Consider the following 224,303-nt stretch of genomic DNA (forward strand, 5'->3'; position numbering starts at 1 on the left):
GACCAATGTGGAGCCGAGGGCCAATGCGGGCATAGATCAGTTTGTCGCGCCAGGAACGACCGTGCGTTTGACGGGACTTGGCAGTACGGATGTGGAACACGATGTCTTGACATACCGCTGGCAATTGAGGAGCAAGCCTGCTGGCAGCGCGGCCGTGCTGTCATCGCTGACTGCCGCGCAGCCGACATTTTTCGCAGATATGGCCGGCAGTTATGTCGCGACATTAATCGTCAACGATGGCTCGGAGAATAGTCGCGAAGATAATATGGCGGTGACGGCGACGCCGAATCTGCTCAATTTGTACCAGGTGCAGGACAATGGGGCCGGTCCGGTCGACACGAAGGCCGGTTTGCCTTACCTCGCCAATGCGACGGTACATAAGTCGTGCTCGGGATCGTGTGCGGCCAACTTTACGGTCGATACCTTCAAGGTGGCCGCCGCCGGGACGAGCTTCATGATTACCCATGTGACGGCCGTCGACAGTACCGGCAAGGTCGTTCCAGCCATCGTCGGTCTGGTGTCGGGCCAGGTCATTCCTGCCGGCAGCAGCGCCACCTTCTCGCTGGTGTCGCCCAAGACGAATAGCGCAACTGCCAAACTGACGTACAAGTTCTTTGTGGCGGAAACGGGCCAGTCTTTCGTTTATAACGCCGACTTCACGTCAAATTAAGTGATGTAATATGGCGAATGCCGGGCTTCGGTCTCGTATTCGCCAGCCCTTCTTGTCTGTGTTCCCATGCCCACCTGGACTTCCCCGCCCCAACTCGTCGCCCTTGCCGCCTTTTATGCGCAGGCGCAAGCCCATCCGGAAACGCTCAGTGATGCTGTCTTCCTGGAAAATGTGAAAAACGCCCACTGGCCCACCAATTGCTGGAATTATGCGGAAGCGTCGTTCGCCATCATCGCGCCTGCCTGCCTGCTGCGTCCGCATCTGACCGCCGAGCTGATCGCCTTGCCCATTGACGCCATGATCGCGGGCGGCCTGGAAGATGCGGGGCAAGTCATCGCGATTGGCCTGGCCTGCGCCACGCGCGACGCGCCGTATGTGGCGGTGAGCGAGGAGGGCAAGCGCTGGCTGACGCAGGTGTGGCCGACCTTGGGCGAGCTGGCCGGGGCGGTGTTCCGAGCCAGGCTGCAAGCGGCGCTGGCCGATGAAGATTGATGTAAATATAAACTGAAAGGTGTACCCATGATTGCAGGAAATTTCTTCCCTCCCGACTATAAAACTTTTCCTTTCGAGCAAGGAGACCTGCTGCTTTCCCAAGACGAGGGCGGCAAGTTTTCTGTTTCCAAGGTGTTGAAGATAGATACAGTCGAGGTCGGCCGCGGCGAGGCGATTTACATGGGCGGCAAGGACATCGTGGCAACGGAGGACGATTACCTGCTGATCATCGGCTGTGCATACGGCGAATACGAGTTCGACTCGGCCGAGGAGGCGCAGGCCGCTGCGCTGGATGGCAGCTGGACGGTCAGGATAGGCCACGCTCCGAATCGCAGTCCGGGCGCAGCGGAGGGGCAGTCATTGATAGGCCATGAAGCTGTTCATGAAAGCGAACTGGAGGGCTACCATCTGTGGAAGGAAGCCTTTGATGCGGGCAAGGCTGGCGTGTTCTGACTTCGACGTGCCTGTTGTGCGGCGAATACTTCTTCTTGACCAAGGAAACTGGTTTACGTTAGTGTATACGTAACTACTTACATATATCCTGCCCAACATGTCCTCCACCCTGCAAACCTATGGCTCCCTGATGCTGGCCAGCCGCCTGCGCCGTCTTTCCGATCAACTGTATGCCGGCGTCGATACCAGCTATCTGGCGGCCGGTGTCGAGCTGACGTCGCGCTGTTTCCCTTTGTTATTGCTGCTGCGCGACAATGGCCCGACGGCGATCACGGCCCTGGCCGCGCAGATCGGGCAGACGCACCCTGTGGTGGTGCAGCTGGGACGCAAGCTGCTCGATGCGGGCGTGGTGGCGGAGATGCCGGACGCCAAGGATGAACGGCGGCGCCTGCTGGCGCTGTCCGACGCCGGGCAAGCCTTGCTGCGCAACATGGCGCCCCTGTGGGACGATGTGCGCGCGGCCGTCGATGTGGTGTTCGAGCAGGGCGCGCCGCAGCTGATGGCCAGCCTGGAGCGGGCTGAAGCGCGCTTGCAATCGCAGGGATTCGGCGAGACGATCGCCGCTTGCCGGCGCCAGCGCGAGCGGGCTGCCGTGGAAATCATCGATTACGCGGCGCCTTACGCGGCAGATTTCAAGCGCCTGAATATCGAATGGCTGGAGCGTTATTTCTATGTCGAGGCGCTGGACGACAAGGTGCTGTCCGATCCGCAACGTTCGATCCTCGACGACGGCGGGCAGATTTTTCTCGCGCGTTTGGACGGCAAGATCGTCGGCACCTGCGCCCTCATCCGCGCCGGCGATGGCAGTATCGAGCTGTCGAAGATGGCCGTCACGCCTGAATGCCAGGGCCTGGGCATCGCGCGCCGGATGATCGAACGGGCTTTCGATGCCTTCGAGGCCAGCGGCGCGCAACGGCTGTTCCTGGAGTCGAACAGCAAGCTGGCGCCCGCCATCCGCCTGTATGAAAGCAGCGGCTTTACCCACGTGGCGCGGCCCGCCGGCGACGCCCATTACCAGCGTGCCGACGTCTACATGGAGTGGCAGGGCAGGTAGCACACGCGAGGGCGCCACGCGGCGCTCCCCATCGGGCGTCTCCCGCGTTACAATACGCGCACCCATAACGGAACCCAGGTTCCACTATTTCGAGACGCCGACGCCGCATGCCTTCCTTCCCGATGCCCTTCCCGCAGTTGATCGTTCCACCCGAGCCCACCCAGGCGCGCAGCAAGCTGGCCTTCGAGCGCTTGCTGCTGGTGGGTGAACAGTTGTTGGCGGAAAACCGTTTCGATGAAATCGGCGTGGCCGACCTGGCCAAGCTGGCGGAAACCTCGGTGGGTACGTTTTACCGTTTATTGGGCGACAAGGACACCCTGAGCCGCTTGCTGCTGCAGCGTTTTTTTTCCGACATGGTGGAAAAGGTCGAGACCCTGACGGAGCTGCGCCAGTGGGAAGGGCGCAGCCTGGAAGAGTTCATCCGCGCCATGGTGGCCATGTTCGTGGCCGTCAACATGGGCCGGCGCGGCGTGTTGCGCGCCTTGATCACCCGTTGCTCGCAGGATGCGCAATTCCGCGACAAGGTGCACCAGATCAACCATCTGATTTCGCAGCGCACGGTGGCCGTGCTGGCCAGCAAGTCGGCCAGCATCCGCCATCCGAATCCCACGCAGGCGATGATGGTGGTGCCGCCCGTGCTGCTGGGCATCCTGAACCAGCACGTGTTGTCGGGCTCGCTCTCCTTTTTATCGGCCGCGGCGCTGGAGGATGAGCTGGTGCGTGTTGCTTTAAATTACCTGACTTGAGATATTTAGCGATTTAACTTGAAATCGGAATTCGGATTCCGTATTATGTTTTCCAACAGCAGGAAAATATATTCCTGCACCTGAACACAAAGCATGTTCAACAGCAAGGAGACAGAATGCGGCGTCACACGACATCCGATGTTCCATTGCATTACCTCGACCTCGATCCCGGCACAGAGACAGGGCAGGGCGATCCCGTGTTTTTGTTGCACGGCCTCGGTTCCTGCGCTGAAGACTGGCGCCCGCAAATCGACGCCCTCAGTCTTTCGCATCGCCTGATCGTGCCAGACCTGCGTGGCCATGGCGCCAGTCCCGCGCCAAACGGCGACTGGCAGATCGGCGACTTCGCCAACGACCTCTTCAACCTGATGGACCAGCTAGACGTGCCGCGCGCGCACATCGTCGGCTTTTCCCTGGGCGGCATGGTGGGCCTGGAAATGGCCAACCGCGCCCCCGGCCGCGTGGCCAGTTTGTGCCTGATCAATTCCCAGCCGTTCCAGGGCAGCAAGCCGGCCGCGCTGCTGTTTGCCTACTGGCTGCGCCGCACGGTGATCGCCACCTTCGGCCTGAAAGCCATGGGCAAGATCATCGGCAAGAGACTGTTTCCCGATCCGGTCCAGCAAGCCCTCGTCGAGCGTTTCGCCACGCAGATGGCGGGCATGGACAAGCGCGCCTACCTGGCCGCGCTGGACGCCATTTTCCACTGGGATATCGACATTCATTTCCAGGCCCTGGCCATGCCCGTCTTCATCATGGCGGCGGACCAGGATTACACGCCCGTCGCCAGCAAGCGGGCCTTTGCCGCACAGTTTCAGCAGTGCGAGATCGAGATCATCGCGAACTCGCGCCACGCCACGCCCCTGGACCAGGCGCAGCGTGTGAATACCTTGTTGCAGTCCTTCCTTACTCTACATTCAAAATAAACAGGCCACTCGCCGCACGAGCCGGGGGCCGGGAAACAGTCATCGCTGGGCAGGTGCTCGCATTGCGCGCGCGGGTACCGTTACGTCTTGCGATTCTGGAATCCGGCCGTCTTCCCTGGCGGTAAGCAAGCCTGACATTGGAGACGCTATGAAACTTGCTTTGAAATTGATGCCCGCCGCCCTTGCCGTTGCCGGTGCCTTCAGCTTTTCTACCCAGGCCCTGGCACAGGAGGCCGCCACGTCTGGCGCCGCCAGCGCCCAAAGCGCCAGCGAGGCCAGCGATGCGAAAGAACGCATGGAAACCGTCACCGTTTCCGCCCGCCGCCGCGAAGAGCGGCTGCAGGACGTGCCGCTGGCCGTCACGGCGTTTTCCGCCAAGGCCCTGGAACGGGCGAATATCCAGAACCTGGCCGACTTGCAGGAGCGCGTGCCGAACCTGACCGTGTACGCTTCGCGCGGCACGAATACCACCCTGACGGCCTTCATTCGCGGCGTGGGCCAGGCCGACCCAGTCTGGGGCGTGGACCCGGGCGTGGGCATTTATTTTGACGATGTCTACATGGCCCGGCCGCAAGGCGCCTTGCTCGACGTGTTCGACGTGCAGCGCATCGAAGTGCTGCGCGGCCCGCAAGGCACCTTGTATGGCAAGAACACCATCGGCGGCGCCATCAAGTACATCTCGCGCCCATTGGCGAAGGAAAACGGCGCCTCGGCGGAAGTAGGCATCGGCAATTACAACCAGCGCAACTTCAAGGCCGCCTTCAATGTGGCCAACGAGAACGGTACCTGGCGCGCGCGCCTGGCAGCTGCCAAGCTGGACCGCGACGGTTTTGGCCGCAACACCTTCAACGGCGAACAGGTCAGCGACCAGGACAGCACGGCCGCGCGCCTGTCCGTCGGCTACTTTCCGCAGGACATCCCGCTCACCGTCGTGCTGAGCCTGGACGCCACGGACGACAAGTCGGGCGTGCGCGGTTTCCAGCGCATGGGCGTGAGCGCCTTCGATCCGCTCAAGCGGCCGGCCAGCACGGATGCCTATGACATCCAGAGCGGCATGCCGGGCAACAACTTCACGCACAACCGTGGCGGTTCGCTGGTGGCCAACTACACCTTGTCGAATGACTGGTCCGTCAAAGTGATCGGCGCCAAGCGGCGCAGCACGTCCGAGCAAACCATCGACTTCGACGGCTTGCCGCTGCCCATCGCCGACGTGTTCGGCGACTCGCGTGACGAACAGAAGAGCCTGGAATTGCAGGCCTCGTACAGCGGCGACTATGGCGCCGGCGTGATCGGCCTGTACCGCTTCGAAGGCACGGCCGGCGGCGGCATCTACAACAATTTCCTGGGGCGCCAGTTCACGGCCGCCGTCAGCACGGTGGAGACGGACAGCACGGCGTTGTACACGGACTGGACCTGGCCGCTGGGCAAGGTGTGGAGCATCAATGCGGGCTTGCGCCACACGCGCGAGGAAAAGCGCGCCATCGTGCTCAACCGTGCTTTCGCCGACGTGGGCTTTACGCGGCCTATCCAGACGGCGGCCGACTTCGACAAGTCCTTGTCGGTCAGCAATACCTCGCCGAAACTGTCCGTGCGCTACGAAGCGTCAAAGACGACGAATTTCTACAGCAACCTGTCGCGCGGTTTCAAGTCGGGCGGCTACAACGTGCGCGCCAACAACCTGGTGGTGCCAGACTCGGCGCGGCCGTACAAGGATGAAAAACTCGATGCGCTGGAAGTGGGCATGAAGTACGCGGCGCCGGACGACACGTTTGACGCCAACGTGGCCCTGTTCTACAACCGCTACAAGGATATCCAGTTGTCCGTGTTCACCAGCTATGTGCAGCCGGGCGGCGTGCCGGGCTTCTATGGCGACTTCACGAATGCGGGCAAGGCCACCGTCAAAGGCGCCGAGTTCGAATTCTCGTGGCGTCCCAACCGCCAGTGGGAAGTCAACGGCTTCCTCGCCTTGCTGAGCGCCGGCTATGACGAGTTCATGAGCGGCGGCAAGAACATCGCGGATACGCAAAAGTTCAGCAATACGCCGGCCCGGCAAGTGGGCCTGAACCTGACGCGCACGGACCGCGACGTGTTCGGCGGCGCGCTGCGCAGCATGGTCGGCTACGGCTACCGCAGCAAGGTGTATCCGACCACGGACTTGAGCGAAACTCTGGCGCAGGGCGGCTACAGCATCTGGACGGCTGGCGTCGTGTGGGAAGCGCCGAAGAACTGGACCTTCAGCTTGCATGGCAGCAACCTGGGCAATAAACGCTACCGCACGGATGGCTACAACATTCCCGCCGTGTTCATCCTCGACGGTTTCTATGGTCCGCCACGCCAGATCATCGCCAAGGCTGGCTACAAATTTTAAGAGGTTGTAGAAGTGCCGGCTTGACGGGCGTCAAGCCGGTTGGTTGTCGCTGTTTTCGTCGTGAATAATAATCAGGAGACTGGCATGGCACATCTGAATCAACAACTGCGTCATTTATTATCTGCACTCATCGCCGCCTGCGGCTTGCTGGCCGCGCTGCCGGCTGCCGCCGGGCAGTGGGATTTCGGCCTGTACGCGAGCCTGTGGGGTACACGTGAATACCAGGTCTGGCTACCGAGCAATTACAATCCGAACACGCCGCTGCCCGTCGTGTTGATGTTGCACGGCTGCGGTTCCGAGCCCAACAGCATGGCCGCCGTCAGCCGCTACAACCAGCTGGCCGACAGCGAAAACTTTATTGTTGTCTATCCGCGCCAGAACGCCACGGCCAATCCCATGCGCTGCTGGAATTTCATGTTGCCGCTGAACCAGGAGCGGGGTACGGGCGAGCCGGCCGTGCTGATGGGTATCTTGAACAAGGTCAAGAACAAGTATGCGGTGCAGGACAGCCGCGTGTATGTGACGGGCATCTCGGCCGGTGGTGCCATGGCCTCCATCATGGCCGCCTGTTATTCCGATGTGTTCGCCGCCGTGATGGTGCATTCGGGCGGCATGTACAAGGGCGCCATCGGCATGGTCACGGCCGCCGATTCGCTGTTCAACGGCAGTTCGTTCGACCCGAAAGTACGGGGCAAGGATGCCTGGCGCTGCTCCGGTTCGCCGCGCCGCCTGATGCCGACAATGGTGTTCCATGGCACCTCGGACATCGTCGTCAATCCCGTCAACGGCGAGCAAACCATCGAGCAATTCCTGCAGACCAGCGATTATGGCGACGATGGCCTCGACAATGACAGCGTGCGCTACCGTGCCGACAGCATCGTGCGCCAGACGGTGCCGTACGGCCGCAGCTATTCCATCGACACGTATCTGCACAACGGCGCCGTCATCGCGCAAAAGTATACGGTGGAAGGCATGAACCACGCATGGAGCGGCGGTCCTCCCGGCTGGCCGTTCAGCGATGAGCTGGGTCCGGACGCCACCGTGATCAGCTGGAATTTCTTCAAGAATTACCAGCGTTGACGGGTTGAGAAACTTGCAGCTTGTACAATGGGGCGCAGCGATTGCGCCCCATTTCATGCCTGTGAAAGATCCCATGCCTGTTTGCCGCCTCCTGTCCTATCTTGCCCTTGCGTTGCTGTCCGCTTGCGCCAGCGTCGGCCCGCCCGCGCCATCGGCCGCCTATGCGCAAGCGTTCGAGCGTGCCGCCCAGCAAGACAGCATGCGCAGCGAATGCGACTGGAACGTGCGCTATGCGCCCGTCGCAGCAAAGGACGCCAGCGTGGCGCAACTGCAGGCCATCGCCACGGCGCGCCTGGCGGCCCTGCAGCTGGCGCCCGCCTGGACCTTGTCGATGCCCGGCAGCGAGGCGCATGCCTTTACGGCGTCGGAAGAGGACCGCGCCGGGCTGCAATTATTGCTCAGTATCGTCTTGCCGGCCATGGAACGCTACCCGGCCGGCGTCTTCGCGCGCACGGGCTTGCGCCACGTCGTGCTGGTGAAGGATTTGAGCGTGGATGGCCAGCGCCGCCTGGCCATGCCGGCGCCGGAAATCGACAGCGTCGTCTATGCCGACAACCTGCTGGCCGCCCTGTGTCCATCGGGCATGGAGCTGCGCGTGCACCACGAGTATTACCACTTCATCGAATACCGCCTGTTCAACGATTTCTATTACCGCGACCCTGCCTGGCTGGTCCTGAACCCGCCCGGCACAGCCTACGGCCAGGGTGGCGCCACGGCCTATGGCAAGGGCTTTCAGAACCTGGGCCACCCGCAGCCAGGCCTCGTCAGCCTGTACGCGGCCTACGGCCCCGAGGAAGACAAGGCGGAAGTGTTCGGCTGGATGATGACGCCGGCGTATGCGCTGCGGCTGGAGCGGTGGACGGCGTTTGATCCCGCCTTGCTGGCCAAGCGGGAAAAGTTGAGGGAAGTATTGGGAACCTTGGCGGATTCTTACTAAATATCAAGTATTTCCCCGCCATCCCATGGCATTGTCGGTTCTCCAGCTTGATTAAGAGCCTATCCCAGTAGGGAGATGTATTCATCTACTGGGATAGGCTCTAAATGCAGTGCGCATGAGGAGAACGCCATGGACGGTGACGAGTCGATATCGGGTGCCCAGCTTCCCTTGCGCCTGCGCCTGGGGGTATCGCCCAAGATACCTGCCGGTGTACTGATACCGCAGCGTATTGCCGGCAGGGAAGCCATCTGTGGCGGCATCGAGTACCGCGTGCTGTGTGTCTCGACGCATGCGGACTTGCCGCTGAGTAGTTTGATTGCCTTGCCCGCCGCACTCGACATCGTCACCGACCAGGGGCAGCTGCGCAGTATTTGCGGCATCGTCGCGCAAGCGAGTGCCGGTGACAGCGATGGCGCGCTGGCCAGCTACCAGCTGGTGCTGACGGACGCCTTTGCCATCATGGAAAAGCGCTGCAATACGCGCGTCTTCCGGCGCCTGACGGATATCGAGATCGTCAAGACCCTGCTCGACGAATGGATACGCAGCAATACCGTGCTGGCGCACGCCTTCCAGTATGCGTTTGCCGATTTCTTCGAAGCGCAGGCATACCCGCAGCGCGAATTTGTCATGCAGCACAATGAGTCCGATGCGGCCTTTGTGCGGCGCCTGCTCAAGCGCAGTGGGGTCGCCTGGTTTTTTTGTGCCGCGGACAATACGGATGCACATGCCGAGCCGGCGCATACCCTGGTGCTGTTCAACCATGCCGACGGCTTGCGGAAAAACATGGCGGACACCGTGCGCTATCACGCGGACCGCGCCACGGAGCAGCGCGATACCCTGACGTCGTGGAGCGAAGTGCGCAAGCTGCAGGCGGGCAAGGTGACGCGCCATAGCTGGAATGAGGAACACCCGCGTGCGCGGCCGTTCATGACTGCCGATGCCTTGGGGCGGGGGCAGCAAGGCATGCATGGCAATGCCATTGCCGCCACCCTCGATGATTACCGCGTGCTGCCGCCGCGCGCGGGCGCGGATCATGACGCATTGTGCCAGCTGGGCATGCTGGCCATGCAGCAGCACGATTACGAGAGCCACTGCTTTCACGCCGAAGGCAGCGTGCGCGACCTGTGCCCAGGCGAGTACTTCAGCCTGACCGAGCATCCCGATATCGACGCCTTGCCAGTGGCGGAGCGCGATTTTGTCGTCACGTCGCTGCAGGTGGCGGCGCAAAATAATCTACCGAGGGAGCTTGCCGCCAGGGTGGCACGTTTGTTCGCGCGCAACCGCTGGCTGGCCGATGACGGATCGCTGCCGCAGCGCGAACTGGCGGCGGCGGTGGACGATGGCCCCTTGCGCATGCATATTGAACTGGCTGCCGTGCGGCGCGGCGTGCCCATTGTTCCTGCCTATGACGCGTGCATCGACCTGCCGCCAGTTCCCATGCAAAGCGCCGTGGTGGTGGGGCCGGCGAATGAGGAAGTCCATTGCGACGCGATGGGCCGGGTCAAGGTGCGCTTTCCCGCCACGCGCACGCTGGATCACGAGCATGCAGGCGGCACTGGCGCCTCCGACACGGATGCCGATTCGGCCTGGGTGCGCGTCGCGTCGAGCTGGGCGGGTAACGGTCCCGGCAGCATGCTGCAATGCGGCTACCTGGGCTTGCCCCGCGTGGGCAGCGAAGTCTTGCTGGCCTTTCTCGGTGGCGATCCGGACCGGCCCATTATCGTGGGCCAGTTGTACAACCACAACGCGCAGCCGGCTGCCTTGAGCAAGGCAGGCGACTTGCCCGGCAACCGTTATTTGTCCGGCATGAAGAGCCGCGAAATCAAGGGCACGCGTGGCAACCAGCTGCGCTTTGATGATGTCCACGGACAAATCAATACCCAGCTTGCCAGCGATCATGGTTCCACCCAGCTCAACCTGGGCTGGCTGACGCAGGACCGGCGCAATGGCCAGGGCGATGCGCGGGGCGAGGGCGCTGAATTGCGTACCGACGAGCAGTTGGCGATGCGGGCGGGCAAGGGCATGCTGATTTCCGCCTGGAAGCGCCTGAACGGCGATGGCGGCCACATGGCGCGCAGCGAATATCTGGGCTTGATGGAAAACTGCCTGGAATTGTTTCGCTCGCTTGGCAGCTATGCGGCGACGCATCAGGCACTGGAACAGGAAGACCACGCGCAGCAGGAGCTGCAGCACAGCTTGAAAGGCTGGGAAGGCGGCAGCAATACGGCGCCCCGTGCCGAGCTGGGTGGGGCGGCGGCGATAGCCGTCACGGCGCCCGCCGGCATCAGCTTTGCCAGTTCGACGGCTATCGTCAGCTACGCCGCCGGCAGCATCGATACCGTGGCGCAGCAGCACCTGCAGGCGGTGGCTGGCCAGCGCTACAGTGTGAATGCGGGCAAGGGTATCTCGCTGTTTTCCCACGCGGACGGCATCCGCGCCATCGCCCACCATGGCAAGTTCCTGCTGCAAAGCCAGCATGACGACATGGAAATCAATGCGGCGAAAAACCTGAAGCTGACGGCCAGCGAAGGCAAGGTGATTGGCATGGCCGATGAAATCGTTTTGATTTCCAAGCACGGCGCTTTCATCCGCATCGCCGACGGCATCAGCTTTGGCAGCAAGTCGCCGCTGCAGTTCAATGCGCCCAACTTTGTCTTCAACGACCCGCAAAGCATGGCAGTGCAATTGCCAAGCTTTGCCGAAGGCAAGGCCGATCAGCAATTCATTTTTCAGTACGCGGGCGACGACAGTGCCGTCGATGGCGTACCGCCAGCACCGCAGCTGGCGCCGCAGGCGCACTTTGCCGTGAAGCTGGGCGATGGTTCGGCGGCCGATGGGCGCAGCGATGGGAGCGGCAAGACGGACGTGCTGGAGCGCGCGGCAATGCACCTGGCCGCCATCGAAGTATTCAACAACAAGGATTGATGAGGCCAGGAGAGTGCGATGGGCAGCTACCCGAAAGTACCGTACGTCGTGGGTGAGGACGTGGCGATCCTGCATTGCGAACGCAGCGTGTGCAAAAAGGTCAAGATACGCCGCAACCTGCCGGGCAATATTATCGTCATTCACGGCGTCAACGATGTGGGCGTCAGCTACAAGGCGGTGGAACATGGCTTGTGCGAAGGCTTGACGCAAAGGTTGGGGCGCGGCTTTACGCCCGCGTCTTACCGCATGCCTGTGGCGGCGGACAAGGACAAGCTGGAAGACGATCCCGACGCCGTATTCTTCAAGCGCACGATAGACAAGGACACCGATAGCCCAGTGATTCCGTTTTACTGGGGCTACCGTGAAGTTGAAGGTAAGACGAGTTCCGTCAACGGCCAGTTTGTCGACCGTTACGGTAACCGCCTCGACAAGGACCTGTCCAAGGAAGGCGGGCCGTTCGGCAATGCCACCAGTAATTTGCCCGATATGTGGCGTCCGGGAATCTATGCGCCAGCCGATCCCATGGGGGATGCCTTGCGGCCACTGAGGACGGCGCCTGGACGCATGTACATGGTGCTGGCGGCCCAGCGGCTGGCCGCGCTCATTGCCATGATTCGCGATTACGATGCGGATGATACCGTCAGCATCGTTGCGCATAGCCAGGGTTGCCTGCTGTCGCTGCTGGCGCAAGCCATGTTGATGGAGAAGGGACTGGCGCCAGCCGATAATTTGATACTCACGCATCCGCCGTACAGCCTGGTGGACAGCCTGCCTCTGTTGATGCGAGGCGCTGCCTGGTTCGATGGCGGTGAGGATGCGGCGATGAAGCCCTATTACCATTTGCTCAGTGGTGCGCAGACGCTGGGTGCGCGTCTGAAGACCTTGGTGAATATAGTTGCCGGGGTGGCGAAGGGTAACGGTCAGCCCTGCATGCCGCCGTTTGCCGACCTGAAGAAAGACGAACATCGCGGCATGGTCGGCGGCCGCTGGCAGAGTGCAGAGGACTGCGACAATCGCCGCAAGGTCTATCTGTATTTTTGCCCTGAAGATATGACGGTGGCGCTGGATAATATCCAGGGCATAGGATGGGATGGCGTGCCCGATTATGCCTCGGGAAGTGAACTCATAGAAGAAGAGGAGACATCCAGTCTTGATGGGTACAGTATCTCCTCCGGACATACCAAGATGGTGGAGCGCAAGCAGGTACGCGGCGCGCTGGCGGAACTGGGCGGCAGGTTTTATCAGCGGGTATTCAGCAACAAGACCAGACTGGATCCGGCTACGGGAAAGACCACGGTGTCGTTGGTTGGAAAACCGCCGCCTTTTGATTTTCCACTAAGGCTCGCGACAGAAAGCGAACAGTCCCATGTGGAGGTTTCCTTGCGTAATCATCGTGCGCTACACAAGGCGGTGGCGTGGCCTGTCAATACCAGGTTGAGCAAGGTGGAACAGCGCAATGGCGTACGCACCATCACTGGCGAAGCGTTGAAACAACCGGTACCGGCCGACTTGCGTGGCACCTCGCAAATTGATCCCGCCAATATTCCCACAACGTCCATGATGCGAAACCGTAAACCTGAAGATCAGGGACCTGTGGAAGAAGTCGATCCCTGCGATGCGTCGGTAGCACCGACCAGCGGAAGCGGCATGCAGATACGCAGCGAATATCGTCCTGACCCGGGAGGTTATCAAAAGTTTCCCGAAAGGGAAGAATATCTCAGTCAACGAGAGTTGGCATTGATGACGGCAAGCTACAACAAGGAAAAAGGACTGCATGTGAAAGACAAGCGGGATCAACGCGAAGTTGTTTCCGCGAAACGCTACCCAGACAGCAAGGTCGTGGCACAGATTCAGGAAAGCCCGAATGAGTCACGCTTGCGCTGGCAACGTGAGGTGAGTCCAAGATCTTTCCATAGTTCCATCATCGGCAGCGCGAAGAATCACAGCCAGGTGACGGCGTATGACGTGGCCATAGGCAGTGGCAAGGCGTCGTCAGATCCGCAGTTTTATGCGTATTTGTGTGCGGTGGCGGATTGGCGAGTGAAGATTCTGAAGAAAGGTGAGCAACCGAGAGACGGAATACTATTAACGCATCGATTTCGTGCTTTGTATTCTTCTTATCTGGATGTTGAGCCAGCATGGCGGCAAGCAATTATTGAAGGGAATATTGGCTATTACAACAGCGGAAGTTTGCCTGCAGGACTTCCATTACTGTCGGGCGCTTTATGGAAGATTGTCGTATCGCAAACAAAAAATATGAAAATAGTGGCCGAAAAAAAGATAAGTAGCGTGTCCAAGACGCATCGATAACAGATGATTTGAACTGACTGTGCTTCCTTCGGAATTGCTGACTCAAAAGGTGAGAACTATGATGATGCTTCGTTGGTTGGGGATATCGATAGTTGTTGTAATTGTATTTGCTGGCTGGTTATGGCTAGGCGCCGCATCTAAGAGTCAGGCACGTGAAATTGCGTCACAGTTGCAGGCGCAACAGAAAAAGCTGCCTTTGGAACTAGGACGAGAGTATGTGCTGGAAGTGATCGGATTTGGCGTGACGTTGGATAAATATCGGCAAGGTAAATTGTGGGAAACCTTACAAAAAGGAAGTGCTTATACCAGCATACGTGAGCAGGATCCGACGAAGTATCCGTGGAAAGGGATGGATAAGGATGGGCAAGGGGGAGGCCGAGCCTGCGACGCATTGGAAAACGGCGTTAATTTCACGCCCATGTATTGGGGCTTGCCATCGTTTTATGCTGGTTCTCCCATTCTTGATCCTGATGAGCAGCCCAGTTTGTACGAGCCGATGGCCGGACTGGTAGCAGGTGCATCGACAATTGGTCTGCCGGCACATTTATTTTCCATAGGTCCTTGGAAACTGGATGAGAGACCGGATCGCTTGTTGATTGAAGTCTTTGAATTTTTCGACCAACATCCAGAGCTGCCTTATGTTGTTGTACATTCCGAAGATAGTTTGGGTACGCGCGATGGAGGTCGCAAGCCGGGTGATGCAATGAAACTAAAGGATGGCTATTACGTCCCCGAGATGCCCGATACCACCGCCGTGTTTGTGTTGGCGCGCCGCGAAAGAATAGATCCTTTGCGTCCTTACGTATGGGAGGATCCCGAGAATAAGTTTGTACAGGGGCAATTCAAGGCCATGTATTACGATTTGAAGAGTTCATTGGCCAGGCCAGTCAAATCAATATGGTCCAGTTTTAGCATGTCTCGTCAACCCACCGTCGCCGAATGGCTCGCCGCTGCCGCCGCCTTCGCCCAGAGGCCCGATATCCGCGGCGTGGGCTTGCATACTTTCGACAAACTCAACCCTTGGGAAAATCGTCCCCCGCGTGACTGGAAACCGACGCCGTGGTTTCCCATTCCGTGGAACCGGGAACAGATGGAAACCTTTGACCGTTTGCCCTCGTTCGGTTTCGTGCATCGGCCCGTGTTTGTCCAATTTGCGGATGAAGAGGGCAAGCCCGTCACGCGGCGTGACCAGCGCCAGAAGATGTTCAATGCGGGCTGGCAGCAGGCGCTGCAGACCTTGCCGGAAGCGGAGCGCGGCAAGGGGGCTGCGCGCGTCGTGGCAGGGACGGGAAACCAGCCTGAGCAGTTGCTGATGTTGGAAAGCATGCTGCACGATTACGCGTCACAGGGCGGACCGGAAATTGACAGCAGCAAGAGCGCGCAGTTCATCAATACCGATCATCGCCTGGGCAATACCGGTGCGGCGACCTGGTTCATGCAGATGGCCATTGGCGTGATGGGCAGCTATCGCGATGGCGGCGCCAGTGCGGCGATCAATCTGCGCGACAATAATGAAGCGAGCATCATCTTCATCACGCCGCCATCGGACGCCAAACGCCGGCAGCAGGATGCCAATGGCGATATCTTCCGCAGCCGCGTCACACCTGCCGTCGATCCGGCCAATTACGCGGCGCCATCGGTGGAAGCCATCCTGGAAAGCCAGGCGGGACAATAATTCGGGAGGCTGTATGCGCAAAGTCATCCGTTTGGGCGACGCCACGTCGCATGGCGGCAAGGTGCTCAGTTGTGCCGCCACGCATTTTACGGTCAACGGGATTCCTGTCGCCTGCGTCGGGGATTTGTGCAGCTGCCCCATCAAGGGACATCAGGGCTGCAAGATTGCCAGCGGCTCGTCCCGGCACAGCATCAACGGCATTGCCATCGCCATCGAAGGCGATACCACCACCTGTGGCGCCAAGTTGCTTGCTGGCGGCGCCACCTTGCGCACCTCCTGACGCCGCGTTCGCCTGCCATTTCCCGGTAACTATATAATCTGCGCTTGGGCGATACCCGCCCTGGACTCAGATTGAAGGAATGCCATGCCAGGTTATTTCGTGCGCCCCTTGGCGCTGTGTGTAGTGTCGGCCATGTGCCTCCCTGCCAGTGCCGCCGAGGCGGTGGCGGTGGATGCGCAGCAGCGCGCGTCCTTGCTGGAATTTTATGCGCAGCAATATCCGGGCGAGCCGGCTGCACGCACCGTGTTCGAGAGCGTGCCCGTGGTCGGTGGCCGTGGCAGCGAAGTGGTGGGCAGCGTGGAAACGTCGCCGTATCGTGGACATGGCGCGCTGTGCCGTACGCAGCGAACCAAGTTCGTGCTGCACGGCGAGGGCAAGCAGGCGCGCTGGCAGGAGGCGGGCATGGAGTATTACGCCTGGCTCGACCGTGGCACCTGCCGTGCGGTGGCCGAACCCATGCGCATGCTGCAGCGCGTTCCCGATGCGGAACTGGAAGGCGTGTTGCTGTATCAGAAGCCGCTGCTGGAGCGGGCGCGATTATTGATGGCGGGTAACACGGCCTGTGCCCCGTTGCGGGCGCTGAAGTTTACGCTGGCGGCCGTCGACGTGGGCGCCGCCGCACCGCGTGCCGAAGAGCGCTATGCGCTGGTATTCAAGAGCGACCGCGACAGCTACGCCCGCGTCTGGCTGCGCAAGAGCGGTGCCCAGTATGACGCGTGGAATGTGACTTGCCCGCCAGTACTGTAGACTGCTCGCCCTTTGCCCGATTTCACTTTTTGACTGTTGCAACCATGAACGAAAACTCCACTTCCGCCCGCAGTTGGGGCACCATCGTCACGCATAGCGACGAGATGGCCATCATCTACCGCTATGTCGACGCCTTCCATGACGACTGGGACCTGTCGTCGCAGCCGGACCGCATCATCATCGCCTGGCGCTACGAGGACGAGACGGGCATGCCCGCACCGAACGAGCGCGAGCACATGGAAGAGCTGGAAGCTGCGCTGGCACCCGTGGTGGAAGAGGGTGGCTTCGCCACCCTGGCCCTCGTATCGACGGGTGAAAATCTGCGCGAATGGATTTACTACACGCAGTCGGGCGAAGAATTCTTCAATCGCCTGAACACGGCGCTGGCGCCGCGTCCAAAGTTCCCGATTGAAATCCGCAGCGCGGCTGACCCCGCCTGGTCCACATACGCGGGTTTCATGGCTGCGTTGCCGAAGTAATCAGGCCAACGCGGCCGTCACGATGTGCGTGGCGGCCGTGATGATGTCCTGATTTGTGTCCGCTTTTTTCTGTTCGCGCGTGTAGTACACGGCGATCACCAGCGGCGCGCCGCTGGCCGGGTAGGCCACGCCGATATCGTTGACGCTGCCATACGCGCCCGAGCCTGTCTTGTCGGCCACCTGCCAGCCGGCCGGTACGCCGGCGCGGATGCGTTTGTCGCCCGTCGTGTTGCCGCGCATCCAGGCGTCCAGTTGCTGGCGCTGCGGCGCTGGCAAGCTATTTCCCAATAACAATTGCTGCAAGCTGTGCGCCATCGACGCGGGGCTGGCCGTGTCGCGCACTTCGCCGGGGATGGCGCTATTCAATTCCGTTTCCCAGCGTTCCAGTTGGAACACCGTATTGCCGATGCTGCGCGCATAGGCCGTCACGGCTTGCGGCCCGCCTAATAATGTCATCAAGAAATTGGCCGCGCTATTGTCGCTGTACTGCAAGGTGGCGGCGCACAGATCGGCCACGGTCATGCCGTCGGCCAGATGCTTCTCCGTGATGGGCGAATAGGTGACCAGGTCTTTTTTCTCGTAACGCACGTGCTGGTCCAGCAAGCCCGGCTGGCTGACGCTGCGGGCCAGCACGGCGGCCGCCAGCATCGCCTTGAAGGTGCTGGCCAGGGGAAAGCGTTCGTCTGCGCGATAGGCAACGCGCAGGTCGCTGCCCTGGCGCCAGGCGGCAACGCCGAGGCGTCCGCCTGCGGCTTTTTCCAGCGCGGCCAGTTGTGTCTGTGCTGCGGCGATGCTGGTGGCGGGCGCGGCAAACAGCAGCGGTGCCGGGCACAGCAGGGCGGCGCCGCCGGCCAGCAGGAGGTTGCGGCGGACGTGGTTCAGGGATTCAGTCATGGTTTGTAGGAGTGTTGGGAGTGGGAAGGGCGGCCAGCAGTTCGCCGATGGCGAGCAGGTTGGCCGGTTTGGTCAAATGGTGGTCGAAGCCGGCCGCGCTCGATTGACTGCGGTCATTTTCGGCGCCCCAGCCCGTCAATGCCACGAGCACGACGTTGGCGCCGGCCGGTATCCGGCGCAGCGCGCGCGCCACTTCATAGCCGCTCATGCCGGGCAGGCCGATATCGAGGAATATAACGTCTGGCAAGAATTGCGGCACCAAGGCCAGGGCTTGCGCTCCATCGTGGGCCACTTGCGCGGCATGGCCCATCATGTCGAGCACGGCGGCGAGGGTATCGGCCGCATCGACATTGTCATCGACCACCAGCACGCGGAAGTGCGGGCCGCTGGTGGTGTTGGCAGGCGCAGCCAGTACGGCAGGCGCCTTCGCTTCCTCCTCCAGCAGTGGCAGGCGCACGCTGAAGGTGCTGCCCAGGCCGGCGCCTGGACTGGCCGCCGTGGCGCTGCCGCCATGCAACTCGGCCAGGCGCCGCACCAGCGACAGGCCGATGCCCAGCCCGCCCTGCGCGCGACCCATGTTCTGTCCCACCTGCGTAAACATGTCGAAGACGGTAGCCAGCGATTCGGCGGGAATGCCCACGCCGCTGTCTTTGACTTCAATCAATGCCTCGTTGTCATCGCGTAAGGCGCGCAAGCTGATGTGGCCGCCGGCGGGCGTGTACTTGGCGGCATTGTTGAGCAAATTGCCCAGCACTTGCGCCAGGCGCGTGGGGTCGGCCTCAAGCGGCAGCGCCTCTTCAGCAAGTTGCACCTGCAACTGGTGGCGGCCCGCTTCGATCAGCGGCATGCTCGTTTCCACGGCGCCCGCGATGATGGTTTTCAAGTCCGCGCGTTCCAGCTTGAGTTCGATCTGGCCCCGCGTGATGCGTGCCACATCCAGCAAATCATTGACCAGATGCACCATCTGATTGACTTGCCGCTCCATCACGTCGCGCACGCGCGCCACGGTGGCGGGCTTGTCGGCGGCCAGGCGCATGATTTGCAAGCCGTTGCGGATGGGCGCCAGCGGGTTGCGCAGTTCGTGCGCCAGGGTGGCCAGGAATTCCGTCTTGCGACGGTCCATTTCGGACAGGTTGTCGGCCAGCTGGCGCAATTGCTGCTCAGAACGCTTGCGCTCGCTGATGTCGCTGAACAATACCGTCAACAGGCGGCTGCCGGGGCCGCCCAGGCGCGCGGCGAAGACCTCGAACCAGCGCTCCATGGCCACGGCTTCGTTTTCGTAGCGCACGGGTTCGCCAGTCTTGACGACCTGGTCGTACAGGTCGAACCAGTGCTGGTCGTGGTCGGGCACGAAGCTGCGGATGGTCTTGCCGATGGCATTGACCAGCCCCGACTGCTTGACGAAGGCGGCGTTGCCCTCCAGGTAGCGGAAATCGATGGGGCGGCCTTGCTCGTCGTACAGCATTTCGATGACGCAAAAGGCCTGGTCCATCAGCTCGATCAAGGTGCGGTAGCGTTCCTCGCTGCGGCGCAGCGCATCTTCCACCTGTTTCTGGCGCGTGATGTCGAGCAGGACGCCTGGCAATTGCAGGGGTGTGCCATCGGGCGCGTATTCGGCACGGCCCCGCGCGATGACCGAGCGGTATTGGCCGTCGCCGTCGCCGACGCGGTAACTGGCCTCGAACGGCGTGTGTGCGTGCAATGCCTGGGTAATCTGCGCGCTGACTTGCTCGCGGTCATCTGGATGGATGAGGTCCAGGTAGCGCGCCAGCGGCGCCGCCGTGGCAGCATCGGCATTGACGGGGAACAAGCGCGCCATATTGCTGTCGGCCGTGACCCGGTCGGCAACGATATCCCAGTTCCAGGTGGCCACTTCGCCGGCCGCCAGGGTCAGGCGCAGGGTTTCCTCGTTCTGTTTGCTGGTCGTCAGGTCGAGCGAGATGCCGGACAGGGCGATCACGTTGCCGGCGCCATCGCTGGCGCAGGTGCCGCGCATGTGCGCCCAGTGCAGTGAACCATCGGGCCAGCGCACGCGGATGTCGATTTCGAAATCGCTGGCGCTGGCGATGGCGGCGTGCACCACCGTCTGCCAGTGCTGCAGGTCGCCGTCGAGCATGGCGCCCGTCAGTTGCGCGTAATCGATGTGGCTGTCCGGCGGCAAGCCCAGATTGGCCTTGAAGGCATCGGAGCCGGTCATGCTGCCGCTGCCCAGGTCGATCTCCCACGTACCCATGCGGCCGCCCTGCATGGCCAGGCGCAGCCGCTGTTCCGTCTGCCGTTGCTGCGTCACGTCGCAATGCGAGCCCAGCCATTCAACGATGCTGCCGTCGGGCGCCAGCACGGGCAGCATGCGCACGAGCATGTTGCGGTAGGTGCCGCTGACGTGGCGCAGCCGGTATTCCGCTTCGAACACGCTGGTCAGGTGCGATGGCATGACGTACGGCAAGTTGCGGTCGTCCGGATGCAGGGCATTGACCCAGCCGCGGCCCAGCAGTTCAGCCTCGGTCTGGCCTGTGAAGGCGCGCCAGGATGGCTGGTCTGCGTCGAACTGGCCGAAGGTTTTCGTGCTCCAGACGATGTCGCAATGGGCGCTCAGCAGTAAATGCGCCGCCTGGGCAGCGACGGTGGAGGACGGGACGGCGTTGCTGGGCTGGCTGGGTTCTGGCATGGAGGTTATGGACAATGGTGCAGGGGGCCCCGCCGCACCGGAATGGGGCGGCCTGGCAACTCAATTCTGGCGATATTACAACTATTTATACGCTCTGGGCTGTCTTGCAGGACGCCGTTTCCACTTTCTCAGGGTTGGCGAAAAAATCGCGCCAGGCGGCAAGTGATCGGGGGAAATAGCAAGGAAATAGGAAGACAAGGGCGCTATTGTGGCTGAATAACCACTAGTCAGCGCATTATGTTGATGAATGAATATTTTACATAACAATATTCTTGCAGCGCATAAGGCGCTTGAATTAAATTGGCGCCTTACTCAAAAGTTGGTGTTCATCAGACATCCCAGAGATGCGGCCAGACCGCTGTCGGCTTGGACGACAGCCAGGGCAGAGCCAGTGACGCCATGGGCGGAGAAACATCCGCTCGCGCTGCTGCACCGTGATGGTGCAGACGATCATCCAGCGCCGTACATAACCCGGAGACAGGTTTCGCAATTCTTTTTTAAACTTCTGGGAAACAACATGATCAAGATGTCCAAGATGCACAAGCGTTTGTGCGCCAAAAGCGCTGCTATGCTGGCACTGTCCGCTGCCTTGCCTATCGGCTCGGCTTATGCTGATGAAGTCGCTGCTGATACGACCCCTGCCGCCAGCCAGCTGGAAACCGTGACCGTGACGGCGCAGCGCCGCAAGGAAAATATCCGCGACGTGCCCGTCTCCGTGTCGCTGCTGCGCGACGAGAAGCTCGACGTGCTGGTGTCCAGCGGACAAGACATTCGCGTGCTGGCCGGCAAAGTGCCGAGCCTGAACGTGGAATCGTCGAATGGCCGCACCTTCCCCCGCTTCTACATCCGCGGCTACGGCAATACCGACTTCAACATTTTTGCATCGCAACCTGTTTCCCTGATTTACGACGATGTCGTGCAAGAAAATCCGATCCTCAAGGGCTATCCGATTTTCGACGTGGCTGGCGTGGAAGTGTTGCGCGGCCCGCAAGGCACCTTGTTCGGCCGCAATACGCCTGCCGGCGTGGTCAAGTTCGAATCCGTCAAGCCGAACCTGGACAAGGTTGAAGGCTATTACAACGTTTCCGCCGCCACGCACAACACGACCAACTTCGACGGCGCCGTCAACGTGCCGCTGAGCAAAGAATGGGCGCTGCGCTTCTCGACCCTGCGCCAGCACCGCGACGATTACGTCGACAACACCTTTACGGGCCAGAAAAACGCGCTGGACGGCTACAACGAACACGCCGAGCGCGTGCAACTGCTGTACGCACCGAACACCACCTTCAATGCCCTGTTCAATGTGCACCAGCGCAACACCACGGGCAGCGCGCGCGTCTTCTACGCCAACATGATCAAGCAGGGCACGAACGACATCGTCGACGGTTTCGACCCGAACAAGTCGTTCACGAATGCGCCGAACTTCCAGCGCCTGCGCACCAACGGCGCCAGCGCCCGCCTGAGCTGGGACCTGGACGGTATTAAACTGTACTCGATCACCGGCTTTGAACAGGTCGGCAATTACGTGTCGCATGGCGATATCGACGGCGGCACGCCGACGGGCCCAGGCTTCATTCCTTTCCAGGTTGAAACGGCTGGCGGCATCACCAGCGTGAAACAATACTCGCAAGAATTCCGCGCCGAATCGAAGAATGCCGGTCCCCTCAACTGGCAGGCAGGCGTGTACTACTTCAACGAAGATGCCAACGGTTTCACCGACAACTTCAATACCGACACGCATGTGCTGACCACGCACCTGGCCAGCCGCCAGAAGAACTCGGCCTGGGCAACGTTTGGTTCCGTCAACTACGCCGTCAGCGATGACTTCATGCTGCGCGCCGGCTTGCGCTACACCAAGGACAAGAAGGATTTCAACACGGTGGAAGCGACCAGCATCGTGCAGGTCAACCCGACCAGCGCCGATGTCAGCAAAGCCAAGGTCAACTGGGACTTGAGCGGTACCTATAAATACAACAAGGACGTGAACTTCTACGGCCGTGTCGCTACCGGTTTCCGCGCGCCAAGTATCGCCCCGGCCAGCACCAGCGTGCCTGTCACCGTGGCCGATGCTGAAACGATCACCTCGTTCGAAGCGGGCATCAAGGCCGACCTGTTCGAGCGCCGCGCCCGCGTTGCCTTCAGCCTGTATAACTACCAGGTGAAGAACCAGCAATTGACGGTCGTTGGCGGCACCTCGAACGTGACGCGCCTGATCAATGCAGCCAAGACGAATGGCCGTGGCGCCGAGCTGGAACTGGAAGGTTTTGTCACGCCTAGCCTGAAGATGTCCCTGGGCGGCAGCTACAACTTCACGGAAATCAAGGACCCGAGCCTGTCGATCGCCACCTGCGCCCAAACGCGTTGCACCGTGACCGATTCGCTGACCACCGGCAACCGTGCCATCATCGACGGCAATCCATTGCCGCAAGCGCCGAAGTGGACGATCACCGCCACGGGCCGTTATTCGATCCCGATGGAAAACGGCGAATTCTTCGTCTTCACGGACTGGGCATACCGCAGCAAGATCAACTTCTTCCTGTATGAAGCAACCGAGTTCACCGGCAAGCCGATGGTCGAAGGCGGCTTGCGCGTAGGCTACACCTGGGATGCCGGCAAGTATGAAGTGGCCGCTTTTGGCCGCAACATCACCGACACCCAGCGTATCACGGGCGCCATCGACTTCAACAACCGCACGGGCTTCATCAATGAGCCACGTCAGTTTGGGGTGCAATTTAAAGGCAACTTCTAATTGCCAGACTTCAGGCGCCGGCCATGTGCTGGCGCCTGCATTGCAACCCGCCCGGTTCGCCGCGGCGGGTTTTTTTTATGGGTGCTCGGGAAGTTGCGCCAGCCGCTGTGCCCAGGCGGGAATGGCTTGCTGCCAGAAATCTTCCACCTTGTCGGCGCGCACGTCGAGTCCCAGGAAGCGGGCCGCAGGCTGCAGCGCCGACGCCAGAAGGTCTGCAGCATTGCTTGCCGTATCGAAGGCGAGGGCGCCCGTCTGCTTGGACAGTTTTTCGCCGCTGTCGTTCGTGACGACGGGCACGTGCAGGAAGCCGGGATGCGGCAAGCCCAGCACGTCCTGCAGATACAGTTGGCGCGGCGTGGAATCGAGCAAGTCCGCGCCGCGCACCACCTGCGTGATGCCCTGCGCACCATCGTCGACCACCACTGCCAGCTGATACGCCCAGTAGCCATCGCCGCGCAGCACGATGAAGTCGCCCACTTCACCGGCCAGATCCTGCCGCTGCGGACCCGCCCAGCGGTCGGCAAACGCGTACACCGCATCGGCCCCCTTCGGTACCCGCAGCCGCAAGGCCCGCGCCGCCTTGCCCGGTGCCAGTCCATGACGGCAGGTGCCCGGATACACGGCGGCCCCATTTTTTGGCGCTCCCGCTTGCAAGTTCGAATCCTGGATCTCCTTGCGCGAACAGCCGCACGCATACAGGAGGCCATCATCCTGCAACTGCTTCAGCGCCGCCTCGTACAGCGGCAAGCGCTTGCTCTGCCACGTCGCCTCGCCATCCCAATACATGCCGCAGCGCTGCAGGCTGGCCAGGATGCCGAGATAGGCACCTTCGACATTGCGGTCATAGTCCAGATCCTCGATGCGCAGCAGCCACGTGCCCCGATGCACCTTGGCGTCGAGGTAACTGGCCATGGCGGCAACGAGCGAGCCCATGTGCAGAGGGCCGGAGGGGGAGGGGGCGAAGCGGCCGATGTAGGGGGCGGTGGACAGGAGCATACGGATGAAGGTTGTTGACGGTAGTGATACGTGCTGGTGTTGCTATGAGCCATGACTCATCTATAGCAGGCAGCGCTAAGTATCGTTCAGAGTGATATTCAAGTCAAACTAATGCCCTGATTCATATGTGGCTAGGGATCGTTGGCCGACTGTAGCAATAGCAAACACATGCGTTTTGCGCGGCCGCAAGGATCAATCGTTGAATGAGGGCATCAATTGCATCTCGTAATGTTTGTCATCGCGGTGGCACGGCGTTGCCGCACTGCCGAGGAAACTGTTGCAGCCCAGGCCGCCTTGTGGCGAGGTGGTCAATGCCGTCCCCCGCACATCGCTGGCGCGCAGCACCAGCACGATGTCGTAGCGCACGAGCGGCTGGCCGAACAGCATCAGCATGTGCCGCAACGCGTGGCTACCAGGGGCGCGCGGCAGGAAGCTGGCGTGCTGCTGCGCCGTGAGCGGACCGAGGCGCAGGCGTACGGCCAGGTCGGGGCGGCGGCAGCGTTCGCCGACGAGGGCGCGCTGGCCCAGCATGGCATTTTCCATGCCCAGCGCCGTTTGTTCGCGCGGTGCCAGCATGTCCATGGCGCCCGTCGCCTCGTCGATATGGCAAGGCACGCCGAAGTGGTCGCCGAGGATGCGCGCCATGACGATGGATGAGATGTTGTGCTGCTGTAGCAAGCCGCTGTACAAGCCGGCCGCTGCCACGTCCTGGCCCTGGTCCTGGCCCGGTTGGCATGCGGCCAGGGCCAGCAGGCGCGACAGGAAGTCCCCGCTGTGGCCGGCCTGCTCGATGCGGTATTTTCGCCAGGCCTGGTAAAACAGGGCCACGGTGCGGCTGGAAAACAGGTCGAGGAAAGCGCGCGGGCTATTCTCGCGTTCGCTATGCTGGTGCGCGGCAATGCGCTCCGAATAGTGGCTGGGCAAGCTGCCTTGGCAGCCCAGGAGGCCCATGAAGGTGGGCGTGAGGTGGATGTGCTGGCCGTGACCGGACAGCAGCGCTTGCAGCAGGGCATCCGCATCGCCGATGCTGTTTGCCGTGAGCGTTTCGACCTGGCTGGCGGGAAAACGCAGCGAGACGCTGTTGTCGAAGCGTATGTGCTTTGCCAGCGCCGTGTGCTCATCGATGCCGTGTTCGGCCAGCCACGCCAGCAGCAGGCGCAGTGCCTGGAAGCACTCGAAGCGCTGCGGCGCATCGAGCAATTGCTGGATCACGCTGGCGTGGCGTCGGCGCTGCGTTCTGGGCATCGTAGGAGTTCCTCGCCGCTGCGATGAGACAGCAGCGTCAGTTGGCTAAAGCAGTTGAGCTGGCTGTTCAGGGCGAAATAGCGTTGCAGCACCTGGGCAAAAATATAGATGCTGCTGCCGACGAAGGCTTGCTCGTCGATGCCCAGGCGGATGGCGATGCCGGGCATCAGGGTGGGAAACGGGAGCGTTGGCATCCACGCGCGCGTGCTGCCGTGCTCGAGCGTGACGATGCCCTGGATCAGGCGTTGCGTGGCGGGCGAGCGGGGCAGGTCGTACAGACTCAGCATTTTCTGGAATTCACCCAGGCCCGCCTGCGTCAGGCTCGAGTAATTGAGCGACAGGTGCGCGATCAGGCGCCAGTGCGTGTCCGCCAGGAAACGCATGCTGGGTGACGGTTTGCGCAGGAAGCGCGCGGGGATGCCGTCGGGTACGTCTTCGGCCAGCAGGTCGCCGCCGGGCAAGCCGTAGTGCAACTGCACGGGCAAGTCGCGGTTGCTGCACAGCAGTTGCGTCGATACGGTGGCGCAGGCCGCGCTGCTTGGTGAAAACTGCGGGTCGATCAGGCTCAGGCGCATTTCGTGACCGGGACTGATGGCGGCCACGGTTTCGTCGCGGCGCGCCAGCCAGTACTGTCCATGCTCCTGACCACGCTCCTGGCCATAGTCGGCCTGGGCGCCTTGCAGCGAGGCATACAACGGCAGGAAGCTGCTCAGGCGCTCGCCGGTCTCGTCCTTGCGCACTACGGTGACGGCTTCGATGCTGTGGATGTCATAGGCAAACGCATGCGTGGCATCGGCCGCCAGCGCATAGTCGGGTTCGGTATGCGTGAGGCGGATCGGCACGCCGGATTTGGCAAACAGGTTGACGACGGGCGTGCAGCCCAGCAAGAGGTTGTCGCGGCTGACGCCGGACAAGAGCCGCGCTTCGTGGCTGTCGCTGCGCACGCCCTTGAGGGGCAGGTGCAAGGTGAACTGGCGGCACTGTTTCGGCAGCAAGGGCGTCAGCAGTGACCATCCGATATCGATGAAGTGAAATTTTTCCGGAAACGCAAAGTACTCGGTCAGCAGGCGCAGGGCCGGGTGCGAGCGGGCGGAAATGGGGATCAGCGCATCGTCTTCCGCATAGCCGGCCGGCGCTAGCGGCGTGCCATCGACGGCTTGCCACGGGCTGTGTTCGTCCAGCGCCACGTATGCGCCCGCGCCGCGCAGGAACAGGGCGTCGAGCAAGGCCGCGCGCACGGATGGTTCTCCATCGGCAAACAGGCGCAGCCTGGCGATACCCGGCTGATCCAGATGATAGTTGTCGCTGCTGCTGGTGAACTGAATGCTGAGCAAGGCGCTGGCGCCGGCGGGCAGGCGCAGGCCGGGCGGCGCGTCGATGACAGGTGAGAAATGCAGGCGAGAAATGGCCAGCGGCACCAGGGTCACGTCATAGGCGCTCGTAAATTTGCAAGCCACGCCCTGCACCGGCTGCGAGCGCAGCACCGTGCCGCGCGCCACATGCGCCACCTGGTCCAGCTGGCCGCCGCCCGGCGCTTCGTCGGCGGCGATGCGCACGATGGAGCACGAAGGAAACGGCCGCAGGTAGTGCGGGTACAAGGTGTCGAGCAGGGAATGGGTAAATTGCGGATAGGCGTCGTCGAGGCGCTTGGCGACCCTGGCCGTGAGCAGGGCGACGGACTGGATCAGGCGTTCGACATGCGGGTCTTCGCAGGTTTCTCCGGCGATCAGCAGGCGCCCGGCCGCCTTCGGGTAGCGGCTGGAAAACTCGCGCGTGTACTGGCGGAACAGGCCCAGCTCGCGCTCGTAATATGGCAGTAGTTGTTCCACGGTCGCGCTCTCCGCCAGTGGGAAAGCTTCATGCTGGCATCAGGCGCGATCGTGGGTGTTGATGCGTAACAATGAATTTTAGAAATGGTACTCCGCGCGTATCATCGGCGTCTTTGCCGTCTGGCCCACATTGCCCGTGGTGGCGGGCGAATTGCCGAACTTGTTCTTCCAGTACTGGTATTCCAGGCCCACGCGGAAGGTGTTCTTGGCGCTGCCCAAGGCCGCGCCTACGTCGTACATTACTTGCATGTCGATATTCGTTTCCACTGCCGTGTCGCGACCCACTTCATCCTTGCCTTTCGAGTCGATGAGGTTGAAGAAGCCTTCGAACGAGAACAGCGGCGACAGGGGGATGGCCCAGGCGCCCGTCAGCATGGCGTGCGTTTTATACGTGTAGCGGCCCGTCACCTGCGAGATGGGCGGGAAGGCGCCGCTGGGGGCGTTGCTTTCGCGCAGCAACAGCAGGCTGGTATTGAAGAAGCCGGGCACGTCCCACATCAGGGTGGGGCCGGCCACCAGCATGCGCTTGCGCGAGTTGTAGCCGACGTCATTTTTCGTGTTGACGTCGAAGCCCAGGGTGACGCCGACGCCGCGCACGGGGCCGAACTTGATGTCGCTGCCGCGCACCTTGCCGATGTCGATGGTGTTGCGGTAGACCAGGTACGCCTCCTGTGCGCCGGACGTTTTGCCCAGTGCGCCGGGGTCCTTGCTGTCGGACATGAGGAAATCGAGGTTGACGAAATTGCTGCCGTATTTGTAGCCGCTGGCGTGCGTGATGGCAAAGATGTTTTTCTTGATGTCGTCCGGATTGAACGGCTCGCGGTAATCATTGCCGGCGCGCCAGCTCAGCGCGGTATCGCTCCATTCGGCAGCCTGGGCGGTCGCGCCCACGCCGAGGGTGGTAGTGAGGCAGAGCAACAGACACGGTATGGTTTTTGGCACTTTCGGCTCCTGATGGCGGTGTGGGAAAACGGGAACTGGGGATGGCTGGACGCGTAGTCCGCATGTAGCGCTGCAATGGGATAACGCGCGCCGTTCAATCCATGATGCGAGCATCGCCGCGCCGGGCGATATGTCTTGTGTGCATACTTACTATCAGTTCCTGCATATAATCATCGCACCTTCTCGTCCTTGCGGGGCAAGGCGGACGCTGCAAAGCTGATAATTTTTTTCAAAATTGTATACAGGTGTTGTTTTTTTGTGGAAATAGAAATGCACGCCGCCGCGCCCGCCCCCCAAGCGCCGCGGATGCCGATACGATAGAGACTGAGTGTTGATTTTTTCCACCGATCGGCATCCCGCATACCACGCAGCGAGGCACGAAAAAAACAATGACGGCACGCCTGGAACTCATCGATATCAGCAAGCGCTATCCGGCCGTGGTGGCCAATGACGGCATCTGTCTCACCGTCGCGCCCGGACAGATTCATGCCGTGCTTGGCGAAAACGGCGCCGGCAAATCGACCTTGATGAAAATCATCTACGGCGCCGTGCAGCCCGATGGCGGCCGCATCCTGTGGAATGGCCGTGAAGTCGAGATCGCCAACCCGTCGGCCGCGCGGGCGCTGGGCATCGCCATGGTGTTCCAGCACTTTTCCCTGTTCGACACCTTGACGGTCACGGAAAACATCGCCCTCGGTTTGCCCGCGGGCACCAACATGGCGGAGCTGGCGCAGCGCATCGAAGCGACGGCGCGCCAGTATGGCCTGGACCTGGAGCCGCAGCGCCACGTGCACACGCTTTCCGTTGGCGAATGCCAGCGCGTGGAAATCGTGCGCGCACTGCTGGCCAAGCCGCAACTGCTGATCCTCGACGAACCGACTTCCGTGCTGACGCCGGGCGCCGTGGAAAAGCTGTTTACCACCTTGCGCCAGCTGGCCGCCGAAGGCTGTAGCATCCTGTACATCAGCCACAAGCTCGACGAGATCCGCGCCCTGTGCCACACGTGCACGGTGGTGCGCGCCGGCAAGAATGCGGGCGTGTGCGACCCCTCGCAAGAGTCGGCGGCCAGCCTGTCGCGCATGATGATCGGCGCCGAGCCGCCCGCCGTCACCCGCGTGGCGCGCACGCCCGGCGCGGCCATGTTGAGCGTCAAGAATTTGAACTTGCCCAAGAGCCATCCGTTCGCCACGCAGTTGACGGACATCAGCTTCGACGTGCGCGCGGGAGAGATCGTCGGCATCGCGGGCGTGTCCGGCAATGGCCAGCAGGAATTGCTCGCCGCCCTGTCGGGCGAGGACATGCGCGCAGCTGTCGGCAGCATCGTCCTGAACGGTACGCCGGCGGGACGCTTGCCGCCGGGACGCCGGCGCGCCCTGGGCTTCGGCTTCGTGCCGGAGGAAAGGCTGGGGCGGGGCGCCGTGCCCGACATGGCGCTGGCCGACAACGTGCTGCTGAGTTTGCAGACACCAGCCACCATCCGCCACGGCTTCGTGCGCCACAAGGTCATTGCGCAGCGGGCGGCCGCCATCATCGCGCGCTTTCAGGTGAAGGCGGGCGGGCCGCAGGCGCTGGCGCGCAGCCTGTCGGGCGGCAACTTGCAGAAATACATAGTCGGACGCGAAGTCATGCGCGAACCCACCGTGCTGGTGGTGGCGCAGCCGACCTGGGGCGTGGACGTGGGCGCGGCCGCGCAAATCCGCGCCGAATTGCTGGCCTTGCGCGACGCGGGCTGCGCGCTGCTGGTCGTGTCGGAGGAGCTCGATGAATTGTTCGACATCAGCGACCGCTTGCTGGTGATGGCGAAAGGAAAGATTTCTCCGTCGCTGGATGTGGGCGAGGCCAGCGTGAGCCTCGTGGGGCAATGGATGAGCGGGCTGTGGCCGCAGGAGGCAATCAATGGCTAAGTTCGCCTTGCGCCTGGAAGCCCGTCCTTCTCCGTCGCGGCTGATGTCGTGGCTGTCGCCCGTGCTGGCCGTGCTGCTTACCGTGCTGTGCGGCGCGCTGCTGTTTCTTGCGCTGGGACACGATCCGCTGGCGGGACTGGCCGTCTTCTTTGTGGAACCCTTGCGCGACGCACACGGCTGGTCCGAGCTGGGCATCAAGGTGGCGCCTTTGCTCCTGATCGCCGTCGGCCTGGCCATCTGCTTTCGCGCCAACATCTATAACATCGGCGCGGAAGGGCAGCTGACCCTGGGCGCCATCTGCGGCGGCGCGGCCGCCCTGTACCTGGACGACGGCGTAGGCAGTATTGCCATCATCGGCGTGTCCTTGCTGGCCGGCATGGCGGGCGGCATGGCGTGGGCGGGGCTGGTTGCCTGGCTGCGCGACCGCTACAACGCCAGCGAAATCCTCGTCTCGCTGATGCTGGTCTACATCGCCCAATTGCTGCTCAGCTATCTCGTGTATGGGGTGCTGCGCGACCCGGAAGGATTCAATTTCCCCCAGTCGAAACTGTTGTCGGACGGCTTGCTGTTGCCGATGCTGATCAGCGACACGCGCTTGCACGTGGGCATCGTGTTTGCCTTGCTGGCCTCGCTGGGCGGCTGGCTGTACTTATCCAGAAGCATTGCCGGCTTCCGTTTGCGCGTGGGCGGCATGGCGCCTGCCGCCGCCCGCTATGCGGGCTTTTCCTCGCGCAAGACCTTGTGGTCGTCCCTGCTGATCTGCGGCGCCTTGTCGGGCCTGGCGGGTGCGTGCGAAGTGCTGGGACCGATGGGGCAGTTGACGCCCACGGTCTCGCCCGGCTACGGCTTTGCCGCCATCATCGTCGCCTTTGTCGGGCGCCTGCATCCGGTAGGCGTGATTTTCTCCAGCTTCGTCATGGCCCTGTTCTATATCGGCGGCGAACTGGCGCAGTCGCGCCTGGGCTTGCCCAGTGCGATCACGGGTGTGTTTCAGGGCATCTTGCTGTTCGCCTTGCTCGCTTGCGATGTGCTGATCCAATACAAATTGCGTTGGAGGAAACATGGATAACTTGCTGCTGACCATCGCGCCGCTGATCGCGGCCAGCATCAATGCGGGCACGCCGCTGATGCTGGCCGCGCTCGGTTTATTGGTGAATGAAAAGGCGGGCGTGGTCAACCTGGGGGCGGAAGGCATGATGCTGGTCTCGGCCATCACGGGCTTTGCCGTGGCTGTCAACACGGGTAGCCCCACCCTGGGCTTTCTGGCGGGCGCGGGCGCCAGCATGCTGCTGTCCGGCTTCTTTGCCTGGCTGACCGTGTGGCTGGGCACAAACCAGTACGCGACGGGCCTGGCCTTGTCGCTGTTCGGCGCGGGTGCATCCACGTATATCGGCTTGAAATATGTGGGCAACAGCTTGCAGAATGGCCGCTTCGGCATCCCTTTCCTGGAAGATATTCCCGTGCTGGGGCCGGCCCTGTTCCGCCAGCATCCGATGGTGTATCTGTCGTTGCTGCTTTGCCTGGCCATCGCCTGGTTTTTGTACCGCACGCGGGCGGGCCTCGTGCTGCGCGCCGTGGGCGAGTCGCCCGCTTCCGCGCATGCGCTCGGCTACCCCGTGCGCCGCATCCGCCTGGCGGCCGTGCTGTTCGGCGGCGCCTGCTGCGGCCTGGCCGGCGCCTTTTTGTCGCTCGTCTACACGCCGCTGTGGGTCGAAGGCATGGTGGCGGGACGGGGCTGGATCGCGCTGGCGCTGACCACCTTTGCCACCTGGCGTCCCGCGCGCGTGGTGGGCGGCGCCTACCTGTTCGGCGGCATCACGATTCTGACCTTCCACGCGCAGGCGCTGGGCGTGCCCATCGCGTCGCAACTGCTGTCGATGCTGCCGTATGTGGCAGCCATCGTCGTGCTGGTTTTGATCTCCAGCAACGCCAATTACATCAAGCTCAATATGCCCGCTTCGCTGGGCAAGAATTTCAATCCGGGAAATTAATCACTCACCACAAGGAAAACCATGTCCAAGAAACTAGTATGCGCCGCCGTTTGCAGTGCTGTTTTGATGCCCGTCATGGCCGCCGCTCCCGCCACCGCGCCGCTGAATGTCGGCTTCGTGTATATCAGCCCCATCGGCGACGCGGGCTGGACCACCCAGCATGATCTGGCCCGCAAGGAAATGGAAAAGGCGCTGGGCAGCAAGATCACCACCAAGTACGTGGAAAACGTGCCGGAAAGCGCCGATGCGGAACGGGTGATCCGCGACCTGGCGCAAACGGGCAGCAAGCTCGTCATCACAACCTCGTTCGGCTACATGAATCCCACCTTGAAAGTGGCGAAGCAATTTCCTAATGTGAAGTTCATTCATTTGACGGGCTACAAGACGGCCGTCAACGTGGCCAATACCAACGCCCGTTTCTACGAGGGCCGCTACCTGGCCGGCGTGCTGGCGGGCAAGATGAGCAAGACCCATGTGGCCGGCTACGTGGCGGCATTCCCGATCCCCGAGGTGTTGCAGGGTGTTAACGCTTTTACGCGCGGCATGCGCAGCGTCGACCCGAAGGCGGAAGTGAAAGTGGTGTGGGTGAATAGCTGGTTCGATCCGGGCAAGGAACGCGACGCGGCCATCACCCTGATCGGCCAGGGCGCCGACGTGGTTACCCACCACACGGATTCGACCGCCGTGGTGCAGGCGGCGGAAGAGAAGGGCAAGTACGCGATCGCCTACCATTCGGACATGAAAAAGTACGGGCCGAAGGCGCAGCTGGCTGCCGTCACCCACCATTGGGGCGACTACTATACGAAGCAGGCGCAAGCCGTGCTGGATGGCACGTGGAAGTCCAGCAGCACCTGGGGCGGCATCAAGGATGGCATGGTCAAGCTGGAAGGCATCAACGCCATAGTGCCGGCCGACGTGAAACAGTTTGTATTGGCACGCGAGAAAGACTTGGTAGCTGGCAAGCTTAATCCTTTCAGCGCGCCGATCAAGGATAACGATGGCAAGGTGCGCCTGGACAAAGGCGTGCTGGACGATGCGGCGCTGACGAAGATGGATTATTTTGTCGAAGGCGTGGCAGGAAAAGTTTCCGGAAAGTAATAGGTTTGAGTTTGAACTTGCTGTAATATTGCCGGAAACGGGAGCCGGGCCGGGAGTGCATTCCCGGCCCACCCAAACAGCAGAGCCTGAACAGGCCCGTACCGGAGATTGACCCATGGACAGACTGGAAGTATTCAAGATTATCGCGCTGCAAGCGAGCAAGGGCGAGCTGACGTTCCCCGCCAACGTCAAGGCCACCTTGAAGCTGCAGGAAGCGCTGGACGACCCCGATTGCCATATCGAGGCGGCCGCCCGCATGGTCATGGCCGAACCGCTGCTGTCGGCGCGGGTCGTGGCATTGGCCAACTCGGCCGCCTACAACCGTTCCGGCAATGAAATCGCCAATGTGCGCGCGGCTGTCTCGCGCCTGGGCTTTGCTACTCTGAAATCGATGGTGGCATCCGTCATCGTGCGCCAGCTGGGCAGCCAGATTACCGACCCGCAATTGCGCGCCAAGGCGGCCAAGCTGTGGGAACACACGGCCCACGTGGCCGCGCTGAGCCAGGTAATCGCCAAGAAAGTCACGCATGTGGACGTGGAAACGGCCATGTTCGCCGCCATCGTGCACGAAGTGGGCGGCTTTTATCTGTTGTCGCGCGCCGAGGAATATCCGGGTTTGCTGGACGACAATACGGAAGACTGGATCGAATACGGCGAAAAACTGATCGGCCGCGGCGTGCTGCGCCAGTTGCAAGTGCCGGACATGGTCTTGCAGGCCGTGGAAGGCATGTGGCACGGCGGCAGCACGTTCCCGCCCCGCACCCTGGGCGCGACCCTGGTGCTGGCCAACGATCTGTCGCCCGTCGGCTCGCCATTGCACCCGCCGGAAAGCGCCGCGCGGCGCCAGGCTGCAGCGAAGATCGACTTTGGCATCGGTGGCAGCACCTTGCACACCATCCTCGAGGAATCGGCGGAAGAGATCGAATCTCTGGCGGCCGCCTTGCTGGTCTGAACGTTTCCCCTGCAAAATCCCCGCCCTTGCCGCGGGGATTTTTTTCGTCCGCATTTTGATGCATCTTTCCCTATGGCATACAATCGCCGGCTCGGCCATCCGCCGGACTGAATGTCTCCTCTTACCCAAAGGATCTTATGCAGAAGCTGTTTTCTTCCCTGGCCGTCACGGCGCTCGCTTCCAGCCTGGCGCTGGCGTTTTCCGCGCACGCCGCGACCGGCTTGCCCGTGGTGCAGGAAGCGCCCTTGCGCGCCCACCTGGCCTTCCTGTCCAACGATTTGCTGGAAGGCCGGGGCACGGGCCAGCGCGGCGCCGACCTGACGGTGGCCTACCTGGAAACCCAGGCGCAGATGGCCGGACTGCAACCCGTGCGCGGCAACAGCTACCGCCAAAGCGTGCAGATCGCCGGCGTGAAATCCTTGCCACAAGACAGCAGCCTGCAAGCCGTGGCGGGCGGCAAGCCCGTGCCGCTGGCTTTCGGCCCGGACTGGGTGTGGGCCACGGGCGACTCCGTTGCCGCCCACACCTTCGATGCGCCGCTTGTGTTCGTCGGTTATGGCATCACGGCGCCGGAAGAAGGCTGGAACGATTTCAAGGGCGCCGATGTCAAAGGCAAGATCGTCGTCATGATGGTCAACGACCCGCAACCGACTAGTGCCGAGCCGAACCGCTTTGCCGGCAAGGCGCTGACCTATTACGGCCGCTGGACCTACAAATTCGAGGAAGCCAAGCGCCAGGGCGCGGCTGGCGTATTGCTGATCCACACGAAACCGTCCGCATCGTACGACTGGAGCGTGGTGCAGAACAGCTGGAGCGGCAGCGAGCGTTTCCAGTTGGCCGACCGCACGGCCGGCACGCCGCTGCAGGGCTGGATCGCGGAAGAGGCGGCGCGCCGCCTGTTCGCGGCTGGCGGCCAGGACCTGGACGCCTTGCGCGCGCAAGCGGAAAACAAGGATTTCAAGGCCGTCGCGCTGGATGCCAAACTGTCGGGCGAAATGAAGTCCGCCGTGCGCAAGGTGGAACAATTCAATATCGCCGGCATGGTGCCGGGCACCGACCCGGTATTGAAGGATGAAGCCGTCATCTACAGCGGCCACTGGGACCACCTGGGCAAGCAGGGTGACAGTGGCGACACCATCTACAACGGCGCCGTCGACAACGCTTCCGGCACGGCCGGCTTGCTGGCCATGGCCCAGGAAGCCGTGAAAAAGCCTGCGAAGCGCACGCAGATCTTCCTGTGGGTGGCGGCCGAAGAGCAGGGCTTGCTGGGTAGCGCCGCCTACGCGGCCGACCCGTTGTGGCCCTTGAACAAGACGGCCGCCGCGCTGAACCTGGACAGCCTGAACTTTGTCGGTGCCACGCATGACATCGGCGCGCAGGGCAGCGAGCGCACGGAGCTGGGCGCCATGGCGGCCACGGTGGCCAAAGCCATGGGCATGCATATCGCGCCAGCCCGTCCCGACCTGGCCGGCGGCTATTTCCGCAGCGACCATTTCAGCTTTGCCAAGGCGGGCGTGCCCGCGTTTTCCATCAATGGCGGACGCGAGTACATCAAGGACGTGGCTGCGTCGAAAGCCAAGGCGGCCGCGTATGGCCCCCGCTACCATCAGGTTACCGATGAGTACGATGCCAGCTGGGATTTGTCCGGCATGACGCAGCAGGCGCAATTTACCCTGAACCTGGGGCAAGCCGTGGCAAATGGCGCGAAGATGCCGGCCTGGAAGGCGGGCGATGCGTTCGGCAAGGCGCGTGAGCCAGCGAAGTAAGCACGTAAAAAAACCGCTCGGCCGAGCGGTTTTTTTTAGGATCGTAGGTCGGATTAGCTCGAAGAGCGTCATCCGACAGTTGGCGCAGCAGTGTCGGATTACGCGGCGTGCCGCCGTTAATTCGACCTACGTGATAGATGCCTGGGCGGCCCGTTCCAGCCTGCGCTGCGTGTGGCGGTACTTGCTCCACACCAGCAGCATCAGCAGCGGCATGGCGCCCCCCACCATGCACAGGGCGGGCCAGCCGCCGGCGGCAAAGCTGGCGCTGGCCAGGGCCGAGCCTGCCGACGCGCCGATGAAGCCGCCCGCGATGAACACGGTGGTGACCCGCGCCCGCGCATGCGGCGCCAGTTTATAGATGATGGACTGGTGCGTCACTTGCAAGCCCATCACGCCCATGTCCAGCAGGACGATGCCGATCAGCAGCAGCACCAGCGAATGGGCGCCAAAGCCGATCAATGCCCAGCCCGCGATGGAAGCCACGGCCAGCAGCCAGGTGGCCTGGCGCGCATAGCCGCGGTCGGCCATGCGGCCCGCCGTGTTGGCGGCAAAGGCGCCCGTGGCACCGGCCAGGCCGAACAGGCCGATCTGCATTTCCGAGTAGTGGTACGGCGCGCCGCTGAGCAAAAAGGTCAGGCCCGTCCAGAACACGCTGAAGGTGCCCAGGCCCAGGCCCGAGAACAGGGCGCGTTGGCGCAGCAACGGTTCCTGGCGGATGATGTCGGCCAGCGAGGCCAGCAATTTTCCGTATTGCAGCTTGCCCCGTGGCGCCTCGTTCGGCAGGATGCGGCGCAGCATGACGAGCAGGGCCGCGACGACGATGGCGGCCAGCACGTAGACGGTGCGCCAGCCGCCGCTGATCTGCGATACGGTGCCGGACACGGTACGCGCCAGCAGAATCCCCAGCAACAAGCCCGTCATGACGGTGCCCACCATGCGGCCCCGGCTGTGGTCGGGTGCATACGATGCCACCATGGCCGTGACCACCATCAAGGCGCTGGACGTGATCCCCATCAAGACGCTTGCGATGGCAAAGATAATAATGTTCTGGCTGGTGGCGGCCAGCAGCAGGGCGCCGATCTTGGCGATCAGCATCCACGTCAGCAGCTGGCGGCGGTTCAGCACGTCGCTGAGGGGAACCAGGAACACGATGCCCAGCACATAGCCGATTTGCGTGGCCGTGACCAGGTAGCCCGCCTGCGGCACGCTGACGCCAAACGAGGCGGCCAGTATGGAAGTGAGCGGCTGCACATAGTAGAGGCTGGCGACGAGCACGCCGGCGGACAGGGCGAACAACAGGATGCGGGTCGACGTCAGCAGGGCGCTGGCGTCGACGGTGGATGGTGCAGATTTCATGCGAGACAACTTTCTTGGAGTGATGCTTTTGGATGAGCATGATAGCGGGGCTGCGCATTTCTTGCCGGGCGCGGCCGATTTTGCGGTGGGGCGGCAGGCAACGCAGCAGGCAAAAAAATCCCGGCGATCGTTGCCGACGGCCGGGAAAAGGGTATAGGGGGATATACCAGGGGAGACTTAAAACTTACTGCGCGCGCGCCAGCTCCGCATGCACCTGCGCCGTGATTTCATACGACCGCAGCCGGTGCTGATGCTCGAAGATCTGCGAGGTGATCATCAGTTCGTCGGCGCCCGTCTCAGCAATGAAGGCGGCCATCTTCGCCTTGACGGTGTCCGGCGCGCCGATGGCCGTGCAGGACAGGACGGAGTCGAGCATGGCGCGTTCCTGCGGACCCAATTGCTCCAGGTAACCGGGCACAGGGGGCTGCAGGCGCGACGGGCGGCCCGTGCGCAGGTTGACGAAGGCCTGCTGCATCGACGTGGCGCGCAGGTGCGCCTCGGCATCCGTGTCGGCGGCAAACACATTGAAGCCCAGCATCACGTACGGTTTCGCCAATTGTTTTGACGGCTTGAAATGTTCGCGGTAATACGCCACGGCTTGCAGCATCATTTGCGGCGCAAAGTGCGAGGCGAATGCATACGGCAAGCCCAGGTGGGCGGCCAGCTGGGCGCCGAACAGGCTCGAGCCGAGTATCCACACGGGCACTTTCGCGCCCTTGCCGGGTACGGCCAGCACGCGCTGGCGCGGCTCGTCGGACATGTAGTCGATCAATTCCAGCACGTCTTGCGGAAACTGTTCCGCGTCGGACTGCAGGTCGCGGCGCAGCGCGCGCGCCGTCGTCTGGTCGGAGCCGGGCGCGCGGCCCAGGCCCAGGTCGATGCGGCCCGGGTGCAGCGCTTCCAGGGTACCGAACTGTTCCGCGATGACCAGCGGAGAATGATTGGGCAGCATGACGCCGCCCGCGCCCACGCGGATGGTTGTCGTGCCAGCCGCCACATGGGCGATGACGACGGCCGTGGCGGCGCTGGCGATGCCGGGCATGCCGTGGTGTTCGGCCAGCCAGTAGCGGTTGTAGCCCCAGCGTTCGCCGTGCTGCGCCAGGTCGAGCGTGTTCTTGAACGACTGGCTGGCGTCGCTGCCTTCGGCGATGGGGGCCAGGTCGAGTATGGAAAATGGAATCATGGTAGCGATATCGGGACGTGGTGGAAAATCACAATGGACGATTTGTCTATCCCCTGACGACAATAGGGTCGGCCCTGGACGCGGGCAGGGATGACAGGCTGTGCACATGATAATGCGAATCGGGAATTTGCGTACTGATCGGTAAAAAACTCGTATCGATTGGAAATCGGTGCGGGCGATGCTAGAGTGGGCCTCCCCACTTTATGCGCCCCGCCATGTTCAAGAAACCCATCCTGCTGACCCTGATTGGCCTGCTGCTGCAGCCCTCCGTTCACGCCGCGCCCATCAGCCTGCAGGCGCAGGAAACGGCGCGCTACGCGCTGGCCACCTATCCCGAACCGCTGATCGCCAGCCTGGCGAAGATGGTCAGTTTCAACACGGTGGCAGACCCGGCCGTGCCGTTTGCCGCGAATCCCCAGCACACGGGCTTCAAGCGCTACCTGGCGTCCGAGGCGCAGCGCCTGGGATTCGACTTCCAGGAGCATGGCCACGTGCTCATCATCGGCATGGGCAGCGGCAGCGAGCGCGTGGGCGTGATCACGCACGGCGACGTGCAGCCTGTGAACCCCGCGAAATGGGCCCGTTCGCCGTTCGAGCTGGACCGCACCAGCGAACCGGGCAAGCTGCTGGGACGGGGCACGGAAGACGACAAGGGGCCGATCGCCACGGCCCTGTACGCGATGAAGGCTATCCAGGACCAGCAGGTGCCGTTGAGCAAACGCATCGAGCTGTACGTCTACATGGCCGAGGAATCGGACTGGGAACCGCTGAAACAGTTCCTGAAAACCCACACGCCGCCGCAAGTGAACATCACCATCGATGCGGAATACCCGGTGGTGACGGCCGAGAAGGGCTACGGTTCCATCAAGCTGACCTTGCCGCCGCGCACGGCCATGCCGGCGGGGAAGGGCCCTGTGCTGACGCAGCTGACAGGCGGCTTTTTCGGCAGTCAGATCCCGGAAGATGCACAAGCCGTGATCGACCACGCGCCAGCCGAGCTGGAAGCGGCCATCCGCGCCCGCGCGCAGCAGCAACAGGGCGTGCGCTACAGCTATGCACGCGATGGCGGCACCTTGACGGTGACGGCGCTGGGCGTGTCGGCCCACTCGTCGAAACCGGAAGATGGCGTCAACGCCATCAGCATGCTGGCCGACGCGCTGGCCGTGCAGCCGTGGCAGGGCACGCAGGCGGCCGACATGCTGTCGTTCCTGAATGAACTGGTGGGCACGGGCATCTACGGCGAACGCTTTGGGCAGATCGCTTACCGCGACGGCTTCATGGGGCCAATGACCGTAGCGCCGACCGTGCTCAAGCAGAACGGTGGCGCGCTGGAACTGACTATCAATTTGCGCCGTCCGCAAGGCAAGACGGCGGCCGTGCTGCAACAGCAGGTGACGGCCGCGTTCGACGGCTGGAAGGCGCGGCGCCACGTGCCGGCTACCCTGCAGGTGCAGATCGGTGAACCGTGGCTGCAGACGGCGGCGCCGCAGATTCCCACCTTGTTGTCCGTCTTCGAACACTATACGGGCATCGCCAATCCGCAACCGGTGGCCATCGGCGGCGGCACCAATTCGCGTCTGTTCCCGAATGCCGTGAGCTTTGGCCCGGCCATGCCGCACACGGTCTACACGGGGCATTCCGAACATGAGTTCATCACGGAAAAGCAGTTGCTGTTGAACTTGCAGATGTACACGGCAGTGTTGATTGAACTGGCGAAATAGCCGCTTGCAAAAATAGCGGGAAGTCATAGACTGCAAGCCTGAGACGAGGCCAGGCACTGAACTTTTTATGCGCGCGCCGGTCTTAAGTTTCCATGTAGGAAGGGAGCAGCTATGCATGCACAACAGGATTCCCGGCTGGTGCCAGGCAGGGCAGGCGGGGTGGCGCCGCGCCGCATCCCGCACGAGGGGCGGTCATGAACTGGCCGCTGGAGCTGGAAGTGGCGCACAAGCTGGCGCAGATGCGGGGCTGGCTGGAAGACCAGCGTGCCGGTGCCGTGCGCCTGCGCGGCGTGGACTGGTTTGCGTGGGCCACGGCGGGCGCATCGAACAGCCATTGCCATACGACCGAGTGCGGCTGTGCGGAAGTGCTGGTGACGCGCGATGCCGCCTACATCCTGACGGACGAAGCCGAAGCCATGCGCATGCGCGAGGAAGAAGTGCGCGGGCCATGGACGTGGCAGGTGTCGCCCTGGATGCAGCCGCAGCTGTATGAATTGCGCGAGCATTTCGTGCAGCATGCGGCCGGCGGCGCACCTGTCTTGTCCGACCGGCCCGGCTTGCACGAACGCAGCCTGCCTGTGGCCCTGCGCGAAGAGCGGCTGGTGCTGCTGGAATCGGAGCAGTTACGCTACCGGCAGGTGGGACTGCTGGCAGCCGGTGCGGCCGCGGATGCGCTGCGCCAGGCCCGCCCCGACTGGAGCGAGCTGGAACTGGCTGCCGCGTGTGCGCGCGCGCTGTGGCTGCGCGGCTTGCAAGCCGTGTACGTGCTGGCCAGCGGTGGGGAGCGCCAGCACCGTTATCGGCGCGCGCCGCCAGCCCAGGCGGTGCTGGGCAAGCAAGCCGTGCTGGCCTTGTGCGCGCGGCGTTTCGGCCTGTGCGCCAGTCTCAGCCGTCAACGGCGCTTCGGCCCGGCGCAGCATCGGGCCGACGGCGCGGCGGTGGTCATGGACGATGCCGATGCGGCCATGCTGGCGCTGGAAGCGGTGGCGCTCGACGCTTGCGAAACGGGCCATGCGCTGAGCATGGTGTATCACGCGCTCGACAGCGCCTACGCCTATGCCGGCCAGCCCGACACGGTGCGTACCAGCCGGCAGGGCGGTATCAATGGCTACCTGGCGCCCGAAGTGGCGGCCGGCGCGCACACGGAAATCATCCTCAAGCGGGGCATGGCGCTGGCCTTTCACCCCAGCCTGCCCGGCAGCACGGTGGAAGACACGTTTTTGCTCGACGGCAGCCATTTGCACAATCTGACGCACGATCCGGCCTGGCCTTCGGCCGTGGTGCAGGGGCGCAGCCGGCCGTTGACCCTGGCGCTGGCTTGATGCGGTCAGTTGCGACCAGCATCGGCCAGTGCTGGTACATATCAATAGCGCTGCATCACGCCTTTTTGCACGCTGACCCGCTCGCCGATCTGGAAGGCGGGCTGGGTATTTTGCACAAAAGTGCGCGTCGTGCCGTCGTCCAGGCGCAAGGTGACGCGATACAGCATATTGCCCGCCGCCCCCGAGGTGCTGCCGGCCGTGCCCGACGTACCCGCCTGCATGTCGGCACTGCCTTGGTCCATGCTGCGCGGCACGGTTTCTATCGACTGCACCGTGGCGTAGCTGATGTTCAGGGTGGACTGGTTCGCGTCATTGCGCATGTCGCTGCTCATGGCGTTGCCGGTATCGGTGGCCGTGCTGCTGGTGGCGCTGGCCGTACTGCTTGGCGGCGTCGTGCCGGCCGGTGCGGCATAGGTTTCGCCGCTATTGCTGCGTGCCAGGCTGGTTTTGTCCGTGGACTGGCAGGCCGCCAGCAAGGCGCATGTCAGGCCGGTCAGCAGCAGGGTTGTTTTCGATCTCATCTTGGTCTCCTCATGGTCGCACACTCAGGATCGGCACCCACGGTGATTGCGGATAGCCGCGATTGCTGCATGTAAGAGCATGGCGGAGCAGGGATGTTCGGCGCCCGTCATTGTCGATTGAGCTAGATCAAGAGTCCAATTGCCGTGCTTGGTATAAAAGATGCTGGCAATTACCACTTCGTGCGGCTGCACGCTTCCTCACTGTTGAATCGGGAGAAAAAATGTCATCTGGCCCTACCGAAAAACTGATCGATGAGTTGGTGCTGGCCGTCGGCGGCACCGCGCGCGATGCCCGCGCGCGCCATGTCCTGGCCCAGGCCTTGCATGGCCTGGTGCGGCTGGCGCGCTCGGAACAGTTGCTGGACATGCAGCGCGATGCGGCACGCGCCATGGGGGGCGGCAGCCGGCGCGAGGCGCGCGCCCTGATGCGCCGCCTGGGCACGCGCAGCGCGCGCGGCCAGGGACAGTTGCGGCTGGAATTGCAAGATAGCGAAGCGGACCGCGCCTGACGGGCGCGAGTCATCTCCCCGTTCAGGCTTCAGGCCGCGGCACGCCCTTGCCAAGGGCGGCGGCGACCATTTTCGGCCAGAGGAAATACAGCGGCAGGCAGACCGCCACGGCGGCCGTGATATCGACCACCCAGTCGCTGACGGCGCCATGGCGGTAGGGCAGGAAACTCTGGAAGAATTCGTCCAGCGCGCCCATGGCCGCCACCATCAGCACCGACAGCAGCGCGCGGCGCGCCATGCCGCCGCCCGTGCCGCTGAACAGGATCAGGGCCAGCACGCCATAGCCGAAGGAATGCAGCACGCCGCCTGATGCATACTGGCCCACATCCGCGCGCACGCCAGGAATGTCGCCGATCAGGATCACCAGCACATACAGCAGCAGCGCGGTGCGGTAGCGCAGGCGTTCGTGGCGGTCGGCAAAACAGAGTTCGAGCAGTGGTGCAGGCATGATGCGTGAGGGCAGAGGGAAAGGTCGTCACAATATCATGGGCAAGGCGGGCCGCCATGTTTTTGCGCAAGAGCTTGCCGTGCAGGCAAAAAAAGGCCCGCGGGGAGGCGGGCCAAAAACCCAAATGAAATGGGTCAAGAGTTGAGAGTTGCTCGGTACTCACCATGTCGCGCGCCTTGCGGGCGCCCGCCACGGTCATGAAAGGGGAGTGGTGTGCCATCGCGGCACACCTGTCTGTAGTCAGGCATATCGGTTGCCTGTACAGCAGATGAAGCAAGTATAGGGGGCGAAGATGACGGGCTGATGACACGCCGCAACATTTTTTTGCGGCGGACGAAATTGCTGGCAAGATTGTCTGTCATGGCAAGAATGGCCATGTTTCAGCAGTGATAGCAAAAAAAAAGCCCGCTGGTGAAAGCGGGCTTAAAACTATTTTCTTGGAGGAGAATAGTGGAGACAGGTGCATTATGCTGCGTCGCACGATATGTGTCTAATGGTCTTTTCAGATAACCATTATCGTTTTTTGATATAACTTCCTGTAGTTCTGCCTGTCGCTGCCTTCATTCCTTCACGGCCACCGTGTAGTTGAGCGCCATGCGCCCGCCATCGACATAGATGGTCTGGCCCGTCATGTAGGTGGCGTCGTCGCTGGCCAGGAAGGCGGCGATGCCAGCCACTTCTTCCGGTTCGCCGCAGCGGCCCAGCGGCGTGCGCGACAGGATCGTGTGGCGCGCCTCCGGGCTCGACAGCACTGCCTGCTTGGCCAGTTCCGTCAGGATGGTGCCCGGCCCGATGCCGTTCACGCGCACGCCATGCGAGGCCAGGTTCAAGGCCATGACCTTGGTCAACTGGTTGATGGCGCCTTTCGATACCACGTACGGTACCTGGTTCGGGATCGCCAGTTCCGCATTCACGCTGGACATGTTGATGATGCAGCCAGTATTGCGCTTGACCATTTCGCGCGCCACGGCCTGGCCGCACAGGAACATCGATTTCAGGTTGATGCGCATGACCCGGTCGAAATCGTCTTCGCACACGTCGAGGAAATCGGCCGCGTGCGTGACGCCCGCATTGTTGACGAGGATATCGATGTGGCCGAACTGGGCCAGGGTTTCCTTCAGCAAGGCATCAACGTCCGCCTTCTGGCTGACGTCGGCGCAAAAGAAGCGCGCCTGCGGGCCGAGGGCGGCGGCCGCCTGCGCGCCTTCTTCCTTGATGTCGACCAGCATCACCTGCGCCCCTTCGGCGATCAGGCGGGTGGCGCAAGCCAGGCCGATGCCTTGCGTGGCGCCCGTGACGATGGCGGTTTTATTGACTAGCTTCATGTGTACTCCTCGGCGGTAATAGGGGCCGCTGCCCGGGCCACCGGCCCGCGCGGCAATGGGCAGATTTTAATCCCTGGGCGGGAATCAGAGGAGGATGGGTTCGTTTGGCAACTGGTTGCCGCGCGTGCCATCGGCAGGGAAGTGGCTTTGCAACAAGGTATTCAACTGCTGCAAGGCATCCAGCGTGCTGTCGTGGTAATTGCCGTCCTTGAAGCCTTTGGTCATGGTGCGGCACACGGCTTGCCACTGTTCCGGCGTGACGCGCCGGCCCACGTTGCGGTCGGCGACGATATCGACCTGGTGCTCGGCCAGGTTGATATAGATTAGTACGCCAACGTTGTCTTCCGTATCCCACACGCCATACTGGGCAAACAGTTCGCGCGCCCGCTCGCGGTTGCTCACGCCCTGGTAAGCCATGCCGGGTGTCAGGGCCGCTTCGACGATCAGGCGCACTTCCGCCTGGTGCATCGCTTCACCGTTGGCAATCGCTGTCTCGATGGCTTTCAGGGTGCGTTCCGGAAAGGCCTGGCGTGCCGTCGCCGGCGTGCCCCGCAAATGTTTCAAGGCCCGTCCGCAGCGCTGTCCGAATGTCAGTTGTTTCGTCATTACCAATCTCCCGAGGCGCCGCCGCCGTCAAAACCGCCGCCGCCGCCACCGAAACCACCGCCGCCACCGCCACCGCCAAAACCACCACCGCCGCCGAAGCCTCCGCCGCCACCGCGGTTGTTCAGCGCCTGGCTCAAAATGCTGCCCAGCACGACGCCGGTGGCGCCGCTGGACCAGTTGCTGCCACGCTGCAGCCGCGTCGGCCCGCCGCGCGAGCGGAACAGGGTCAGCACGACGAGGAAGCCGAAGAACAGCAGCGGCAGCCAGAAGGTCATGCCGCCCGCTTCCACGGTCGCCGGCGCTTTCTGCTGTGCAGGGGCGGGGAATTGCTCCTGGTTCAGCAGGGTGGCAATCGACCCCACGCCGGCCACCAGGCCGCCGTAATAATCATTCTGCTTGAAATGCGGCGCGATCACGTCTTGCAGGATGCGTTTCGATTGCGCATCCGTCAGCACGCCCTGCACGCCGCGGCCCGCCTCGATGCGCAGGCGGCGCAGCGACGATGGGTTGTCCTTTGCCACCATCAGCAGCACGCCGTCATCGACGCCCTTGCGGCCCAGCTTCCAGGCATCCGTCACGCGGATGCTGTACTGCTCGATCGCTTCCGGTTCCGTGCTCTTGACCAGCAGCACGGCGATCTGGCTGCCCGTCTTGGCTTCGTAATCGGCCAGCACGCCTTCCAGCGCCGCCTTTTGCTTGGCGTCCAGCATGCCGGCGTCATCCGTCACGCGCGCGGCCAGCGGCGGCACGGGCTGCAAGCCCTGTGCGCCGGCTGGCGGCATCGTCCACAGCAGCAGCGCCGTCGCCAGCGCCGCCAGATAAGACCAGGCTTTCATCTTATTTGCCGAAGTTGACGGTCGGTGCGGTCGAGATGGCTTTTTCATTTTCCACCGTGAACGATGGCTTGACCTTGTAGCCGAAGACCATGGCCGTCAGATTGTTCGGGAAGCTGCGCGCATGTACGTTGTAATCCTGAACGGCAACGATGTAACGCTGGCGCGCCACGGTGATGCGGTTTTCCGTGCCTTCCAGCTGCGACTGCAAGTCGCGGAAGCTGGTGTCAGCCTTCAAGTCCGGGTATTTCTCGGACACCACCATCAGGCGCGACAGGGCCGACGACAGCTGGCCTTGCACCTGCTGGAATTTCTCGAAGGCGGCCGGGTCGTTCAGCACTTCGGGCGTGATCTGGAAACTGGTGGCGGCGGCGCGCGCCTTGGTCACCGCTTCCAGGGTTTCGCGCTCGTGCGTCGCATAGCCCTTGACGGTGTTGACCAGGTTGGGGATCAGGTCGGCGCGGCGCTGGTACTGGTTGACCACTTCGCCCCAGGCTGCCTTGGTGGCTTCATCCTTGCTCTGGAAGTCGTTGTAGCCGCAGCCCGTCAGGACGCCGGCCAGGACGGTGACGCTCAGTGCCAGGCGCAGCCATTTGGTGAATTGATTGGTGATTTGCATGATGGGTTCCGTGCAGAGTAAGGGAGGTGAGGCAAATATACCTGAAACGGCCCGGGATGTCGGTTTAATAAGCGCCGGCCGTCGCGTCTGGCCGCGTTGCCACGCCGTGGCAACGCCGCGCCGCGTTACAATACGGGGTTTGCAACTGAATATAGAGAAGGTGTGCCGTGAATTTCATCAATAAATTATCCGCCGCGTGGACGGCCAATAATTCCCTGCTGTGCGTGGGCCTGGACCCCGACCTGGCGAAATTGCCGGCCGAACTGCGCGATCTGCCTGATGGAATCACCACCTTTTGCACGCGCATCATCGATGCCACGGCCGACCTGGCCTGCGCCTTCAAACCGCAGATCGCGTATTTTGGCGCGCTGGGCGCGGAAAAGCAGCTGGAAGACATCTGCCGCTACGTGCGCGAAAACTATCCGCACATCCCGCTGATCCTCGACGCGAAACGGGGCGACATCGGCGCGACGGCCACGCAGTACGCGCGCGAAGCGTTCGAGCGCTACGGCGCCGACGCCGTCACCGTGAACCCGTACATGGGCGAGGATTCGCTCGATCCCTACCTGGCGTGGCAAGACCGCGGCGTGATCATCCTGTGCCGCACCTCGAACCCGGGCGGCTCGGACCTGCAATTCCTCGACACGGATGGCGTGCCCTTGTACCAGCGCGTGGCGCGCCTGGTGGCCGACAAGTGGAACAAGAATGGCCAGTGCGCGCTCGTCGTCGGCGCCACCTTCCCTGAAGAACTGGCGCAGGTGCGCGCCATCGTCGGCGACATGCCGCTGCTGGTGCCCGGCATCGGCGCCCAGGGCGGCGACATTGCCGCCACCGTCGGCGCGGGCCAGACGGCCAACGGCATGGGCATGATGATCAGCTCCTCGCGCGCCATCATCTATGCCACGCCGCAGGCTGGCGAAGACTACGCCGACGCGGCACGCCGCGTGGCCATCGAAACGCGCGATGCGATCAATGCGCATCGTTCGGTTTAAGTTGCATGCATAAAAAATGCCGGGCTAGCCCGGCATTTTTCATTGGTAGGTCGGCTTGGCCGCATGGCGTAAGCCGACATGAGTCGTCGTCGGCACTTGTCGGATTACGCTTCGCTAATCCGACCTACCCGACTTTCAGTCGCGCATGGGCGCCACCATCTCCACGTAATCGTACAACTCACCCAGAATTTCCTCGCCACGCTCATCCACGGATTCCGACAGCACGTCGATTTCCGTAAACAGCATTTCGATGGTGCGGGCGCCGCCGTCGCCGTCGAACAGGCGGGCAGCGCGGTGCTGCTCCCAGCGCAGGCTTTCCGCTTCGCTCAGGGTTTGCGGGAAATTGCGGGCGCGGTAGCGGAACAGCAGTTCCTGCAGGCGCTCGTCGGCAAACGAAGGGCGGGCCGTGGCCAGCTTTGCCGGCGTGTCGCGGCGCAGGGATTCGAGCAGGCGGCGGTCGTCGTTGCTGACGAAACCATTGTACAAATCCTCATCCACGTCCAGCGCGACATTCGCGCCCGGGCGCTGGAACACTTCGGCCCAGATGGCATCCATGTTCGGCGCCGTGGCGGCCAATTGCGCGTTGACCTTCGCCGCGTCCAGATCGATGCCCCATTGCGCGGCCATGGCCGGCGACAGGGTTTTCAGATTGCCGACCAGCATGGGCGACTTGTTCAGGTGCACGCTTTTCACGGGCAGGCGCGTCATGCCTTCCGGCATGGCGTCCTTGCGCGTAAACAAACGCGTGCGGATGGTGTCGGCGTCCAGGGCGAACAGTTCGCGCGGATCGTAGGCGCAATCCCAGACGAGGATTTCGTTTTTATTGCTCGGATGCGTGGCCAGCGGCCAGACGACGCCCAGGCAGCCCCGTTCGGCGGGGAACATGCCGGACACGTGCAGGAAAGGCTGGCGCTCGCTGGCGGCCAGGTGCATGCCCATTTCGCTGGCGACCCTGTCCTTCTTGTGCAGGGCCAGGCAGAATTCGAACAGTTTCGGCTGTTTTTCCTTGATCAGGCGTGCCAGGGCGATGGTGGCGCGCACGTCGGACAGCGCATCGTGCGCCGCTTCGTGGGTCAGGCCATTGGCCTTGCTCAAGTGTTCCAGCCTGAAACTGGTCTGGCCATCGTCGCGCTTCGGCCATTCGATGCCTTCCGGGCGCAGCGCGTGCGTCATGCGCACGACGTCGAGGATGTCCCAGCGGCCGCAATGGTTTTTCCATTCGCGCGCATATGGATCGATCAGGTTGCGCCAGAACAGGAAACGCGTGACTTCATCGTCGAAACGGATGGTGTTGTAGCCCACGCCGATGGTGCCCGGTTCCGAAAAGGCCGCTTCGACGGTGGCGGCGAACTGGTGTTCGGGTACGCCCAGCTGCAGACATTGCTGCGGCGTGATGCCCGTGATCAGGCACGATTGCGGGTCGGGCAGGAAATCATTGGCAGGCTGGCAATACAGCATGATCGGTTCGCCGATCTCGTTGAGGTCTGCATCCGTGCGGATGGCGGCGAACTGGGCCGGGCGGTCGCGGCGCGGCTGGGCGCCAAAGGTTTCGTAGTCGTGCCAAAGAAAGGTCTGGTTAGTCATTGATGGTCGTTACTTGATGGGTTATCCGGGCCCGTGAAAGAGCCGCTGCTACAGTTTTCTGAAAACCTGCCGATACTACACGAGAGGATGGTCATCATCGCGTTTCCCGCATGGTGGCATACATTGCCTGTTCAAGGAGGTCTATCGTGTCAATTCCCATCGCCGCAAGCGGCAATTCCAACCCTTCCGTGACTTCCGTCAGTACTGGCGTTGCCGGCAAGGACGATAAAGTCCAGCAAAAGGACGGCGTCAACACTGAAATGAGCGTTAACGACCGCACCAAGCTGCAATTGAACGCGTCCATCATGCAGGCGTCGCTGAGCGTGTCGATCGGTTCCGAGAACGAACCGCTGGCGCTGCTGTACAAGACGGCCATCACCAACATCAATGAAGCGCTGAAGGGCCAGTACGGCGAGGACGCGATCCAGAACGCGGCTTCGCAGGATAACAGCGCCGAAGCGACGGCGAGCCGCATTGTATCGCTGTCGACGGGGTTTTTTGATGCGTTCAAGAAACAGAATCCCGGCATGGACGACGATACGGCCCTGAGCAAGTTCATGGACACCATCAGCGGCGGCATGGAAAAAGGCTTCAAGGAAGCGCGCGATATCCTCGGCGGTTTGAAAGTGCTGAACGGCGATATCGCCGGCAATATCGACAAGACGTATGAACTGGTGCAGAAAGGCTATGCGGACTTCATCGCCGCGCACAGCAGCAAGAAGGATGATGCCGCCAAGCCGGCCGACAGCAAGGCTGCCTGATCATTATTACGCCGGAAGCGCCTGAGAAAATGTCCAGGGCTAGGCGCATTGCCGAAGGCAGTACGAATGTACGGCGAGGCAATGCAACGACGCCATGGGCTTTTTATCAGGTGCTTACGCGGTTGCGCCCGCCCGCCTTCGCGCGGTAAAGTGCCGCGTCGGCCGCGGCGATCAGCGCATGGTCGTCCTGTTCTGCGGCCAGGCTGGCTACGCCGAAGGAACCCGTGATGTGCGGCAGCGCGCTGCGCATGTCGGCGAAGATGACGGCTTGCTGCATGCGCTCGCACAGGCGCTCTGCGACCCGCAGGGCCACGTGTTCGTTGGTGTCGGGCAAGATCACCATCATTTCCTCGCCACCATAACGCACGGCAAAATCCGTGGGCCGCAGGGCCGCGCCCAGCACTTGCGCGGCGATGCGCAGTGCCTGGTCGCCCGCCTGGTGGCCGTGCGTGTCGTTGAAGCGCTTGAAATGGTCGAGGTCGATCATCACCAGCGACAGGGGAGAGCCGCTGGCGTGGGCCGTGACGATCATGTTCGGCAATAAATCCGTCAGCCAGGCGCGGTTGTACAAGCCCGTCAGGCTGTCGACCATCGACAGCTGGCGGTAGAATTCGCCCAGTTTCTGCCGGCGGCGCAGCAGGGCGTTGGCGGCGCGGATGCGGAAGGACAGCAGCCGCAGCAGGTTGCGCGCCAGGCCGTTCGACTGCTCGATCAATTCCCAGACGATGGCCGCGTCGATTACCAGCAAATCGGTTTCTTCCAGGGCGGAAATGGCGGCCAGGTTGCTCGCTTCATCGAGCACCGATTGTTCGCCCACGCTTTCGCCGGGCAAGACCTTGCTGACGGTGCCGTCATCCATGCCCGTGTGGGTGTCGGCGGCCACGGCCAGCGAGCCGCGCAGGACGATGTACAGGCTGGCGCCTTGCGTGTCGGCAATGGCTTCGCCCGCTTCGAGGCGCATGACGGGGCAGGGCGCCAGCATGGCAGCCGTCTGGCTATCCGCTCCATCGCGAAATAGCTGTAAATCGCCGATGTTGCAGCCTGAAGCGCCGAAGTTGCCGATCTGTTCCACAATCACACTTTCAAAAAGCCGGCGCGCGAGCAGGGTGCCGGTATCTTCATGATAGCGTAAAGCAGCCTTGGCTGTAACGGCAAAGGCTTGCTTGAGGTCACTTACTGTGAGAAATACGACAATTATTTCATTGCCGCGTTAATACGCTGGAACACTTGCTGTTTTAGTATGGATGTTGCCGCGCATGAGCTGCGAGGGCAGATGTGCAAAGGCAGCCTTGAACGGCTGCCTCAGTCTCTGGAAATCCTGCGTGTGGGGAGTTACTCGGCGGTTTCTTCCGCTTCGGCCGTATCGATCACGGCATTCTTGCCGGTGGCGTGGCGCTTGCTGTCTTGCAGGCGGCCCAGGGCACTATCGATGGCGCGTTTCAGTTTATCGGTGGCGCCGGCAACGGATTGATGCACGGTGGCGTTCTGTTCGGTCACGGCAATCGGTTGATAGCCAGCAACGCGTGCTTCCATGACGCAGCGGATATCGTCGGCGCCGCCTTTCGGGCCATTCGTGTCGCTGATGTGGACTTCGATGCGGGTCAGGTTGTCGCGGAAGCGGTTCAGTGCGCTTTCAAGTACGGATTGCACATGTTCGTTCAGTCCAGCGGTGTTGGCGATGGTGCTGTCGGTATGAATATTGATTTGCATATGCTTACTCCTGTCAATTCAAAAAAAACCCATCTCAGGCGTGATGCGGCCTGGTTGCTGCCTCATGCACATGACCTCGTGCATGGAACTTATCTTACTCCTCTTTCCAGTATTTCAAGAGGGTGCGCACGATTAAGATGGGCTTAACCCTTCAGCCAGGTCAAGTTTCCACTACGAAATTATTTGCCCTCAGCCATTGATGAGACCGGCCGCGATATTGATCGACAGCCCCAGCACGACCAGGTTGAAGAAAAAGCTCAGCACGGATTGTCCCAGCACGATCTGCCGCATCATGCGCGTCTGCACGGAAACGTCCGACGTTTGCACGGCCACGGCGATGGTGAAGGCGAAATACAGGAAATCCCAGTAATCGGGGTCTTGTTCGTCGTCGGGAAACTTCAGGGGGCGCAGTGCGGGGTCGGCCTGGTAATACAGGTGGGCGTAATGAAAGCAGAACAGGGTACCGACGAGGAACCAGGAACCGACCAGGGTGAGGATCGTCAGGCCGTAGTGCAGCGCGCGCTCGTCCGGCGCCATGTCTTTCATCGAGGACAGCTGCGAGACGATGGCCACCAGGCTCATCACGGATGCGACGGACAGGGCCGACAGGACGGTTGCCGCCCGCTCGTCCTGGCGCGCCGCCATGGCTTTGACCTTGTGATGGTTGGCGCGCATCATCATCCAGGCCATCGTCGCCAGGTAGAACCAGACGGCCACGTTCCACGCCGTCAGCAAACGCGTCATCTGTTGCCAGGATGCGGGCAGCAGCAGGCCGGCCGCCACGCCGATGGCCGTGGCCATGCTCAGGTGGGGGCGGCTGCGGATGAAGCTGTGGAACGGAAGCGTGATTTTCATGGTGCGGGTTCGTCAGTGGCGATAGCGCATCTTAGACCTTATGCGCTTGCCGTGCTGGCCGTCCTGGCGGCCGTTTCCTTCTCGTGGTGGGGGAAGCGGTCCATGCGCGACAGCACGGGGAACATCACGGCCCAGATACCCGTCACGGCCAGGGTGGCGGCGCCGCCGAAGAGCACGGCGCGTACCAGGCCGAACCAGCCGGCCGTCAGGCCCGATTCGAATTCGCCCAGTTCGTTCGAGGCGCCGATGAAGACGGCATTCACGGCGCTGACCCGGCCGCGGATCTCGTCCGGCGTCTCGAACTGCACCAGCAGGTGGCGGATGTAGACGCTGACCATGTCGCCGGCGCCCATCAGGAACAGCGCCGCCAGCGCCAGCGGAAAATAGCTGGTGCTGCCCAGCACCAGGGTGCCCAGGCCGAAGACGGCCACGCCGCCGAACATCCAGGCGCCCACGCGGCGCGTGATGGGGAAGATGGCCAGCGCGATCGAGCACAGGGCCGCGCCGGCCCCCGGCGCCGTGCGCAGCAAGCCCAGGCCGCTGGGGCCGATATGCAGCACGTCGTGCGCCAGCGCCGGCAGCAGCGCCGTGGCGCCGCCGAACAGCACGGCAAACAGGTCGAGCGAAATGGCGCCCAGTACGATGGGTTTCGACCAGACGAAGCGCAAGCCTTCGAGCAGGGTATGCCAGCTGACGGGTTCGCGCTTCACCACTTGCGGCGCGGGCGTGGTGGCGCGCATCAGCAGGACGGACACGACCAGCAGTGCGGACGAGATCAGATACACCACCTTGGGGCCGAAGTAATACAGCAAGCCGCCCAAGGTAGGCCCCAGGATGATGGCCACGTGGGAACTGGACGAGCTGAGCGCCACGGCGCGGCTGAAATGTTGCGTGGGCACCATGTTGACCAGCACGGCTTGCGTGGCCGGCATCATGAAGGCGCGCGCGCTGCCGAACAGCACCAGCACGGCAAACACGGGCCAGACGATGGACAGGCCGCTCAGGGTGAACGCCAGCAGGGCCAGCGCGCAAGCCAGTTGCGCCGCCAGGCACCAGGCGATGATATTGCGGCGGTTATAGCGGTCGGCCACGTGGCCGGCAGGCAAAATCAATACCAAAAAGGGGGCGAATTGCGCCAGGCCGATCAAGCCCAGGTCGAACAGGCTGCCCGTGATCTGGTACACCTGCCAGCCGATGGCCACGCTTTGCATCTGCACGGCCACCGTGCCCAGCACGCGGGCGGAAAGATAAAAGGCGAAGTTGCGGTGACGCAGGATACTGAAGCCGTTGCCGGCAGAGGCGAGAGACATGAATACTTTCCAGGACACGACGGGGTGAGGCGGGTGGCGGCAGCGGATGCCGCGCCAGCAGCACCCCGCTGTCTGGATGCTTACTTGGCCAGGTCGGCTTCCGTGGTGAAGGCGTCCGCGTAGAACTCGTCGGCTGGCAGCTGGCACAGTTGCACGAAATCGCGGTGGGCCGCATCGACCATCACGGGCGCGCCGCAGGCATACACTTGATACGCGGACATGTCGGGCAAGTCGGCGATGACGGCCTGGTGCACGAAGCCCGTGCGGCCTTGCCACGCGTCTTCCGGCAGCGCGTCTGAAACGACGGGCACATAGGTGAACTGCGGCAAGTCGGCGGCCCACTGGCGGCACAGCGCATCCATGTACAGATCGTGCGGACGGCGGCCGCCCCAGTACAGGGTGATCGGGCGCGTGGATTGCTCGTTGATCATGTGCTCGACGATGGCTTTCAAGGGAGCAAAGCCCGTGCCCGAGGCCAGCAGCACGACGGGCTTGTCGGAATCTTCGCGCAGGAAGAAAGTGCCCATCGGGCCTTCGAAGCGCAGGATGTCGCGCTCCTTCATGGTGCCAAACACCTGGTCGGTGAACAGGCCGCCCGGCAGGTGGCGGATGTGCAGGGTCATCGGGCCGCCATCGGCGGGCGCGCTGGCCATGCTGTAGCTGCGGCGTTTGTTGTCGCGTAACAGGATTTCGATATACTGTCCGGCGCGGTAGTTGAGGCGTTCGCTGGCTGGCAACTGCAGGGTCAGCACGACGACGTCGGGCGCGACTTTTTCGATGGTGGTCACGCGCGACGGCATTTTCTTGATCGGGTAGTCGCTGCTGCCCGCCACTTCGCGCGCTTCGATGACGAGGTCGGCGTTGGTGGTGGCGCAGCAGAACAGGGAAAAGCCGGCCGCTTCCTCTTCCGGCGTCAGGGCGCGCTGCTGGTGCGCCTTGTGCTGGACGGTGCCGGAAACCACTTTGCCCTTGCAGGAACCGCAGGCGCCATTTTTACAGCCATACGGCAGGCCGACGCCGGCGCGTATCGCCGCCGCCAGCACGGTTTCGTCCGCTTCGCAGCTGAACTGGTGGCCGCTGGGCTGAACAGTAACTTGAAAAGTCATACAATCCTTGAGATGAAAAATATGTTAATGCACTCTTTGCGCAAGCCGTCAGGCTTGCCGCGCCTGCTGATCCTGGGCTGCGGCGACGTCGGCATGCGGTTGCTGCCCTTGCTGCGTACGCGCTTTCGCGTCTTTGCCGTCACCAGCCAGCCGGCGCGCTGCGCGCAGCTGCGGGCGGCCGGCGCCGTGCCCATCGTGGCCAACCTCGACGAGCGCGCCAGCCTGAAACGGCTGGCGGGGCTGGCGACGATGATCGTGCACCTGGCGCCGCCCCGGTCGTCGGGCTTGCTGGACCGGCGCACGCGCAATCTGGCCGCCATTTTACCCGAGCACGCACGCATGGTGTATGTGAGTACCAGCGGCGTGTATGGCGATTGCGGCGGCGCCTGGGTCGATGAGACGCGGCCGACGGCGCCGGCGAATGCGCGCGCGAAGCGGCGCGTGGATGCCGAGCAGGTCTTGCGCGGCTGGGGCGTGCGCCGCCGCGCCAGCGTGGCCATCCTGCGCGTGCCCGGCATCTATGCGGATGACCGCCTGCCGCTGAAGCGCCTGCGCGAGGGCACGCCAGCCCTGGCCGCGGATGACGATGTATACACCAACCATATCCATGCCGATGACCTGGCGCGCATCATCGAACGGGCCTTGTGGCGGGGCAAGCCGGGGCGCGTGTACCACGCCAGCGATGACAGCGAACTCAAAATGGCGGAGTATTTCGATGCCGTGGCCGACACGTTCGGCTTGCCGCGCCCGCCGCGTCTGCCGCGCGCAGAACTGCAGCAGGTGGTCACGCCGATGCTGCTGTCATTCATGTCCGAATCGCGCCGCCTGCACAATACGCGCATCAAGCGCGAGCTGGGCGTGCGCCTGCGCTACGCGCGCGTGGCCGATGCCTTGCGGCCGCTGTCTGCCGACGGGGCCGGCATCGGGTAAAATGGCCGGTTATCTGCGCACTTTTCCTGGGCCGGCGCGCAGCGCGCCGTTCCGGCGGTGCGCCATTCACTTAAGGAATACCGCATGAGCACCCTCACTTACGAAGAATACCTGGACGAGGTCACCACTGTCCTGACGGAACTGTATGACCTCGACGACGACGCCGCCATCAAGCTGGTCGTGGCGGCGCAGGACGCCGAATTTTTTGTCCCGCACGATGCCCATGAAGAAATGCGTACCGCCGAACAAGCCAAGAAGGATGCGGTCACCTTGTTCGAGCGCAAGCAGAATCGCCAGCAAACGCAGGAAAAACAGCAGCAGCGCGTGCGCCAGCAAAAGAAATAAGAACGGATCACCGGGCCTCTGGCCGCCAGGCCGTGGGGCAACATGGGCTTCGGCGCAATGCCGGGGCCGGCCATTTGATGCAGCGCAAACGTGCCATGGCACGCTGGCGATATGGTGAGCAATGTCGTCACGCGTCCGGGCTCTTGTGGCGGGCTCGGCATCTACAATGAGCGTGGCGTTGTTTCCCGTCAGCAGGAGCGAGCCATGCGAGCTACGAGTCACCCCAGCAAGGAACAGGTGCGCGCCTATATGCGCCGGCGCGAACGCGCGCTGCAGCCGCCGCCGCCGCCCGATGAAATCCGCCGGCAACTGGCCTGGTGCCGCGTGGATGCCATTCCGGGCACTTGCCCGCTTGCCACCCCGGCCGGCGTGGCTGCGCAAGGCTGGCATTTATCAGCGGAAATGGCCCGCCTGAGCACCCTCATGGCCATAGCCTGGCTCATGCATAGCGGTGTTGCTCATCGTAAAAATTGATGACGTGCAGCAAATTTTTCCAATTTGAGTTATCCTCTAGCACATTCCAAGTGCGTCAATTCTCTTCAATTATCACAATTTTGCTTTAAGTTACGCAAAAATCAACAATAGCGTGTATTATATTGTTTGCGGCGTAAAAGCCGCATAAGTGATGGCGCTTTTTAGTGTGTTTACCCTGAATTATTGCAGAAGAGACATTCGGTTTCTTTTTGCCTTAATACAACAAGTACGGATTTTCGATCATGTCTCTCAAACAAATTACCTCTTTGCCTACCTACAACCCGAATCGCGTCCTCGATGCGATCATCGACAAGCTGCAACTGAAGAACGATGCCGCCCTGTCGCGAGCACTGGAAGTGGCGCCACCGGTCATCAGCAAGATTCGTCACAACACCTTGCCGATCGGCGCCACGATCCTCATCCGCATGCATGAAATCAGCGATTTCAGCATCCGTGAACTGCGCGAGTTGATGGCTGCCTAAGAGCGCCTGACAGACGGCAAACTGAGAGGTGCCGTCTGCGTTAGTCAAGCTTGCCGCGTGCGGCAGCCATACCTGCCTTCCCGTTTTCTATTGCGTGTCCGGGCTCAGCGTCGGACGATCCGTATAGAAGCGCCCTGTTTCCAGACCAGTCGGGGATGACTCGACCAGCGCTGCGGCCACTTTGCCGGGCGCGCTGGAAAATGCGGTCTGGGCAGCACCGGTGGCGCGGCCCGAATACGCGGTCGCTTGCACCGCAGCACTGGAAAACGCCGTCTGCACGGCCCGGCCAGAATACGCCGTTGCCTGTACCGCGGCACTGGAAAACGCCGTTTGTACGGCGCGCCCCGAATACGCCGTCGCCTGCACGGCCGCGCTGGAAAATGCCGTCGCCTGTACTGCCGCACTGGAAAATGCCGCCTGCACGGCGCGTCCCGAATACGCCGTCTCCGCGCGGAGATAATCTTCCCCGAATGTCTGCTCGTACAACTGCTTCATGCGTTCGCCCACGCGGTGGTGCGCCGCTTCGTCGTCTTCGCCGCGCAAGCCGATGTATGGGAAGTGATGCAGGAAGTAGCCGAACACCTGTTCGCAATCCGCCGCATATTTGAGGGTATCGAGGATGTGGTAGTGCCAGAAGGTATCGACGTCCATCAGCGGCGCCGTTTCTTCCTGCGGAAACTGTTTCATCAGGATCAGGAAGCGGCGGTATTCGAATTCCACCGCATTGGCCTTCTCGAGGCTCCATCCTTCGCCTGACTCCCGGTGCATCAGCTTGACCTTGATCGCGTCCAAATTCAAATCGGCAATTGCCTTGAAACTGTCGTTCGTATCCATGAATGTCCTTTGGTAAAGAGCGTTGTGGGAACTGCGGTAAAACAAGGGAAAGCGGTGGCTGTGTACTCCTGGCAAGTAGTCGGGGGAATGCCTGGCCGATGGCGGGCAGGCGCTAAGTTGTTCTACATCAATATTGCATCTAATTACAAAATACGCAAGCTGAGCTTGTTTCATGCGGAACGCGCGCCGCTCAGCTGCTGGCCCGGCTTTCTTCCTGGTAGGGAAACGCGGTGGCGTCCGCGCCCAGCGGTACGCTGACATGCACGCTCATGCCGGCGCCGGGGCTGCTTTCAATGTAGAAAGTGCCGCCCAGCAACTTTATACGTTCTTCGATGCCCACCAGGCCAAACGAGCCCAGCTTGTTGCGCCCGTCGATGGCCGCGCCCACGCCGTTGTCGCTGATGCTCATCGACACCGTATCGCGGCACTTTTCCAATTTGACTTGGACGCGGCTGGCATTCGCATGCTGGGAAATATTGCTGAGCGACTCTTGCAGGATGCGGAACAGGGCCGTCGCGCATTGGTCGCTGAGGCAAATGTCGTCATGGCTTTCGCTCACTTCGCAGGCGATGCCCGTGCGCTGGCGAAATTGCGCCACTTGCCATTCGACGGCCGCATTCACGCCCAGGTCCAGCACGGTAGGGCGCAAGTCGTTGATGATCTGCCGCACGCTCTTGATGGTGGCGTCGATCTGCTCCAGGGTTGAGCGGGCGCGGGCGTTCAGGCGCGGGTGGCGGCGCTGCGTGCGCGAGGCCAGCATGTCGGCGTCGATGCGCAGCACCAGCAGGTTCTGCCCCAGGTCGTCGTGGATTTCGCGCGCGATGCGCTTGCGCTCTTCTTCCTTGATCTGGTCGGCGTGAGCCGCCAGGCGGCGCAGTTTCTGGTGCGACAGCTGCAGGCGGATCTGGCTGGCGCGCAATTCCTCCGTCATGCCTGTCGCCATCTGGATGGCGCGCCGGCGCGACGACGCCAGGGTGTGGAACAGCACATACAGCAGCATGGTGCTGGCAAAGCCGATCAGCAGAGCCAGCCACGGCAGGAAGGCGTCGAAGCGCGAATACAGGTCGCTCTTGCGCACGCTGAACAGCGCTTGCCAGGCGCGGCCATTGTGCTCGATCAGCAGCGTGCTGCTCAGGTAGCGGCCCGAACTGCCGAGCTGCCACCATGGCGCATGCATGCCCGCCGCCGTGCTGTCGAAGATGGGGCGCATGTCGTGCGGCAACTGCAGCGGCACCTCCCGCTGTTGCAGCGCCTGCGGGCCGATATCGAACAGGGTCAGGCGGACGTTGCGTACCGGCATGTCGGCCAGCGCGCTGCGCATCATCGTCACCAGGTCGTAGCCGATGCCGACGGAACCCTGGTAAGCCGCGCGCCGCTGTTCCACCGTATCGACCGGCATGCCGAAGCGGTACACGGGCAGGCGCATGGCCATGCCCGTCAGCTGGGGACGGCCGTCCATCGGCACGGGCACGCCGGAATTGCTGATGCGGCCGGAATCGCGCGACTCCGCCAGCGCTTCCGCGATCTGGGGGCGCGAGGCGATGTCATGGCCATACTTTTCTGGGGCGCTGGCGATCGGCTCGATGTATACGAGCACGGAATACTGGGCGCGCGGGCCGGGCGGGTGGATGGCAAACGCCGGATAGCCGTCGCGCCCGGGCGGATAGTCGCGCCTTATGGCCGCTTCGTAGGCGGCGCGCTGCGTCTCGTCGAGTTCCTGGCTGTAATTGAGGTTCATCACGCCCGGGTAGTTCTGTTGCAGGGCGATGTTAGCCACGTAGCGGTGGAATTGCTCGCGGCTCACGTGTTCGTTGGCCTGGAACAGGCTGGCCGTGCCGCGCAGCAGGTTGGCATACGACTTGGTGCGCGATTCGATGTTTTTCTGGGTGTTGTGCGCCAGATTGTTGAATTCTTCGCTGGCATCGCTTTCGATCGACAGCGAAGCGGCCATGTAGAACAGCAGGCCCACCATCGTCGACACGACAAAGCCGAACAGCCACAGCGGTCTTTTTTCAGCAGCTAAGGGGTGTTCGCCGGCAGTAGAAGGCATTGCCATCCGCATCAGGAAGAGGAATCGGGTGCCGCCTGGTGGCGGAGGCTAGGCTAGGTTGTACAAGCACTATTAAAATTGCAAATTGCTCAATAGCTGCCTAATATACAAAATTATCGTTATTATAGTCAACAGGCAATATTTCCCGTTGAAACGAAAAAAAACCGCCGCAGCGGTTTTTTTGTGGGTCGTCCCGGCGCCTTACTTGGCGGGCTGCCAGCTGTCTTTCAGGGTGACGATGCGGTTGAAGACGGGCTTGCCAGGCTGGCTGTCGACCCGGTCGGCCGCAAAGTAGCCGTGGCGCTCGAACTGGAAGCGCTGTTCCGGCTGGGCCAGTTCCGCGCCCGGTTCCAGCCACGCTTGCACCACTTCCTTGGCCAGCGGATTCAAGGCCAGCTTGAAGTCCTTGCCGCCCGCGTCCGGCTGCGGGTCCGTAAACAGGCGGTCGTACAGGCGCACTTCGGCGGGAATGGCCGTCGGCGCGCTGACCCAGTGCATATTGCCCTTGACCTTGTAGTTGGCGCTGCCTTCCGTGCCCGACTTGCTGTCCGGGAAATAGGTGCAATGCACGGCGATGACCTTGCCGTCCGCATCCTTGTCAAAGCCCGTGCACTCGATCACGTAGCCGTAGCGCAAGCGTACCTTGCTGCCCGGCTTGTCGTCGATCGGCGGATACAGGCGGAAATAGCCCTTGTTCGGCACTTCCATGAAGTCGTCTTCCTCGATCCACAGCTCGCGCGAGATGGGGAAGGTGCGCAAGCCACGTTCCGGGAAGTGCGGGTGCACGGGCGCCGTGCATTCCACGCTTTCGTTTTCAGGGAAATTGTCGATGATCAGTTTCAACGGACGCAGCACGGCCACCGTACGCGGTGCTTTCGGATCCAGGTCTTCGCGCAGGCAGCCTTCCAGCACGCTGTAGTCGATCCAGCCGTCGGATTTCGTCACGCCCGTGCGTTCGCACATCAGCTGGACCGCTTCCGGCGTGTAGCCGCGGCGGCGCATGCCCACCAGGGTCGGCATGCGCGGATCGTCCCAGCCGTCGACGATTTTTTCTTCCACCAGTTGGCGCAGCTTGCGCTTGCTGGTGACGATATAGGTCAGGTTCAGGCGCGAGAATTCGAACTGGTGCGGCACCGGCTTGGCGAAGAAGCCGCCGGCCGACAGGGTTTCCAGCAGCCAGTCGTAGAATGGGCGGTGGTCCTGGAATTCCAACGTGCAGATCGAATGCGTGATGTTTTCCAGCGCGTCCGAGATCGGGTGCGTGTAGTCGTACATCGGATAGATGCACCAGGCGTCGCCCGTGCGGTGATGATGCGCGTGGCGGATGCGGTAGATGGCCGGGTCGCGCAAGTTCATGTTCGGCGAACTCATGGCATCTTCGCTCATCTTCGCGCGCAGGATGTGCTCGCCATCCTTGAATTCGCCCGCCTTCATGGCGCGGAACAGGGCCAGCGATTCGTCGCGCGGACGGTCGCGGAACGGCGAATTCTTGCCGGCCTGGCCGAAATTGCCCCGGTTGGTGGCCATGTCTTCGGCGCTCTGGCTGTCCACATAGGCAAAGCCCGCCGTGATCAGGTATTCGGCCATCGCGTACAACTGGTCGAAATAGTCGCTCGCGTAGTGCAGGTGGCTCTGGCCATCGGCATGCTTCGGCTCCCAGTCAAAGCCCAGCCATTTCACGCTGTCCATGATGGTGTCGACGTATTCCTGCTCTTCCTTCGCCGGATTGGTGTCGTCGAAGCGCAGGTTGCACTGACCGGCGTAATCGCGCGCCAGGCCGAAGTTGACGCAGATCGACTTGGCGTGGCCCACGTGCAGGTAGCCGTTCGGCTCCGGGGGGAAACGCGTGATCACCTGGGGCAGGCCGGGACGCACGTGGGCGCCGGCAGCCAGGTCGGCTTCGATGATGTTACGCAAGAAATTGGGCGCCAGCGCTGGCGCGGCGGTATTCGGTTTATCGTTGCTCATTGATCAATGCGGAAGAGTGACAGTAAAAAGCATTTTACCGTACCGCAAGCGCTTTATAAGCACGTATTTGCCCCCATATCCCAGCATGCAAGCGACGCGGGCGCCGTTCTATAGGATAATTCGCCTTTAATTAGTAGAAAAACGTGACCCCGGAGCCTTTTATGGAAAATTTATATAACGTCCTCGGTGTCGCGCCCAATGCCAGCGACGATGAAATCAAGAAGGTTTACCGTTCGCTGGCCATGCGCTTCCACCCCGACCGCAACCAGGCCCCCGGCGCCGAGGCGCGCTTCAAGAGCGTCACCAAGGCGTATGAAATCCTGGCCGACCCGGCCAAGCGCGCCGAGTACGACCAGAGCGTGAATCACCGCATCATCATCGACCCGGAAGCGGAAGCCTATGCCCTGTGGTGCGGCGTGTTCCGCCTGCATGGCACCGTCCTACCGGCAGATTAAGCCTGCTGGCGGCTGTCCGGCCAGCCTGAATGATTTGAAAAACAACAAACAATGGTGCTTTTGCTTTTAAGTAAAAGTGCCGCGCACCACATTGGAAAGCACAGCATGAGAAGAGTACACCCTGAATTCGCGTACCAGTCGCGCGAGCTGGAAGGCCAGATCGAAGGCATCCTCGGCGACCCGCCGAACCGCAAGAACTACAAAAGCATGGTCGACGCCCTGGTCGGTGAATACGCGAGCGGCGGCGGCATCGAAGACGTGAATATGCTGGCCTTCGCGCTGGTCGACCACATCACCTTCAGCGACCCGAAAGGCTTGCTGGCCGAAAGCGAAGACTACGAATTCGGCGATACGGCCCGCGTGTTTTCCATGGCCGCGTGCGCCGCGCCGGAAGCGGCAAAGATGTACGCCGCCATCGAAGAGAGCTTCCCCGACCTGGCGCGCCAGGCCATCATCACGGCCTTTTTGCACAAGAATCCGCGCCTGTGGGACGACGATGACCAGTCGCTCGACCAGCTGGCCGCCAATGACGACGGCGACGACGAGCACGACGAAGACGAAGCCACCGACGATTTCGCCCAGATGTTTGACCAGGATGGAGATGACCATGGCAGATAATAATGAACAAAAAAGCAATCTTCCCGCGCTGACGAAACAGGTCACGGAATTGGTGCTGTCCGGTTCGCTGGGCCACGCCGAGCAGGCGTTTGCCGATGCGGCCGACCAGTATGGCGACCTGGCCGTGGTGGAAGTATTGAATGCCATCCCGCCACAGGTGACGGCCCTGCATTTGGCCGGTTTCGACGGCGGCAAGATGTCGCTGGCGACCTTGCTGGTGCCGCCGAAAGCGTGGGCCGACAGCCTGGCCTTCATCGCCGCCACCTGGAGCGACGACCAGATCGAGGACGATCCTGAACGCATCGCCGAAGCCCTGTTCGCGCACATCCACGGTGTGGTGTTTTCCACCGACGACGCCGAGCGCCGCCGCGAGCTGCTGCTGGAAGCATCGGCCACCGACTGGGGCGCCACGGCGTTTGCGATCCTGTTCTCGATGGCGCCGAAGGAAATCCTCGAAGTGGCGGGCGAGATCGTCATCAAGGGACCGTACGTGACGGGCGTGACCTCGTCCGACAACGACGTCGTGCCGCTGGCCATCGAGCTGGCGCAAGCGAATGAAGACGGCTGGGACCGCTCGTTGTTCGAACTGTTCCCCGACTTCCGCCACAGCGCCGACCTGGCCGACGCGGAATACTCGGACGACCCGGACGAAGAGCCGACCATGTTGCAGCGTAGCACCAAGGAATTGCTGTACCGCCTGCGCAAGCAAGTGCCGAGCACGCGCAGCGCGCCACGCTCCAGCACGCGCCGCAGCCTGGGCACCGGCATTTTCTCGTAATGAAAGCAGGGAACGTCTAATGCTGCCAGCAATTGTTGTAGAGAATCTTCCGCGCCTGGTGCGCGCCATCAAACTGTTGCCGCGCGACCCGCGCGAGGACGCGGCGCTGAACCTGGCCGACGAATTGACGGGCATCACGGCCATGGTGGCCGAGAAGTTCACGAATGAACGCACGGCCGATGGCATCCAGAAAGCGCTGTACCTGACGGTGGGCGGCGTGTCGCTGGGCCTGGAGCAGGCCGTCACGCATGAAGGCGACCAGGCCGCGCTCGATTTCCTCGTCGAGCACGGCGCCGAGCACGCGTTCCAGGTGGGCTTTCGCCTGATCAAGGACCTGTCGCAGTTGCCGGAAGACGCCCTCGTCGGCGAATACGACCAGGACCCCGTCTACCTGCAGCGCCGTTTGCGCGAGCTGTTCATCGATATTTGCCAGGCCGACCCGAACCAGAACTGGGCCGGCTATGAAAAGTATGCGCTGCAGTTGCAACAGCGCAAGGAAGTGCAAGCCGTCGTGCGCCTGGCCGGCTGGCTGCGCCGCCACCATGACAACGGCCCCGTCAGCGACAGCGACTTGAATGCCGAGGGCGTCATCGCCCTGGCCATCATCTTCGCCATCGAAGGCGGCGGGCGCATCATCGCGCGCACGGGTCAAAAGGAGTTTGAACGCTTTGTGCGTTCCGTGCGCAAGAACAAGCCCGACTTCGAGGAAGGCTGGGCCGCCCTGGTTGCCAAGGTGCCTGTGCAGCACCATCCCGTGTTGCTCGACCGCATAGACTCGTACCGCCGCAGCTGCACCGTCGTGCATAAAATCCTCACGCGCGCCAGCATGAAGAGCCTGTTCGAGGACCTGGAAAACTACGCGGGTTCCGAGCTGGACGCGGATTACTCCTGACGCATGTCAACGTGGGCCGGCACTTGCCGGCCTATTCTTTTTCTTCCAGCGCCGCTTCCTCGGCCAGTTTCACGAACGCAGCCACCAGCGGCGATGTCTCTTCCTCCCTTTGTGCAAGCAATAAGCTGGTCGTCGCCTGCGGGTCGGCGATCGGGCGGTAGCACACGCCATCCATGCGGATGCGGTCGAACGAGGCGGGCAGCACGGAAATGCCGCAGCCGGCCGCCACCAGGCCGATGATGGTGGACGCCTCGCCCGCTTCCTGCGCGACCTGGGGCACGAAGCCTGCCGCCTTGCACAGGCGGAAGATCTGCGGATAAATCCCCGTGCCCGCATCCTTGGGGTACATGACAAAGCCTTCGCCCGCCATGTCGGCAATGGCAATCGCCTTCTTGGCCGCCAGCGCGTGGGCGACGGGCAGCACGAGGAACAACGGGTCTTGCCGCAATTGCGTCAGCTTGATATCGGAGGGGTACGTCGTTTCCGGCGGGCGCACGAAGCCCAGGTCCATGGTCCTGCCCGAGATCGCTTCGAGCTGATGCAGGGTCGCCATTTCGTGCAAGGTCAAGGTGACGTGCGGAAAGAGCTGGCGGTAGCGGTTGATGACAGTGGCGAAATACGGCGTAAACGGCGTGGAAAACGTAAAACCGATGCGCAATTCGCCCGCTTCGCCCCGCTGCGCCCGGCGCGCCGTCACGGCCGCCTGTTCCGACAGGGCCAGGATGCGCCGCGCATCGTCGAGAAACAGCGTGCCCGCCTGCGTCAGCCGCACGGAGCGCTTGTTGCGCTCGAACAACTGCGCGCCCAATTCCGCCTCCAGCGCCTGGATTTGCTGGCTCAGCGGCGGCTGGCCGATGTGCAGGCGCTCGGCCGCGCGCGTGAAGTGGAGTTCCTCGGCGACGGCGACAAAGTAACGCAGATGGCGCAGTTCCATATTTGTCCAGTAATCGTTTTAAAGTATGAGTTGGGCCTTGAATATATATTGGACGATATGAGTTGGCAATCCTAAGATGAAGACTCGCTTCCTCTTCGAAACACGGCCATGTCTGATTCATCGCTTGCTTTTGCCTCCGCCGCCACCCCGGCGCTTGCTCCTGTCGCTCCTCCCGCTCCCCGTTCGGCCATCGCCAAAGGTACGGCGGAATTCAAGCGCAGCAACCGCGCCCTGTTCTTTGGCGGCTTTTCCACCTTCAGCCTGCTGTATTGCATCCAGCCCCTGTTTCCGCTGCTGTCGCACCAGTTTCATCTGACGCCGGCGCAAAGCAGCTGGTCCCTGTCCGTGTCGAGCGGCTTGCTGGCCATCTCGCTGGTGCTGCTGAGCGCCGTCTCAGACCGGGTCGGCCGCAAGCCCTTGATGGTGGCGTCGATGTTTTCCGCCGCGATCCTCACCATCTTGTCCGCCTTCGCGCAGGATTATGCGCAGCTGCTGGCGATTCGCGCCGCGCTGGGCATTGCCCTGGGCGGCATGCCGGCCGTGGCCATGGCTTACCTGGGCGAGGAAATCGAAGGGCCATCGCTGGGCCTGTCGATGGGCTTGTATATTGCCGGCAGCGCGTTTGGCGGCATGTCGGGGCGTCTGGTGGCGTCCATGCTCAGCGATTTCCTGTCGTGGCGCTGGGCCCTGGGCGTGCTGGGCGTGGCTGGCGTGCTGGCGGCGGCGGAATTCTGGCGCAGCCTGCCCGCATCGAAGAACTTCGTGCCCAGCACCAAGGGCTGGAACGCCTTGCCGCATGCCATCAAGCAGCATTTTTCGGATAAGGGCTTGCCATGGCTGTTCTGCCTGGCGTTCGTGCTGATGGGCTGTTTCGTCAGCTTGTACAATTACATCGGCTACCGCCTGCTGGCCGCGCCATTTGGCTTGCGCCAGAGCACGGTCGGCTTGCTGGCCTTCTTGTATCTGATCGGCATCTTCAGTTCCGTCTGGGCAGGCCGTCTGGTGGACCGCCTGGGGCGCCGGGGCGTGCTGTGGATCATGCTGTCGGTGATGCTGTCCGGCATTTTATTGACCCTGTTCGATTCCCTGCCGCTGATCGTCATCGGCATGGCGCTGGCCACCTTCGGCTTCTTCGCCTCGCATTCGATCGCCAGCAGCTGGGTCAGCCGCCGTGCCCGCGCACCGCAGGCCCTGGCCTCGGCCTTTTATTTGCTGTTCTATTACCTGGGATCGAGCCTGATCGGTTCCGCCTCGGGTATGATGTGGGGCTTCGACGGCTGGACGGGCGTGGTCATCATGCTGGGCCTGTGCCTGGGCGGCGGCGTGCTGATCGCCTTGCGCCTGCGCCATCTGCAGCCGCTGGGGGCGCGCGAAGCGGTGGGCTGAGGCAATTATTTGGGACACATGCCGATCATCGTTTCCCCCTGCTTGCCCGCGCGCGTGGTCACGCACAAGGTACCCAGCGCGCTGGTGATTTTATAAGTGCGGCTGCCTTTGGCCTCATTCGCGCCGATCTCTTCGATTCTTGACGCTTCATACCATTTCGGCGGCACGGCTGCGTAGGCCTCGGCAAAGCCTTGCTGCATGCGCTTGAAGGCTGTGTCGTCCAGTTTTTGCTCTCCCCGCTGCGGGAATTCCTTGCGCAACTCCCTGTCGATCTTGCCCACGTCGCGCTTGGCTTGCGCCAGGATATCGGCCGCGCTGGGTGGCGCGACGAGTGTGATCGCTTCCGGCGTTGCTGGCGCCGGCGCCGGCGCCTGCTCGGCGGCGGGAACGGGCAAGGGGCGGCTGACGGGCGCCGGCATGGGCAGGCGCGGCAGGCGCGCGGCGGCTGGTTTTACGTCGGGCAATGGTACGGGGACCGGCTTGGGCGGCGCGGGGAGCGTGTAGCGCAGCCAGGCGATGGCCGGGCCCGGCGGCAGGTGTTCGTCCGTGATAGCGCGGGGCCGCGATTGCAAGACACTATATGCCAGGCCCACGTGCAGCAGGATAATCAGCAGCAGGCCGGGAGCGCGGCGGGGCAAGGTAGTCAGCGAGGTCATGGAGGGCATGGTGGTTCAGGTACGCCAATGTATCTGAATGATTTGATAATTATCTAAAATGTCACAAGCGCTTACAAAAAAGTGCCACATGGAAATTTCGATGCCATGGCGGCTGGCGGGGAACCCTGCGCCAGTCTGGTGATCCAACCCGGACATCACGCGAACAGGAGATCATCATGATGCAAGTAAAGGAAGTGGCACGGCGCTTTGGCGCCATTGAACACGCGATCGGCCAGGCAGCCCAGCTGTGCGGCAAGCAGCAGGGCATGCCGATGGACTTGAAGGATTGCATCAACCAGCTGGACCAGCAAAAGAACGCCGTGCGGCAAGCCATCGACACGCAAGACGATGCGCGCATCCGGCAAGCCGTCGACCAGATGGAATCACTGGGCGACCGCGCCAAGCGGGCGTGCGGCACGGCGACCAGCGTGACGCCGGAAATGAAGAGTGCCGTGCTCAAGGTGCATGATGAATTGTCGGACCTGAAACATCAGCTGCACTAGGTCTTACCTCTTGACCGCTTCACATCTGGCGGAACAGATGGGCATATAGAGGGCTGACGCGTAACTGCGCCGGGTGCTGGCGCAGGGTCAGCGACAGCTTGCCCGCCTCGTCGCGCACGGCCGTGGCGATGGCGCTGGCGTTGACGATGGTACCCCGGTGAATTTGCCAGAATTGTTGCGGGTCCAGCTGGGGCAAGAGTTCCTTCAGGCTCGTGCGTATCAGCGCTTCGCTGTCCTGGCACACGACGTTAATGTATTTGTCCAGCGCTTCGAAATACACGACGTCGGCCAGGGCGATCATGCGCACGCTGTTGCCGACGGCCGCGCGTATCATTTGCAGGCGCGGCGCGGGCGGCAGCATGGCTTGCAGCTGGCTCAGCAGGCGGGCCATGTTGTCGTCGCTGGCGGATCCGGCTGCCGGCGCCATCGTGGCGGCCGTCGCTGTCGCGTTCGCCGGCGCTGCCGCAGCATTGCCACCGCCGATGTCGCGCAAGCGCTGCTGCAGGCGTTCCACCGTCTTGCCCAGGCGCGCATCGTTGACGGGTTTTAAGACGTAATCGGCGGCTGCGTGCTCGAAGGCGGCCAGCGCGTATTCGTCGTAGGCGGTCACAAACACGATGTGAGGAAAAGGGACGCCGTCCGGCCATAGCTCTGCCAGCTCCTCGGCCGCTTCCAGGCCCGTCTTGCCTGGCATCTTGATGTCGAGAAATAGTATGTCGGGCTGCAGCGCCAGGCCTTGCCGCAAGGCTTCCACGCCGTTGGGGCAGGTGGCGACAATGTCGAGTTCCGGCCACAGCCGCTGCAAGGCGTGCGCGAGGGCGGCGGCGAGTATCGGTTCGTCTTCGGCGATCAGGGCGCGTGGCGCGCGTGCGGTGTGTTGGCTCATGCGAGGGGACTCGTGATGGTGGGTGGAAGGGGAAATGTCAGGCGTGCGGTCGCGCCTGCCGGATGGTTGGCGGCCAGCGACAGGCTGGCGGCATCGCCGTGCATACCGCGCAGGCGTTCGCGGATATTTTCCACGCCCAGGTGCGTGCCCTTGGTCTGGCCCGGATGGTCGAGGCCCAGGCCATCGTCGCTGACGGTAAGAATCAGCACGCCAGCGTCCGTGGAGGCTTGCACATGGATATGGCCGCCTTCGATCTTAGGTTCCAGGCCATGCTGGATGGCGTTTTCCACCAGCGGCTGCAGCAGCATGGGCGGTACCTTGATCTGGCGCAAAGCCTCGGGCAAGTCCAGCGCAAAGCTCAGGCGCGCGCCCATGCGGATGGACATCAGGCCCAGGTAGGCTTGCATCAGGGAAAACTCCTGTTCGAGAGTGGTCGATTCGGCGCGCGAGGAAGAGAGGGTGGCGCGCAAATACTGGATCAGCTGGTCGAGCAGTAACTGGGCGCGGTCTGGATCAAAGCTGATCAGGCCCTGCAGGTTGGCCAGGGTGTTGAACAGCATGTGCGGTTCGATCTGCGCTTGCAGCAATTGCAGCTGCGCCTGCATGGCCTGGCGCGCCACGGATTCGGCGCGGGCCTTTTCCTGGGCTGCCGCCATTTGAAGGCGGGTAATCTTTTCGCGGCTGGAGAAAAACAGCACGGCGCCGCCCGTGGCCAGCAAGGTGAACACGAGGGTGCTGACCATCTGCGTGGGAAGCAGGTTTTCGAAGCCGCCCACGTCCACGCCCGTCAGCCAGCTGAACAGCGTCAGGCCCAGCACTTGCGCCACAGGCACGGAAATCAGGATGATGAGCATGAAGGGCAGGAATTTGGGCCGCTGGTCAGCGCCCCATAACGTCAGGCGCATGCCGTCGATCAGCAGGAAGGCGATCGTGCCGATGCACATCGAGGCGACCAGGTTTTGTCCAAAATGGCTGCCCGGGTTGAGGATGAAGGTAATGACCAGCGCGCAGATCACGTTCAGCGCCAGTGCGTAGCGCGCATCGTGCAGCATGCGGTAGTACGGAGACTTGGCCTTGGCTGCTGGCGCAGCGGCGGATGGAGCGTCGGTTTTCATGTTGTTGTCTGCTGGTAGCGATGGGGCATTGTGTGCCAGCAGAGGCCCACGCGCAACCGGGCTGCGACGAAACGGGGCTGGCGCATCGCCATTCGCCGCGGAGGGTCGCCAAACGGGGCCGCTTTACTTTTCAGGACAGGCACGCAATAGTATGGCAAGACAGTTTGTATCCATGGAATTGCTATAAAGGAAGCATCATGTGGCCCTATCCACGCACCCTGGCGCACCGCGGCGGCGGCACCTTGGCGCCTGAGAATACCTTGGCCGCCCTGCGCTGCGGCCTGGCCTACGGCTACCATGCCGTGGAATTCGACGTCATGCTGGCGTCCGACGGCGTGCCCGTCGTCGTGCACGACCCCGAGCTGGGGCGCACCGTGGCCGGCAGCGGGCATATCAGCGATTACACGGCCGCGCAGCTGGGAGCGATGGAAGCGGGCGCCTGGTTCGGCGCCGCATTCGCCGGTGACGGCGTGCCCACGTTCGAGGCCGTGGTGGCGTATTGCAAGGCGCAGCGCATCTGGATGAATATCGAAATCAAACCGGCGCCCGGCTTCGACGTGGCCACGGGCGAAACGGTGGCGCGCGCCACGCGCGGTTACTTTGCGCAGGAAATCGCGGCAGGGGAATTGCTGCCGCTGCTGTCATCGTTCAGCATCGAAGCCTTGCAGGCGGCGCGCGAGGCGGCGCCGGAACTGGCGCGCGGCTGGCTGGTCGAACAGATACCGGATGGCTGGGAACGACAGGCGCGCGAACTGGGCGTGGTGGCGCTCCATTGCGATCACCAGCAGCTGACGCCGGAGCTGGCGCGAGAGGTAAAGGAGGCGGGATACGGGTTGTTCTGCTACACCGTCAACACGCCCGAGCGGGCCAGCGAGCTGCTGGCCTGGGGCGTGGACGGTTTTTGCACGGACAGGATCGATCTGATCAAGGCGTAGGTCGGATTAGCGTAGCGTAATCCGACTTCATGGTGCCGTGGCAACGTCGGCTTACGCGCCACGCGCTAAGCCGACCTACGCTTCCATCCTTAGAACGTCACGCGCATGCCGACGGTGACATTGCGCCCCATCAATGGCGCCGCATTCTTGATGAACGAGGTGTGGCTGTACGCCAGTTCATTCGTCAGGTTGTTTGCCTTGATGTAGAACTGGGCCGGTGTCGTGCCGATGCGCGTGTCGTAGTTGGCGGAGAGGTTCAGCATGTTGTAGCCCGGGGTTGCCGTTTCGAACGCTGCCACTTTATCCTGCTTGCCCACGCGGTAGAACTCGGCCACGCCGCTCCATGCCTGCCAGTTGGCATCGAACTTCACGCCGACGCGCTGGGCCGGGATGCGCGGCAAGTTGCCACCGTCGTTGGCCAGCTTGGCCCGCACGTAGTCGCCGAACACGCTGGCGCCGAACATGGGGTTCAATTGCTGGCGGATCTGGCCTTCGACGCCCGTGAACGTGGCGTCGCGCTGGGCGTACTGGATCAGCTGGAAGCCTTCGTGGTTGTCCAGGGTGGAACCGAAGATGTAGTTGTCGACCTTGTTGCGGTAGGCGCTGGCCGAGAAGGTCGTGGCGCCCGCATATTTGCGCAAGGTCAAGTCGATATTGTTCGACGTTTCCTTGCCCAGGTTTTCATTGCCCAGCTCATACGTGGCCGTGGCCATGTGCACGCCGTGCGCATACAGTTCCTCGGCGCTGGGCAGGCGGTGCGTGCGGGAAATGGTCGAGCCGAGCGAGTACTGGGGCGCGAATTTCCACACGGCGCCCAGCGAGATGGACGTGCCCTTGGCGCTGCGGTCTTGCAAGGTGGCGCTGTCGACCGTGATGTCCTGCCATTCGTGGCGCAAGCCCGCTTCGAAGCGCCATTGGTCGAGCTTGTATTCTTCCACCAGGAAGGCCGCGTGTTTCTTCGTTACCGTCGGCGCCACGTACGCTTCTTCACCGAGGGCGGAGAAATCGCGCTTCGACGTTTGCAGGCCGACCACGCCGCGCCAGCCGAAGACGGGATGGTGTTCCATTTCCAGGCGCGCATCGTGGCCCTTGTTCTTGAAGGTGGTAGCGATTTCCGTGCCTTCGATTTCATCGTGCTTGTAATCGGTGAACGCGGCGCGCAGGCGCAGCTTGGCGAAGCCGGGCACGGGGTCGCGCAATTCGCCGCGCACATCCCAGCGTTCGCTCTTCAGCTTCACGTACGGCACGCTTTCATGCCCGTGATCGTGGTCGTGTTCCTCTTCATCGCCATGGTCGTGGCCTTCGTGGCCGCCGCAATGCAGGTGCGTGCCGTGCGGGTGGCAGCTTTCGAATTCGTGGTTGTGGCCAGGCAAGCCGTATTCCGCGTGCTGGCTGGTGAAGGCCAGGCCCAGGAAGCCGCGTGATCCCACCCACGACACGCCCACGCTGCCCGTGTCCGTCTTGTTGTAGCTGCCGGCCACTTTCGAGCCTCCTTCCCAGCCGCTGCCGACCTTGTATTCCTTCGCGTCGCGCTTGACACCTTCCGCGTGGAAGGCGATGTTGCCGGAGCCGCCAGTCACTTCAAAGGCGCCCGCCTTTTCGCGCGCGGCCGAGTTGGCGCGCACTTCCGCGCTGCCTTCAAAGCCTTTTGCCGGCACGCGCGTGGGGATTTTCTTGTCGATCACATTGACGACGCCGCCGACGGCGCCGCCGCCGTAGGCCAGCGCGGACGGGCCGCGCAAGACTTCGATCTGTTCCGACAGCATCGGTTCGGCCGCGACGGCATGATCCGGGCTGATGGTCGACGCGTCCTGCACTTCGGCGCCATCGGAGAGCACCTTGACGCGCGGGCCATCCATACCGCGGATGATGGGACGGCTGGCGCCGGCGCCGAAATGGCTGGACGTGATGCCGGGCTGGCCGGCCAGGGTTTCACCCAGGGTCGCTTCGCGGGCGCGCACCAGTGCCTCGCCTTCAAGCACGGTCACGGGCGTGCTCATGTCGTCGCTGCCCAAGGCCAGCGCACTGGCCGAGACGGTGACGGCAGGCAAGGTGGCGGCCTGCTGCGCCAGGGCGCTGGCGGGAGCGGCAAAGGCCAGCATGATGGCCAGCGCGAGGGGAGTGGGTTGGTGAGGACGGACGGACATGGGCAAGGTTCCTTATCGGCTATCAGTGTTGGCAGGGTTGGGGCAGCGCGTGAAAAGGAAATAGCCTGCCCTAAGATGATAATGATAACCCATTATCATTACTGTGTGACAGTTTTTCCGGACGGTAGATATAGTCGGATGGTGTATTCTGTCGGCTATGGAACGCACAACACGTCAAAAAACCGCTATTCAAGCCGCCATCGAGTCGGCCCAGCGCCCCCTGTCGGCGCAGGAAATCCTCGAACAGGCCAGCTTGCAAGTGACGCAGCTGGGCATCGCTACCGTCTACCGCAATTTGAAGTCCCTGGTACTGGAAGAAAAAGTGCACGTGGTGACCTTGCCGGGTGAAAACCCGCGCTACGAGTCGAACACGGTCGCCAATCACCACCACCACCATTTCCAGTGCACCACATGCCAGCGTGTGTTCGACGTGCATGATTGCCCGGGCGACTTGAAGCGCATGGCGCCGCAAGGCTTTGTTGTCGAGCGCCACGAGCTGACCCTGTACGGCCGCTGCGCCGACTGCAATGCCGCCGCCGGCGCCACAGGCTCTGCGGCCAAGGGCGCCGCTGCCGGGGCCAAGGCCGCGCCTGCACCGCACGCCTGCGCCAGCCACCACGACCCGGCCTGAGCGGGCAGGTCGTCGATGTTGGCACGGGCGCAACAATGCCCTGGCCAGCCGTCATTGCCGCACCCCATATCACGTATAATCTTCCCTTTAAAGCTGCCGCCACTCTTTGCCAAAAAAACATGAAATCAACTGAAATCCGCGACAAGTTCCTCAAATTTTTCGAGTCCAAGGGCCATTCCATCGTCCGTTCCAGCTCCCTGGTGCCAGGCAACGATCCGACCTTGCTGTTGACGAACAGCGGCATGGTGCAATTCAAGGATGTGTTTACGGGCACGGACAGCCGTCCGTACACGCGCGCCACCTCGGTGCAGCGCTGCGTGCGCGCTGGCGGCAAGCACAACGACCTGGAAAACGTCGGCTACACGGCGCGCCACCATACTTTCTTTGAAATGCTGGGCAACTTCAGCTTCGGCGACTATTTCAAGCGCGATGCGATTCAATACGCGTGGGAATTGCTGACCAAGGTGTACGGCTTGCCTGCTGACAAGCTGACGGTCACCGTCTACATCGAAGATGACGAAGCGTACGATATCTGGGCGAAAGAAATCGGCGTGCCGACCGAGCGCATCATCCGCATCGGCGACAACAAGGGTGCGCGCTACGCATCGGACAATTTCTGGCAGATGGCGGACACGGGCCCATGCGGTCCATGCACGGAAATCTTCTACGACCATGGCGCCGACATTCCTGGTGGCCCGCCGGGCTCGCCTGACGAAGATGGCGACCGCTTCATTGAAATCTGGAACCTGGTGTTCATGCAGTTCAACCGCGACGAAGCCGGTGTCATGCACAAGCTGCCGAAACCGTGCGTCGACACGGGCATGGGCATGGAGCGCCTTGCCGCCGTGCTGCAGCACGTGCATTCGAACTATGAAATCGACCTGTTCCAGCACCTGATCAAGGCCGCCGCGCGCGAAACGGGCGCCACGGACCTGGAAAACAAGTCGCTGCGCGTGATCGCCGACCACATCCGCGCCGCCGCCTTCATGATCGTCGACGGCATCATTCCGGGCAGCGAAGGCCGCGCGTATGTCCTGCGCCGCATCATCCGCCGCGCCTTGCGCCATGGCCACAAGCTGGGCCAGACGAAACCGTTCTTCTACAAGCTGGTGGCCGACCTGGCCATCGAGATGGGCGGCGCCTATCCCGAGCTGGAAGAAGCGAAAGACAACGTCGCCAGCATGCTGAAAGCCGAGGAAGAGCGTTTCGGCGAAACCCTGGAAACGGGCATGAAAGTGCTGGAAGCGCAGCTGGCCAAGGATGCCACGGGCATCGACGGCGCCACCGCCTTCACGCTGTATGAAACGTATGGCTTCCCGCCAGACCTGACGGCCGACATTTGCCGCGAGCGCAATATCACGTTCGACCAGGCCGGCTACGACGCTGCCCTGAAGGAAAGCCAGGAATTGTCGCGCAAGGGCGGCAAGACGCACAAGGACAGCAAGGTCGAGTACACGGGCGAGAAAAACACCTTCGTCGGCTACGATCAATTGACGTTCAGCAGCAAGGTCGTGGCGCTGTACGCGGCCGGCACGCAGGTCACGGAACTGAAGGCGGGCCAGGATGGCATCGTCGTGCTCGACACCACGCCGTTCTATGCGGAATCGGGCGGCCAGGTGGGCGACCAGGGCGTGATTTCCTCGGGCGCAGGCAGCTTTGCCGTCAGCGATACCCTGAAAATCCAGGCTGACGTGTTTGGCCACCACGGCGTGCTGGAATCGGGCGTACTGAAGGTAGGCGACGCCGTCTCGGCGCAGGTCGATACGGCCAAGCGCGCGCGCACCATCCGCAACCACTCGGCCACGCACTTGATGCACAAGGCCTTGCGCGAAGTGCTGGGCAGCCACGTGGCGCAAAAGGGTTCGCTGGTCGACCCGGACAAAACCCGTTTCGACTTCAGCCACAATGCGCCGATGACGGCCGAGCAGATCGCCGCCGTGGAAACCATCGTCAACAAAGAGATCCTGGAAAACCGCGCCACGCAAGCGCACCTGATGTCGTTTGACGATGCCGTCAAGCATGGCGCGATGGCCCTGTTCGGCGAGAAATACGGCGACGAAGTGCGCGTGCTCGATATCGGCAGCTCGAAAGAGCTGTGCGGCGGCGTCCATGTGCAGCGCACGGGCGATATCGGCCTGTTCAAGATCATCGGCGAAAGCGGTGTTGCCGCCGGCATCCGCCGCGTGGAAGCCGTGACGGGCGAAGGTGCGCTGGCGCTGGTGCAAACCATCAACCGCCGCCTGGTCGAAGCGGCCAACGCCCTGAAGGCGCAGCCGGAAGAGCTGACTGCCCGCATCGGCCAGGTGCAGGACCATGTGAAGGCGCTGGAGAAGGAGCTGGCCGCGCTGAAATCGAAACTGGCCTCGGGCCAGGGCGATGAACTGGTCACGCAAGCCGTCGATGTCAATGGCATCAAGGTGCTCGCAGCCGTGCTGGACGGCGCCGACGTGGCCCGCTTGCGCGAAACCATGGACAAGCTGAAGGACAAGCTGAAAACGGCCGCCATCGTGCTGGCCAGCGTGGCGGACGGCAAGGTCAGCCTGATCGCCGGCGTGACGGCGGATGCGACTTCCAAGGTCAAAGCGGGCGAGCTGGTGAACTTCGTTGCACAGCAAGTGGGCGGAAAAGGCGGCGGACGCCCCGATATGGCGCAAGCTGGCGGCACCGATCCGAGCGGCCTGGCGAATGCCCTGGCTGGCGTGCCGGCCTGGGTCGGCGAACGCGTAAAATAAGGCGTAAGCTAGAGGGCATGCGGGGTTTTCGTCCCACAGCCCCTTGAAAACGGCCCGCAGACACTGTTTGTGGGCCGTTTTGCCGTGTGGAATCTCGTTGTGACACCACAACAGCCGATGAACTATTTTGGTGCAGCGCGTCAATGCCCCTGATTTAGAGTAGTATGTCGAAAATCAGTACAACAAAACAATGGTGGGATATTGATGATGAGCGACACACTACTTGATACCGAGATTATGGAATTTCACAAAGAACTCGACGCGCGGGGCTTGAATTGCCCGTTACCGATTCTGAAGGCGAAAAAGGCTTTGTCAGAGCTGCAGAGCGGGGAAGTGCTGCGCATCATGGCAACCGATCCCGGTTCCGTGCGCGACTTCCAGGCTTTCGCCAAGCAAACGGGCAATGCCCTGCTGTCGCATGTGCAGACGGGCACCGAGTTCGTCTTCCTGATGCAACGCAAATAATTCTGCCAGCCGGGGCCGCCGTGGTGCGGCCTGGTTTCTCCTTGCCGTGCCGCGTCACTTTCAGGCCCTTTTGCTGCCCTGCAGCGTAGCGGCCGAGCCCCCTGAAATCCTCAAAGCTGGACAGTTTAGATGGATTGCTCTAACAAAAAATCGCACGATCGTGCTTAAATTCGGTTCAGGATTCAAATTTCTCTTATAATCGAACGCACAATCAGCACTTGATCCGTCATTTTTATAATTTCCCAAAGGCATAGCTATGAAAGTCTTGGTACCCGTCAAACGCGTGGTCGACTACAACGTCAAAGTCCGCGTCAAGAGTGACGGCACTGGCGTCGATACCGCCAACGTCAAAATGTCGATGAACCCTTTCGATGAGATCGCACTGGAAGAAGCGATGCGCCTGAAAGAAGCTGGCAAGGTCACTGAAGTGGTCGCCATCTCCTGCGGCGTGACGCAGTGCCAGGAAACCCTGCGCACGGCCATGGCCATCGGCGCCGACCGCGGCATCCTGGTGGAAACGACGACTGAACTGGAACCGCTGGCCGTCGCCAAGCTGGTGAAATCCCTGGCCGAGAAAGAGCAGCCGCAACTGATCATCCTGGGCAAGCAAGCCATCGATGACGACAGCAACCAGACCGGCCAGATGCTGGCAGCCCTGCTGGGTTGGCCGCAAGCCACGTTCGCTTCGAAAGTCGTGCTGGAAGACGGTAAAGTCACCGTTACCCGCGAAGTTGACGGCGGCCTGGAAACCCTGGCATTGACCTTGCCAGCGATTATCACCACCGACCTGCGTTTGAACGAGCCACGCTATGTGACCTTGCCGAACATCATGAAGGCGAAGAAAAAGCCGCTCGAGACCGTCAAGCCGGAAGACCTGGGCGTCGACGTTGCGCCACGCCTGAAGACCCTGAAAGTCGTCGAGCCAGCCAAGCGCTCGGCCGGTATCAAGGTGCCGGACGTCGCTACCCTGGTCGCCAAGCTGCGTACCGAAGCCAAAGTCATCTAAGCGCGGCCCCGCCGTTTATCCAGAACAATTACAGGACACATCATGGTCGCATTAGTTATTGCTGAACACGACAACGCTACCTTAAAGGGCAGCACCCACCACACCGTGACCGCGGCCGCCCAGTGCGGCGGCGACGTGCACGTACTGGTCGCAGGTTCGAACGCATCGGCCGCTGCCGCTGCCGCCGCGCAAATCGCCGGCGTGACGAAAGTCATCGTGGCCGACGCGCCATACTTTGCCGACGGCCTGGCCGAAAACGTGGCCGAGCAAGTGCTGGCCATCGCCGGCAACTACAGCCATATCCTGGCGCCAGCCACCGCCTACGGCAAGAACATCCTGCCGCGCGTGGCCGCCAAGCTGGACGTCGCGCAAATCTCGGAAATCACCAAGGTCGATTCCCCTGACACCTTCGAGCGTCCGATCTACGCCGGTAACGCGATTGCCACCGTGCAATCTGGCGACAAGATCAAGGTCATCACCGTGCGCACCACCGGCTTCGACGCGGCTGCCGCCACCGGCGGTTCGGCTGCGACGGAAACCGTCGCCGCCGTTGCCGACAATGGCAAATCGGCCTTCGTGGGCCGCGAGCTGGCCAAGTCCGACCGCCCTGAACTGACCGCCGCGAAAATCATCGTGTCGGGCGGCCGTGGCATGGGTTCGGCCGAGAACTTCCACATCCTGGAACCGCTGGCCGACAAGCTGGGCGCCGCCATGGGTGCTTCGCGCGCCGCCGTCGACGCCGGCTTCGTGCCGAACGACTGGCAAGTGGGCCAGACGGGCAAGATCGTCGCGCCATCGCTGTACATCGCCGTCGGTATCTCGGGCGCGATCCAGCATCTGGCCGGCATGAAAGACTCGAAAACCATCGTCGCCATCAACAAGGATCCTGAAGCGCCGATCTTTGCCGTGGCCGACTACGGCATCGTGGGCGATCTGTTCGAGATCGTGCCGCAACTGGTCAAAGAACTGGGTTAAGTCACACCCCTTCCGGTTTTGTTACTGACAAAGCCACGCCGGCCCGCCCCACACGGCGAGCCGCGCGTGGCTTTTTTCTTGGAGAAAAGAAGATGAGCTATCAAGCCCCGCTGAAAGACATGTTGTTCGTGATGAACGAACTGGCCGGCCTGGCCGAAATCCACACCTTGCCCGGCTGCGAAGACGCCACGCCCGACACGGCCGAAGCCGTGCTGGAAGAGAACGCCAAGTTCTGCGGCGGCGTGGTGGCCCCCTTGAACGGCCCCAGCGACAAGGAGCCGAGCTTCTGGCACGACGGCCAAGTCACCACCTCGAAAGGCTTCAAGGAAGCGTTCAAGGCGTATGGCGAAGCGGGCTGGCAGGGCGTGCAGCACCCGACGGAATTCGGCGGCCAGGGCTTGCCCAAGCTCTTGGCCACGCCGTGCATCGAAATGCTCAACTCGGCCAGCATCTCGTTCGCCCTCGTGGCACTGCTGTCGGACGGCGCCATCGAAGCGCTGCTGACGGCCGGCAGCGATGAGCAAAAGGCGGTTTACCTGGAAAACCTGGTGTCCGGCAAGTGGACGGGTACCATGAATCTGACGGAGCCGCAGGCCGGTTCCGACCTGGCCGCCGTGCGCACGCGCGCCGTGCCACAGGACGATGGCACGTATAAAGTGTTCGGCACGAAGATTTTCATCACGTACGGCGAACACGACATGGCGGAAAATATCGTCCACCTGGTGCTGGCCCGCACGCCGGATGCGCCCGCTGGCGTGAAAGGCATCTCGCTGTTCATCGTGCCGAAATTCCTCGTCAACGCCGATGGCAGCCTGGGCGCGCGCAACGACGCCCACTGTGTTTCCATCGAGCATAAACTGGGCATCAAGGCCAGTCCGACGGCGGTATTGCAGTTTGGCGACCACGGCGGCGCCATCGGCACCCTGGTGGGTGAGGAAAACCGCGGCCTCGAATACATGTTCATCATGATGAACGCGGCCCGCTTCGGCGTGGGCTTGCAAGGCATCGGCCTGGCCGAGCGCGCCTACCAGCAGGCCGTGGCGTTCGCCAAGGACCGCGTGCAGTCGCGCGACCTGGCGGGCTCGCCTGGCCCGGTGCCCATCATCCACCACCCGGACGTGCGCCGCATGCTGATGTCGATGCGCTCGCAGACGGAGGCGGCGCGCGCGCTGGCCTACGTGGGCGCGGCCATCAGCGACGTGGCGCACCACCATCCGGAGGCGGACGTGCGCGCGGAAAGCCTGGCGACGTATGAATACCTGGTGCCCGTGATCAAGGGCTGGGCCACGGAAATGTCGCAGGATGTCACGCGCGATGGCGTGCAAGTGCATGGCGGCATGGGTTTCATCGAAGAGACAGGCGCCGCCCAGCATTACCGCGACGCCAAGATCCTCACCATCTATGAAGGCACCACGGCCATCCAGGCGAACGACCTCGTGGGCCGCAAGACGGTGCGCGACGGCGGCGCCGTGGCGAAAGCCATCATCGCCCAGGTGCGCGCCACGGAAGCCCAGTTGGGCGAGCTGACCGGCGCCGACTTCCAGGCCATGCAGCGCCACCTGGCCGAAGGCAGCGCCGCGCTGGAAGCCGTGGTCGAGTACGTGGTGGCGAACATGAAGACGGACATCAAGGCCGTGTTCGCGGGCAGCGTGCCCTATTTGAAGCTGGCCGGGATCGTGCTGGGCGGCTGGCAAATGGCGCGCGCGGCCGTGGTGGCGCAGCAAAAGCTGGGCGAGGGCAGCGGCGACGCTTCGTTCTACAAGGCAAAAATCGCCACGGCGCGCTTCTTTGCCGACCACATCCTGTCGCAAGCGCCAGGATTGCGCGCCACCATCATCGATGGCAGCGCCGGCGTGATGGCCTTGTCGGAAGAGCAGTTTTAAGTTGAAGCTTGGCCAGTGCAAGCTGGCTGAATGCAAAAAGCGCTGGAGATCACTCTCCAGCGCTTTTTTTATTTCTATCAAGAATGCTTGGGAAAGCGTTCAGGGCAAGGCGCGTTGTCGCAGGCAGCACGCTAGTGCGACAAGACAATGCAACGCCGCCATGGACGCTTTGCCTGCGTTCTTATCTTCTGGCAATACCATTACCGGAATTACGTACCAAGTCGCCAGCCGCCAGTCCAGGATCCTGGTCAAATGCGAAGTCAGCCTTGGCGCCTGTTTCGTATTGCACGGTGACAGTCCACACCTTGCTGTTTTTCATGTGGCCTTCGACTTGTTTGCCTGCGAAAGCGCCGCCGGCGGCGCCGGCCAGGGTGGCCAGGTCCTTGCCGCGTCCGCCGCCGACCTGGCGGCCCAGCAGGGCGCCGGCCACGCCGCCGCCGATCATGCCCAGGGCGCCGCCTTCGCCCGCTTTTTCAGCGACGTTGACTGCCAGCACCTTGCCGCACTCGGCGCAGATTTGCTGCTGGGCTGGCTTGTTGTTCTGGCCTGCGTACGAATTGCCGGCCTTTTGCGCGGCCTTGGCGTTGATGATGGCCTGGTCGTATTCGCCCTTGGCGTCGCGCAGGCATTGCATGCGGGCTTTCGAGCTGCTTTCTTCTGCGCACAGTTTCTTGTCATCCGCATAGCGCGTGCTGGCTTGCTTGGTGTCGTAGGCGTATTGCGCCTTCGGCGACAGGTTTTGCGCGAAGGCGGAGGTGCTGAACAGGGCCGTGATGGCGACTGCGAGGATGAGTGGGCGACGAATCATGATCTTCTCCTAGGGGGTGTTAAATGTGCCAGTAATGTCGGCATTGTGAATGCAGTATAGAGGAAAATCATGATTGCTTACCAACACTTACATGTGCGTGTGGCGCGCCATATCTGAAGTCATTTTCCGCATGGAAATTAACCGTAGGCACCGCCTGTATACAGCAAGTCGAACAGGCGCGCCATGGTGGCGATCAGTACGCCTGCGCCTAGCATCAAGGTAGCGACCAGCACGACGGCCAGGGGCCAGCCCGTGTCCGACAGGCGGCCGGAGCCAGCGTTGTAGCGCGCATCCCACTTGTCGTCCGGCATCAGGCCCAGCACCAGCGCTTCCAGGAAACCGCTCAGGGCGGACAGGGTCAGCGGCAAAATCTGGTAAAACCAGTCGGCCTCGGGAAACAGCTGGCGCAACAGCAAGGAGGCGGGCAGGGCGGCCAGGTGTAGCCAGCCCCAGCGGTCTTTGCTGCCATGCAGGTAGAAGCGGTGGGCGCCCAGCATGCCCAGCAGGAAGGCCAGTAGTGTCGTGAATGCCTTGTTTTTGTGCGACTGGTGCAAAATGGTAGCGGTGGTCATGGGACTCCAGAGTTGCTCATCGGTAAAGATTGCCAGTATCGGTCATTGCTTGCCGCAACGATAGCACTTTCAGACGGCGTTCAGGCGATGCTGTTGTGCAAGATCACCGCCTGGACGTGGCATGGCAGGCACGATAGACGCACGCGCCTATTGCGTCTTCGGCCATGACTGGTCATAATGTTTGATTAGCCCAAATTACACGCCCGTCATCATAACGCTTGCTGCCTGGCGGTAAAGCGCGCTATAATTTGCGGCTTTTTCCGCCTCAGCACACTTTTTGGAAATATTATGGTCGTTATTCGTTTAGCTCGTGGAGGCGCCAAGAAGCGCCCGTTCTTCAACATCGTCGCTACTGATTCGCGCAATCGCCGCGATGGTCGCTTCATTGAGCGTATCGGTTTTTACAACCCGATGGCGCAAGGTGGCGAAGTTCCACTGCGTATCACCGCAGACCGTCTGGCCTACTGGCAAGGCGTTGGCGCACAATTGTCGCCAACCGTTGCTCGCCTGGTAGCCAGCAACAACAAAGCAGCAGCTTAATTAGATCACTGGTTTGACGGTCAAGACTGCATCCGGGGTGAAAGTCCCCGATGACCTGGTACAGGTAGGCTATGTCTCCGGTGCTTATGGCATTGCTGGCGGAGTCAGGATCACTCCTTTCTCCGAAGATGCGGATGCATTATTAAGCGTCAAAACCTGGTGGTTTGATAAACCGACCTTGCATGATGTTCAAGTCAGGCAAGCGAAGTTACACGGCGGCGACGTCGTGGCCCAGCTGGTGGGTGTGGTCGGGCGGGATGCCGCAGAAGCGCTGAAAGGCGTCTCTGTGCAAATTCCGCGTAGCCATTTCCCGACGCTGACGGCCGATGAATTTTATTGGTCCGATCTGATCGGACTGACAGTCGAGAATTTGCAAGGCGAGTGCCTCGGCACAGTGCACGACATGATGAGCAATGGTCCGCAGTCGATCTTGCGCGTTACGCCCGTCGCCACTGCCGATGAGACCGTTGAAAAGGCGCCTGAGCGCCTGATCCCGTTTGTTGGCCAGTTTGTCATTAACGTTGACAAGGCTGCCAGCAAGATCACGGTCGACTGGGGCCTCGATTATTAAACCGCCTGCGCTTAACTTTGCGCCGGGCAAACTTTGCAGGATGGTGAACGATGCAATTTGATGTCGTGACCCTGTTCCCGGAAATGTTTGCCGCGCTGACGCAGTCGGGTGTGACCCGGCGCGCCTTCGAGCAGGGGAAATGTGGCTTGTCGCTGTGGAATCCCCGTGATTTCACGACCGACAATCACCGTACCGTGGATGACCGCCCGTATGGCGGCGGCCCCGGCATGGTGATGATGGCCCGTCCCCTTGAAGCGACAATTCATGCCGCGAAGCAACGCCAGCTTGACCTCGGTCTGGCGGCGCCCCGCGTGGTGTTCATGTCGCCGCAAGGCCGTCCGTTGACGCACGAGCGCGTCACGCAACTGAAAGCCGAACCTGGTTTGGTGATCCTGTGTGGCCGCTATGAAGCCGTGGACCAGCGTTTGCTGGACCGTTGCGTCGACGAAGAAATCAGCGTTGGCGACTTTGTCCTGTCGGGCGGTGAATTGCCTGCCATGGCGCTGATGGATGCGGTGATCCGCCTGTTGCCGGGTGTCTTGAACACCGAGGCATCGGCCATCGAGGACAGCTTTGTCAATGGCTTGCTCGATTCGCCGCACTACACGCGGCCGGAAACATATGAAGGCATGGCCGTGCCGCCCGTCTTGATGGGTGGAAACCATGCCGAGATCGTCAAGTGGCGCCGCCAGCGCATGCTGGAAGCGACCGCGACAAAGCGGCCTGACCTGCTGGTCAGTGCGCGTGCCGCCGGCTTGCTCAGCAAGACCGACGAAAAATTCCTGGCCAGCCTGTAAGCCGTCTCCGGACGGCAGGCAGGGTGGCCTTGCAGTGCCGGGCATGTTGCCCAAATTGGTAATACCCATCCTCTACCGGGCGGATACTTGCTATCCACAGTGCGCCGGCATGATGGTTTTCGGAGTTATAAAAATGGACTTGATTCAACAATTAGAGCAGGAAGAAATTGCTCGTCTGGGTAAAACCATTCCTGAATTCGCACCAGGCGATACCGTTATCGTCAGCGTCAACGTAGTCGAAGGTACGCGCAAGCGCGCCCAGGCTTACGAAGGCGTCGTTATCTCCCGTCGTAACCGTGGCCTGAACTCGAACTTCATCGTTCGCAAGATCTCGTCCGGCGAAGGCGTTGAGCGTACGTTCCAACTGTACTCGCCGCTGATCGCTTCGATCGAAGTGAAACGCCGTGGTGACGTTCGCCGCGCCAAGCTGTACTATCTGCGTGAGCGTTCGGGTAAATCGGCGCGTATCAAAGAAAAATTGCCAAATCGCCGCGTTGTGGCGAAAGCAAGCGCGTAATATCAGCGTCTGCGTTGGGAAAAGGGGTGCCTGTTATGGTGCCCCTTTTTTTATTCTGAATTGCTATTGAGGCAAGCTGCCATGGCCACTATCGCATTTGATCCAAAACAACTCGCCATCGATGCGATCGCCGGCGAGGCGGCGCTGGACGCCGTGCGCCTGACGCCCGGCTGGCTGCGCCAGCGCCTGGCCGAACAGCCTGACTGGCAGCCCGAGATTACCCAGGATTTTCTTTCCGCCCGTGCCGTGCCAGTGCGCGCCGCCGTGCTCATTCCCCTGGTGCAACGGCCACAGGGCTTGACCATCTTGCTGACCATGCGCACGGACCACCTGAGCAGCCATGCGGGGCAGGTCAGCTTTCCAGGCGGGCGCAGCGAAGCCTTCGATGCGTCGCCCATCGCCACGGCCTTGCGCGAAACGGAAGAAGAAGTGGGCCTGGCGCGCGAGCATATCGAAGTGCTGGGCTGCCTGCCCGATTACCTGACGGGTACCGGCTATCAGGTCACGCCCGTGGTGGGCCTGGTGACGCCGCCGTTCGAGCTGCGCGCCGACCCGTCCGAAGTGGCGGAAATCTTCGAAGTGCCGCTGGTCTTCCTCATGGATGGCCTCAACCATCAGCGCCTGTCGGTGGAATTGCCCGGCGGACGGCGCTCGTTCTACGCCATGCCGTACGAGCGCTTCTACATCTGGGGCGCCACCGCCGGCATGCTGCGCAATCTGTTTCACCTCTTGCGCGCGTAAAATGGCGCCCCGCACGTAATAAGTTTGATTCCAGCACTGCACTGCGCTATCGTAGCGGGCATTGCGGTATTGCTGAAAAAGACAAAAAGGACGTTTGATGACATTTCTCTCCATACTTTGCGCATTGCTGATCGAGCAGCTCAAACCTTTGCGCGCGGACAATCCGATCTACGCCGAAATCAAGAGCCTGGCAATGCGCATGGAGACCTGGTTCAATGCCGGCCACGCCAACCATGGCCGCATGGGCTGGTTCCTCATGATCGGCGTGCTGATGGTGCCGACGGCCGGCATTTACTGGCTCTTGCAGCATTATCAGCTGACCCTGCTGGCCTTTGCCTGGAACGTCCTCATCGTCTACCTGACCCTGGGCTTCCGCCACTACAGCCATTACTTCACGTCGATCCAGCTGGCCCTGAGCGCCGGCGACGAAGCGACCGCGCGCACCTTGCTGGCCGAGTGGACCAAGCTCGACACGGTGGGCATGGAAGCGAGCGAAATCGCCCGCATCGCCGTGGAAAAAGCCCTGGTCACCACGCACCGCAATGTATTTGGCGTGTTCTTCTGGTTCCTCATGCCGCTGGGCCCTGCCTGCGCCGTGATGTACCGTGTGGCCGAATACCTGGCGCGCGCCTGGAACGAACCCGAGCACATGCGCAATGAAGCGTTCGGCCAGTTCGCCGCGCGCGCCTTTTACTGGATCGACTGGATTCCCGTGCGCCTGACGGCCGTGGCGTTTGCCGTGGTCGGCAATTTTGAGGATGCCATCTACGCCTGGCGCAACTTCGCCCAGCGCTGGCAGGACGAGGCCATCGGCATCATTTTGACGGCTGGCGGCGGCGCCATGGGCGTACGCCTGGGCACGCCAGCGGAAACGGCGGCCCGCGTGCTCGTCACGCCGGACATGGCCGTCGATGACAGCGACAGCGAAAGCGATATCCTGCCAGGCGAAGAGCCGGGCGCGCGCGCCTTGCAGAGTACGGTGGGCCTCGTGTGGCGCGCCTTGCTGCTGTGGATGCTGCTGCTGCTGTTGATGTCGGGCGCCGTTTTCCTCGGCTGACGCGGGCGCACATGCGCCATCCATGCGCCCTGCGCGTGGAACAAGGTTAAAATAGGGGCTGGCGCGCAAGGCGTGCCGGCCCCTGTTTGCATCGTCAGGGCAGATCGAGGTAGAACCCAAGTCTTCTATAAGATATAATACTGGCTTACCGCAGCAAACGTAGTTGAATTACCAGCCCGGCTTATCCGCCGGGGCCATTCACGCAATCCAGTCCCGACAAGCCACATGGCCGAGTTATCTCAAAAAACAGGGGAACTCTCAGACGAGTTCTTCATCCTTGGTCTCACCAGCAATGGCAAGCAATTCCGACCCAGCGATTGGGCCGAGCGCCTTTGCGGAGTGATGTCCTGTTTCAATCCCGAAGGTGGCGGGCGCAATGCGCACCTCCAGTATTCGCCCTACGTGCGCCCGACCGTCGTCAATGGCGTCAAGTCGGTGGTCGTCAACACCAAGTTGCGCGAGATCGAGCCGATGGCGTTTCACTTCGTGCGCGAATTCGCCAAGGATAACGACCTGCAAATCGTCGAAGCCTGCTTCCTGCCGCCTCCCGAAGAAAAGTAAGACCCGTTTCATTGATGTGCCTCAAACCCGCCACGGCGGGCTGGCGTAGCGTGGACACTCGGCCTCAAACGGAGTGGCGACATGCGCATCGGCGACATCTGTACCCTGCACACCATCCATTGCCAGCGTGACACCAGCGTGCAGGACGCGGCGCTGCTGATGCGCCAGCACCACGTGGGTGACCTGATCGTGGCCGAGCAGCCGAACGGCGAGCGCGTCCCCATCGGCATCCTCACCGACCGCGACATCGTCATTTCCGTCATTGCCCTGGGCCTCGACCCCGCCAGCCTGCTGGTGGGCGACATCATGAGCGCGCAGCTGCTTACCGCCAGCGAAGACGAGGACGTCTATGACATCATCGAACGCATGCGCGTCAACGGCATCCGCCGCCTGCCCGTGGTCAACAGCCTGGGCGCGCTCTCCGGCGTCGTCAGCATCGACGACCTGCTTGCCTTCCTGGCCCAGGAAATGGCCGAGCTGGCCCGCATCAGCAGCGGCCAGCTGGTGTACGAAAAGCGCACCCGGAAGTAAGCCCGTATTGCGCAATTCCAGTCAAATCCACTTCCCCCGAAAATGCTACAGTCGCTGCTCGTTCAACGGGAAGCGTTCATGCACTATCTGGCCAAGGCACTCTGGTATATCGAATCGCATTATGCGGAGAATATCTCGCTCGGTGACATCGCCAATGTGGGCGGTGCCTCGCCATGTCACCTGACGCGTGCGTTTGGCCTGGCCACGGGCCATTCCGTGATGCGCTATGTGCGGGCGCGCCGGCTCAGCGAGGCGGCCCGCGCGCTGGCGCAGGGCGCGCAAGACATCCTCGCCGTCGCGCTGGAAGCGGGCTACAGTTCCCATGAGGCATTTACGCGGGCCTTCCGCGAGCAGTTCCAGATCACGCCGGAGCGGGTACGGGCCCAGCGCCATGTCGGCAACCTCGCGCTGGTGGACGCCATCAAAATGGATGTGGCGACGGGCGTGCCTCTGGAAGCACCCCGTTTCGAGCAGGGCCCCGCCTTGCTGGTGGCGGGCTTCGTCGAACGTTATCGCGCAGAAACGGCTGCCGGCATCCCCGCCCTGTGGCAGCGCTTCCTGCCCCATGTGGCGCCCGGCCAGCTGGTGTATGGCGTGTGCTGCAACAATGACGACGCGGGCAATTTCGATTACCTGTGCGCCATGCCGGTAAGCGACTTTTCCCAGGCCCCCGAGAACTGGACGCGGCTGCGCATCGCACCGCAGCGCTACGCCGTGTTTCATCACCGCGGGCATATTTCGACCATCCGCGCCACCTGGCACACGGTGTGGAACGAATGGCTGCCCCAGTCCGGGCTGGAAGTGGCCGACGCGCCCGATTTTGAACGCTACGACCAGCATTTCGATCCCGCCAGCGGCATCGGCGGCGTGGAAATCTGGCTCCCCTTGAAAGCATGAGCATGTTCCCGACCTTGACTACATCGGCTGCGTTTGCCGGCGGCACCGCGCTGCGCCAGCGCCTGTTGCAAACCGCCGCCGCGCTGGCGGCGGGCTTGCCCCTGTACTGGGTGCTGGGACCGCAGCCGCTGGGCTGGCTGGCCTGGTGCGCGCCGCTGCCCGTGCTGTGGCTGGCCCTGCGCTCGTCGCGCCGCGATGCGGCCTGGATGACGTTCCTGGCCGCCGTGCTCGGCCTGTCATCGAACTTTGCCTATTTCCGCCTGCTCATGCCCTTGCCGGCCGTGCTGGCCGTGATCACCGTCAAGGCACTGTTGTGGCTGCTGGTGGTGCTGGCCGCGCGGCGCCTCGTGCTGCGCTATCGGGCGTCCTGGACGGTGCTGGCGTATCCCGTGCTGTGGGTGGCCATCGATACGCTGATGGCGGCCTTGCTGCCGGACGGTAACTGGGGCAGCCTCGCGTATTCGCAAGCGGATAACCTTGCCGTGCTGCAGGTGGCGGCCCTGGCGGGCGTGCCTGGCCTGCTGTTTTTGCTGTGCCTGGCGCCATCCGCGCTGGCCTTGCTGCTGGCGGGCGGCCGCGCGTATGCGCCAGCGGCCAGTGCTGCCGTGTTGCTGCTGGCGGTGGCGTTTGCCGGCGGCGCCTGGCGCGTGCAGGGCGCTCCGGCACTTGCGCCGGCAGGGCTGCTGGCGGGGCTAGTGGCTATCGATGACTTTATCGGCCCGGCCACGCCGCCAGCGCGCACACAAGCCATCTGGGACCAGTACGCGCGCCATGTCGAAGAACTGGCCGGGCAGGGCGCCAGGCTGGTGCTGTTGCCGGAAAAAATAGCCGTGCTGGCCCCAGCGCAGGCGGACGTCGTGCAACAGCGTTTCCAGGCGCTGGCGCGTAGCACGGGCGTGTGGATCACCCTGGGGCTGGGCGTGCAGGACGCTGCCGGCCGGCGCAACCTGGCGTGGCTGTTCGCGCCCGATGGCGCCGCGCCTGTCAGCTATCAAAAACATCATCTGGCGCCGCCCGAGCGCGAGTTTCTTGCTGGCAGCGCCTATGCCGTGCAGCCGGTGGCGGGGATGGCCATGGGACTGGCCATCTGCAAGGACATGCATTTCGCACCCCTGGGACAGGCGTATGGCGCGGCCGGGGCGCAGGCGATGCTGGTGCCGGCCTGGGATTTCCAGCTGGACGCCTGGATGGGGGCGCGCATGACGGTGGTGCGCGGCGTGGAAAACGGTTATGCCGTGCTGCGCGCGGCGCGCGAGGGTGTGCTGACGGTCAGCGATGCGTATGGACGCGTGCTGGCGGAGCGGGCCAGCAGCGCCATGCCGGGCAGTACCTTGCTGGCGCCGCTGCCGGCGCACCCGAGCGTCGCTACCTGGGCAGGATGGCTGGGGCCGCTATTCGGCTGGCTGTGCGTGGTGTTGGGTGTGATTTTGCTGTGCGTGGGCCGCCGCGCCGCGCCCGCTTCCTGACGGATAATCTCCGTTTTGCTGCAATGCGCAAAAGCGTATTGCACGCTCTTATTTTATATTCCGCGCAGGCAGCCACATAATCGCCGCCGATGATTGCACCATTGCCGTGCATATATAGCCGCGATGCCGGCATATATATTGCACTGCAATAAGTGGTTTTATCTGGTATTCAGAAATTCGGGCAGCTGGTATTAATTGGTACTTAATTCGGCCACGAAGTCATACATATCGCCGCGGAAGTAGGAGCGGCAAAATTCCACGGCGCGGCCATCGCGCAAAAAGCCCAGTCTTTCCACCGACAATCCCGCGTCGCCTTCCTCCGCCTGCAACAGGCTGGCCTGCTCCCCCGTCAACAACAAGGCGCTGAGCCGTTGCAAGGCGCGCACGGGCCGGTTGCCCGCCTGTTCCAGCGCGTCATACATGGAGATATCGACAGCGTCGAGGTTCGGCAGGCAGCTGGCGACGATGGTCGCGTATTCCAGGCACATCGGCACCTCGTCCGCATAGCGGATGCGGTGGAAGCGGTACACGGGCGCGCCCGGCGACAGCCGCAGGCGCAAGGCCTCTTCCGGGGTGACGGTGCCCTCCGCGCGCTTGAGCCACACGCTGCGCGGCGTGCGTCCGCGTGCCCGCATATCCTCGGAAAACGAGGTCAGCTTGGCGAAATTTTTCTCGATGCGCGTATTGATGAAATTACCCGAGCCGGGGCGCCGCACCAGCAAGCCCTCGTTGACGAGGCCATCGATGGCCTTGCGCACGGTGATGCGCGAGACGGACAGGTCGCTGGCCAGCTGGCGCTCGGCCGGCAGGGCTTCCTCGGGGCCGAGGATGCGCTTGTCGATCGCTTCGCGCAGCGCGCGCTGCAGTTGCTGGTACAGGGGCAGGCTACTCGTCTGCCCCAGGCCTTGCATGATGTGAGCCAGGGTTGTCATACGCTGAGGGTCTCCGTTACGGCGCGTTGCAGACGCGCTCTGTATCTGTTTTGTGTCGCTGGATAATACCAAAAAAGGCCGTTATAAAACCAATTTGAATTGTCATGCCAGCAATTTATGCCTGGCTTCGCTGGGATTTAGCCCGCTCATACGGGCTACGGATTGATTTAGATAAAGTGGTCTGTGTGATTCAAGCAACGTTATAAAAAAAAAGTTGCAACTGGTAGTGTTCTGGTATTGGATAGTAGTATATTGGCGTTGAATTGGTTTTGTAAGTGGTTGTGCCGAAGGGTCTGCAGCATGCCGGCGAGAGTGGGTGGCTGGAAAGAAGACCTACATTAAAAATGAAAAGGATCCAATCCTGGAGCCTAAATCAAGGGGGAGTACATGAAACGCAATTTGACACCTGCAGCTGCCGTCGTGAAATCCGGTTCGCGTAGCCGTACGCCGATCGCCGCGGCCGTTGCCGTGATGGTCGCCGGTCTGTCCTTTTCGGCGCAGGCGCAGGAGGCGCCCGCCGAAGACGTGGCCACCGTGGTGACGGTGACCGGCGTGCGTGCCTCGCTGGAAAAATCGCTGAAGCAAAAACGCAATGCGGATTCCGTGGTGGAAGTGGTCACCGCCGAAGATATCGGCAAGATGCCAGACCGTAACGTGGCTGACGCGATCCAGCGCCTGCCAGGTGTGAATACCCAATCGTCTGCCGGTGGCGAAGGCGGCTTCGGCGAAAACGATCGCGTCAGCTTGCGTGGCACTAGCCCCAGCTTCCAGCAAACCCTGTTCAACGGCCACGCCATCAGCACGGGCGACTGGTTCGTCCTGAACCAGTTCGGCGGCAATGTCGGCCGCAGCAGCAGCTTTTCCTTGCTGCCATCGGAACTGGTGAGCTCCGTTGTCGTACACAAGAGCGCCACGGCGGACCTGCCTGAAGGCGGCGTCTCGGGCGTGATTGACGTGATCACCCGCCGTCCGTTGGAATTCAAGAACCAAATTACGGCAGAAGGTTCGATCCAGGCTTTCCACAATGACCTGGCCGGCAAGACCGATCCGCAGTTCTCCGGCCTGGTGAACTGGAAGAATGACACGAATACCTTGGGCATCATGGTGCAAGGTTTTTCCCAAAAATCGACCGTGCGCCGCGATGGCCAGGAAATCCTCGGCTACACGCCCATCGCCGCGGGCAGCAACGCGGCCAAGGCCCATCCTGAACTGGCCGGCGTGAAAGTGCCGACCTTTATCGGCGCCAGCCTGTTCGAGCAAAAGAAAACCCGCGAAGGCGGCGCATTCGACATCGAATTCAAGCCCAGCAAGGACTTGACCCTGGATGTGAACGGCTTCTATTCGCAATTGAAGGCGCCGCATCAAAACACCAACTGGCTGGCTGCGCCTGCCAACTCGATTAATAGCACGGACGACAAAGGCGTGTCGACCGGTCAGGTGCCGACCAACTACACGGTCAAGAATGGCACGCTGACAGGCGCCACCTTCGCCAGGAACTCGGGCGAAGTCGATAATATCTACCGTCCTGACGCCGGTGGCGAATCGTACTATCTCGATTTCAACTTCAAATACCGCGCCACCAAGGACCTGACACTGACCGGTAAACTGGGCAAGACCCATGGCGTCGGCTATGACCGTGATGATGTGTACTACCAGAACAACGTCGATGGCGGCATGGTGTATCAATTGAATGGCATGAGCCCGGCCAGCGTTTCCTATCCGGGCGGCACCACCACCAAGCCTGGCTCGACGGCATGGGCCGGCGGCGGCGAATCGCGTTCCGTCGACCAGGAAAAATATGCCCAGATCGATGCGGAACTGCGCCTGTCGTCCGGCATCTGGGATTCGGTCAAGTTCGGTGGCCGCTTGACCGACCACAAGCGCGATGCCGAGCATCCGTTTGAGACCCGTCCGGGCGACCTGGGTTTCAGCAACCCTGGCCCGGCATGGAATGGCAGCATGTACCCAAGCGACTTCGCCAAGGATCTCGGTGGCAACCTGTCGAGCAATTACTTCAAGTACGACGGTTCGGCACTGGGCGCATGGGGCGCGGCTCCTGGCAACCGTCTGTTTGACTACGTGCGTCGCCATAACTGGACCGACGAATTCAAACTGAAGGAAAAAACCTCGGCAATCTATGCCATGGCCAACCTGACGGGCGACAACTGGAGCGGTAACTTCGGCCTGCGCGCCGTCCACACCAAGCAATCGACGCTGGTCAACCAGGCTGGCGGCCCGATCACCGGCTCCGACTGGGGCGCATACTCGCAGCACCTGTACGAGCGTAGCTACAACGACTACCTGCCTAGCGCCAACATCAAGTTCGACGTGCGCAATGACCTGGTCGTCCGCGGCGCCATTGCCCGCACCATCGCCCGTCCTGACTACAGCGCGCTCGGTGGTTCGGTATCGCTGAACGACGATGCACTCAGCGGCAGCGGCGGCAACGTCAACCTGAACCCGGTCAAGTCGGATAACGCCGAAGTCAGCGCCGAATGGTATTTCGCACCGAAGTCGGCTTTCTCGGTGGGCCTGTTCTACATGGACTTGAAATCGGTCGTGTCGAATGGTACCGTCAACGCTACCTACTTCAACAGCAAGCGTAATGCCAATGCCGTGTACCAGATCACGTCGCCATTCAACACCAGCGGCAAGAACAAGGGCGCGGAGTTCAGCTACCAGCAACCGCTGTTCGGCGACTTCGGCATCCTGGCCAACTACACCTATGCCGACGGCAAGCTGGACAATGGTGATGAACTGGTCAATGCATCGCGCAGCACGTATAACCTGACGGCCTTCTACGAAGCCAATGCCCTTAGCGCACGCCTGGCCTACAACTACCGTTCGGCTTACAAAGCGGGCGTGGACCGTGGCGCCAGCCAGCACGTTGCCGGCGCGGGCGGCCTGGCCGGTTCGCTCAACTACAAGATCAACGAACACTTCACGATCACGTTCGATGCGCTTAACTTGACGAACACGACCATCAAGATGTACGCGGAAAACAAGGATCAGCCACGCGCTTTCTATAGCAACGGCCGTACCTTCTACTTGGGCCTGCGCGCCAAGCTGTAAGCAAGACGATCTGGCCTGATGCATCCGCGTCGGGCCCGGTCTTCCTCGGTCTTTTCAAGGCAAGTTCCTGTTTGGGAGCTTGCCTTTTTTTTCGACGCCCACTGGCAGGGCGCCTGCCGTCTGTACTCATATAAAACCGTCTTGCCACTGTGGCGGACATCTATAACGAGGAGTCTATGAACAGTCGTTTGCACCCCGTATTGCACCCCATCGCCGCCGCTGCAGCCTTGCTGTCCATGAGCATGGCGGCCCAGGCGCAGCAGGCCCAGGTCGCCGCTCCATCGATGCAGGAGGTCGTCGTCACCGGCATTCGCGCCTCGTTGGAGCAGTCGCTGAGCCAGAAGCGCAACAGCGATTCCGTGATCGACGTCGTCAGCGCCGAAGACATCGGCAAGCTGCCGGACAAGAACGTGGCCGACGCCGTACAGCGGGTGCCGGGCGTGAATATTTCCTCGTCGGCAGGCGGCGAGGGCGGTTTTTCGGAAAATGACCGGGTCAGCATTCGAGGCACCAGCCCCAGCCTGACGCAGACCCTGATCAATGGCCATGCCGTCGGCACGGGCGACTGGTTCGTCACCGACCAGGTGGGCACTGTGGGGCGCAGCGTCAGCTTTGCCTTGCTGCCATCGGAAATCGTCAGCCGGGTCACTGTGCAAAAGAGTTCGCAGGCGGACCTGGTGGAAGGCGGCGTGGCCGGCTCCATCAATATCGAGACGCGCAAGCCCCTCAGTTTCAAGAATCCGTTCACGGCCGAGCTGGCCGTGCAGGCGATCTATGCGGACTTGCCGGGCAAGACAGATCCGCAAATGAATGCCTTGTTCAACTGGAAGAACGAGGCCAAGACCCTGGGCGTGCTGTTCCAGGTGTTTTCCGAAAAACGCCATGAGCGCCGCGATGGCCAGGAATTCTTCGGTTATGGCGCCATCGACGCCAACAGCCCGGCCGCGCAGAAATATCCGGAACTGGCCGGCGTGCTGGCGCCGCTGGGCATCAACTCGGCCCTGTTCGAGCAAGTGCGCAAGCGCCAGGGCGGCAGTATCGATCTGCAATTCAAGCCGACGTCTGATTTGATGCTCGACGTCAACGGCTTCTATTCCAAGCTGGACGCGGCCAATTACAACCGCAGCTTTTATAACCAGCCGGGCGCCAACCTGAATGCCGTCGACAATGACGGCAAGCACGTCGGCGTGACTCCCAGCGCGTTTACGGTCAAGAACAATACGCTGGTGGCGGCAGATTTTCCCGCGTCGCAATTTCCTGCCGCGAATGCCACCACGCCGTATAACGGCCAGCTGTATCCGGCCTTGGTCGACCAGATATACCGCCCCGGGTCGAACTCGTCGACCGCGTATGTCGACTTCAACGGCAGCTACCGCGCCAGCGAGCGCCTGCGCATCACGGGCAGCCTAGGCTACACGCGCGGCATCGGCGAAACGCCCGTCGACCTCGGCTATGAGGCTGGCTTGACGGGCGTGGGCGTGTCGTACCAGCTGAACGGCCTGTCGCCGGCCAGGCTGAATTTTCCGGGTCTCGATATTTCGAAATTTTCCAACGTGGTCACGGCGTCGGCCTGGGGTTCGCATGTGGAAACCCTGGACACGGAAAAATATGGTCAGGCCGATGGCGAGCTGAGCATGGATTACGGCGTGCTCGAATCGTTGAAGTTCGGTGCCCGCTACGCGGAACATCACCGCAATGTGTCGTGGCCGGAAAATCGCAGTTGCGCCGTATGCGACGGCACGACGAATGCACCCTTGCCGAAGTGGAATGGCGCTACATACCCAGGCGACTATGGCAAGGGGCTGGGCGGCAATGCGCAGGGCCGCTATTGGCAGCTCGATCCGGCCGACCTCGTGGCGTGGGCCAACAAATACGACAATTCGGGCGGACCGAATTCGCGCAACTGGCCGGCCGAGCTGGACGTGAAAGAAAAGGATAGCGCGGCCTATATCATGGCCAATCTGGCGGGCAACAAGTGGCGCGGCAATGTGGGCGTGCGCGTGGTGCGCACCCAGCAGACGACGGTGACGAACGTGCCTGGCGGCGAGAACCCCATTGGCCAGGAAAACATCTTCGGCACCTATACGCCGACCGTCGTCAAGCACAGCTACACGGACGTGCTGCCCAGCGCCAATTTCAAGTTTGACCTGAGCAAGGACCTGGTGGCCCGCGCGGCCGTAGCGAAAACCATGGCGCGCGCCGACTACAGCGCGCTGGTGGGTGCCGTCAACCTGAACGACCAGTTGCTGACGGGAACGGGCGGCAATCCGGATCTGAAACCGATCCGTTCGACCAACTACGACGCCACCTTGGAATGGTATTTCGCGCCGAAGGCCATGCTGTCGGTCGGCGCGTTCTACATGGACATGAAATCGTACGTGACGTTTGGTACGGCGCCCGTGAGCTACTACAATAATACCTTCAAGAAATTCAACACCTATGTGATCCAGTCGCCGACAAATATCGGCGCCAAGAACAAGGGCGTGGAACTCAGTTACCAGCAGGGCCTGTGGGGCGGTTTCGGCGTGGTGGGCAACTACACCTATACGAATGGCAAGGCCGACGATGGCGCCGCCGTGGTCGGTAGCTCGCGCGGCACCTACAACCTGGAAGGCTATTACGAGGACGAGCGCCTGAGCGCGCGCCTGGCTTACACCTACCGCTCCAGCTTCCTGGCCGGCCTGTTCAGCAGCTCACCCCAGTATGTGCATGGTGTGGGCAACCTGGCCGCGTCGCTCAACTACAAGATCGACGAGCGCTATTCGCTGACCTTCGATGTGCTGAACCTGAATAATCCGGTACTCAAGTATTACGGCGCCAACCAGGACCAGCCGACGGCCCTCTACTCGAACGGCCGCCAGTATTACTTTGGTCTGCGCGCCAAGCTGTAGTTTTTTTTTGCCGGCTTTCTGCCACAAGCGGGGAGCTGGCTGTTATCTTTTGGAATTGTTTGACATGACTATTGCACCTCAGCGTTACCTCGCCCTCGACGTCCTGCGCGGCCTGACCGTGGCCCTGATGATCGTCGTCAATACGCCGGGCGACTGGGGCAGCGTGTATGCGCCGTTCCTGCATGCCGAATGGCATGGTTTTACCGTGACGGACCTGGTCTTTCCCAGCTTTTTGTTTGTCGTCGGCAATGCGTTGGCCTTTGCGCTGGGGAAGTATGAAAATCTGGGCCCTGGCGCCGTGCTGGCCAAGCTGTGCAAGCGCAGCGCGCTGATCTTTTTACTGGGCTTCCTGCTGTACTGGTTCCCCTTCTTCAAGCTCGACGATGCGGGCCAGTTCGCCTGGTCGCCCCTGTCGCACACGCGCATCCCCGGCGTGCTGCAGCGCATCGCCGTGTGCTACCTGGCCGCCGCCCTGATCCTCCATTATTGGAAGACGCGGGGCGCGCTGGTCTTCAGCGCCTGCGCCTTGCTCGGCTATTGGGCCATCCTGGCGACCTGGGGCGACTACAGCTTGCACGGCAACGCGCCGGCCAAGTTGGATCTGATCCTGCTGGGCGACAGCCATTTGTACCACGGCGAAGGCATCGCCTTCGATCCGGAAGGCATCCTCGGCACCTTGCCCGCTATCGTCAACGTCATCGCCGGCTACCTGGCGGGCAGCTTCCTGCGCCAGGCGGCACCGATGCAATTGCGCTCGAGCCTGTATCAGCTGGCCGTGGCCGGCGCCATTTGCGTGGCCGTGGCGCTGTGCTGGAATGAAGTGTTTCCGATCAACAAGAAGCTGTGGACCAGCTCTTACGTGATGCTGGGCATCGGCCTGGACTTGCTGCTGCTGGCGCTGCTGATGTTCATCATCGACGTGCGCAAGATCACGGGCTGGACGTATTTTTTTGAAGTCTTCGGCAAGAACACCCTGTTCATCTACCTGGTGTCGGAAGTGCTGGTGATCATTGCGTTTACCGTGCGCATCGGTGGCGGCAACCTCTACCAGTGGCTGTACCAGCAGTGGTTTACGGGCTGGGCGCCGGCGCGCGTGGGCTCCTTGCTGTTTGCCGTCAGCTTCATGCTGCTGTGCTGGCTGATCGCCTACGGCATGGACAAGCGCAAGATCTATATCAAGGTCTAGCGCTAGAACTTCAGCTTCAGGCCATAGCGTGTGGCCAGGGCCGTGAAGAGCAGCATCAGGGCGGTGACGGCGGCGGCATTCCACAGGCCGGCCGCGCCGCCCGTCTCCAGATACGGCCACCAGAAGCGCTGCAGGTGCAGCACGGTTGCCAGTTGCTGCCACAGGTCGGGCACGATGTAGGCGAACAGGGCATTGGTGCCGGCGGGCAACAGCACCACCGCCCAGGCGCGCCAGCGCCACACGTCGATGACGACATAAAACACGAGGAACAGGGCCAGGATGATGGCGCTGCACACAAGCGTGTAGGATTCCGTTGCCGCGATCTTGTTGATGTGGTGATACGGCCGCAGCAGCAGGCCGGCCACCAGCAGGCCCAGCGCGAACCACGCCATGAAACGTATCCTCTGGGCATGGTTCAATGCCGCGCCACGCAGGAACAGCCGGCCCACCAGGGTACCGGCCAGCACATTGGCCGCCGTCGAACCGAGCACTTGCGGCACGTTGACAACCCCGTTGATACCCGCCGGCAGGAAATCCAGGCTGCCCGCCGTGCCGCCCATGTATAGCGCGATCAGTAGGGAAAGCACGCCCATCAGCGCCGTGCCGCTGCCCTGGCATGCCAGGTACAGCAGGCTGCACAGCAGGTAAGACCAGCCGATCATGCCGAGGATGCCCCACCAGGACGGTTGCAGCCAGGTGCTGGAAAATTCCGCATTCAATTCACCGCGGAACGTCGCCAGCAGGAACAGCATCAGGGCGCCGCCCGCAGCCAGCTCAAGCTTGCCCGCACCCTGGCGCCACAGCAGGATCATGGCCACGTAAAACAGCAGGAAATACACGGCGTGCGGCAGCAGCGCCGCCTGCGCATCGTAGCGGTAGGCGTTCGCCAGCACCACGCCGGCCAGCATCAGGCTGGCGGAGCGCCACAGCAGGCGTCCCAGCAGGGCTGGCGTGACGTGGCCGCAATGGCGCTGCAAGGCCAGCGGAATAGCCATGCCGACCATGAACAGAAAGCCGGGAAAGACCAGGTCCGGCACGCTGATGCCGTCGGCGCGCGGCCCCGCATGTTCGAGCCACCAGGCAATGCCGGGCATGCCGGCCAGGTAGTTGACCCAGATCATGGTGACGATCACGAAGCCGCGAAAGGCGTCCAGGCTGGTCAATCGTTCGGCGGCGGCGGCGGTGGCGGTGGCGACAGTGGCTGGCGGCATGGAAGGATGAAAAAAGGTCGAAAAAAAAGCAGCCCCGGCCTGAGCCGGGAACTGCCTTGCGCATGCTGGACGGAGCGGGAATTACTGTGCCGCTGCTGCCGGTGCCGCCGCTGCCGTGGCAGGACGGTTCAGCCACAGGATCCAGTAGCGGGCCAGGTCGCCCACGCCGTCGCCGCCCTTGACCGTTTCCAGGACCTTGATGGCGTCATCTTTCTTGCCAGCCATGGCGTAGGAATAGCCGAGGCGCAGCTTGGCGTCTTCAGCACGTTTCAGGCCGCCCTTGGCGATGCCTTTCTGGATCAGGTCGATACCTTTGTCGAACTGGTCCATCGTCACGAAGGCGTAGCCCAGGTTGATCAAGCCCGTGCCATCCTTGCTCTTCATGGCCGACGCTTCGCCGCTGGCGATGTTTTTTGCATCGTCGGCGGCAGCCTTGTTGGCCTGGTCGCGCAGTTTCTTGTGCTTGGCCGCATTCGCGCCCGTGCCCAGCACGCCTTTGGCAAAGCCGGCGTCGAGGACTTTTTTCGCTTCCGTCGGGAAGGCGTTTTGCAAGGCGATTTCAGCCATGTCGCTGTAATCTTGCGGCGACATGGTGCCGACGGCCTGGAATTGCAGGCGCAGCACGTCCAGCGCGAAGCGGTCGGAATAGCCGGCCTTGCCCTGCAAACGGCCCAGCAGGTCGGTCCAGTAGTCGTCCGACGGGTAGTAGCGCACCAGGTTTTCCATGGCGATCAGGTAGGTGGCCGGATCCTTGCTTTTTGAGCCCGTGTTGGCCAGCAATTGCAATTCTTCCAGGCTAGGTGTCTTGCCCGCTTGCTGTTGTGCCGTGATATCGGCCAGCAATTCCTGTTTTGCGCGCGCAAAGTCATTGCCCAGGTAATAGGCGCGCACGATGTACTTGCGTACGCTGGCGACATCGCCCGTTTCCGTCTGGTAGCGGGTGAACCATTTGATGGCGTTCGGGTAATCCTTGGCGTTGTAGTGGTAGTTGGCCAGCGCCTGGATGAAATCGCCCTTGACGTTCTTTTCCAGCTTGCCCGATTCGATCACCGCTTCCAGTGCCGTCATGGCCATGGGCGCATTGTTGGTGGCCGATGCCAATGCCACGCGCAGGCGGTTCAGCACGAACGTTTCATACGGCGTCAGGGCCGGAATGGCGGCAGCCTGGTCGATGCGGCTTTGCACGTCGGCGTAGTTCTTGGCATCCATCGATGCCTTCACGGCGGTCGGATCGAGCAGCTTGAACACTTCAGGGCGCACCGATTCGGCTGGAGCTGCAGCCGCGGCGGCGGCTGGCTTGGCATCCTGCGCGTGCGACAGGGATGGCAGGACATTCAGGCCGATGGCGGCCAGGAGCAGGCTAAGACGGGCAAGACGGAATTGGGACATGGTCAATCCTTCAATCAATAACAAAAATACGCACCTGCACTGGCAACCGCAACATCGTGCAGTGGCATTGCCAGAGGGGCAAGGAAGCTCGAAAAACACATTTCTGCCGTTCTGCCTGCGTAAGTCAAACAGAAGCGGCATGATACAAAACGGCTATTGTCACATAAACGGCTGAGCGGGTGCGGCAAACGTGCGTGCCAGGGCTTGCCCTGCGGCATCGAACAGCAGGCAGCGCTGCGCTGGCAGGTGCAGGCGCATGGCGTCGCCCGCGTGGCGCAAGCCTTCCTCGGCCGGCAGCTTGACGGCAAGCATCTCGGCCACGCCTGGCATGCTGGCGTAGACGATGGCCACGTCGCCCAGGTATTCGACATGGCTGACGGCCGCGTCGATCACGTTGCCGTCCGCATTGTTCCCGTGCTGCAGGCTGACATGCTCGGCGCGCACGCCCAGGGTCAGCCCGTCGCCCGGCGCCACGCTCCCGCCCTGCGCTTCGACGTCGATGACGGCGCCGCCGGGCAGGCGCACGGCCACCGAGCCAGGGCCGCTGGCAACGGCCGTGCAAGCGATGAAGTTCATCTTCGGTGCGCCGAGGAAGCCGGCCACGAACAGGTTGCCGGGATTGTTATACAGCGCGTGCGGACTGCCTACCTGCTCGATGCGCCCGCCATTGAAGACGACGATGCGCTCGCCCAGGGTCATCGCCTCGACCTGGTCGTGCGTGACGTAGATCATGGTGGTTTTCAGTTCCTGGTGCAGGCGCGAGATTTCCACGCGCATCTGCACGCGCAGCGATGCGTCGAGGTTCGACAGCGGTTCGTCGAACAGGAAAACCTGTGGCTTGCGCACGATGGCGCGGCCGATGGCCACGCGCTGGCGCTGGCCGCCCGACAGGTCCTTCGGCTTGCGTTTCAACAGTGGCGTGATCTGCAGGATGTCGGCCGCGCGCTCGACGGCGGCGCGCACCTCGGCCTTCTTGTGTCCCGCCAGGGAGAGGGCGAAGGCCATGTTTTCGTACACCGTCATGTGCGGATACAGGGCGTAGCTCTGGAAGACCATGGCCAGGCCCCGCTCGGCCGGCGCGATATCGTTGGCCAGCTTGCCGCCGATATGCAGCTCGCCATCGGTGATGTCTTCCAGCCCGGCGATCATGCGCAGCAGGGTCGATTTGCCGCAGCCGGAGGGCCCCACGAAGACGACGAATTCGCCGTCGCGGATATCGAGGTCGATGCCGTGGATGACCGGGTGCTTGTCGTCATACAGCTTGACGATATTCTTTAATGCGATGTGTGCCATGGACTGTGTGATTCCTAGCTTGCGCTGGCCGGCGCGGACGTGGCGCCGGCGTCAGACTGGTCGGAGGTATCCTTCGGGCCGATGCGCATGAAGCGCGATAGGATCAATACGGGCACGGCCGACACCAGCACCCACAGGAAAAACGTCTTGTAGCCGAGCGCCGTCTGGATGTCGCCGCTGATCATCTTGAACAGCACGAAGCCCAGTTGCATCACGCCGGTGGCGAACGCATAGTGGGCCGTCTGGTACTTGCCGACGGAGACCACCTGCATCATGAACAGGATCAGGCCGACGAAGCCGAAGCCATAGCCGAACATCTCCACGCTGAGCGCGGCCGTGATCAGGGTCAGGTCGGTCGGCATGCTGTGGCTCAGGTAATAGAACACCAGATTCGGCAAGTTCATGGCCAGGATCAGGAAGAACATGGCGCGCTTCAGGCCCAGCCACGAAGTGAAGTAGCCGCCGCCGATGCTGCCCAGCAGGAATGCCACGGTGCCGGCCGTGCCGTACACGGCGCCCACTTCCGTCGTCGACAGGCCCAGCCCGCCCAGTTCGCGTGCTTCGCGCAGGAACAGCGGGCCGATGGTCTGCACTTGCGCCTCGCCGGCGCGGAACAGGATGATGAAGGCGATCATGCCCCAGATGCCGGGCTTTTTCAGGAAGTCCACCAGCACGTCCCACAGGGTGCGGCTGATGCCGGCCACGCTCTTGTCGGCCACGACCGCATTGCGCACCTGCGGCAGCGCCCATAGGTGGTACGCGGCCAGCGACAGCATCATGGCGCCGATGATCAGGAAGATCACCGACCATGCGGGCTTGATGCCGATTTTTTTCTCCAGGTAGCCGGCCAGGATCACCAGGCCGCCCAGCGAGATGAACTTGCCCGCATTGAAAAAGGCGCCTTGCCAGCCGGCGTAGGCCGCTTGCTGCTTGTCCGACAGGCTGGCGATATACAGGCCGTCGCAGACGATGTCGTGCGTGGACGAGGCCAGCGCGGCGACGAACAGCACGGCGATGCAGGCGGCGAACCACAGCGGCGTTTGCAGGGCCAGCGCGATCAGGCCCAGGCTCAGGCCACCGGCGAACTGGAACAGCACCACCATGGTCTTCTTGCTCGACGCCAGTTCCAGGAAGGGGCTCCACAGCGACTTGAAGACCCAGGCAAAGCCGATCAGGCCCGTCCAGCGGGCGATCTGGTCGTTCGGCACGCCCATGCTCTTGAACATCAGGCCGGCCACCAGGGCCACGGCGTAGAACGGCAAGCCCTGGGCGAAGTACAAGGTGGGCACCCAGGAAATCGGGCTGCGGACTTTTTTGCTGATGCTGATGCGCTGGTCGTGCATGGGGGCTTCCTTATCGAGAGACGTTTTCATTTGACTGCGCCGTCCATGCCGCGCATGAAGAAGCGTTGGGTAAACAGGAAGGCGAGCAGGGTCGGCACGATGGTGATCAGGGTGCCGGCGGCGATCACGCGCGTGCTGCTGCCGAAGGTGCCGCGCAAGTACAGCACTCCCACCGACAGGGGGAATTCATCGGGTTTGCTCATGACGATGGAGGGCCAGATGTATTCATTCCACGATTCGACGGCCGTCAGGATGCCGACGGTGGCCAGCCATGGCGTAATCAGCGGCAGCATGATGCGGCTGAAGATGACCCACTCGGTAGCGCCATCGACACGCGCCGCGTCGATCAGGTCTTGCGGCACTTCCTCGAACGCCTGCTTGAGCAGCAAGATGGCCACGGCCGTCACCACGTTGGGCAGGATCACGCCCGTGTAGGTGTCGACCAGGCTCATTTGCGTGATGGTGATGAAGTTGACGAGGAAGTTGACCTCGGATGGCAGCACCAGGGTGGCGAGGATCAGTCCGAACACGAGCTTGCGGCCACGGAATTTCAGGCGCGCCAGCGGATACGCGGCCAGTGAACACAGCAGCAGTTTCCAGAACACGGTAAACACGGCGATCAGCACGGAGTTCTTGAAGAACGACCAGATTGGGATCGCATTGAACACTTCGATGAAGTTGTCGAAGGACGGCGCCTTCGGCCAGAAGGTGGGCGGGAAGGCAAAGATATTGCCTTCCGTGGAAATGGCCGTCACCAGGGTCCACCAGAAGGGGAAGACGCAGACGACGGCGATCGCGCACAGCACGGCATAGTGGCCCAGTATGTGCAGGCGCGTTTTCAGGGAGCGGGAACGGGTTGTCATGGTCATTCCCCTGTCAGCGGTGCTTGGGTTTGAGGTAGCGCAGACACAGCAGGGCGATGCCGATGCAGAACAGCGAGACGACGAAGCTGGCCGCCAGCGCGCGCGGCAGTTTCAAGTGCTTGAGGCCCTGGTCATACGCGTAGTACAGCGCCGTGAAGGTGGAGTTCATCGGGCCGCCCTGGGTCAGCACATCGACTTCCTGGTAAGCCTTCAGGGCCGCCAGCACGGACAGGATGGAGCACAGCATGATGGTGGGGCGCAGCATCGGCACGGTGATCTTCCAGAAGCACTGCCAGCGGTTGGCGCCATCGAGCATGGCCGCTTCCTGCATGTCCGACGGGATCGATTGCAGGGCCGCCAGGTACATCACCATGTACCAGCCCAGGCCACGCCACAGGGTGACGAACATCACGGCAAACAGGGCCAGGCTGTCGTTCGACAGCCAGCCCACGGGCGCGTTCACCAGCTTCAAGGTCATCATCGCGTAGTTCAGCGCGCCCTGTTCGTGGAACATGAAGCCCCACATGATGCCGACCACGGAAACGGTGGTCACTACGGGCACGTAGAAGGCGGCGCGGAACAGGCGGATGCCGGGCAGGCGGTTGTTCACCAGCACGGCCAGCACGATGGCGCCCACCTGCACGAAGGGCACCATCAGTAAAAACATCAGCGAGTTTTTCAGGCCCGAGACGAACATCTCGTTGTTGAAGATGTAGCGGAAGTTATCGAGGCCGACAAAGCGCGTCTCGCGTATCAGGCTGTAATCGGTGAAGGCCAGCACGGAGCCGTAGCCGACGGGCCAGAAGGAAAAGGCGGCCAGCAGCAGCAGGGCGGGGGTGAGGAAAAGCCAGGCTTGCACGGTATGGCGGTGGGTAAGTTTCATGGCGTCCTCAGTGGCGCGGCAGGGTGGCCAGCTTGCGGTTCCAGATGGCGACGGCCTGGTCCAGCGCCTGCTTCACATCCTGCTTGCCCGTCACGCCCGCCTCGACGGCTTTCACCAGCGAGCGGCGCAACTCGTCGTAGTCGTCGATGCCGGCCACGTACAGGGTGCGCGAGTGGCCCATCGACAGGGCGCCGGCGGCCACCGCCTTTTCGGCCGCACCCGCGTTATGCGGCGTGGCGAGGAAGAACGGGTCGGCCGCCGCTTTCACCGTGGTGGGGAAGACGCTGGCCTGCTTGGCGAAGGCCAGCTGGTTCTCGTCGTTCGTCAGGAAGCGCGCGAACTTGCCGACCGATGGCAGCTGGCGCGCCGGCACGCCTTTCGGAATGGCGAAGTGGACCAGCCAGCCGCCGTCGGCGATGCCGGTCGGGCCCAGCGGTGCGGGCGCCACGTCGGTGATGGCGTAGATGTCTTTCGCATCGCCGCGGATGCGCTGCATGGCCGTGGGCGGCGCCAGCAGCATGCCCAGGCGGCCGCCCTTGTAGGCGTCGATCACGGCGGGGAAATTGTCTTCGGCGAACAGGCTTTCCTTCAGCAGGCCGCCCACTTTATAGGTGTCGGCCAGTTTCTGCACCAGCGCCACGTGCTGCGGCGAATTGAAGACGGCGCGGTTGCCGGTGATGACGGCCAGGCCCTGCTGCATGAACAGGCCATCGATCTTCGACAGGGCGGGCGCGATGCCGGCCTTGCCCGTGCGTTGCGCGATCTGCCGCGCGTACGCCAGTTGTTCATCGAGGCTGGCGGGGCCGCGCGTGAGTCCCGCCTGTTTGAAGATGGCGGTATTGAAGGCGATCACCGCGACATTGCTGTACATGGGAAAACCGTAGGTGCCGCCCTTGAAGCGCAAGTCGTCCAGGGCGCTGGGAATGTAGCTGGCGCGCGCTTCCTTGATCAGGCCATCGACGGGCGTGAGCAAGCCGTCGCGCGCAAATTCGTCGGCCCAGGGCACGTTCAGGCTGACCAGCGCGGGCGGCGTGCCGGCCACGATGCGCGTGACCAGCTTGGTCTGGATGACGTCCCACGGGAAGTCGATCCATTCGATCTTGACGTCGGGATTCTGCGCCTCATAGCGCGCCACCACCGCATTGAAATACGGCGTGAACTTGGGCTTCATGCTGAAGGTCCAGAATTCGATTTTCTCGGCAGCCCATGCCTGCGGCGCGAGCAGGCCCGCGCAGGCAACAACCGCCAACAGTCTCTTGATCGTCATTTTTATCCTGGAGCGTGGCGCTCCAATGTCCATGAGTCCGCGGCGCGGGTACATGCCCTTGCCGTCGCTTATATTCGGGTGCTACGGACGGCCGCCGCGCCCCGTGCCGGGGGCGCAGCTGCCGCTTGCTGCTTAATTGGTTTTCGTAACCTTGCTCAGGTGACGCGGCGCATCCGGGTCCATGCCGCGCGCGGCCGACAGTTTCGCCGCCATCACGTAGAAGGACTGGATGGCGACGATCGGATCGAGATCCGGCGTGGCCGCCACGGGCAGGGTCAGGTCGCGCTCGGCCACATCGCTTGGCGCCGCCAGCAAGACCTTGGCGCCACGGCCGCGCATCTCCGTTGCCAGCTGCAGCAGGCCGGCTTGCGTCGGGCCGCGCGTGGCGAAAATCAGCAGCGGGTAACCGTCTTCGATCAGGGCCATCGGGCCGTGCTTGATTTCGGCGCCGCTGAAGGCTTCCGCCTGCAGGGCCGAGGTTTCCTTGAATTTCAGCGCCGCTTCCAGCGCCACGGGGAAGCTGATGCCGCGTCCCACGACCATGATGTTGCGGGCCGGAGCCAGCACGTCGATGGCGGGCGACCAGTCGACGCGGGTCGCTTCGAGCAGCGCTTCAGGCAGCGCTTCCAGGCCCGCCTGCAGTTCAGGGTCGTTCTGCCACTGGGCCACCATGCGCGCGCCGGCGACCAGGCTGGTGATGAAGCTCTTGGTGGCGGCGACGCTTTGTTCCTTGCCGGCGCGCAGGGGCATGGCCCATTCGGCGGCGTGCGCCAGCGGCGACTCGATATCGTTGACCAGGGCCACGGTGGTGGCGCCGCCGTCGCGGAAGTAGCGGATCGGCTCGACCACGTCAGGGCTCTGGCCCGATTGCGAGATCGAGATGGCCAGCGTGTCGCGCGTCACCAGCGGCGACTTGTTCAGGGTCACCAGCGACATCGGCAGGGACGCGACGACACGGCCCAGGCGCGCCATGATCAGGTAGGCGACGTAGTTGCAGGCGTGGTCCGAGCTGCCGCGCGCGATGGTCAGCGCGGTCGAGAACGAGGTGCTCCTCAATTTGCGGCCCAGTTCCGCGTAGCGTTCCGTGTCGCTGGCCAGTTGCAGGGCGACGCATTCGGCGGCGGAAATGGCTTCTTTAAGCATCATTGAGGTCACAGATTTCTCCTTCTATATACACAGCTTTGAGTTTGAGATCGCGATCGAGTACCACCAGATCGGCGTAAGTACCGGGGGCCAGCCGGCCGCGTTCTTCCAGGCCCAGGTAATCGGCGGCATTGGTCGACACGCGCTTGGACGCGTCGGCCAGGTCCAGTCCCAGTCCCACCAGGTTGCGCAGCGCCTGGTCCAGGGTCAGGGTGCTGCCCGCCAGCGTGCCGTCGGGCAGACGCACGCCGCCCATGCATTTCTGCACGGCGTGGCGGCCCAGCATGTATTCGCCGTCCGGCATGCCGGTGGCGGCGGTCGAATCGGTGACGCAGTACAGGCGCGGGATGGCGCGCAGGGCCACCTTGATGGCGCCCGGATGCACGTGCAGCAGGTCGGGGATCAGTTCGGCGTATTCGGCGTGCGCCAGGGCGGCGCCGACCATGCCAGGCTCGCGGTGGTGCAGGCCGCTCATGGCGTTGAACAGATGCGTGAAACCCATGGCGCCGTGTTCCAGCGCGGCCACGCCGTCTTCATAGGAACCGAGCGTGTGGCCGATCTGCACGCGCACGCCGGCATCGGCCAGGGCGCGCACCAGGTCCAGGTGGCCGGCGATTTCCGGCGCGACGGTGATGACGCGCAGCTTGGCCAGGGTTTGCAGGCGTTCGATTTCGGCCAGGTTGGCGGCGCGCGCATAGTTCGGCTGCGCCCCCAGCTTGCCGGAATTGATGTACGGACCTTCCAGGTGGGCGCCCAGCACGCGCGCCGTGTTCGGGCGGCGGTGGTTGGCGGCGATGCCGATGGCCGTCAGGGCCATGTCGATATCTTCCGGCGGCGCCGTCATGGTGGTGGCCAGCAGGCTGGTGGTGCCGTGGCGCGCATGGATGGCCGCGATGGTGTAGACGGCTTCGCCGCCTTCCATGATGTCCTTGCCGGCGCCGCCGTGCACGTGCAGGTCGATAAAGCCCGGCAAAATATAGTCGTCGCTGTTGCCCGACGGGTGAAGGGATTCGCCCGTGATGCTGTCGACGCGCTCGCCGAAGGCGATGGCGCCGTGGATCCAGCCGCCGGGGGTAAGGATATTGCCTTTGATAGTGCTGCTCATCTGCGCGACTCCGCTACGAATTCATAATAATCACTGCGGCAATACGAGTGGGTCAGTTCCACCGCTGCGCCGTTGTCGAGATAACTGACACGGGTGATGTGCAGCATGGCTTCACCCGTCTTGATATTGGCCAGCTTGGCCTGTTCCGCCGTGGCGTTGACGGCGCGGATATGCTGCAGCGCGCGCATCGGGATGGTGCCGCGCGACTCCAGGTAGCCGTACAGCGAATCGGTCACCTGCTGCGGGTCCGGCATGTAGAGCGCGGGGATGGTGGTCGTTTCGATCGCCATCACCACTTCGTCGGCCGTGCGCAGGCGGCGCAAGCGCGCCACCGGCATGTGCGGCGACAATCCCAGCGACAGCAGCTCCAGCGGCGCGGCCGAGCCGATATCGCGCTGCAGCCAGCGCGAGCCGGCGGTAAACCCCCGTTGGCGCAACTCTTCCGAAAAGCTCGTCAGGCGCGACAGCGGCTGTTCCAGCTTGGGCGTGATGTAGGTGCCCGAGCCGCGCTTGCGTGTCAGCATGCCCCGGTCGCACAGCATGTCGATGGCCTTGCGCGCCGTGACGCGCGAAATTTCCAGGATGTCCGACAGCACGCGCTCGGAAGGCAAGGCCTGGTTGGCGCGCCAGTCGCCGCTGGCGATGCCGTCCGACAGCATGTTCGCCAGCTGCATGTAGAGCGGCGTGTCGCTGGCCGGATTGGGTTTGAAGGCGGACAGTTTGGCCAGCATGGTCATTGCTCCTGCAAGTACTTGCGTATCAGGCGCAGGCCGCCTGCGGCCGAGTCGCCCTGTGCCGGCACGACCAGTTGCAATAAGTCCGCCGGCAGGTAGCTCGACAAGGGCGCCGCCAGGCCGCCGCACAGGGCCACGGGCAAGGTGCCAGCCGGATCGAGCGCCCTGGCGATGAGGGCGATCTGCTGCCCCGCATCCGTCAGGATGGTGCGCGCCACCGCATTGCTGGCCGCGTGTTCGAGCACCAGCCGCGCCAGTTGCGCGAAATTGGTCTGGCTGGCGGCGGCCAGCCACACCTGCATGGCGTCGCGCTGGCCGCCGCAGGCATCGATGATGGCCGTGGCGAAGGCGCTGCCGGGCACGCGCCCGTCGACCACCTGCTGCGCGTGGTTGATGGCGCGCATGCCGATCCAGGCGCCGCCCGCCTCGTCGCCCGAGGGGAAGCCCCAGCCTCCCACTTCATGGCGGCTGCCGTCCGCGTGCAGCACTTCGCCCACGCTGCCCGTGCCGATGGCAACGATGGCGCCCGGCTGGCCCGCGTGCGCGCCCAGCAGGGTGGTCAGGGCATCGGATTCGAGTGCCACAAAGGCATAGCCGGGATTGTGTTCGACGAAGCTGGCGGCCCACTGCTTGTTGTGCACGCCGGCCAGGCCCAGGCCGATGGCCATGCGCTGCAGCGGCGGCTGTTCCAGGCCGGCGGCGCGGAAGGCCAGGGTGACGGCATGCGCCACGGAAGTCCAGGCCCGTTCGATGCCCAGTCCCAGGCCGGAAGGGCCGCTTTGTCCCTGCGCCAGTTCCTGGCCATCGAGGCGCGCCAGGCGTACGCGGGTTCCGCTGCCCCCGCCGTCGACGCCGATTATGTATTCGATCATGTTGTGCAGTCCCGCGTTTGGTTGAATGCGCCTGTCTCGGTTCTTTTATTTGTCGGGCGGCGAAAAAGCTGAAGGCACTATATTGTCGCCCCGATGGCTTGTCAACAGGTATTTAAGTGGTATTAACAAATGCGTTGCACGATGGCGAGCCATGCCCGAGGGCGTGATTGCAAGTGATTGTTAATAAAGGAGTTTTTGTGTGTCGTGAATGGTATTGAAATTGGCCTTGTTTAATGCCAATTTTTTCAGACTGGTCTGTGCTCGGTGTTGCGTTATTGCTTGTATGCATGCTTGGCAAGGGACGCCATGAAGAGTAAAGTCCGCCTTTTACACCTGAGTTGGAAGAGCATGATGAACGACAAGGCAGCAAAGAGCGAGTACTGGGACGACTGGCAGCAAGAGGCGCTGGCCGCCGGCGTGTCGGCGCTGCTGGCCGCGCTGGGCATGGAAATGATGCGCACGCACCGCAAGAACCGCTGGCCGAAGGATTTCCTGGGCCGCGAAAGCGATGGCCCGGTCATGATCGAAATGTGCCTGGAAGACGAGGCGGAAACGGAATTGTTCTTTATCGAGAACCTGTATCCCTACGATGCGGCGCTGATCGAAAAGACGCGCCGCCGCCTGTGCCTGCACTGATAGTGCGCTGACGTGTGAATGGAACGGCCGCCTTGCGCGGCCGTTTTCATGTCAGGTACTGAATTTTTCGCTGCTGGGGCGCGCGCGCATGCGCAGGCTCAGCAGCAAGATGGCGACCAGCAGCAGCGAATGGGTACCCGGTTCATGCGGGCCGGAGGCGTGCCGGCTGGCGTTCGGTGACTGGAAGCTGGCCAGCTGCATGGCCAGGGTGGCGGGCGCCGCCTGGTAGGCGGCCACTTGAATCGGCGGCGTGTCTGCCGCATGCATGTTGCCAGCGGCCCAGAACGACAGGGCCGCGCCCAGCAAGATCATCTTTCTCATCATATTGTTTGTTTCCGCCGAGGGCTGTAAGTCGATGACACATGGTCCCGCCGTATGCCGGCCCATGTCCTGTCCCCAGTTGGTATGCTTTCCGGCGCTGCTCATGCCGCACCGAAATGATATCTATTTATAAATTTCGTGTATTAAAACATAATAAAATCGAAATGCAAACGTCTTTTTGCAAATAAGTGCATGCGCTGCCTGTGCTTGCCGGGTGGGATTCATTGCATGGGGGAAATGACGTGGCATTTTCATGGGGGAGTGTCATAATGGCCCAGGCATTTCCGCCCAGGCATGGAGTAGATGATGAGCAAGGCACAGGACAGCAAGAAGGAAGCCAAGAAGGAACCGGCCAAGACCATGAAGGAAAAGAAGGAAGCCAAGAAGGTCAAGAAAGAAGAGCGCAAGCACTGATCATGCGCGTGCGCCGTGCATTGATGCGCCCGTGGCGTGCGCCGGCCCTGCTGGCGGCGTTCGCCTTGCTGGCCATTGGCGTGCCCGTGCCCGGCGTGCTGGCGCAGCAAAAGCCGCCGCCGTCCACGTTCGGGCAAGTGGTGGGCAATGCCGTGCTGTGCATCGACCAGATCGACAACAAGGCCTTCTATGCCTATTTGCTGACGGCCTTCGGCCCGGCCTACAAGCATGAAGGGGGCGCCTACTGGTTCCGCACGGACGCTACCTTGTGGGGCGCGCCGATTACCGACGTGATCGTCAGCGACGACACCAGCCCCCTCGTCTTCATGGGCGTGGTGGCGGACGCGACGCCGGAAAAGCTGGAACCCGCCATCCGCGGCGCCTCGGGCCTGCGTTTCAATAAACTCGACAATTCCGCCTTTCCTGTCCGTGGTTCCGTGCCTGGCAGTAAAATCGTCTACTTCCGTAGCAAGGCGAAAGTGTATTGCGCCAAATACAAGCCGTTGCCGCCCGCCCGCACCCGATGAGGGGTTCGGCTTGGCGCCGCGCATTTTGATCGTTTCATCCGCAGGGTCTCCATGTACACGCATTATTTCCAGCTCAAGCAATCGCCGTTCTCGATCGCCCCCGATCCGCGCTACCTGTTCATGAGCGAACGCCACCGCGAAGCGCTGGCGCACCTGCTGTATGGCGTGGGCAGCGGCGGCGGCTTCGTGCTGCTGACGGGAGAAATCGGCGCCGGCAAGACCACCGTGTGCCGCTGCTTCATGGAGCAGATTCCGGAAAACTGCCAGCTCGCGTATATCTTCAATCCGAAACTGTCCGTCGAGGAATTGCTGCTGTCGATCTGCGAGGAATTCCGCATCGCCGTGGCGCCCGGCGTGGCCAGCGTGAAAGGCTATGTCGACGCCATCAATGCGCACCTGCTGGCCAGCCATGCGCAGGGCAAGAACAATGTGCTGATCATCGACGAGGCGCAAAACCTGTCCGCCGCCGTGCTGGAGCAGCTGCGTTTGCTGACCAATCTGGAGACGAGCGAGCGCAAGCTGCTGCAGATCATCCTCATCGGCCAGCCGGAATTGCGCGCCATGCTGGCCCGGCCGGAACTGCAGCAGCTGGCGCAGCGCGTGATCGCCCGCTATCACCTGGGGTCGCTGACGGCGGACGAGACGGCCAGTTATATCCGCCACCGCCTGGCCGTGGCGGGCAGCACGGCGCAGACGCCGTTCGCGCCGCGCCTGATGGCGCCCATCCATGCCATGAGCCACGGCGTGCCGCGCCGCATCAATCTGCTGTGCGACCGCGCGTTGCTGGGCGCCTACGTGGAAAACCAGCCGCAGGTGACGCGCCAGATCCTGCGCCGTGCCGCCGAGGAAGTGTTTGCGGAAGAGGGCAAGCCGGCTGCCGGACGGGGCCTGCGCTGGGTCCACGTGACGGGCGGCGTGCTGGCCGGCGCCGTGGTCACGGCCGCGCTGGCCTGGCATTTCATGCCGCGCCCGTCCGCTGTGCCCGCTGTACCTGCCGTGGCAGCCTCTGCGCCGGCCGCATCCAGCGTGGTGGTTGCCGCCGCCTCCACGCCCGCGCCCGTCAGCGTGCCGGACCGCAACGCCGTGCTGCGCCAGCTGGCCAGCCTGTGGGGCGAGCAGTTACCGGCCGGCGACGCTTGCCAGGCGGGCGCCCGCGCCGGCCTGCGCTGCCTGCACAGCCGGGGCGGCATCGCCGAGCTGCGCGTGCTGGACCGTCCCGCCATGCTGGCCTTGCGCGGTGCGGAGGGTGTGGAACAGCTGGCGCTGCTGACGCGCTTGCAGGACGAGACGGCCACACTGATGCTCGATGGCAAACAGCAAAGCCTGCCGCTGGCCCAGTTGGCGCAGCGCAGCGATGGCATTTTCACGACCTTCTGGCGCGCCCCGCGCAACTGGCGCGACGAAGTGCCGCTGGGCGCCCGCGGCGCCGACGTGGACTGGCTGGCGCAGCGCCTGGCGCAACAGCAGGGCTTGCCGGCGCCGGCCGCCAATCTGCCGCTGGATGCCGAGATGCAAGGCCTGTTGCGCGCCTTCCAGCAGCGCCAGAACTTGCGGGCCGATGGCCTGGCAGGCCCGAAAACATTCATACGCCTGATGCAGCTGGGTGACAATTCGGAGCCGCGCCTGAGCAGCGCAGCTCCTGCCGTGGCGGCGCCCGCTGCGACGGCGATGGTGGCGGGGAAATAAGATGTCCTACATACTTGAAGCACTGAAAAAATCGCAAGCCGAGCGCCAGCTGGGCGAGTTGCCGTCGATCCACGCACCGCAGGTGCAGCTGCACGATACCGCCGCGTCCGGCGTGGCGCGGCGCGCGCCCGTCTGGCTGGCGCTGGGTGGCGTGACGGTGGCCGTGGCCGCCGCGCTGCTGCTGTGGCAGCCTTGGCAGGCAGCGGCCAACGTGCCTGCGGCGATTCCTGTCGTTCCAGCCGTGCTGGCCCAGGCCGTGCCCGCGCCGGTGCCGGCAGCGCCGCCACCAGCGGCTCCCGCGCCTGCGCCAGTTCCCGTCGCGCAGGTCCCCTCCGTGCCGGCGGCGGTCACCGCCGCCCCCGTGCACCATGCCAGACCTGTGCCGGAGCCGAAACAAGAGTCGCCAGGGCAGGCGGCTCCGCCTGTCCCCGCTCCCGCTCCCGTTGCGGCGCCGACCATGCCCGCGCCCGCGCCGTCAGCCGAAGAGACGGTGCCCGGCATGCGCGACTTGCCAGAGCCGATACAGCGGCAAATCCCCCCGGTCGCCATCGGCGGCTATATCTACTCGAAGAATCCGGCCGACCGCCTGTTGTTGATCGACAAGGTCCTGCGCCACGAAGGCGAGGAGCTGGCGCCCGGCCTGGTGCTGGAAAAGTTGCAGCCGAAGGCAGCCATCTTCAGTTTCAAGGGCTACCGCTACCGCGTGCCGTATTGAACTGTTGCGCATCAAGACCGGACCGCCATCGCTGAACCATACTGGCCAGGCCTGGTCGAACCAGGGTCGCTGCGACCGTGTGCGCGGCCGGGGAGTTCCGATGATTGCTGCCGTAGCTGGTGAGGGTGTCCTTGATGTGGGTGTGCCTGGAAACCTGGCGCACATCGACCATATCGTCGTGCTGATGATGGAAAACCGCTCGTTTGACCACATGCTCGGCTACCTGAGCCTGGAAGGCGGGCGCGCCGACATCGACGGCTTGCAGGCCAGCCATGCCAACGTGCATGCGGGCGTGACCTACCCCGTGCACCATTTGCGGCGCACGGCCTTCGGGCCGCAGCAAGATCCGTCGCATACGGGCATGTCGGTGGCGCAGCAATTGCAAAACAATAACGGCGGCTTTGTCGGCGACTATGCGCAAACGCATCCGGGCGACCCCGATATCGACCTGGTCATGGGCTATTACAATGGCGCCGACTTGCCCATGTACGATTTCCTGGCGCAGCAGTTCTGCGTCTGCGACCGCTGCTACAGTTCCGTGCCGGGCGCTACCTGGCCTAACCGCCTGTATGCGCTCAGCGGCAAGGCGGCCGGCAGCAAGGACAGCAAGCGCGTGCCCCTGTATGCGAACAAGTCCTTCGTGCGCCACCTCGAGCGTGCCCAGGTCAGCTGGAAATTTTATTCCGCCTGGAAGCCCTGGAGCCTGGCGCTGACGGACGACCATTACCGCTCGTCCGAATGGTACGAACCGTTCGGCTCCAGCGCGCGCCGCTATGGCTTCATCGGCGATGCCCTGGCGGGTGACTTGCCCTCGGTCAGCTGGATCGATCCGCATTTCTTTGAGAATGACGACCATCCGCCGGCCGATATCCGCGCCGGCCAGGCGCTCGTGGCGCAGGTCTACCAGGCCCTGTCGCGTGGTCCCGCTTGGGCGCGCACCTTGCTGATCCTCAGCTATGACGAACACGGCGGCTTTTTCGACCATGTGCCGCCTGGCCCCGCCATCGACGACGATCCCGCGTTTCGCCGCTACGGCGTGCGCGTGCCCATGCTGCTGGTGTCGCCGCTGATCGCGCCGGGCAGCGTCAGCCACGAGGTGGTCGACCACACGTCGATCATCAAGACCATCCTGCAGCGCTTTTGCCGCGCCGCCGATGGCGCCTTGCCCCAGATGGGCGCGCGCGTGGCGGCCGCCAGCGGCCTGGGGAACGTGCTGACCCTGGCGCAGCCACGCGCAGCGCCTGCCGTGCCCGCCGTCGTGCTGGCGCAGCGCGCCGCATGGGAGGCGGATGTGCGGGCGCAGGATTTCATGCTGCTGGCGCCCGCCTGCCCGTCTGATGGCGAGGTGGCCGCCGCTGACGCCGCCCCGTCCCAATCCGATGCCGAGGCGGGCGCGATCGCCGCCCACCGGCAATTGGCGCGCATGGCCAGGAATGCGCAGGCGGTGAAAAGTCAAACGGCGAATAAAACGGCAGGCAGGACGGCGTACAGGCGCCGGCGGCAGGGCGGCAAGCCGGCGTCCGCCGGCGGCGGGAATGGCGGGAAATCCACAGGCGCTTGATCTGGGCGATGAGGTGGGCAATGCGCGGCGCCTGTGCCAGGCGGTGGCGCCCGTGGGGCTGCGTATAATCATTCCTTCTCAATCAAGGAGTGACCATGCACGATGCGATGCCCGCACACCCGGTACTTGGTGTGATCGGCCGTTCCGGTAGCGGCAAGACGACCCTGCTGGAATTTGTGGTGAAGGAACTGGCGGCGCGCGGCTTGCGCGTCAACCTGGTCAAGCACAGCCACCATGACCTGGCGCTGGAACCGCCGCAAAAGGACAGCGCCCGCCTGCGCCTGGCCGGTGCCGCGGAAGTGCTGGTGGCGTCGCCGTACCGCTTTGCCATCGTGCATGAGCTGCGCGGCGCGCCGGAACCGAGCCTGGCGCAGCAATTGGCCCGCATGGGGCCGGCAGACCTGACCCTGGTCGAAGGTTTCAAGACGGACCCCATCCCCAAGCTGGAAGTGTTCCGCCCGGAAGTGGGGCAAGCGCCCCTGTATCCGCACGACCCGCATGTGGTCGCCGTCGCGTCCGACAGCCCGGCGCCGGCCGATTTGCGCGAGGGCGTAGCATGGCTGGACTTGAATGCGCGCGAGCACGTATTGGCCTGGCTGCTGCATAGACTGGAAAAATAAGCTAAAGGTTTGCCGGCGGCATCCGTTAACAAGAGTAGAACCTCATTGGAGAAACGTATGGACGTCGGAAGCATTGCTCAACTGTCAACCACGATGGCGGAGACAGGCACGCGGCAAGCCGTCGGCTTGACTGTCCTCAAAAAAGCCCAGGATATCCAAAGCTCGACTGCCACAGCCTTGCTGGCAGCGCTGCCACCGGTACAGTCGGCGCCGAGCCTGCCGGCCCACCTCGGTAACCGCATCAACACGACAGCCTGAGCGCAGTCCCGCGGCGCCGGTCTGGCGCTCGCCATCGCTATGCCCACACCACCGTCATCGACGGTGGCGAGTGGGCGTTTTTGTCTGTCTTCCTGCCTTCCCTTCCTTCCTGTAAAATTGACTAATTGACCATGGTTCGCCATGGCGCGGCCGATTCAGTAAAATGATGTCCACCACCTCGCGTTGCCCATGGCGCAGCCCGGGGCGCGCCATCACTTTGACCCATGCAAGAGGAATCACCATGAACAAACGTCAAGCTCTCATCGCTGCCGCCCTCGCGGGCATCTGCGCCGGCACCACCATCAACGCGGCCGCACACGATGGCCCCGCCCCCGGCGACAAGGAAAAATGCTATGGCGTGGCCAAGGCGGGGCAGAACGATTGCGCCTCGTCCGATGGCGCGCATTCCTGCGCCGGCCAGGCGGAAGCGGACAACCTGCCCACGGAATGGACGTATGTTGCCAAGGGCACGTGCGAACAGACAGGCGGTTCCGTCAAGCCCATCAAGGCCGGCAAGGCTGCCAAGCCGGCCACGCAACCGTAAGCGTCCGCCGCCTGCCCATGCCGCCGACCATCCAGGCGCTTGCCGGCGTCGGCCTGCGCGCCGTGCACTACCGCGACTTCCTGGCGCGCCGGCCCAAGGTGGGCTGGCTGGAAGTACACACTGAAAATTATCTGCAGCCGTCGGGCTGGGATCATCATGTGCTGCAGACCCTGCGCCAGGATTACCCGATCAGCCTGCATGGCGTGGGCCTGGGCCTGGGTTCCGCGCGCGGTTTTTCCGAGGCGCACCTGCAGCGCGTGCGCGCCGTGGCCGAGCGCATCGAGCCCGCCCTCGTGTCGGAACACCTGTGCTGGGGCGCCGTGGCGCAGCGGCAACTCAACGATCTGTTGCCGCTGGCCTTGAACGGCGCCGCCCTCGATTTGCTGTGCGCCAGGGTGGGGCGAGTGCAGGATGTGCTGAAAAGGCCGATCTTGCTGGAGAATGTCTCCACTTACCTGCGTTTTGCCGACGATGCCATGAGCGAGACGCAATTCTTGGCGGAACTGGCGCGCCGCAGCGGCTGCGGGTTGCTGCTCGATATCAATAACTTGTATGTGAACCAGTGCAACCACGGCGAAGACGCCTTGACGGCCATGCAGTCCATTGCGCCGGGCAGCGTGGGTGAGCTGCACCTGGGCGGCCACCTGCTGACGCCGCACGCCGTGGTCGATCACCATGGCGCCGCCGTGGCCGATCCCGTCTGGGACTTGTATGCGGCTGCCTTGCTGCGCTTTGGCGCTGTGCCCACCCTGATCGAATGGGATACGGATCTGCCGCCGCTGGATATCCTGCTGGGCGAGGCGGACAAGGCGCAGGCCATGCTGGCGCGCCATGTGCCGCAGACGCCATGGCAGGGAGCGGCGCTGCCGTCCTCGCCAGCGCCAGTGCCGCTCGACGCGCTGGCGGCTGGCCAGCAAGCGTTTGCCGCAGCCTTGCTGGATACGGCGGCAGCCTTGCCGCCGTTCGCGGGAGACGCGGTGCCACAGCGTTTCTCACTGTACCGCGGCAGCCTGGGCGCCAACTGGCGCCGCACCCTGAGCCAGGTCTACCCCGTCGTGCTGGCGCTGGTGGGGGAGGAATTCTTCGGTGGCCTGGCGCACGCGTATGGCCGGCAGATGCCATCCGATAGCGCTGATTTGAATCAGTTTGGTGCCCGTTTCGCCGATTTTCTCGCTGTGTTCCCGCCCGTGGCGGAGTTGCCCTATCTGCCGGACATGGCGCGCTTGGAATGGGCCTTGCACCTGGCACATTACGCAGCCGATGCGCAGGGCCTGGCGCCAGAGGCGCTGGCCGCCCTGCATCCCGATCAACTGGAAGCGCACTGTTTTACCTTGCATCCCGCTTGCGTTTTGCTGGCGTCCGGCTGGCAGGTGGCGGCCCTATGGCAGGCGCATCAGGATGGTGAAGGGCAGGGGATGTTTCCGCAAGAGATGCAGGTGGCCAGCTACGCGCTGGTATGCCGGACGCGCTGGAAGGCGCAGGTGCTGGTACTGGATGCGGCCGCGCATGCGGCATTGCTGGCCTTGCAGCAGGGGCAGACCTTTGGCGCCGCGCTCGATGCGGCGTTCGAGCTGGATCCGGCATTTGACCTGGCCGCATACTTGCGCCAGTGGCTGGCGCATGCCGTATTGACGGCGTGACGGTTTAGTACGCCTATCAAAACCTACTACGCGTCGTAATTTGCGGTCTGCGATGCTCACTGTACCTTCGTACAGTTGCGCTTCTCAACCACAACTTCCTTCCGCTCGCTACGGTTTTGTCAGGCCTTGTTATTCGAAGGCCCGCAGCACGCGCGCTTCGCCCGTCTGATCGCGGTACAGGGTATTCGCGGCCAGGGTGGCGTCCATCATGCGCGTCACTTGCTCTTCTTCAAAGCGGGCCAGCTCGGCCGTGGCCGCGACGAGGGCCAGTTCCAGCCTGGCGCGCGCCCCCTGGTACAGGCTGCTGGTGTATTTGTCTGTGTTGCGCAGCAATTCTTCCGCGTTTTCTATTACCTGGCGCAAGTCGCCGATCAGGCGTTCCTGGCTGCGCGTACCTTGTTCGGGATGGTCCATGGCGCTTCCCTTCTGCAATCGATATTTATCTGGCAATAACGACATGTTGCAGCTTGATCCAGGCAGCCGGCTGGCAGCGGTGATGGCTGGAAGCATGGGGCTGCTTTCGCGCCCCATGCCGGCATCAAGCGGGGCCGACGACCGTGATACGGATATCGCCCACGCTGACGACCTGGCCGGCGCGGATCTTGGCGGTCTTGCGCAATTCCTTCTTGCCATCGACCTTCACCACGCCGCTATCGACCATGACCTTGCCTGCGCCACCGCTGTCGCACAGGCCGACCAGCTTCAACAGCTGGTTCAGCTCGACGAACTCGGATGTTAAATCAAAGCTTACTTTTTGCATTGTATCCCTTATTGCAATGATGTGTTTTAAACACTTGATGACGACCTCAACTAATCCCTAGTTTACCTGAAGCCGCCAGCAATGCAGGGTGCAGCCTCAGCTTTTGTTGGGACGCGTCATCTCCAGGGGCACGATCCACGCGCCAAATTGCTCTTCCGTCACAAAGCCCAGGGCCAGCGCCGCGTCCTTCAGGGTCGTGCCTTCATGCTGGGCCTGCTTGGCGATTTGCGCCGCCTTGTCGTAGCCGATGTGCGGCGCCAGCGCCGTGACCAGCATCAAGGAACGCTCCATCAGTTCGGCGATGCGTTCGCGGTTCGGCGCGATGCCGTGGGCGCAATGCTCGTCGAAGCTGCGCATGCCGTCGCCCAGCAGGCGCGCGCTTTGCAGAAAGTTGTGCGCAATCAAGGGTTTGAAGACATTCAGCTCGAAATTGCCCGAGGCGCCGCCCACCGTGATGGCGACGTCGTTGCCGAAGACCTGGCAGCACAGCATGGTCAGCGCTTCGCACTGGGTAGGATTGACCTTGCCCGGCATGATGGAGCTGCCCGGCTCATTTTCGGGGATGGTGATTTCGCCCAGGCCGGAACGGGGGCCGGAGGCCATCCAGCGCACGTCGTTGGCGATTTTCATCAGGGCCGTGGCCAGGGTTTTCAGTGCGCCATGGGCGGCGACGAGGGCGTCGTGGGCGGCCAGGGCGGCGAACTTGTTGCTGGCCGTCTCGAACGGCTGGCCCGTCAGGCGCGCCAGCTCGGCCGCGATGCGGCCGGCAAATTCCACGTGGGCATTCAAGCCCGTGCCCACGGCCGTGCCGCCGGCGGCCAGTTGCAGCAGCGGCGGCAACGATGCCGTGATGATGTGCTCGGCAAAGTCCAGTTGCGCCACGTAGCCGGAAAATTCCTGGCCCAGGGTCAGCGGCGTCGCATCCTGCAAATGGGTGCGGCCGATCTTGACGATGTCGGCAAATTCCGTGGCTTTCGCATCCAGGGTGGCGCGCAGCTGGCGCAGCGGCGGCAAGACCGTGTTGGCAACGGCCAGGGCGGCGGCCACGTGGATGGCTGTCGGAAAGATATCGTTCGAAGACTGGCCCAGGTTGACGTCGTCGTTCGGGTGCAGCAGGCGCTCGGCGCCCCGCAAGCCGCCGATCAGCTCGGAACCGCGGTTGGCCAGCACTTCGTTCATGTTCATATTGCTTTGCGTGCCAGAGCCCGTCTGCCAGACGGCCAGCGGGAATTCCGCGTCGTGCTTGCCGGCCAGCACTTCGTCGGCCGCCTGCGTGATGGCCACGGCTTTCTTGCCATCTAGTAATCCCAAGTCCAGGTTGACGTGGGCGGCCGCGCGCTTGACGGTGGCCAGGGCGGCGATCAGTTCGGGCGGCATCTTTTCCGTGGAAATGTGGAAGTGCTCGAGCGAGCGCTGCGTTTGCGCTCCCCACAGCCGGTCGGCGGGTACGTCGATCGGGCCGAAACTGTCGCGTTCGATTCTGCTACTCATGACATCCCTTTCATCGATAGAGGTGGATCGAGTGTACTCCAGGCGCAAAAAAGGCACAGGATGATGCTGTAATGCATCATTTTTACCCTGGCCTATCTATATTTTTGCGTTTTCCTGCCGTTAAAGACAGGCGAGTTCCCCTTATTTACCCTGTTATCAAAGTGATCAGTCCATGCAGAGCAGCAGTCTTCCCCGTTGGTCCCTGATCGCGTGCGCCGCCGCCAGCCTGGCCTTGCCGCCCGTCATGGCGGCCGAACTGGGCGAGATGGCCGTGCTGTCGCATGTGGGCCAGCCTCTGCTGGCCGAAATCGAACTGACGGCTCTGGCGCCCGAGGAAGCCAATGGCGTGGCCGTGCGCCTGGCTTCGCCCGATGTGTACCGCGGCGGGGGCATCGGCATGGATCCGGCCCTGCAAACCTTGACGATCAGCCCGCTGGAACGCGGCGGGCGCCACTATGTGCGCGTGAGTACCCGGCAAGCGATCCAGGCGGGCCATGTGCATCTGTATTTGTTGCTGGGCAGTGGCAATGGCGCCGTCGTGCGCCTGGGCACCGTGTGGCTGACGGCGGCCCCGCCTGCTGCCGCTGCCGTCAGTGCGCCAGTCCGGCCCGCGATTCCGTTGCCTGCGCCCGTATCCGCACCGTTGCCACGGGCTGCGGCCGGCGCGCCGTCACCCGATGCCGCCGCGCTGGCGGCCCGCGCGCGCGCCGAGGGCCTCGTGCGCCCGGCGCGCGTGTTCGTGCCGCCGGCCGCGCCCGCGCCGGCTGTGCCCGCGCTGCGTCCGGCGCCGTTGCGCCGCGCGACGGCGCCCGTCGCCGCCTGCGCGCCGCAGGCCAATGTGGAGCAGGCGCAAGCGTGCGTGGCGCTGGATGAGAAAAACGCGGCTTTGAATGAGAAGCTCGGCGAATTGGAAGGCAAGCTCGGCGCCTTGCAAAAGGCGCTGGCTCAGCCTGCCACCGCTGCCGCCGTCGCTGCGCCTGCTGCCGCGCCGGCCGAGGCGCGGGTGCCGCATGCCAAGCCCAAGCCCCTGGTGCCGCCAGCGGGCGAGAAGGCGGCGGGTGGCAATGGCTTGCTGTGGCTCGGCATCGGCACTCTGGTCTTCCTGTTGCTGACGGCGGTCATCGTGTATGTCGTGCGCAAGCGCAAGCAGGCGGCCGGGCCGGGCGCGCCGTCGAAATACTGGGTCTTGCTGCGCAAGCCTTTCAGCCGCAAGAAGAAGGATGTGCCCGTGCTGACGGAAGCGGTGGAAGGCGGGGTAGGGGCTGAGCCGGAACCGGAGCCGTTCTCGCGTTAACGCTGATGCAAGGCGGCACGACAATTTGATATAAAAAAAGATATTGAAAAAATACATGGAAACGCTTGCCAATCGCGTTGCTTATTTCTTAAAGATGGTGATATGATTAATTCAGTGGACTTGCTCTACGATAAAACAGCCCCAGCCTGGCGCAGTCACCAACGATAGTGTGGCGCGGCAAACAGGTGTAGCGTTGCATAAACGCCTGGGTCTGGAAGCGGTTTGCGATGCCGACGATGTGCTCGCGAACGCCGGATGCAACCGGCAGCGAGGCGACGCCAGGAGATACCTGGGGCTCGCCTTCCAAATTCCCCTTCCTTGCCTGGTGCCGCAGATGGCGCGCTCCCTGGCACGGAGACAGACGCAAAAAAAGCACCCGCAGGTGCTTTTGTCGTTTCTGGTGCTGCAAGTTTCTTACATGCGGGCGCGCGAACCTGGCATGGCGCTCGGCAACTGCGTCATCCACGGTTCCGTGATGCTGCGGATTTCGCGGTCATTTGCCAAGATTTGCTTGAGCAAGTCGATCTTGCGCAGGCGCGAGGCGCCGGCCAGGGCGGGTACCTTGCCTGTCATGGTCGCGCTGGCGGCGCTGGCGCACTGGTTTTCCAGGGTATCCAATCCATCCCAGTCGCTCGAACGTGCGGCCAAGACCATTTTATTGGTCATTCCTGCAATATTTTCATACATCGAGAGAACGTCGTTGGAGGTCATGAGCACACCCGTAACTAGTGAATGGATTACCGCTTGTCTAGATTAACGGCGGCTGCAACGGGAACTTGAGGGTGTTTTTGAAAAAAAATGAAAATAATTTAGATGATTGCTTGCCTGCTGCCGGAATCGCCTCCCAAGACGCATGCCTGCTGGCGTCGTGGTGACCGGGGAATGTGTTGCGGCGCTTCAAAACGCGTTATGATTTTGCATACTACTGTCGTTACTTTGCCTGAAAGGATCACCATGCGCGTTGTCACTGCTGCCGCTTCCTCTTTCCCTGCTTCCTGGCGCAAGCGCGCCATGGCGCTGGCCCTGTCCGGCATCGCCCTGGCCGGGGGTGTCGTCCACGCGCATGGCCAGGAGGCGGCCGCCAGTCCTGCCGCCGCGATGGCGGCACCCACGGCTGTCTTGCCCGGCGACGATTTCTACGATTACGTGAATGGCGACTGGCTGCGCGGCACGGAGATTCCCGCCGACCGCAGCAGCTGGGGCTCGTTCGCCATCCTCGCCAATGCGACCAACGAGCGCATCATCGCCCTCGTCGAAGGCCTGGCGGCGGCGCCGCAGGCGGATGCATCGGCGCGCCAGGTCAGCGATTTCTACCGTTCCTGGATGGATGAGTCAGCTATCGAAGCGAAAGGCTGGGCGCCGATCAAGCCGCTGCTGAAGAAGATCGATGGCATACGCGACCAGGCAGGGCTGGCCCGCGCGCTGGGCGAGAGCTTGCGCGCCGATGTCGACCCGCTCAATGCCACCAATTTTTATACGGAAAACCTGTTCGGCCTGTGGGTGGCGCAAGACTTGAACGACACCACGCGCAACGTGGCCTACCTGCTGCAGGGCGGGCTGGGCTTGCCCGACCGCGCGTTCTACCAGGGCGACAGCGCGCGCATGCAGGGCTTGCGCGCAGGCTACCAGGCGCATATCGCCGCCATGCTCAAGCAGGCTGGCTACAGCGATGCGCCGGCCCGCGCCGCGCGCGTGTTTGCGCTGGAACAGAAAATTGCCGCCAGCCACGCCAGCCGCGAGGATTCGGCCGATGTCGCCAAGGGCAATAACGCGTGGCGTGCCGCCGACTTCGCCAGCAAGGCGCCTGGACTGGACTGGAAGGCCTTCTTCCAGGTGGCCGGCTTGGGCAGGCAGACGGACTTCATCGTCTGGCATCCGACGGCCATGACGGGCAGCGCGGCGCTGGTGGCGAGTGTGCCGCTGGCCACATGGAAGGATTTCCTGGCCTTCCACGCGATCAATCATTTCAGCACGACCTTGCCGAAAGCGGCCGCCGACCAGCGCTTCGCCTTCTACGGCAGCGCCTTGAGCGGCACGCCGCAGCAGTCGCCGCGCAGCAAGCGCGCGCTGGCCGCGACGAATGCAGCCCTGAGCGACGCCGTCGGCAAGCTGTACGTGGAGCGCTATTTCCCGCCTGAATCGAAAGCCCGCGTACAGGACATGGTGACGAATATCGTCGCCGCCTTCTCGCGCCGCATCGACAAGCTGGACTGGATGGCGCCGGCCACCAAGGCGCAGGCGCAGGAAAAACTCAAGACCCTGTACGTGGGCGTCGGCTATCCGGAACGCTGGGACAGCTATGCGGGCTTGCGCGTGGTGCGCGGCGATGCGCTGGGTAATGTGCAGCGGGCGGAACAGTTCCACTACCGGCAGGAGCTGGCCAAGCTGGGCCAGTCGCCTGACCGCAAGGCCTGGGCCATGCCGGCGCAGCTGGTCAATGCCGTCAACCTGCCGCTGCAAAATGCGCTGAACTTTCCGGCCGCCATCCTGCAGCCGCCATTCTTCGACCCCCAGGCATCCGATGCGGCCAACTATGGCGGCATCGGCGCCACCATCGGCCACGAGATCAGCCACAGCTTCGATGACCAGGGCGCCCAGTTCGACGCCCAGGGCAAGTTGCGCGACTGGTGGACGCCGGCCGACCTGGCGCATTTCCAGACCGCATCCAAGCAATTGGTGGCGCAGTTCGCGGCCTACAAGCCGTTTCCCGACCTGAGCGTGAATGGCCAGCTGACCCTGAGCGAAAACCTGGCCGACCTGGCCGGCGTGGCGGCCGCGCATGACGCGTTCACCTTGTCGCAGCAGGGCAAGCCGGCGCAGGCGGATGCGGACCGCGATTTCTTCACGGGTTATGGCGTCAGCTGGCGCAGCAAGGCGCGCGAAGCGGCGGCGCGCCAGCAAATCCTCACGGATGGCCATGCGCCGGCGCAATACCGCGCCGCCACCGTGCGCAACCTCGACGCCTGGTACCCGGCCTTCGACGTCCAGCCGGGGCAGCAGCTGTACCTGGCGCCGGAACAGCGCGTGCGCGTCTGGTAGGTTATAAAGCGGTGCCAGCGCGCAGTGCGCTGGCACCGTAAAATGGCGGCACATATCGACAGGACCGCCATGAAGCCAACCCCACCGCAAGACCCCATCCACGCCATCACCGGGCGCACCCTGGCTCATTACGACGCCAGTGCCGAGCAGTTTTTCGAAGGCACGCGCGACCACGACGTCAGCCAGAACATCGCCGCGCTGCTGGGGGCCATCGGCAAGCCGGCGCCCCTGGATATTCTCGACCTGGGCTGCGGCCCTGGCCGCGATCTGAAAGCGTTCACGGCCATGGGCCACCATGCGACGGGCGTCGATGGCTGCCCCCGCTTCGTCGAGATGGCGCGCGCCTACAGCGGCTGCACCGTATGGCAGCAGGATTTCGTCGACCTCGATCTGCCCGCCGCGCACTTCGACGGCGTGTTTGCCAATGCCGTGCTGTTCCACGTGCCCAGCGCCGCCTTGCCCGGCGTGCTGCGCGCTTTGTACGCGTGCCTGAAGCCCGGTGGCGTGCTGTTCAGCTCGAACCCGCGCGGGCAGAACCAGGAAGGCTGGAATGGCGCGCGCTATGGCAGCTATCACGACGAAGCGACGTGGGCCGCCTACGTGCAGGCGGCCGGTTTTACCTTGGTCGAGCAGTACTACCGCCCGCCCGGCTTGCCGCGCGACCAGCAGCCGTGGCTGGCCACCGTGTGGCGCAAGCCCGTGTGATCGCCGATATTGGCGCAAATTGAGCATGTGTTAGGAACCGTACAGAGCCTTTGATCCCCCTTGCGTACTATGGATACATCGACACGCAGCAAGCAGTTTGCAACAGCGTGTGAGCCGCAGTACCGGCCCTTCGGGGCCGGACAACAGATGTACCAACTACAGTGAGGATCCATCATGAACAAAGATCAAGTCGAAGGTAAACTGAAGGAAGTCGGCGGTAAAATCCAGGAAGCCGCTGGCAAAGTCGTCGGCAGCGAAGAACAGCAAGCCAAGGGCCTGGCAAACCAGGTCGAAGGCAAAGTGCAGAAGAAGGTTGGCGACGTCAAGGATGCGGTCGAGACCGTTACGCGCAAACCTTAAGCTGACGCACGCTCAATAAAAAAACCGCCGCCTGTCGCGAGACAGGCGGCGGTTTTTATTTGTGGGCACGTTTTACTTCGCTACGCCCAGGTTCTGCTTGAAGAACATCTCGATTTTCTTGTACACGTGGCGCTGGCCCGCGCGCGACGAGATGCCGTGCTTGGCGCCCGGATACGTCATCAGGTCGAACTGCACGCCGCGGTTCACCAGCGCGTCGATCAGGCGGGTGCTGTTGCTGAACAGGACGTTGTCGTCGGCCATGCCGTGCACCAGCAGCAGCGGCGACTTCAGGCCGTCGAGGTGGGCGAACACGGTACTGGCCTTGTAGCCATCGACGTTTTCCTTCGGCATGCCGAGGAATTGCTCCGTGTAGTGGGTGTCGTACAGCGACCAGTCGGTGACGGGCGCCACCGAGACGCCCATGGCGATCTTGTCCGATGCCGCCGACAGCAAGCGCAGGGTCATGAAGCCGCCATAGCTCCAGCCGAACACGCCGATGCGTTTTGCATCGACGAAGCTTTGCTTGCCCAGCCAGTCGATGCCGACCAGCTGGTCGGCCACTTCGGCCGCGCCCAGGTTGTGGTAGATGGCGTCCGTGAATGCGCGCTCGCGGCGCGACGAGCCGCGGTTATCGAGGCGGAAGACGACAAAGCCCTGCTGCGCCATGTACTGGTCGAAGTTGTTGCCCCAGCGGCGAGCCACGTGCTGCGAGTGCGGGCCGCCATACGTCGACAGGTAGACGGGGTAGCGTTTGCTTGCGTCGAAGTTCGACGGCTTGACGATGGAGTAGTACAGCGTCTGGCCATCGTTGGCTTTCAGGGTGCCGTATTCCGTCGGCAGGTGGTCCGCCTTGTATTTCGCGTACGGGTGGCTGGCGTTCAGCGCGTTTTCTTCCAGCCAGCCCACCATGGCGCCGTCCGGGCGGCGGATGCTCACTTGCGGCGGCGTGGCCGGGTCGGAATACGTGTCGACGAAGACTTCGCCATTGCGCGAGAACGTCGTGTCGTGCCAGCCATCGGCTTTCGTCACGCGCTGCGGCTTGTCGGCCGTGCTGCCGTCCAGGGCCAGCGCGTAGGTCTGCTTGTCGATCACGGCGTCGCGGTTCGACGAGACGAACACCTTGCCCGTCTTCTGGTTCACGGCCAGCACGCTGTCGATGCCCCATGCGCCGGAAGTGACCGGGTGCAGCAGCTTGCCGCCCATGTCGTACAAATACAGATGGTTGCGGCCCGTGCGTTCGGACGACCAGAGGAAGGTGCCGTTCGACAGGAAGCGCAGGTCGTCATGGATGCTGACCCAGGTCTTCGACGTTTCCGTCAGCAGGGTGCGCTGCGCCAACGTGGCTGCATCAACTGCCACCAAATCGAGGGTCTTCTGGTCGCGCGACTGGCGCTGGTACACGAGCGACTTGCTGTCCGCGCTCCAGTCGGCGCGCACCAGGTAGATGTCCGGGTTCGTGCCCAGGTCCACCTGGCGCTGCGCGCCCGTTTCCGGCGAGACGATCAGCAGCTGCACCAGCACGTTCGGGTCGCCGGCAGCCGGGTAGCGCTGCTCGACGACGTCGGTGCGGTCGGCGAAGATTTCGAAGCGGCGCACGACGGGCACGGGTGCTTCGTCATAGCGTTTATACGCGATGGCGGAATCGTCGGGAGCCCAGTAGTAGCCGGTGCGCTGGCCCATTTCTTCCTGCGCCACGAATTCGGCTTCGCCGTTGCGGATGGTGCCCTTGCCGTCCGTCGTCAGCTGGCGTTCCTGGCCCGACTTCAGGTCGATGACATAGATGTTCTGGTCGCGCACGAACGACACATAGCGGCCTTTCGGCGAGATTTTCGGGTCGAGCACATTGCCCTTGGCGACCAGGCGCGCCTTGTCAGGATGGGCCGCGTCGACCAGGTACAGATTGCCGGCTAGCGGCACCAGCAGCTGCTTGCCATCGGGCGACCAGCTGTAGCTGAGAATGCCGTTCAGGCTGGCCGTGCGCTCGCGTTCGCGGCGCGCCTGCTCTTCGGGCGAAATCGTTTCATTCGGCACCAGCGCCTTCGAGTCGACCAGACGGTGCGTGCTCTTGTCCTTCAGCTTGAATTCCCACAGGTCGAGCTGGAACTGGTTGTCGGCGCGGCCGCGCAGGAACGTGACGCGCTCGCCGTCGGGCGAGACCTTCAGGTTGCGCACGCCGGGGCCGGCCAGCGCCGGATCGGCGTGGATGCGTTCCAGGGTCAGCTTTTCAGCCGATGCGGGAACGCTGGCCATCGCGGCCAGAAAACAAAGAATAAAACGCATGGATGTCTCGGTGATTGTAAAGGGATGGTCAAGAAAGATGCTTGACAGCAAACGATACCAGAGCACGGCGTTTAATGCGATAGGGCCAGCCACGGAATAATCCGGAAATTGCCTTCTTTACTTTGGCGGAAAGAGTGAGGAAGTGGTGCTTTGTATGGCGAAGCAGGGAGGGCGGCACGCATAAATTGCGCGCCGCCCTGTGTTCAATGCATTGTTTCAATGCGCCGCGCGCAGGCGCTGCAGCGACAGGCGGTTCAAATACCAGGTCAGCAGCACGGCCGCCACCGTCAGGCCCGTGACGAGGCCGATCCAGAAACCGACGGCGCCCATCGGTTCGGCCGGCGACCAGGGGAAGCCGGACGGCGCGAGGCCCAGCACGTAGCCGATCGGCAGCGAGAAGCCCCAGAACGCCAGCAGCTGGATCAGCATCGGCTGGCGCGTCACCTTGTAGCCGCGGATCGCGCAGGACGTCGCCACCTGCGTGGCGTCGGACAGCTGGAACAGGGCGGCGAACAGCAGCAGCTGCGCGCACAGGGCCTGCACCTGCGGGTCGGACGTGTAGGCTTGCGCGATCTGGTGGCGGAAGATGGTGATGACGGTAGCCGAAACGATGGCCGCCGTCAGCGACATGGCCACGCCCACCCACGAAATGAAGCGCGCGCGGTGCAGATTGGCTTCGCCCACGGCGTGGCCCACGCGCGTGACCAGCGCGATGCCGAACGTGAGCGGCACCATGAAGACGACGGACGAGAAATTCAGGGCGATCTGGTGCGCCGACACCTGGATCACGCCGAAGCGCGCCACCAGCAGGCTGATGACGCCAAAGGCGCTCACTTCGGCAAAGTAGGTCACGCCGATGGGCAGGCCCAGGCGCAGCATGGGACCGATGGACGACAGCTGCGGCCATTCCCAGTGCGTAAACGGATACGTGGCGCGGTAGGCGGGGGCGATCCTGATCCAGGCCAGCATGGCCAGCAGCATCATCCATACGCAGCAGGTGGTGGCCACGGCGCAGCCCACGCCGCCCATCTTCGGCATGCCCCAGTGGCCGTAGATCAGCAGGTAGTTGACGAGGATATTGAGGCCCAGCGCGGCCAGCGCGATCACCATCACGGGCTTGGTCTGGTTGATGCTGGTGCTGTAGCCGTACAGCGCGCGGTAGGCGGCGAACGGCGGCAGCGCGCAGCTGATGATATGCACGAACAGCTTGGCCTTGGCCGCCACGGCGGGTTCCAGCATCAGGTGGTCGAATACCAGCGCCGCCATGTTCGTCAGCAAACAAGCCACGAGGCCCACGAGCAGCGCCTTCCACAGCGACTGGCGCACGATGTGCGGCACCCGGTCGTGGCGCGCGGCGCCGATTTCATGCGCCACCAGGGTATTGATCGCCATCATGATGCCGCTCACGGTGACGAGCACGATGGACCAGATGGCCGCGCCCAGCGACACGGCGGCCAGTTCCTCGGGATTCGTATGGCCCGTCATCGCCACGTCGGCCGCGCCCATGCCGACGGTGGCCAGTTGGCCGATCAGGATGGGCCAGGCCAGCTTCCACAGAGACGAGACTTCAGTGCGGATGGCGGGCAGGGTGAACGAGGTAGTGTGTGGCATGGGCGGCAAGCTTGACTAAACACAAGATTCTACCGGCATTCGCCGTGCTTGTCCGCCGCCGCTCCCGGGAGATGCCTGGAGGGGAGCCGGGCGCGGTAATCATTTGTTACAGCTAAGTGGGCCGGTCGCGGATAGACTGCGTGCTCTATTTGGCAAAATGACCAAATAGTCAACCGCAGTACCCTGACTATGGAGTAAGACCATGTTGAAGAAAGCCTTGAATTGCGCCCTGTTGCTGGGCGCCGCCATGACGGCCGAACTGGCCGGCGCCGGCGAACTGACCCTGTATTCGCGCGACGATTATCACGGCCGCTCGCAGACCGTGCGCGATGCCGTCGCCGACCTTGAAGACCTCCGTTTCAACGACACGACGCAAAGCATCCGCGTGCGCTCGGGCCGCTGGGAAGCATGCGAGGAAGCCGATTTCCGCGGCGCCTGCTTCCTGCTGGAGGCGGGCGAGTATCCCTCGCTCGATGGCCGCGCCAACAAAATCACCTCGCTGCGCGAAGTGCGCGGCGGCTGGGGTGGTCATCCTGGCCGCGATCGCGACGGTGATCGTGATCGTGACCGTGGGCGCGACTGGGACGGCCGCCGGGACCGCGACCGTGAGCACGGCCATTTGCCAGGGCGCTCGCTGGGCGGTGAGCTGACCTTCTATACGCGCGACGATTTCGCCGGCCGCAGTTTGACCGTGCGCAACGCCTCGGCCGATTTGCGCGAGCGCGATTTCAACGATACGGTGCAAAGCGTGCGCGTGCGCTCCGGCTATTGGGAAGTGTGCGAGGACGTGGATTTCCGCGGCCGTTGCCGGACACTGGTCCCCGGTGAATACGCGAGCCTGGAGCGCATGAGCAACCGCATCTCGTCCGTGCGCGAAGTGCGCTGACGCAAAGCGGGCAGGAACGACCGGTCCCTGCCGGGGCCGGTTATTGCTTTTGGTAACAATTTATTGTGCTTTTCCCATACTTTGTTACACCGTTTTTTTCTGCGGATGGTTACACTGGCATCAGTTGTCATGTCGATCACTGATTGATCTTTACCGGTACTGGAGACCACCCGATGAATCGTCCGCTGAGTCTTGCGCTGCTGTGTGCCAGTGCGCTGTTAGCCCATGTGTCGGCGCACGCCGCTGAAATCAGCTTGTACACCGATGATAATTTCAAGGGCCGCATGGTGGTCTTGCGCGACACGACGGACGATTTGTCGCGCATGAATTTCAATGACAAGGTGTCGAGCATCAAGGTTGCTTCGGGCCGCTGGGAGGTGTGCGCGCATGCCAACTTCAAGGGCGCATGCAAGACGTTCGAGCGCGGCGATTACCCTTCCATGCCCGGCATGAACGACAAGATTTCCTCGGTGCGCCTGGCGGACGGCAGGGGCGGCGGCAGCCGACCCGAAACGCCATCCGCGCCGTCGCCATCTTCGCCAGAAGTGTCGCCGTCGCCAGAAACGTCGCGGCCACCGCCAGAGCGAGAACGCGAGCGCGGTGCGGCGCTGCAAGTGTTTGATACCTCGGCGCAGCGCGGTGCCTCGGTCGACATCAATAGCGACCGCGACGACTTTGTCGATATCGGCTTCAATGACCGCTCCGCCAGCATCCGCGTGCGCCACGGTTACTGGCAACTGTGCAGTGACTCCAATTTCCATGGCAGCTGCCGAGTGTATGCCCCGGGCAGCTACGAGTTGCCACGCAATCTGCAAGGCAAGACGTCATCGGCACGCCTGGTTGACCCGCGCGAGGAAAACCAGCCGGCCAGCGAAGACCCGATGCTGCTGCTGTACCCGCGCTCTCATATGGGGGGACGCGGCCTGCCGGTGAATCGCGATGTGAGCGATCTGGTACGCATGAACTTCAACGACCAGACCAATTCCATCGTGATCAATGCCGGCGACTGGGAAGTGTGCGCCGATGCGCATTACGGTGGCCGCTGCGAGATCCTCGAGCCCGGTATCTACAATACGCTTGATGCACTCGACGGCCGCATTTCCTCGCTGCGCCGCCTGCGTTGACACGGCACCGCAATGCATGAAGAATAACGATTAATTAACTGGAGTTGAGAATGATATCCCCTAGCCTGAAACTGGCGCTGTTTTCCAGCGCCGTCCTGTTCACCCACCTGGGCGCCCATGCGGGCGAGATCACCCTGTTCGAGGACGACAATTTCCGTGGCCGCGCCGTGACGCTGCGCGAAACGACGGACGACCTGTCGCGCATGGGCTTCAACGACAAGGCGTCGAGCATCATGGTACGTTCGGGCACCTGGGATGTGTGCACGGACTCTGGTTTTCGCGGCAATTGCCGCAGCCTGGGGCCAGGCGAATACCGCTCCATGCCTGGCATGAACGACGCCATCACCTCGGTGCGCGAAACGGGGCGCGGCGATGGCTACAATCCGGGGCGCCCGGGGCGCGATCCAGACCGTGGCCATGGCGGTTATGGGCGCGGCGGCACCCTGGAAGTGTATTCGGGCGCGGGCCAGAATGGCGGCTCGGCGCGCCTGAACCGCGACACGGACGATTTCGTCAGCATCGGTTTCAACGACCGCACCAGCAGCATCGTCATCTATAACGGCTACTGGCAGCTGTGCAGCGACTCGAACTACCAGGGCACTTGCCGCATTTTCGGCCCCGGCCGTCACGACGACCTGGGGCGCGGCCTTGACGGGCGCGTCTCCTCGGCGCGCATGGTCGACGAGCGCGAAGCGCGCCGCCAGCAGCAGTATGAGCGGCCGCAGTACCAGCAGCCACAATATCAGCAGCCGCAATACCAGCAGCGCGGCGCCGTCCTGCTGTTCCCCGAGGCGGGCATGCGCGGCGAACCGCTGGCGCTGGACCGCAATGCGGAAGATCTGGTGCGCTTCAATTTCAATGACCGCGCCTCGTCCATCGTCGTCAATGAGGGCCAGTGGGAAGTGTGCAGCGATTCGAACTTCCGCGGCCGCTGCGAAGTGATCGGGCCGGGCGAATATGGCCGCCTGAATGGCATGGAAAACCAGATTTCCTCGCTGCGCCGCGTGCGCTGACCGCGTCCTGACGCCGTGCTGACAGGCCGCCTGCCGGGAATGTCCCGCCAGGCGGCTTTTACATTCTCAGCCGTGTGCTGACATTTGCTTGCCCTTTGTTACACTCGCCGCCTGCCGCCTGGACTACACTGGCGAAAATGTCTCAGTATTGGAGTTGTCATGGTTCGATCTTTCCGCCCCGCGCTGCTGTGCGCCGCCACCTTCCTCGCCCCCCTTGCCGCATCCGCGGGCGAAATCACCCTGTTCGAGGACGCCGGTTTCCGCGGCCGTCCCGTCACCCTGCGTTCCGATGCGGGAGATTTGTCGCGCATGGGCTTTAACGACAAGACCTCCAGCATCATCGTGCGCTCGGGTACCTGGGAAGTGTGCAAGGACGCCAATTACCGGGGCAGCTGCCGCACCCTGGGGCCGGGCCGCTACAGCAGCATGCCGGGCATGAACGACGCCATCTCTTCGGTGCGCGAAGCGGGCCGCCCGGGCCATGGCGGCGGTGACCACCGTCCCTACCCGCCGCGCCCTCCGCGTCCGGAGCCGGAGCGTCCTTATCCCGGCCATCCAGGTTATCCCGGCCACGGCGGCGGCCACCGTCCCGACATGAATGGCGCCGTGCTGATGTTCCCTGACGCCGGCATGCGCGGACGGCCCGTGCGCCTGGACCGCGAAGTGCATGACTTGAACCGCTATGGCTTCAACGACCGCGCCGAATCGATCGTCGTCAATTACGGCCGCTGGGAGTTCTGCGTCGATGCCAATTTCCGTGGCCGCTGCGTGGTGATGGGGCCGGGCAGCTATGGCCGCCTGCATGGAGGCCTGGACCGCCGCATTTCCTCGGTGCGCCGCGTGCGCTAGGCATTTTCCGCTGCTATTTTCACCGCCCGCGCGCCCCGTGCCCCGCGGGCGGTGTTGTATTGTGCGCACGCGCTGTCGGCGCCAATTCGTGTACTCTTCCCATAGGCAGTTCAACCATGGGGAGCAAGCACGGTGGAATACAAGGACTACTACAAGGAGCTGGGCGTCGAGAAGACGGCGACCGAGGCCGAGATCAAGAAGGCGTACCGCAAGCTGGTGCGCAAATACCATCCAGACGTGAGCAAGGAACCGGACGCCGACAAGCGCACCAAGGCCCTGAACGAGGCCTATGGCGTGCTGGGCGACGCGGAAAAGCGCGCCGCCTACGATGAACTGGGCCGTAACCAGGGCGCGCAGGGCCAGCCCTTCCGTCCGCCGCCGGACTGGGGTTCGGGCTACGAATCGTCGGGCGCCGACGACAGCGATTTCTTTGCCGACCTGTTCGCCCACGTGGGCGGCCGGCGCCGCGCCAACAGCACCTTCCAGATGCAGGGCGAGGACAGCCACGCGGCCATCACCATTGACCTGCAGGACAGCTACCAGGGCGCCAAGCGCCACATCGTCATGCGCGTGCCCGAAGCGGATGCGCAAGGCCACGTGGTAACGCGCGAGCGTACCCTGGAAGTGACGATACCGAAAGGCGTCACGGAAGGACAGCAGCTGCGCATGAAAGGGCAGGGCAATCCCGGCAGTGGCGGTGCTCCCGCCGGTGATTTGTACCTGGAGATCCGCTTCCGGCCCGATGCGCGCTACAAGGTGGAAGGGCGCGACGTGTTCGAGACGGTGCCCGTCACGCCATGGGAAGCGGCGCTGGGCGGCGAGATCGACGTGCCCACGCCATCGGGCACGGTGTCCGTCAGCGTGCCGCCCAATTCGCAGACGGGGCGCAAGCTGCGCCTGAAAGGGCGCGGCATTCCCGCCGCCCAGCCGGGCGACCTGTATCTGCTGCTGGAAGTGGTGCTGCCGCCGGCGAACGACGACAAGGCGCGCGAACTGTATGCAACCATGGCGCGCGAGATGGCTTTCAATCCGCGCCAGAAGCTGGGAGGGTAAATCATGACAAACAAGGTAATTGGCGAATTGCTCGAAGACCGTGCCCTGAGCCTGGAAGAACTGGCGCGCGCCTGCGCCGTGGAGCCGGATTGGGTGGTGCAGCACGTGCAGACGGGCGTGCTGCTGCAAAATGGCCCGCCGGCGGGGCAGCTGACGGCCTGGCGCTTTACCAGCCTGGACCTGGTGCGCGCGCGCCGCCTGCACGAAATCGAATCCGTGTTCGACGCGAACGCCGAACTGGCCGCGCTGGTGGTCGACCTGTCGGAAGAAGTGGCGCGTTTGCGCCGCCGCCTGCACGTGCTGGGCGTGGAGTAGTCCTTATGCAGGCTCGCCGTGCCGCTGCACGGTGAGCCTGCCGATATAGAATTGCCCATTGACGACGACCCGGTGCGGGATGCCGGCCACGTCGAAGCCGGGACCGCCGTCTTCCATCCATTCCTGCGCCAGCGAGTCGAACTGCTGCGGCGTCATGCGCAGCATCTGCGCCGTGATGACGAAGCGCGCGCCAGGTTTTTGCTTGTTGACGAAGTCGTCGATGCCGGCCATGTGGTTCCTTATTAAAGTGTTACCCGCATCATACCTGTGTCAATTGTGAACTCACAACGCCTAACAAAACCGTAGCGAGCGGCAGCGATTTGTGGCTAAGAAGCGCAACCGTACTTTAGTACGGTGAGCATCGCAGGCCGCAAAGCGCGACGCGCAGTAGGTTTTGTTTGGCGTTTAAAACCCTTGGGCCAGCAACGGCAACTGCTCCGCAAACCGCTCCGTCAGCCACTTGCCTGCCTGGCCCGGCGGCGTGTCGGCGCGCTGGATTAGGTAAATCGGGTAATTCTCGCCATTGTCGACGGCCAGCGGCAGGTGCACCAGGCGGCCTTCGGCCAGGTCTTCCCGCACCATCGCTTCGGGCATGTTGCCCCAGCCCAGGCCAGCGCGTAGCAGCGCGTGCTTGGAACCGAGGTCGCCCAGGCGCCAGTTGCGCAATCCCAGCACGCCAAAATCCTGGCCCTCCGTCAGCACGCTGCGGTCGCTGAGCACCAGTTGCACGTGTTCGCGCGCCACGCTGGAGGCAATCGGCCCTGCCTGCTGCGCCAGCGCGTGGCTGGGGGCGGCCACGGGAATCAGGCGCACATGGCCGACGGCGAGGCGCTCGAAGACGCTGGCCGTGGCCGTCATCCAGCCACCGAGGCCGATGTGGCAGCTGCCATCCATCACCAGCTGCGCCACGGCGCCCATGGCTTCGATGCGCAGGCGCAGGGCGACGGTGGGGAACTGCGCCTGGAACGCTTCCAGGACGCGCACCAGCACGCAGGTGGGAAACATCACGTCCACCACGACAGATACTTCCGCTTCCAGTCCGCCCGCCAGCGCCTTGGCGCGCGCGCGCATGCCGTCGACCTTCAGGGCCACGGCGCGTGCGTCGGCCAACAGGGCCTTGCCCGCGTCAGTCAGGGTGGGTTTGCGCTTGCCGCGGTCGAGCAGCACCACATTCAGTTGTTCTTCCAGGTTGGCGATGGTGTAGCTGATCACCGATTGCGTGCGGTGCAGCTGGCGCGCCGCGTGGGCGAAGCCGCCCGCGTCGATGACGGCGACAAACACGCGCAACTGGTCGAGCGAAGGCTGGCCCGGTTCTCTCATGGTGACTCCATATCTAAAAATTCGATGCTAATCATTTATATTTATACGGTTTCATCGATGGTAGACCCGAACTATGCTGTGTGCAAGGGCCGCGATGCGGCATTCCAGTCTACCGTTTTCGAAGGAGCATTTCATGAGCAAAGTCTTGTACATCAATAGCAGCGTGCGCAACAGCGGTTCCCTGTCGCGTCAATTGTCCGGCGAATTCGTCGCCAAACTGGCCGCGCAAGGCGCCAGCGTCGTTGAACGCGACTTGGCGGCGCAGCCCGTGCCGCACCTGACGGAAGAGGTGATGGGCGCCTTCTTCACGCCAGCCGACCAGCGCAGCGCGCAGGCGGCAGCGGCCGTGCAATTGTCCGATATGCTGGTCGATGAATTGCTGGCCGCCGACGTGCTGGTACTGGCCGCGCCCATGTACAACTTTTCCGTGCCGTCGACCCTGAAGGCGTGGATCGACCACGTGGCGCGCGCGGGACGCACGTTCCAGTACACGGCGACGGGCCCTGTCGGCCTGGCCACGGGCAAGAAAGCGGTGATTTTCACGGCCAGCGGCGGCGTCTACAGCGAAGGCCCGGGCGCCGCGTATGACTACCTGAGCACCTATCTGCGCACGGCGCTGGGCTTCATCGGCATCACGGATATCGAGTTCGTGCAAGCCGAAGGCGTGGCCATGGGCGAGGAAGCCGTCAGCAGCGCGATCGCCAAGGGCCGTGCCTCGATCGAGGCGCTGGCTGCCTGAGTCAGGCTCTCCTCTAGTTCCAAAGAGGGATTGCCAATCTGCCATGGTTGACATAAGCTTGCCAGCGGCACGCCCCGTGCCAGCCTGGCGAGCCGTTCGCCATGAAAGTCCCTCATGCACAAGTTGGCAAGCGCGATATTGTTCGGATGTTCCTTGTTTTCAGCAGGCATGGCGCTGGCGCAGACCGCGCCCCCTGCGCCGCCTCACGTGGGCCGCCACGCCTCCACGCCCGAGGATATCCGCGCCATCGAAAAAGTCGTCGCCGACTTCCAGGCGGCCCTGATCGCCAAGGATGTCAAGCTGCTGTCGTCGATGCTGCTGCATACGAACATCCTGTTCGCCTCGCCGGCCGACGACGGTTTCATCAAGAAAATGCGCGACACGACGGACGTCCACTTCGACGGCGTCGGGGCGGCCGGCTATGTTGCATTCGCCAACTTCATCAAGCGCGAACCGCAGCGCACGGAAGAAAAATTCTACAACGTCAAGATCACCCAGGACCGCCACGTGGCATGGGTCAACTTCGACTACGAATTCCTCGTCGGCGACAAATTGTCCAACTATGGCATGGAAGCGTGGCAGATGGTCAAGCGCGATGGCGAATGGAAAATCCTCAGCGTCGTCTGGTCCATGCATCCCGCGGCCGAGGCGGGAAAATAGGCGCCAGACAGGCCGCGTCAGTCGCGCGGCAGTTCGCGAATTTCCACCGTCCCCCCTGCGTTCAGTACGGGGTTTCCGATTAACAATTTTTTTGCATCGTCTATACTTTCAGCTTGCACACGTAGATAGCCTGACAAGTGTGACGTGACCGGCCTGGCCTGGCCGGACTGGTGCACGCAGATACCGGGTCCGATGGAGCTGCCACCGCAGAAGCGGCCACTGGCCCTGAGCATGGCGAAGTAGTCTTCCCAGGCTGAGGTGGCGACGTCCACCGGTGTTTCCGTGTCGTCGTGCATGAAGATAATGTAGTCATTCATCTTTTTCTCCTGTGCCGCGTTATAAAAAGAGAGCTGAATTGAGTATCCTGAGCAATCGCGAGCGCATGGTTTTACCCTCACCGCGTCAGTCCGTAGAGACAAGCTGTCCGGCCATGTCATTTTTGGAGCGAACATCGTGCCGATAAAGTATGTTGATTTTTATGAGGTGAATTACACGGCAGAGCGCTTGCCGGGCTGCAAGCTATGGGGCGCCTACGTCGCCATCTATGCCCCTTCGCCCAATCCCATGCACCGGATGAATCTGGTTCGCAAGCGCCGGGTGTCGGCCGACCACCAGTTTACAACGGAAGCGGACGCCATGGCCGAAGCGGGCGAGGTGGCCGTCAAGCTGGTCGAGCGGCGCCAGCGCCGTTACGTCTTCCATCCCTGAACCGTCGCGTGGCTTGTTTCGGCGCAAGTTATTGCGAGTGAGCACAGTCCTGGCGTAGCCGGTGCAGGCGCGCCGGCGAAGTTGCCCGTATCATGCGAACTATTGCCACGCCAGAGGACCGCCATGAAACGCCAGTTGCACCTGCTTGTCATCGATCCGCAAAACGATTTTTGCGACTTGCCCGCCGCCTGGCTGCCGCCAGATACCGCACCGGCGCTGGCCGTGCCCGGCGCCCACGCCGACATGCTGCACGTGGCGCAACTGATCCGCGAAGGGGGCGGTGGCCTGACGCAGATCAGCGTGACCCTCGACGCCCACCACCGCTACGATATCGCCCACCCCGCCTTCTGGCGCACGGGCGATGGCGGCGCCGTGCCGCCGTTTACGCAGATCAGCGCGCAGCAGGTGCGCGACCGCCTGTTCCTGCCCGCCGCCAGCGGCGCCCTGCCGCGCGCGCTGGCGTACCTCGATGCCTTGCAGCAAGCGGGACGCTATCAATTGATGGTGTGGCCCGTGCATTGCGAGATCGGCAGCTGGGGCCAGAATATCCATGCGGCCGTGCGCGCCGCCTACAACGCCTGGGAAGTGGATCACCTGCAAGTGGTGGCCAAGCTGAGCAAGGGTTCCAATCCATGGACCGAGCATTACTCGGCCGTCATGGCGGAAGTGCCTGATCCTCAGGATGCGGCTACCCAGCTGAACCTGGATTTCCTTGCCACCTTGTTGCCGGCGCAGCAGATTTATGTCACCGGCGAGGCGGGCAGCCATTGCGTGAAAGCCAGCATCGAGCACATCGCCGACTACCTGCAAGCGCAGCAGGGACCGCAGGCCCTGTCGCGCCTGGTATTGCTGACGGACTGCATGAGCCCCGTCACGGGTTTTGCATCGCAGCAGCGCGACTTCCTGGCGGCCATGCATGCGCGCGGCGCGCGGCTGGCCACCTCCGCCGACGTCTTGCCCGAATTGTTGGCCAACGCGGCTGCCTGAGCCATTATTAATCGTGCCCTGCTGAAATGCTTGCGGTGGCGTACTATTCTGGCTTCAGGAAGTTGGAGAAAACACACATGACCCCGATAGTGCGCAGTTTGCTGGAAACCGATCTGTATAAATTTACAATGTGGCAAGCATTGCTGCACGGTCATCCGAATACCCATACCGAATACGAATTTGTCTGCCGTAACGCCACCGCCTTTCCCCTGGCCGAACTGAAGGGCGAACTGGAAGAACAGCTCGACCATTTATGCTCGATGTCGTTTGCCGACGACGAGCTGGCCTATCTGCGCACCCTGCGCTTCATGAAGAGCGATTTCGTCGACTTCTTGACGGTGTTCCGCTTCCAGCGCAAATTCATCGACGTCAGCACGGATGGCGACACTCTGCTCGTGCATGCGGCCGGGCCGCAGGTGCACGTGATGGGCTTCGAGATTTTCGTGCTGTACATCATCAACGAACTGTATTTCCGCCGCTTCGACCTCAATGCGGCCATGCGCGAAGGGCGCCACCGCCTGGGCTTGAAAGTGGCGGCCGTCAAGGAATTCGGCAAGCTGCCGCGGCGCAAGCATCCGTTCGAGTTTTCCGACTTCGGCGTGCGCCGGCGCTTTTCAGGCGCCTGGCATGACGAGGTGGTGCAACGGCTGGCGCGCGAGGTGCCCGAATATTTCAAGGGCACGTCGAATGTCTACCTGGCGAAAAAGCTGGGCATCGTGCCGATCGGCACCATGGCGCATGAATACATGCAATCGTTTCAGTCCTTCGGCGTGCGCCTGCGTGACTTTCAAAAGGCGGCACTGGAAGACTGGGTACAGGAATACCGGGGCGACCTGGGCATCGCCCTGACGGACGTGGTCGGCATGGATGCCTTTTTGGCTGACTTCGACCTGTATTTCGCCAAGCTGTTCGACGGCTTGCGCCATGATTCGGGCGACCCCGTCGCGTGGGGCGAGAAGGCGCTGGCCCACTACGCGGCCCTGCGCATCGACGCCAATACCAAGCGCCTCGTGTTTTCCGACGGGCTGGACCTGGACAAGGCGTTTGCCCTGTACCAGCACTTCGCCGACCGCATCATGACGGGCTTTGGCATCGGCACCAATCTCACCAACGATGTCGGTTTGACGCCGCTCAACATCGTCATGAAACTGGTGCGCTGCAATGGCCAGTCCGTGGCGAAACTGTCGGATTCGCCGGGCAAGACCCTGTGCAAGGATGAAACCTTCCTTGCGTATTTACGGCAGGTGTTTCACCACCCGGCAGTGTAGGTGCCTGGCTAGAAGCCCGTCACTACCGTGTTCATGTGCTCGACCTGGGGCGGGGCGGCGAAAAACTCACCGACGAGGCCGCGCCATGCCTGGAAGTCGTCGCTGCCGCGGAAATGCACGGTATGGTCTTCCAGGGTCGTCCAGCCCACCACCAGGCGGTAGGCATCGCCGTTTTCGATCGAGCGCTCCAGGCGCATCGATTCGCAGCCGCGTGCGCGCTGGAACAGGGGGATGGCTTTCGTCACGGCCGCTTCGAAGGCAGCATGCGTGGCCGATTTGATCTGGATGTGGGCAATTTCAAAAATCATGGCAAGTTCCACTGTGGAATGAAGGAATGCTGATCTTGCCATAATTTCGCCGCGCAGGGGGGAGGACGTCAGCCTGCAAGCGCCTGTGCGCTTGCGCACCGGCCGCCCGCGTGGCTGGCCGTGCGCTGGTCGATATCGCAGCCGTGATACGCCTGCACGATGGCGTGCGCCCGTTCCCGTTCCTGCGGGGTGCCGATGGCGACGACGAGGCGGAACATGCCGCGCCATGCGGCCTTGCCCTGTATGGGGACGGTGGGGACGGCCTCGTCGTCGACCGTGTCGAGCTGCACGGCGTATGCGGGGAACCCATCGTCGAGCAGGGCGCTGCGGGCCTGCTGCGCATCGGCAAAATGGTCGAAGATACGGATCAGGGCAGATGGGGCAAGGGGGTGCGTGGCGGTGCTCATGGTCTGGCTCCCGGAAGGTGTCGTTTGAATTTGACCGGCGAGCCTGTAAAAAATTCTGCCTCAGCCTGTAAAATCCTCGATCAAGGCGCAAAAGTTTGATAAATATCCAGTATGGTTGCCAAGTCGCGCTAAGATACGCCTTGCGGTGCGTCCTGCAGGCAGGGATGCGGGATCAATCTTTCATAGGAGAACCAAATGGCAGCGAAGAAAATTCTGTTTTTGACCGGCGATTTTGCAGAAGATTATGAAACGATGGTGCCCTTCCAGGCCCTGCTGATGCTCGGTCATACCGTGCATGCCGTCTGTCCCGGCAAGAAAAGCGGCGAGACGATCAAGACGGCCATCCACGATTTCGAGGGCGACCAGACATATACAGAAAAGCCGGGCCATTTGTTCACCCTGAACGCCAGCTTCGACGAGATCGACCCGGCCCACTATGACGCCGTGATGATCGCCGGCGGCCGCGCGCCCGAATATCTGCGCCTGAACGAGAAAGTCATCGCCGCCGTGCGCCATTTCGCCGAAGCGGGCAAGCCTGTCGCGGCCGTCTGCCACGGCGCGCAATTGCTGGCTGCCGCCGACGTCATCCGCGGCAAGCGCATTTCCGCCTATCCCGCCTGCGCGCCGGAAGTGAAACTGGCGGGCGGCACGTATGCCGACATCGCCGTCACGGACGCCGTCACGGATGGCCAGTTCGTCACGGCCCCTGCCTGGCCCGCGCATCCGGCCTGGCTGGCGCAGTTCGTCAAGCTGCTCGGTACCGAGATCCGTTTGTAACCTTTACCAGCCCGGCAGGCCGCAGCGCTTGCCGGGCGCACCACTTTTCAGATTCGAGTTCTTCATGCATGCGCTGCGCAGTCAATCTTCCCGCAAACAACTTCCAGCCTCGCGCTGGCGCCAGCGCCGCCTGGCGCAAGCCGCATCGGGCCTGAGCGCCGCGCAGGAACGCCAGCTGGCCACCCTGCACGAGATTTCCACCTTGCTGGCGGGGCAGCACGCCATCGATGCGCTGTGCCGCGGCTTCCTGCGCCACGTGATGCAGTTCGCGCAGGCCGAAGGGGGCACCGTGCGCATCCTCGACCCGCAGCACGATACCGTGCATATCATCGTGCACGAGGGCATTTCCGACGCCATGGTGGAAGAGGAACACTGCATCCGCAACAACGATTGCCTGTGCGGCGCGGCCGTGGCGCAGGGCGTGATCCAGATCCGCGATTTCCGCCAGGTCGATGCCTTGCAGCGCTACCGTTGCCAGGACGAAGGCTTTATCGCCATCGCCGTCTTTCCCATCCTTGCGCGCGAGCAGGTGGTGGGCAGTTTTTCGCTGCACTTTGCGCAGCCGCAAGCCGTGCAGGCGCAGCAGCAGGGCTGGCTGGAAACCCTGGGTCAGAGCCTGGGTATCGCCATCGAAAACCAGCGCCTGATCGCGCGCGAAAAGGAATTTGCCGTGGCGCGCGAACGCAGCCTGCTGGCCGAAGGCTTGCACGACAGCATCGCGCAAAGCCTCAATTTCATCAGCCTGCAAGTGCAGATGCTCGACGATTCCGTGCGCCGGGGCCAGCTCGACGAAGCGGCCGAAGTGTTGCCGCTGATGCGCATGGGCGTCGAGCAAAGCTACCAGGACGTGCGCGAATTGCTGGTCAATTTCCGCACGCGCTGGCATGGCAGCGACCTGGAAAGCAAGCTCACGGAAGTGCTGGCCAAGTTCGAGCTGCAGACGGGCGTCACGGGAACCCTGGAGATGAGCGGCAATGGCGCGCCGCTGGCGCCGGAACAGCAGTTGCAGATCCTGTTCATCGTGCAGGAGGCGCTGTCGAATATCCGCAAGCACGCGCAAGCGGGCAGCGTGACGCTGCGCGTGGAAAACGGGCGCGATTTTGCGCTGCAGGTGCGCGACGATGGCGAAGGCTTTGCCGCCAACCTGCGCGACAAGAAAACGGAATTGCAGATCGGCTTGCGTATCATGCAGGAACGGGCCGAGCGGCTCGGTGCGCAATTTGCCATCGACAGCCGGCCCGGCGCCGGCACGACGATCTCGCTGGCCTTGCCGGCAGCCCGGCGCCAGGCCGCGTAACAGATGACTTATCCCTATCAGGCAACAAACATAGTGAACGCACCAATCAAAATCCTGCTGGTCGATGACCACACCTTGCTGCGCAGCGGCGTCAAGCTGCTGTTGCAGCGCAATCCTCAATTCCAGGTGGTGGGCGAGGCATCGAACGGGCTCGACGGCGTGCGCCTGACGGCCGAACTGCAGCCCGACGTGGTGCTGATGGACTTGAACATGCCCGGCGTGTCCGGCGTCGAGGCGCTGCAGTTGATCTTGCAGGACTTGCCGCAGATGATCGTGCTGATGCTGACCGTGTCGGAAAACGCGGCCGACCTGGGTGCGGCCCTGCGCGCTGGCGCACGCGGCTACTTGCTGAAAAATATCGAAGCCGAGCAGCTGGGCCAGGCCATTTGCCGGGCCGCCGCCGGCGAATCCGTGATTGCCGACGCCATGACGGCCAAGCTCGTGTCGCAGTTCCGCGCGGGACAGAATGCGCCCCAGGCCGACTATGACAAACTGACGCCGCGCGAACGCGAAGCCATGGCCTGCCTGGCGCAAGGACTGAGCAACAAGGAAATCGCGCGCCAGCTGGACGTGGCCGAAAGCACGGTGAAAATCCACGTGCAAAACATCCTCAAAAAGCTTAAGCTCAGCAGCCGCGTGCAGATCGCCGTCTACGCCGTCGAGCGCGAATTGAGTAAATAAAGATCAAACAACGCGCAAATAGTGCGCAAGGAATCCGCGATTGTTTGATCTGCATGGCGTTCCGGCCTAGACAACCCTAGTTCCTTTGACGTATGGCCTTGACCGTGCCTGCGCATTACACTCTTAGTCATTCGCTAATCTAATAAGAGAGTGTCATGCATAAGGTCAACGTCGATGGCTTGCTATCGAGCCAGGCTCTGTTCCGCCATATTTCCCCTTCGCAATTAGAGCAATTGCGCCAGGATGTCGTGCGCGTCGAAGTGGAAAAAGGCAAAGTGCTGTTCCGCAAGGGCGAAGTGGCGGAAGGCGCCTATGTGGTGGTCTTCGGCCTCGTCAAGCTGAGCGTGTTTTCCATGGAAGGCACGGACAAGGTACTGGAACTGATCCGTCCAGGCCAGAGTTTCGGCGAAGCCATGATTTTCCTCGATGAACCGTATCCGTTCTGCGCCGAAGCGCTCGAGCACTGCCTGCTGTTGCGCATCCCGCCGCACGCGCTGCTGCGCCTGCTGGACCAGTCGCCACGCATCGCGCGCCAGATGATGAACAGCCTGTCGCATCACCTGATGGGTTTTATCCGCAACGTGGAACGCTGCTCCGTGCAGAACGCCACCCAGCGCGTGGTCGAGTACCTGCTGCAGGCATCGGACCAGCAGCGTTCGAACGAGGTCAAGCTGGACCTGAAGAAAAGTCTGTTGGCATCGTTTTTGAACCTGGCGCCCGCCACCCTGTCGCGCGTGCTGCACCAGTTGACGGACTTGCACCTGATTAAAGTCAGCGGTTCGCTGATCCAGATCCAGCCGGATGCCTTGAAGACGTATCGCCACGGTTCCGCCACGGCCATGCTGAATTAAGCTTTTTCAGCAGGCAAGGTCAGCCGCCAGAACAGCAGGGCGAGCAAGCTGACCGCCGCGCCCAGCGCGCATACCCCATGCCAGCCCGCCAGCGCATACACGCTGGTGGCGGCAATCGCACCGACTCCGCTTCCCACCGCATAAAACAGCATGTAGCACGCCACCAGGCGGCTGTGCGCGTCGCTGTCCTGCCTGAAAATCAGGCTCTGGTTCGTCACGTGGATGGCCTGGCCCGCCAGGTCCAGCGCGATGATGCCGACGATCAAGGGCCACAGGGCTGCGCCCGCAAAGCTCAGCGGCAGCCACGCGGCCAGCAGCAGCAACAGGGCCGCCCCCGTCGTCCATTGCGCGCGTCCGCCGTCGGCCAGCGCCCCGGCGCGCGCCGCGCCCAGCGCGCCGATCACGCCCACCAGGCCAAACGCGCCGATGGCCGCATGCGAATAGCCTTGCGCCGTCAAGGGCAGCACCAGGGCGCTCCAGAAAATATTGAAAACGGCAAACATCAGCAGGGCCAGCATGCCCCTTACGCGCAGCACCTTGTGGTGCAGCAGCATGTCCAGCATCGAGGCGAGCAGGGCGCCGTAGCCCAGCCGTCGATTGGCCGGCTGCGCCGGCGGCAGCTTGCGCCACAGCAGCAACAGCAGGGCGCAAGCGATGGCTGCCGAAACAAAATACACGGCGCGCCAGTCGGCAAGATCGGCCACTACGCCGGACAGGGTGCGCGCCAGCAGCAAGCCGATCACCACGCCGCCCTGCGCCATGCCGACGACTCTGCCCCGCTCATGGCTGGCTGCCGCGCTGGCCGCATAGGCGATCAAGCCCTGTGTCATGGCCGTGCCCAGCAGACCCACCAGCAGCATGCCGCCCAGCAAACCGGCCGTGGAACGGGCGCAGCCCAGCGCCGCCAGCGTGACGGCCAACAAGCCCAGCTGGAACAGGGTCAGCCGGCGCCGGTTCAGCATGTCGCCCAGCGGCACGAGCAAGAGCAGGGCCAGCGCGCAGCCGAACTGCGTGGCCGTGACGACCATGCCGCTGGCAGCGTCCGTCATGCCGAATTCGTGCGCCAGGGTGGCGAGTAAAGGCTGGGCGTAATACACATTGGCCACGCTGAGGCCGGCCGCCGTGGCAAACAGCCAGACGAGGGAAGAGGGAAGTGCTGTCGTGATGGGTGGGTTGGTATCGCGCATGGGCTTGTATGTAAGTGGTTTCAAATTAAAACTAGTTTGAGTCTACGCCGAGAAGTTTTAAAATGCAACCAGTCAATCCTGGAGAATGCCCGTGGCCAAGCGCAAGAGCCTGAAAACCGACCCCTGTCCCGTGGCGCGCGCGCTTGACGCGATCGGCGAGCGCTGGTCGCTCCTGATCGTGCGCGACGCCTTCGACGGCATGCGCCGCTTTGGCGAATTCCAGAAAAGCCTGGGCGTGGCGAAGAACATCCTGGCCGACCGCCTGCACACCCTGGTGGAAGAAGGCATCTTTACGGTTGCCCCCGCCTCGGACGGCACGGCGTACCAGGAATACGTGCTGACGCAAAAGGGGCTGGCCCTGTTTCCCGTCGTCGTCGGCTTGCGCCAGTGGAGCGAGTCGCACTTGTTCGAGGCGGGCGAGGCGCATTCCACCTTGCTGCAACGCGGTTCAGGCTTGCCCGTGCGCCGCATGGATGTGCTGGCAGCGGATGGGCACGTGTTGCAGGCGGGCGACACGGTCGTGCACAAGGTGTTGCCGCAATGAGCCGCGTGGCCGTGCTGGGCGGGGGGATCACGGGCGTGACGACGGCGTATGCGCTGGCGAAACGGGGCGTGAACGTGACCCTGATCGAGCGCCACCGCTATGCGGCCATGGAAACGTCATACGCGAACGGCGGGCAATTGTCGGCCTCGCATGCGGAAGTGTGGAATCACAAGGCAACGATACTCAACGCCTTGAAATGGATGGCGCGGCGCGATGCGCCGCTGCTGCTGCATCCATGGCCCAGCTGGCACAAGCTGAGCTGGTTTGCGGAGTTTCTTGCCGCCATGCCCGCCTACGAGCGCAACACCATCACCACGGCGCGCATGGCGATCGCCGCGCGCGAACATTTGTTTGCCTGGGCGAAAGAGGAAAATATAGCTTTCGATCACCGCCGCGCCGGCATCCTGCATGTGTACCGGGAGCGTGCCGGCTTCGAGCGGGCGGCTGGCGTCTCGCGCCTGCTGGCACAGGGCGGACTGGAGCGGCGCGCCGTCACGCGGCAGGAAATGCGCGCCATCGAGCCGACCTTGCAGGGCGACTTTTATGGCGGCTACTACACGGACAGCGATTCCACGGGCGACATCCACAAGTTCACCAGCGGCCTGGCCGACGCCTGCGTGCGCCGTGGTGTGGCTTGCCGCTACGGTGCAGAGGTCACGGCGCTGGCGCGCGAACACGGCAAGGTGCGCATTAGCGTGGGAGACGGCGCGGGCGAGGACAGCACCCTGTTCGACGCCGTCGTGATCTGCGCGGGCACGGCCAGCCGCACCCTGGCCGCATCGCTGGGCGACCATGTGAATGTGTATCCCGTGAAAGGGTACTCGATTACCGTGCAGCTCGATGACCTTGCCAGCCGCGCGGCGGCGCCCAAGGTCAGCCTGCTCGATGATGCCACCAAGCTGGTCAGCAGCCGCCTGGGCGAAGACCGGCTCAGAGTGGCGGGCACGGCCGAATTCAACGGCATCAACCACGATATCCGCGCCGACCGCATCCGGCCACTGCTGCAGTGGGTCGAGCAGTGCTTTCCGGGCATCAATACGCGCAAGGTGATCCCTTGGGCGGGCTTGCGTCCCATGCTGCCGGACATGCTGCCGAAAGTGGGACCGGGCAAGGCGCCGGGCGTGTACTACAACACGGGCCACGGCCACCTGGGCTGGACCCTGGCGGCGGCCACGGCGGAGATGGTGGCGCAGCAAGTGGCTGCCGTGGCGCGGAATTGAGCCATGCCAACGATCGCCATCCTGATCTTTCCCGGCGTGCAGGCGCTCGACGTCAGCGGGCCCATGGACGTGTTTGCCGAGGCGAACAGCTTTCTGCCGCCAGAACGGCAATACCGGATCGAGGTGCTGGGCACGCAGGAAGGCTTGCTGCGCTGTTCCAACGGCTTATGCCTGGCCGCGCACCGGCATTATGCCCAGGCGCACGACGCCTATGACCTGTTGCTGGTGGCGGGCGGCCCCGGCTTGCCGGCGCAACCGGTTGACGCGGACCTGAGCGCCTGGCTGGCCAGTGCGGCCGGCAAGGCGCGCCGCCACGGTTCCATCTGCAATGGCGCGTTTTTGCTGGGCCATGCGGGCTTGCTCGATGGTAAAAAAGTGGCCACGCACTGGAACGATGCGGCCGCGCTGGCCGCGCGTTTTCCGCTGGCGCAGGTCGATGCGGACAGTATCTATGTGCATGACGGCAATCTGGTCAGCTCGGCGGGCGTAACGGCCGGCATCGACCTGTCGCTATCGTTGCTGGCCGAAGCAGGCGGGGTGGGCGGGGCGCAGCTGGCGCTGAAAGTGGCGCGCCGCCTGGTGGTGTACACGCAGCGCCAGGGCGGGCAGTCGCAGTTCAGTCCGTATCTGACGCCCGTGGTGGATGCGGCTTCTCCCGTGGCGCAGGCGCAGCAATACGTGCTGGCACATTTGGGCGAGGTGCTCGACGTGGACACCCTGGCGCGGCTGGTGGCCATGAGTCCGCGCAACTTTGCCCGCGTCTTCGTGCGCGAGCTGGGTGTGACGCCAGCCCAGTTCATCGAAAGCGCCCGGCTCGATGCGGCGCGCGCCCTGCTCGAAGCGAGTAGCGATCCGCTGAAAACCGTCGCCTGGCGCTGCGGCTTCGGCACGGCCGACCAGTTGCGCACGGTATTCCTGCGGCGCCTGGGCGTATCGGCCAAGCAATACCGGCAACATTTCTCCAGTTACCGGCAAGCCTGACATCGCGCATGGCAGGAATCCCCGCCATGCTGTCCGGAAAGCGCGGCAGCCAGCACCCCCGCTGTACCTGGCGTAAATCTATACTTTTCCTGCTGGCGCGCCACTTCGGCCGCGCCCTTGAGGAAAGTCAAACATGCACACCACACTGGACGCCGAGCGGGTCGGCCCCACCTATACTGAGGACGGCATGCTGCTGGCGCGCCGCAAGACGCGCGAGGCGATTGCCGCCATCGCCGCGCGCATCCGCCCCGGCATGCTGGAAGAAGACGCTGTCGCCATGGCGAAGCAGGTGTTGCTGGACATGGGGCTTGCGCTGAGCTGGCACCCCACGCGCGTGCGCTTCGGGCGCAATACCACGAAACCGATGAAACGCGCCTCCGAGCCCGGCGTGATCCTGCAAGAGAGCGATATTTTCTTCCTCGATATCGCACCGCGTGTGCAGGCGTGGGAAGGCGATGGCGGCGCCACGTTTACGGTGGGCGCCAGCGAACAGCAGGCGGACTATGCCCGCTGCGCGCGCGATGCGGAATGCCTGTTCCACCAGGTGCGCGCCGTGTGGCAGCGCGACAGGCTGACGGGGCAAGCCCTGTATGCCTACGCAGAAGAGGAAGCGCGCAAGCTGGGCTGGGAATTGAACTTTGACCTGGGCGGCCACCGCGTGTCCGACTTCCCGCACGCGACGATCTATGCGGGCGCGCTGGCCGACGCGGATTTTTCGCCGTCACCGATGCGCTGGATCCTGGAAATCCATCTGCGCCATCCGACCTTGCCGTATGGCGCTTTCTTCGAGGACATGCTGCTCGATGACAGCTACTATGCTTAGTTCTTCGGCAGCAGGTCGCTGAGCGCGGCGCGGCCCTTGACGGTGAGGAAGGGGCCGACCTTGTTGTAGGGAAGTAAAAAATCGTTTTCACAGCCGCTGCCATTCGAGTCTTCCCAGAAGGACACACCTTCGGGTTTCAATGACAGGTGGAAGCGGCCGCGGCCGTCGTAATCCGTGCCCTTGCACTCGGCATCGATTGTCACATTCTTGAAGAGGGCCTGACGCAGGCGGTCGGGCAATTCGGCCTTGTCGTCGCCATCGCTGGCGCTGGCGCCAAACCAGTTCCACACGTCCGTTTCCTGGCCCGTCTTCACGTCCCAGGTGCGGAACTTGATGGAGATGCCGCTGGCGCCATAGCCGGCCGGCCAGCGGTAGAACTTGACCGTCACCCAGCGCGGCGACCAGTAGGTCGGCTCCGCATACACTTCGTCTTCCGTCGTGAAACCGTTGCGGCCCAGGTATTCGCGGCGCGTGGCATAGAAGTCGGCCAGGTCCTTCTTGTTCCTGGCCAGCACGGCGCGCAGCTGCGCATTGATTTTTGCCACGCCATCGCCGGGCGCGATCAATTCCACGGTGATGGTGTCGCCCACTTGCAGGTTGCGGTATTGCTTGCCTTCGAAGGCGATCGGTTTGCTCGTCTTGGTATTGGGAAAATCTTCCAGCGCCAGGTTGTAGGCATCGCTGGCGCAGGATGGGTGTTCGCGGTCGCCCGCCGCCTCCAGCAGGGTCAAGGCCACGGGCAGGGTCTTGCCGCTTTTCGGCTCCGTCCATGTGCCGGTGACCTTGCCGTCTTGCGGGGCGCCCAGGCTCCACGTTCCCGTCGTATCGCCCTTGGCGTCGAGTTCCTGCCACAGCGTCTTGCCGTTGGGCCGGGACAGCATGATCGGCGTCTTGTAGCGCGTATAGTAATAGTTGCCGCTGCGGTCAGCCCCTTGCGTGGGGCTGGGCTGGTTGAAGCAAGCCACGATATTGGCCTTGCCCACGGTGCCTTGCCACACGCCTTGCACGGGCGGCTCGGCGGCCATGGCGGCATTCAGGGCGGGCAGGGTCAGGCAAGCAAACAGAAAGCGGCGCATCGGTTTTTCCTCTCGTGGGCGAAGGCCGATTCTACATGGCCCCGCCCACGAGATGTCACACGTCAACTTATTTGGCGGGACGCTCCTGCGCCACCACGGCCATCGCCGCGGCCAGGTATTGCAGCATGGCTCCGTCGACGAAGCTGCCTTCCATCAGACGCGGTTCCTGCTGGTGCGCCTGGCGGAATTTCAGCTGCGTGGCCGGGTTCGTGCCTGCATACGAGCGGAACAGGTCCAGCCACTGCCGCGCCAGCTGCAGCACGGCCGGATCCGTGGGCGGCGTGCGCGCATCCATGGCGGCGCGCACGGCGGCGATCAGGGCCGGCCATTCGCCCGAACGCTTGCCGTAGTTGGCTACCAGGTGCGCGTATTCCTGCTCGTCGAGGAAAGGCCGGTACAGCGCCATGCGCGAGGCATTGAAGGCGGCGAGGATGAACTGCATCAGTTGCGCATCGATGCTGGTCGTGGCCTGCATGATGGGCTCCTGCGCGTGCATGTCGTTCAGGCGCGCGAACAGACCCGGATGGGCGCCCGTGTCGCGCACCAGCTTGACCATCCATTCCGTGGCCAGCGCCTGCGCCGGCGCATCGCCGGGGCTGGCGCCTGCCTCCATGGCGGCGCGCACCCGCGCCACCAGTGCTTTCCATTCCTCTTCCACGGCCGCATCGGACAGCAGCGGCAGTTGTTGCAGTTCTTCGTGACTAAAGTATTTGTCGTACATGGTCATTAACTCCATAGTGGTGAGCCACTCGGCCAGTTCCGGCGCCTGTCCCTGCGCCAGTTGCGCCTGCAAGCTGCACAGGCGTTCGCGCAAGGTGGAAGCCTGCGCGATCTGGTGTTCCAGCATGGCGATCTGCTGCGCCACGATGGTATGCAAAGGAAGATCCGGGCCGGCGAGGGCGTTGGCGATATCGGCCAGCGACAGCCCGAACTTGCGCAGCGCCATGATCCGGTGCAGCCGGTCCATGTCGCCGTGCTGGTACAGGCGGTAGCCAGCTTGCGTGCGCGCCGAAGGCGAGAGCAGACCGATGCTGTCGTAGTGGTGCAGGGTGCGGATAGTCAGGCCCGTGAGCCTGGCCAGTTCCCCGATTTTCAACAGCATCGCCTTCTCCTTGTCTCCAGTGCGTGCAACCACGATGGCGCCTGACGCCACGTCAGGGTCAAGCAGAAATGTAGCAGAGGAACTGAAAAAGCTGATAAAAGAATCCGTTGACCTTCATTTTTTTGTACGGTATATTTATAAAACCGAACGACGACTGCGGCATGAGCGGCGCGTTCGAGCCACATGGAATGACGAATGGATCGTTGTGCGGCGCAGCAAGAAGCGCCCTTGGCAGGACTGGAAAGACAATCCGCGCAGACGGATTTTTTTCACAGTTGGTTTGTACGTTAAATATAATATGCCACCGGCAAGATCCGGGCGGCGAGAGGGACGACCATGATGAAAAGTATCGTTTGCGATACGCCCGGCAGTTTGCGCATGGAGCAGCGCCCCGTGCCTGTGCCCGGCGAGGGCGAAGTGCTGCTGCGCATACGCCGCGTCGGCATCTGCGGCACCGACATGCATATCTTCCGCGGCACCCAGCCTTTCCTCAGCTACCCGCGCGTGATGGGGCATGAACTGTCCGGCCATATCGAGAGCGCGCCAGCCGGCTCGCGCCTGGCCGTGGGCGACCAGGTCTACGTGATGCCCTACCTGTCGTGCGGCAGCTGCGTGGCCTGCCGCCAGGGCAAGACCAACTGCTGCACCCGCATCGAAGTGCTGGGCGTGCACCGCGACGGCGGCATGACCGAATACCTGGCGCTGCCCGAGCGCTTTGTCTTCAAGACGGAAGGCATCTCGCTCGACGACGCGGCCATGATCGAATTTCTCGCCATCGGCGCGCACGCCGTCAAGCGCGGCGCGGTCGATGCCGGCAAGCGCGTGCTGGTAGTGGGCGCCGGCCCGATCGGCATGGCCGTGATGCTGTTCGCATCGTTGAAAGGCGCCGACGTGACGGTGCTCGATGGCCGCGCCGACCGTCTGCAGTTCTGCCGCGACGCGCTGGGCATCGCCCGCACGGTGGCGCTGGGCGAGGGCGACAAGGAGCAGCTGCTGGACGCCACCGGCGGCGAATTTTTCGACGTGGTGTTTGACGCCACCGGCAATATCGCTGCCATGGAGCGGGGCCTGGACTTCGTCGCCCATGGCGGGTCCTATGTGCTGGTGTCCATCGTGCGCGACCGCCTGTCCTTTTCCGACCCTGAATTCCACAAGCGCGAAACGACCTTGCTGGGCAGCCGCAACGCCACCGTCGACGATTTCGAGGAAGTGGTGGCGGCCATGAAGGCGGGAAAGGTACCCACCGCGCTGCTCAATACCCACCGCACCACGCTCGACGAATTTACCGGCGTGCTCGATCGCTGGATGCAGCCGGAAGCGGGCGTCATCAAGGCCATCGTCGAGGTCTGAGATGAGCGACATCAACCCGATACTTCAATTTGGCACCAGCCGCTTCCTGCAGGCGCACGCCGACCTGTTCGTCAGCGAAGCGGCCAAGACAGGCGAGGCGCTGGGCAATATCACCATCGTACAGACCACGCACAGCGCGCAGGGCGCGGCGAGGGTGGCGGCGTTTCGCCGCAGCGACGGCTACCCCGTGCGCATCCGCGGCTGGCAGGACGGCGCGCAAGTCGATGAAGAGCGCCGTGCCGACGCCGTCACGCAGGCGTGGCAAGCCGGCAGCGACTGGCGGCAGGTGCGCGATGCGGCCGTGGCCGCGCGCGTGATCATCTCGAATACGGGCGACACGGGTTACCAGCTCGATGGCGCCGACCACGCCGGCATGCTCGACGGCGCGGCCGTTCCCGCCAGCTTTCCCGCCAAGCTGCTGGTGCTGCTGCACGGGCGCTTCCTGGCCGGCGCCGCGCCCATCTCGATTTTTCCGTGCGAACTGGTGGCCGACAACGGCCATGTACTGCGCCAGGTGATCGTGACATTGGCGCGACAGTGGGGTTGCGCTGCCGCGTTCATCGGCTACCTGGAAACGGGCTGCCTGTGGATCAATTCCCTGGTCGACCGCATCGTTTCCGAACCGATCGAACCGATAGGCGCGGTGGCCGAGCCCTATGCCCTGTGGGCCATCGAGGCGCAGGAAGGCATGCTGCTGCCGTGCCGCCACCCGCAAGTGGTGGTGACGGGCAGCCTGCGCGAATATGAACGGCGCAAGCTGTTCTTGCTCAACCTGGGCCACACCTATCTGGCGCAGCTGTGGATGGAGCGGGGCAGCCCGGCCGGCATGACGGTGCGCGAGGCGATGGACGACGGCGCCATGCGCGCCGCGCTGGAAGCGGTATGGCAAGAGGAAGTGCTGCCCGTGTTTGCCGCCATGGGGGCGCAGCACGGTGACGCCGCGCTGGCCTACGTGGCGCAGGTCAGGGAGCGCTTCGGCAACCCCTTCCTCGCGCACCGCCTGGCCGACATCGCCCAGCACCACGCCGGCAAGATCGCGCGCCGCATGGCGCCCGTGGCATCGCTGGCGCGGCAGCTCTGTCCCTCCCTGGCGCAGCCGCGCCTGCACGCCATGCTGGCGCCGGGAGCGCTGCCATGAACGCCCCGGTCAACGCAGTTGTTTCTTTTTCGGCATGCCGATCCAATCCGATATCGACTAAAATGGCCCACTCATCCACTTTCCCCTTCGCTGGCATAGCGCGTTCATTCATCCATGTCCAAACCCGCCACCGTCTTCAAGCGCAGTACCAATCTGCTGTTGCAATTTCTCGCCGAGAATGCCGCAGTGGGCGAGATGCTGCCGACGGAGCAGTTCCTGACCACCATCTGCCAGGGCAGCCGCACGGCGATCCGCAGCGCGATCGCCTACCTGTCGACGCGGCGGCTGATCGCCAGCCCGGCGGACCGGCGCTTGCTGCGCAAACCGATACCGGGCGACTACTTCGATATCTCCGAATTGCAGTCGGGGGCCGAGCGCATCCAGCAAGTGCTGATGGAGCGCGTGTACCAGCGCGACATGCCGCCCGGCGCGGAATTCTCGGAAGCGGAGCTGGCGCGCGAGGCGGGCGCCAGTACCGTCAGCGTGCGCGAATTCCTGATCGGCTTTTCGCGCTTCGGCCTGATCGAAAAGAAACCGCGCGGCGGCTGGCGCCTGTGCGCGTTCGACCGCTCGTTCGCCACCGAACTGGCGGATATGCGGCGCATGTTCGAGATGGCGGCCGTGGAGCAGTTTGCGCACCTGCCGCACGGCGATCCGGCGTATGCGGAACTGGCGCGGCTGATCAAGCAGCACGAGAAGCTGGCGGCCAGGATCGACACGCGCCACAACGCGTTTCCGGCGCTGGACCGCGAGTTCCACACTTTTCTGATCGGCTTGCTGAACAACCGCTTCGCGCAGGGCTTCTACGATATCGTCTCGTTTGTCTTCCACTACCACTACCAGTGGGACAAGGGCGAGGAAAAAGGCCGCAACCAGTACGCGGTGCAGGAGCACCTGGCGATCCTGCGCGCGTTGGCGGAGCACGACATACCGAAGGCGCTCGAGGGCATGCGCTCGCACCTGGATTCCTCGCGCCGCACCATGCTGTCCTCGATCGGCACGCGCGAAAAACTGAGCCAGCCGGACGCCTAGCCATCCTTGCCGGGGAGGGTGCGCCATGAGCCTCGCTTCCCAGCCTGCCAGCCTGCTGTTGATGTCGCCCGAGGATAACTGCCTGATCGCCAGGACGGCATTGGCCTGCGGCGACGTCGTCGCCATCGATGGCTTGCCCATCACCCTGGTGCAAGACATCCACATCGGCCACAAGGTGGCGCGCCGCGCGCTGGCCGTGGGCGACAAGGTGCTGCGCTACGGCGCCCTGATCGGCAGCATCACGGCCCCCGTCGCCATCGGTGAGCATATCCACACCCACAACCTGGCAAGCGATTACATCCCCACGTTTACCCTGGGCCAGGACGGCCACCATTTCCTGGACAAGGACGACCAAGCATGAACGCTCCCGTAACGACACCGGCCCTGTCGGGCTATCTGCGCGCCGATGGCCGCAAGGGCATCCGCAATATCGTGGTGGTGGCCTATATGGTCGAATGCGCGCACCACGTGGCGCGCTTGATGGTCAACGCTTTTCCCGGCCAGCCCGTGCACCTGATCGGCTTTACTGGCTGCTTCCCCAATGAATACGCGGACCAGGTGATGCGCCGCCTGCTGACGCATCCGAACGTGGGCGCCGTGCTGCTGGTGTCCCTGGGCTGCGAAGGCTTCAACAAATATGGCCTCTCCAGCGCCGTGGCTGACAGCGACCGCCCCGTGCATACGATTACCATCCAGGAAAACAGCGGCACGCGCCCCAGCGTGAGCAGCGGCGTCGAGTGGATCAGCTGGGCCCTCGAGCACCTGGCGCAGCAGGAGCGCGTGCCGATGGGGATCGATGAACTGGTGGTGGCCACCATCTGCGGCGGCTCCGACAGCACCAGCGGCATCAGCGCCAACCCGGCCGTCGGCGTGGCGTTCGACACGCTGATCGCGGCCGGTAGCCCCTGCATCTTCGAGGAGACGGGTGAACTGGTCGGCTGCGAATACCACATGCAGCGGCGCGCCGTCAGCCCGGACCTGGGCAACGCCATCGTTGAAACCGTGGCCAAGGCGGCCCGCTACTACACCATCATGGGCCATGGCAGCTTCTCGCCGGGGAATGCCGATGGCGGCCTCACCACGCAGGAAGAAAAGTCGCTGGGCGCCTACGCCAAGAGCGGTTCCTCGCCCATCGTCGGCATTTTGAAACCGGGCGATCAGCCGGCCGGCGGCGGCCTGTACCTGCTCGACGTGGTGCCGGACGGCGAGCCGCGCTTCGGTTTCCCTAACGTGTCGGACAACGCGGAAATCGTCGAACTCATTTCCTGCGGCGCCCACATCACCTTGTTCACGACGGGCCGCGGCTCCGTGGTGGGCTCGGCGATTTCGCCCGTCATCAAGGTGTGCGCCAATCCGCAGACCTTCGAGCGCCTGGCCGACGATATGGATATCAACGCCGGCAAGATCCTCACGGGCGAGGCCACGCTGGAAGAGGTGGGTGCGGAGATCGTTGCCGCCGTGCTGAACGTGGCCAATGGAGCACTGAGCCGCTCGGAAGACCTGGGCCACCAGGAATTCGTGCTGACCTATAAACAATTCGAGGCGGTGGGGCCAGGCTGCTTCCCGCTGCGCGCAGCATGAGGGCCACGGCGATGGATGTCATGGATACCACGCGCCGCCGTACCCTGCCGCGCGGCGGCCTCTCGCTGCCCTGCATCGGCATGGGCTGCGCGCCGCTGGGCGGCCTGTACCAGCCGGTCAGCGACGCGCAGGCGCGCGCCACTCTCGATGGCGCCTGGGATGCCGGCGTGCGTTTCTTCGACACGGCGCCGTTCTACGGCTACACCCGGTCCGAACACCGTCTCGGCGCGGCGCTGAGCGGGCGGCCCCGCGATCATTTTGTTGTCAGCACCAAGGTGGGACGACTGATGCGGCCCGACGCCTCCGTGCGCCCAGGCGATGACGGTTTTGCCGCGCCGCTGCCGTTCCGCCCCCATTACGACTACACGTATGACGGCGTGCTGCGTTCGCACGACGACAGCCTGCAGCGGCTGGGGCTCGATCGCATCGACATCCTGTTCGTGCACGATATCGGCAAGGCCACGCATGGCGAACGCGATCAGCACTACTGGCGCCAGCTGACGTCCGGCGGCGGCTTTCGCGCCCTCGATGAACTGCGCGCCAGCGGCCAGGTGAAAGCCGTGGGCCTGGGTGTCAACGAATGCGAGATCGTGCTGCGCGCGATGGTGGAATTCGACCTCGATTGCACCCTGCTGGCCGGCCGCTACACCTTGCTGGAACAGGCCTCGCTGTCGCCATTGCTGGACGCCTGCGTGGAGCGCGGCAACGCCATCGTGATCGGCGGTCCGTTCAACTCGGGCGTGCTGGCCGGGAACGGCAAATTCAATTACGCCGATGCGCCGGCCGCGATACTCAAGCGCGTGGCGCGCCTGGACGCCGTCTGCCGTGACTTTGGCGTGCCCTTGCAAGCTGCCGCGCTGCAGTTTCCGCTCGCCCATCCCGCCGTCGCTTCCTGCATCCCGGGCGGCCAGGACCTGGCGCAGCTGCGGCAAAATCTGGACTGGTTCGCCACGCCGCTGCCTGACGCCCTGTGGCTGGCGCTGCGGGACGCGGACTTGCTCGATGCGCGCGCGCCGCTGCCTGCGGGAGTGGCCGCATGATGCGCATCGACGCCCACCAGCACTTCTGGCAGCTGGCCGCGCGTGCCGGCAGCTGGCCGCCGCCATCCCTGGCCGCCATCCACCGCGATTTTGCGCCCGCCGACCTGGCGCCCCTGCTGGCTGCGCACGGCATCGCCGGCACAGTGCTGGTGCAGTCGCTGCCGTCCGAAGACGATACGCACTGGCTGCTGGCGCTCTCCGAACAAAGCAGCTTTATCCGCGCCGTCGTGGGCTGGACGGAGCTGCGGGCGCCCGACGCGCCGGCCAATATCGCCCGCCTGGCGTCGCACGGCAAGCTCAAAGGCTTGCGTCCCATGCTGCAGGATCTCGATGACGATGCATGGATCGCCGATCCCGCGCTGGCGCCAGCTTTGAACGCCATGGTGGAACACGGTTTGCGGCTGGACGCGCTGGTGCTGCCGCGCCACCTGCCCGCGCTGCTGCAATGCGCGCGCGACTATCCGCGGCTTCCCATCGTGATCGACCATGCGGCCAAGCCGTCGATAGCCGATGCCGCCTTCGGCACCTGGCGCGAAGACATGGCGCAGCTGGCCGCGCTGCCGAACGTGCATTGCAAGCTGTCCGGGCTGGTGACGGAAGCGCGGCCCGGCTGGTGCGTGGACGATTTGCGCCCCTATGCCGCACATGTGCTGCAAGTATTCGGCCCCCGGCGCGTGATCTGGGGCAGCGACTGGCCAGTGGTGGACCTGGCCGGCGGCTATGCGGCGTGGCTGGCCGCCAGCGAAGCGCTGCTGGCGCATCTGGGGCAAGCGGACAGGAACGATATCTTCGGCCTCAACGCACTGCGCTTTTACGGTATCAACGAGGAAACGCCATGAAAAGAATGGGCATGCTCATCGGCATCGCGCCGGAGCGTATCGCTGAATACAAAACCCTGCACGCGGCCGTCTGGCCGCAGGTGCTGGCCAAACTGGCAGCCGCGCATGTCAGCAATTATTCGATCTTCCTGCGCCAGCCGGAAAACCTGCTGTTCGGTTACTGGGAATACCACGGCGAGGACTTCGAAGCCGACATGGCGGCCATCGCCGCCGACCCTGAAACGCAGCGCTGGTGGACCTTTTGCGCCCCGTGCCAGCAGCCGCTGGCCTCGCGCGCCGAAGGCGAGCACTGGGCGATGATGGAACAGGTTTTTCATATGGATTAGTCGTAGACCCCAAAGCGAAGACTGGGGTCAGACCCTGAGGGGCTGACCCCGGCAGTTCAGGTGTTGGGGTAATAAATATAAAACAAAGGAGACAACATGACCGCCAGACTACAAGGCAAAATCGCCCTGCTCACCGCCGCCGGCCAGGGCATCGGCCGCGCCACGGCCGAAGCGTTCGTGCGCGAAGGCGCCACCGTGATCGCCACCGATATCAACCAGTCCCAGCTCGACGCGCTGAAGGAGGCGACTGGTTGCGCCATCCGCCGGCTCGACGTGACCGATGGCGCGGCGATCACCGCGCTGGCCGACGAGATCGGCTCCGTCGATATCCTGTTCAACTGCGCCGGCTTCGTCGACGGCGGCACCATCCTCGACTGCGACGATGCGGCCTGGGACCGTTCCTTCGACATCAACGCCCGCTCCATGTACCGGCTGATGCGCGCCGTGCTGCCCGGCATGCTGGCCAGGGGCACCGGTTCCATCGTCAATATGTCGTCCGTGGCGTCCAGCGTGAAGGGCGCGCCGAACCGCTTTATCTACGGTACGTCGAAGGCGGCCGTGGTGGGCATGACGAAATCGGTGGCGGCGGACTTTGTCACGCGCGGCATCCGCTGCAATGCGATCTGCCCCGGCACCATCGAGTCGCCTTCGCTGAAGGAACGCATTGCCGCGCAGGCGGCAGCGACGGGCGTGAGCATCGATGAAGTGCAAGCCGCTTTCGTGGCACGCCAGCCGATGGGAAGAGTGGGCAGGGCAGAGGAAATCGCCGCCCTGGCCGTCTACCTGGCTTCCGACGAATCCGCCTTTACCACCGGCATGGTCCATGTGATCGACGGTGGCTGGTCAAATTAATCACTACAACGAGAGAACCCCATGAAACTGATGCGTTATGGCGCCAAGGGCGCTGAAAAACCTGCCTTGATCGATGCTGACGGCGCCGTGCGCGACCTCTCCGGCGTGCTGTCGGATATCACGGGCGCGACCCTGGGCAAGGATGGCCTGGCGACCCTGGCCGCCATCGATATTGCCAGCCTGCCGGTGGTGGACCATCCCGGCCGCATCGCGCCGCCGTGGAAAGGCGTGGGCAAATTTTTGTGCGTGGGCCTGAACTATGCCGACCATGCCGCCGAATCGGGCATGGCCGTGCCGGCCGAGCCGGTGCTGTTCATGAAAGCCACCAGCGCCATCATCGGCGCCAACGATGCCGTGGTGATGCCGCAGGACTCGAAGAAAAGCGACTGGGAAGTGGAACTGGGCGTGGTGATCGGCACCACCGCCCGCTATGTGAGCGAAGCCGATGCGCTGTCGTACGTGGCCGGCTACTGCGTCGTCAATGACTTGTCCGAACGCGAGTATCAACTGGAGCGCGGCGGCCAGTGGGACAAGGGCAAGGGCTGCGATACCTTCGGCCCGATCGGCCCCTGGCTGGTGACGGCCGACGAAGTGGCGGACCCGCAAAACCTGGGCCTGTGGCTGGAAGTGAACGGCAAGCGTGTCCAGGACGGCAATACCAGGACGATGGTCTTCGGCGTGGCCAATCTGGTCAGCTATATCAGCCGCTTCATGACCCTGTACCCGGGCGACATCATCAGCACCGGCACGCCACCGGGCGTGGGCATGGGCCAGAAACCCGCGGCCGTGTACCTGAAGCCGGGCGACACCATGCGCCTGGGGATCAACGGCCTCGGTGAGCAGCACCAGACCGTGCATGCCTGGAATCCGCAACTGATCGACAGTTAATGAAGTAGCAGACCGGCGTGCCGCCAAGGTGCTCAGACATCGGTGCGCCGGCCTATGGCAGTGGAGTGGAGGAGACACACTATGAATGAATCCGAAGAGATACTGGCGCTGAACAAGGTCAGCAAGCGCTTTCCCGGCGTGCTGGCGCTCGACAACGTCAGTTTCAGCCTGCGCAAGGGCGAGGCGCATGCGCTGTGCGGCGAAAACGGCGCCGGCAAGTCCACCCTGATGAAGGTGATGAGCGGCGTGTACCAGGCCGACGAGGGGGAACTGGTCTACAAGGGCAAGGTATGCAGTTTTGCCTGCAGCGTGGATGCGGAGGCGGCAGGCATCGCCATCATCCACCAGGAACTGAATTTGATCCCGCACCTGAGCGTGGCGGAGAATATTTTCCTCGCGCGCGAACCGGTGCGCGGCATCTTCATCGACCGCAAAAAAATGCGTGCCGACGCGCAGGCGCTGCTGGACCGTTTGAAACTGCGCATCGACCCGCGCCAGCTGGTCAAGAACCTGTCCTGCGCACAGCAGCAGATGGTGGAAATCGCCAAGGCCCTGTCGCTCAATACGGAAGTGCTGATCATGGACGAGCCCACGTCATCGCTGACGGAAAGCGAGACGGGCCAGCTGTTCGACATCATCAATGAACTCAAGCGCAACGGCGTGAGCGTGGTCTACATCTCGCACCGCCTGGAAGAGATGCAGCACATCATCGACAGGGTGACGGTGCTGCGCGACGGGAAATTCGTCTGCACCGACGATTTTGCCGCCACCACCCTGGATGCCATCGTGGCCAAGATGGTGGGCCGCACCCTCGATGAAAAATTTCCCGACCGCGTCTCGACGCCGACCGCTGACGTGCTGCTGCGCGTGACCGATTTGCACCGCAAGGATGTCTTCGGCCCGCTGAGCTTTGATTTGCGGCGCGGCGAGATCCTCGGCTTTTCCGGCCTGATGGGTGCGGGGCGCACGGAAGTGGCGCGTGCCATCTTCGGCGCAGATCCCCTCACCGGCGGCGCGATCCACCTGGGCGACATGGCGGTGACGATCGCCAGCCCCATCGACGCCATCGGACACGGCATCGCCTACCTGTCGGAAGACCGCAAGAGCCACGGCCTGGCGATCCGCATGTCGGTGGCGGCCAACCTGACCCTGACGAATGTATCGGGGCTGGCGAACCGTTTCGGCTTCATCGATTTCGCCAGGGAAGAGGCGGTGGCGCAGCAGTACATCGCGGCGCTGGGCATCAAGACGCCGACCTCGAAACAGATCGCGCGCAACCTCTCTGGCGGCAACCAGCAAAAGATCGTCATTAGCAAATGGCTGTACCGCGAATCGAAAATCATCTTCTTCGACGAACCCACGCGCGGCATCGACGTGGGGGCCAAGTTCGCCATCTACCAGCTGCTCGACAAGCTTGCGTCGGAAGGCATCGGCGTGGTGCTGATCACGTCCGAGCTGCCCGAGATCATGGGTATGACGGACCGGGTGGCCGTGTTCCATGAAGGGCGCATCAGCGGCATCGTCAATACGCGCGAGTCGTCGCAGGAAGAGATCATGCAACTGGCGTCGGGACGCGTAGCCAGTCCCGCACCTGGCCAGGCGGCAGCCCATTAAAAACAGAAAGCTTAAAAAAATGAATAAAGAACTGATACAAAAATTTGCCGCGCTGGGCAGCCTGTCGCTGTTGCTGCTGGTGTTTTCCCTGACCAGCAACGCCTTTTTCTCCGTCAGCAACGGCATGAGCGTGGCCTTGCAGGTGACGTCGATCGCCTACCTGGGCATTGCCGCCACCTGCGTCATCATCACGGGCGGCATCGACCTGAGTTCCGGCTCCGTGCTGGCGCTGGCCGGCGTGGCCGCCGCGCTGCTCGTCAAGAGCGGCGTGCCCGTGCCGCTCGCCATGCTGGGCGGCGTCGTGGTGGGCGCCATGTGCGGCGCCGTCAACGGCTTTTGCATCACGCAATTGAAACTGCCTCCTTTCATCGCCACCCTGGGCATGATGCTGATCGCCCGTGGCCTGGCGCTGCAGGTGACGGGCGCGCGCGCCATTTCCGGCCTGGGCGACTCGTTCGGCGAACTGGGCAACGGCGTGCTGTGGCGCATCGAGCGCGACACGGGCGGCACCTTTCCCGAAGTCGTCTTCCCCGGCATTCCGTATCCGGTGGTGCTTATGGTGGTGATCGCCGTGGCCGTGTCCATCATGCTCAGCCGCACCACCTTTGGCCGGCATATCTATGCCGTCGGTTCGAATGCGGAAGCGGCGCGCCTGTCCGGCGTGAAGGTGGGGCGCGTGACCCTGCTGGTGTACACCTTGTCCGGCGCCCTGTCGGGCCTGACGGGCTGTGTGCTGATGTCGCGCCTGGTGACGGCGCAGCCGAACGAGGGGGTGATGTACGAACTCGATGCGATCGCCAGCGCCGTGATCGGCGGCGCCTCGCTGATCGGCGGCATCGGCACCATTTCCGGCACCGTCATCGGCTCCTTCGTCATCGGCATCCTGCGCAATGGCTTGAACATGAACGGGGTATCGAGCTTTATCCAGCAAATCATTATCGGACTGGTCATCCTGCTGACCGTCTGGATCGATCAGAAGCGCAACCGCGCCTGAGGCAGTGCAGCAACGCAGTCTTACCTATAAATCTATAATTAAATGAGGACGACAATGAAAACCATCCAAGCCTTCAACACCATCCTGTTCGGTCTGTCGACCGCAGTATTTGCCCTGAGCTCCAGCGCCGCCTTCGCCGCCCCGGGCGAGATCGCCGTGATCGTCAAGACGACCAATTCCAACTACTGGCAAAACGTCAAGAAGGGCGCCACGGCCAGCGCCGCCGATGCCAAGGGCTACAGCCTGACCTTCCAGGGGCCGGCCTCGGAATCGGCCATCGCCGACCAGGTCAGCATGGTGGAAAACGCCGTCACGCGCAAAGTGGCCGGCATCGTGCTGGCCGCGTCCGACCCGGACGCGCTGGTGCCGGCCCTGAAGAAGGCGTGGGAAGCGAAGATTCCCGTGGTGCTGATCGATTCGCTGGTGGCCGACAGCGGCAAGCGCTATTACCAGTCCTTCCTCTCGACCGACAATGAAGCGGCCGGCGAGCAAAGCGCCAAGGCCCTCATTTCGCAGGTCGGCAAGACGGGCAAGATCGCCGTGATGTCGTATGTGGCGGGCGCCGGTTCCGAGACGGGCAGGGTGGGCGGCTTCAAGCGCTATATCGAAAAGAACTCGCAGCTGCAGATCGTCGGCACGTATTACTCGCAGTCGCAGATGGCCACGGCGCTGAACCAGACGACCGACGTGCTGGCCTCGAATCCTGACTTGAAGGGCATCTTCGGCGCCAATGAACCGACGGCCGTGGGCATGGGCCGCGCCATCGCGCAGGCGGGCAAGGCCGGCAAGGTGATCGCCGTGGGCTTCGACGGCAATGAAGACCTGAAAAACTTCGTCAAGGACGGCACCCTGTATGCGACCGCCGTGCAGGGTTCCTACTCGATGGGCGCGCTGGGCGTGAAAACCCTCGTCAGCCTGATCGAAGGCAAGAAGGTCGCGCCGTTCGTCAACACGGGCGTGGTGATCGTCACCAAGGCCAATGTCGAACTGCCGGAAGCGAAGAACGTGTTGTACTGATTTTTTACGTCTTCAGGTACTCATATCCTCAGATCGTCAGGCGCTGGCGCAACTCCTGCAGCAGGGTGCCCGTCTTCGGCGTCAACTGGCGCGCCAGCGGCCATGCCAGATACAACGGCAGGCCTGGCGTGGCCAGCTGCGGCAGCACGGCGACGATGGCGCCTGACGCCAGGTGTTCTTCCACCAGCCACGTGGCCAGCTGCGCCACGCCCAGGCCCGCCAGCACGGCGGACGTGCGCGCCTCGGCGTCGCCCACCGTCATGCGCGGCGCGGCCACGCGGTATTCCAGCTGGCCGCCCTTGTCCTCATCCGGGAACAGCCACGGCATGGGCGAGCCGTCGCCACGGCCATAGGCGATGCAGTCGTGCCGCTCCAGTTCCGCGATGGAGGCGGGCGTGCCGCGCCGCGCCAGGTAGGCGGGCGCCGCGCACAGGATCAGGCGTTCCGCCCCCAGCTGCATCTGGCCCACCGCGGCGGGCCAGTGCGATGGCGCGCCGATGCGCACGGCGATATCGATGCGCTCCTCGAACAGGTCGACGAAGCGGTCGCTGAAGGCGATCGATGGCTGCAGCCCGGGATACTGCGCGCAAAGGGCCAGCAGCGCCGGCATGACGCGCAGGCGGCCGTACGAGGCGGGCACGCCGATGCGCACCTTGCCCGCCAGTTCCGTCGCGTGTTCGGCCAGGACCTCTTCCGCATCGGCCAGTTCCTGCAGCACGCGCTTGCAGGTGGCGTAGTAGGCGCGGCCCGCCTCGCTCAATTTCAGGCGGCGCGTGCTGCGCTCGAACAGGATCACGCCCAGCCGCTCCTCCAGCCGCGCCACGCTCTTGCTGACGGCTGAACTGCTCAGGTGCAGGTGCTCGGCCGCCCTCGTAAAGCTGCCAGCATCCGCCGTGGCGAGAAAGGGCGTGATGCCCTTCAAATGTTCCGATGAAAACATGATTGAGGAATTTTATTCACGAATAGAGTGAAAATAGTATCCCGAATAAGAATTCCTGTCCGATATATCATGATTTTCTTTATACAGGCATGGGAGTACGCATGAACAAGCACGCATTGATTATCGGCGCCAGCGGCGTTATCGGCAGCAGCCTGGCCAGCCATCTGCTGGCGCAGGGCTGGCAAGTCACGGGCCTTTCGCGCGGCCGCACGTCCGTGCCCCCCGGCTGCACCGCGCTGCACCTGGACGCCACGGACGGTGCGGCCGTCACCGCCGCCCTGGCGGGCTTTGACGCCAGCCACGTCTTTTTCACGGCCTGGGCACGCCAGGCAAACGAGCAGGAAAACATCCGCGTCAATGGCGCCATGGTGGCCAATGTGCTGGCTGCCCTGGGCCCCACTGGCCACTTGCGCCATGCGGCGCTGGTGACGGGCCTCAAGCATTACCTGGGACCGTTCGATGCCTATGGCAAGGGCAGCGTTCCCGTCACGCCGTTCCGTGAAGAGCAGGGCCGCCAGGACGTTGACAATTTTTACTATGAGCAGGAAGACCGGCTGTTCGACGCGGCCGCGCAGTACGGTTTTACGTGGAGCGTGCACCGCCCGCACACCATCATCGGCTATGCGCTGGGCAATGCCATGAACATGGGATTAACTTTGGCCGTGTATGCCAGCCTGTGCAAGGCCGGCGGCCAGCCTTTCGTCTTTCCCGGTTCAAGCGCCCAATGGCACGGCTTGTCCGACATGACGGACGCAGGCCAGATCGCGCGCCACCTGGCATGGGCGGCCGACAGCCCCGCCGCGCGCAACGAGGACTTCAATATCGTCAATGGCGACGTGTTCCGCTGGAAGTGGCTGTGGCCGCGCCTGGCCGCCTACTTTGGCGTCGAGGCGGCGGACTTGCCCGGGACGATGGCGCCGCTGGCCGGGCGCATGCAGGATGCGCCCGCGCAGTGGCGCGCCATCGCGCAGCAGCACGGCCTGGTGGAAGCCGACATCAGCCGCCTCGCTTCCTGGTGGCATACGGATGCCGACCTGGGACGGCCGATGGAAGTGATGACGGACATGGGCAAGAGCCGCAAGGCGGGTTTTCTCGATTACCAGGATACGCAGGATGCCTTCATCGCCCTGTTCGAGCGCCTGAAGGCGGAGCGCGTCATTCCGCGCTGACCTGCTCCGCTGCGGCCGGTGGCGCGGCTGCCGCTGCCGCCGCATTACTCTTGTGCTGCTGTGCCCGCTGCCACTCAAGCCCCGGGCGGTCGACGCGAAATTGCAGCAGCCGGCCCTGCACCACTTCCGTCACGTACGCCGTGCGGCCATCGGGGCCGCCGAAGGTGATGTTGCTGGGCTTGGCGCCGGGCACGCTGATCTCGCGCAGGATGCGTCCCTGCGGTGATAATTTGACTACCGTGCCCTTGCCGTAGCGCGTCACGTACAGGTTGCCGTCGACATCCACGCGCATGCCATCCATGCCGAAATCGTCGAACTTGATCAGCAGGCGCTTGCCGCTCAGGCTGCCGTCCGCGCCGATGTCATACATCCAGATATTGCGCTGCACGCTTTCATTTACATACAAGATCTTGCCGTCGGGGCTGACTTCGATGCCGTTGGCCGTACCCATGGTGTCGAGCGCCAGGGTCACCGTGCCATCGGCCGCGATGCGCCACACGCGGCCCGTGTTTTCTTTCCAGTTCGGGTCGCTCGCATACAGCACATCATCGGCCGTGATGGCGATGTCGTTCGGCTGCGTCATGCGCGGCTCGCGCGCGTGAATGGTCAGCGCGCGCGTGGCCGGATCGACCAGGTAGATTGTGTGTTCCATGTAGTCGGCCAGGTACATCTGCCCGCGGCTGCCGAAGCGGATGCCGTTGGCGATGCTGGTGCCGGGCAGGCTCAGGTACACCTCGCCCATGCCGCCGGGACTGACCTTGCCGATGGTTTGCTGGCGCGCAAAGTTGACGGCATAGATATTGCCATCCGCATCCACGGCCGGGCCTTCGATGCCCTTGGTGAAGGAATGCGCGGGCGTGAGGGTGGTGGCGAGGAACAGCGTTTCGTGCGCGGGGGGACTGGCACAGGCGGACAGGTTGGCCAGCGCGGCGGCCAGCACGGCCGTGCGCAGCGACGGCAGGGCGTATCGGGAATGGAGCATCGAGTGTTCTCTGTATGGCAAAGGTGGCGTATGTTACCCGACGCGCGCCAGCCGGGGCGCCATTCTAAGCCTCACCTCAGGCCGCTACCACGACGAGGTCGGGGAAGTCAGCCTGCCAGCCGTCCCATTCATCTTGCAGATGGGCATGCATGCCGGCCCGGTCTTGCGCCTGATCAAAGGTGTCCGCGCTGGCCAGCAGGAAGTGGGCGATGGCGCGCAGGGTGGCCGGGTCGGCCTGGATGGTGACGTCGGAACAGCGTTTGGGGCGTTCTGCGGCTTCGTCCTGCAGATAGCAGTGCAGCGATAAATGTGTGGTCATGGGTATCAATTGTTGATGTAGGCGCCCAGCATGGCGTGTGCGTTCAGTGCGGCGCGGGCGGCGTCCAGTTCCTCGTTCGATAAAAACCAGTGGATCCGCCCATGCTTCTCTTCGCTGCGGCCATGGGCTTGCATGCTCTGGCGTAATGCCTGCAGTCTTGGCGGCGGCAGCGCAGCCAGTTTTCCGTGGTTGAAGATATTGACGGGATATACATCGCGCAGGTGCGAAGCTTGCAACCCGCGCCGCTTGATGGCGGCCCAGTTGTTGGCCGGGCAAGGAGTGCCAAAGGTCATCGGATGGGCTGCATCGAGCTGCCGGTAGCCGCGTGCGTAGCCGGTGCCGTAGCCCAGGGTTTCACTATAGCCGTACACATACTCGCAATGATCCAGCAAGCCGGGTATGCTTGCCGCGCCGTCGAACAGCTGTGGCAACGGCAGCTTGCTGGCGCGCATCGCCAGCAGCAGCGAAACTGTCGGCTCATACACGGCGAGCGCGTCGCAGTTCGTGACCTCGTCGGCCTCGTCGGGCGGCAAGATCCGAGGTGAAAACAACTCGATGCTGCTGGTATCGGGCGCCAACAGGGTTTTCTCGTAGTTTCGCTGCGAAAACTTGACGACCTTGCCGCTCTTGCTGCCGTAGCGCTCGACGGGTTCTCCGATGTGCGCGAACCAGGCGAGCAGCTGCGCGCTGGCCGCGGCGGGAATGAAGGGACTATCCTTGGTGAATTCGCCGACGAGGAAATGGTATTGGTCCATAGGGCAATGCGCGGGGAGGGTATCGAAGGACATATTTTTGCACGGGATGCCAAACGCTGCCAATGCGTGCGTGCGGCCCCCGTCAGGCGGCCTGATGCGTATGTATTTGATTTAAATGAAATTCGGGCCGCATTGCGGTTACACTAAGTCTGGCTATACTGCAATAACAGCCGTGGTTCTTGTTCTCGGCGGCGCTGGCAATCCCACGGAGGGCTCATGTCTTATGCGAATCCCACCACCCATAACGGGTTCCTGATTTCGGCCTACGCCTGCGAACTGCCCGAGGGGTGCTGGCAGGGACAGTTGGTGCTGAGCAAGTGCGGCTTTGAAGATGTCCGGCAAGCCAATCTGGAAAATCGCGATACGCAGCACGAAGCGGAGCAATCTGCCCTGGCCATGGGCTGGCAGCTGGCCAATTACGTGCTACCCCTGCGCACTGTTGACGATAAGTAATCTAATGCTTTCATTTAGTAAGGGAAATAGAGTATCGTGTTCGGATAGAAAGCAATACACCGTATGCAGCAATAGAGCTGGCGTGCGCGGCGATGTCTGAGTGAACGCCGCGGAACGAAGAGTTGTCCTTGAGGCCGGCCCCCACAGGCCGTACACCGTCACCATGCACCACACAGCACTCTCGCCGGATCCTGAGGATGCGCCCGCCCAGCAGTTGCCCTCTGAGCACAATCTGCATGCCTTGCATAGCCGTGAGGTCAAGCTGCTGCGCGAGACGATCAATCAATTGTTGATCATGGCCAAGATGCAGGTGCAGGAAAAGGATAAATCCGACGCCTTCGGCCTGCTGATCATGCAGTTGCGCGAAGCCAATCAAAACCTCGTGCTGGCAACGTTTGGCGCGCAGGACATGCAAGCGTCCGCCGAGGCGACCACCTTGCGCCAGACGGAATTCCTGGCCATGCTCGCGCATGAGTTGCGCAATCCCCTCCAGCCGCTGGCGATGGCCAATGACTTGCTGGCCAAGAAGGTCGACCTCGATCCCCAACTGGCGCATGTGCATGGCGTGATCGGCCGCCAGGTGGCGCACATGGCGCGGCTGATCGACGACTTGCTCGATGCTTCGCGCGTCAGCAGCGGGAAGATTACCTTGCAGCTGGCGCCCATCCTGCTGAGCGACATCCTCGCCAGCGCCATGGAAGTTGGCCAGGCCAGCATCAGCCAACGCCAGCAAGTGCTGAGCGTGAGTCTGCCGGACGAACCGCTGGTGATCGAAGGGGACCTGGTACGTCTGACACAGGTGTTTGCCAACTTGCTCATCAATGCCAGCAAATTCACGCATGAGTTTGGCCACATCGACATCGTCGTCAGGCGCCACGATAATCTGGTGGAAATTGCCGTCACCGACGATGGCGCCGGTATCGCCCTCGATATCCAGCCCTTCATTTTTGACCTGTTTACGCAGGGATTCCGCTCGCTGGAACGGGCGCAGGGCGGCCTGGGTATCGGCCTGTCGCTGGTGCGGATCATTACCCAGTTGCATGGGGGAACCGTGGACGTGTTCAGCGCAGGGGTCGGCTTCGGCAGCCAGTTTGTCTTGCAGCTGCCCCTGTCGTCGCTGGCGCCACCGTCGCAGGACTTGCAAGTGGAGCATGCGGCGCATGCATCGCCACGCCGCATATTGTTGATCGAGGATAATACCGATGCGGCGGAACTGCTGGCGCTGCTGCTGACGCAGGATGGCCACCATGTCGATGTGTGCAATGACGGCCCCAGTGGCTTGCGCGCCGCGCTCGATGCGCCCTACGATGTGATCGTATGCGATATCGGCTTGCCGGGCATGGATGGCTTTCAAGTCATCAGTTCTGCACGCGCGGCCCTGCCGCCGCCGCTGCCGTGCTTTGTCGCCGCGTCCGGATACAGCCAGCTTGGCGAGTTCGACCGTGCCGGCCAGGCAGGGTTTGACCATTACCTGGTAAAACCCATCAATATCGACGCCTTGTCGAAAATAATCACGGCAAAGGTTCCCCGCTGACGGGCGAAGGAGTCCCGATGCTTTTTTTTAACATGGTCCATGCACCGAAAACCGCAGAGAAAAGATCCGATTATGGCCACAGTCCATGAACAGCGGCAGCGCAGGATAGAGCACGCGCTGTTACGCGACCCAGGTGCGGTGGTAGACGTCAGTATTCGCCTTTGGGAGCAGCTGGCCACTGAGTTGAATCAGATCATTGGTGAGCGGGGCGTGGAGTCGATGTATGCCCGCAGCCTGCACCAGAGTCAGAAACAGTTCAACTGGCTGACGCCCCATCCGCCGCAAGCGCTGGCAGCTGCCATGAGAGCCTTGCGCGCCAGCTTGCAGGGACAGGCGGACACCGCCGCCTGCGCGGCGAGCACGGCGATGATGATGCACTTCATCAACACACTTATTTTATTAATTGGCGAACTCTTAACGAATAGCATCCTCCTCAAGGCCTGGGGTGATGACGTTGTGAATAATGCTGGAACGGAGCCGAACGAATGAACAAAGTCACCATCCAACGCCTGGCCACTGGCGTGCCGGGGCTGGACGAACTGCTGGGCGGCGGAATACCGGAGTTTTCCTTTAACCTGGTAGCGGGCACGCCCGGCAGCGGCAAGACGACGCTGGCGCACCAGATCATGTTTTCCCTCGCCGCGCCGGAGCGCAAGGCGCTGTTTTTCACGGTCCTGGGCGAACCACCGCTGAAGATGCTGCGCTATCAGCAGCAGTTTCCTTTCTTCGATGTGGACAAGATCAACCAGTCGATCAAGTTCGTCAATCTGTCGGCTGACTTGCTGGAGGGCGATTTCGACCGCGTGCTGGCGCGCATCGCCGAAGAGGTCGAGGCGTTCTCGCCCAGCCTCGTCTTCGTCGACTCCTTCCGCTCCGTGGTGCAGTCGGCAAAGTCCATGGACACGGGCGCTGCCGGCCTGCAGAATTTTGTGCAGCAGCTGGGCGCGCAAATGACCAGCTGGCTGGCCACGACTTTCCTGATCGGCGAATACCTGGCGCCCGAGGCTGAATCCAGCGCCGTGTTCACGGTCGCCGATGGCATCCTGTGGCTGTCGCAGCTCGTGCACCGCGACGCCATGGTGCGCAAGATCCAGGTGGTCAAGATGCGCGGCCAGTCACAAAGCCTGGGCGCGCATACCTTCCGCATCAATGACGATGGCGTGGAAATCTTTTCCCGCGCCGTGCTGAAGGCCAGTGGCATGGGAAAGGTCAGCATTTCCGGTAATGAGCGCCTGTCGCTGGGCGTGCCGGAGCTCGACCAGATGATGGGGGGGGGCTTGCCGGCCGGCTATTCGTTGCTGCTGGTGGGACCGTCAGGTTCCGGCAAGACCGTGCTGGCCACGCAATTTCTCGCGGAAGGCGTGCGCTGCGGCGAGCCCGGCGTGATCGCCGCCTTCGAGAAAAGCCCGAACCAGCTGCTCAGCCATCAGCTGAATGCCCTTGTCGATTCCGGCCAGATCGGCGTGATCAACACGCGTACGCTCGACCTGTCGCTCGATGAAATCCTGCACGACCTGCTGAGCATGATCACGCGCATGAAGGCCAAGCGCGTGGTCATCGACTCGCTGTCCGGCTTTGAAATGGCGCTGGCGTCCATGTTCCGCGAGGATTTCCGCGAATCGCTGTACCGCCTGGTGGCGGCCTTGACGGACATGGGCGTGTCCGTGCTGATGACGGCCGAGCTGGAAGACCAGTACACCATGCTGCGGTTCAGCTCCTATGGCAACGCCTTCCTGGCCGACGCCATCGTCATGCAGCGCTACATCGAGCTCGAAGGCCAGTTCAAGCGCGTCGTATCCGTGGTGAAGGTGCGCGGCAGCGGCCACAGCAAGGATATCCGTTTCTACGATATCGACGCCGGGGGCTTGAAGATCGGCGCTACCCTCAGCCAGTACCAGGGCATCCTGTCGGGCGAGCCTTACCGGGCTTAGGCGATGAGGCGTATGATGGAAGTGCGGCCATGCGGGTGATGGCCGTGCGCACAGGGGAGCAATGCGTCTTCTGTGTTTCCGAGCCGATCAAGAGGAGATATGATGGACAAAGCCGAATTCATCCTGGCCGCGAAAGCCATGGAAACGCTGGAGATGTATCAGACCTTCTATGGCCATTCGCAGGAATACCAGGCGCACCAGCAGGAAGTATTGAAACTGCTGCGCCACAAGGGGGCCTCCCTGCTGGTGTCGGAACATGGTCCCGCCAAGTTTTTATTGGCGTTTGCCGATGCGCTGGAAGCGGCCAGCTTGCCGGGCGAGTATGTGCCGCTCAGCCGCAGATAGGATAGGCCCGTCCCGGCAGAAGGGGCAGCAAGGAAAGCAGCCCTCTGCCGGGATAGCCCCTAGTTGCCGTTCCCCCTGTCGTTCAACGACACTCTGGGCAGGCGCACGGTAAACACCGTGCCGCTTTCCAGGCTGGACTCGGCGCCGATGGTGCCGCCGTGCGCACTGGCGATTTCACGCGCGATAAACAGACCCAGCCCGATACTGGTGGCATTCGGCGCTTTGTGATCATCGGAAATGGCCAGCTGTACCAGCGGATCGAAAATGCTCTTCAGCGAGGCTTCCGGGATCTGGCGGCCGAAATTCTTGACTTGCACCACGGCCGTATCGGCATCGCCGCAGGCCGTGATGGTCACGGGCTGCTCGTCGGTGCGATATTGCGCAGCATTGTTGAGCAAATTCGAAAACAGCTGGGCCAGGCGGGCCGCATCGAAGTCGCCGATCATCTCGCCCGTGGTACTCAGTTCAAACTTGCATTGCGGGTGAGCGGCCGAGGCATCCTCGACGGCCGTCTTGCAGATTTCCCCCAGATCGCCCAAGGTGGGCGACATGGGCATGCGCCCCCCCAGCTGCGTCCTGGCGAATTCCAGCAGATCGTTCACCATGGTTGTCATGGTGGCTGCGCTGCGGGCCACCCGTGCACCGATCTGCAGCGTGGAAGAAGGGCTTGCACTCGGCCGGCTCAGCAGCGCGCCTGCCATCGTCATGGTGCTTAGCGGACTGCGCAGATCGTGGCTGAGGATGGCGAGAAAGGTATTGCGGGTGCGGTCGCTCTGCTGCGAATAGCGTATGGCCGATTCCTGCAGCGCCTTGTCTATCGCTTCATTGAAGCGCAGGATGTCTTCCGTTGCCGTTTTCGACGCCACCGAGACCTGTGCCATCCACAGGCGCAGAACGCTGGCCCGCACCGCGCGAAATTCCGCCGTCAGCTGCGGCATCGTGAAGCCAATCTGCTGGCGCAGGGAACCATGCGTGGCGGCTGCCGTTTCCTTGCCCGTAATTTCCGATACGCCCGTGGTCGATTTCTTCTTTCGCTGTACCGCGTTTTCGATGACATCCATGTCGTGCACGATGGTTTCCAGCATCTGCCTGGCATGATCGCGTAATTCTGCTTTCGAGATGGCGGCGCCAGGAATGGGGAGCGACCTGGCGAAGAGTTCCCACTCTTCCAGGATCGGCTCCAGATGGTCGGTAATAAAGCGCGATAGTTTCACGGTGGACCAATGCGTTGATGGAAGAGGAGCCAGTGTACGCCGTTAAGGCGAGGGATGCGGACGATGCACGTGCGCATGCCTTTGCGAGGGCTGTTGCTGGAACGTGTGTGGGTGCTGGAATGGCGGTATTGTAAATAATGGGAGGCTGAAAGCGCCTTCCTTGACGTCCTGGCGGCGAAGGCATTTCACCCAGCAAGTGTGGTAACTTTTTTATATCTTGCTTGTGATAATGTGTGAGCATGTTGTTGCCGATTTGGTGCACACTTTGCCGGATATCCATTCGGGAGTGTATCCATGATCAGGTCACGCAGCTTGCCGCCACGCTTGTTGGGAGCAGGTTTCCGTGGCTTTTCCCTGCTGCCGCTGGCCATTTCCTTTGTCGTGCTGGTGTGCCTGTCGCTCTTGGCGATCCAGCTATGGATGACCTTGCGCGCACGGGAAGTACAGCTGAGTGAGGCGGCCCGCGAAAGCGCCAATCTGGCGCAATCTGTTGCACAGCATGCCTATGACACCATCAAGGAAGCCGATACGGTGCTGGTCGGACTGGTGGAGCGGGTGGAAACAGACGGTGTTTCCGATAGCGAATTGGCCCGCATGCACAAATTGCTGGTCGTCCGTGTCGCCGAGCTGCGCCAGTTACACGGCATCTTCATCTATGCCAGGGATGGCAGCTGGCTCGTGAATTCGCAGAAAACGCTGTTGAGCAATCTGAATAATTCTGATCGGGATTATTTCAACTACCATCGAACGCATGAGGACCGGGGGCCCTATGTCGGGCCTCCCGTGCGCAGCAAATCAACGGGGCACTGGATAGTCACGGTATCGCGGCGAATCAATATGCCTGACGGAAGTTTCGGCGGCGTTGCGCTGGCGACCATCGACATGAATTATTTCAGGCTGTTTTATGAACGCTTTTCGATAGGGAAAAAAGGCGCCATTTTCATTGCGAATGGAAAAGGCATTCTTTTATTGCGAAGGCCTTTCGATGAAAGCCTGTTGGGACGCGATATTTCGCAATTCCCCGTGTTTCACGATTATTTGCCCAAAAGTCCCGTTGGCACGGCTGTGATCAAGTCGGGCGTCGATGGCGTGACGCGTATCAATAGCTATCGAAGGGTCGAGGAATACCCGCTGGTGGTCTCTGCCGCACGGTCACAGGATGAAGTCCTCGCTTCGTGGCGTCTCGACATGATGTTGCAGAACGCGGTGGGTGGCGTGCTGGTGCTGCTGATTGCCTTCATCGGATACCGCGTGGTGCGGCAAATCGATTTGCGGGTCAAGAGCGAGGCTGGATTGCTCGAGGCGCGCAATGAACTGGAATTGATCAATGAAACCCTGGCCCGCCTTGCCAACCAGGATGGATTGACGGGGCTGGCGAACCGGCGCTACTTCGACCAGTCGCTGCTTGCCGAGTTCAGCCGTGCGCAGCGTGAAGACGGCTCGCTTGCGCTGGTGTTGATCGATGTCGACTTCTTCAAGCAATACAACGATATCTATGGCCATGTGGCCGGCGACGAGTGCCTGAGAAAAATCGGCAAGGTGGTCGGCTACAGCATGCGCAGGCCGGGCGACCTGGCGGCACGCTATGGTGGCGAGGAAATGGTCATTTTATTGCCTGGAACGGATTTGCCGGGCGCCCTGGCGGTGGCGGAAGGCGTTCGCCAGGCAGCGCAATCGCTGGGCGTCGAGCATCGGGGCAATCCCCTTGGGGTGGTGACGGTCAGCGTCGGCGTGGCGGCTTTCATGCCGACGCACCTGGAAAACCAGGCGGTCGAGCTGGTTGAACTCGCTGATACGGCACTGTACAAGGCCAAGGCATCCGGCAGAAATCAAGTCTGTTATGCCTCGCCTTGCGAGCCTGTCGAGCAGGCCGCGACGGCTTTTGCGTTTCGATAGCGATTGCTGACGGCGGAGGGGGCGCGTGCGCCAGGCTGATCCATGTACAATCGGCAACATCCGGATCGACGTATCCGCCCCTTCATTGCGGAGTACGCCTGAGCGTGACACAAACATTGCAAACCTGGCTGCTGGCCTGGCGGGAAGCCTTCACGTGCATCGGCCTGGGATTGCGCGATGCGCGTCATGCGGGGTTATGGTGGCGCTCCGCGCTGTGGTGCATGGCGGTCGTAGCCCTGTGGCTGGGACTGTATGGCTATTTCGGCCGCTTCTTTGTCGAGCTGAGCGCCATGCTGGCGCTGGTATCCGTCACCGGCTTGCTGGGCCTGGGCGTGATGGATGGCGTCGGGACACTGGCCAACGGGCCTGCCACGCTCTCGCAGCTGGGCAATATCGCCGGCGGCCTGGGCAGTGCCGCCAAGGCCATGCTGTCGATCGGCCAGATCGCCCTGGCCTTGCTGGCGCTGGCTGCCTTTTTCTATGTGATGGTTTTTATCGTCGGCGCCATCGGTACGGCGCGCTTGCCGCTGCGCTGGCTATTGCTGGAGCGCGCCAAGGCTGTGGCGGCGCGCCGCTATGCAGCGTGGCAAGCACCGGCCGGCCTGGAGCTGTCCGCCGCGCGTCCCGCCTGGCGGCGTCGCCTGTTGCTGCTGCTTTCCCTGCTGATCCCCGTGTGGGCCATGTGCGTGCTGATCTCGTACTTGCTGGCCTGGAATGTCCACATGATCTACGGCGCGGCAGCTGAAGAGGTGCTCGGCGCGGAACAGCAAGCGGCGTTGCGCCGCGAACAGCGCCCGGCGATTTTTGCCCTGGGACTGTTGCTGTGCTTGCTGATGCTCGTACCGGTCCTCAATTTATTGTTGCCAGCCGTGCTGTGCACCAGCGTTTGCCATTTGCAGCGCCGCGGCTGGCGCGCAACGGGGTCATCAATCCAAGTGGAATGAAAAGGAGTGAACATGAGTGAAAACGCAAGACGCGCCACCTTGGAGCGCGCGATTGAAATCGCCGCCGCCACCCATGCCGGCCAGACGGACAAGGGCGGTGCGCCGTACATCCTCCATCCCTTGCGCGTCATGCTGCGCGTCGCCCCCGGCGCCCAGCAGATTGTCGCCGTGCTGCATGATGTGGTGGAAGACAGCGACGGCAAAGTCACCTTCGACGACCTGGCACGCGAAGGGTTCTCGCAGGAAGTCATCGACGCCGTGCGCGCCGTGACCAAGATCGAAGGCGAGTCCTACGAAGCGTTCATCGCCCGCGCGGCATTGAACCCCGTCGGCAAGGCCGTCAAGCTGGCTGATCTGGCAGAGAATAGCGACTTGTCGAGGATAGAGAATCCGACGCAGAAGGATTTGGAGCGGGTGGCAAAGTATCGGAGGGCTATTCAGCAACTCATATCGCAGCAATGATTCTTTCATGCCGAGAGCGTATCCGAGTGGCTCTGGCCCCCGGGATCACGGAGTACGGGCAAGAGCTTTGCGGATGGCCTGCTCGACGGGGCGGTCTATCAGCGCCAGGACGATGACCACGACAGCAGTAACAATCAGTCCCTCCAGTAAAGCTGGATCAGGAAAAAGTTGCTGATTGGCGATAGGGGCGGGCACTGTTGCACGCTTCCAGAGAAGCAGCACCAGGGCGGCGCCAGCGGCGAGCAGCATCGCCGGTCGACGATGGTGCAAGCGGGCAATTTGCCCCATCAGCAGCAGCGCGATACCCCACGCAAAAGGATAGAAGCCGTGATCGAACAAGATCATGCGCTCATCATAGTATGCGCCGGTGTACCAGGCAAAACGGGAAAAGCCGAAAAGACCATAAGCGACGAGGGCCACAGCCAGCACGAGGAAACTGGAGGAAAGCAGGCGAGCAAGTTTCATGGTTGGGATTTCTTTGCCAATGCTTCGAGATCGCGTTCGGCCAGATGGCGCTTCTGCTTGGTGACTTGGATAATCTTGCCTTTGTTGAAGATAACTCGCTGGCCATGCCTGTAATCCTGCTCGCTATTTTTTTCGCCGCCGCCATTGAGGTTCGGGTTGGCCTGGTCGGCGTGACCGATAACAACGGGCGCAGACTTGAGTCTAGATTTTTAGTGTTGGTAAATATAGCATATTTACTAATTACATTGGCGTTAAGCTGGTGCTCGGGTATGGCTGGTTTTAATTCTGGGGGGAGCCGCCGCGCTGCAGCGCATTAGGCGTCTTGAAAGTTTTGCTGGCAAATTGCAGACAATTAACCGGCCAAGAGCGGATGTGGAATAAGCTTGCGCTGCTTCTTGCATTCCGTTACGGGCAAGAATACAAGTTGTTTAATTCAGGGCGTGCAGTCGCCCATTTCTAAATATGGAATCAATCACAGTGATGGCAAAAAAGTGGAAGAACCAAGAGGTGCGAAGCTACAATGGCCTCGTGTGCACCAACGGTGATATCTACGAAGTGCACGAAACCTGGATGGCCAAAGTACATGAAGAACAGGAGCTTGGCAGTTGGCTCAATGTCGCGATTCTGGCACAAGAAGAGCTGTATGGTGGACAGTACATAGTCAAGTGCGGAGAGGCTATGGAACACGGCTCAATCGGCGTAGTCGTTTTGGAATCGCTGCAAAATCATGAACCTATTTGGACGTTTGTTTCGGATCAATCCAATCCATTTGATCAAATAACAATCAAGGCTGGCTTGGTTGTGGTGCTGTCAACGTCGGGTGCCGTATTTCGGTTTGGTACTCCAATAAGGGAAGCAAGGCTTCTGCTTGCGAGTCCTTCGATCCATGGCGCTAAGGACGGGAGCTTGTAAAGTGAACGCTGCGCCTCCGCTCTCTGGCCGCATGGGTTCCGTAGTGCAGACTCAAGCCGGGGACGTAGTGGCAAGCGATAATTGGCTGCTGGATTTAAGCCCTCGATCTTTTAATCTCTGGGCCCGCTGGCTCAACTACAAGTCAGGTTGCGACATGGAGCATTCGGTTTCACGCTTGATAATTGCGGCTGGTGTGGCGTGTTTAGTCATGGGCATGGCCGCTATTCAACAAATGCGGCTGAATCGTTCCATCGGTAAAGTAAAATATTTTCTGCTTAAATTAGCGGTGTTAGTCTGGCTGGTGAGTGGACTATTTGTCGGAACGCTCTACAGTCACGGAGTCGATGTGGCGTGGTACATTTTTGGTGTCGCCGTTAGCCTGGCCGGATGTGTCGTTGCAGGCATTGTGGTGTTTGCCTGGCCTTTTTTCACAGGGCGCAAGCCGGACAGTTAATATACTTTGTGAAGTTGCATCACTTACGAATTTAGTTGCAGACCGACATCTTTACGATATATGTAATCCGATTCTATGAACCAAATTTTTGGCGTTACCTCACTAATTGGCTTTGCAACCGCACTGATTGTGCACATTGCGGCATTGATGGGAGTCAATGTATCTGATAATTTTCCTGCGATCTGGTGGCTGCACGGCGGCATTTTCCTTGTGTTCATTCCGTTTGTCTTCTCCAGTCGAAAGTCACTCGGCCCCAAACCAACGTTCGCTGAACTACGCGCAGCTTTTCCGAAGTGGGTGGTCGGACTGGGACTCTGTATAGCTGCTTACGCATTGGTGAATTTTGCACTCTTCATGATGAACGCGGCGGGCGGTAATCCTTCGATCGTTGACGGGAAATTTGTGCTATTGAACCGTGGAAATTTCATTCGCGAACTGACCGCCGTGGAGTATTCCACTTTCAAGGTAAATCAAGTGCGAGGTTTCTCCGGGCACTGGCTAGTGTTCTACTTTGTGCCATTTGCGTATTTCATGTTCCATAAGAGATCTGAACCGTTCAATTCGACGCCTTCGGCGCGGCTGCATTGATGCATGGGGTTTTTCTGTCCAAGTGGCCGTATCAAGCAATACCGATGGCGGTAACGACGCTGAAACTGTTGCAGTCCAGGCGGCATCAATCGTCATGACCCCAAAACACAATGAGACTGGGCTGCCGAGGTCGCTGTTATGAAACCCGGCCTGCTCGGACGCTCCATGTCCGCTGTGGGGGGGGGAAGCGGACGGAGCCGATTAGCGCTGCGAATCGCCATCAGTAGCCTAAGGCCGCGATTCTCAGCGCGGGAATTTATACCGTACCAGGAGCGTAGGTCCTTTGCCGCCGGGTGGCGTCAGCAGTATCTCGTCACCCGGTTGCATCTCTTCATACATTACCGTGCAACAGGTCGGCATCGAGTGGCCGCGCGCCGGATAAACGCCAACGTCGGTGTGCAGGTTCGCAGCGCGTACGTCCACGCTGGACTTGCCGGCCTTTCCTTCTTCTTGCAGCAGCTTGCGCAGTGCGGCGACGAAGTCCCCTTTGCTGAGCCTGGCAGGTGCTTGGGTTGCTTGCGGGCGAGCGTTTGTGTCGTTTTTCATGGCAGTTTTCTTCAGTGAGTACATTTCCGCCACTATATCATTGGCCCCTGATGTTGCAGGACAGACAGCCGCCAGATTTAATCAGTAAAGACCGAACACAATTTCCGCTGTTGATCCGGCCGCCTGATCTGCATACGGCATCCAACGCCCGTATATTCTGGCAATTATCGTCCAGCATGCCCTATCTGTTTTGCTTCCCACATAGAGGGGCAGGTCCGTCATTCGCACATGGCCTGAGCAGCTGATGTTGTTGCTAGGAAACCGCCTGCGGCGCAAGAGCTAGTCAGAGGAATCGAAGAGGGTTGCGCTTGCAAGCGCAACCCGGTTTTGCGGCACCGAGCTGCGCTCGCCGAAGTCCCGCAAAACCCCCGCGCCCGTACCGGACGCGGATTCGACGCCGGCGTTCTGCATGCATGGAATAAATAAAAAGGGCCTCCCCGCCAAAACGGGGAAGCCCTTTTATTTATTCAGTGGTGGAGACGGCGGGAATCGAACCCGCGTCCGCAAGCACTCTACAGACAGTTCTACATACTTAGCACTATCATTTAATTTAACTCAGCCAGCACGGATGTGCACGTTATGGGCAAGCGAGTTACCTATTATTTAGTCGGACGCTAAGTAACCCAGCATACGACGAGTCCCTGTAAATGACTCTAGAGCTTTTGACGGCCCACCCCAGGGACGAGGTGTTCTAGAGCTAACAGCGATTAAGCTGCCAGTGCGTACGAGTTATCGTTTGCAGTTAAGTTTTTTCAGGTTGTATTTACGAGGTAGCCCGCCCTCGGTATGCCCTGCGCTGCTTTGCAACCCACGTCGAAACCAGGTCGTCCCCACAGAACCTTCATTGTAGCGCAATCTGCCCACTCTTGCATGATGCATTCGCTTGCCGGCGTGCCAGATCAAGCGCAGGCCGATTTATGCTGCCAGCTGCCGCGCCTGCGCCGCCTTCACCACTGCGCTGACCAGTTCCAGCAGCGCTTGCGGCGTGTCCAGCAAATGGTCGGCATTCCAGTGCTGCGGTTCGATGGGGCCGCAGTAGCCCCAGGCGCAGGCGACCGTGCGCATGCCGGCGGCGCGGCCGGCCTGGATGTCGCGCAGGTCGTCGCCCACGTACCAGCAGTCTTCCGGCGCCAGCTCCAGGCGGCGCGCCGCTTCCAGCAGGGGGGCAGGGTGTGGTTTCGGGTGCGCCATGGTGTCGCCCGAGATCACGCAGCCGGCCGCGCCCAGGCCGATCTGGCCCACCAGCGGATCGGTGAAGCGGGCGGCCTTGTTGGTGACCACGCCCCAGGCCAGACCCAGGGCTTGCAGGCCTTCCAGCAGGGCGGGGATGCCGTCGAACAAGCGGCTTTCCACGGCCAGGGCCGCTTCGTAATTGTTCAGGAAGCCGTCTTTCAGGGCTTCGTAGCCGCTTTCGCCCGGTTGGACGCCATACGACGCGCCTATCATGCCGCGTGCGCCTGCCGAGGCCGTGGGGCGCAGGATGTCATACGGGGTCGGCGCCAGGCCGGCGCGCGCGCGCAGCAGGTTGATGGCCGCTGCCAGGTCGGGCGCGGTGTCGGCCAGGGTGCCGTCGAGGTCGAACAGAATGGCGCGCGGGGCTGGCAGATGGTCTGTGATCATGGCGGGCAAAGTGTGTCAAGTAGGAATGAAAAATGGCGGCCGCAGCCGCCTTGTATTGTGCGTGATGGTTACAGCGGCCGGGTGCAGGCCACCAGGTAATTGACGCTGGTATCGCTATTAAGTGAGTAAATCTTGGTCAATGGATTGTAGCCCATGCCGCGCATGCTGTTGACGTCCAGCCCGGCGCTGCGCACGTATTGCGACAGTTCGGCCGGGGTGATGAATTTGTCATAGTCGTGCGTGCCTTTCGGCAACAAACGCAGCAGGTATTCGGCGCCCAGGATGGCGAACAGATACGCTTTCGGGTTGCGGTTCAGGGTGGACAGGAATACGTGGCCGCCCGGTTTCACCAGCGCGGCGCAGGCCTTGACGATGGCGGCGGGATCCGGCACGTGCTCGAGCATTTCCATGCAGGTCACGACGTCGTACTGGCCCGGCTCTTCCTCGGCCATGGCTTCGGCGGCGATCAGCTTGTAGCGCACCTTGGCGCCCGATTCCAGGCTGTGCAGATCGGCAACTTTCAATGCCTTGTCGGACAGGTCGATGCCCGTCACGTCGGCGCCCTTGCGGGCCATCGATTCGGCCAGGATGCCGCCGCCGCAGCCGATGTCGATCACGCGCTTGCCGGCCAGCGGCACTTTCGCGTTGATCCATTCCAGGCGCAGGGGGTTAATTTCGTGCAGGGGACGAAACTCGGAAGTGGGGTCCCACCAGCGGTGGGCCAGCTCACTGAATTTTTGGATTTCAAGAGGGTCGGCGTTCATAGGTCGAATAATAGCGGCAATTTTACAATTGGGCAGCCACGGACGAAAAAAAACCCCGCCGTAGCGGGGTTTTTCATGCTGTTCTTGACTTGCGCGATGACTTGCGGCAAGTCCAGGGGATCAGCTATTACTTGTTGCGGGTACCAACAACTTCGATTTCCACGCGACGGTTTTTCGCACGGCCTTCGGCAGTTTTGTTATCAGCAACAGGTTGTTTCTCGCCTTTGCCTTCGGTGTACACGCGGTTGCTTTCAACGCCTTTGGTGACCAGGTAGGCTTTGACAGCATCAGCACGACGTACCGACAGTTTTTGGTTGTAAGCATCGGTGCCGACCGAATCGGTGTGACCCACAGCGATGATGACTTCCAGGTTGATGCCGCCCAGTTGTGCGGACAGCTCGTCCAGCTTGGCTTTGCCTTCTGGCTTCAGCGTAGCTTTGTCGAAATCGAAGAATGCATCAGCGGCGAAGCTGACTTTTTCCGAGGTAGGAGCAACTACGACTGGCACTGGCACGACAGGTGCTGGTGCTGGAGCAGGTACGACTGGTGCTGGAGGAGCCACGCATTTGCCGTCTTGCAGGGTTTCTGGCTCTACGCACAGTGGCACGTCGCAACCTGGCACTGCGTCAGCAGGTGTCCAGTAGCCGGTACGCCAGCACAGGCCGAATGGGTCACGCACGATTACGCCGCGGGCATCTTGCACGTAAGCGCTTTTTGGGCTTGGTGCTTTGATGTCAGTGGTAACTGGCGCGAATGGTGGGGAGGTTGGGGTTTGGGCCGAAGCCGAGCCAGCAATCACTGCGGATGCAGCGAAAAACAGCGTTACAAATTTATTCATTCTTTTTTCCTTTCGGGGGGTGATATCCGCAGAACAACACTGCGCTACTGGTGCTACGTGCCAAGATTTTATCATGTAGACCATATGCGCTCGTTTCAGATTGCGAAACTAGCAATTAACTTCCCAGTCATTTTGCCACACGCATCAGGGGCACACGACCGTGGTTAAATCAAAGCTTGCCCGATTTTAGACCGTGCGTTGTTTTTGCGCAACGAAAATGCCCATTTGTAACGCGCCTGTAACAATTGATCGCTTTTTTTGCCTCTTTTAAGGGCAGGTATCTTGAACTGATATTGCCATTGTGCATTATCGACAGGTCAACGTGCACGTCCCCGGTGCAAACTGCCAATCTTGTTGGTATGGCCAATTTGTACAGGTAGCTGGGCGCGCATGCTAAAATCGTGCGCTTGACTGTTAAGAGTGTCGAGCAAATGCCCACGGCGGCACTGCATGGCCAGGACATACCCTTGCGGTACCCGTACTGGCTGTGCCGCCAGCCCGCCGATTTGTCTGGCACTCTGCGACATGGAAGCCGGGCCGCGCCAGCAGCGCGCGGCGCGGCGTCCACGACGACAGCCACCCAGGATATGCAGTATTGCGTCATACATTGCGTAACAGATAAGTTAACCACAGCCTGAGATCAGTCGAACCGCCAATGGATCAATTCGCAAAAGAAACAATTCCTATTTCCCTCGAAGAAGAGATGCGCAAGAGCTACCTCGATTACGCCATGAGCGTGATCGTCGGTCGCGCCTTGCCCGATGCGCGCGATGGCTTGAAGCCAGTGCACCGCCGCGTCTTGTTCGCGATGCATGAAATGAATAACGTGTGGAACCGCCCTTACGTCAAGTGCGCCCGCGTGGTCGGCGAAACCATGGGTAAATACCATCCCCACGGCGATGCCTCGATCTACGACACGCTGGTGCGCATGGCGCAAGATTTTTCGCTGCGCTACATGCTCGTCGATGGCCAGGGCAACTTCGGTTCCGTCGACGGCGACGGCGCCGCGGCGATGCGTTACACCGAGTGCCGCCTGGACAAGATCGCCGGCGAACTGCTGGCCGATATCGACAAGGATACCGTCGACTTCCAGCCCAACTACGATGGCAAGGAAAAGGAACCGACGGTCTTGCCGACGCGTATCCCGAACCTGCTGATCAATGGCTCGTCCGGTATCGCCGTCGGCATGGCGACGAACATTCCGCCACACAACATCACCGAGGTCATCGACGGCGCGCTGCACGTGCTGCGCAACCCCGATTGCACGATCGATGAATTGATCGAGCTGATCCCGGCGCCGGACTTCCCGACGGCCGGCATCATCTATGGCGTGTCCGGCGTGCGCGACGGCTACCGCACGGGCCGCGGCCGCGTGGTCATGCGCGCCAAGACCCACTTCGAAGAATACGGCAAGGATGGCGGCCGCATCGCCATCATCGTCGACGAGCTGCCATTCCAGGTCAACAAGAAGTCCTTGCTGGAACGCATCGCTGAAAACGTGCGCGACAAGAAGCTCGACGGCATTTCCGACATCCGCGACGAATCCGACAAGTCGGGCATGCGCGTGGTGATCGAGCTGAAACGGGGCGAAGTGCCGGAAGTGGTGCTGAACAATCTGTACAAGCAGACCCAGTTGCAGGATACCTTCGGCATGAACATGGTGGCCCTGGTCGATGGACAGCCGAAGCTGCTGAACCTCAAGCAGATGCTGCAGTGCTTCCTGTCGCACCGCCGCGAAGTGGTGACGCGCCGTACCGTGTTTGAACTGCGCAAGGCGCGCGAACGCGGCCACGTGCTCGAAGGCCTGGCTGTCGCGCTGGCCAACATCGATGACTTCATCGCCATCATCAAGGCTGCGCCGACGCCGCCGATCGCCAAAGTCGAGCTGATGGCCAAGGCATGGGATTCGTCCGTCGTGCGCGAAATGCTGGCCCGCACGGGCGACGGCACGACGCCAGGCGGCATCGATGCCTACCGTCCCGAAAACCTGCCGAAACACTATGGCATGCAAACGGATGGCCTGTACAAGCTGTCGGACGACCAGGCGCAGGAAATTCTGCAGATGCGCCTGCAGCGCCTGACCGGCCTGGAGCAGGACAAGATCGTCAACGAGTACAAGGACGTGATGGAGCATATCGCCGACTTGCTCGACATCCTGGCCAAGCCTGAACGCGTGACCGTCATCATCACCGATGAAATGACGGCGGCGAAGAACGAATACGGCATTGGCAACAAGGACGCGCGCCGCTCGCAGATCGAGTTGAACGCGACCGACCTGGAAACGGAAGACCTGATCACGCCGCAGGACATGGTCGTGACCCTGTCGCACACCGGCTACATGAAGGCCCAGCCGATCACCGAATACCGCGCGCAGAAGCGCGGTGGCCGCGGCAAGCAGGCCATGGCGACGAAAGAGGAAGACTGGATCGACCAGCTGTTCATCGCCAACACGCACGACTACATCCTGTGCTTCTCGGATCGTGGCCGCATGTACTGGCTGAAGGTGTGGGAAGTGCCGCAAGGCTCGCGCAATTCGCGCGGCAAGCCGATCGTCAACATGTTCCCGCTGCAGGACAACGAAAAGATCACCGTGATCCTGCCGCTGTCGGGCGAGAACCGCACGTTCCCGGAAGACCATTACGTGTTCATGTCGACCAGCCTCGGTACCGTCAAGAAAACGCCGCTGAAGGACTTCAGCAATCCACGCAAGGCCGGCATCATCGCGGTCGACCTGGACGACGGCGATTTCCTGATCGGCGCGGCGCTGACCGACGGCCAGCACGACGTGATGCTGTTCTCCGATTCGGGCAAGGCAGTGCGCTTCGATGAAAACGATGTGCGTCCGATGGGCCGTACGGCGCGCGGCGTGCGCGGCATGAACCTGGAAGAAGGCCAGCACGTGATCGCCCTGCTGGTGGCCGAGAACGAGCAGCAATCGGTGCTGACGGCAACGGAAAACGGCTACGGCAAGCGTACGCCGATCACCGAGTACACGCGCCATGGCCGTGGCACGAAAGGCATGATCGCCATCCAGACCAGCGAGCGCAACGGTAAAGTGGTTGCCGCGACCCTGGTCGATACCAGCGATGAAATCATGCTGATCACCACCGGTGGCGTATTGATCCGCACCCGCGTGTCGGAAATCCGCGAGATGGGCCGCGCGACGCAGGGCGTGACCCTGATCGCCGTGGAAGACGGCACCAAGCTGTCCGGCCTGCAGCGCGTGGTGGAAACGGATATCGACGAAGTCGAACTGACGACGGAGGCGGGCACGGAGGCCGCGCCGGCGGCGGCCGACCCGGTCGATCCGGTCGATCCGGCCCAGCCGGAGTAAGATGATTGGGGCTCTTTCGGGAGCCCCAATTGCTATTGGCGCGCCAGTTGGGGCGCCAGCCTGCGTGTCCCATTTGTTCCCCGCTTTTATAAAGTCCCGCATGCCATGAGAAAAATCGTTGCCACCTTCTTTGCCGCGTTTTCGCTGGCCTTCCTTGCGACCCTGCCGGCCCTGGCCCAGAGCACGCAAGCCACGCCTTCGCGCCAGGCGGCGCCCAGCCCCGCCATGAAAGTGGCCGTGCGACGCATGCTCGACGCGATGCAGTTCCCGCAACTGACGCGCAATATCTTCGACCAGATGCTGCAATCGGTGCCCGCCATGATCCGCCAGTCGGCGCAGCAGCAAATCAACGGCAACCCGAAGATGGACGAGCAGCGCAAGGCGCGCGCGCTGGCCAGCGCCGAAGAGGAAATTCCCCTGGCCATCGCCACTCTGACGCAGGTGCTGGCCGACCCGACCCTGATCGATGAACTGGGCGATGAAATGGTGCCCCTGTACGCGCGCTTTTACACGGTGCCGGAAGTCGAGCAGCTGGCGGCCTTCTACAAGACGCCGCTGGGCCGCAAGATGCTGGCTACCATGCCGCAACTGTCCGCCGAATCGATGGCCATCAGCCAGCGCGTGCTGATCCCCCGCGTGAACGCCGTGCTTGACCAGGTCATGCGGGTGGCCACGCAGTCGCCCCAATAATTTCATTTTACTAAGGACCGTATCGTGACCCATATCTACAACTTCTCCGCCGGCCCCGCCGTCCTGCCCAAGGAAGTGCTGGCGCAAGCGGCCGCCGAGATGCAGGACTGGCATGGCAGTGGCATGTCGGTGATGGAAATGAGCCACCGTGGTCCCGAATTCATTTCCATCTACAAGCAGGCCGTGGCCGACCTGCGCGAGCTGCTGGCCGTGCCCGCGAACTACAAAATCCTGTTCCTGCAGGGCGGTGGACTGGGCGAGAACGCCATCATCCCGATGAACCTGGCGGGCCTGGCCGCGCAGCAGCCGGCCACTGTGGACTTCGTGCACACGGGTTCGTGGTCGGGCAAGTCGATCCAGGAAGCGGCCAAGTATGCGAACGTCAACGTGGCCGCGTCGTCCAAGGCTGCCCGTTTCACGGGCGTGCCACCAGTCTCCGAATGGAAGCTGACGCCAGGCGCCGCCTACCTGCATATCTGCACCAATGAAACCATCGACGGTGTGGAATTCCAGCAGGCGCCAGACGTGCCGGCAGGGACCACCATCGTGGCAGACATGTCCTCGCACATTCTGTCGCGCGTGATCGACGTGTCGCAATATGGCGTCATCTTCGGCGGCGCGCAGAAAAATATCGGCCCGGCCGGCCTGACCCTGGTCATCGTGCGCGAAGACTTGCTGGGCAAGGCCTTGCCGATCTGCCCGTCGGCCTTCGACTGGACCATCGTTGCCGAACATGAGTCGATGTACAACACGCCGCCCACCTACGGCATCTATATCGCCGGCCTGGTTTTCCAGTGGCTCAAACGCCAGGGTGGCGTTGCAGCCATGGAACAGCGTAATATTGAGAAAGCGGCGCTGCTGTACGCGGCGCTCGATGCGGACGACTTCTACCAGAACCGGGTCGATCCCGCATACCGCTCGCGCATGACCATCCCGTTCTATCTGCGCGACGAAAGTCTGAACGATGCATTCCTGGCCGGCGCCAAGCAGCGCGGCCTGCTGCAACTGAAGGGCCACAAGTCCGTCGGCGGCATGCGTGCATCGATCTATAACGCGATGCCGATCGAGGGCGTGCAAGCCTTAGTGAATTATCTGAACGAGTTTGCCGGACGCTGAGTCGCCTAGACGACCGCGCCGGCCCGCCGCCGGCGCAGGCCGCGCGGCCATGATTGAAGTACAGCTGACGAAACAAACCACCATGACCGATAAATTGAAACCGCTGCGCGAACAGATCGATGCGATCGACGCGCAAATCCTCGAGCTGCTGAACCGCCGCGCGCAAATCGCCCAGCAAGTGGGCCATGTGAAGGCCGAGACGCAGGCGCCCGTGTTCCGTCCCGAGCGCGAGGCGCAGGTGCTGCGCGGCGTGGCAGAGCGCAATCCCGGCCCCATGGGCGACCGCGAAGTACAGACCATCTTCCGCGAAATCATGTCGTCCTGCCGCTCGCTGGAAAAGCGGGTCACCGTGGCGTATCTGGGCCCGGCCGGCACCTTCAGCGAACAGGCCGTGTATCAGCAGTTCGGCAGCGCCGTGGAAGGCTTGCCGTGCGCATCCATCGATGAAGTGTTCCGTTCCGCCGAAGCGGGAACGGCGGACTTCGGCGTGGTGCCGATCGAGAATTCCTCGGAGGGCGCCGTCAACCGCACGCTCGACATGATGCTGCAGACGAGCCTCATCATCAGCGGCGAGGTGGCGATCGCCGTGCACCACAGCCTGATGACGAAGAGCGGCAACATGGACGGCGTCACGTCCATCTGCGCCCATTCGCAGGCGCTGGCGCAGTGCCAGGTGTGGCTGAACCAGAATTATCCGCACGTCGCGCGCCACGCCGTGGCATCGAACGCCGAAGCGGCCCGCATGGCCGGCGAAGATGGCACGGTGGCCGCGATTGCCAGCGAACTGGCGGGCGCGCAGTACAAGCTGGGCGTGGTCAAGGGCCACATCCAGGACGATCCGCACAACCGCACGCGCTTTGCCGTCGTGGGCACCCTGCAGACGGCGCCGTCGGGCAAGGACCAGACGTCGCTGGTGCTGGCCGTGCCGAACAAGGCGGGCGCCGTGTACCAGTTGCTGGCGCCCCTGGCGAAACACGGCGTGTCGATGACGCGCTTCGAGTCGCGCCCGGCGCGCATGGGCAGCTGGGAGTATTATTTCTATGTCGATGTGGAAGGCCACGTGCACGACGCGGCCGTCGCCCAGGCGCTGGCCGAGCTGCAAAGCAATGCGGCGTTTTTCAAGGTGCTGGGGTCATATCCGGTCAGTCTGTGAAACTGTAGCTATTCTTACAATCACCCACTTTTTTAAAGAACACCATGTCTAAAAATATCGGTCCAGAATACGTCCGCGCCATCGCCCCTTACCAGAGCGGCAAACCGATCGCGGAAGTCGCGCGCGAATTCGGCCTCGACGAGGCAGCCATCGTCAAGCTGGCGTCGAATGAAAACCCGTACGGCATGCCGGAATCGGCCAAGCAGGCGATGATCGCCGCCATCGATGACCTGGGCCGCTATCCGGACGCCAACGGCTTTGACTTGAAAGCCGTGCTGTCGAAGCGCTATGACGTGCCGGCCGACTGGATCACCCTGGGCAATGGCAGCAACGACATCCTGGAAATCGCCGCGCACGCCTTCGTGCAGCATGGCGAATCCGTCGTGTACTCGCAGTATTCGTTCGCCGTGTACGCGCTGGCCACGCAAGGCCTGGGCGCGCGCCATATCGTCGTCCCGGCGCAAGCCTACGGCCACGACCTGGACGCCATGGCGGCGGCGATTGCCGACGACACGCGTCTGGTTTTCATCGCCAACCCGAATAACCCGACCGGCACCTTCCTGACGGCGGCGCAGCTCGAGGCCTTCCTGCAGAAAGTGCCGGCGCATGTGGTCGTCGTGCTGGACGAAGCCTACAACGAATTCCTGTCGGCCGACGACCAGTACGAGTCGACGGCGTGGGTGCGCCAGTATCCGAACCTGGTGGTCTCGCGCACCCTGTCGAAGGCCTACGGCCTGGCCGGCCTGCGCATCGGCTTCGCCATCGCCCAGCCTGTGCTGACGGACCTGATGAACCGCATCCGCCAGCCGTTCAACGTCAACTCGCTGGCGCAGGCGGCTGCGATTGCCGCCCTGAACGACAAGGCCTTCCTCGAGCAAAGCGCGCGCAACAACGCGGCCGGCTACCAGCAGTTCACGGAAGCGTTTACGCAACTGGGCCTGGAATACGTGCCGTCGCACGGCAATTTCGTGCTGGTCAAGGTGGGCGACGACGATGGCGCCGGCGCGCGCGTGAACCTGGCGCTGCTCAAGCAGGGCGTGATCGTGCGTCCCGTGGGCAGCTATGGCTTGCCGCAATGGCTGCGCATTTCCATCGGCCTGCCGCAGGAAAACGCCATCTTCATCGCCGCGCTGACGAAAGCGCTGGCCTGACGATATGACGACGCCTGCACTGAACAAGGTAGTCATCTTTGGCGTAGGCCTGATCGGCGGTTCGTTCGCGCGCGCCCTGAAACATGCGGGCGTGGCGGCCACCGTGGTCGGCATGGGTCGCTCGCAGGCGTCGATGGTGCGCGCGCTCGAACTGGGCATCATCGATGAAATCGGCGGCGACATGGCGCAAGCCTTGCATGGCGCCGATCTGGTGCTGTTGGCCGCGCCCGTGGCGCAAACGGGCGCCATCCTGGCAGCCATCGCGCCGCACCTGCAGCCGGGCACCATCGTCACCGATGCGGGCAGCACGAAGAGCGACGTGGTGGCGGCCGCGCGCGCGGCGCTGGGTGGAAAAGTCGGGCAATTCGTGCCCGGCCACCCGATCGCGGGGCGCGAGACGAATGGCCCCGACGCCGCCATCATCGATCTGTATCAGGGCAAGAAAGTGGTGCTCACGCCGCTGGCGGAAAACGCTGCGGCTGACGTGGCGCGCGTGGCGGCCGCGTGGCGCGCCTGCGGCGCCATCCTGCACACTTTGAGCCCCGAAGAACATGACAAGGTGTTTGCCGCCGTCAGCCATCTGCCGCATCTGCTGGCCTTTGCGCTGGTCGACGACATCGCCAACAAACCGCACGCGGGCCTGCTGTTCCAATACGCGGCCAGCGGCTTTCGCGACTTTACGCGCATCGCTGGCTCATCGCCGGAAATGTGGCGCGACATCAGTCTGGCCAACCAGCCGGCGCTGCTGCACGAACTGGACGCCTACCTGGCGCAGTTGACGACCTTGCGCGCCCATCTGGCCGCGAATGACGGCGCCGCCATCGAAGGCGTGTATGCGAACGCCCAGCACGCGCGGCAGCAATGGATCGAGGCGATTGAAACGGCGGAAGTGCCAGCCTTGCCCTCACGATAAATACTCAAGGATTCCAGCATGACCCAGACCAAGCACTACCCCCACCATATCGATTTGAAGCCGGTGATGCATGCCGAAGGCACGGTGCGCTTGCCCGGCTCGAAAAGCATTTCCAATCGCGTGCTGCTGCTGGCCGCGCTGGCCAAGGGCACGACGAAGATCGTCGACCTGCTCGCCTCCGACGACACCTTCGTCATGCTGACGGCATTGACGTCGCTGGGCGTGAAATGGACGCAGGACGAGCTGACGGGCGATCCGGCCACGGCGCATCAGATCCACCACGTGGAAGGCTGCGGCGGCGTGTTCCCGCACCACGAGGCGGACCTGTTCATGGGGAACGCCGGCACGGCGATCCGCCCGCTGACGGCGGCGCTGGCCGTGATCGGCGGCGACTATACCCTGCATGGCGTATCGCGCATGCACGAGCGCCCCATCGGCGACCTGGTCGACGCGCTGAACGCCGTCGGCACGCAGATCGAATACACGGGCGAGCAGGGCTTCCCGCCGCTGCGCATCCGCCGCGGCCACATCCACGCGCAGCGCATCGCCGTGCGCGGCAACGTGTCGAGCCAGTTTTTGACGGCCTTGCTGATGGTGGCGCCGCTGATGGCGCGCGACCATGCTGTCACCATCGATGTGACGGGCGAGCTGATTTCGAAGCCGTACATCGAGATCACGCTGAACCTGATGCGCCGTTTCGGTGTGACGGTCGAGCATGACGGCTGGCAGTCGTTCACCGTGCAGCCGGGCCAGCAATATCAAAGCCCGGGCACCATCCACGTGGAAGGCGATGCGTCGTCGGCCTCGTATTTCCTGGCGGCCGGCGCCATCGGCGGCGGTCCCGTGCGCGTGGAAGGCGTGGGGCGCGACAGCATCCAGGGCGACGTGCGCTTCGTCGAAGCCTTGCAGCAGATGGGCGCGACCATCACCATGGGCGAGAACTGGATCGAAGCCCGTTCCAACGGCGTATTGAAAGCCGTCGACATGGATTTCAACCATATTCCCGACGCGGCCATGACGATCGCCGTGGCCGCCCTGTACGCGGACGGCACCAGCACTTTGCGCAATATCGCCAGCTGGAGGGTGAAGGAAACGGACCGCCTGGCCGCCATGGCGACGGAATTGCGCAAGCTGGGCGCGGAAGTGGAAGAGGGCGCCGATTACCTGCGCGTGACGCCGCCGGCCGAGATTCTTGCCGCCACCATCGACACGTATGACGACCACCGCATGGCCATGTGCTTCTCGCTCGCCTCGCTGGATGGCGCCGCGCGCCGCGGCAATGAGATGCGCATCAACGACCCGAAATGCGTGGCCAAGACCTTCCCCGAGTATTTCGCCGCGTTTGCGGGGATTGCAAAAGACACCCTGATTTAATTGATTGCTCATACTATGCCGACCTCCCACATCCCAGTCATCGCCATCGACGGCCCCACCGCTTCCGGCAAGGGCACGGTGGCGCACCGCGTGGCCGACAAGCTGGGCTTTCATTACCTGGACTCGGGCGCGCTGTACCGCCTGACGGCCTTGAGCGCGCTGCGCCGCGGCACTGACTTGCGCGACGAGCACGCGCTGGCCAAGCTGGCCGAACACTTGCCCTGCCATTTTGCGGGTGGCGAGATCCTGCTGGCGCATGAAAACGTCACCGAGCAGATCCGTGCCGAAGAGGTGGGCAATACGGCGTCGAAGATTGCCGTATTGCCAACGGTGCGCCATGCCCTCGTGGGCTTGCAGCTGGGCTTTCGCAAGACGCCGGGCCTGGTGGCCGACGGGCGCGACATGGGCACGGTGATCTTCCCGCATGCGCAATTGAAGGTCTTCCTGACGGCCAGCGTCGAGGCGCGCGCGCAACGGCGCTACAAGCAATTGATAGACAAGGGTTTTTCTGCTAATATGGAAGACCTTCTGATGGATTTGCAGGCGCGGGACGAACGTGATACTCACCGTGCGATTGCGCCGCTGGTCCCCGCGGAAGGGGCGCATGTCCTCGATACCTCGGCCATGACAGCGGATGAAGCTGTTGAAACCGTGTTGAAATGGTATGCCGCAGTTGCAAAATAAGCAGCAAAATAGCGTGTATTGATGTGTAGTGCATGCTATGTGGTGCCCGTTGACGGCTCCTGGCCTGTCCGGGTGTGTCAAAAACCTAACCCAGTTTAAGTCGCATTGTGCGATCTCTGCTGGATAACCTGTGTGAACCCTATGTCTACTGTTACAACTAACGAATCTACCGGTATGGAAAGTTTTGCTGCGCTCTTCGAGGAATCGTTGTCGCGTCAAGATATGCGCTCCGGCGAAGTTATTTCCGCTGAAGTCGTGCGCCTCGACCACAATTTCGTGATCGTGAACGCTGGCCTCAAATCCGAAGCATTCATCCCTGTCGAAGAATTCAAGAACGACCACGGCGAACTGGAAGTCAAAGTTGGTGACTTCGTTTCCGTGGCGATCGAATCGCTGGAAAACGGTTTCGGCGATACCATCCTGTCGCGCGATAAAGCCAAGCGTCTGGCTTCGTGGCTGGCTCTGGAAAAAGCGATGGAATCGGGCGAAATCGTCGTCGGTACCGTCAATGGTAAAGTCAAAGGCGGTCTGACCGTGTTGACCAACGGCATCCGCGCATTCCTGCCGGGCTCGCTGGTTGATACCCGTCCTGTCAAAGACACCACCCCATTCGAAGGCAAAACCCTCGAATTCAAAGTGATCAAGCTGGATCGCAAGCGTAACAACGTGGTTCTGTCCCGCCGCGCCGTCATCGAAGCTTCGATGGGCGAAGAGCGTCAGAAACTGATGGAAACGCTGAAAGAAGGCACGGTCGTGACCGGCGTCGTCAAAAATATCACCGACTACGGCGCGTTCGTGGATCTGGGCGGTATCGATGGCCTGCTGCACATCACCGACCTGGCATGGCGCCGTGTACGTCACCCGTCGGAAGTTCTGACGGTTGGCCAGGAAATCACCGCCAAAGTCCTGAAATACGATCAAGAGAAAAACCGTGTTTCGCTGGGCGTGAAACAACTGGGCGACGATCCTTGGACCGGTCTGTCCCGTCGTTACCCACAAAGCACCCGTCTGTTCGGTAAAGTAACGAACCTGACCGACTACGGCGCGTTCGTTGAAGTGGAACAAGGTATCGAAGGTCTGGTACACGTTTCCGAAATGGACTGGACGAACAAAAACGTTGCTCCTAACAAAGTTGTCCAACTGGGCGACGAAGTAGAAGTGATGGTTCTGGAAATCGACGAAGAGCGTCGTCGTATTTCGCTGGGCATGAAACAGTGCAAAGCCAATCCATGGGACGACTTCGGTGTTACCCATAAGAAAGGTGACAAAGTCCGCGGCGCGATCAAATCGATCACCGACTTCGGCGTGTTCATCGGCCTGGCCGGCAACATCGACGGTCTGGTGCACCTGTCCGACCTGTCCTGGACCGAAACCGGCGAAGAAGCCGTGCGTCGCTTCAAGAAAGGTGACGAACTGGAAGCCATCGTTCTGGCCATCGACGTTGAGCGCGAGCGCGTTTCCCTGGGCGTCAAGCAACTGGAAGGTGACCCATTCAACAACTTCGCAGCCATGAACGACAAAGGCTCGCTGGTAACCGGTACCGTTAAATCGGTTGAGCCTAAAGGCGCCGTGATCCAACTGTCCGAAGAAGTTGAAGGCTACCTGCGCGCTTCCGAAATCTCGCGCGACCGCGTTGAAGATGCTGGTACGCACCTGAAAGTCGGCGACACCGTCGAAGCAATGGTGTTGAACATCGACCGCAAAGCCCGTGGTATCCAACTGTCGATCAAAGCGAAAGACAATGTTGAAACCCAGGAAGCCATGCAGAAGATGGCAGCTACCGACAACAACGCAGCTTCGGGCACCACCAGCCTGGGCGCCTTGTTGAAAGCTAAGTTCGATAACAAGAACTAAGACTGCGGATACGGCAGATGACAAAGTCCGAGCTGATCAACCGCCTCGCTGAGCGTTATTCTCAGCTGGTGGCGAAAGATGCGGAGTATGCCGTCAAGACCATTCTCGATGCGATGACCAACGCCCTGGCGACTGGTCAGCGTATCGAGATCCGCGGTTTTGGCAGTTTTGCCCTGAACAGCAGGCCCCCGCGCATCGGCCGCAACCCGAAGTCCGGCGACAAGGTGATGGTTCCCGAAAAACGGGTACCCCACTTCAAGCCGGGCAAACAGTTGCGCGAGCGGGTGGACGCGATGGTCGGGCAACCGATTATCGAGGATTAATCGTCTGCTGGAAGGCGACATAGAAAGCGGCGTCCTTGGATGCCGCTTTTTTTTGTTAATATGCTGAGAATGCCTGACATCAGCTACTGCGCGTCACGCTTTGCGGCCTGCGATGCTCACCGTACTTCAGTACGGTTGCGCTTCTCGGACCAAAGGGGGCGCCGAGCCTCGCTGACGCTCGCTACGGTTTGATCAGCGCTCTACGTTTGTGTCATATGGCACGGGCATTTTTTTTGTTCACTCTGGACCTATCGATGAAAATCATCTCCACCATCGTTGGCTGTGTTCTTTTCGTCCTGTTCTTCAGTTTTGCGCTGAAGAATGCGCAGGTTGTCGACTTGCATGTATTCCTCAATTATGAAATTCGCGGCCCCCTGGTCTTGATGCTGCTGGGCTTTTTTGTCGCTGGCGCCAGCCTGGGCGTACTGGCCCTGACGCCGACCGTGTTCCGTCACCGCCGCGAAGCGACCAAGCAAAAAACCACCATTGCCGCGCTGCAGACCGTTGGCGTGGCCAGCAATGTCCAGCCGCAACCGGACAGCGTGAGCGCGCAGTAAGCGGCGCCGTCGCTCCTATCTCTCTTACTCGAATAAAAACAATCGCATGGATTTTGAACTCTGGTGGCTCTTGGGTATCCCGGTGTTTTTCGCGCTGGGCTGGATTGCCGCGCGTGTGGACATTCATCAACTGGTGTCCGAATCGCGCAGCCTGCCGCGCAATTACTTCAAGGGCTTGAATTTCCTGCTCAATGAACAGCATGACAAGGCCATCGATGCCTTCATCGAAGTCGTCAAGCTGGACCCGGAATCGGCCGATATGCACTTTGCGCTGGGCAATCTGTTCCGCCGCCGCGGCGAAACGGAGCGCGCCATCCGCGTGCACCAGAATTTGCTGGCGCGCCCGGACCTGCCGCTGGAACAGCAGGGCCATGCCGCCTATGAGCTGGGCATGGATTACCTGAAGGCAGGCTTGCTGGACCGCGCCGAAGAAACCTTCAACAGCCTGGTCGACACGCAATATGCGGCCCAGGCGCGCCGCGCGCTGCTGGAAATCTACCAGCGCGAAAAGGAATGGCCACGCGCCATCGAAGCGGCCGTGGGCTTGCAGGAATCGGGCGCCGGCGCGCGCCAGAAGGAAATCGCCCAGTTCTATTGCGAACTGGCGCATGACGCCCTCGTGCACATGAAGCCGGACGACGCCATGCCGCTGCTGGAAAAAGCCTTGCAGACGGACCGCAAGAGCGTGCGTGCCACCATCCTGACGGGCGACGTGCTGCTGGCGCGCGGCGACGTGGAAGGCGCGCTGACCACCTGGCGCCGCGTGGAGCAGCAAAGCGTGCCGCACGTAGCCCTGGTGGCGCAGCGCCTGATGGACGGGTATACCAAGGTCGGCCGTGCGCAGGAAGGCGTCAACTTGCTGCGCTCCTATCTGGAAGAGGCGTCGTCGATCGACCTGATCGAAGTCGTCTTCAAGGCCGTCATCGAGCTCGACGGCGTGGAAGCGGCGAAGCAGCTGGTCAGCGCCGAGCTGCGCCGCACGCCGACCCTGCTGGGCCTGGATAAACTGCTGGAAGCGCGCATGATGGATGCGCCGGCCGCCATCTGGTCCGAGCTGTCGATGGTGAAAAACCTCGTGCACGGCTACACGCAGAAGCTGGCCCGCTACCAGTGCAGCCACTGCGGCTTCAAGGCGCGCCAGTTCTACTGGCACTGCCCTGGCTGCAACAAGTGGGAGACTTACCCACCACGCCGCACAGAAGAACTCAATGTCATGAACTGATTCGTACACGTCACCTTGCCCTGAGCAATGTGGCGTGTACTTCTATGTAAGACCTGCTTTTTATCCATACGGTACATCCATGAAAATCACCATTATCGGCACCGGCTATGTTGGCCTCGTGACCGGCGCCTGCCTGGCGGAGCTGGGCAACGACGTCTTTTGCCTCGACCTGGACGCACAGAAGGTCGCTTTGCTCAACAGCGGCGGCATCCCCATCCATGAACCTGGCCTGGAAGAAGTCGTGGCGCGCAACCGCGCCGCCGGCCGCATGACCTTTTCCACCGACGTCGAGGCTGCTGCCGCGCACGGCGTGATGCAATTCATCGCCGTCGGCACGCCGCCCGATGAAGACGGCTCGGCCGACCTGCAATACGTGCTGGCGGCGGCGCGCGGCATCGGCAAGTACATGACGGACTTCAAGGTCATCGTCGACAAGTCCACCGTGCCCGTTGGCACAGCCGAAAAAGTGCGCGCCGCCATCCAGGGCGAACTCGATGCACGCGGCGTGGCCGCCACGTTCTCGGTGGCGTCGAACCCGGAATTCCTCAAGGAAGGCGCTGCCGTCGAAGATTTCATGCGCCCCGACCGCATCGTCATCGGTGTCGATGCGACGCCAGACGGCGAGCGCGCGCGCGAATTGCTGAAAAGCCTGTATGCGCCGTTCAACCGCAACCACGAGCGCACCTACTGGATGGATGTGCGCTCGGCCGAATTCACGAAGTATGCGGCCAATGCCATGCTGGCCACGCGCATCTCGTTCATGAATGAATTGGCGAACCTGGCCGACAAGGTGGGCGTCGACATCGAGGCCGTGCGCCACGGCATCGGTTCCGATCCGCGCATCGGCCACAGCTTCCTGTACGCCGGCTGCGGCTATGGCGGTTCCTGTTTCCCGAAAGACGTGCAGGCGCTCGAGCGCACGGCGCGCGGCCACGGCCAGGAACTGCTGATCCTGCGTGCCGTCGAAGCCGTCAATGACCAGCAGAAGCAGGTGCTGGGCCGCAAAGTGGTCACTCGCTTCGGCAGCGACCTGACGGGCCGGCATTTCGCCGTGTGGGGCCTGGCCTTCAAGCCGAATACGGACGACATGCGCGAAGCGTCGGCCCGTGTCCTGCTGGCGGACTTGCTGGCACGCGGCGCCACCGTGGCCGTGTATGACCCCGTCGCCATGGCCGAGGCGCGCCGCGTGCTGCAACTGGACTTGACGCCGGAGCAACTGGCCAAGGTGCGCTTTGCCGACAGTCCGAAGGATGCGCTGCAGGACGCCGATGCGCTGGTCATCGTGACCGAATGGAAAGCCTTCCGCAGTCCTGATTTCGAGCAGATCAAGGCGCGCCTGAAGCAGGCCGTGATCTTTGACGGGCGTAACCTGTTCGAGCCGGCCGTCATGGCCGAGAATGGCATCGAATACCACGGGATCGGTCGCTCGATCCTGACGCGCGCATGAGCGCCCAAGAGGTGGTCGCCTTGACGGCGCCGGCCGCATTGGCCCAGGTACGCCTGCTGGTGGTGGGCGATGTGATGCTGGACCGCTACTGGTTCGGCGATGTCAGCCGCATCTCGCCGGAAGCGCCCGTGCCCATCGTGCGCATCGAGAAGCGCGAAGAGCGCCTGGGCGGGGCGGCCAACGTGGCGCGCAACGCGGCCGCGCTGGGCGCGAAGACGAGCTTGCTGGGCGTGGTGGGCGACGACGAGGCCGGCAGCCAGGTCGAGCGCCTGCTCGAAGGCGGCGGCATCCACAGTTATCTGCAGCGCGATGCGGCCATTTCCACCATCATCAAGCTGCGCGTGATCGGCCGGCAGCAGCAGATGCTGCGCATCGACTTCGAAGATGCGCCCAGCGATACGGTGCTGCGCGACAAGCTGGCGCAGTTTAATGCCCTCTTGCCGCACTACGATGTGGTGGTCCTGTCCGATTACGCCAAAGGCAGCCTGGTGAACGTGGCCGAGATGATCAAGGCGGCGAGAAAGGCCGGCAAGATCGTCATGGTCGACCCGAAAGGCGATGATTTCAGCCGCTATTCGGGTGCGTCAGTACTCACTCCGAACAAGTCTGAACTGCGCCGCGTGATCGGCAGCTGGAACACGGAAGAGCAACTCACGGAGCGCGCGCAGCAGATGCGCGCGCAACTGGGCCTGGACGCCTTGCTGCTGACGCGCTCGGAAGAGGGCATGAGCCTGTACACGGCCGATGAGGTGGTGCACATGCCCACCGATGCGCGCGAAGTGTTCGATGTCTCGGGCGCCGGCGACACGGTGATCGCCACCATGGCGGCCATGCTGGGCGCCGGCATGAGCCTGGGCGACGCCGTGCGCACGGCCAACCGCGCCGGCGGCATCGTCGTCGGCAAGCTGGGCACGGCCACCGTCACCCGAGAAGAGCTGTTCCCGCAGTAAATATGCTGTATCACCTGCGCCGGTCTGTTTGATCTGGCGCAGGTTTCCCCACCGTTTCGCTGTCCCGTCTTGTCAACCGTATCACGCCACAGCCGTTAAAGCCGTTAAGGCGCTGTTCCTCCTTTGCGTTCGAGTCATCTTGAAACCACATTACGGAGAGATACCCATGTTCAAAAAAATACTGCTGGCCATCGCCACACTGATCGCGACGATGGGCTTTGCCTTTGCCCAGGTCGATGTCAACAAGGCGGATCAGGCGGCACTCGACAGCGTCAAGGGCATCGGCCCCGTCACGTCGAAAGCCATCATCGATGAACGCGCCAAGGGCGGCGCCTTCAAGGATTGGGCTGATTTCGAAACACGCGTGAAGGGCATCGGCCCGAAAAGTTCCGTGAAGCTGTCGGAAGCGGGCTTGCAGGTGAATGGCCAGGCCAAGTCCGGCGCGCCAGCGGCACCGGCTCCGGCGGCGAAAGCTGCCCCGGCAAAAAAGGACGCTGCTGTGAAGGAAGTTGCAGCGAAAGAAGCCGCACCGAAGCCCGCTGCTGCGACAGACACCGCTGCGGCGCCAGCCAAGACAGCTGCTGAAACGAGGAAGGAAGCTGCTGCTGCCAAGAAAGAAGCCAAGGCCGCCGCCGCTGCCGCGAAAAAAGAAGCCGCCGCCGCCAAGGCAGTGCCTGCAGCAGCCGTTGCTCCTGCTGCCGCGGCGGCCGATGCCGCCCCCGTGAAAACGGCTGCCGAAACGAAGAAGGAAGCCGCTGCCGCGAAGAAAGCGGCAACGGCCGCCAAGAAAGAAGCCAAGGCTGCGGAAGCGGCTGCGAAGAAGGAAGCCAAACTGGCTGCTGCCGACGCGAAGAAGGCCGAAGCCGAGAAAAAGTAAGCGTGTCGTTGTGAAGCGTGTTGCGTGGTGGTGCCGCGCAGCACGAGAAGAAAACCCCGCGTGGTACCGGCCGCGCGGGGTTTTTTTTATTCCGCAGCCTGGACTTCCGGCTTGCCAGTGCGCCGGAATGGCGCAGCCAGTTGCCCCGCCAGCGTCTGCGGCATGGCGGCCTCGATGCCGCAGGCGGCCGGCCAGGCGCGCGGCAAGTGATATGTGCCGAACAGCCGGTCCAGCACGGGTAAGGTAGAGGCGTAGTTGCGGTTGATGTGCTCGAATTTGCTGTGATGCCAGTGGTGGAAGGCGGGCGTGGCCACCAGCCATTCCAGCGGGCCGAAGCGCCAGCGCAGGTTGGCGTGGATGAAGAAGCCCCAGACGGTGCCGATCAGCAACAGCAGCACGGGGGCGGCGCTGCCTGCCGCACTTGGGCCGGCCAGGCCCAGCAGATACAGGGGTGTCAGGCCGAACAGGCGCGTGACGACCATGTCGACTGGATGGGTGCGCGTATTGGCGAGGAAATACAGCTGTTCCGTGCTGTGGTGCACGGCATGGTAGCGCCACAGCCATGGAATTTCATGGCTGAGCCGATGGCCCCAGTAAGTGCCGACTTCGCCGATCAGCAAGCCCAGCAGTATCTTGCCCCACAGGGGCAGGGCAGACAGGGCGGCGGGGATGGCATCCGGCAGCAAGCGCTGGCCAGCGACGGCGATCAGGGCCAGCGGCGCGGCCAGCAAGGCGGCCGGCAGCAGACTGCTGATGAAATAAAAGCCCAGGTCGCTGAACAGTTCCGTGCGGGCACGCCCCGCGTGACGTTCGCCAAAGAAGCGCTCGAGCGGCACGAAAATCACGGCCAGGAGCACCAGCCACAGGATCAGGCGCAGCACATCGATGGCGATGCCGGGCAGGTGGGTTTGCAAGGTGTGCAGCAGGCTCATTTCATTCCATCAGGTAAGAACAAAAAAAATCCGGACAAAGCTGGGCTGGTCCGGATTCTGTTATGCGCGCTGGCGGCTCAGACTGCAACAACAGCCTTGCGGCGGCGCGCCATGAAGCCCAGCAAGCCCAGTCCACCGATCAGCATGCCCCAGGTCGATGGTTCCGGCACGGCCGACACCAGCGATACGCCATCGAGCAGCATGAACGGTGGCGCGCCCGTCGGGCTGCCCTTGGCCATGAACGACAGCAATTCGCTGCTGTTCGTGGCCGTGAAGGTCATGCTGGCCTGGTGCCAGCCCGTGAAGCCCTGGCTGACATTGGCCAGCGATGCCGTCTGCTGCTTGCTGCTGCCCAGCGCAACGTCCCAGTAATTGACGAGGTTATCGCCGCGGAAGCCCACTTGCTGGCCCGCGCCATACGAAAAACTCAGGGTGTAGGCATGGCCGGCCACCAGGCCGCTGACCAGCTGCGTGACGGGACCAGGGAAATAATCCCAGTCGGCAGCCAGCACATTGCCGCCCGTGGGGCTGACACCCAGGCCGTTTTTCGGTCCCGCGCCGCTATACGAATTCGGGCCCCACAAGGCCAGCGCCGTCGCGGCGTTGGTGTCGTCGATGTTGTTACCATTCAAGACAAAGTTATAGCCCTTGCTGGACCAGTCGCTCAGGTAGGTGCGGTCCGCGCGGGCGTAGCTGCCTTCGTTCAGCTGTTTCGAGGTGCCGTTGCTGGTCAGTTCGAAATCGCCATTCTTGACCAGGTTGGTTGTGGCGGCCTGGGCAGCAGTGACGCACAGGGAAGCGGCGGCCAGCGCCAGCAAGATAGATGTTTTACGCATGATAAAGCTCCAAAAGTGACAGGGTAGTGTTGCAGTCTGTCGGCGAGCTTTTGGCCAACGTTGGATTCAATCGCGGAAGGGCGAGAAAGGTATTGCGGACACAGCGGTGGTGTCTCGTTGAAGCGATTATAGCAGCGTTTGGCAAAACGGCATCTAACATGTTTAGAAAACAACAAATATTTTTAGATGGTAATCTTGCCAGGGTTAAAGTTTTTGCATGCCATGCGCGGCTACAGCTGCGACTCGATCGGCAGCCAGCGCATCACGTACACCAGCATGCGGCGCCAGATGCCTGCTTCCGGCTCGTGCGTCCACACCTTGGCTGGCTCTTCTGTGGCGTCGGACCAGCGCAGGGCGCCGTTGTCGAGGAGCAAACGATAGCTGGTGTCGCTAGCCGTCGAGTGCAGGAACAGCGTGCGCATGTCGGCCGCCAGTGCGGCGTCGTTGAACAGCACGCCCATCTCCGTATTCAGCTGGGCCGAGCGGGGATCGAGGTTGAAGGAGCCGACGAAGCCCCTCTGGCCGTCGACCACCACGGCCTTGGTATGCAGGCTGGCGCGGCTCGAACCCATCAGGCTGATGCGCTTGCGGTGCAGGGTCTTCAATTCATACAGCTCGATGCCGCCGCCCAGCAGCGCCTGCCGGTAGCGCGCATAGCCCGCATGCACGAGGGCCACGTCGGTGGCCGCCAGCGAGTTGGTCAGTACCTGGACCTTGACGCCGGCCGCGACTTTTTCGGCCAGGGTCTGCGTCAGCGCCGTGCCGGGCACAAAATAAGGCGAGGTCAGCAGCGCTTCTTCGCGCGCGTCCGTCAACAGGGGCAGCAAACTGTGCATGAGCCAGTGCTCGCTGCGTTGCAAACTGGCCACGGGCGCGGCTTTTTCCGGCGGGTCCGACAGCACTTGCACTTGCCCGCTCCAGTGCAGGCGTATCCGGCCGTCGAGGTGGGCTTGCAGCTGGCCCGTATCCGTCAGCTGCCGCAGGTAGGGCGAGGCGCCCAGTTCGCCCGTGAGCGCGTCGAGGCGGGCACGCACGGCGGGCAACTGCGGCAATTCCGGCGCGCCCGCGTCCTTGCCAGCGTGCAAGGCGCTGATGGGGATGACGGCGCGGCTGTTCCAGAAGCGGTCGAAGATATCGCTCGTCTGCTGCACGGCGGGGCCCACCAGCAGCAAGTCAGCATCCTGGAAATTGACTTGCTCGGCGGCATCAAAGTATTCATCGCCGATATTGCGCCCGCCGACGAGGGCCACCCTGCCATCGACGATCCATGCCTTGTTGTGCATGCGCCGGTTCAGGCTGACGGCGCGCAAGGCCATTTCCACGGCGCGCAACCAGATGCCGTCGCGGTTGCGGCTCGGATTGAAGATGCGCACGTCGATCAGCGGGTGGCTGTCGAGCGCGAGGATGGCGGCGTCCTGGCCGCGCGCGTTGATATCGTCGAGCAACACGCGCACGCGCACGCCGCGGTCGGCCGCGCGCAGCAGTTCGCGCACCAGCAACCGTCCCGTGACGTCGTTATGCCAGATGTAGTACTGCAGGTCGAGGCTGCGTCCCGCCTCGCGCGCGCTCAGTGCGCGCAGGGCGAAGGCTTCCAGATTGTCGTCGATCAGGGCCGTGCCGCTGTGGCCCGGGCGTTGCGCCAGTTGCGGCGCCAGCACGCGGTCGAGCAGGGTGGCGTCTGCCGCCACGGGCAAGGCCGTGCCAGGCGCGCCCAGCGACCGCTCGGCGAAACGCCCATAGCTGTACAGGGCGCCGATGCTGAGCACGGCAAACAAGGTGGCCAGCAGCAGCAACTTGATGAACATGCGGCGCACCGTCAGCGGGCCGCGGACATGCTGCGGCGCGAGGAAAGCTTGGCGGTGTGGGGCATGCGGACTCTTTCAGCTGGATGGCAACAGCCGATTGTAGCAGTTTCTACAATGCACGATTTTCAGGCCGAGCCCGCCGGCAGCCGCGCCAGGAAGCCGTGAATCTGCGATACCACGGCCGCCCCTTCGCCGACGGCGGCGGCCACGCGTTTGGTTGAGCCGGCCCGCACGTCGCCGATGGCGAACACGCCCGGCACGCTCGTTTCCAGCGCGGCCCGGTCCGGCAAGTCGGGGGGATACACCACGTGGCCGTGGCCATGGGCGCGGCATTCTGCGCGCGTGACGTCGAAGCCCGTGCGGATGAAACCCTGTTCGTCGACGGCCACGGCACAGTCGTGCAGCCAGTCCGTGTTCGGATCGGCGCCGACGAAGAGAAACACGCGGCGCACGGCGCAATCGGCTTCCTCGCCCGTACGGTTGTTGCGCCAGCGCACCTCCGTCAAGCCATCGTCGTCGCCTTCGAGGGCGATGATTTCCGTGTGCGTATGCAGGGTGATGTTGGGCGTGGCGGCGATGCGCTCGATCAGGTAGCTCGACATGCTGGCCGCCAGCCCTTCGCCGCGGATCACCATGTGGACCTTGGCGGCGTGGCCGGAGAGAAACACGGCCGCCTGGCCGGCCGAATTGCCGCCGCCGACCAGGATGATCTCTTCCTGCCGGCACAGCTTGGCTTCGATGGGCGAGGCCCAGTAATACACGCCCCGTCCCTCATACGTTTTCAGGTTCGCCAGCGAGGGACGCCGGTAGCGCGCGCCGCAGGACAGCACCACCGTGCGGGCGCGCACCTGCGTGCCGTCGCACAGATTGACGCGCAGCGGCCAGGTGTCGCAGAGCAAGTTGGCGGCGCTGGCCGGAGTGGCGATCTCGACGCCGAATTTTTGCGCCTGCACGTAGGCGCGTCCTGCCAGTGCACGGCCGGAAATACCGGTGGGAAAGCCCAGGTAATTTTCGATGCGCGCGCTGGCGCCCGCCTGGCCGCCATACGCGCGCTGTTCCAGGGCCAGCACGCTCAAGCCTTCGGATGCCGCATACACGGCCGTGGCCAGGCCGGCAGGACCGGCGCCCACCACCAGCACGTCAAAAATCTTGTCGCCGGACAAATCGGGCAGCATGCCCAGGCAGCGTCCCAGTTCCGCATTGCCGGGATTCTTCATGATCTTGCCATCAGGACAGACCACCAGCGGCCATTCCTGCGGCGTGGGCTGGTAGCGCTCGGCCAGCGCGGCGGCGGCCGCATCGGTGGTCGGGTCGAGTACTGTGTGCGGATGGCCATTGCTCGATAAAAAGCTTTGCAGATGGAACAGATTGCCATTGCCGCGCGGTCCCACCAGCACGGGGCCGCCCGAATTGGACTCGATCAGCGCCACGCGGCGCAGGATCAGGGCGCGCACGATGCGTTCGCCCATCTCCGCCTCGGCCACGATCAGCGCGCGCAAGGATTCCGAACTGATGTCGAGCAATTCCACCGCGCCCACGGCGCTGCCGTTGACGAGGGTAGGGCGGCCGGACAATTGCGCCACCTCGGCAATGAAGTGGCCGACACCCACTTCGCGCAGCTGCGACGCCTGCCCCAGCACCTCGTGGCGCTTGATGCTGACCCGCCCCGACAGTATCACCAGCATGCCGAAACTGCTGCTGCCCGCCTCGAACAGCGTATCGCCATCGGCAAAGTGTTGCCGCGTGCCATAGCGCTGCAAGCGCTGCAGTTCGGGCGCATTGAAGACGGGCGAGATCTGGTGGCTGCGGCCCTGCAAGTCGAGCGTGGCGAACTGGACGGGATCGTCCTGCGTCGTTTCGGGAATGAATTCGGGTGTGCTGCTGGCCATGGCGAGTCCGTTCGAAGACTGAATAAGCAAATAACAAAAATAACTAACAGTGACGAGTCTAGCGCATGCGGCGCGCGCCTGCCGCAATATCCCTGGCGCACGCCCGGAAATGGCGGCGCGGCAGGCGTCATGCGGCATGTGGCGGCGCAGCCGGACGCGCCCGCGGGCCCGGATGCCGGCGCCGATGAGTGATACACCGTCCAGCATCTCATATTAGAATGGGTCTTTGTTGAATCCACTCAAACAGACACGATGGCTTACAAGACACTTGAAGATACGATAGGCAATACCCCGCTGGTGCAGCTGACGCGCTTGCCGGGTGCCGATGCGCTTGCGCGCAACAACGTCATCCTTGGCAAGCTGGAGGGTAATAATCCGGCCGGCTCCGTAAAGGACCGCGCTGCCATGTCCATGCTCAAGCGCGCCGAAGAGCGTGGCGTCATCAAGCCGGGCGATACCCTGATCGAGGCGACCAGCGGCAATACGGGCATCGCACTGGCCATGGCCGCTGCCTTGCGCGGCTACAAGATGTTATTGCTGATGCCGGATAACCTCAGCGTGGAGCGCCGCCAGAGCATGGCGGCCTACGGCGCCGACATTTTATTGACGCCGAGGACGGGCGGCATGGAATATGCACGCGACCTGGCCGAGCAGATGCAGAAGGATGGCCGCGGCGTGATCCTCGACCAGTTTGCCAACGAAGACAATTCGCGCGCCCACTATGAAAGCACGGGACCGGAAATCTGGCGCGACACGGAAGGCCGGATCACGCACTTCGTCAGCGCCATGGGCACGACGGGCACCATCATGGGCGTGTCGCGCTATTTGAAAGAGCAGAATCCCGCCATCCAGATCATCGGCGCCCAGCCCGAGGAAGGATCGCAGATTCCCGGCATCCGCAAGTGGCCGGAAGCGTACTTGCCGAAGATCTACGACAAGTCGCGCGTCGACCAGGTGGAATACGTGAGCCAGGGCGTGGCCGAGCGCATGGCGCGCAGCCTGGCCGCGGAAGAGGGCTTGTTCTGCGGCATCTCGGCAGCCGGCGCCTGCGAAATCGCGTTGCGCATCTCGCAAACGGTGGAAAACGCGACGATCGTGTTTGTCGTGTGCGACCGTGGCGACCGCTATCTGTCCACAGGTGTTTTCCCTGCGTAATGGTGTAATTGAATTGATATCGGCCAGAACGGCCTGAGAACTGCTGGAAATACCCCCTCCCCATGGCGGGGAGGGAAAACCTGCGAAACTGGCAGGATCAGCCTTGTGGCGTTTCGCCTTCTTTTGGCTTGAATTGCTTGTCGCTGATGCGGAATTTGTTGCGGCGGTCACCCATCAGGTAACGCAGGTCGCGGATGCTCAGGTCGCTGACTTCGTGCATGCGGATCAGCAGCGATGCGCCGACCGGCAGGCGGTGGTGGCGGATTTTGCTGATGACTGGTGGCGCTACTTCCAGCGCGCGGGACAGGGCTGCATCGTTTTTCAGGCGCAGGTTTTCGATCAGGGTATCGAGCAATCTGTTTGGGTTGTATTGAAGCAGATCGTCGGAGTCCGAATCGCTGTTCATATCAATGCCGACTTGGTTTGTCATGATGTTATTGTTCCTTCTGTAGTTGCACTGCAAAGTAAAAAACACTCGGAGCTCGCTCTTGCTGCGTTCATGTTCATTCTTTACTAAAAGGAACGAATTCACACACGGTACGATCCGGGATACAGTTTTTCATGATATATACACAATTGTACAACAGGATTCAATTTCAGGCGGGAAAGCCCGATAATCTTGCCTGGTACAGAATCGGTGTTGTCTAGTTGCAACACCTATTTATTCTTTATTATGCTCTATGATAGAACAAAAATTGTACTTTGACAAAAGTTAAGTATAAAACCATTTCCGTATTCCGTGCCGCACAAAGGCTGGCGAGCAAGGCTGGCACATGTTATCGGCCCTTACCATAGACCTGTTTTCTGGTCGCTTCAATATCGCTTACGCTTTCTTACAAGTAATATTATAACTTTACACTGACTTTCGGTTAGCGTGCGCGCACTTGACTGATGGCCTTGCCCAAGTCAATCACTGACATGGCATAAAAATAACTTCTGTTGTACTGAGTTATAGCAAAGAAGTTATTGGTTGCCAAGTGATACTCAGTTGCTTCTGAACCATTTTGCAAGTCGATCAAGCCAAACAACATGTTCTGAGGCGTGGACGGGGCGGCACTCACGCCAGCTTCCTGCAATTCCGCCAGCCGGTACTTCGCCTGCAAGCCCTGGCCGATGAACTTTTCCCACGCGCGGCTGGCCGAAACGGTGACGGGATACGTGCTGATGGCCGGATCGTCGCGCCGCCAGCCGTGTTCGACGAGGAAATGCGCGACGCTGCCGATGGCGTCGGCCGTCGAATTGCGCAGGTCGATGTGACTATCGCCATCGAAGTCCACCGCATATTTCATGATGCTGCTAGGCATGAACTGGGGCAGGCCGATGGCGCCCGCATACGAACCGAGCAGGGTCAAGGGATCGATGCCATCCTTGCGCGCGTACAGCAGCGCGTTTTCCAGTTCTCCCTTGAAAAACTCCATGCGCGCGGCCCGCGTCGGGCTTTCCGGATAGGAAAACGCCAGGGTGGTCAGCGCGTCGAGCACGCGGAAGCGGCCCGTATTGCGTCCGTACACGGTTTCCACGCCGATGATGCCGACGATGATCTCGGCCGGCACGCCATATTCGCGTTCGGCGCGCGCCAGCGCTTCCGCGTTCTCTTCCCAGAATTTCACGCCCGCATTGATGCGCACCGGCTCGATGAAGCGGGAGCTGTATGCTTGCCAGTTCTTTGGCTTGCCCGGCGGGGCTGGCTTCATCAGTTGCACGGTCGACTCAACATAGCGCACCTTGCCGATCAGGGTATCGAGTTCGGCGCGGTCAAAGCCGTGCTTGGCGGACATGTCGTCGAGGAAGGCGCGTACTTCTTTCCAATTGGCATAGTCGACAAATTCGCCTTCGAAGTCGAATTTCGCCGGTGCTTTCTTCGCCGCCGGCTTGCCAGCCACCTTCTTGACGGGCTGGGCCTTGGCCGCGCGCACGGCACGGGCGCGGTCGGCAGCGGAAATGTTGCTGTTTTCGCCAGCGTGCGCGGTGGACAGGCACAGGGGAAGGGAGAGGAGCAGGGACAGGGCGGAGTATTTGATCGGTAACAAGGAGCGTCTCATCGGCATTGGGTTAACAGGCGGCGCAAGCTGCGCCGCGCGCGGAGTTGTTCGTCTGGGTTGGCATTACCATACTTCATCGCGGCATAGATTGCCAGAAACTGTGCGATGGCGGCGTGCGCCTCTTGTGTGGCCTTGCCCGCGGCCAACCGGGCAGCATAACCGTGCGGGCCTTCATGCGGCGCACGGCTGTAGCCGCGCCGCGCCTGCTGGCGGCAAAATTGCGCGTACAGGATGTCGAGCGGATCGCCTTGCCGGGCTTGCCACCACCAGACCAATACGCCCGCCACGGCGCACAGCAGGGCCAATACGGCACAAGCGAGTGCCAGCTTTTTCGCCGGCACGTTTTTCAAGCCATCGAGGATGGCGCGCTGGCGTTGCGGCGAGGTGTCGAGCACCCAGCTGCTCCAGGCGTGCTCGGCTTGCTGCCATTGCTGGCGCCACGCGGCAAGCGCCCCGTGCGCGCCGCCATCGAGCCCTGCCAGGGCGCGCCATGCCGTCAGCGGCGACGGGGCCGGCGGCAGGGCGGCATCAAGGTTGCGCTCCGTGCGCAGGGGCGCGACGGCGCCGGTGGGATCGATGCGCACCCAGCCCCGGCCCGCCAGCCACACTTCGCTCCAGGCATGGGCGTCTGACTGGCGCACGCTCAAGCTGTTGCCTGTCCCGTTGCGCAGGCCGCCCTGGTAGCCCGTGACGACGCGCGCGGGTATGCCCATGGCACGCATCAGCACGACAAAGCTGCCGGCGTAATGTTCGCAAAAGCCCGCCTGCGTGGTGAACAGGAAGTCGTCGACGCCATGCTTGCCCAGCAGCGGTGGCTGCAAGGTGTAGCGGAAGGGTGCGCGGCGGAAGTGCTGCAACACGGCGGCGATGGCGTCGGCGGGCGCCAGCGCCTGCGCGCCATGGCCGCGCAATGCGCGGGCCCAGGCCACGCTGCGCGGATTGCTGCCAGCAGGCAAGGCCAGCCATGGCTGTTGCTGCGCGACCGACAAGCCTGCCTGCAGCCGGTAGCTGGGCTGGGAACTGGCGCGGTAACGCACGGTCGAAGTAATGGGTTGTACGGTCAGCACTTCCAGCGCGGACGACACGACATATGGATTGCCGGGCAAGCGCTCGATGCTGCGCGGCACATCGAGCGCGAAGATGCGCCGCTGGCCGCTCGCTTGCAACGTCACTTCGTACTGGCTGGGCTGACCTTCCAGCGCGATGTCTATCCGGCTGTCGCCGGCAGGCGTGCGCTGGCCGGCGCCCCTGCGCGTCCAGGTGGCGCCATCGTAGTCGCCCAGCACCACGCCGCGCCAATACAACTGATCCTGTGGCGGGATAGCTGTGCTGAAATCGGCAGTAAAGACGGGTTCGCTTGAAAGGGCCAGCGAGGCGATGGCGCCCGGCTGCATGCTGTCGGACAAGCCTGTGCGCGCTTGCGCGCCTTCTTGTGCCGTGCCCCACAGGGGGCCGTCGATGCGTGGCACGGCAAGAAACATCAGGGCCGACAGGGGAATGGCCAGCGCCAGCATGCGTCCCAGCAAGCCCAGCCTTTGCGCCAGGCGCGGCTGCATGGCGCCGTACTGGGCCGACAACAGGCAGGCCAGCAAGACGATGACGGTGGCCAGCATCCAGGCGGCGCTGAGGATGCCTTGCGCATGAAAGAAGTTTGCCAGCAGGAGGAAAAAACCGAGGAAGACAAAGACGAAAATGTCGCGCCGGCCATGCATTTCCAGCGATTTCAAGGCTAGCAGCAGGACCAGCATGGCCACGCCCGCATCGCGTCCCAGCAGCGTGCCATAGCTGGCGTAGACGGCGGCGATGCCCAGCAAAGCCAGCGGCGCGAGCACGGCTAGCTGAGGCTGGCGCCGGCCCCGCACGGTGATGACGGCGCGCCACAGCAGCGGCGCGGCAGCGGCGGCCGACAGCCACGGGGGCAGGTGCAGCGCGTGCGGCGCCAGCACCATGGCGGCGGCCAGCAACAGCAGCAGGATGTCGGCCTTGTCACGCGGCAAGTTGGCCAGCCATTGCCTCATGCCATGGCCTCATCCTGTGGCAAATCGTGCGGCACGTCATGCAGGGCCAGCGCGCGCAGGCAGGCGTCGCGCTGGCTGGCGCCCAAGGCAGGCGCCAGAGTCAGCGTGCCCAGGCGCAAACCATACGGCAAGCCCGTGCGTTCCGCCTGCAGCACCCAGGCGGCCAGGCGTGACAGGCGCGCTTCCGGCGTCAGCGCGTGCAGGGCGGCATGATCGAACACGATGCTGCCACGGGCTGTGCCCGACTGTGCGTCGGCGGCAGGCTGGAATTGCTTGCTGAATAAATGCTCGCCGTCATGCCGGGCGATCTGGCGCCAGGCCAGGCGGTGCAAGGGATCGCCGGGCTGGTAGGCGTGTACGCCCGCCAGTTCCAGGGCGCCGCCGGACGAGCGTGATTGTTGTGTTTGCTGCGCCTGTTGCACCGTGCCGGCCGGCAAGGGCAGCGGCGGCGCGTTCTGCTCGGGCTGCGGATATACGAGCAAGCGCGCTTCGGGTTGCCAATGGCACCAGGCAATAAACAGGCCCAGCGGGAAACTGCCGGACAGGCGCATGGAGGGCGCATCGAGCCAGCCGCGTTGCCGCGCCGCCACGACGATGCTGACGGCCGTTTCCCCGTGGGCGGCGATATCTGCCTGGCCGGGCGCTGCAGTGGAATTGATCACGGCCAGCCGGATCGCATGGCGCGGGCGCGTGCTGCGGTTGATCAGGCGCAAGGTGAACATGGCCTGGCTGCCCGCGAACACGGGCTCGCCCGGCGTGGCGGCCAGCGCCAGGCCCGCCAGGTTGCGGCTGGCAAACAGCATGTCGGCGATGGCGCAGGCGGCCGCGAAATACGTCAGCGCGTAGCCCAGGCCCAGATGGTAATTGACGGCGGCGATCCACAGCGCCAGCAGCAGCGCGGCAAAGGCCAGGCCCGCGCGCGAGGGACGGATGTGCACGCGCTGCGCGCCCAGCCAGGGGCGCGCAGGCAGCCATCGGATATCGCGCAGGCGCACGGCTGTCAGACGGGTGTCGCCAGCAGCAATTGCTGCAGCAGGCTGCGGCTGTCCGTGGACCCTTGCGCGGCATGCAGGCGGTGGGCGCAGACGGGAATGAGTACGGCTTGCACATCGTCGGGCGTGACGTGGTCGCGTCCGGCCAACGCGGCCCAGGCGCGCGCCGCCTGCAGCAAGGCCAGCGCGGCGCGCGGGCTCAGGCCATCGGCAAACACGCCCGGCGCGCGGGTGGCATGCACGAGGGCCAGCACGTAGTCGACGACGGCAGGCGAGGCGTGGATGGCGCGCAGGTCCGCTTGCGCCTGCAGCAACTCTTCCGCGCTCATCACGGCCGGCAAGGTTTGCAGCATGGCGCGGCGGTCGGCGCCCAGCAGCAGTTCCCGTTCGGCGGTCGCATCGGGGTAGCCCAGGGTGACGCACATGAGAAAACGGTCGAGCTGCGACTCGGGCAGGGGGAAGGTGCCCAACTGGTGCGCGCAGTTTTGCGTGGCGATGACGAAAAAGGGCTGCGGCAGGGCGCGCGTGACGCCATCGAGACTCACTTGCCGCTCTTCCATCGCTTCGAGCAAGCCCGATTGCGTCTTCGGCGTGGCGCGGTTGATCTCGTCGGCCAGCAGCACCTGGGTAAACAGGGGGCCAGGGTGGAAGATGAAACTGCCACTGCCCCGGTCATACACGCTCATGCCGGCCACGTCGGCAGGCAACAGGTCGCTGGTAAATTGCTGGCGCTTCCATTGCAGGCCCAGCGAGATGGCCAGCGCGTGGGCCAGGGTCGTCTTGCCCACGCCGGGCACGTCTTCGATCAGCAGGTGGCCGCCTGCCAGCACGCAGGCGAGGGTCTGGCGGATCTGCAAGTGTTTGCCGACGAGAACTTCGCCGATCTGCCGTGCGGCCTGGTGTATTTTCGAAAACATGCTATTTCTATCACAGTAAGACGGATTATTTAATTTACAATCGCTTTGGCCAGGTCAAGCCGTGCCGCCCGCCCGTGCCGCGCACGTGGTAGATTAGTGCAGCGGCGGCACAGACCAGCCAGTGATTTTATGCGAGAACGCGCAGGGCGAACAGGAATGCCATGCAGTGTTCCAGTATGCACAGAGAATGGACAGAGACAGAGGTAACCAGTACAGCGCATGAGCACAGCTATTTATACCCATCCCGATTGCCAGCGCCATGAAATGGGCGACTGGCATCCCGAATCGCCGGCCCGTTTGCAGGCCATCAACGATCAATTGATCCTGGCGCATATCAGCGACCTGGTCGAGCACCGCGACGGCGTGCGCGCGCAATTGTCCGATATCGAGCGCAACCACAGCGCCACGGCCATCGGCCTCGTGCGCGACAACGTGCCGCCGGCGGGCGACTATTACCCGCTCGACGGCGACACCCTGCTCAACGCGCACAGCTACGATGCGGCGCTGGCGGCGGCAGGCTCGGCCGTGGCAGCCACGGATGCCGTCATCGACGGCGAGATCAGCAACGCCTTTTGCGCGATCCGCCCGCCTGGCCACCATGCGCGGCCCAGCGAACCCATGGGTTTTTGCCTGTTCAACAATATCGCCATCGCCGCCAAGCATGCGCTCGACGTGCGCGGGCTGGAACGGGTCGCCATCGTCGACTTCGATGTGCACCATGGCAATGGCACGGCCGAGTCCGTGGCGCACGACCCGCGCATCCTGATGGTCAGTTTTTTCCAGCACCCGTTCTATCCGTACAGCGACGTGGAATCGTATACGGACACGCGCGTCAACGTGCCCGTGCCGGCCCGCTCGAAAGGCGATGCCGTGCGCCAGCTGGTGCTCGACCATTGGCTGCCCGCGCTGCACCGGCAGCAGCCGCAGATGATTTTCATTTCCGCCGGTTTCGATGCCCACCGCGAAGACGACGTGGGCGGCATGGGCCTGGTGGAGGCCGACTACACGTGGATGACGCAGCAAATGATGGCCGTGGCCAGGCAGTATGGCAAGGGCCGCATCGTCAGCTGCCTGGAAGGGGGCTACAACCTGTCGTCCCTGGGCCGCAGCGTGGCCGCGCACGTGAAGGCGCTGGCGGAGCTGTAAGGGGGCGGGGTTACTACAGCAAGGTGGGCCGGCTGCGGGAATTCGTGTGGCGGTGCGTCTGGTAGTCGAGCGCGTCGCCAGCCATGAAGCGGCGCCAGGCTTGCGTGTAGACGAGCGATGATTTATCCGCGTCGAAGCTGTCGAGCTGCAACATGTCGCGGTGGTGCTTGATTTCATTGACCAGCTGGTCATACAGCACTTGCAAGCCATAGCTGTCGGCGCTCTGGCGCTTCAACCGCTCTTCCAGCTGCGCCACTTGTCCCTGCAATTGCCGGCACTCTTTCTTCCAGTCATTGCGCGGCACGCGCTTGGGCGCCGTGCCGGTGTGTTCCATCATCATATCGAACTATCCCCATCGCATATTTCCCTGGCGGGAGCCAGCCTGGAAATAATTGCTTTTCATTTAAGAGGCGATATTAGAGCATACTTTTTTATTTCTTTCAGTAAATATAAGAATCCATGTGGAAATAATTGACCTGACTTTCCGGGCGCGCCTTACTGGCGCTGCGCTGCCTGCAAGGGCGCAGCCGGGGCGGCTCCGGCCATTTTGCCGTCGTCGGCGTAGGTCAGGGTCAGCAGGGTATTGTCGTCCCAGTTCACGTCATGCAGCGGCGGCACATAGCGCTGCCGGTCTTCCGTGACGCGGATGTCCAGCGTGCGCTCGCCCGAGCGCGCCTGCACGGCAAGCAGCTTGCGGGCCACGGGAAACGGCACGTGGATCAGCGACGAGTGGCACGGTCCGCCCGCCAGGCGGAACAGGTTGCGCCGGACAAAGGACAATTCATCCTGCTCGACGGCCCAGCGGATTTCACATTCCAGGCGCAGGTCGCCCAGGCGGCGCACATTCTGTGGCAGGCCCGGCGTGTGGATGTCGGCGCGCCAGCGCAAGGTGTCGCGCTTCTTGTTGCTGACCAAGTCGGCATTCGCATCGTAGGCGGTCTTGTCGCGCGACAAGGTGAAGCCGCCGTCCGCCGCCAGCGGCACGGGGATCGACAGGTTGTCGGCCGACAGGTGCAGGGTCACGCCATCGAGCCTGGCCTGGGGCGTGGCGGGAATCAGCATGAAGCGCAGCGGCGCGCCCGGCGCCAGGCGCTGGTGGTCGGCATACGCGTCGAGCCCCTTGAGCATGGTGCGGTAGGGACGCAGGTCGGGATCGCGCGTGCTTTGCACGTCGACGATCTGCTGCATTTCCTGGTTCACCGCGTCGCCTGGTGCCGCCGGTTTTTCCTGGGCCATGGCGGGCGGCAGGCAGGCATAAAGGGAGGCGAGGAGGCAAAAGCGGGAAAAGTGCATGGAATGCGTGTCAGGTTAAGCGTGCGATGGGGAACCGGCCAGGCTGGACGGACTGCGAATCTTATCATTCATGTAACTGCCAAATTATCACCAATTGTCTCGTTCGTGTCGCACGGCTGGCGCTGGCGGCGGAAAATGGGACGTCGTGGCGGCAACCACGTAAAATAGCGGATTGACCGAACGATTTTGAAAGCAAGAGCATGGCGATACAATGGTACCCAGGACACATGAACGCGGCCCGCAAGAAAGCGGCCGAGACCATGGAAAACACCGATCTGGTGATTGAAGTGGTGGACGCGCGCCTGCCAGCGGCCAGCTGCAATCCCATGGTGGACGAGCTGCGCCTGTTCCGCCAGCGCCCTTGCCTGAAAATCCTCAACAAGACCGACCTGGCCGATCCTGCCGCCACTGCCGCCTGGGTAGCCTATTTCAATGCCCAGGAGGGCGTGACCGCATATGCGATGACGACCAAGAAGCCGGGTGACGTGGCGCGCATTCCGGACCTGGCCAAATCGCTGGCGCCGCACCGCGGCGTGCCGACGAAGCCGCTGCGCATCATGATCATGGGCATCCCCAACGTGGGTAAATCGACCCTGATGAACGCGCTGCTGAAAAAGCGCGTGGCCAAGGTGGGCGACGAGCCAGCCGTCACCAAAATGCAGCAAAAGCTGTACCTGGACAAGAACACCATTCTCGTCGACACGCCCGGCATGCTGTGGCCAAAGATCGCCATCCCCAGCGACGGCCTGATGCTGGCGGCCAGCCACGCGATCGGCTCGAACGCGCTGATCGAAGAAGAAGTGGCCGTATTCCTTGCCGAGGAATTGCTCAAGCGCTACCCGGACTTGCTGGCAACCCGCTATGGCACCAAGGTCGATGAAGTCGACGCCATCGGCGTGGTCGAAGGCATCGCCGCCAAGCGCGGTTTCCGCATCAAGGGCGGCGACTACGATTTCGAGAAAGCGTCGCACACCCTGCTGCTCGACTACCGCAGCGGCATCCTCGGACGCATTTCGCTGGAAACGCCGGACACGCGCGCAGCCCTGCTGGCCCAGCACGCGGCCGAGATGGCGGAAAAAGCGGCCAAGGCAGCGGAGATCGCCGCCGAGAAGGCGAAGAATGCGGCGCGCGGCAAGCGCGGCACGTAAGTAAAAAAAGCCGCTAGTTAGCGGCTTTTTTTTAAACCCAATAGCGACGACTGGGGTCGGACCCTGAGGGGCCGACCCCGGCATTTCCGCGTTCGGGTTTCATTGGGCTGCGTTGCCAAACCTGAAACTGGTCACCGCCAGCGCCCCAAAGAAATCCTCCTCGTGGTACACCACCTGCGCCGCTTCCTGCTCGGCCGCGCCCAGCGCCACCATCAGCGGCAGCAGATGGTCTTCCTGCGGATGGGCCTGGCGCGCGCCCGGCGCCTGGTCCCAGGCCAGCAACTGCGCCAGCCTTTGTTCTGGCGGCAAGGCCATGGCCTGTCGCAGCCAGGCGTCGAACTGGTGCGAGGCGACGGCGCCCGCCTGGCCGAACTGGCGCAGGTTATGGTAAGACAGGCCGCTGCCGAGTATCAGCACGCCTTGCCGGCGCAGGCTGGCCAGCGCGCGGCCCACCTCGATGTGCGTGAGCGGGTCGTAGCCGTGTTTCAGCGACAGCTGCACCAGCGGCATGTCGGCCTGAGGGTAGATGGGGAACAGGGCGCTGAAGGTGCCGTGGTCGAAACCCCGCTCGTGATCGAGGCGCGCCGGATGGCCAGCCGCGTCGAGCAACTGTTTGACTTGCGCCGCCAGTTCCGGCGCGCCGGGCGCCGGGTACTGGATCTGGTACGTATGCGGCGGAAAGCCCGAATAATCGTAGATCATGCCCGGGCGCGGGCTGGCCGAGACGAGAAATTGCGGCCCTTCCCAGTGTGCCGTGACGACCAGCACGGCTGTCGGCCGCGCGCCGATCTGGCGCGGAATATCCTGCAACGATGCTTCCAGCACGTCGTAGCGGCCGCCGAACTGGTCTTTCATGAATGGCCACGGGCCGCCGCCGTGCGACAGGAAATACGTGGGGAAGGTGTGCTCTTGCATGGCGGCTCCTGGGGGAATGGCTAACGATGGGACCATGATAGTCATGCGCAGTCAGTTGATCAAGATCGCTATTATTGATATATCATTTCCAATTTGTTGATGATTGGATGGGTATGGATACCTTGCGCAGCATGCGCGTGTTTCGCGCCGTCGTGGAGCTCGACAGTTTTGTGCGCGCCAGCGAGCGCCTCGATCTGTCGCCGGCCATGGTCAGCAAGCACGTGATGCACCTGGAGCGCCACCTGGGCGCGCGCCTGCTGAACCGCAGCAGCCGCCACCTGAGCCTGACGGAAATCGGCAAGGTGTATTTTGAACAGTGCCGCGACATGCTCGACAATCTCGACGAGGTGGAAGCGACGGTCGGCCGCACGACGGTGGTGCCGCGCGGCATGCTGCGCCTGAGCGCGCCCGTCTGGTTCGCCAACGCCATCTTTACGCGCACCCTGGCCGCCTACCGCGAACGCTTTCCGGAAGTCACGTTCGACATCGATTTGAGCGGAAGAGTGGTGAACCTGGTGGAAGAAGGTTTCGACCTGGCCCTGCGCGTGAGCCAGGCGCCATCGCCGACCCTGATCGCACGGCCCATCGGCAGCATCGAATTCCACCTGGTGGCCGCGCCGGCCTACCTGGCGCGCGCGGGCCATCCGCACCTGCCGCAGGACCTGGCGCGGCACGCCATGATCAGCTATTCCTTGTTGGCGAACGGCAATGAGCTGGCCTTCGACGGGGTACAGGGGCGCGAGACGGTGAAGTTCTCGCCCGTCCTGCAATGCAATAACGAAAGCCTGCTGCACGCGGCCGCGCTCGATGGCATGGGCATCGCCCTGTTGCCGTCGTGGCAGACGGATGCGGACCTGGCGGCGGGGCGGCTGGTGCGCCTCTTCGATGATTTCAAGCTGGCGGGCGGCAGCGTGTATGCCGTCTACACGAGCCGCCGCTACCTGTCGTCGAAGGTGCGCACCTTCATCGACTTTCTCGCCGATGAAGGGCGCCTGGGGAGTTGATTACGCGAGCGAGCGCTTGATGTCGATCAGCGCGAACAGGCGGGCGCTGCGCATCCATGCCAGCACCAGCGCCGCCAGCTGCGTCACCAAGAAGCCGGCCACGATGGCCAGTGGACCGGGCGCCGCCAGGTTCAGGCGCGCCACGCCCAGTAGCGCGTACAGCGCCAGTCCCAGTACGGTGATGACGAGGTAGATGGCCAGGCTGGCCAGCGGACGCCGGCGCAGCATGCCGAGGCCCCGCCACCATGCCTTGACGGCCGAGGTGCGGCGACGGTCGACGGCCAGGGCCGCGCGGCCCGCGTCGAGCGTGGCGCAGGCCAGCAGGAACAGCAAACCCGTGAGCAGCAAGGCCAGGTGGCGGGCCAGGTCCGCATCGGCTTCCAGGATGGCTTTCGCCGCGTGCTTGTCGGCCAGTTTCAGCGCGCCGGCGCCGATCGCCAGCGCCAGGCCCAGTGGCACGATGCTCCACAGCAGCATGCGCAGCATGCGGCCGTATTCGCTGAAGGCGCCCGTCAGCAGGGGACCGAAGCCGGGTGGCGCAGGCGCGCGCGCGGCCGTCACCACCAGGCCGCTCAGCAGCGGCGACAGCAGCAAGGCCAGCACGATGCCCGTGATGGCGGCCTGGCTGATGGCGGCGCCGTTGCGTCCCGCATTGGCCACCAGGTCGGCCAGGGTCATCAGGTCGAGCCTGTGCGCCAGGGCCGCCGCATGCACGGCGTTATCGAGGCTGGCGCTCAAGGTGCGCCAGAGGGGAATGACGGCAAGGATGGCGGGGATCAGCAGCAGGCCGGCCCACAGCAGCAGCAAGCGCCATTGCAGGGCTGCGCGGCTGGCGCGCGTGGTCAGGGTCAGGCCGCTGGCCCGTGTCGTGGAAGTGGCGCTCATACGATGGCAATCAGGGAAAGGAGGTATTGGAAGGCGGCCGCAAGGTCGAAGCTCCAGCGCTGCGAGGCGGATTTGTCTGCCTTCAGGGTGCGGCTGTCATCGAGCTTGTTGACGTCGAGATAGTGCACGCGGTCGGGGTCCAGTTCGGCCGAGACGGCCTTCACGGGCTTGCTCCAGGTGTAGCGTTGCCACAGCTGCTCGTTATCCCACACCACGCGTTCGGAGCTGCCGTCGGCGAACTTCACCAGCAGCACCTGCGGCACGGGCGCGCCGCGGCGGCGCAGGACCACGCTGGTGAGATAAGGGTACGGTCCCGTGCCCGGCTTGGCGTCCGGATGCGCCTTGTCCCATGCATCGCGTACCTTTTTTTCCTCTTTTTCCAGCGCTTCGGCCGTATGCTCCACGCGTTTGCCGTTCACCAGTGCCATGCCGGCCAGCGGCGTCTGCTCTTCGCTGGTGAAGGTGCCGATGCGGTCGTCGATATTCGCGCTGGCATAGACTTGCTGCGCGAAGACCTGTTCCACGATGCGCCGCTGGCCCGTCGCCTCGGCCAGCGTTTCGCGCAGGTCGGCCACGCTCGGGTGGCGGAATTTCCACTGTTCGTAGTAGGCCTTGAAGCCCCGTTCCATGGCTTCGCTGCCGATGCGCGCTTCCAGGTCGCGCATGGTGATGGCCGTGCGGCTGTAGACGGGCCCCACGCCCTGCAGGCGGTCCCACGCGTTCTGGCCCAGCGGATCTGCCGCATCCTGGCGCGGCGCGGCCATGCGCTCGAATTCGAAGACCTTGAAGACGGGATCGAAGCCCAGGCGCTTGAGCAGGGGCGTGGTGGCGTGGATGTGCTGGCCGCGCGCGCGCAGCATGCGCTGGTCCCAGTACTCGTTCAAGCCTTCGTCGAGAAGGGGTTCCTCGAACTCGTTCGACGCCAGGATGCCGTAGAAATAGCCATGGCCGAATTCATGGATGGTGACGAAATCGAGGCCGAATTCGGGTATGGTCTTCGGCTGCAGGTTGGCGTAGCTCGAGGCCGTGATGAAGGTCGGATATTCCATGCCGCCCGCTTCGGCCGCATTGAACGGCGGGATCACCACCGTCAGGGTCTTGTACGGATACGGGCCCAGGGTGCGCGAGAAATACGTGAGCGAATCCTTGGCCGCCTGCAGCGCCGGCGCCGCGTTCGATGCGTATTCGGGCGGGTACAGCACCTTGATGGCCACCGGCGGACTGCCGGGGCCGCTCCAGCTGCCCGTCAGTGGCTGCGCGCTGCGCTTGTCGGCCGTCCAGGCGAAATCGTGCACGTCGCCCTGCACATAGTGGTGCGTGAGCATGCCGTTCTTTTCCTGCGGCGCGCCTTGCAGCTCGCCCGTGGCGCCCACCGTGTACTCCTTGGGCACGGTCAGCTTCACGTCATAGTTGCCGAAATCGGCGTAGAACTCCGAATTGAGGTGGAATTCATGCGCATTCCAGCGCGGCGCGGTGGCGCCCCGTTCGCCGGGCAATTCCAGCACCGCGATCTTGGGGAACCACTGGCCCACCAGGTGGAAGCTGCCGAAATAGCCGGTGCGCGCGATGACGCGCGGCAGCTGGTCGAAGAAGCGGATGTCGAGCGTCGTCTCGGCGCCCGGCGCGACGGCCTGCGGCAAGTCGACGCGCACCACGGTGCGGTCGGTGGCCGGGCCGTTGTCGGGCTGGACGAAATGCCAGGGCGCCTTGGCGCCGTTCTGCGTCATGCTGCGCAGTTCGATGTAGCCCCACTCGCCGTCGCGCGTGTCGACGCCCGAGCGGAAGCCCGTATCGAGCTTGCGCTTCTCGGTGAAGAAGGTCGAATGCTCGCCTTCGAACGCGTTCAGGTACAGGTGCAGGTAGACGCTGCTGACGGCTTGCGCGCTGCGGTTGCGCCAGCGCAGTTTCTGCTGGCCGTCGATGGTGTGCTTGACGGGATCGAGCGTCGCTTCGATCTGGTAATCGACCACGCGGTCCGACAGGGTCGCTTGCGCGCCCGTGCGCGCACCGCCCCAGGCGTTGCTGGCGCTGGGCGTGCTGACGGCGGAAGCGTGCGGCGAAGCCAGGGCGATGCCGTCGGCGGACGGCGCCAGCGGCGTGGGCGCGCTGGCCGGCTTGCCTTGGCCCGGCTGGGCGAACAGGTCGGCCTGCAGGGCCAGGCCGGCCAGCAGCAGGGCGGCGATGGAGAGGGCTTTGAGCTTGCCCGAGATGGGGAAAAAACCAATGCTGCGGCGCGTGCCGCGGGGACTTGGCGGCCCCTGGCGCGTTGTGCTACGACTTTCCATGCGTGACTCCCACAGTGACTTCTTATTGTTGATTTTCAAATGCAGTCGGCTGCGCTCAGGATCGCCGGGCGCAGCTTAATATACCTACAAAAATGCCAAATCACCAATAAAATATTGGCATTAGGAAAGTACCATCGGGCCGGCGCTTGCGGCGCCGTGCGCCGTGCGTATAATGATTCGCTTTTGCCATCCCCCCGTCCCACCAGCGTGCGTCCGCGCCGCGATGACGCCTCAAGCCTGCCGCCATGATGCCTGCCACTCCCGTCCTGACCATTGCCGCGCGCGCCTTGCTGCTGTGCGCCCTGGCCATGCCGGCGTGCGCGCAGGATGGCGTGGATGGCGGCGCGGCCGGCGTCACGCATGGCGACTTGTCCGCCGAGCTGGCGCAGGGCGGCCAGCACAGCGTGCGCGGCGCCTTGTCGCGCGAGCAGGGCGGCATGATGCTCGATGTGGCCATGGACGGACTGCGCAATGGCAATTACCGCGATGGCAGCGTGTTTCACCAGCGCGGCTTCAATGGCGGCGCGGAATGGAAGGTGCGGCAGGGCCGCTTCGGCTTCAGCGCCGACCAGCTGAACCAGGACACCAGCTATCCCGCGCCCGAGGCACCGTTCCTGGCCATGCTGGCGGCCCGCCCGGAAGACCTGTACCGCTATGAAGTGCGGCGCGCCAGCGCCTTCGTGCAGCGCTATGTGGGCAG

216 protein-coding genes and 1 other RNA gene (2 of these 217 cut by a window edge) are annotated in these 224,303 nt (G+C 62.7%); 135 read left to right on the forward strand and 82 right to left on the reverse strand.

Translation table 11 applies throughout. The annotated features are described in order from the left end of the window. The 15 genes from LSO07_RS06885 to LSO07_RS06955 form a co-directional block, all read left to right on the forward strand. A protein-coding gene (locus LSO07_RS06885; RefSeq protein ID WP_151092977.1) for a PKD domain-containing protein crosses the window boundary here: on the forward strand, positions 1-670 show its final stretch. The gene continues 1,286 nt to the left of window position 1, outside the view; 670 of the gene's 1,956 nt are visible here — the last part of the coding sequence; its start codon lies off the left edge, out of view; it ends in the stop codon at positions 668-670. Positions 671-736: 66 nt separating this feature from the next. Then, positions 737-1,162: a hypothetical protein gene (locus LSO07_RS06890; protein ID WP_151092979.1), complete on the forward strand. Its 426-nt coding sequence runs from the start codon at positions 737-739 to the stop codon at positions 1,160-1,162. A gap of 27 nt (positions 1,163-1,189) precedes the next feature. Then, complete coding sequence (locus LSO07_RS06895; protein WP_151092981.1) at positions 1,190-1,615, forward strand: hypothetical protein; 426 nt, start codon at positions 1,190-1,192, stop codon at positions 1,613-1,615. Positions 1,616-1,712: 97 nt separating this feature from the next. Beyond that, positions 1,713-2,669: a bifunctional helix-turn-helix transcriptional regulator/GNAT family N-acetyltransferase gene (locus LSO07_RS06900; protein WP_151092984.1), complete on the forward strand. Its 957-nt coding sequence runs from the start codon at positions 1,713-1,715 to the stop codon at positions 2,667-2,669. A 107-nt stretch (positions 2,670-2,776) separates the two neighbouring features. Continuing rightward, positions 2,777-3,415 (forward strand): TetR/AcrR family transcriptional regulator, encoded by a 639-nt coding sequence (locus LSO07_RS06905; RefSeq protein ID WP_034784500.1) that lies wholly within the window; start codon positions 2,777-2,779, stop codon positions 3,413-3,415. Positions 3,416-3,531: 116 nt separating this feature from the next. Then, the gene (locus LSO07_RS06910; RefSeq protein WP_151092986.1) at positions 3,532-4,338 is read left to right on the forward strand and encodes an alpha/beta fold hydrolase; all 807 of its coding nucleotides are present in this window, start codon (positions 3,532-3,534) and stop codon (positions 4,336-4,338) included. A gap of 148 nt (positions 4,339-4,486) precedes the next feature. Next, entirely contained in the window at positions 4,487-6,706 is a 2,220-nt protein-coding gene (locus LSO07_RS06915) for a TonB-dependent receptor (protein WP_208672454.1), read from the forward strand. A gap of 84 nt (positions 6,707-6,790) precedes the next feature. Then, a complete protein-coding gene (locus LSO07_RS06920; RefSeq protein ID WP_151092988.1) occupies positions 6,791-7,786 on the forward strand; it encodes an extracellular catalytic domain type 1 short-chain-length polyhydroxyalkanoate depolymerase in 996 nt (331 codons plus the stop codon). Positions 7,787-7,859: 73 nt separating this feature from the next. Continuing rightward, complete coding sequence (locus LSO07_RS06925) at positions 7,860-8,723, forward strand: hypothetical protein (protein ID WP_151092990.1); 864 nt, start codon at positions 7,860-7,862, stop codon at positions 8,721-8,723. Positions 8,724-8,852: 129 nt separating this feature from the next. Beyond that, complete coding sequence (locus LSO07_RS06930; RefSeq protein WP_151092992.1) at positions 8,853-11,648, forward strand: type VI secretion system Vgr family protein; 2,796 nt, start codon at positions 8,853-8,855, stop codon at positions 11,646-11,648. Between the two features lie 18 nt (positions 11,649-11,666). Continuing rightward, complete coding sequence (locus tag LSO07_RS06935; protein ID WP_151092994.1) at positions 11,667-13,958, forward strand: T6SS effector phospholipase Tle3 domain-containing protein; 2,292 nt, start codon at positions 11,667-11,669, stop codon at positions 13,956-13,958. A 58-nt stretch (positions 13,959-14,016) separates the two neighbouring features. Next, positions 14,017-15,633 (forward strand): type VI lipase adapter Tla3 domain-containing protein, encoded by a 1,617-nt coding sequence (locus LSO07_RS06940; protein WP_151092996.1) that lies wholly within the window; start codon positions 14,017-14,019, stop codon positions 15,631-15,633. 13 nt (positions 15,634-15,646) lie between these two features. Beyond that, a complete protein-coding gene (locus LSO07_RS06945; RefSeq protein WP_151092998.1) occupies positions 15,647-15,913 on the forward strand; it encodes a PAAR domain-containing protein in 267 nt (88 codons plus the stop codon). Between the two features lie 84 nt (positions 15,914-15,997). Then, a complete protein-coding gene (locus LSO07_RS06950; protein ID WP_151093000.1) occupies positions 15,998-16,660 on the forward strand; it encodes a hypothetical protein in 663 nt (220 codons plus the stop codon). Positions 16,661-16,704: 44 nt separating this feature from the next. After that, complete coding sequence (locus LSO07_RS06955; protein ID WP_151093002.1) at positions 16,705-17,139, forward strand: DUF695 domain-containing protein; 435 nt, start codon at positions 16,705-16,707, stop codon at positions 17,137-17,139. On the opposite strand, the gene bla is transcribed toward LSO07_RS06955, so the two are convergent. Then, positions 17,140-18,033: a class A beta-lactamase gene (gene bla, locus LSO07_RS06960; protein ID WP_151093004.1), complete on the reverse strand. Its 894-nt coding sequence runs from the start codon at positions 18,031-18,033 to the stop codon at positions 17,140-17,142. Next, on the reverse strand, positions 18,026-20,701 hold the full coding sequence (locus LSO07_RS06965; protein ID WP_151093006.1) for a hybrid sensor histidine kinase/response regulator: 2,676 nt from the start codon (positions 20,699-20,701) through the stop codon (positions 18,026-18,028). Before LSO07_RS06965 ends, bla begins: the two co-directional genes overlap by 8 nt. A 517-nt stretch (positions 20,702-21,218) precedes the next feature. Between LSO07_RS06965 and LSO07_RS06970 the strand changes: the two genes are divergently transcribed. Then, complete coding sequence (locus tag LSO07_RS06970) at positions 21,219-23,450, forward strand: TonB-dependent receptor (RefSeq protein ID WP_151093008.1); 2,232 nt, start codon at positions 21,219-21,221, stop codon at positions 23,448-23,450. A 75-nt stretch (positions 23,451-23,525) separates the two neighbouring features. On the opposite strand, the gene gluQRS is transcribed toward LSO07_RS06970, so the two are convergent. The 4 genes from gluQRS to LSO07_RS06990 form a co-directional block, all read right to left on the reverse strand. Beyond that, positions 23,526-24,446 (reverse strand): tRNA glutamyl-Q(34) synthetase GluQRS, encoded by a 921-nt coding sequence (gene gluQRS, locus LSO07_RS06975; protein ID WP_151093010.1) that lies wholly within the window; start codon positions 24,444-24,446, stop codon positions 23,526-23,528. A gap of 192 nt (positions 24,447-24,638) precedes the next feature. Continuing rightward, positions 24,639-25,691, reverse strand: a complete 1,053-nt coding sequence (gene tssG, locus LSO07_RS06980; RefSeq protein WP_151093012.1) for a type VI secretion system baseplate subunit TssG — start codon at positions 25,689-25,691, stop codon at positions 24,639-24,641. Continuing rightward, positions 25,655-27,520: a type VI secretion system baseplate subunit TssF gene (gene tssF / locus LSO07_RS06985; RefSeq protein ID WP_151093014.1), complete on the reverse strand. Its 1,866-nt coding sequence runs from the start codon at positions 27,518-27,520 to the stop codon at positions 25,655-25,657. Before tssF ends, tssG begins: the two co-directional genes overlap by 37 nt. Positions 27,521-27,598: 78 nt before the next feature. Continuing rightward, the gene (locus LSO07_RS06990) at positions 27,599-28,411 is read right to left on the reverse strand and encodes an outer envelope protein (RefSeq protein ID WP_080753567.1); all 813 of its coding nucleotides are present in this window, start codon (positions 28,409-28,411) and stop codon (positions 27,599-27,601) included. A 440-nt stretch (positions 28,412-28,851) separates the two neighbouring features. On the opposite strand from LSO07_RS06990, the gene LSO07_RS06995 reads away from it, so the two are divergent. The 6 genes from LSO07_RS06995 to LSO07_RS07020 all read left to right on the forward strand — a co-directional run bounded on the left by LSO07_RS06995 (position 28,852) and on the right by LSO07_RS07020 (position 36,173). After that, complete coding sequence (locus LSO07_RS06995; protein WP_151093016.1) at positions 28,852-30,366, forward strand: ABC transporter ATP-binding protein; 1,515 nt, start codon at positions 28,852-28,854, stop codon at positions 30,364-30,366. Continuing rightward, a complete protein-coding gene (locus LSO07_RS07000) occupies positions 30,359-31,435 on the forward strand; it encodes an ABC transporter permease (RefSeq protein ID WP_151093018.1) in 1,077 nt (358 codons plus the stop codon). Before LSO07_RS06995 ends, LSO07_RS07000 begins: the two co-directional genes overlap by 8 nt. Further along, complete coding sequence (locus LSO07_RS07005) at positions 31,428-32,357, forward strand: ABC transporter permease (RefSeq protein ID WP_151093020.1); 930 nt, start codon at positions 31,428-31,430, stop codon at positions 32,355-32,357. The genes LSO07_RS07000 and LSO07_RS07005 overlap by 8 nt, the downstream gene beginning before the upstream one ends. A gap of 21 nt (positions 32,358-32,378) precedes the next feature. Next, on the forward strand, positions 32,379-33,455 hold the full coding sequence (locus tag LSO07_RS07010) for a BMP family ABC transporter substrate-binding protein (protein ID WP_151093022.1): 1,077 nt from the start codon (positions 32,379-32,381) through the stop codon (positions 33,453-33,455). Positions 33,456-33,570: 115 nt separating this feature from the next. Next, positions 33,571-34,407, forward strand: coding sequence for an HDOD domain-containing protein (locus LSO07_RS07015; RefSeq protein WP_034784492.1), 837 nt, complete (start codon positions 33,571-33,573; stop codon positions 34,405-34,407). A gap of 137 nt (positions 34,408-34,544) precedes the next feature. Beyond that, complete coding sequence (locus LSO07_RS07020; RefSeq protein ID WP_151093024.1) at positions 34,545-36,173, forward strand: M28 family peptidase; 1,629 nt, start codon at positions 34,545-34,547, stop codon at positions 36,171-36,173. Positions 36,174-36,299: 126 nt separating this feature from the next. Here LSO07_RS07020 and LSO07_RS07025 read toward each other — a convergent pair whose 3' ends face one another. Next, positions 36,300-37,529, reverse strand: coding sequence for an MFS transporter (locus tag LSO07_RS07025; RefSeq protein WP_151093026.1), 1,230 nt, complete (start codon positions 37,527-37,529; stop codon positions 36,300-36,302). Positions 37,530-37,713: 184 nt separating this feature from the next. After that, positions 37,714-38,712, reverse strand: a complete 999-nt coding sequence (locus LSO07_RS07030) for an LLM class flavin-dependent oxidoreductase (RefSeq protein ID WP_151093028.1) — start codon at positions 38,710-38,712, stop codon at positions 37,714-37,716. Between the two features lie 215 nt (positions 38,713-38,927). On the opposite strand from LSO07_RS07030, the gene LSO07_RS07035 reads away from it, so the two are divergent. Then, positions 38,928-40,433, forward strand: a complete 1,506-nt coding sequence (locus tag LSO07_RS07035; RefSeq protein WP_151093030.1) for a dipeptidase — start codon at positions 38,928-38,930, stop codon at positions 40,431-40,433. Between the two features lie 194 nt (positions 40,434-40,627). Beyond that, on the forward strand, positions 40,628-41,755 hold the full coding sequence (locus LSO07_RS07040) for a M24 family metallopeptidase (RefSeq protein ID WP_151093032.1): 1,128 nt from the start codon (positions 40,628-40,630) through the stop codon (positions 41,753-41,755). A 41-nt stretch (positions 41,756-41,796) separates the two neighbouring features. On the opposite strand, the gene LSO07_RS07045 is transcribed toward LSO07_RS07040, so the two are convergent. Then, positions 41,797-42,276 carry a hypothetical protein gene (locus LSO07_RS07045; RefSeq protein WP_092611658.1) on the reverse strand — a complete coding sequence of 160 codons (480 nt, stop codon included), beginning with the start codon at positions 42,274-42,276 and terminating at the stop codon, positions 41,797-41,799. Between the two features lie 221 nt (positions 42,277-42,497). On the opposite strand from LSO07_RS07045, the gene LSO07_RS07050 reads away from it, so the two are divergent. Beyond that, positions 42,498-42,785, forward strand: coding sequence for a hypothetical protein (locus LSO07_RS07050; protein WP_151093034.1), 288 nt, complete (start codon positions 42,498-42,500; stop codon positions 42,783-42,785). Between the two features lie 22 nt (positions 42,786-42,807). Here the strand turns inward: LSO07_RS07050 and LSO07_RS07055 are convergent, their stop codons facing one another. The 5 genes from LSO07_RS07055 to LSO07_RS07075 all read right to left on the reverse strand — a co-directional run bounded on the left by LSO07_RS07055 (position 42,808) and on the right by LSO07_RS07075 (position 46,616). Next, the gene (locus tag LSO07_RS07055) at positions 42,808-43,233 is read right to left on the reverse strand and encodes a VanZ family protein (RefSeq protein WP_225317202.1); all 426 of its coding nucleotides are present in this window, start codon (positions 43,231-43,233) and stop codon (positions 42,808-42,810) included. 560 nt (positions 43,234-43,793) lie between these two features. Continuing rightward, on the reverse strand, positions 43,794-44,558 hold the full coding sequence (locus tag LSO07_RS07060) for an SDR family NAD(P)-dependent oxidoreductase (RefSeq protein ID WP_070257292.1): 765 nt from the start codon (positions 44,556-44,558) through the stop codon (positions 43,794-43,796). Between the two features lie 84 nt (positions 44,559-44,642). Beyond that, positions 44,643-45,164: a TPM domain-containing protein gene (locus tag LSO07_RS07065; protein WP_070257294.1), complete on the reverse strand. Its 522-nt coding sequence runs from the start codon at positions 45,162-45,164 to the stop codon at positions 44,643-44,645. Beyond that, a complete protein-coding gene (locus tag LSO07_RS07070; RefSeq protein WP_070282465.1) occupies positions 45,164-46,000 on the reverse strand; it encodes a TPM domain-containing protein in 837 nt (278 codons plus the stop codon). Before LSO07_RS07070 ends, LSO07_RS07065 begins: the two co-directional genes overlap by 1 nt. A gap of 1 nt (position 46,001) precedes the next feature. Next, the gene (locus LSO07_RS07075; RefSeq protein WP_034781723.1) at positions 46,002-46,616 is read right to left on the reverse strand and encodes a LemA family protein; all 615 of its coding nucleotides are present in this window, start codon (positions 46,614-46,616) and stop codon (positions 46,002-46,004) included. A 167-nt stretch (positions 46,617-46,783) separates the two neighbouring features. Between LSO07_RS07075 and pyrF the strand changes: the two genes are divergently transcribed. Continuing rightward, positions 46,784-47,608: an orotidine-5'-phosphate decarboxylase gene (gene pyrF / locus LSO07_RS07080; protein WP_034781724.1), complete on the forward strand. Its 825-nt coding sequence runs from the start codon at positions 46,784-46,786 to the stop codon at positions 47,606-47,608. A gap of 135 nt (positions 47,609-47,743) precedes the next feature. Here pyrF and sbcB read toward each other — a convergent pair whose 3' ends face one another. Continuing rightward, positions 47,744-49,192, reverse strand: a complete 1,449-nt coding sequence (gene sbcB, locus LSO07_RS07085; RefSeq protein WP_151093036.1) for an exodeoxyribonuclease I — start codon at positions 49,190-49,192, stop codon at positions 47,744-47,746. Positions 49,193-49,338: 146 nt separating this feature from the next. Here sbcB and LSO07_RS07090 point away from each other — a divergent pair, with 146 nt between their 5' ends. Beyond that, positions 49,339-49,953 (forward strand): DUF5610 domain-containing protein, encoded by a 615-nt coding sequence (locus LSO07_RS07090; RefSeq protein WP_225317203.1) that lies wholly within the window; start codon positions 49,339-49,341, stop codon positions 49,951-49,953. A 106-nt stretch (positions 49,954-50,059) separates the two neighbouring features. Here LSO07_RS07090 and LSO07_RS07095 read toward each other — a convergent pair whose 3' ends face one another. From LSO07_RS07095 to LSO07_RS07115, 5 genes are all read right to left on the reverse strand, one after another. Further along, positions 50,060-51,025: a GGDEF domain-containing protein gene (locus tag LSO07_RS07095; protein ID WP_034782235.1), complete on the reverse strand. Its 966-nt coding sequence runs from the start codon at positions 51,023-51,025 to the stop codon at positions 50,060-50,062. A 260-nt stretch (positions 51,026-51,285) separates the two neighbouring features. Next, on the reverse strand, positions 51,286-51,663 hold the full coding sequence (locus LSO07_RS07100) for an HPF/RaiA family ribosome-associated protein (RefSeq protein ID WP_034781728.1): 378 nt from the start codon (positions 51,661-51,663) through the stop codon (positions 51,286-51,288). 189 nt (positions 51,664-51,852) lie between these two features. Next, complete coding sequence (locus LSO07_RS07105; protein WP_034781730.1) at positions 51,853-52,518, reverse strand: DUF1345 domain-containing protein; 666 nt, start codon at positions 52,516-52,518, stop codon at positions 51,853-51,855. A gap of 38 nt (positions 52,519-52,556) precedes the next feature. Next, complete coding sequence (locus tag LSO07_RS07110; protein ID WP_151093038.1) at positions 52,557-53,828, reverse strand: MFS transporter; 1,272 nt, start codon at positions 53,826-53,828, stop codon at positions 52,557-52,559. An 80-nt stretch (positions 53,829-53,908) separates the two neighbouring features. After that, entirely contained in the window at positions 53,909-54,934 is a 1,026-nt protein-coding gene (locus tag LSO07_RS07115) for a CDP-6-deoxy-delta-3,4-glucoseen reductase (RefSeq protein WP_151093040.1), read from the reverse strand. A 12-nt stretch (positions 54,935-54,946) separates the two neighbouring features. On the opposite strand from LSO07_RS07115, the gene LSO07_RS07120 reads away from it, so the two are divergent. The 4 genes from LSO07_RS07120 to LSO07_RS07135 all read left to right on the forward strand — a co-directional run bounded on the left by LSO07_RS07120 (position 54,947) and on the right by LSO07_RS07135 (position 57,165). Continuing rightward, entirely contained in the window at positions 54,947-55,864 is a 918-nt protein-coding gene (locus LSO07_RS07120; RefSeq protein ID WP_151093042.1) for an SDR family oxidoreductase, read from the forward strand. Between the two features lie 84 nt (positions 55,865-55,948). After that, complete coding sequence (locus LSO07_RS07125) at positions 55,949-56,209, forward strand: hypothetical protein (RefSeq protein ID WP_070257479.1); 261 nt, start codon at positions 55,949-55,951, stop codon at positions 56,207-56,209. 204 nt (positions 56,210-56,413) lie between these two features. Further along, the gene (locus tag LSO07_RS07130; protein WP_139179352.1) at positions 56,414-56,683 is read left to right on the forward strand and encodes a hypothetical protein; all 270 of its coding nucleotides are present in this window, start codon (positions 56,414-56,416) and stop codon (positions 56,681-56,683) included. Positions 56,684-56,925: 242 nt separating this feature from the next. After that, positions 56,926-57,165 carry a hypothetical protein gene (locus LSO07_RS07135; RefSeq protein WP_029496207.1) on the forward strand — a complete coding sequence of 80 codons (240 nt, stop codon included), beginning with the start codon at positions 56,926-56,928 and terminating at the stop codon, positions 57,163-57,165. Between the two features lie 87 nt (positions 57,166-57,252). Here LSO07_RS07135 and LSO07_RS07140 read toward each other — a convergent pair whose 3' ends face one another. The 3 genes from LSO07_RS07140 to LSO07_RS07150 all read right to left on the reverse strand — a co-directional run bounded on the left by LSO07_RS07140 (position 57,253) and on the right by LSO07_RS07150 (position 62,017). Continuing rightward, positions 57,253-57,999, reverse strand: a complete 747-nt coding sequence (locus tag LSO07_RS07140) for a glycine-rich domain-containing protein (RefSeq protein WP_034781741.1) — start codon at positions 57,997-57,999, stop codon at positions 57,253-57,255. 190 nt (positions 58,000-58,189) lie between these two features. Next, positions 58,190-60,049, reverse strand: coding sequence for a CHASE domain-containing protein (locus LSO07_RS07145; RefSeq protein ID WP_225317204.1), 1,860 nt, complete (start codon positions 60,047-60,049; stop codon positions 58,190-58,192). A 201-nt stretch (positions 60,050-60,250) separates the two neighbouring features. Next, positions 60,251-62,017, reverse strand: coding sequence for a glutamine--tRNA ligase/YqeY domain fusion protein (locus LSO07_RS07150; protein ID WP_151093044.1), 1,767 nt, complete (start codon positions 62,015-62,017; stop codon positions 60,251-60,253). 161 nt (positions 62,018-62,178) lie between these two features. Between LSO07_RS07150 and LSO07_RS07155 the strand changes: the two genes are divergently transcribed. The 4 genes from LSO07_RS07155 to LSO07_RS07170 all read left to right on the forward strand — a co-directional run bounded on the left by LSO07_RS07155 (position 62,179) and on the right by LSO07_RS07170 (position 64,760). Next, on the forward strand, positions 62,179-62,472 hold the full coding sequence (locus tag LSO07_RS07155; RefSeq protein WP_010395442.1) for a DnaJ domain-containing protein: 294 nt from the start codon (positions 62,179-62,181) through the stop codon (positions 62,470-62,472). A gap of 105 nt (positions 62,473-62,577) precedes the next feature. Beyond that, positions 62,578-63,090 (forward strand): hypothetical protein, encoded by a 513-nt coding sequence (locus LSO07_RS07160; protein WP_034781751.1) that lies wholly within the window; start codon positions 62,578-62,580, stop codon positions 63,088-63,090. Further along, positions 63,080-63,868, forward strand: a complete 789-nt coding sequence (locus LSO07_RS07165) for a hypothetical protein (RefSeq protein WP_070257483.1) — start codon at positions 63,080-63,082, stop codon at positions 63,866-63,868. The genes LSO07_RS07160 and LSO07_RS07165 overlap by 11 nt, the downstream gene beginning before the upstream one ends. Before the next feature lie 19 nt (positions 63,869-63,887). Beyond that, the gene (locus LSO07_RS07170; RefSeq protein ID WP_034781756.1) at positions 63,888-64,760 is read left to right on the forward strand and encodes a hypothetical protein; all 873 of its coding nucleotides are present in this window, start codon (positions 63,888-63,890) and stop codon (positions 64,758-64,760) included. A gap of 31 nt (positions 64,761-64,791) precedes the next feature. Here LSO07_RS07170 and LSO07_RS07175 read toward each other — a convergent pair whose 3' ends face one another. Next, positions 64,792-65,694 carry a LysR substrate-binding domain-containing protein gene (locus tag LSO07_RS07175; protein WP_151093046.1) on the reverse strand — a complete coding sequence of 301 codons (903 nt, stop codon included), beginning with the start codon at positions 65,692-65,694 and terminating at the stop codon, positions 64,792-64,794. A gap of 108 nt (positions 65,695-65,802) precedes the next feature. Between LSO07_RS07175 and LSO07_RS07180 the strand changes: the two genes are divergently transcribed. Beyond that, positions 65,803-67,080, forward strand: a complete 1,278-nt coding sequence (locus LSO07_RS07180; protein WP_191909596.1) for an MFS transporter — start codon at positions 65,803-65,805, stop codon at positions 67,078-67,080. A gap of 5 nt (positions 67,081-67,085) precedes the next feature. Here LSO07_RS07180 and LSO07_RS07185 read toward each other — a convergent pair whose 3' ends face one another. Next, positions 67,086-67,745: a hypothetical protein gene (locus LSO07_RS07185; RefSeq protein ID WP_151093048.1), complete on the reverse strand. Its 660-nt coding sequence runs from the start codon at positions 67,743-67,745 to the stop codon at positions 67,086-67,088. Positions 67,746-67,912: 167 nt separating this feature from the next. Between LSO07_RS07185 and LSO07_RS07190 the strand changes: the two genes are divergently transcribed. Next, complete coding sequence (locus LSO07_RS07190) at positions 67,913-68,239, forward strand: hypothetical protein (RefSeq protein WP_034781762.1); 327 nt, start codon at positions 67,913-67,915, stop codon at positions 68,237-68,239. 19 nt (positions 68,240-68,258) lie between these two features. On the opposite strand, the gene LSO07_RS07195 is transcribed toward LSO07_RS07190, so the two are convergent. Together LSO07_RS07195 and LSO07_RS07200 are read right to left on the reverse strand one after the other, a co-directional pair. After that, positions 68,259-69,125 (reverse strand): LytR/AlgR family response regulator transcription factor, encoded by an 867-nt coding sequence (locus tag LSO07_RS07195; protein ID WP_151093050.1) that lies wholly within the window; start codon positions 69,123-69,125, stop codon positions 68,259-68,261. After that, positions 69,122-70,240 (reverse strand): sensor histidine kinase, encoded by a 1,119-nt coding sequence (locus LSO07_RS07200; protein ID WP_151093052.1) that lies wholly within the window; start codon positions 70,238-70,240, stop codon positions 69,122-69,124. Before LSO07_RS07200 ends, LSO07_RS07195 begins: the two co-directional genes overlap by 4 nt. A gap of 197 nt (positions 70,241-70,437) precedes the next feature. Here LSO07_RS07200 and ugpQ point away from each other — a divergent pair, with 197 nt between their 5' ends. Further along, positions 70,438-71,175, forward strand: coding sequence for a glycerophosphodiester phosphodiesterase (ugpQ, locus tag LSO07_RS07205; RefSeq protein WP_151093054.1), 738 nt, complete (start codon positions 70,438-70,440; stop codon positions 71,173-71,175). 89 nt (positions 71,176-71,264) lie between these two features. Here ugpQ and LSO07_RS07210 read toward each other — a convergent pair whose 3' ends face one another. Next, positions 71,265-73,322, reverse strand: a complete 2,058-nt coding sequence (locus tag LSO07_RS07210) for a TonB-dependent receptor domain-containing protein (RefSeq protein WP_191909597.1) — start codon at positions 73,320-73,322, stop codon at positions 71,265-71,267. 157 nt (positions 73,323-73,479) lie between these two features. Here LSO07_RS07210 and LSO07_RS07215 point away from each other — a divergent pair, with 157 nt between their 5' ends. The 6 genes from LSO07_RS07215 (at position 73,480) to LSO07_RS07240 (ending at position 81,014) form a co-directional block, all read left to right on the forward strand. After that, positions 73,480-73,953: a Fur family transcriptional regulator gene (locus LSO07_RS07215; protein WP_034781775.1), complete on the forward strand. Its 474-nt coding sequence runs from the start codon at positions 73,480-73,482 to the stop codon at positions 73,951-73,953. A gap of 119 nt (positions 73,954-74,072) precedes the next feature. Further along, entirely contained in the window at positions 74,073-76,685 is a 2,613-nt protein-coding gene (alaS, locus tag LSO07_RS07220; RefSeq protein ID WP_151093056.1) for an alanine--tRNA ligase, read from the forward strand. Between the two features lie 207 nt (positions 76,686-76,892). Next, positions 76,893-77,150, forward strand: a complete 258-nt coding sequence (locus tag LSO07_RS07225; RefSeq protein ID WP_225317265.1) for a sulfurtransferase TusA family protein — start codon at positions 76,893-76,895, stop codon at positions 77,148-77,150. Positions 77,151-77,406: 256 nt separating this feature from the next. Next, positions 77,407-78,156, forward strand: coding sequence for an electron transfer flavoprotein subunit beta/FixA family protein (locus tag LSO07_RS07230; protein ID WP_034759884.1), 750 nt, complete (start codon positions 77,407-77,409; stop codon positions 78,154-78,156). A gap of 42 nt (positions 78,157-78,198) precedes the next feature. Further along, the gene (locus LSO07_RS07235; RefSeq protein ID WP_034781780.1) at positions 78,199-79,131 is read left to right on the forward strand and encodes an electron transfer flavoprotein subunit alpha/FixB family protein; all 933 of its coding nucleotides are present in this window, start codon (positions 78,199-78,201) and stop codon (positions 79,129-79,131) included. A gap of 92 nt (positions 79,132-79,223) precedes the next feature. Further along, positions 79,224-81,014, forward strand: coding sequence for an acyl-CoA dehydrogenase (locus LSO07_RS07240; RefSeq protein WP_151093058.1), 1,791 nt, complete (start codon positions 79,224-79,226; stop codon positions 81,012-81,014). A 181-nt stretch (positions 81,015-81,195) separates the two neighbouring features. Here the strand turns inward: LSO07_RS07240 and LSO07_RS07245 are convergent, their stop codons facing one another. Both LSO07_RS07245 and LSO07_RS07250 read right to left on the reverse strand, forming a co-directional pair. Next, positions 81,196-81,822, reverse strand: coding sequence for a glycine zipper 2TM domain-containing protein (locus tag LSO07_RS07245; RefSeq protein ID WP_034781786.1), 627 nt, complete (start codon positions 81,820-81,822; stop codon positions 81,196-81,198). Positions 81,823-81,959: 137 nt separating this feature from the next. Then, positions 81,960-82,394, reverse strand: a complete 435-nt coding sequence (locus tag LSO07_RS07250) for an NINE protein (RefSeq protein WP_151093060.1) — start codon at positions 82,392-82,394, stop codon at positions 81,960-81,962. A gap of 288 nt (positions 82,395-82,682) precedes the next feature. Between LSO07_RS07250 and rpsP the strand changes: the two genes are divergently transcribed. The 10 genes from rpsP to LSO07_RS07300 all read left to right on the forward strand — a co-directional run bounded on the left by rpsP (position 82,683) and on the right by LSO07_RS07300 (position 90,072). Continuing rightward, on the forward strand, positions 82,683-82,934 hold the full coding sequence (gene rpsP, locus LSO07_RS07255) for a 30S ribosomal protein S16 (protein ID WP_010395524.1): 252 nt from the start codon (positions 82,683-82,685) through the stop codon (positions 82,932-82,934). A 13-nt stretch (positions 82,935-82,947) separates the two neighbouring features. After that, positions 82,948-83,505 carry a ribosome maturation factor RimM gene (gene rimM, locus LSO07_RS07260; protein WP_070282501.1) on the forward strand — a complete coding sequence of 186 codons (558 nt, stop codon included), beginning with the start codon at positions 82,948-82,950 and terminating at the stop codon, positions 83,503-83,505. A gap of 50 nt (positions 83,506-83,555) precedes the next feature. Then, on the forward strand, positions 83,556-84,302 hold the full coding sequence (gene trmD, locus LSO07_RS07265; RefSeq protein ID WP_151093062.1) for a tRNA (guanosine(37)-N1)-methyltransferase TrmD: 747 nt from the start codon (positions 83,556-83,558) through the stop codon (positions 84,300-84,302). A gap of 133 nt (positions 84,303-84,435) precedes the next feature. After that, positions 84,436-84,819 carry a 50S ribosomal protein L19 gene (rplS, locus tag LSO07_RS07270; RefSeq protein ID WP_010395528.1) on the forward strand — a complete coding sequence of 128 codons (384 nt, stop codon included), beginning with the start codon at positions 84,436-84,438 and terminating at the stop codon, positions 84,817-84,819. Positions 84,820-84,900: 81 nt separating this feature from the next. Next, positions 84,901-85,560, forward strand: a complete 660-nt coding sequence (locus LSO07_RS07275; RefSeq protein WP_151093064.1) for a CoA pyrophosphatase — start codon at positions 84,901-84,903, stop codon at positions 85,558-85,560. A 97-nt stretch (positions 85,561-85,657) separates the two neighbouring features. After that, positions 85,658-86,617 (forward strand): CobD/CbiB family protein, encoded by a 960-nt coding sequence (locus LSO07_RS07280; RefSeq protein WP_034759859.1) that lies wholly within the window; start codon positions 85,658-85,660, stop codon positions 86,615-86,617. A 225-nt stretch (positions 86,618-86,842) separates the two neighbouring features. Continuing rightward, the gene (locus tag LSO07_RS07285; RefSeq protein WP_029496213.1) at positions 86,843-87,178 is read left to right on the forward strand and encodes a DUF3579 domain-containing protein; all 336 of its coding nucleotides are present in this window, start codon (positions 86,843-86,845) and stop codon (positions 87,176-87,178) included. Between the two features lie 81 nt (positions 87,179-87,259). Continuing rightward, on the forward strand, positions 87,260-87,709 hold the full coding sequence (locus tag LSO07_RS07290; RefSeq protein WP_035825422.1) for a CBS domain-containing protein: 450 nt from the start codon (positions 87,260-87,262) through the stop codon (positions 87,707-87,709). 78 nt (positions 87,710-87,787) lie between these two features. Continuing rightward, positions 87,788-88,606, forward strand: coding sequence for an AraC family transcriptional regulator (locus LSO07_RS07295; RefSeq protein ID WP_151093066.1), 819 nt, complete (start codon positions 87,788-87,790; stop codon positions 88,604-88,606). Then, positions 88,603-90,072, forward strand: a complete 1,470-nt coding sequence (locus LSO07_RS07300; protein WP_151093068.1) for a carbon-nitrogen hydrolase family protein — start codon at positions 88,603-88,605, stop codon at positions 90,070-90,072. Before LSO07_RS07295 ends, LSO07_RS07300 begins: the two co-directional genes overlap by 4 nt. Before the next feature lie 191 nt (positions 90,073-90,263). On the opposite strand, the gene LSO07_RS07305 is transcribed toward LSO07_RS07300, so the two are convergent. Further along, entirely contained in the window at positions 90,264-91,004 is a 741-nt protein-coding gene (locus LSO07_RS07305) for a GntR family transcriptional regulator (RefSeq protein ID WP_034781815.1), read from the reverse strand. Positions 91,005-91,391: 387 nt separating this feature from the next. Between LSO07_RS07305 and LSO07_RS07310 the strand changes: the two genes are divergently transcribed. The 3 genes from LSO07_RS07310 (at position 91,392) to LSO07_RS07320 (ending at position 98,153) form a co-directional block, all read left to right on the forward strand. Beyond that, positions 91,392-94,076 (forward strand): TonB-dependent receptor, encoded by a 2,685-nt coding sequence (locus tag LSO07_RS07310; protein WP_099389472.1) that lies wholly within the window; start codon positions 91,392-91,394, stop codon positions 94,074-94,076. Between the two features lie 176 nt (positions 94,077-94,252). Next, positions 94,253-96,967 carry a TonB-dependent receptor gene (locus LSO07_RS07315; RefSeq protein WP_191909598.1) on the forward strand — a complete coding sequence of 905 codons (2,715 nt, stop codon included), beginning with the start codon at positions 94,253-94,255 and terminating at the stop codon, positions 96,965-96,967. Positions 96,968-97,031: 64 nt separating this feature from the next. After that, positions 97,032-98,153, forward strand: coding sequence for an acyltransferase family protein (locus tag LSO07_RS07320; RefSeq protein ID WP_151093070.1), 1,122 nt, complete (start codon positions 97,032-97,034; stop codon positions 98,151-98,153). Between the two features lie 2 nt (positions 98,154-98,155). Here the strand turns inward: LSO07_RS07320 and LSO07_RS07325 are convergent, their stop codons facing one another. The 11 genes from LSO07_RS07325 to LSO07_RS07375 all read right to left on the reverse strand — a co-directional run bounded on the left by LSO07_RS07325 (position 98,156) and on the right by LSO07_RS07375 (position 110,256). Then, positions 98,156-99,364 (reverse strand): DUF5009 domain-containing protein, encoded by a 1,209-nt coding sequence (locus tag LSO07_RS07325; protein WP_151093072.1) that lies wholly within the window; start codon positions 99,362-99,364, stop codon positions 98,156-98,158. An 81-nt stretch (positions 99,365-99,445) separates the two neighbouring features. Then, a complete protein-coding gene (locus LSO07_RS07330) occupies positions 99,446-100,753 on the reverse strand; it encodes a tetratricopeptide repeat protein (protein WP_070257505.1) in 1,308 nt (435 codons plus the stop codon). 159 nt (positions 100,754-100,912) lie between these two features. Continuing rightward, positions 100,913-102,046, reverse strand: coding sequence for an ABC transporter ATP-binding protein (locus tag LSO07_RS07335; RefSeq protein WP_151093074.1), 1,134 nt, complete (start codon positions 102,044-102,046; stop codon positions 100,913-100,915). A gap of 14 nt (positions 102,047-102,060) precedes the next feature. Continuing rightward, entirely contained in the window at positions 102,061-103,389 is a 1,329-nt protein-coding gene (locus tag LSO07_RS07340; RefSeq protein WP_151094087.1) for an MFS transporter, read from the reverse strand. Positions 103,390-103,415: 26 nt separating this feature from the next. Then, complete coding sequence (locus LSO07_RS07345) at positions 103,416-104,252, reverse strand: carbohydrate ABC transporter permease (protein ID WP_080753349.1); 837 nt, start codon at positions 104,250-104,252, stop codon at positions 103,416-103,418. A 13-nt stretch (positions 104,253-104,265) separates the two neighbouring features. Beyond that, entirely contained in the window at positions 104,266-105,135 is an 870-nt protein-coding gene (locus LSO07_RS07350) for a carbohydrate ABC transporter permease (RefSeq protein ID WP_151093076.1), read from the reverse strand. 7 nt (positions 105,136-105,142) lie between these two features. Next, positions 105,143-106,402 (reverse strand): ABC transporter substrate-binding protein, encoded by a 1,260-nt coding sequence (locus tag LSO07_RS07355; RefSeq protein ID WP_151093078.1) that lies wholly within the window; start codon positions 106,400-106,402, stop codon positions 105,143-105,145. 132 nt (positions 106,403-106,534) lie between these two features. Next, positions 106,535-107,548: an SIS domain-containing protein gene (locus LSO07_RS07360; RefSeq protein WP_034781837.1), complete on the reverse strand. Its 1,014-nt coding sequence runs from the start codon at positions 107,546-107,548 to the stop codon at positions 106,535-106,537. Next, positions 107,538-108,650, reverse strand: coding sequence for an N-acetylglucosamine-6-phosphate deacetylase (nagA, locus tag LSO07_RS07365; RefSeq protein WP_034781839.1), 1,113 nt, complete (start codon positions 108,648-108,650; stop codon positions 107,538-107,540). Before nagA ends, LSO07_RS07360 begins: the two co-directional genes overlap by 11 nt. Next, positions 108,647-109,381: a GntR family transcriptional regulator gene (locus LSO07_RS07370; protein ID WP_052140116.1), complete on the reverse strand. Its 735-nt coding sequence runs from the start codon at positions 109,379-109,381 to the stop codon at positions 108,647-108,649. The genes nagA and LSO07_RS07370 overlap by 4 nt, the downstream gene beginning before the upstream one ends. A 2-nt stretch (positions 109,382-109,383) precedes the next feature. Next, the gene (locus LSO07_RS07375; RefSeq protein WP_034781841.1) at positions 109,384-110,256 is read right to left on the reverse strand and encodes a BadF/BadG/BcrA/BcrD ATPase family protein; all 873 of its coding nucleotides are present in this window, start codon (positions 110,254-110,256) and stop codon (positions 109,384-109,386) included. A 348-nt stretch (positions 110,257-110,604) separates the two neighbouring features. Here LSO07_RS07375 and LSO07_RS07380 point away from each other — a divergent pair, with 348 nt between their 5' ends. Continuing rightward, on the forward strand, positions 110,605-110,892 hold the full coding sequence (locus LSO07_RS07380; protein ID WP_151093080.1) for a hypothetical protein: 288 nt from the start codon (positions 110,605-110,607) through the stop codon (positions 110,890-110,892). Positions 110,893-110,943: 51 nt separating this feature from the next. On the opposite strand, the gene LSO07_RS07385 is transcribed toward LSO07_RS07380, so the two are convergent. After that, positions 110,944-111,216 carry a hypothetical protein gene (locus tag LSO07_RS07385; RefSeq protein WP_139144691.1) on the reverse strand — a complete coding sequence of 91 codons (273 nt, stop codon included), beginning with the start codon at positions 111,214-111,216 and terminating at the stop codon, positions 110,944-110,946. Positions 111,217-111,629: 413 nt separating this feature from the next. Between LSO07_RS07385 and LSO07_RS07390 the strand changes: the two genes are divergently transcribed. The 8 genes from LSO07_RS07390 to bufB all read left to right on the forward strand — a co-directional run bounded on the left by LSO07_RS07390 (position 111,630) and on the right by bufB (position 119,178). Beyond that, positions 111,630-112,154 carry a hypothetical protein gene (locus LSO07_RS07390; RefSeq protein ID WP_151093082.1) on the forward strand — a complete coding sequence of 175 codons (525 nt, stop codon included), beginning with the start codon at positions 111,630-111,632 and terminating at the stop codon, positions 112,152-112,154. 51 nt (positions 112,155-112,205) lie between these two features. Then, positions 112,206-113,840, forward strand: coding sequence for an ExeA family protein (locus LSO07_RS07395; protein ID WP_151093084.1), 1,635 nt, complete (start codon positions 112,206-112,208; stop codon positions 113,838-113,840). A 1-nt stretch (position 113,841) separates the two neighbouring features. After that, a complete protein-coding gene (locus LSO07_RS07400) occupies positions 113,842-114,555 on the forward strand; it encodes a general secretion pathway protein GspB (protein ID WP_151093086.1) in 714 nt (237 codons plus the stop codon). Positions 114,556-114,655: 100 nt separating this feature from the next. Further along, on the forward strand, positions 114,656-116,116 hold the full coding sequence (locus tag LSO07_RS07405) for an alkaline phosphatase family protein (RefSeq protein WP_151093088.1): 1,461 nt from the start codon (positions 114,656-114,658) through the stop codon (positions 116,114-116,116). Positions 116,117-116,211: 95 nt separating this feature from the next. Beyond that, positions 116,212-116,736 (forward strand): molybdopterin-guanine dinucleotide biosynthesis protein B, encoded by a 525-nt coding sequence (mobB, locus tag LSO07_RS07410; RefSeq protein ID WP_151093090.1) that lies wholly within the window; start codon positions 116,212-116,214, stop codon positions 116,734-116,736. Positions 116,737-116,793: 57 nt separating this feature from the next. After that, the gene (locus LSO07_RS07415) at positions 116,794-116,994 is read left to right on the forward strand and encodes a YjfB family protein (protein ID WP_034781856.1); all 201 of its coding nucleotides are present in this window, start codon (positions 116,794-116,796) and stop codon (positions 116,992-116,994) included. 241 nt (positions 116,995-117,235) lie between these two features. Further along, positions 117,236-117,538: a BufA1 family periplasmic bufferin-type metallophore gene (locus tag LSO07_RS07420; protein WP_099389461.1), complete on the forward strand. Its 303-nt coding sequence runs from the start codon at positions 117,236-117,238 to the stop codon at positions 117,536-117,538. Positions 117,539-117,555: 17 nt separating this feature from the next. Then, positions 117,556-119,178, forward strand: a complete 1,623-nt coding sequence (bufB, locus tag LSO07_RS07425) for an MNIO family bufferin maturase (RefSeq protein ID WP_151093092.1) — start codon at positions 117,556-117,558, stop codon at positions 119,176-119,178. A gap of 129 nt (positions 119,179-119,307) precedes the next feature. Here the strand turns inward: bufB and LSO07_RS07430 are convergent, their stop codons facing one another. From LSO07_RS07430 to fumC, 3 genes are all read right to left on the reverse strand, one after another. Continuing rightward, positions 119,308-119,592, reverse strand: a complete 285-nt coding sequence (locus LSO07_RS07430) for a hypothetical protein (protein WP_034781863.1) — start codon at positions 119,590-119,592, stop codon at positions 119,308-119,310. 124 nt (positions 119,593-119,716) lie between these two features. Then, complete coding sequence (locus LSO07_RS07435) at positions 119,717-119,938, reverse strand: RNA-binding S4 domain-containing protein (protein ID WP_034781865.1); 222 nt, start codon at positions 119,936-119,938, stop codon at positions 119,717-119,719. A gap of 96 nt (positions 119,939-120,034) precedes the next feature. Continuing rightward, complete coding sequence (fumC, locus tag LSO07_RS07440) at positions 120,035-121,429, reverse strand: class II fumarate hydratase (RefSeq protein WP_151093094.1); 1,395 nt, start codon at positions 121,427-121,429, stop codon at positions 120,035-120,037. A 172-nt stretch (positions 121,430-121,601) separates the two neighbouring features. Here fumC and LSO07_RS07445 point away from each other — a divergent pair, with 172 nt between their 5' ends. After that, complete coding sequence (locus LSO07_RS07445) at positions 121,602-122,723, forward strand: type IV pilus assembly protein FimV (RefSeq protein WP_191909599.1); 1,122 nt, start codon at positions 121,602-121,604, stop codon at positions 122,721-122,723. Between the two features lie 414 nt (positions 122,724-123,137). Here the strand turns inward: LSO07_RS07445 and LSO07_RS07450 are convergent, their stop codons facing one another. Continuing rightward, a complete protein-coding gene (locus LSO07_RS07450; RefSeq protein WP_318526560.1) occupies positions 123,138-123,377 on the reverse strand; it encodes a flagellar protein FliT in 240 nt (79 codons plus the stop codon). A 300-nt stretch (positions 123,378-123,677) separates the two neighbouring features. Between LSO07_RS07450 and LSO07_RS07455 the strand changes: the two genes are divergently transcribed. The 3 genes from LSO07_RS07455 (at position 123,678) to LSO07_RS07465 (ending at position 126,827) form a co-directional block, all read left to right on the forward strand. Then, positions 123,678-125,762, forward strand: coding sequence for a M13 family metallopeptidase (locus tag LSO07_RS07455; protein ID WP_225317205.1), 2,085 nt, complete (start codon positions 123,678-123,680; stop codon positions 125,760-125,762). A 69-nt stretch (positions 125,763-125,831) separates the two neighbouring features. After that, positions 125,832-126,467 (forward strand): class I SAM-dependent methyltransferase, encoded by a 636-nt coding sequence (locus tag LSO07_RS07460; RefSeq protein ID WP_151093098.1) that lies wholly within the window; start codon positions 125,832-125,834, stop codon positions 126,465-126,467. Between the two features lie 174 nt (positions 126,468-126,641). After that, positions 126,642-126,827 carry a CsbD family protein gene (locus LSO07_RS07465; RefSeq protein ID WP_034759763.1) on the forward strand — a complete coding sequence of 62 codons (186 nt, stop codon included), beginning with the start codon at positions 126,642-126,644 and terminating at the stop codon, positions 126,825-126,827. Positions 126,828-126,899: 72 nt separating this feature from the next. Here LSO07_RS07465 and LSO07_RS07470 read toward each other — a convergent pair whose 3' ends face one another. Continuing rightward, on the reverse strand, positions 126,900-129,107 hold the full coding sequence (locus LSO07_RS07470) for a S9 family peptidase (protein ID WP_151093100.1): 2,208 nt from the start codon (positions 129,105-129,107) through the stop codon (positions 126,900-126,902). Positions 129,108-129,323: 216 nt separating this feature from the next. Then, positions 129,324-130,718, reverse strand: coding sequence for an MATE family efflux transporter (locus LSO07_RS07475; RefSeq protein WP_151093102.1), 1,395 nt, complete (start codon positions 130,716-130,718; stop codon positions 129,324-129,326). 202 nt (positions 130,719-130,920) lie between these two features. On the opposite strand from LSO07_RS07475, the gene LSO07_RS07480 reads away from it, so the two are divergent. The 6 genes from LSO07_RS07480 to LSO07_RS07505 all read left to right on the forward strand — a co-directional run bounded on the left by LSO07_RS07480 (position 130,921) and on the right by LSO07_RS07505 (position 135,958). After that, positions 130,921-131,604: a beta/gamma crystallin family protein gene (locus tag LSO07_RS07480; RefSeq protein ID WP_034781882.1), complete on the forward strand. Its 684-nt coding sequence runs from the start codon at positions 130,921-130,923 to the stop codon at positions 131,602-131,604. 173 nt (positions 131,605-131,777) lie between these two features. Next, on the forward strand, positions 131,778-132,728 hold the full coding sequence (locus LSO07_RS07485) for a beta/gamma crystallin-related protein (protein WP_099389453.1): 951 nt from the start codon (positions 131,778-131,780) through the stop codon (positions 132,726-132,728). A gap of 50 nt (positions 132,729-132,778) precedes the next feature. Then, complete coding sequence (locus tag LSO07_RS07490; RefSeq protein ID WP_151093103.1) at positions 132,779-133,741, forward strand: beta/gamma crystallin-related protein; 963 nt, start codon at positions 132,779-132,781, stop codon at positions 133,739-133,741. 159 nt (positions 133,742-133,900) lie between these two features. Further along, the gene (locus LSO07_RS07495) at positions 133,901-134,590 is read left to right on the forward strand and encodes a beta/gamma crystallin-related protein (protein ID WP_034781886.1); all 690 of its coding nucleotides are present in this window, start codon (positions 133,901-133,903) and stop codon (positions 134,588-134,590) included. 132 nt (positions 134,591-134,722) lie between these two features. Further along, a complete protein-coding gene (locus LSO07_RS07500) occupies positions 134,723-135,643 on the forward strand; it encodes a DnaJ C-terminal domain-containing protein (protein ID WP_034781891.1) in 921 nt (306 codons plus the stop codon). 3 nt (positions 135,644-135,646) lie between these two features. Then, positions 135,647-135,958 carry a MerR family transcriptional regulator gene (locus tag LSO07_RS07505; protein ID WP_046685292.1) on the forward strand — a complete coding sequence of 104 codons (312 nt, stop codon included), beginning with the start codon at positions 135,647-135,649 and terminating at the stop codon, positions 135,956-135,958. Between the two features lie 3 nt (positions 135,959-135,961). Here LSO07_RS07505 and LSO07_RS07510 read toward each other — a convergent pair whose 3' ends face one another. Together LSO07_RS07510 and LSO07_RS07515 are read right to left on the reverse strand one after the other, a co-directional pair. After that, the gene (locus tag LSO07_RS07510; RefSeq protein WP_034781896.1) at positions 135,962-136,189 is read right to left on the reverse strand and encodes a hypothetical protein; all 228 of its coding nucleotides are present in this window, start codon (positions 136,187-136,189) and stop codon (positions 135,962-135,964) included. 174 nt (positions 136,190-136,363) lie between these two features. After that, a complete protein-coding gene (locus LSO07_RS07515) occupies positions 136,364-137,278 on the reverse strand; it encodes a LysR family transcriptional regulator (protein ID WP_034781899.1) in 915 nt (304 codons plus the stop codon). Positions 137,279-137,411: 133 nt separating this feature from the next. Between LSO07_RS07515 and LSO07_RS07520 the strand changes: the two genes are divergently transcribed. Both LSO07_RS07520 and LSO07_RS07525 read left to right on the forward strand, forming a co-directional pair. Further along, the gene (locus tag LSO07_RS07520; RefSeq protein ID WP_151093105.1) at positions 137,412-138,017 is read left to right on the forward strand and encodes an FMN-dependent NADH-azoreductase; all 606 of its coding nucleotides are present in this window, start codon (positions 137,412-137,414) and stop codon (positions 138,015-138,017) included. A 153-nt stretch (positions 138,018-138,170) separates the two neighbouring features. Further along, a complete protein-coding gene (locus LSO07_RS07525; protein ID WP_191909600.1) occupies positions 138,171-138,677 on the forward strand; it encodes a nuclear transport factor 2 family protein in 507 nt (168 codons plus the stop codon). 17 nt (positions 138,678-138,694) lie between these two features. Here LSO07_RS07525 and LSO07_RS07530 read toward each other — a convergent pair whose 3' ends face one another. Continuing rightward, positions 138,695-138,994 (reverse strand): hypothetical protein, encoded by a 300-nt coding sequence (locus LSO07_RS07530; RefSeq protein WP_070257532.1) that lies wholly within the window; start codon positions 138,992-138,994, stop codon positions 138,695-138,697. A 136-nt stretch (positions 138,995-139,130) separates the two neighbouring features. Between LSO07_RS07530 and LSO07_RS07535 the strand changes: the two genes are divergently transcribed. From LSO07_RS07535 to pncB, 3 genes are all read left to right on the forward strand, one after another. After that, complete coding sequence (locus LSO07_RS07535; protein WP_034781908.1) at positions 139,131-139,385, forward strand: hypothetical protein; 255 nt, start codon at positions 139,131-139,133, stop codon at positions 139,383-139,385. Between the two features lie 123 nt (positions 139,386-139,508). Continuing rightward, positions 139,509-140,372, forward strand: coding sequence for a cysteine hydrolase (locus LSO07_RS07540; RefSeq protein ID WP_151093109.1), 864 nt, complete (start codon positions 139,509-139,511; stop codon positions 140,370-140,372). Between the two features lie 77 nt (positions 140,373-140,449). Next, positions 140,450-141,640 (forward strand): nicotinate phosphoribosyltransferase, encoded by a 1,191-nt coding sequence (gene pncB / locus LSO07_RS07545; RefSeq protein ID WP_151093111.1) that lies wholly within the window; start codon positions 140,450-140,452, stop codon positions 141,638-141,640. A gap of 8 nt (positions 141,641-141,648) precedes the next feature. Here pncB and LSO07_RS07550 read toward each other — a convergent pair whose 3' ends face one another. Continuing rightward, positions 141,649-141,948, reverse strand: a complete 300-nt coding sequence (locus LSO07_RS07550; protein ID WP_034781921.1) for an antibiotic biosynthesis monooxygenase family protein — start codon at positions 141,946-141,948, stop codon at positions 141,649-141,651. Between the two features lie 68 nt (positions 141,949-142,016). Next, entirely contained in the window at positions 142,017-142,355 is a 339-nt protein-coding gene (locus LSO07_RS07555) for a hypothetical protein (protein ID WP_151093113.1), read from the reverse strand. Positions 142,356-142,550: 195 nt separating this feature from the next. On the opposite strand from LSO07_RS07555, the gene LSO07_RS07560 reads away from it, so the two are divergent. From LSO07_RS07560 to LSO07_RS07575, 4 genes are all read left to right on the forward strand, one after another. Further along, positions 142,551-143,132 (forward strand): DJ-1/PfpI family protein, encoded by a 582-nt coding sequence (locus tag LSO07_RS07560; protein ID WP_034781925.1) that lies wholly within the window; start codon positions 142,551-142,553, stop codon positions 143,130-143,132. 64 nt (positions 143,133-143,196) lie between these two features. Continuing rightward, positions 143,197-144,429 carry a GAF domain-containing sensor histidine kinase gene (locus LSO07_RS07565; protein ID WP_070257535.1) on the forward strand — a complete coding sequence of 411 codons (1,233 nt, stop codon included), beginning with the start codon at positions 143,197-143,199 and terminating at the stop codon, positions 144,427-144,429. A 3-nt stretch (positions 144,430-144,432) separates the two neighbouring features. After that, entirely contained in the window at positions 144,433-145,110 is a 678-nt protein-coding gene (locus tag LSO07_RS07570) for a response regulator (protein ID WP_191909601.1), read from the forward strand. A 155-nt stretch (positions 145,111-145,265) separates the two neighbouring features. Then, positions 145,266-145,961, forward strand: a complete 696-nt coding sequence (locus LSO07_RS07575; protein ID WP_034759676.1) for a Crp/Fnr family transcriptional regulator — start codon at positions 145,266-145,268, stop codon at positions 145,959-145,961. Here the strand turns inward: LSO07_RS07575 and LSO07_RS07580 are convergent. Next, positions 145,958-147,148 carry an MFS transporter gene (locus tag LSO07_RS07580; protein ID WP_151093115.1) on the reverse strand — a complete coding sequence of 397 codons (1,191 nt, stop codon included), beginning with the start codon at positions 147,146-147,148 and terminating at the stop codon, positions 145,958-145,960. The two genes, LSO07_RS07575 and LSO07_RS07580, sit on opposite strands and share 4 nt — an antisense overlap. 91 nt (positions 147,149-147,239) lie before the next feature. On the opposite strand from LSO07_RS07580, the gene LSO07_RS07585 reads away from it, so the two are divergent. The 4 genes from LSO07_RS07585 (at position 147,240) to LSO07_RS07600 (ending at position 150,716) form a co-directional block, all read left to right on the forward strand. Next, positions 147,240-147,692, forward strand: coding sequence for a winged helix-turn-helix transcriptional regulator (locus tag LSO07_RS07585; protein ID WP_034782258.1), 453 nt, complete (start codon positions 147,240-147,242; stop codon positions 147,690-147,692). Beyond that, positions 147,689-148,912, forward strand: coding sequence for a D-amino acid dehydrogenase (locus LSO07_RS07590; RefSeq protein ID WP_151093117.1), 1,224 nt, complete (start codon positions 147,689-147,691; stop codon positions 148,910-148,912). The genes LSO07_RS07585 and LSO07_RS07590 overlap by 4 nt, the downstream gene beginning before the upstream one ends. A 3-nt stretch (positions 148,913-148,915) precedes the next feature. Continuing rightward, positions 148,916-149,893: a GlxA family transcriptional regulator gene (locus tag LSO07_RS07595; RefSeq protein ID WP_151093119.1), complete on the forward strand. Its 978-nt coding sequence runs from the start codon at positions 148,916-148,918 to the stop codon at positions 149,891-149,893. 133 nt (positions 149,894-150,026) lie between these two features. Next, the gene (locus LSO07_RS07600; protein WP_151093121.1) at positions 150,027-150,716 is read left to right on the forward strand and encodes a M24 family metallopeptidase; all 690 of its coding nucleotides are present in this window, start codon (positions 150,027-150,029) and stop codon (positions 150,714-150,716) included. On the opposite strand, the gene LSO07_RS07605 is transcribed toward LSO07_RS07600, so the two are convergent. Next, positions 150,713-151,792: a hypothetical protein gene (locus LSO07_RS07605; RefSeq protein WP_151093123.1), complete on the reverse strand. Its 1,080-nt coding sequence runs from the start codon at positions 151,790-151,792 to the stop codon at positions 150,713-150,715. The genes LSO07_RS07600 and LSO07_RS07605 overlap by 4 nt on opposite strands. 67 nt (positions 151,793-151,859) lie before the next feature. Then, entirely contained in the window at positions 151,860-152,894 is a 1,035-nt protein-coding gene (locus tag LSO07_RS07610; protein WP_151093125.1) for a MerR family transcriptional regulator, read from the reverse strand. A 339-nt stretch (positions 152,895-153,233) separates the two neighbouring features. Here LSO07_RS07610 and LSO07_RS07615 point away from each other — a divergent pair, with 339 nt between their 5' ends. The 13 genes from LSO07_RS07615 (at position 153,234) to LSO07_RS07675 (ending at position 165,565) form a co-directional block, all read left to right on the forward strand. Beyond that, positions 153,234-154,244 carry a zinc-binding alcohol dehydrogenase family protein gene (locus tag LSO07_RS07615; RefSeq protein ID WP_151094093.1) on the forward strand — a complete coding sequence of 337 codons (1,011 nt, stop codon included), beginning with the start codon at positions 153,234-153,236 and terminating at the stop codon, positions 154,242-154,244. A 1-nt stretch (position 154,245) separates the two neighbouring features. Further along, a complete protein-coding gene (locus LSO07_RS07620; RefSeq protein WP_151093127.1) occupies positions 154,246-155,382 on the forward strand; it encodes a mannitol dehydrogenase family protein in 1,137 nt (378 codons plus the stop codon). Between the two features lie 114 nt (positions 155,383-155,496). Then, the gene (locus tag LSO07_RS07625) at positions 155,497-156,414 is read left to right on the forward strand and encodes a GntR family transcriptional regulator (RefSeq protein ID WP_070257543.1); all 918 of its coding nucleotides are present in this window, start codon (positions 155,497-155,499) and stop codon (positions 156,412-156,414) included. Between the two features lie 25 nt (positions 156,415-156,439). Further along, positions 156,440-156,775, forward strand: coding sequence for a UxaA family hydrolase (locus tag LSO07_RS07630; protein WP_070282593.1), 336 nt, complete (start codon positions 156,440-156,442; stop codon positions 156,773-156,775). Then, complete coding sequence (locus LSO07_RS07635) at positions 156,772-157,995, forward strand: UxaA family hydrolase (RefSeq protein ID WP_151093130.1); 1,224 nt, start codon at positions 156,772-156,774, stop codon at positions 157,993-157,995. The genes LSO07_RS07630 and LSO07_RS07635 overlap by 4 nt, the downstream gene beginning before the upstream one ends. A 20-nt stretch (positions 157,996-158,015) precedes the next feature. Further along, positions 158,016-159,035: an aldo/keto reductase gene (locus LSO07_RS07640; RefSeq protein WP_404811481.1), complete on the forward strand. Its 1,020-nt coding sequence runs from the start codon at positions 158,016-158,018 to the stop codon at positions 159,033-159,035. Next, positions 159,032-159,874: an amidohydrolase family protein gene (locus LSO07_RS07645; protein WP_208672455.1), complete on the forward strand. Its 843-nt coding sequence runs from the start codon at positions 159,032-159,034 to the stop codon at positions 159,872-159,874. Before LSO07_RS07640 ends, LSO07_RS07645 begins: the two co-directional genes overlap by 4 nt. Further along, a complete protein-coding gene (locus LSO07_RS07650; protein ID WP_099389436.1) occupies positions 159,871-160,200 on the forward strand; it encodes an L-rhamnose mutarotase in 330 nt (109 codons plus the stop codon). The genes LSO07_RS07645 and LSO07_RS07650 overlap by 4 nt, the downstream gene beginning before the upstream one ends. 96 nt (positions 160,201-160,296) lie before the next feature. Further along, entirely contained in the window at positions 160,297-161,052 is a 756-nt protein-coding gene (locus LSO07_RS07655) for an SDR family oxidoreductase (protein ID WP_151093134.1), read from the forward strand. A 21-nt stretch (positions 161,053-161,073) separates the two neighbouring features. Then, positions 161,074-161,940, forward strand: coding sequence for a fumarylacetoacetate hydrolase family protein (locus tag LSO07_RS07660; protein WP_151093136.1), 867 nt, complete (start codon positions 161,074-161,076; stop codon positions 161,938-161,940). Positions 161,941-162,021: 81 nt separating this feature from the next. Then, positions 162,022-163,554, forward strand: coding sequence for a sugar ABC transporter ATP-binding protein (locus LSO07_RS07665; RefSeq protein WP_225317206.1), 1,533 nt, complete (start codon positions 162,022-162,024; stop codon positions 163,552-163,554). Positions 163,555-163,573: 19 nt separating this feature from the next. Next, complete coding sequence (locus LSO07_RS07670; RefSeq protein ID WP_052140093.1) at positions 163,574-164,548, forward strand: ABC transporter permease; 975 nt, start codon at positions 163,574-163,576, stop codon at positions 164,546-164,548. Between the two features lie 54 nt (positions 164,549-164,602). Then, positions 164,603-165,565, forward strand: coding sequence for an ABC transporter substrate-binding protein (locus tag LSO07_RS07675; protein WP_070257550.1), 963 nt, complete (start codon positions 164,603-164,605; stop codon positions 165,563-165,565). A gap of 28 nt (positions 165,566-165,593) precedes the next feature. Here LSO07_RS07675 and LSO07_RS07680 read toward each other — a convergent pair whose 3' ends face one another. Beyond that, complete coding sequence (locus tag LSO07_RS07680; RefSeq protein WP_151093138.1) at positions 165,594-166,505, reverse strand: LysR family transcriptional regulator; 912 nt, start codon at positions 166,503-166,505, stop codon at positions 165,594-165,596. Positions 166,506-166,606: 101 nt separating this feature from the next. Between LSO07_RS07680 and LSO07_RS07685 the strand changes: the two genes are divergently transcribed. Further along, positions 166,607-167,674 carry an SDR family oxidoreductase gene (locus LSO07_RS07685; protein ID WP_151093140.1) on the forward strand — a complete coding sequence of 356 codons (1,068 nt, stop codon included), beginning with the start codon at positions 166,607-166,609 and terminating at the stop codon, positions 167,672-167,674. Here the strand turns inward: LSO07_RS07685 and LSO07_RS07690 are convergent. The 3 genes from LSO07_RS07690 to LSO07_RS07700 form a co-directional block, all read right to left on the reverse strand. After that, entirely contained in the window at positions 167,661-168,656 is a 996-nt protein-coding gene (locus LSO07_RS07690; RefSeq protein ID WP_225317207.1) for an SMP-30/gluconolactonase/LRE family protein, read from the reverse strand. The two genes, LSO07_RS07685 and LSO07_RS07690, sit on opposite strands and share 14 nt — an antisense overlap. A gap of 76 nt (positions 168,657-168,732) precedes the next feature. Further along, complete coding sequence (locus LSO07_RS07695) at positions 168,733-168,975, reverse strand: Imm32 family immunity protein (protein WP_151093143.1); 243 nt, start codon at positions 168,973-168,975, stop codon at positions 168,733-168,735. Positions 168,976-168,980: 5 nt separating this feature from the next. Beyond that, on the reverse strand, positions 168,981-169,730 hold the full coding sequence (locus LSO07_RS07700; protein WP_151093145.1) for a hypothetical protein: 750 nt from the start codon (positions 169,728-169,730) through the stop codon (positions 168,981-168,983). 216 nt (positions 169,731-169,946) lie between these two features. On the opposite strand from LSO07_RS07700, the gene LSO07_RS07705 reads away from it, so the two are divergent. From LSO07_RS07705 to LSO07_RS07725, 5 genes are all read left to right on the forward strand, one after another. Continuing rightward, complete coding sequence (locus tag LSO07_RS07705; RefSeq protein ID WP_096234241.1) at positions 169,947-170,183, forward strand: hypothetical protein; 237 nt, start codon at positions 169,947-169,949, stop codon at positions 170,181-170,183. Positions 170,184-170,346: 163 nt separating this feature from the next. Then, entirely contained in the window at positions 170,347-171,717 is a 1,371-nt protein-coding gene (locus tag LSO07_RS07710; protein WP_225317208.1) for a hybrid sensor histidine kinase/response regulator, read from the forward strand. A 72-nt stretch (positions 171,718-171,789) separates the two neighbouring features. Further along, positions 171,790-172,206: a hypothetical protein gene (locus LSO07_RS07715; protein ID WP_151093147.1), complete on the forward strand. Its 417-nt coding sequence runs from the start codon at positions 171,790-171,792 to the stop codon at positions 172,204-172,206. Beyond that, positions 172,203-173,648 carry an ATPase domain-containing protein gene (locus LSO07_RS07720; protein WP_151093149.1) on the forward strand — a complete coding sequence of 482 codons (1,446 nt, stop codon included), beginning with the start codon at positions 172,203-172,205 and terminating at the stop codon, positions 173,646-173,648. Before LSO07_RS07715 ends, LSO07_RS07720 begins: the two co-directional genes overlap by 4 nt. 99 nt (positions 173,649-173,747) lie before the next feature. Beyond that, entirely contained in the window at positions 173,748-173,993 is a 246-nt protein-coding gene (locus LSO07_RS07725) for a hypothetical protein (RefSeq protein WP_143450411.1), read from the forward strand. 59 nt (positions 173,994-174,052) lie between these two features. Here the strand turns inward: LSO07_RS07725 and LSO07_RS07730 are convergent, their stop codons facing one another. Then, on the reverse strand, positions 174,053-175,207 hold the full coding sequence (locus LSO07_RS07730) for a sensor histidine kinase (RefSeq protein WP_151093151.1): 1,155 nt from the start codon (positions 175,205-175,207) through the stop codon (positions 174,053-174,055). A gap of 294 nt (positions 175,208-175,501) precedes the next feature. On the opposite strand from LSO07_RS07730, the gene LSO07_RS07735 reads away from it, so the two are divergent. The 3 genes from LSO07_RS07735 (at position 175,502) to LSO07_RS07745 (ending at position 178,509) form a co-directional block, all read left to right on the forward strand. Then, the gene (locus tag LSO07_RS07735) at positions 175,502-177,103 is read left to right on the forward strand and encodes a sensor domain-containing diguanylate cyclase (RefSeq protein WP_151093153.1); all 1,602 of its coding nucleotides are present in this window, start codon (positions 175,502-175,504) and stop codon (positions 177,101-177,103) included. A gap of 104 nt (positions 177,104-177,207) precedes the next feature. Continuing rightward, positions 177,208-178,047, forward strand: a complete 840-nt coding sequence (locus LSO07_RS07740) for a hypothetical protein (RefSeq protein WP_151093155.1) — start codon at positions 177,208-177,210, stop codon at positions 178,045-178,047. 12 nt (positions 178,048-178,059) lie between these two features. Then, positions 178,060-178,509 carry an HD domain-containing protein gene (locus LSO07_RS07745; RefSeq protein WP_151093157.1) on the forward strand — a complete coding sequence of 150 codons (450 nt, stop codon included), beginning with the start codon at positions 178,060-178,062 and terminating at the stop codon, positions 178,507-178,509. Positions 178,510-178,554: 45 nt separating this feature from the next. Here LSO07_RS07745 and LSO07_RS07750 read toward each other — a convergent pair whose 3' ends face one another. Continuing rightward, complete coding sequence (locus LSO07_RS07750) at positions 178,555-178,974, reverse strand: hypothetical protein (RefSeq protein ID WP_151093159.1); 420 nt, start codon at positions 178,972-178,974, stop codon at positions 178,555-178,557. 44 nt (positions 178,975-179,018) lie between these two features. Between LSO07_RS07750 and LSO07_RS07755 the strand changes: the two genes are divergently transcribed. The 4 genes from LSO07_RS07755 (at position 179,019) to LSO07_RS07770 (ending at position 180,928) form a co-directional block, all read left to right on the forward strand. Continuing rightward, positions 179,019-179,291 carry a hypothetical protein gene (locus LSO07_RS07755; RefSeq protein WP_151093161.1) on the forward strand — a complete coding sequence of 91 codons (273 nt, stop codon included), beginning with the start codon at positions 179,019-179,021 and terminating at the stop codon, positions 179,289-179,291. 145 nt (positions 179,292-179,436) lie between these two features. Then, complete coding sequence (locus LSO07_RS07760) at positions 179,437-179,886, forward strand: hypothetical protein (protein ID WP_151093163.1); 450 nt, start codon at positions 179,437-179,439, stop codon at positions 179,884-179,886. A gap of 67 nt (positions 179,887-179,953) precedes the next feature. Next, positions 179,954-180,340 (forward strand): hypothetical protein, encoded by a 387-nt coding sequence (locus LSO07_RS07765; RefSeq protein ID WP_151093165.1) that lies wholly within the window; start codon positions 179,954-179,956, stop codon positions 180,338-180,340. Between the two features lie 75 nt (positions 180,341-180,415). Next, positions 180,416-180,928 (forward strand): hypothetical protein, encoded by a 513-nt coding sequence (locus tag LSO07_RS07770; RefSeq protein WP_151093167.1) that lies wholly within the window; start codon positions 180,416-180,418, stop codon positions 180,926-180,928. Positions 180,929-181,171: 243 nt separating this feature from the next. On the opposite strand, the gene LSO07_RS07775 is transcribed toward LSO07_RS07770, so the two are convergent. From LSO07_RS07775 to ompA, 5 genes are all read right to left on the reverse strand, one after another. Continuing rightward, a complete protein-coding gene (locus LSO07_RS07775; protein ID WP_034782273.1) occupies positions 181,172-181,474 on the reverse strand; it encodes a hypothetical protein in 303 nt (100 codons plus the stop codon). A gap of 471 nt (positions 181,475-181,945) precedes the next feature. Then, positions 181,946-182,306, reverse strand: a transfer-messenger RNA (tmRNA) gene (ssrA, locus tag LSO07_RS07780). An 83-nt stretch (positions 182,307-182,389) separates the two neighbouring features. After that, positions 182,390-183,094: an HAD family hydrolase gene (locus LSO07_RS07785; protein WP_151093169.1), complete on the reverse strand. Its 705-nt coding sequence runs from the start codon at positions 183,092-183,094 to the stop codon at positions 182,390-182,392. A 68-nt stretch (positions 183,095-183,162) separates the two neighbouring features. Beyond that, positions 183,163-183,858, reverse strand: a complete 696-nt coding sequence (gene ubiG / locus LSO07_RS07790; RefSeq protein WP_151093171.1) for a bifunctional 2-polyprenyl-6-hydroxyphenol methylase/3-demethylubiquinol 3-O-methyltransferase UbiG — start codon at positions 183,856-183,858, stop codon at positions 183,163-183,165. A 127-nt stretch (positions 183,859-183,985) separates the two neighbouring features. Continuing rightward, positions 183,986-184,696, reverse strand: coding sequence for an outer membrane protein OmpA (ompA, locus tag LSO07_RS07795; protein WP_035825645.1), 711 nt, complete (start codon positions 184,694-184,696; stop codon positions 183,986-183,988). 655 nt (positions 184,697-185,351) lie between these two features. Here ompA and gyrA point away from each other — a divergent pair. The 15 genes from gyrA (at position 185,352) to LSO07_RS07870 (ending at position 202,341) form a co-directional block, all read left to right on the forward strand. Further along, entirely contained in the window at positions 185,352-188,030 is a 2,679-nt protein-coding gene (gene gyrA, locus LSO07_RS07800) for a DNA gyrase subunit A (RefSeq protein WP_070257569.1), read from the forward strand. Between the two features lie 105 nt (positions 188,031-188,135). Beyond that, positions 188,136-188,720, forward strand: a complete 585-nt coding sequence (locus LSO07_RS07805) for a DUF2059 domain-containing protein (protein WP_151093173.1) — start codon at positions 188,136-188,138, stop codon at positions 188,718-188,720. A 24-nt stretch (positions 188,721-188,744) separates the two neighbouring features. Next, entirely contained in the window at positions 188,745-189,836 is a 1,092-nt protein-coding gene (gene serC / locus LSO07_RS07810) for a 3-phosphoserine/phosphohydroxythreonine transaminase (RefSeq protein WP_034782008.1), read from the forward strand. Positions 189,837-189,918: 82 nt separating this feature from the next. Beyond that, complete coding sequence (pheA, locus tag LSO07_RS07815; RefSeq protein WP_070257597.1) at positions 189,919-190,989, forward strand: prephenate dehydratase; 1,071 nt, start codon at positions 189,919-189,921, stop codon at positions 190,987-190,989. A 44-nt stretch (positions 190,990-191,033) separates the two neighbouring features. Continuing rightward, positions 191,034-192,140: a histidinol-phosphate transaminase gene (hisC, locus tag LSO07_RS07820; protein ID WP_034782010.1), complete on the forward strand. Its 1,107-nt coding sequence runs from the start codon at positions 191,034-191,036 to the stop codon at positions 192,138-192,140. Between the two features lie 4 nt (positions 192,141-192,144). Beyond that, complete coding sequence (locus LSO07_RS07825) at positions 192,145-193,053, forward strand: prephenate dehydrogenase (protein ID WP_170846462.1); 909 nt, start codon at positions 192,145-192,147, stop codon at positions 193,051-193,053. Positions 193,054-193,071: 18 nt separating this feature from the next. After that, positions 193,072-194,427 carry a 3-phosphoshikimate 1-carboxyvinyltransferase gene (aroA, locus tag LSO07_RS07830; protein WP_070282638.1) on the forward strand — a complete coding sequence of 452 codons (1,356 nt, stop codon included), beginning with the start codon at positions 193,072-193,074 and terminating at the stop codon, positions 194,425-194,427. Positions 194,428-194,442: 15 nt separating this feature from the next. After that, a complete protein-coding gene (gene cmk / locus LSO07_RS07835; RefSeq protein ID WP_070257574.1) occupies positions 194,443-195,111 on the forward strand; it encodes a (d)CMP kinase in 669 nt (222 codons plus the stop codon). A 174-nt stretch (positions 195,112-195,285) separates the two neighbouring features. Continuing rightward, the gene (gene rpsA, locus LSO07_RS07840) at positions 195,286-196,965 is read left to right on the forward strand and encodes a 30S ribosomal protein S1 (RefSeq protein WP_034751798.1); all 1,680 of its coding nucleotides are present in this window, start codon (positions 195,286-195,288) and stop codon (positions 196,963-196,965) included. A 17-nt stretch (positions 196,966-196,982) separates the two neighbouring features. Then, positions 196,983-197,288, forward strand: coding sequence for an integration host factor subunit beta (locus LSO07_RS07845; protein ID WP_008446215.1), 306 nt, complete (start codon positions 196,983-196,985; stop codon positions 197,286-197,288). Positions 197,289-197,542: 254 nt separating this feature from the next. Further along, on the forward strand, positions 197,543-197,845 hold the full coding sequence (locus LSO07_RS07850) for a LapA family protein (RefSeq protein WP_034751796.1): 303 nt from the start codon (positions 197,543-197,545) through the stop codon (positions 197,843-197,845). A gap of 46 nt (positions 197,846-197,891) precedes the next feature. Further along, positions 197,892-199,067 (forward strand): lipopolysaccharide assembly protein LapB, encoded by a 1,176-nt coding sequence (gene lapB / locus LSO07_RS07855; protein WP_034782020.1) that lies wholly within the window; start codon positions 197,892-197,894, stop codon positions 199,065-199,067. A gap of 79 nt (positions 199,068-199,146) precedes the next feature. After that, the gene (locus LSO07_RS07860) at positions 199,147-200,514 is read left to right on the forward strand and encodes a UDP-glucose dehydrogenase family protein (protein ID WP_151093175.1); all 1,368 of its coding nucleotides are present in this window, start codon (positions 199,147-199,149) and stop codon (positions 200,512-200,514) included. Beyond that, complete coding sequence (rfaE1, locus tag LSO07_RS07865; protein WP_052140095.1) at positions 200,511-201,464, forward strand: D-glycero-beta-D-manno-heptose-7-phosphate kinase; 954 nt, start codon at positions 200,511-200,513, stop codon at positions 201,462-201,464. The genes LSO07_RS07860 and rfaE1 overlap by 4 nt, the downstream gene beginning before the upstream one ends. A gap of 166 nt (positions 201,465-201,630) precedes the next feature. After that, positions 201,631-202,341 carry a ComEA family DNA-binding protein gene (locus tag LSO07_RS07870; protein ID WP_151093177.1) on the forward strand — a complete coding sequence of 237 codons (711 nt, stop codon included), beginning with the start codon at positions 201,631-201,633 and terminating at the stop codon, positions 202,339-202,341. Positions 202,342-202,427: 86 nt separating this feature from the next. Here the strand turns inward: LSO07_RS07870 and LSO07_RS07875 are convergent, their stop codons facing one another. The 4 genes from LSO07_RS07875 to LSO07_RS07890 form a co-directional block, all read right to left on the reverse strand. Then, entirely contained in the window at positions 202,428-203,273 is an 846-nt protein-coding gene (locus tag LSO07_RS07875; RefSeq protein ID WP_151093179.1) for a sterol desaturase family protein, read from the reverse strand. A 77-nt stretch (positions 203,274-203,350) separates the two neighbouring features. Further along, positions 203,351-204,109: a PEPxxWA-CTERM sorting domain-containing protein gene (locus tag LSO07_RS07880; protein WP_034782027.1), complete on the reverse strand. Its 759-nt coding sequence runs from the start codon at positions 204,107-204,109 to the stop codon at positions 203,351-203,353. Between the two features lie 230 nt (positions 204,110-204,339). Beyond that, the gene (locus LSO07_RS07885; RefSeq protein ID WP_151093181.1) at positions 204,340-205,914 is read right to left on the reverse strand and encodes a phospholipase D family protein; all 1,575 of its coding nucleotides are present in this window, start codon (positions 205,912-205,914) and stop codon (positions 204,340-204,342) included. A gap of 125 nt (positions 205,915-206,039) precedes the next feature. Then, positions 206,040-207,803, reverse strand: coding sequence for an FAD-dependent oxidoreductase (locus LSO07_RS07890; RefSeq protein ID WP_151093183.1), 1,764 nt, complete (start codon positions 207,801-207,803; stop codon positions 206,040-206,042). 252 nt (positions 207,804-208,055) lie between these two features. Between LSO07_RS07890 and cysM the strand changes: the two genes are divergently transcribed. Next, a complete protein-coding gene (gene cysM / locus LSO07_RS07895) occupies positions 208,056-208,958 on the forward strand; it encodes a cysteine synthase CysM (RefSeq protein WP_034782030.1) in 903 nt (300 codons plus the stop codon). 97 nt (positions 208,959-209,055) lie between these two features. Here cysM and LSO07_RS07900 read toward each other — a convergent pair whose 3' ends face one another. From LSO07_RS07900 to LSO07_RS07920, 5 genes are all read right to left on the reverse strand, one after another. Continuing rightward, on the reverse strand, positions 209,056-209,388 hold the full coding sequence (locus LSO07_RS07900) for a hypothetical protein (RefSeq protein ID WP_034751784.1): 333 nt from the start codon (positions 209,386-209,388) through the stop codon (positions 209,056-209,058). 439 nt (positions 209,389-209,827) lie between these two features. Beyond that, the gene (gene mltB / locus LSO07_RS07905) at positions 209,828-210,988 is read right to left on the reverse strand and encodes a lytic murein transglycosylase B (RefSeq protein WP_225317209.1); all 1,161 of its coding nucleotides are present in this window, start codon (positions 210,986-210,988) and stop codon (positions 209,828-209,830) included. 8 nt (positions 210,989-210,996) lie between these two features. Then, a complete protein-coding gene (locus tag LSO07_RS07910) occupies positions 210,997-213,018 on the reverse strand; it encodes a transglutaminase TgpA family protein (protein WP_151093187.1) in 2,022 nt (673 codons plus the stop codon). After that, positions 213,015-214,013, reverse strand: a complete 999-nt coding sequence (locus LSO07_RS07915; RefSeq protein WP_151093189.1) for a DUF58 domain-containing protein — start codon at positions 214,011-214,013, stop codon at positions 213,015-213,017. Before LSO07_RS07915 ends, LSO07_RS07910 begins: the two co-directional genes overlap by 4 nt. 5 nt (positions 214,014-214,018) lie before the next feature. Beyond that, a complete protein-coding gene (locus LSO07_RS07920) occupies positions 214,019-214,927 on the reverse strand; it encodes an AAA family ATPase (RefSeq protein WP_151093191.1) in 909 nt (302 codons plus the stop codon). 219 nt (positions 214,928-215,146) lie between these two features. On the opposite strand from LSO07_RS07920, the gene LSO07_RS07925 reads away from it, so the two are divergent. Next, positions 215,147-216,073 (forward strand): histone deacetylase family protein, encoded by a 927-nt coding sequence (locus tag LSO07_RS07925; RefSeq protein WP_034782036.1) that lies wholly within the window; start codon positions 215,147-215,149, stop codon positions 216,071-216,073. Positions 216,074-216,086: 13 nt separating this feature from the next. On the opposite strand, the gene LSO07_RS07930 is transcribed toward LSO07_RS07925, so the two are convergent. Together LSO07_RS07930 and LSO07_RS07935 are read right to left on the reverse strand one after the other, a co-directional pair. Then, entirely contained in the window at positions 216,087-216,413 is a 327-nt protein-coding gene (locus LSO07_RS07930) for a hypothetical protein (RefSeq protein WP_070257584.1), read from the reverse strand. Positions 216,414-216,568: 155 nt separating this feature from the next. Beyond that, positions 216,569-217,309 carry a hypothetical protein gene (locus LSO07_RS07935; protein ID WP_151093193.1) on the reverse strand — a complete coding sequence of 247 codons (741 nt, stop codon included), beginning with the start codon at positions 217,307-217,309 and terminating at the stop codon, positions 216,569-216,571. Between the two features lie 284 nt (positions 217,310-217,593). Here LSO07_RS07935 and ylqF point away from each other — a divergent pair, with 284 nt between their 5' ends. Continuing rightward, on the forward strand, positions 217,594-218,514 hold the full coding sequence (gene ylqF, locus LSO07_RS07940) for a ribosome biogenesis GTPase YlqF (protein WP_035825692.1): 921 nt from the start codon (positions 217,594-217,596) through the stop codon (positions 218,512-218,514). A 99-nt stretch (positions 218,515-218,613) separates the two neighbouring features. Here the strand turns inward: ylqF and LSO07_RS07945 are convergent, their stop codons facing one another. Continuing rightward, positions 218,614-219,429, reverse strand: a complete 816-nt coding sequence (locus tag LSO07_RS07945) for a DODA-type extradiol aromatic ring-opening family dioxygenase (RefSeq protein ID WP_099395183.1) — start codon at positions 219,427-219,429, stop codon at positions 218,614-218,616. A 113-nt stretch (positions 219,430-219,542) separates the two neighbouring features. On the opposite strand from LSO07_RS07945, the gene LSO07_RS07950 reads away from it, so the two are divergent. After that, on the forward strand, positions 219,543-220,433 hold the full coding sequence (locus LSO07_RS07950; RefSeq protein ID WP_151093195.1) for a LysR family transcriptional regulator: 891 nt from the start codon (positions 219,543-219,545) through the stop codon (positions 220,431-220,433). Here LSO07_RS07950 and LSO07_RS07955 read toward each other — a convergent pair whose 3' ends face one another. Together LSO07_RS07955 and LSO07_RS07960 are read right to left on the reverse strand one after the other, a co-directional pair. Continuing rightward, positions 220,434-221,318: a hypothetical protein gene (locus LSO07_RS07955; protein WP_151093197.1), complete on the reverse strand. Its 885-nt coding sequence runs from the start codon at positions 221,316-221,318 to the stop codon at positions 220,434-220,436. After that, complete coding sequence (locus LSO07_RS07960; protein WP_180277072.1) at positions 221,315-223,603, reverse strand: M1 family metallopeptidase; 2,289 nt, start codon at positions 223,601-223,603, stop codon at positions 221,315-221,317. Before LSO07_RS07960 ends, LSO07_RS07955 begins: the two co-directional genes overlap by 4 nt. A 245-nt stretch (positions 223,604-223,848) precedes the next feature. On the opposite strand from LSO07_RS07960, the gene LSO07_RS07965 reads away from it, so the two are divergent. Further along, positions 223,849-224,303, forward strand: partial view of a TonB-dependent receptor domain-containing protein gene (locus LSO07_RS07965; protein ID WP_151093199.1) — the 5' portion only. The gene runs 1,081 nt beyond the window's last position; 455 of the gene's 1,536 nt are visible here — the first part of the coding sequence; its start codon is at positions 223,849-223,851; its stop codon lies beyond the right edge, outside the window.

It is taken from the genome of Janthinobacterium sp. PLB04, assembly GCF_021165895.1.
GTDB lineage: Bacteria > Pseudomonadota > Gammaproteobacteria > Burkholderiales > Burkholderiaceae_D > Janthinobacterium > Janthinobacterium lividum.

Bases quoted from the DNA above. Each gene is read 5' to 3' on its own strand.
- gyrA (WP_070257569.1), top strand. From the start codon at position 185,352: ATGGATCAATTCGCAAAAGAAACAATTCCTATTTCCCTCGAAGAAGAG.
- LSO07_RS07315 (WP_191909598.1), top strand. From the start codon at position 94,253: ATGAACAGTCGTTTGCACCCCGTATTGCACCCCATCGCCGCCGCTGCA.
- LSO07_RS07005 (WP_151093020.1), top strand. From the start codon at position 31,428: ATGGATAACTTGCTGCTGACCATCGCGCCGCTGATCGCGGCCAGCATC.
- LSO07_RS07540 (WP_151093109.1), top strand. From the start codon at position 139,509: ATGAAACGCCAGTTGCACCTGCTTGTCATCGATCCGCAAAACGATTTT.
- LSO07_RS07505 (WP_046685292.1), top strand. From the start codon at position 135,647: ATGACAAACAAGGTAATTGGCGAATTGCTCGAAGACCGTGCCCTGAGC.
- LSO07_RS07900 (WP_034751784.1), bottom strand. From the start codon at position 209,388: ATGACAAACCAAGTCGGCATTGATATGAACAGCGATTCGGACTCCGAC.
- LSO07_RS07575 (WP_034759676.1), top strand. From the start codon at position 145,266: ATGCATAAGGTCAACGTCGATGGCTTGCTATCGAGCCAGGCTCTGTTC.
- LSO07_RS07690 (WP_225317207.1), bottom strand. From the start codon at position 168,656: ATGCTCCATTCCCGATACGCCCTGCCGTCGCTGCGCACGGCCGTGCTG.
- LSO07_RS07775 (WP_034782273.1), bottom strand. From the start codon at position 181,474: ATGAAAAACGACACAAACGCTCGCCCGCAAGCAACCCAAGCACCTGCC.
- LSO07_RS07300 (WP_151093068.1), top strand. From the start codon at position 88,603: ATGAGCATGTTCCCGACCTTGACTACATCGGCTGCGTTTGCCGGCGGC.
- LSO07_RS07400 (WP_151093086.1), top strand. From the start codon at position 113,842: ATGTCCTACATACTTGAAGCACTGAAAAAATCGCAAGCCGAGCGCCAG.
- LSO07_RS07595 (WP_151093119.1), top strand. From the start codon at position 148,916: ATGCCAACGATCGCCATCCTGATCTTTCCCGGCGTGCAGGCGCTCGAC.
- LSO07_RS07490 (WP_151093103.1), top strand. From the start codon at position 132,779: ATGATATCCCCTAGCCTGAAACTGGCGCTGTTTTCCAGCGCCGTCCTG.
- LSO07_RS07485 (WP_099389453.1), top strand. From the start codon at position 131,778: ATGAATCGTCCGCTGAGTCTTGCGCTGCTGTGTGCCAGTGCGCTGTTA.
- LSO07_RS07125 (WP_070257479.1), top strand. From the start codon at position 55,949: ATGAGCACCCTCACTTACGAAGAATACCTGGACGAGGTCACCACTGTC.
- LSO07_RS07000 (WP_151093018.1), top strand. From the start codon at position 30,359: ATGGCTAAGTTCGCCTTGCGCCTGGAAGCCCGTCCTTCTCCGTCGCGG.
- LSO07_RS07885 (WP_151093181.1), bottom strand. From the start codon at position 205,914: ATGTTCATCAAGTTGCTGCTGCTGGCCACCTTGTTTGCCGTGCTCAGC.
- LSO07_RS07625 (WP_070257543.1), top strand. From the start codon at position 155,497: ATGTCCAAACCCGCCACCGTCTTCAAGCGCAGTACCAATCTGCTGTTG.
- cmk (WP_070257574.1), top strand. From the start codon at position 194,443: ATGCCGACCTCCCACATCCCAGTCATCGCCATCGACGGCCCCACCGCT.
- LSO07_RS06935 (WP_151092994.1), top strand. From the start codon at position 11,667: ATGGGCAGCTACCCGAAAGTACCGTACGTCGTGGGTGAGGACGTGGCG.
- LSO07_RS07070 (WP_070282465.1), bottom strand. From the start codon at position 46,000: ATGAAAGCCTGGTCTTATCTGGCGGCGCTGGCGACGGCGCTGCTGCTG.
- LSO07_RS07350 (WP_151093076.1), bottom strand. From the start codon at position 105,135: ATGAAACTTACCCACCGCCATACCGTGCAAGCCTGGCTTTTCCTCACC.
- LSO07_RS07215 (WP_034781775.1), top strand. From the start codon at position 73,480: ATGGAACGCACAACACGTCAAAAAACCGCTATTCAAGCCGCCATCGAG.
- LSO07_RS07380 (WP_151093080.1), top strand. From the start codon at position 110,605: ATGATGAACGACAAGGCAGCAAAGAGCGAGTACTGGGACGACTGGCAG.
- LSO07_RS07200 (WP_151093052.1), bottom strand. From the start codon at position 70,240: ATGAAAACCGACGCTCCATCCGCCGCTGCGCCAGCAGCCAAGGCCAAG.
- LSO07_RS07100 (WP_034781728.1), bottom strand. From the start codon at position 51,663: ATGCAAATCAATATTCATACCGACAGCACCATCGCCAACACCGCTGGA.
- LSO07_RS07785 (WP_151093169.1), bottom strand. From the start codon at position 183,094: ATGATCACAGACCATCTGCCAGCCCCGCGCGCCATTCTGTTCGACCTC.
- LSO07_RS07135 (WP_029496207.1), top strand. From the start codon at position 56,926: ATGTCTCTCAAACAAATTACCTCTTTGCCTACCTACAACCCGAATCGC.
- LSO07_RS06955 (WP_151093002.1), top strand. From the start codon at position 16,705: ATGAACGAAAACTCCACTTCCGCCCGCAGTTGGGGCACCATCGTCACG.
- LSO07_RS07275 (WP_151093064.1), top strand. From the start codon at position 84,901: ATGGCCACTATCGCATTTGATCCAAAACAACTCGCCATCGATGCGATC.
- LSO07_RS07295 (WP_151093066.1), top strand. From the start codon at position 87,788: ATGCACTATCTGGCCAAGGCACTCTGGTATATCGAATCGCATTATGCG.
- rfaE1 (WP_052140095.1), top strand. From the start codon at position 200,511: ATGAGCGCCCAAGAGGTGGTCGCCTTGACGGCGCCGGCCGCATTGGCC.
- LSO07_RS07120 (WP_151093042.1), top strand. From the start codon at position 54,947: ATGAAAAATATGTTAATGCACTCTTTGCGCAAGCCGTCAGGCTTGCCG.
- LSO07_RS07180 (WP_191909596.1), top strand. From the start codon at position 65,803: ATGTCTGATTCATCGCTTGCTTTTGCCTCCGCCGCCACCCCGGCGCTT.
- LSO07_RS07195 (WP_151093050.1), bottom strand. From the start codon at position 69,125: ATGAGCCAACACACCGCACGCGCGCCACGCGCCCTGATCGCCGAAGAC.
- LSO07_RS07385 (WP_139144691.1), bottom strand. From the start codon at position 111,216: ATGATGAGAAAGATGATCTTGCTGGGCGCGGCCCTGTCGTTCTGGGCC.
- LSO07_RS07370 (WP_052140116.1), bottom strand. From the start codon at position 109,381: ATGCTGGCCAAACTGTCCGCCTTCAAACCCAATCCGGCCAGCGACACG.
- LSO07_RS07130 (WP_139179352.1), top strand. From the start codon at position 56,414: ATGCGAGCTACGAGTCACCCCAGCAAGGAACAGGTGCGCGCCTATATG.
- LSO07_RS07155 (WP_010395442.1), top strand. From the start codon at position 62,179: ATGGAAAATTTATATAACGTCCTCGGTGTCGCGCCCAATGCCAGCGAC.
- LSO07_RS07025 (WP_151093026.1), bottom strand. From the start codon at position 37,529: ATGAAATCTGCACCATCCACCGTCGACGCCAGCGCCCTGCTGACGTCG.
- rpsA (WP_034751798.1), top strand. From the start codon at position 195,286: ATGGAAAGTTTTGCTGCGCTCTTCGAGGAATCGTTGTCGCGTCAAGAT.
- LSO07_RS07360 (WP_034781837.1), bottom strand. From the start codon at position 107,548: ATGATGCTTAAAGAAGCCATTTCCGCCGCCGAATGCGTCGCCCTGCAA.
- LSO07_RS07480 (WP_034781882.1), top strand. From the start codon at position 130,921: ATGTTGAAGAAAGCCTTGAATTGCGCCCTGTTGCTGGGCGCCGCCATG.
- LSO07_RS07150 (WP_151093044.1), bottom strand. From the start codon at position 62,017: ATGAGCAACGATAAACCGAATACCGCCGCGCCAGCGCTGGCGCCCAAT.
- LSO07_RS07850 (WP_034751796.1), top strand. From the start codon at position 197,543: ATGAAAATCATCTCCACCATCGTTGGCTGTGTTCTTTTCGTCCTGTTC.
- LSO07_RS07630 (WP_070282593.1), top strand. From the start codon at position 156,440: ATGAGCCTCGCTTCCCAGCCTGCCAGCCTGCTGTTGATGTCGCCCGAG.
- LSO07_RS07860 (WP_151093175.1), top strand. From the start codon at position 199,147: ATGAAAATCACCATTATCGGCACCGGCTATGTTGGCCTCGTGACCGGC.
- LSO07_RS07515 (WP_034781899.1), bottom strand. From the start codon at position 137,278: ATGAGAGAACCGGGCCAGCCTTCGCTCGACCAGTTGCGCGTGTTTGTC.
- mobB (WP_151093090.1), top strand. From the start codon at position 116,212: ATGCACGATGCGATGCCCGCACACCCGGTACTTGGTGTGATCGGCCGT.
- LSO07_RS07340 (WP_151094087.1), bottom strand. From the start codon at position 103,389: ATGCACGACCAGCGCATCAGCATCAGCAAAAAAGTCCGCAGCCCGATT.
- LSO07_RS07640 (WP_404811481.1), top strand. From the start codon at position 158,016: ATGGATACCACGCGCCGCCGTACCCTGCCGCGCGGCGGCCTCTCGCTG.
- LSO07_RS07455 (WP_225317205.1), top strand. From the start codon at position 123,678: ATGCGCGTTGTCACTGCTGCCGCTTCCTCTTTCCCTGCTTCCTGGCGC.
- LSO07_RS07755 (WP_151093161.1), top strand. From the start codon at position 179,019: ATGGCGCTTCTGCTTGGTGACTTGGATAATCTTGCCTTTGTTGAAGAT.
- LSO07_RS07280 (WP_034759859.1), top strand. From the start codon at position 85,658: ATGACATTTCTCTCCATACTTTGCGCATTGCTGATCGAGCAGCTCAAA.
- aroA (WP_070282638.1), top strand. From the start codon at position 193,072: ATGACCCAGACCAAGCACTACCCCCACCATATCGATTTGAAGCCGGTG.
- LSO07_RS07245 (WP_034781786.1), bottom strand. From the start codon at position 81,822: ATGATTCGTCGCCCACTCATCCTCGCAGTCGCCATCACGGCCCTGTTC.
- LSO07_RS07075 (WP_034781723.1), bottom strand. From the start codon at position 46,616: ATGCAAATCACCAATCAATTCACCAAATGGCTGCGCCTGGCACTGAGC.
- LSO07_RS07715 (WP_151093147.1), top strand. From the start codon at position 171,790: ATGGCCACAGTCCATGAACAGCGGCAGCGCAGGATAGAGCACGCGCTG.
- LSO07_RS07335 (WP_151093074.1), bottom strand. From the start codon at position 102,046: ATGGCACACATCGCATTAAAGAATATCGTCAAGCTGTATGACGACAAG.
- LSO07_RS07185 (WP_151093048.1), bottom strand. From the start codon at position 67,745: ATGCCCTCCATGACCTCGCTGACTACCTTGCCCCGCCGCGCTCCCGGC.
- LSO07_RS07405 (WP_151093088.1), top strand. From the start codon at position 114,656: ATGATTGCTGCCGTAGCTGGTGAGGGTGTCCTTGATGTGGGTGTGCCT.
- LSO07_RS07465 (WP_034759763.1), top strand. From the start codon at position 126,642: ATGAACAAAGATCAAGTCGAAGGTAAACTGAAGGAAGTCGGCGGTAAA.
- LSO07_RS07735 (WP_151093153.1), top strand. From the start codon at position 175,502: ATGATCAGGTCACGCAGCTTGCCGCCACGCTTGTTGGGAGCAGGTTTC.
- LSO07_RS07460 (WP_151093098.1), top strand. From the start codon at position 125,832: ATGAAGCCAACCCCACCGCAAGACCCCATCCACGCCATCACCGGGCGC.
- LSO07_RS07720 (WP_151093149.1), top strand. From the start codon at position 172,203: ATGAACAAAGTCACCATCCAACGCCTGGCCACTGGCGTGCCGGGGCTG.
- LSO07_RS07570 (WP_191909601.1), top strand. From the start codon at position 144,433: ATGACTTATCCCTATCAGGCAACAAACATAGTGAACGCACCAATCAAA.
- LSO07_RS07170 (WP_034781756.1), top strand. From the start codon at position 63,888: ATGCTGCCAGCAATTGTTGTAGAGAATCTTCCGCGCCTGGTGCGCGCC.
- LSO07_RS07010 (WP_151093022.1), top strand. From the start codon at position 32,379: ATGTCCAAGAAACTAGTATGCGCCGCCGTTTGCAGTGCTGTTTTGATG.
- LSO07_RS07890 (WP_151093183.1), bottom strand. From the start codon at position 207,803: ATGGCCAGCAGCACACCCGAATTCATTCCCGAAACGACGCAGGACGAT.
- LSO07_RS07700 (WP_151093145.1), bottom strand. From the start codon at position 169,730: ATGGACCAATACCATTTCCTCGTCGGCGAATTCACCAAGGATAGTCCC.
- LSO07_RS07320 (WP_151093070.1), top strand. From the start codon at position 97,032: ATGACTATTGCACCTCAGCGTTACCTCGCCCTCGACGTCCTGCGCGGC.
- LSO07_RS07620 (WP_151093127.1), top strand. From the start codon at position 154,246: ATGAGCGACATCAACCCGATACTTCAATTTGGCACCAGCCGCTTCCTG.
- LSO07_RS07420 (WP_099389461.1), top strand. From the start codon at position 117,236: ATGAACAAACGTCAAGCTCTCATCGCTGCCGCCCTCGCGGGCATCTGC.
- LSO07_RS07240 (WP_151093058.1), top strand. From the start codon at position 79,224: ATGAGCTATCAAGCCCCGCTGAAAGACATGTTGTTCGTGATGAACGAA.
- pncB (WP_151093111.1), top strand. From the start codon at position 140,450: ATGACCCCGATAGTGCGCAGTTTGCTGGAAACCGATCTGTATAAATTT.
- hisC (WP_034782010.1), top strand. From the start codon at position 191,034: ATGTCTAAAAATATCGGTCCAGAATACGTCCGCGCCATCGCCCCTTAC.
- LSO07_RS07160 (WP_034781751.1), top strand. From the start codon at position 62,578: ATGAGAAGAGTACACCCTGAATTCGCGTACCAGTCGCGCGAGCTGGAA.
- tssG (WP_151093012.1), bottom strand. From the start codon at position 25,691: ATGCCCAGAACGCAGCGCCGACGCCACGCCAGCGTGATCCAGCAATTG.
- LSO07_RS07190 (WP_034781762.1), top strand. From the start codon at position 67,913: ATGATGCAAGTAAAGGAAGTGGCACGGCGCTTTGGCGCCATTGAACAC.
- rplS (WP_010395528.1), top strand. From the start codon at position 84,436: ATGGACTTGATTCAACAATTAGAGCAGGAAGAAATTGCTCGTCTGGGT.
- nagA (WP_034781839.1), bottom strand. From the start codon at position 108,650: ATGAGCAGCACTATCAAAGGCAATATCCTTACCCCCGGCGGCTGGATC.
- LSO07_RS07475 (WP_151093102.1), bottom strand. From the start codon at position 130,718: ATGCCACACACTACCTCGTTCACCCTGCCCGCCATCCGCACTGAAGTC.
- LSO07_RS07470 (WP_151093100.1), bottom strand. From the start codon at position 129,107: ATGCGTTTTATTCTTTGTTTTCTGGCCGCGATGGCCAGCGTTCCCGCA.
- LSO07_RS07145 (WP_225317204.1), bottom strand. From the start codon at position 60,049: ATGCCTTCTACTGCCGGCGAACACCCCTTAGCTGCTGAAAAAAGACCG.
- LSO07_RS07665 (WP_225317206.1), top strand. From the start codon at position 162,022: ATGAATGAATCCGAAGAGATACTGGCGCTGAACAAGGTCAGCAAGCGC.
- LSO07_RS07115 (WP_151093040.1), bottom strand. From the start codon at position 54,934: ATGACTTTTCAAGTTACTGTTCAGCCCAGCGGCCACCAGTTCAGCTGC.
- LSO07_RS07870 (WP_151093177.1), top strand. From the start codon at position 201,631: ATGTTCAAAAAAATACTGCTGGCCATCGCCACACTGATCGCGACGATG.
- lapB (WP_034782020.1), top strand. From the start codon at position 197,892: ATGGATTTTGAACTCTGGTGGCTCTTGGGTATCCCGGTGTTTTTCGCG.
- LSO07_RS07055 (WP_225317202.1), bottom strand. From the start codon at position 43,233: ATGCCTGCACCACTGCTCGAACTCTGTTTTGCCGACCGCCACGAACGC.
- LSO07_RS06945 (WP_151092998.1), top strand. From the start codon at position 15,647: ATGCGCAAAGTCATCCGTTTGGGCGACGCCACGTCGCATGGCGGCAAG.
- LSO07_RS07935 (WP_151093193.1), bottom strand. From the start codon at position 217,309: ATGGCCCAGGAAAAACCGGCGGCACCAGGCGACGCGGTGAACCAGGAA.
- LSO07_RS07825 (WP_170846462.1), top strand. From the start codon at position 192,145: ATGACGACGCCTGCACTGAACAAGGTAGTCATCTTTGGCGTAGGCCTG.
- LSO07_RS07930 (WP_070257584.1), bottom strand. From the start codon at position 216,413: ATGATGATGGAACACACCGGCACGGCGCCCAAGCGCGTGCCGCGCAAT.
- trmD (WP_151093062.1), top strand. From the start codon at position 83,556: ATGCAATTTGATGTCGTGACCCTGTTCCCGGAAATGTTTGCCGCGCTG.
- LSO07_RS06950 (WP_151093000.1), top strand. From the start codon at position 15,998: ATGCCAGGTTATTTCGTGCGCCCCTTGGCGCTGTGTGTAGTGTCGGCC.
- LSO07_RS07020 (WP_151093024.1), top strand. From the start codon at position 34,545: ATGCAGAAGCTGTTTTCTTCCCTGGCCGTCACGGCGCTCGCTTCCAGC.
- LSO07_RS07945 (WP_099395183.1), bottom strand. From the start codon at position 219,429: ATGCAAGAGCACACCTTCCCCACGTATTTCCTGTCGCACGGCGGCGGC.
- LSO07_RS06995 (WP_151093016.1), top strand. From the start codon at position 28,852: ATGACGGCACGCCTGGAACTCATCGATATCAGCAAGCGCTATCCGGCC.
- LSO07_RS07550 (WP_034781921.1), bottom strand. From the start codon at position 141,948: ATGATTTTTGAAATTGCCCACATCCAGATCAAATCGGCCACGCATGCT.
- LSO07_RS07040 (WP_151093032.1), top strand. From the start codon at position 40,628: ATGAACTGGCCGCTGGAGCTGGAAGTGGCGCACAAGCTGGCGCAGATG.
- LSO07_RS07950 (WP_151093195.1), top strand. From the start codon at position 219,543: ATGGATACCTTGCGCAGCATGCGCGTGTTTCGCGCCGTCGTGGAGCTC.
- LSO07_RS07590 (WP_151093117.1), top strand. From the start codon at position 147,689: ATGAGCCGCGTGGCCGTGCTGGGCGGGGGGATCACGGGCGTGACGACG.
- LSO07_RS07375 (WP_034781841.1), bottom strand. From the start codon at position 110,256: ATGATCGAATACATAATCGGCGTCGACGGCGGGGGCAGCGGAACCCGC.
- LSO07_RS07655 (WP_151093134.1), top strand. From the start codon at position 160,297: ATGACCGCCAGACTACAAGGCAAAATCGCCCTGCTCACCGCCGCCGGC.
- LSO07_RS07680 (WP_151093138.1), bottom strand. From the start codon at position 166,505: ATGTTTTCATCGGAACATTTGAAGGGCATCACGCCCTTTCTCGCCACG.
- LSO07_RS07165 (WP_070257483.1), top strand. From the start codon at position 63,080: ATGGCAGATAATAATGAACAAAAAAGCAATCTTCCCGCGCTGACGAAA.
- LSO07_RS07435 (WP_034781865.1), bottom strand. From the start codon at position 119,938: ATGCAAAAAGTAAGCTTTGATTTAACATCCGAGTTCGTCGAGCTGAAC.
- LSO07_RS06890 (WP_151092979.1), top strand. From the start codon at position 737: ATGCCCACCTGGACTTCCCCGCCCCAACTCGTCGCCCTTGCCGCCTTT.
- LSO07_RS07555 (WP_151093113.1), bottom strand. From the start codon at position 142,355: ATGAGCACCGCCACGCACCCCCTTGCCCCATCTGCCCTGATCCGTATC.
- LSO07_RS07430 (WP_034781863.1), bottom strand. From the start codon at position 119,592: ATGGACCATCCCGAACAAGGTACGCGCAGCCAGGAACGCCTGATCGGC.
- LSO07_RS06895 (WP_151092981.1), top strand. From the start codon at position 1,190: ATGATTGCAGGAAATTTCTTCCCTCCCGACTATAAAACTTTTCCTTTC.
- sbcB (WP_151093036.1), bottom strand. From the start codon at position 49,192: ATGACTAACCAGACCTTTCTTTGGCACGACTACGAAACCTTTGGCGCC.
- LSO07_RS07565 (WP_070257535.1), top strand. From the start codon at position 143,197: ATGCATGCGCTGCGCAGTCAATCTTCCCGCAAACAACTTCCAGCCTCG.
- LSO07_RS07445 (WP_191909599.1), top strand. From the start codon at position 121,602: ATGCAGAGCAGCAGTCTTCCCCGTTGGTCCCTGATCGCGTGCGCCGCC.
- LSO07_RS06900 (WP_151092984.1), top strand. From the start codon at position 1,713: ATGTCCTCCACCCTGCAAACCTATGGCTCCCTGATGCTGGCCAGCCGC.
- LSO07_RS07050 (WP_151093034.1), top strand. From the start codon at position 42,498: ATGTCATCTGGCCCTACCGAAAAACTGATCGATGAGTTGGTGCTGGCC.
- LSO07_RS06965 (WP_151093006.1), bottom strand. From the start codon at position 20,701: ATGCCAGAACCCAGCCAGCCCAGCAACGCCGTCCCGTCCTCCACCGTC.
- ugpQ (WP_151093054.1), top strand. From the start codon at position 70,438: ATGTGGCCCTATCCACGCACCCTGGCGCACCGCGGCGGCGGCACCTTG.
- LSO07_RS07285 (WP_029496213.1), top strand. From the start codon at position 86,843: ATGGCCGAGTTATCTCAAAAAACAGGGGAACTCTCAGACGAGTTCTTC.
- ompA (WP_035825645.1), bottom strand. From the start codon at position 184,696: ATGAATAAATTTGTAACGCTGTTTTTCGCTGCATCCGCAGTGATTGCT.
- fumC (WP_151093094.1), bottom strand. From the start codon at position 121,429: ATGAGTAGCAGAATCGAACGCGACAGTTTCGGCCCGATCGACGTACCC.
- LSO07_RS06940 (WP_151092996.1), top strand. From the start codon at position 14,017: ATGATGATGCTTCGTTGGTTGGGGATATCGATAGTTGTTGTAATTGTA.
- LSO07_RS07520 (WP_151093105.1), top strand. From the start codon at position 137,412: ATGAGCAAAGTCTTGTACATCAATAGCAGCGTGCGCAACAGCGGTTCC.
- LSO07_RS06905 (WP_034784500.1), top strand. From the start codon at position 2,777: ATGCCTTCCTTCCCGATGCCCTTCCCGCAGTTGATCGTTCCACCCGAG.
- LSO07_RS07210 (WP_191909597.1), bottom strand. From the start codon at position 73,322: ATGTCCGTCCGTCCTCACCAACCCACTCCCCTCGCGCTGGCCATCATG.
- LSO07_RS07560 (WP_034781925.1), top strand. From the start codon at position 142,551: ATGGCAGCGAAGAAAATTCTGTTTTTGACCGGCGATTTTGCAGAAGAT.
- LSO07_RS07290 (WP_035825422.1), top strand. From the start codon at position 87,260: ATGCGCATCGGCGACATCTGTACCCTGCACACCATCCATTGCCAGCGT.
- LSO07_RS07685 (WP_151093140.1), top strand. From the start codon at position 166,607: ATGAACAAGCACGCATTGATTATCGGCGCCAGCGGCGTTATCGGCAGC.
- LSO07_RS07910 (WP_151093187.1), bottom strand. From the start codon at position 213,018: ATGAGGCAATGGCTGGCCAACTTGCCGCGTGACAAGGCCGACATCCTG.
- LSO07_RS07355 (WP_151093078.1), bottom strand. From the start codon at position 106,402: ATGACGATCAAGAGACTGTTGGCGGTTGTTGCCTGCGCGGGCCTGCTC.
- LSO07_RS07495 (WP_034781886.1), top strand. From the start codon at position 133,901: ATGGTTCGATCTTTCCGCCCCGCGCTGCTGTGCGCCGCCACCTTCCTC.
- LSO07_RS07310 (WP_099389472.1), top strand. From the start codon at position 91,392: ATGAAACGCAATTTGACACCTGCAGCTGCCGTCGTGAAATCCGGTTCG.
- ylqF (WP_035825692.1), top strand. From the start codon at position 217,594: ATGAACGCGGCCCGCAAGAAAGCGGCCGAGACCATGGAAAACACCGAT.
- LSO07_RS06970 (WP_151093008.1), top strand. From the start codon at position 21,219: ATGATCAAGATGTCCAAGATGCACAAGCGTTTGTGCGCCAAAAGCGCT.
- LSO07_RS07705 (WP_096234241.1), top strand. From the start codon at position 169,947: ATGTCTTATGCGAATCCCACCACCCATAACGGGTTCCTGATTTCGGCC.
- LSO07_RS07615 (WP_151094093.1), top strand. From the start codon at position 153,234: ATGAAAAGTATCGTTTGCGATACGCCCGGCAGTTTGCGCATGGAGCAG.
- LSO07_RS07635 (WP_151093130.1), top strand. From the start codon at position 156,772: ATGAACGCTCCCGTAACGACACCGGCCCTGTCGGGCTATCTGCGCGCC.
- LSO07_RS06930 (WP_151092992.1), top strand. From the start codon at position 8,853: ATGGACGGTGACGAGTCGATATCGGGTGCCCAGCTTCCCTTGCGCCTG.
- LSO07_RS07845 (WP_008446215.1), top strand. From the start codon at position 196,983: ATGACAAAGTCCGAGCTGATCAACCGCCTCGCTGAGCGTTATTCTCAG.
- LSO07_RS07105 (WP_034781730.1), bottom strand. From the start codon at position 52,518: ATGAAAATCACGCTTCCGTTCCACAGCTTCATCCGCAGCCGCCCCCAC.
- LSO07_RS07880 (WP_034782027.1), bottom strand. From the start codon at position 204,109: ATGCGTAAAACATCTATCTTGCTGGCGCTGGCCGCCGCTTCCCTGTGC.
- LSO07_RS07140 (WP_034781741.1), bottom strand. From the start codon at position 57,999: ATGGATACGAACGACAGTTTCAAGGCAATTGCCGATTTGAATTTGGAC.
- cysM (WP_034782030.1), top strand. From the start codon at position 208,056: ATGGCTTACAAGACACTTGAAGATACGATAGGCAATACCCCGCTGGTG.
- gluQRS (WP_151093010.1), bottom strand. From the start codon at position 24,446: ATGCTCCTGTCCACCGCCCCCTACATCGGCCGCTTCGCCCCCTCCCCC.
- LSO07_RS07675 (WP_070257550.1), top strand. From the start codon at position 164,603: ATGAAAACCATCCAAGCCTTCAACACCATCCTGTTCGGTCTGTCGACC.
- LSO07_RS07530 (WP_070257532.1), bottom strand. From the start codon at position 138,994: ATGAATGACTACATTATCTTCATGCACGACGACACGGAAACACCGGTG.
- LSO07_RS07325 (WP_151093072.1), bottom strand. From the start codon at position 99,364: ATGCCGCCAGCCACTGTCGCCACCGCCACCGCCGCCGCCGCCGAACGA.
- LSO07_RS06915 (WP_208672454.1), top strand. From the start codon at position 4,487: ATGAAACTTGCTTTGAAATTGATGCCCGCCGCCCTTGCCGTTGCCGGT.
- LSO07_RS07330 (WP_070257505.1), bottom strand. From the start codon at position 100,753: ATGTCCCAATTCCGTCTTGCCCGTCTTAGCCTGCTCCTGGCCGCCATC.
- rpsP (WP_010395524.1), top strand. From the start codon at position 82,683: ATGGTCGTTATTCGTTTAGCTCGTGGAGGCGCCAAGAAGCGCCCGTTC.
- LSO07_RS07605 (WP_151093123.1), bottom strand. From the start codon at position 151,792: ATGCGCCGCTTTCTGTTTGCTTGCCTGACCCTGCCCGCCCTGAATGCC.
- LSO07_RS07600 (WP_151093121.1), top strand. From the start codon at position 150,027: ATGCACACCACACTGGACGCCGAGCGGGTCGGCCCCACCTATACTGAG.
- LSO07_RS07395 (WP_151093084.1), top strand. From the start codon at position 112,206: ATGTACACGCATTATTTCCAGCTCAAGCAATCGCCGTTCTCGATCGCC.
- LSO07_RS07925 (WP_034782036.1), top strand. From the start codon at position 215,147: ATGAGCACAGCTATTTATACCCATCCCGATTGCCAGCGCCATGAAATG.
- bla (WP_151093004.1), bottom strand. From the start codon at position 18,033: ATGACTGAATCCCTGAACCACGTCCGCCGCAACCTCCTGCTGGCCGGC.
- LSO07_RS07770 (WP_151093167.1), top strand. From the start codon at position 180,416: ATGAACCAAATTTTTGGCGTTACCTCACTAATTGGCTTTGCAACCGCA.
- LSO07_RS07060 (WP_070257292.1), bottom strand. From the start codon at position 44,558: ATGAAGCTAGTCAATAAAACCGCCATCGTCACGGGCGCCACGCAAGGC.
- LSO07_RS07670 (WP_052140093.1), top strand. From the start codon at position 163,574: ATGAATAAAGAACTGATACAAAAATTTGCCGCGCTGGGCAGCCTGTCG.
- LSO07_RS07650 (WP_099389436.1), top strand. From the start codon at position 159,871: ATGAAAAGAATGGGCATGCTCATCGGCATCGCGCCGGAGCGTATCGCT.
- LSO07_RS07725 (WP_143450411.1), top strand. From the start codon at position 173,748: ATGATGGACAAAGCCGAATTCATCCTGGCCGCGAAAGCCATGGAAACG.
- LSO07_RS07745 (WP_151093157.1), top strand. From the start codon at position 178,060: ATGAGTGAAAACGCAAGACGCGCCACCTTGGAGCGCGCGATTGAAATC.
- LSO07_RS07345 (WP_080753349.1), bottom strand. From the start codon at position 104,252: ATGACAACCCGTTCCCGCTCCCTGAAAACGCGCCTGCACATACTGGGC.
- LSO07_RS07960 (WP_180277072.1), bottom strand. From the start codon at position 223,603: ATGGAAAGTCGTAGCACAACGCGCCAGGGGCCGCCAAGTCCCCGCGGC.
- LSO07_RS07235 (WP_034781780.1), top strand. From the start codon at position 78,199: ATGGTCGCATTAGTTATTGCTGAACACGACAACGCTACCTTAAAGGGC.
- LSO07_RS07225 (WP_225317265.1), top strand. From the start codon at position 76,893: ATGAGCGACACACTACTTGATACCGAGATTATGGAATTTCACAAAGAA.
- LSO07_RS07710 (WP_225317208.1), top strand. From the start codon at position 170,347: ATGCACCACACAGCACTCTCGCCGGATCCTGAGGATGCGCCCGCCCAG.
- alaS (WP_151093056.1), top strand. From the start codon at position 74,073: ATGAAATCAACTGAAATCCGCGACAAGTTCCTCAAATTTTTCGAGTCC.
- LSO07_RS07065 (WP_070257294.1), bottom strand. From the start codon at position 45,164: ATGACGAAACAACTGACATTCGGACAGCGCTGCGGACGGGCCTTGAAA.
- LSO07_RS07875 (WP_151093179.1), bottom strand. From the start codon at position 203,273: ATGAGCCTGCTGCACACCTTGCAAACCCACCTGCCCGGCATCGCCATC.
- LSO07_RS07030 (WP_151093028.1), bottom strand. From the start codon at position 38,712: ATGATTCCATTTTCCATACTCGACCTGGCCCCCATCGCCGAAGGCAGC.
- LSO07_RS07645 (WP_208672455.1), top strand. From the start codon at position 159,032: ATGATGCGCATCGACGCCCACCAGCACTTCTGGCAGCTGGCCGCGCGT.
- LSO07_RS07760 (WP_151093163.1), top strand. From the start codon at position 179,437: ATGGAATCAATCACAGTGATGGCAAAAAAGTGGAAGAACCAAGAGGTG.
- LSO07_RS07450 (WP_318526560.1), bottom strand. From the start codon at position 123,377: ATGGTCTTGGCCGCACGTTCGAGCGACTGGGATGGATTGGATACCCTG.
- ubiG (WP_151093171.1), bottom strand. From the start codon at position 183,858: ATGAACGCCGACCCTCTTGAAATCCAAAAATTCAGTGAGCTGGCCCAC.
- LSO07_RS07580 (WP_151093115.1), bottom strand. From the start codon at position 147,148: ATGCGCGATACCAACCCACCCATCACGACAGCACTTCCCTCTTCCCTC.
- LSO07_RS07510 (WP_034781896.1), bottom strand. From the start codon at position 136,189: ATGGCCGGCATCGACGACTTCGTCAACAAGCAAAAACCTGGCGCGCGC.
- LSO07_RS06925 (WP_151092990.1), top strand. From the start codon at position 7,860: ATGCCTGTTTGCCGCCTCCTGTCCTATCTTGCCCTTGCGTTGCTGTCC.
- pheA (WP_070257597.1), top strand. From the start codon at position 189,919: ATGACCGATAAATTGAAACCGCTGCGCGAACAGATCGATGCGATCGAC.
- LSO07_RS07035 (WP_151093030.1), top strand. From the start codon at position 38,928: ATGTTCAAGAAACCCATCCTGCTGACCCTGATTGGCCTGCTGCTGCAG.
- LSO07_RS07805 (WP_151093173.1), top strand. From the start codon at position 188,136: ATGAGAAAAATCGTTGCCACCTTCTTTGCCGCGTTTTCGCTGGCCTTC.
- LSO07_RS07390 (WP_151093082.1), top strand. From the start codon at position 111,630: ATGCGCGTGCGCCGTGCATTGATGCGCCCGTGGCGTGCGCCGGCCCTG.
- LSO07_RS07045 (WP_092611658.1), bottom strand. From the start codon at position 42,276: ATGAGATCGAAAACAACCCTGCTGCTGACCGGCCTGACATGCGCCTTG.
- LSO07_RS07015 (WP_034784492.1), top strand. From the start codon at position 33,571: ATGGACAGACTGGAAGTATTCAAGATTATCGCGCTGCAAGCGAGCAAG.
- LSO07_RS07230 (WP_034759884.1), top strand. From the start codon at position 77,407: ATGAAAGTCTTGGTACCCGTCAAACGCGTGGTCGACTACAACGTCAAA.
- LSO07_RS07250 (WP_151093060.1), bottom strand. From the start codon at position 82,394: ATGACCACCGCTACCATTTTGCACCAGTCGCACAAAAACAAGGCATTC.
- LSO07_RS06920 (WP_151092988.1), top strand. From the start codon at position 6,791: ATGGCACATCTGAATCAACAACTGCGTCATTTATTATCTGCACTCATC.
- LSO07_RS07750 (WP_151093159.1), bottom strand. From the start codon at position 178,974: ATGAAACTTGCTCGCCTGCTTTCCTCCAGTTTCCTCGTGCTGGCTGTG.
- LSO07_RS07695 (WP_151093143.1), bottom strand. From the start codon at position 168,975: ATGACCACACATTTATCGCTGCACTGCTATCTGCAGGACGAAGCCGCA.
- LSO07_RS07175 (WP_151093046.1), bottom strand. From the start codon at position 65,694: ATGGAACTGCGCCATCTGCGTTACTTTGTCGCCGTCGCCGAGGAACTC.
- LSO07_RS07920 (WP_151093191.1), bottom strand. From the start codon at position 214,927: ATGTTTTCGAAAATACACCAGGCCGCACGGCAGATCGGCGAAGTTCTC.
- LSO07_RS06910 (WP_151092986.1), top strand. From the start codon at position 3,532: ATGCGGCGTCACACGACATCCGATGTTCCATTGCATTACCTCGACCTC.
- LSO07_RS07660 (WP_151093136.1), top strand. From the start codon at position 161,074: ATGAAACTGATGCGTTATGGCGCCAAGGGCGCTGAAAAACCTGCCTTG.
- LSO07_RS07415 (WP_034781856.1), top strand. From the start codon at position 116,794: ATGGACGTCGGAAGCATTGCTCAACTGTCAACCACGATGGCGGAGACA.
- LSO07_RS07305 (WP_034781815.1), bottom strand. From the start codon at position 91,004: ATGACAACCCTGGCTCACATCATGCAAGGCCTGGGGCAGACGAGTAGC.
- LSO07_RS07110 (WP_151093038.1), bottom strand. From the start codon at position 53,828: ATGTCTCTCGCCTCTGCCGGCAACGGCTTCAGTATCCTGCGTCACCGC.
- LSO07_RS07610 (WP_151093125.1), bottom strand. From the start codon at position 152,894: ATGCTGTTGAAAATCGGGGAACTGGCCAGGCTCACGGGCCTGACTATC.
- LSO07_RS07955 (WP_151093197.1), bottom strand. From the start codon at position 221,318: ATGAGCGCCACTTCCACGACACGGGCCAGCGGCCTGACCCTGACCACG.
- bufB (WP_151093092.1), top strand. From the start codon at position 117,556: ATGCCGCCGACCATCCAGGCGCTTGCCGGCGTCGGCCTGCGCGCCGTG.